The organism is Campylobacter mucosalis (genome assembly GCF_013372205.1).
Lineage (GTDB): Bacteria > Campylobacterota > Campylobacteria > Campylobacterales > Campylobacteraceae > Campylobacter_A > Campylobacter_A mucosalis.
The window spans coordinates 1,441,787-1,672,472 of sequence record NZ_CP053831.1; the positions used below are offsets into that span (position 1 = coordinate 1,441,787).

Genomic DNA, 230,686 nt, shown 5'->3' on the forward strand with positions numbered 1-230,686 from the left:
TTTGTGGATGAAAAAAGCGTGATTTTAAAGAGTAGTGGCGAACGTTTAAGTGGCGACTTTATCGTGATAAACACTGGCTCTATTAGTATTGCACCAAAATTTAGCATAAATAGCAACTTTGTATATCAAAGTGATGAAATTTTAAACCTAAATGAGTTACCAAATGAGCTTGTCATCATCGGCGGTGGATTTATCGGACTCGAAATGGCATCGATGTTTGCAAATTTTGGCTCAAAAGTGACGCTTTTATCACGCTCTGGGCTTTTAAAAGATGACGATGATGACGTAAGAAAAGCGGTGCTAGAGAACCTGCAAGCTCAAGGCGTAAACTTTATAGAAAATGCAAAAATAGAAAAAATTGATGGCAAAACGCTATTTTTTAACGGCACAAGTATAAACGCCGACGCATTTTTGCTCTCGTTAGGCAGGGTGGCAAATGTGGCTGATTTATCGCTTCAAAATGCTAAAATTTCATTAAATGAGCGTGGCGGAGTGGCGACTGATGACACGCTAAAAACCAGCCAAAGTCATATTTTTGCAGTCGGAGATGTAAGAGGCGAGGAGTTTTTTACATACATTAGCTTAGATGATTTTCGCATTGTCTATTCACAAATTTTTGGCGATAAAACTAGAACAAAGCAAAACCGAAGCCCTTACGCAAAGGTTCTTTTTACCGATACACCGCTTGCTAAAATTGGGTTAAATGAGCGTGAAGCAAAAGCGTTAGGCAAAGATATAAAGGTGCTAAAACTACCTACGCAAAATGTGCCAAATGCTAAAATTTTAGGCAATGACACAGGATTTTTAAAGGCTATTTGCGACGCTAAGAGTGGCGAAATTTTAGGTGCCACATTTTACTGCGTAAATTCTAGCGAGATCATAAATGAGATAGCTTTGGCGATGAAATTTAGAGCGACTGCGAGTGATTTGGCTACGCAAATTTTTACACATCCTAGCGTTAGCGAGGCGTTAAACGACCTGTTTTTGCAATTTTAAATTTATAAGGAGAATTTATGCCGCTATTAGATAGTTTTTGTGTTGATCACACAATTATGCCAGCACCAGCTGTTCGCTTAGGAAAAAGTATGAAAACGCCAAAAGGCGATGATATTTGCGTTTTTGATTTAAGATTTTGCAAACCAAATGAGGACATTATGCCTGAGCGTGGCATTCATACGCTAGAGCACTTGTATGCCGGTTTTATGAGAGATCATCTAAACGGAAATGGCGTTGAGATCATCGATATTTCGCCTATGGGCTGTCGTACTGGATTTTATATGAGCCTTATTGGAAGCCCTAGTTTAGAAGCTGTTAAGAGTGCTTGGGAAAAATCTATGAAAGATGTCCTAAACGTAAAAAGTGAGGCTGACATACCAGAGCTAAACGAGTATCAGTGCGGAACGTACAAAATGCACTCACTCTCTGAAGCACAAGCTATTGCGACTAAAATTTTAAATAGCGGTATTGGGATAATGGATAATGAAAAGATAAAATTAGATCTAGATGAAAAAGGTCTAAAAAAGCATTAATTGTCATTTACGTGTAGCTTTGTGGATTGCAAAGCTCCGTATCCTATTACCATAAATCCAATAAAAGCAACTGCGATAAAAATATATTCTAGCATTTTATACCTCTTATTTTTTCATTTTTCCAATCTCTTTAATGATAGTGTATCCACTTTGAGTTACTTTAAAAAAATCAAATTTTACCGATATAGCTTTCTAAGGAGCAAAAATGAAAGCAAATCTTTACTCGCAATCAAGCTACAACAACCTAGACTTCGCGTTTAAAACAAGCTCGGGAGATAAGATAAACCTATCAATGTATGATAACAAAAGCGTTCAAATGAGTAGCGTAAAAACGCAAAATTCAAGCACACAAGCAATGACACTAACTCACGAGTATGGCTATAAATTTGAGTACTCAGGCAACGGACTTGACGCAAACGATATAAAAGAGATAAACGAAGCACTTAAAAAAATTAAGCCACAAATAGATGAGTTTATGAAAAGTGTAGATGAGGGCAATATCTTCTCAAATAACGAAATTTCAAATTTCGCAAATGAGCTTAAAAAGAATCTACCACAAGCAAAAGATTTAAACCACGCAAACGCGATAGCAGACAACGCACTTAAGATGTTTGATGAGATGTTAGAACAGCACAAAGCTGGTCAAAAACTGCTTGAAAAGACTAAAAAACTATTTGATGATTTGATGGATAGCACCAACAAATTTTCATTTTATGTGTAAAAGCGGGTGATTATCCCGCTTAAATTTCTGCTTTTATATCTTCGTTTGATTTTACGACCATACCTGAACCGTGGATTACACTAGGGATACAGCTCGTGCAGATATCGACCTCTTCGCCGTTTTTATGAGCTTTTATAAAAACAGCCGTTTGGTTATCTGTGCTTTTTTGACCGCATACGTTGCAGACTACTAGGTTATTTTCTCTCATTTTTTCTCCTTAAAAAATTTTCGTGATTATATCTAAAATATATTTTTTCTTAATGATATAAATCAATAGTTAAAATTTCTGTTTTTTTGATATAATCTTATAAAAAGGACGCAAAATGAACGAACAAGAGTTAATTTTATCAATGCTAAATTTACAACAAAGCCTAAATGACGAAACAAATGGCATAGGCTGGGAAAACGGCTACACAAAACAAGACAAGCTAATAAGCTGGAAGCGTTGCATATATATGGAGTGTGCTGAGCTTATAGATAGCTTTGCGTGGAAGCACTGGAAAAGTATATCCGCACCAACTGATGAGCAAAATTTACGTGTTGAAGTCGTTGATATTTGGCACTTTGTAATGAGCCTAGCACTTCAAACATATCGCACAAGAGCACTCGGGGATATACAAAAGCTATCAAATGACATCTGTGCAGCTAGTGGATTTACAGAGTTTTGCAAAGAACCTATGAATGTCGCTGACGAGAGCATTTATGAGATAATGAACGACATAGAGATGTTAATTAACAAATGCAGTGGCTTTGAAAGCGATATATTTGAAATTTTAAAGGTATATTTTACTATGTCTTTAAAATGCGGAGTAAATTTATACTCGCTTTATGAGTGTTATATCGCAAAAAACGTATTAAACAGGTTTCGCCAACACAACGGCTATAAAGAAGGAACATATCAAAAAGTATGGAATGGTCGCGAAGATAATGTCGTGATGAGCGAAATTTTAGCCCGTGGGATCACCAGTGTAGATGAAATTTACGCCGAGCTTGAAAAAGAGTATAAAAGCATTAAATGATTGAAATTTTAAAGCTCTCTTGGAGTGATTTTTTAACCAAAAAGTTTATATTGCTTAGCATTTTGCCACTACTTTGTAGCCTGTTTGTGCTTGGATTTGGTCTAGTTTTAGCAGGTAATGAGCTGGGTCAAATGCTAGGCGACGCACTAAATTCAGGCGACTTTGGCTTTATAAACCTATCAAATTATCCATTTGTAATGAGCATAATTGGCAATGGCGTTGTAAAATGGCTTTTGGGTGCTGTTTTTTACACATTAGGCTCGTATTTTATGCTTATGCTTAGCATTATCGTCGCACTTTTTATAGCTGGTTTTTTAACGCCAATTGTATGCAAAGAGATTAACAAAAGGCATTATAACGCAAATTTCACGCCTATTAGCACCAGCCACACAATAAAATTAATAACTCTAAGCATATTAAAATTTTTAGCACTTTTACTTATTAGCCTACCTTTTATGTTTATTCCGATCCTAAATTTCATCGCCATAAACATACCATTTTTTTACATCTACTCAAAACTTCTGCTCATCGATGTAGGTTCAAACACATTAAGTGTTGAGAAATTTCAGCTTTTATGGCTAGAAAATGGCGGATTTAAATTTCTAATCTGTGCATTTTTATTTTACATCATCTCGCTTTTACCACTTCTTGGACTGATTTTACAACTATTTTTTATCATCTTTTTAACCCATCTATTTTTCAAAAAATCAAATTTAGCTAACCTATTTTAAGCTTTATAAAATTCCCAGTGAGATAAAATTACTAAAGTAGTCTATAAAATTTATAATTTCTTTATAATTAAGGAGAGGTTATGATAAATACTCAAAGGCTTAAAGATGATTTTGAGGCTATCTCAAAATTTGGTAAACTTAAGGGCGGTGGGCTTACTAGACTTGCTTTTAGCAAAGATGATTTTGAGGCTCGCGAATTTTTAATAAATCTCATAAAACAAGCTGGTTTTGGTGTTAAAATAGACGCAGTTGGTAACATTTACGCAAGGTATGAAGCAAACGTAAAAGACGCAAATTTACCAGCGATAAGTGTAGGCTCTCACATAGATAGCGTTCCAAGCGGCGGATTTTATGACGGTACACTTGGTGTTATGGCTGGACTTGAGGTTATGCGTTCTATCAAAGAAAGTGGCGAGAGCTTAGCCCGTGCCATAGAGCTTATCGTATTTGTATGCGAAGAGTCAAGTCGCTTTAAAATGGCTACTATAGGCAGTAAAATCGTAAGCAAAAAGCTTGATGCAAACAAACTTAAAGAGCTAAAAGATGACAACGGCATTAGCGTTTTTGAAGCTATGAAAAATTTTGGCTTAAACCCTGATGACTTAGCCTCTTGCATCTTAAAAGATGAAACATACAAAGCATACATCGAGCTTCATATCGAGCAAGGACCAGTGCTTGAGCGTTTAGGTATCCCAGTTGGCTTAGTAAGCGGTATAGCAGCACCAATTCGCTATGAGGTTAAAATCATAGGCAAAGCAGATCACAGCGGTGCTACTCCGATGATTATGCGAAAGGACGCCCTAGTTTGTGCAAGTAGGATAATCTTAGAGATTGAAAATTTAGCCAAACAATACCCAACTTCAGTTGCAACCGTAGGATATGCAAAGGCATTGCCTGGCGTATTAAACGTTATCCCAGGAGAGTGCATTTTAGGACTTGATATAAGGGATATTGATAGTAAAAATTTAACCCTTTTAGATGAGCAAATTTGTGCTCAAATAGAGCAAATTTGCAAGGCAAATGGTTGTGCGTTTGAGCTAAAAAATCTAACTAGAGATACTCCAATCGTACTTGATGAAGAGCTAATTGATCTAATGGACGCACAGGCAAATAAACTCGGCATAAAAACCACTATCCTGCCAAGTGGTGCAGGACACGACGCTATGCATATGTGTGGCATTGCAAAGCAGGTTGGTATGATATTTGTGCCTTGTATTGATGGTATTAGTCATAACATAAATGAGAGTATAAATTTTGACGATGCGTTTAAAGCAACAGAGCTTTTAGCCAGTTTGGTTTTAAAACTAGCTAAAGAGTAAAAAATGCAAGGGGGACAAAATGGACAAAATAGCACAAAGTGTGGTGGCTTTAAAAGATGAGCTAATAGCTAATCGCAGGTTTTTTCACTCTCATCCTGAAACCGGTTGGTTTACTTTTTTTACTACAGCTGTGATAGCCCATAATTTAAGCAAATTAGGCTACACGCTAAAAATGGGACGAGAAGTCGTAGTTCCAGATAAACGTGCAGGGCTAGGCACAAAAGAGGCGTGTGAGGCTGCTATTAAACGAGCCAAAAGCCTACTTGATGACAAACAGGCCAAATTTTTAGACATTATGGAAGACGGATTAACTGGGCTAGTTGCCGACATCGATACGGGCAGAGCTGGTAAATTTACAGCTTTTAGGTTTGATATTGACGGCGTTGATGTAACCGAGAGCAAAGATAGCAACCATCGCCCTTTTAAAGAGGGCTTTAGCTCTGATATAGCAGGTATCACTCACGCTTGTGGACACGATGGACATATCACGATAGGACTTGCTCTAGCAAAACTTATCGCTCAAAATTTGGATGATTTTAACGGCAAATTTCGCTTTATATTTCAAACAGCAGAAGAAGGTACGAGAGGTGCTGTCGGTATGGAGCCTACTGGCATCGTAGATAAGGTTGATTACTTGCTTGGCGGACACATCGGCTTTCAGTCAAAAACATTAAGAGGAATTGTTTGTGGTACAAACAACCTACTAGCAACCTCCAAATTTGACGTCATTTTAAAAGGTCGCTCAGCTCACGCCGCTGGTGCCCCACAAGACGGGGCAAACGCCCTATTAGCCGCTGCACAAATAGCACTAAATATGCACGCTATCACTCGTCATAGCGACGGCATAACTCGCATAAATGTCGGAATTTTAAGAGCTGGAGAGGGTAGAAACGTCATCGCTCCAAACGGCTTTTTAGCGTGTGAAACAAGGGGCGAAACCACTGAGCTAAATGATTTTATGTATAAAAAATGCGAAGATATCATAAAAGGCGTTAGTCTAGCTTATGGCGTTAGCTATGAGATATTGCCTACTGGTGGCACAAGTGGCGGAGATAGCGACCCAGAAGTAACAGAGCTTTATGAAAACTGTGCAAAAGAGTCGCCATTTTTTGATGATGATAAAATTTTAAAAACGTTTAAATTTAGTGCTTGTGAGGATTTTGCACACTTTATGCAAAAGGTTCAAAAAAGCGGTGGCAAAAGCGGATATCTGATGATAGGCACGACCTTAGCAGCAGGTCATCATAATGAAAAATTTGATTTTGACGAGGAGTGTTTGGTTGGCGGAGTCGATATATTTTTACGATCAGCATATAAACTAAATGGATTAAAGGAGAAAATATGAAAAGAGCATTATTACTAAGTGCTTCAAGCTACAAAGACACTGGGTATCTAAACCATTGTCGTGGCTGGATAGATGAGTTTTTAACGAAAAATGGCGTAAATAATGATGAAATTTTATTTATCCCTTACGCTGGAGTTAGACGCACAAATGATGAGTATGAAGCCAAGGTCAAAGAGTGCCTAAAGCGTGATAATATCCGCTCGATACACCACTTTAAAGACCCAAAAGAGGCTGTAAAAAATGCAAAATCAATAGCCATAGGTGGAGGAAACACTTTTGTTTTACTCTACTATCTTTACAAGTTTGATCTTGTAAAAGCTATAAAAGAGGCTGTTGAAAATGGGGCTGTTTATTTTGGCTGGAGTGCTGGAGCAAACGTCGCTGGAAGCACGATGATGACTACAAATGATATGCCAATTATTATGCCAAAAAGCTTTGAAGCTATAAACATCTTCCCACATCAGATAAATCCGCACTTTATAAGCGGTAAAATCGCGGGACACAACGGCGAAAGCAGAGAGGAGAGGCTTGAGGAGTTTTTAATCGTCAATCAAACAAGTAAAATTTACGCCTTGCCAGAAGGAACGGCACTTGTTATAAATGGCAATGAGGCGGAGGTTATGGGCTATGCTGACGCGCTAAAATTTGAATACAACAAAGCAGTCCAAACCATAAAGCTAAATGAGAAATTTAAATTTTAAACAAGGGGGAAGTTATGGACTATAAAATAATATGTGCCATTGTTGGTCTTTTTGCAGTTATTTATCTACTAGTTAGAAAGGGAGAAACTAGAACCGTGCTAATTGGTGTCGGTCTAGTACTTTGCGTCGTCGCGTTAAATCCTATGATGGCTTTAACGGAATTTACAGCATCTATGACAAAAGCTGGGCTTATAAAAGCCATTTGTGCTAGTATGGGTTTTGCTTACGTTATGAAATACACAAAATGCGACCAGCACTTAGTCATTTTACTAACAAAACCTATGAAAAATATTGGCTTTTTACTTATCCCTATCACATTTTTGCTGACTTATTTTATAAATATCGCCATACCTTCGGCAGCTGGTTGTTCAGCGGCGGTCGGTGCTACGCTTATACCGCTTTTAATGAGCTCCGGAGTAAAACCTGCGATGGCTGGTGCTGCCGTTTTAGCTGGAACTTTTGGGGGAGTTTTAAGTCCTGGCTCAGCACACAATATCTTTGTGGCTGAAATGACAAAAATGAGCGTTACAGAGATGATAGCAGTTCAGTTTCCAAACGCTATCTTAGCTGGTGGCGTCGTGCTTGTTATGCTTAGCGTTACAGCTATTATCTTTAAAGACTATCAAAAGGGTCAAAATTTTAATACAAAATCAGACACCGCACAGATGAGCGATTTTAAGGCAAATATATTTTACGCACTAACACCGCTTATACCGCTTGTCATATTGGTCATTGGTGGAACATCACTAAATCAGGTCGCGTGGCTAAAATGGACAAAAATGGGCGTAGCGGAGGCTATGTTACTTGGTGCGATTATCGCCATTTTTATAACCTGGACAAACCCGCAAAAGATAACAAAGGAATTCTTTAGCGGTATGGGCTCGGCATACGCCGAAGTTATCGGCATTATCATTGCGGCCGGAGTATTTGTCGCTGGTCTAAAGGCGTGTGGAGCGATAGAGGCAGTAACTGTTTGGCTTAAAAATTCTCAAGAGTTTGTCCGCTTTGGCGGAACGTTTGCCCCATATCTAATGGGCGCAGTTACTGGCTCTGGGGACGCTGCAACTATGGCGTTTAATACTGCTATCACACCTCACGCAGCAGAGCTTGGCTTTGAGCAGTCAAAACTTGGTATGGCAGCTGCCATTGCAGGTGCATTGGGTCGTAGCTCATCGCCTATTGCAGGTGCTGCTATAATATGTGCTGGTCTTGCTATGGTAAGCCCTGTTGAAATCGTTAAACGCACCGCTCCTGCGATGTTTGTCTCAGTTGCTTTAATAGCATTTTTTATGCTTTAAGGAGAAAAAATGGACATAGTTGAGAGGTTTTTAAACTATACAAAAATAAACACGACAACAAGCAGAGAAAATGGTGCCGCTGGGATAATGCCCTCAAATCCTGCCGAACTTGAGTTGGCAAAACTTATAAAATCCGAGCTTGAAAATATGGGTGTAACCGACATTAGCCTAAGCGAAAAATCGATACTAATAGCCAAAATTCCAGCAAATACCGATAAAAAAGTGCCAAGCGTTGCGTTTTTTGCACACCTTGATACAAGTGCTGAGCAAAAAAATGACACAAAAGCAAAGGTCGTAAAATATGAAGGTGGCGATATTTGCTTAAATAAAGAGCTTGAAATTTATCTAAAGCAGAGCGAATTTAGTGAGCTTAAAAACTATATCGGCGATGATATTATCGTAACTGACGGCACAAGTTTACTTGGAGCAGACGATAAGGCGGCGATCGCTTCGATAATGAATGCCGCGCAGTATTTTATGCAAAATCCACAAGTCAAACACGGTGAGATCGTCATCTGCTTTGTGCCTGATGAAGAGCAAGGACTTCGTGGAGCAAAGGCTCTTGATGTATCGCTTTTGGGTGCTGATTTTGGATATTGCCTTGATTGTTGCGGTATAGGCGAGTTTATCTATGAAAACTGGAACGCAGGGGACGCCGTGATAAATTTCAAAGGTCAGTCTGCTCATCCGATGAACGCCAAAGGAAAGCTTGTAAATTCGCTACTCTTAGCACACAAATTTATCTCGCTTTTACCAAACGGCGAAGCCCCTGAATACACTGATGGTAAAGAGGGGTATTTTTGGGTAAAAGAGCTTAGCGGAAATAGTGCTAAAACCACACTAAAGCTTGATATTAGGGAATTTGATGAGAAAAAATACAAAGAGCGAATGGCATTTTTGCAAAATTTAGCGGACGGTCTAAATAAAATTTGGGATAACCGAATAGAAATAACTCTAACCAATCGCTACAAAAACGTATTTAACTACCTAAAAGATGGGGAGAATAGCCTACCAATCATAGTCGCTAAAGAGGCGTTTAAAAATCTTGGCATAACCCCTGTGATTTTGCCTATGCGTGGTGGGTATGACGGCTCTATCATATCTGAAAAAGGCGTTGCTTGTCCTAATCTTTTTACCGGTGCCCACAACTTTCACTCAATATATGAGTATCTGCCGGTAAAATCGCTTCGTGCTAGTAGTGAAGTCATCAAGCAGATTATAACGCTTGTTTCAAACAAATAACATAGGAGGGCAACCTCCTAAACATCGTTTTAATACATTTTTGATAAAATCTAGCGAAATTTCAAAAAGGATAATTATGAAACATATCTTAATAATTGGTGCTGGTGGCGTAAGCCAGGTAGCGACCGTAAAATGTGCGATGAACTCGGACGTTTTTAGCAAAATCACACTTGCAAGTCGCACAAAATCAAAATGCGACGCGATCGCTAAATTTATAAAAGACAGACTTGGCGTAACAATCTCTACCGCACAAATTGACGCTGACGACACGGACGCAGTCCTTGAGCTTATTAAAAAGAGTGGTGCTGATTTATTATTAAATGTCGCTCTGCCGTATCAGGACTTAACGCTAATGGACGCTTGCATAAAAGCTGGAATTCCTTACATTGATACGGCAAATTACGAACACCCAGACACAGCTAAATTTGAATACAAACTTCAATGGGCAAAAGATACAAATTTCAAAAACGCAAATACAATGGCACTTCTTGGCTCAGGCTTTGATCCGGGCGTTACAAACGTATTTTGCGCTTACGCACAGCAAAATTTATTTGATGAGATAAACGAGATAGACATACTTGACTGCAATGCCGGAGATCACGGATATCCGTTTGCAACCAATTTTAACCCTGAGATTAACCTTCGTGAAGTAAGCTCAAAAGGCAGATACTGGGAAAATGGTAAGTGGATAGAAACCGAGCCAATGCAGATAATGTTTAAGTGGAACTACCCAAAAGTCGGCGTCAAAGATAGCTATCTTCTATATCACGAGGAGCTTGAAAGCTTGGTTAAAAATATCAAGGGGTTAAAGAGAATTCGCTTTTTTATGACATTTGGACAAAGCTATTTAACACATATGAAGTGCCTAGAAAACGTCGGAATGCTTAGAATTGATGAGGTTGAGCATAATGGTGTTAAAATCGTTCCGATTCAGTTTTTAAAGACTTTGTTGCCTGACCCTGCCTCGCTTGGCCCTAGAACAAAGGGTAAGACAAACATCGGCTGTGTGATTAGAGGATTTAAAGACGGCAAAGAAAGACAAGTTTATATCTATAACGTTTGCGATCACGAGGAGTGCTACGCCGAAACTGGTGCTCAGGCGGTAAGCTACACCACGGGCGTGCCTGCGATGATAGGCTCACTACTTGTCGCAAAAGGCGTTTGGAGCGGTAAGGGCGTGTTTAATATGGAGCAATTTGACGCAAAGCCGTTTATGGACGAGCTAAACAAACAGGGTCTGCCGTGGGAGATAATAGAGATGAAACCAGGCGAGAGATATGAGGTTTAAATTTAGAGGCTCTCTGCCTCTAAATTTACTATAGGTCTATGAAATTCTTTCAATATTTTTAAAATTTTCTCCGATCTTGGCTCTTTTCTTTCATCATTTATGTTTTCAAAAATTTTTATAAATTTGTCTACTAAGTTCTTAAATTCACTACTTTGTGAAAATCGATTATTCAAAAATCTAAATACACCTTGACAAAATTTCATATCGGTTAATATATAATTTTTTAGCGTTTCATCATCTACTTTTTCAATTAACTTAAGGTTATTTAAATTTTCTTTTTTTATTAGAATGTCTAAAATGGCTTCTTTGGTGCTGATTTTTGATTTCTCGTTTTGATTTAAAATTCTTTCGCAAGACATTTTTAAATTATCATCAAAATTTAAGATATCATCCATTTCATCAAAATATAAATCTATGTATTTGGTATTAAAAAACTCTTGCAACTTACTTACTGCAAACGTATGATATTCTTTTTCTTTTTTAGGATTAAATTCTTTTATTAAATTAATATAATAAATAAAATTCTGCACTCCACAAGCATTAATCATATCTATGTTAATATCGAAAATTTCTTTTATCTTGTCACAAACTGCTTCGTTGTTCGCCAAAAAATCATAACGTAAAATAGAGTCATAGCTAGACAACTCATTTAATGTATCCTCTTTTAATTTCATAAATTTCACAATATCTTTAATCCTATCTTCGTCAATTATAGATTTTGTTATACAATTAGTGATATCTTCTCTTATATATCCATGTTCAAATATACTACAAGCAATGTACTGCGTTGCTTCTTTAAATATTTTATTTTCTTGTTCATTTCCATTTTTACTTGAACTATCTAGGTAATATCCTATCAACTCACTAAAATCCATCCTCGCAAACAACGAATTAATAGTCGCGATTTCCATAATATGTTTAGCTAAAATTTCTCTCGTAACATCAAAGCCGTCTAGCTCCTTTTCTAAAAATCCAAAGTCATTTAAGGCATTTACTACCCGCCTCATAACTCTAATATTTTTTATATTTTTGTCTTTAAAATACTCAAGTGGATACTCTTTAAAGCACTTTAATCTATCTTTTACTATTTCGTAACTATCCTCTATGCTAGGATTATATTCAAATTCATAATCTATAATTTTATCTTTGTATTTTTTGACCTCATCATCAAATTTAACCTCATCGGCATTAAAAATCATAACTATATGGCAGTTTTTCTGCTCTTTTAATTCTGATATTAATCCAAATGCATCTTTTAAATTTAGCTTATCCGATAGTCTCTCAAAGTCGTCAAAACAAATTACAATATCTCTGAATGATACACATCCCATAATTGCTGATCCTAGCGTTGGCACAAATCCATTTAAAATTTCATCAAATCTTAAATTTGTAGCTTTTTTAAAAATTTCAAGCAATCCTTTATTTGTTTTAGCCTTGAGAATAATCTCTTGTGTTATCTGACCAATACTCTCCTTGCCGAATAAAGAAACATATACAAATTTTTTATTTAGTTTTTCCGAATTTTCTTCTGCAAATTTTTGCCAAAAATAAGTTTTTCCAGTACCCCATTTACCATTTATGGTAACGCAAGTGGCTTCTTTATTTTTAACAATTTCAACCAACCTTTCTTTAATTTTGTTTATTTCACTTTTTTGCATTATAAATTACCTCCAATTTATACACTTTAAGATTTTACATATATCAAAATTCTTTATTTTTGAAACCTTTTTAAATTTTCTCGCAATAAAGCTCGTAGTTCATAAATTGATCGTTCGTAATTGTCCATTATCACAGCTTCGTCTTTGCCAAGTGGCTGGATAAGGCTATCAGCAAGTGACAAATCAAGCTTGTCTCTTTTAAACTGCACACTTAAAATTTGCACACCTTTTTTGCTATCTATGGTTCTTGTGTCGATATTTTGTATATCTTTAAAGTAAAATTTCCCCTCTTTTTTGCCCTTTTTTACAAAAAATCCGTCATCATCAAGTCTTAAAAAACTCTCCTGAAAAATCTTTTTAACGCAAAAAATCGCACATATCGCACTGACAGCCATTGTAAAAATCGCAGATGCACCATAATGATACTTTGAGTAAAGAATATATCCAGCAACAAAAAGTATGGCAGTTGCCGGTAGAGTAAGCTTCGCACCGCGTTTATTTTCTAAAATTATCATAAAATCTCCTTTTGCCAAATTATATCAAAAAAATTATTTTTAAAGCGATATATAAGCGTTTTTAAGCAAAACTTACATTTTACAAATTTAGGAGCTGCTATGACGGATGCGATGTTAAAATTTAGCGATAAATTGTGCGAGTTTGAAAACGCGCTATCAGATATAAAACTCTCCTTGCTTAAAGATAAAGCCGAGTCTGTCGCGTTTGTTTGCGTTGATATGATAGGTGCCTTTTGCGTTCAAGGCGCACTCTCTAGCCCAGAGTGCAAGGCGCTATCAAACAGAGTCGCAAACACTTTAAAAGACGCAAAAGAGCTTGGCTTTAAGCACTTTTTATTTTTGCAAGATAGACATAGCGAGGATAGCACTGAATTTGACTGCTTCCCTCCACACGCGGTAAAAAACACACAAGAAGCAGATATGATAGAGCAGATTAAAGAGCTAAATTTAGATCAAAAGATATTTTACAAAAACTCATTTAGCATAGCTTATAATGAAAATTTTAAAAATTTCATAGATCAAAATCCGCAAATAGATACCTTTATAGTCATCGGAAACTGCACCGATATATGCATTTTTAATACTATTTCTCACTTAAGGTGTAGTGCAAACGAGCAAAATATAAAACGAAACATAATATTAGTAAGCGACCTAGTTTCGACATTTACAACGATGTGGCACGACTCAAGGCTTTTTAACACTATGTTTTTATTTTTCGCAAAAGACACTTACGGGGTTGAGATATATAAAAATTTACTCTAAACGATAAAGCTCTTTTTAAAATCACTAGCGCTCATCGGTCTTTTTAGCGCAAAGCCCTGCATCTCATCACAACCAGTTTTAGCAAGTTTGTTTAAGATATCCTCGTTTTCAATACCCTTTGCCACGCTTTTAATGTTCATTATCTTTGCTAACTCAACTATCGCACGAACTATTTGCGTATTTGGTTCGCTATTTGCGATATTTGCTATAAGATCTTTTGCTATTTTTATGCGATTAACATCGTATTTTTTGACATAAACAAGCGATGAGTATCCAGTTCCAAAATCATCTATGCACACGCTCATACCAGTATCTGATATGCGTTTAAATATATCATCAAGCACGCTCTCATCGTTCATCCAAACAGCCTCATCCATCTCAAGCTCAATCATATTAAGAGGCACATTATACTGCTGCATTATCCTTTTTGTAGTATTTATAAACTCAGGTGTAATAGTCTGTCTACTGGCGACATTTATGCTAATACAAGGCACTTTAACATCACTTTTAATAAGCTCACTTATATCTTTTGCAACCGAAGTTAATACAAACTCATAAATTTTACTTATTATCTCGCCCTTTTTAACCACATCCATAAAATTTGAAGCCTCTAAAAAGCCAAGCTCTATGTTATTCCACCTTAAAAGCACCTCAGCTGATACAAGTTTTTTACTATTTGTTTCAAATACTGGCTGATAATAGACCTCAAAATCTCGCTCAAAAACAGCCTGATGAGCCAAAATTTCTATCTGAGCCTTACGCTTTTCAAGAGAATCTATCTGAGCGCTGTACATAAAAGGGTTGTATTTATTATCCTGCTTTGCAAAATTCATAGCTTTGTCCGCATTTTTAATAAGCTCTTTAGCGTCGCTAAACTTACCAGCAGTAGTACACTCAATGCCAATAGCACACTCGATACTAAACTGATAAGAGCTTACTAAAATTCCCTCTGAGAGCTTAGCTATAATGGACTTTGCAAATTTTATGCACTCACTACCATCTATCTGTAAAACTCTTCTAACAAAGATAAACTCATCAGCACCAAACCTGCAAACAAAGTCGTCCTCACTAGTCATCTCATCAAGCTTTTTAGCCACCTTGCATAAAATTTTATCCCCTATTTCGTGCCCATATGAAACATTTGTCAGTCTAAAGCGACGCAAATTTATATAATAAACAACGATAGCGTCGTGCTTTAGAGTAGGCAAAATTTTAGATAAACTATCCATTAAAAACGCTCTTGAGCCAACGCCTGTTAGATAATCCTTCTCGATCATATCTTTTAGCTTAAAATTTGAAAGCTTTAGCTCATTTACATATCTACTTACTTCAAGTTCAAGATCTTTATGTATTTCTCGCTCTTTTTCAAGTATACTTTTTGTGCGTAAATTTGACCTAATATAGTAGGATATAAGCGTGTGAGCCACCAAAATAAGCAACATAAAAAGAGATAACTTAGCATCAAATCCGCCCTTAAAAGCCAAAGGAAACGCACACAACAACGGTAACCATTTTATAGCGTCATTTAAATTTCTAGCTTTTATCTTTTTATTTACACCATTTAGCTCAAAAGCACCAAGCATAAATAGAAAAAATGCAAATAAAAAAAGTGCATTTAAAAATATACTATCATACCAAAACTCAGTAAGCACCTGATATGAGTATGTTATGCGGACACAAGCATAAACTCCTGCGCCCAAAATCACATAAAAGCCGCTTTTATTTACAACAATAAATTCGCTAGAAAACACCACACAAAATACTAAAAATAGTATCATAAATCCTAACACTATGTTCATATATCCACTAAAATTTGTAATGCTTGAGTAGATAAATTTCGTATTTATCTCATTTAGAGCCGTTAGAGTAAAAATTATAGTCATTAGATATATACCAGCAATATCATTTCCAACTATATACCTTTGGGCTCCTATATCTGTTTCTAGCTTTTTAGTGTAACTAACAATAGCAGCGGATAAAACAAGTATAGTCGGAAGCAAGAAAGATATCTGCAAATACTCATACTCAGCGTATGTTTTAAAAAGGACATATTTATTTACATACCAAGACAGATCAGCGATGATGTAAGAGATAATGGCTACGGAGATTAAAACAAACTCAACCCTTTGCTCTTTTACCGATAAATACGCCTTTGTTATATGAAAAAGCATAATAACAATGGCGGCAGAGCTAAAAAAATAGACCAAAAATACAATACCAACATAGTAAGAAACAAGCATCATCAATGCAAGCAAGGCGATACATGCCTTAAGGTAAACCTTTTCTCCAAAAATACTACTTATAACACCCATAAAAATCCTTAAATTCTAGCGATTATACCATTTAAAATTTTAAGATATAATTTAAGCGAAAATTTAAAGGAGTGGTTATGAAACAAGAGTTGATACTGACATCACAGGATATTTTAGAGTATCAAACACTTGCTATTTTTGGCTCAAAAAAGGCTAGAAATATGCTTAAGTTTAATACACTTGGCATTTTTGCTGAGCTGATGATAGCATTTTTTATAATCGAGAAACTATTTAGCATTAAGTATCTATCGGTCGCTGGTATCGTGCTTGGCGTGTTGTGGCTGATTTTTTATCCAAAATTTTTAAAGCAAAAACGGCTAAAAATTTTAAAACGGCTAAAAAATGAAAATGAGCTAAACAAAACAATGTTTATCGAGCTTTTTGACGATGAGTTTAGCTTTTATGAAAATGAAGCAAAGGAGCGTTTTGCGTATAGCCAAATAACTGAAATTTACGAAACGGCTGGTGTTTACGTCGTTTATATCGGCACTTTGTATATAATTTTGCCAAAACCAAAGTGCGAACACATCATAAGTGCTTTGGCAAAAAAATCAGGCAAATATATACTAAAATTTGAAAATTTAAACTATCAAAATGTAATAGAGGGCAAATTTTAAGCCCTGCCACTCATCCTTTGAACTAACGCTTCAAAATCGGACTCGTGCAGTGGTTTACTCCAAACATAACCCTGCACCTCATCACAGCCAAAATCTCTTAAAATTTCTAGCTGCTCCTCGCTCTCAACGCCCTCTGCTATAGTTTTTATACCCAGCGTCTTAGCTAGGGCGATGATAGCTCTTACGACATCTTTGCTTACATCATCGGTTTGGATGTCATCGACTAACTCTTTGGCTATTTTTAGCTTGTTAATTTTGTATTTATTGATATAACTTAGCGATGAAAAACCCGTTCCAAAATCATCTATGGCAACGTCTATACCGTTATCTTGAAAATTTTGTAAAATTTCTTTAATAATCTCTTCGTTGCTCATCCAGCTCATCTCAGTAATCTCAAAGCAAACAGAGCTGGTTTTAACATCGCAAGAGTTTATGGTATCTAGCATATTATCTACGAAATTTACGCTATCTATCTGCTTTGGCGAAACGTTTATGCTCATCTTTAAATTTGTGTTGTAAGTTTTATTAATGTAGGCGATTTTCTCTATCGCTTTTTTACTAACCCACTTGCCTATGTTTACTATAATTGAACTTTGCTCAGCAATAGGTATAAAAAGCCCAGGAGAGATAAAGCCTTTTATCGGCGAGTGCCACCTTATAAGAGCTTCAGCGCCTATTAGTTTTTTGCCATTAATTTCATACTGGGGTTGATAAACTAGGCTAAATTCCTTATCAAATTTCACACTATCTAGTAAAATTTGTATGCTATTTTCTTGCAAAAGTGCATTGCCAAGCTCCTCATCATAAAGCACAAAACTATGCTTTGTATCGCTCTTTGCTTTATTAAGCGCAGCCAAAGATTTAGCAAGTAAGTCCTCAACTTTTATCTGACTAGTTTGTGTAAAACCCACACCTATTTTGGCACTCAAATTTATCTTTATGCCATCTATCGTAATTGGTACACGTATGCGTTTTAGCAGTTTTTGGGCAAATTCGACATAGTCATTTTGTAGCTCTCGTTTTTTGGTAGCTATAGCTATATCATCTCCTGCAAATCTTGCTATTATCGAATTTGGTGGCAAAATTTCTTTTAAACTTTCAATCAACTTTACAAGCACCTCATCGCCAACATAATGCCCATGGCTATCGTTTATAGTCTTAAAACGATTTAAATCTATACTATAAACATTTATCTGCTCTCCAAGATCCTTTGTCTTAATCATCTCAGATAAAAGCGTTAGAAAGTATGGTCTGTTGTAGGCTTTTGTAAGGTAATCATACTTGCTTTGCTCGTTAAGTTGATTGTTTGTATGTTCGAGTTTGGCGACATACTCTTGTATCTCTCTTTTTAGTTTTGCCTTTTGAGCCTTCTCGCTCTCAATGGCTAATCTACTTTGTGTGTTACTAGCTATGTTTAGCGATAAAATAGCATAAAACAGAGCCAAAACTAACATAAAAATAATGTATGTCATCTCTGAATTATCATCAAATATATATTTTAAAATAGGCATAAAAACCAAAAGCAAAGTCTTTTTTAAAACGCCAACTCCAAAATTTTCATCCAACCTAATATTCTTGTATTTTTTTGCATACAAAGAAGCTACAAAAAACACGATAAAAACAATAAAAAACATAGCATCAGCAAATGTATTATCAAGTAACTTGCCGTTAATATCGTTAATGGAGTAAAACACATCATAAAACCCATAAATTGCAAAACCTATAAGAAGTATCCTTGTATCTTTATACTCTGATAAATTTCTAATAGAAAACATCATAAAAAGCGAGCTTAAAAATATAAAAACATCGATAAAAATATAAAATGTGTTAAAGAAAAAATTTGCATTTGAGATGTTATTTGCAAAATTTTGCTCAGATAAGAAAGAGAGCAAAAATCCCATAGAAGCGATAAAAATCACACTAATGTCTATACGTGCCTGAATGATAGATGAGTGCCTAAAATACGAGTATCCAATAGATATAAAAGATATGAACATAAAAAATACTGGCATAGCATAGACACTATGGAGAATAAAGTTATCTCCGATAGTATCAGTTTCATATGTTATAAAGATACAATCAGCAAAACCCCAAACCGCAAATGATGCAACAATATTTCCCCACTTAAAATCAACACAATTGCAAGTCATAAGTTGTTTAAGCATAAAAATTGCCATAGACATGCTAAATACAACAGATAGAGCGTTTGCTAAATCTTTTCTATCATAATCAAGTGCATAAATATAAGCAGCAAACAAAACAAAGATAACAAAACAAGACAACAGCGTTGATATTGGAAATCTATTTTTCACTTAAAAAACCTATTTAAATTTTAGCCGATTATATCTCATTTGCCCTTTTTTGCCACTTAGTCCACTCATCACTATCGTCTAGCTCGTTACCAATGGCTTTATATCTGTCATAAAAATACTGCACAAAATCAGCAGTTTTCGTATCTTTTGGCAAATAAGATATGCTATCATTTATACAAAATTTAGATAAAAACTCACCGGCTTCTAGCTTGTCTGAGTAGTGTTTTGCCAAAAGCTCATAGTTTGCCAAACAAGCCTTTTTAAAACGCTCATAACCACTTTGAGTAAAATCAATGCTTAAAATTTTATCATCAAATTTTAAAACACCAGAGCTAAAAAGTAGCGATAAATGTATAAGCCCCTCGCAATAATACGCCCTAACCTCGCTAACCTCTCTCCATGCAATAAGCCCGACCGACCTTGCTATAAGCTCGGCAAAAACAGCCATCTTATACTCATCTTGCTCGTGAAAGAAAAAATTAATAAGCCCACCAGTAGTCGCCTTATACTCCTCTATAAATTTAAACACACCACTTTTATTCATCGTAGTTTCGGTATCTTTATCGATAAATAAAATATGCCCAAACTCGTGCCCAATAGTCGAAATTTCATAAACTTTTTTCCAAACATTTGGCTTTAAAAACAAAATTTCGCGGTTAAAATCCAAAAAATCTTTGCTAAAAATTTCAGAGCTAAGCTTCATAAACGGCTTTGCCTTTGCGCTCTCATAAACGTGATCTATAAAGGCAAAAATTTTCTTTCCGCACTTCTGGCTTACGCTTTCATCGTTTGGCACGACTTGAGCCGAAAAAAGCCCATTTAACTCAGCACCATAAAATATCAAAGGCACCGATACATAAAGCTGTGTGCGATTTACATTTTGGACAACTTGAGCGTTCATTAAAGGATTGTTTGAGCCTATATTTTTACAAATTTGCTCGTATGAAGAGATGATGTTTTGTTTAAATTTCGCCTCATCAACCTCGCTACTACCAGCAAGTCTAATGTCCCACTCAAGTGCCACAGCGTGAGTGTATGCATCTTCGTAATACTCAAGCGGATGTCCCGGCTGAAGTTCACCCCTTACGCTCATCCAAGCCTTTTCAGCATTTTGCCACGCCAAAATCACACGATTTGTATCACGCTCACAAAACGCCTCTTTTAGCTTTTTAAAATATGTTATATAGCTTTGATGGGCTTCTTTTTTTGCAAGTTTTGTTAAAATTTCTATATTTTTATCAAATTTCAAAGATAGCTCTTTTACATATTTTTCAAACACGACAGCGTATGGCTTTAGCTCATAAGTATCGCCAGTTTTTATAACCGCACCATATACTCTATCAGCCTTATTTGCATACTCATCACGCATAAAAAGCTCAAATTTATCGCAAAACTCACTAGCCTCTTTTTGTGTGTCAAATTTAGCGTCAAACTCGGCATTTATCGTATCTAAAATATGCTCCTCCCAAGCAACCTGCCAACCATTTAAAACCACGCCACAATCGTGCATAAGTCTTATAATAGCTAGATTAAACTCATCTAAAATTTTCTCATTTTGGACACGAAATATAAGGTCTAAAAAGCGTTTTTCATATAAATTTTTTACAAACTCAAACATCGATTTTTTGATAGTTTTTATCTGCTCGTCGCTTTTGCCTAGCTTTTTTAGCTCATTTTCTAGCGGATCAACCTTTAAATCAACTATCCTACGAAGCAGTGCCATACGCTCAGATTTACTCCCGCTAAGCCCACTTACAGCCAAAGCGTCGTCCAAAATTTTACCATCTAGAGTTTTATAAAGAGAGTTTAACTCATTTTTACTATTTTTTAAAATTTCTGCTAATCTTTTAAAATTATTCATATTTTTCCTTTATAATTTGTGTGTGATTTTATCATACTTTTTGTAAAATAAAATTTTATAAACACAAAGGATTAATATGCAAATTCTAAAAGATTTTGGCGAACCTCGTATAAAAGTTGTAGCACTTCCAAAGGATACAAACTCAGCAGGTAATATCTTTGGCGGCTGGATACTTAGTCAAATCGACCTAGCCGGTGCAACAGCAGCGCGCGAGGTAGCTCCAGAGAGAGTTGTGACTATCTCTATGCAAGAGGTTGTATTTAAAGAGCCTGTTTTCATAGGCGATGTGGTAAGTTGCTACGCAAAAATAACAAACGTCGGCAAAACTTCGATAAAAACGCAGATAGAAGTAACCGCTCTAAGGCTAAACGAGGGTGGATTTCGCGAATGTATACACGTCACAAGTGCGGTTGCCACCTATGTGAGCGTCACAAAAGACGGCAGAAAAAAACCAATAGATGACGAGCTAAGGCGAATCCACGGATTTTAATGGGTTACTGGTTTGTAACCCTATCTTTTTGATCGCTTAAAAATAGCTCTTTAAAGCGTTTATTTGCAAAGTCCTCTATATCTCTTTGAAGCTGTTTATAGGCGTTTATGAGCTCATACGCACGTGGGTTTAAGGTAGTTCCAGCATTTTCGCCACCACCCTTTTGTGTGACGACTAGCTCTTCGTCTAAATTTTTAGATAAAATTTGAAGATGTGTCCAGCATTTTTTATAGTTCATACCCAAAATTTCAGCTGCTTTTACAATACTTCCAGCCTCTGCGATAACCTCTAAAACTTCGGTTTTACCCTTGCCAAAAAGCAACTCGCCCTCGCTATTTTCTATCCAAGTTTTTGTCTTTACTATCATTTTCTTTCCCTTTTTTTCCTTAAAACAGCCAAGTTGGCAGTATTTTACATCTATGTTGTAATCACGCAAAGTAGATCTGATCTTTTTCATACCAACGCCCTGTGCTGCCGCCCTTGCGTCAAAACAGGTTATCCTGTGCTTTTCATCGATATTTGGCTGTAAATTTTTATATGTTAATACGCTTCCAAAATCGATAGGAAGTTTGCCAAACTGACCAAGCTCACAAGCGTCAATCTTTATGCCAAGCTGGGTAGCTATCTCGCCAACAAGTCCGATATCAACGCCGAGTTTATCTGAAATTTTAAATGCCGTCCCACAATCAAGTCTGCCATTTTTATTTACAAATTTTTTTATACTTTGTGCTACCAAATCACGCATAAATTCGCTCCGAAGCACTATAAACGTTTAAATTCTCTCCGCGTGCAAAACCACAAAGAGTTAGGTTAAATTTTCTAGCTATTAAAACCCCAAGACTAGTTGGTGCCGTGCGAGAAACCAGCACTGGTATGCCGTTTGTAACCGCCTTTACGACCATTTCTGAGCTTAAACGACCACTTACCATTAAAAGCCCTTTGTTTAGATTAGCTCCGTCCATTACGGCTTTTCCGATAGCTTTGTCGATTGTGTTGTGCTGTGCTATATCCTCGCCTATGTAAAATTTATCATCGATTTTTAGCTTTGCAGTATGCACACAGCCAGTTTTTTCATAAAGATCGCACTGGGTGTAAAACTCGCTCATCTGTTTTGAAATTTCTGCTCGTTGAAATTTTATGCCGTTTTCTATAATTTTTGATTTTAAATTTTTAGGATCAACATTTGCTGTCACGCTTCTGCCACAACCACTTATGATAACCGCCTCTGCAGTGTGATTTTTTAAACTATCTTCGTTAATTTCTGCTTTAACGTCTAGCACAAGTTCACTCTCGTTAAATTTTACGCTACTTACATCAGAAAATGAGCTTAGGATATTTTCGCTTAAAAGATAACCTATGCCAAGTGGCTCAAGATCTGTTGGCGTTGCCATCATAGAACCAACTCGTATGCCATTTATATTTATATCAAGCTTTATCTCTCTGACCAAAATATCATCACACTCAAAACTATCGTTTGCTTTGAATTTTGTTATCGTCATAGTAAAAATAGGTTGCATTTTATATCTTTTAAATTTAAAAAGGCTCCGATTGGAGCCTTTGTTATTTTAGTTTATCATAAACTTTTTCGTATTCTGAAACTGGAATTTTATTCTTAGAAACAAGCTCTTGATACCAGTAGTGATGAAGTACATAAACCTCTTCCTCCTCTTTATAGCCTGTAACCATAGACCATATAGCTCCGTGAATAGCAATAGCAGCCATATAGATATGAACTAAGAAAAATACTGCACACACTATACCTAAAATATTGTGTATAACAGCACTCCAGCGTAAAACCTCAATCTGAGAAATTCCAATCCAAGTAGCAACAGGAACTGCTTTAAAATCAAGGAAGTACATAGCAGCACCAGTAGCTATCATAACAAGACCACCAGGTATTGCTACCCAATACCAAGCCTTTTGACCAGCATTAAATTTACCCGCAGGAACTGGGCGTTTTTTCTTAGAAAGGTATCCACCTACTATAAACATCCAGCGAATATCATAAACTACCGGAAGCATTCTAATAGTCCAATAAAACATCATCGGCAATACAGATATAGCAAACGCGATAGTAGATAGTCCGTGTAAATCTTTCATAAATTTCACAAACGCACCGCCACCAAAAGCACTACCCCACATCATAATGATACCAGTTGGAACCAAAATAACCCACGAAATAGCAGCTATTCCGTGAGATACACGCTCAACTATATCAAATGCATACACCTTTTTACCATCGTGACTAAAGTGTTTTGGTCCTATGATTAAAAAGTGTAAAGCAAACGCACCAATAACAGCCAAAATAATAGCTACAACGCCGTACGCAAAATAATCATTACCCTGTATAAAGGTAAAAATTTTACCCATTCCGTCTTCGTAGCCTTTTATGTTTTCAACTCTACCTGCAGCCCAAACATTGCTATCATACTGGTTTGTTCCGTCCGGTAGATTAAGCGCAAACGCACTCATCACACAGGCAATAAAAGCTAATATAACTCTCATACTCTATCCTTTGTATAATACGCGATTTTCCAAGTCGGAGATTCTTTGATGTTTTTAACACCATATCCTCTTGCGCTGACCCGATCAAGATAAATCTGTTCAATTATAGCAGATTCTCCCACAAGTAAAGCTTTAGTCGAACACATTGCCGCACATACAGGTACTTTGCCCTCTGCTATGCGGTTTTGACCATACTCTTCAAATTCGTGCTCTGAGTTTGTTTGTGTATTTACGCCACCAGCACACATTGTGCATTTATCCATAGCGCCTTTTGCACCAAAAATTCCCTCTCTAGGAAACTGAGGTGCACCAAATGGACAAGCATAAAGGCAGTAGCCACAACCTATACATACCTCTTTATCGTGAAGAACAACCCCGTCAGGTCTAATGTGAAAACAATCAACCGGACAAACAAGTGAACAAGGTGCGTCTTCGCAGTGCATACAAGCGATAGAAGTTGAAATTTCTTTGCCTTGTATGCCCTCGTTTAGTGTTATAACACGGCGGCGGCGAACACCTATTGGCAACTCGTGAGCTTCGTCACAAGCTACTGCACAGCCATTGCAATCAATACATCTATCATCATCGCAATAAAATTTTAGTCTTTGTGCATCGTTAAATTTTTCCATATTCGCCTCCTTACGCCTTTTCTATCCTACACAAACCACCTTTTGTTTCAGGAATTTGTGTGACTATATCATATCCGTAGTTTGTAACGGTGTTTGCACTCTCGCCCCAAGCAAACGGCTTAGTTCCGTCAGGGAAATTTCCCGTCATATCAACGCCTTGCATAACGCCTGAGAAGTGGAACGGCAAGAATATCATATCAGGAAGCACAGACGGAACTATACGAGCTTTTACCTTTATCTTTGTGCCCTCAGGAGAGTATATCCAAACCATATCGCCATCTTTTAAGTTATGCTGTTTTGCCAAATCTGGGTGGATATCTGCAAACATCTCAGGAGTTAAACGTGCAAGATACTTACTAGCACGAGTTTCCATACCAGCACCACTCATATTTACAAGACGAGCTGTGATTAGGTTAATTGGGAATTCTTTTGAGAAATTCTTACTTAGCTGAAGCCCTTTATACTTTGTAAATACACGGAAGTGGTTTGGCTTATCCTCAAAGCTTGGATATTTCTCTGCTAAATCTTGGCGTGGAGAGTGAAGTGGCTCACGGTGTTTTGGAATTTGATCAACAAACGTCCAAACAATAGCCCTAGCACGTGCGTTACCATAAGGAGCGATACCTTTTTGCATACATTTTTGTGCAATAATTCCGCTTCCATCAGTCGCCCACGTGTTACCCATTTGCTCACGCTCTTCATCAGTAAGTTTAATACCTAAAACCGCTTCAATATTTGCTTTTGTAATCTCAGGATATCCACCACTTACAGCTCCACCAACAGGTGCAGAACCCTCTGCGGCTAATTGATTAACGCCATTATGCTCTAAACCAAAGCGGTTTCTAAAGCCCATACCACCCTTTGCAACAGGAGTGTCTATATCATATAAATTTGGACTTCCTGGGTGCGTCTCAGTCCAGCAAGGCCAAGGCAGACCGTAGTATTCGCCCTCAACAGGAGTGCCTGGTTTACCAAGAAGGGTTTTTTCATCAAATTTATCCCAGTTTTCTTGGTGGCGTTTTAAACGCTCAGGCGTCCAGCCAGTCAAGCCAATTGACTTAACAATACGCGCTATCTCGCGTGTTGCAGCTTCAGGCCACTCGATATTGCCGTTTGTATCGCGGATTGTGCGAGTAAGCTCATCATAAAATCCTAAACGTTTTGCAAGTTCAAATAAAATTTCGTGATCTGGTTTGCTCTCATATAAAGGATCTGTTATCTTGCTTCTCCACTGACCGCTTCTGTTTGTAGCCACAACGGTTCCGCAATTTTCAAATTGTGACGCAGCAGGAAGTAAAAATATATTATCTTTTTTATTTGTGATAACACCAGCGTCATTTACAAATGGATCGATTAAAACTAAAAGCTCAAGAGCATCCAAGCCCTCTTGCACTTTTGCTTGTTGTGCTGTTGAAGTTATGCCATTTCCGATTACAACAAGTGCTTTTAGGCTATCTCCAGCATTGTCAATAGCATCGTTGCCGTTTTTGCCGTCAAGTGCTCCAGCCCACCAACGTGCTAGTGTAAAGCCTGGTTTGTTCATCCACTCAGGTTTTACATAGTTCTTTTGTAGCCACTCGTAATCAACTTGCCACATTTTTGCAAAATATTTCCAAGTTGTCTCATTTTTAGCATAATATCCTGGTAGGCTATCTGGTGCGTTTGCCATATCGCTTGCACCTTGAACGTTATCGTGTCCTCTAAGGATATTACAGCCTCCGCCAGATTTACCCATATTACCTAAAACTAGCTGCAAAATCGGAGCTATACGAGTATTTGAACTACCTATTGTGTGCTGTGTTAGACCCATAGCCCAAACAACACAGCCAGGGGTATTTTTAGCAAAAACTTCTGTTATCTCTTTTAAAATTTCAGCTTTTACGCCAGTTACATCTTGGACAACTTCTGGCGTCCATTTATCAGCCTCTTTGCGAATTTCATCTATGCCGTAAGTTCGATCAGCTATAAATTTCTTATCTTCCCAGCCATTTTTAAATATAAGATGTATCATACCATACATAAATGGTATATCAGTTCCTGGGCGAATTTGAGCAAAATAATCAGCCTTTGCTGCCGTTCTAGTATATCTAGGATCGACAACTATAATCTTTGCACCATTATTCTCTTTAGCTTTTAAGAAGTGTCTAAAACCAACAGGGTGATTTACCGCTGGGTTTGCACCTATTATAAATATAGATTTTGAGTTTTGGATATCTCCAAGGTGGTTTGTCATCGCGCCATAACCCCACGTATTCGCCACACCGGCGACTGTTGCGCTATGTCAAATTCTTGCTTGGTGATCTAGGTTATTTGTCCCAAACATCGCAGCAAATTTACTGATATAGTAACTCTGCTCGTTGCTATCTTTAGCTGAACCCAAAAACATTACTTGCTCAGGGTTTTTCTCGCGATATTTTTTTAGTTGTTCACCTATTCTATCAAGTGCTTCTGTGTAGCTTATACGCTTCCATTTGCCATTTTCTTTTACCATTGGGTATTTTACACGGCAGTGTGAGCGAACCATATCTATAACGTCGCTACCTTTACAGCAGTGTCCACCTGCACTAATTGGGTGATCTTGAGCTACCTCTTGTCTAACCCAAACGCCATTTTCAACTTCGCCTATAACGCCACAGCCAACTGAACAAATCGTACAAACTGATTTTACAAATTTTGAACCTGGATATGGATTGCCTATTTCGTGAGCAGTTGCTTTTCTAGTAACGCCACTGGCAAATGCAGTGCCTACGCCAACCGCAGCACCCAAAGATGCCATTTTCAGAAAAGAACGCCTACCAACTAATGGTGATGCATTTTCTCTCATCTTCTTCCTTTCGTTTTATTTTTAAAATTTTTATTTTGCTTGTTTATAGTAAAATTCCCAAGTCTTGTTTCTTTTATACAAAACTTGTTTTGAGTGCTCGTCTTCCTTGACTTCAAGGGCTTTAGCACCAACAGCCATAGCACCGACCGCACTAGTTCCTAGCATAAGCTTTTTTAAAAACTCGCGTCTATCTTGCTTTTGCATTTTTACTCCTTTCTCTCTTGTAAATTTTTCTCAGCTTTTCTTCTTGCTCTATTTTGTTCTCTTCGTAATGCTTCAGATCGTGATATGCCATCAACCTCTTTTATTTTCTTTTCTACAACTGGCTTTGGTGCCTCGTAGTAGATTCTCTCAAATTCTATAAAGCTCTTTAGTAAAACATTTATATCAATGTAAGCATTTGCCTCTTTGTGTGAATTTATAGCCTCTATAAACTCATCAATGTAAGGATTTATAATCGTAGTAAAAAGCTCTTTTGATAGCTCATCTGCCTTTTCATCACCATTTAAAGCCTTAGATATAAGCTCAAACATAAAAGCAAAACAAAAGCCAACATTATCTTCGTTCTCTTTAAATTCACTCTCATCGCGTCTTATATCAGTCTTTGCTAAAAGCCCTCTTACTCTTGCACACGCTCTACCAGCCTCATAACCCTCTTCGTAGAAAGAAAATGTGTTTCTAACTGGCGATGGAGGAGTGTGAAAAATGTCATCAAATTCTTGTGCTATCAGATCTAAATTTTGGAATTTTAAAATAAGCGATTGTGAAGCCTCTTGGCTTTGGCTATTTAATGGTGCTTGGTTTATTTGATCTAAAATTTCTACTACATTACTAAAGCGATTTTTGCTGCTAGAAAACATAAAAAGTCGCGAAAATAAAAGATAGTAAATTTTTCTAGCATTTAGTATGCTATCTTTTTCGCTTAACTGCGCACTCACTGCCTTTCCTTTAACTTATCCGTATGGACGGATTTTCGGATTTTGAGAACTTTATCACACTTTGGCTTAGCTCACAGACTTAAAAAAATATAAGTTTTTAAAGTTAAAGTTGGCTTAAATATGCCTTAATTGCATATTAATAATAGCTTAAATTAACCAAAATTTAAGTAAATATGAGGTCAATTTATGGGTATTCTTATATATAAATATTTAAAATTTTAATAACTATTTTCATAAAAAAATATGAAAAAATTTCAAAAAAATTTTACTAAGTATTACTGCATATTTTAATAAACATTTTTAACAGGTAGTTTATAAATTTTTATATTTTTTTAAGTTATATATTTTTTGATTTTTATATAACTATGCTATAAAAAATTAATTTATTTTATCAAAAAAGCCATTTTTCACTAAAAATGTCATAGAAAAATAACTATTTTTAGGCTATTTTATAAAACTAATTTTAAATATAAAAAATAGTTTTATAATTTCAATTTTTATTCCTACGTATTATGCTAAATTTGCACAATACGTAAAATTTATAGTTTTACTAAACGGAGTTGCCTAAAATTAGGCTTTTGGTTGATTCGTATGATTTGCATACACCCATATATGCGCTGAGATGGAGTTAGAAATATGCAAATTTTACATAATCTAAAATTAAAAGGAGTTGTAATGACGCAAGATAGAAGGGAATTTTTAAAAAAATCCTTCAAAATAGGAACTGCAACTACTGCCATGATCGCCACAAGTGCGGTAGCTAGTTCAAAAGTAGCCACCGAGCCAGACGATAACGGCGTGGTTAAAGGCAAGTCAAATAAAAAAGAGGTGCTTTACCAAAAAAGTGAAGCGTGGGAAAAATTTTATAAGGTCGCTTATTAGGAGAGAAGATGAGTGAGGCAAGAATTGCAAGGCGTTCATTTTTAAAACTTGCAGCAATCGGTGCAACATCTACTGCACTATTTGGTTCGCAAGACAAGACGCTAAAAAAGGCTGGAGGAACTGCTACGTCGCAATATCCAGGCTCAAAAAAAGTAAGAACAATCTGCTCAATATGTTCAGCAGGCTGTGGTATTGAAGCAGAGGTAAGAGATGGTGTTTGGATGCGTCAGGATATGGCGGTAGCTCACCCTATTTCACAAGGTAGCCACTGCTGTAAAGGTATCGATCAAATCGACTTAACAAAATCAAAACAACGCATAAAATACCCAATGAAAAAGGTAAATGGAAAGTGGGAGCGTATAAGCTGGGAAACCGCTGTAAACGAAATCGGCGATAAAATGCTTGAGATACGTCAAAAACACGGTCCAGACTGCGTTGAGTTTTTAGGTTCTGCTAAATTTAGCAACGAACAAGCTTGGTATTTTAGAAAATTTGCAGCATTTTGGGGTTCAAACAATATAGATCACGTTGCACGTATTTGACATAGCGCATCAGTCGCCGGAGCGGCGAATACTTGGGGTTATGGCGCGATGACAAACCACTTTGGAGATACAGCAGCAAATTCAAAAGTCATAATAGTATTTGGTGCAAACCCTGCTGTTGCAAACCCAGTGGGCGGTATGAAGCACTTCTTACAAGCAAAAGATAGAAATAATGCAAAACTAATAGTAGTAGATCCGGTTTTTACAAAGACAGCAGCAAAGGCTGATCATTACGTTCGTGTAAGACCTGGAACAGATATAGCGTTTGCCTATGGTATGCTACATCTAATATTTAAAAATGGCTGGGAAGATAAGAAATTTATAGCTGAGCGAACTTACGGTATAGATGAAATTCGCAAAGAAGCACAAAAATGGACACCGCAAGAGGTGGAAAACGTAACTGGCGTTCCTGCCGAGCAGTTAATTCAAATTACAAAACTATACGCAACCACAAAGCCAGGTGCTCTAGCTTGGTCACTTGGTATCACACAGCACTCTGTTGGTAGCTCAAATACCCGCATACTGCCTATCATACAACTTGTCCTTGGAAATGTTGGAAAACCAGGCACTGGCTGTCTTATCATACGCGGACACGATAATGTTCAAGGTGCAACAGATATGGGTAACCTAGCAGACACTCTATCAACATACTATGGACTTGGCGATAAGGCTTGGAAGTACTTTTGTAAGGGCTGGGGCGTTGAATTTGATGAGTTTATTAAACGCTTTGCGGTATCAACAAAAGAGCCAAAACAAGGTGGAGCACCTGTTAAAGGCACAAATTTCAAAGAGTATTTCTACCACGATCCTAAAAACCCAGAGGATAGAACTTGGAGAAACGAAAAAGGCTGGTCGCTTTCAAAATGGTGGCAAGGCGTCCTAAAAGAGGAGAAAACCTTCTCAAGTGGCGAGTTAAAAGTGCTTTGGGTTCAAGGAACCGGCATAACCTCTATGGCACACTTAACCAAAATTCAAGAGGCTGTCGATAGACTTGATCTCTTAGTTGTCGCTGAGCCATTTGTAAATGAGGTTGCGATACTAAGTGATAGAAAAGACGGCGTGTATATTTTACCAGTGGCTACTCAGTTTGAAAATAGCGGAACAGTTGTTGCCACAAATAGAGCTGGTCAGTGGAGAAGTAAGGTTGTAGATCCTATTTATGAGAGCAAACCTGACCACGAAGTTATGTTTGCATTTGCTAAAAAATGGGGCTTTTATGACGAATATACAAAATCATTAAGAATGAACGATAACCTTGAAGTTGTCAAAGATAGCTTTGAGTGGCCAGAAGACGCCACACGAGAAATGGCTAGAATGGGTCGCTCAATAGGGTTAACTGGTTGGCAACCTGAAAGACTAAAACGTCACCAAGCAAACTGGGAAAATTTTGATCCTGATACGCTTATGGGTATTGGCGGAGAGGTTAAAGGCGAATACTACTCACTTCCGTGGCCTTGCTGGGACGCAAAACACCCAGGCACTCCGATACTTTACGATACAAGCAAACCTTATACACAGGGCGGAAGCGGATTTAGAAATCGCTTTGGGCTTGAGCATAACGGAGTTAGCCAGTTAGCAGATGAAAATATCAGCATAAAAGACGCAAAAGTTAAAGGTGGCTATCCACAAATAACTAAAGCAAACATCGAAGAAGTGCTAGGTATAACGCTAACTCAAGAGGAAAAAGATAAAATGGGCGAAGACTGGACGACCGATTATAGCGGTATAATCCTAGAAAAATGCCGTGAAGCTGGTATCGCTCCTTATGGTAACGCTCGTGCTAGGGCATTAGTTTGGGAATTTATAGATCAAATTCCAAAACATAGAGAACCTCTACACTCGCCACGCTGGGATTTAGTTCAAAAGTATCCTGCTATTGATGATCAGGCTAAAAATTTCCGCGTTGAAGTGAAATTTAAATCAGAGCAACAAAAGCAAGATTGGAGTAAGGATTTCCCAACTATCATAAGCTCAATGCGTCTTGTAAATTTAAGCGGTGCTGGTATGCTTGAGAGAACTAGTAAATATCTATCTGCTATCACCCCTGAAATGTTTGCATACGTTCATCCAGAACTAGCACTTGATAAGGGCATAAAAGACGGCGAGATGATGTGGATACACAGCCCACAAGGCACAAAGATAAAGGTAAAATGCTATCACAACGAAACGGTAACGCCTGATCGTATCTGCTTACCATATAACTTTGCGGGTGTTATGCAGGGCGTAGATATAAGTGATCGCTATCCTGAGGGCACTAAGCCTTATGCTATTGGCGAGAGTTCAAATACGATTACAAACTATGGCTTTGACCCAGTTACGCAAATTTCAGAGTTTAACGCTGGTCTTTGTCGCATAGAAAAGGCTGAGCCAATGGGCTTTAAAACCCAATTTTTTGATGAGATAGCAAAGTAAGGAGCAAGCAATGGCAAGAATGAAATTTTATGTAGATACTGATAGATGTATCAGCTGTTTTGGTTGTCAAGTTGCTTGTTCTTCGGCTCACGAAGTCCCTGTGGGAATTTATCGCCGTAAGGTCATTACTATAAATGACGGAGTTTTAGGCAAAGAGGTTAGTACAACTATTGCTTGTCAGCACTGCACAGACGCACCTTGTGAGCAAGTTTGTCCGGTGGATTGTTTTTATATCAGAGCCGATGGTATCGTGCTTCACGATAAAAATAAGTGCATAGGCTGTGGCTACTGCCTTTATGCTTGTCCATTTGGAGCACCGCAGTTCCCACGCGACGGTGCTTTTGGCATAAAAGGCGAGATGGATAAATGTACAATGTGTGCTGGGGGTCCTGAGGAGACGTTCTCGCACGAAGAGCTTGAGCTATATGGTCAAAACCGCATAGCAGAGGGCAAAGTGCCTATGTGTGCAGCGATATGCGCTACAAATGCTCTGCTTGTTGGAGACGCAACAGAGGTATCAAACGTATACCGAAAGCGTGTCGTAATAAGAGGAGTTGAAACAAAATCTGCCTACAAAGAGTAGACTTAGGTGGGGAAACCCACCTATTTTGCTAGAGAAATTTCTAACTTTATGCGATCATCTTCTTGGCTAAATTTAAAAACTTTATCATCACTGATATAACTTATGCTATTTTTGCTAGATATCTGCGTTTTATTAATTTTGCTTAGCAAATTTGGTAGCTCCTTTTGTATAAGAAGCTTGTATGACATACCCATACCGTGGCTTAGCGATTTTATAAATCTGCCGTCAATCTGACTCTCATCGCTTATCATATTAAGCGTAGCGTCAAAACCGAGTGAGTTTAAAATTTCATATAGTCTTGCCTTGTCATCAGCAGGTGCGATATTTGTATCTTTTGTGCAGTGATAGCTTATGTAAATTGGCTTTTTATACTCACTTTGCGTCTTTAAATGAGCCAAATTTAGTATATCTCGTATCTCTTCGTGTGCCGGGCTAAAGTAATTTGGTGAGTTTTTATCAAGCGTCCAGTGTGTTTTATCCGAGGCATAGACATTAATGTTTTTAAAAAAATTATCAGCCATATAGCACGAAAATTTTCTATAATCTATCTGCTTACCAAAACCTATAAGTCTCCAAAGATGTTTTGCATAAGAGCTGTTATCTATCACGCCATCAATCAGCCAAGGAGCCATTTTAGCAGTCATGTGCGCTAAATATCCGCCGTGCGAGCCTCCTACCATCACAACAGGTAGGTTTGAAAAGCCGTCTAGGTTTTTAACAAAAAGAAGTGCATTTAAAATATCAAGCGATTGCATAATGCCAAAATTTTGATACTCACCCTTTGTAGGCACAAGGCTAAGATGAACGCCCATTTTAAAGTCGCTATCAAGCTCGTTTTTTAGCTTCTTCTCTTCTATGTCATCATTTATAGCTTGAAGCAAAACAGCAATCGTATCAAGTGTGGTAAAATTTTCTAGCTTAATGGGGGGGGGTAAAACCATACCTGCAGTTTTTAAAGAATTTTGCAAAATAACCCAGTCAGTCTCATCTAAGGTATAACCGGCTCCAATATGCGGTCTGTTACCGATACAATGGTAATTCACACTCACAACTGCCACGCCATAATCTGCTGCCACACCTTGAGCTAAATGCTCTCTATACTGCTCATCAACATCTCCGCCAAGACCTGGCACTATAAATACAATCGCCTTTAAATCCTGACTATCATCATAACACAGTCTAAATTCTAGCTTTGAGTCGCGTTTTATGCCAAGCTCAACATCATCGCAAGATGAAATTTCATACGTTTGATTAACAAGCATAAAACCTCCTAAATTTTATAAAAAAATCCAACAACCTGTTTTGCTAAACGCTCATTAAAATATGGCAAAATATAGCTTGGCGAGTAAGTGTGTCCGCCACTTTTTAAGCTTATATTTGTGCTTTTTGTGTCGCCATTTTTTGTCTTAATTTGCACACTTGCACTCATCTGATAATAGTAGCTATTTGTGTAACTCTCATCATAATCCCTAAAGAGCGGAAAGCCAAAACCAATACTACTATACCTTCTGCCAAAGCCAAAATTCATAAACGCGTCATAGTCTCTAACCTCAACTCTTTGAAATCCAATCACATCGCCAAGTACGACAAAATCAGCATTTTTTATATCATCAGCTAACACAAAGCCATTTTTTACAAATTCATTTACAACGTATGTTGTTGTGTTGTTTTCAGATATACCAGCACTATTTTTAAACATTACAAAAACCCTATTTTCGCCACTTTTTGGAGTGACAAACATTGGCTCTGAAGTGCTTGCAGATATAGACGGAATGCCTCTAGCACACGCACTAAACGATATAGCTACAAAGATAGCTAGAAGAAAATTTTTCATTTTTTGCCTTATAAAGCGAGTTTTATCTCTTTTTCTAGCACACTTTTTGGAGTAAGACCTATGAATTTAGAACGCATTTTGCCATTTTTATCATATATATAAACGACAGGAACACCCATAACTCCGCCAACAGCCTTGCTAAAATAATCAACCGAAATTTTATCACTTATACTCTTAAATTTTACATTGTGCTCGTTTAAAAGTGCCATATCTTTATCAAAACCCTTGCTAGGACCAAGTATCGCGATAAAATTTATATCATTAGCATACTGGATATAAAGCTCGTTTAAGTCAGGAATTTGCTTTTTACAAACCCCACAATCAAAGCCAAAAAAGAATAGCAAAAACGGCTTGTTATCTATCTTTAACGACTTATCTTTTGGAGAGAATTGCGTATCTACGCCGTTTGGATCATTTAGTGTAATATGATGCTTGTCATATTCGCTCACACAAGCACTTAAAAAAAATGCGATAAAAAACAATAAAAATTTTCTCATAAAACCTACTATTTTGAAATTTGGCGGATGTTTTCTAATCTGCCGTGTCTTAAATAAACTATCTTATCGCCATATTCGCCAAGCTCTGGGTTGTGAGTGACTAAAAGTATAGTCTTACCCTCGCCTCTTAGTTTGCAAAACAGATCAAGTATGATCTTTTCATTTGCCTCATCTAGGTTGCCAGTTGGCTCATCTGCGATTAAAATTTCAGGGTCATTTATAAGCGATCTTGCAATACAAAGGCGTTGCTGTTCGCCACCGCTTAGCTGACTAGGCAAGTGATCAAGCCTGTGAGAAAGCCCCACAGCTTCTAGTGCTTTTTTTGCCTGCTCCTCATCTACAGCACTATGATAATACTGAGATATCATCACATTTTCAAGTGCATTTAGGTATGGGACTAGATGAAACTGCTGAAATATAAGCCCTATCTTTTCACGGCGAAATTTTAGCGTCTGCTCATCATCTAAACAACTAGCATCCTCCCCGCCCACTAGATACGATCCAGACGTTGGAGTATCCATAAGCGATAGGATATTTACAAGGGTGCTTTTGCCACTACCGCTTGGGCCCATAATACTAGCCCACTCGCCCCTTTTTACCTCAAAATTTATATCATTTAATGCTTTTACATCGCCAAAAAATTTACATATATTTTTTACCTCAATAGCATTCATCTACTCTCCTCTTAAAATTTCTGCCATTTTGCTATTTAACGCTCTTTTTATCGGATAAAACGCGGCAAGAGCTGCAAAAAATAGCGAAAGAGCAGTAGCCACTGGCACACTTAGCCATCTAAAATCAATACTAGAATCAAATATCGCATATCCTAAAATTTGAGCCAACACATATCCTAAAAAAGCACCCGTAACAGCCGACATAAACGCTATAATAAACGTTTCCGCGCCAAATAAATTTAGCACATTTTTTCTACTAGCCCCTATAGCTCTAAGCAAGGCAATCTCACGAGAGCGTGAAAGCAAAATAGCAGAAAGCGTCGTATTTACGCACATTGACGTGATTAAAAGTATGACTAACGAAACAAGAGCCATTAAAAGTTTTATTTTATCTAGGATAAGCCCTTCAGATTTTGAAACCTTTGCGACTGGTTTTGCCAAAATTTCATCCACGCTCATCTCTTTTGAAAGTTGGTTTATCTCATCAAATTTACCATCCACAACGGCTTCTGCGTAGTTTATCTTATTTGGCTGGGACGCGATTTTTTGTGCTAAAGCTAAAGAGACAATAAGAAGCCCATCCTCTTTATCGCCTGTTGCGACGACTCCTTTTATCCTAACCTTTTCGCCGTAATTTGAGCCAATAGCACGCAAATCTATCTCATCGCCGACCTTAAATCCAGCCTGTTTTGCTAAATCCACACCAATAAGTGCATTTTTATCATCAAAATCTAGATTTATCATAGCACCATCTCTTATGTCTAAAAACGGCTTAACTACCTTTAGTGTGCTAAATTTCACGCCCATTAAAATGGCATTTGTAGGGCCTATATTTGCCTGAGCAAACAAATACCCGCTAGCACCTCTTAGCTTTTCGTTTGGTATCTTAACTAGCAAATTTTCAAATTTATTCTCATCTATCGTGTCATCGTCTAAATTTTTTGGAGAAAATATCATATTTGCACCATAAGTTTTAAGCTCTTTTGAAACCTTTGAGTCTATATCAAGATAGACATTTATAAAAGCCCCACAAACACAAGAACCTAAAAGTATAGATATAGCAATGACCGCGACACGAGATGAGCCGTTTTTAATGCTTTTAAAAATCGTATTTATAAAAAATTTATTTGCGGTCATATAGCACCTCTGCTGGTAGTAATTTTATAAGACTTCTCATCGGAGCAAGTGAGCCTACAACCGAGATAAGCAGGGCAAAAGCAACCGATATAGGCATAACTATCCACGCAATACCAATGCCGTGTGCAAATATGGCGTAAGCTACTAAATAGCTTAGAGCATATCCTAAAAAAGTCCCGGCTATACCAGCGATAAATGCCACAACAAGGCTCTCGCTAGCAAACAGGGCGTAAATTTCAAAATTACTAGCACCAATCGCCTTTAATAACCCAATCTCTTTTTTTCTACGGTAAATTTCACTCGTCATCAAAGATGTAATGCCAATGGCTGATACGATAAGAGCGATGATACTTACGATTCCCATTAGACTTTGTATCTTTTTTACGATATTACTCTCTGCCTCGCTAACTTGCAAATTTGGCTTTGCACTAACTCCGGCAAAATCCTCTTCTATCTGAAACGCGATCGAGCTTACGTAAGCTGAACAGTACCACTTATCATACTCAAGACTATCTAAATCATCTAAATTTCTACGTGCCTTTAGAGACAGGTCATTTTCAGGTATAGTCATTGCAGAAACTTCAGCCTTTTGAAATTTGCCAGGCTTATCCGATAAAAGTTGTGCTAATTTTAGAGAGCTTATAATCTTACCACTATCTTCACTTGCACCTTTTAAAATTCCAACTATTTTCACGTCATAAGAGCCAAGTTTGACTTTGTCCCCAACTTTGAAATTTTCTCTTTTAGCTAACTCATCGCCAACTAAAATTTCATCAACACTGTCATCTTTGACCCACTCGCCCTGAATGCCCCAAAAGCCATAGAGTGTCTTTACGCCAGTGCTAAACTCGGGTTCGTCTTTAACGCCTATATTTTTATCAAAATATGTGCCTAAAATTTTATAACTCTTACCGCTACTAGCGTTTATATCAACTTGTAAAAATGGCGCAAATGCTACGATATTATTTCGCCAAAATATCTCTTTTATCTTGTGTAAATTCTCCTCTGGCAAGAAATTTTGCGACTTTAAAGGGGTGAAATTTCTACCTTCTATCTCAACGCTAAGACTCTCGCCACGAGGCAAAACAACGATATTTGAGTCATATCCTCTAAGTTCACTAGCCACCTCATCGCCTATTTTTAGCGTTATATTTAGCATACAAGCAATTAGAGTGGTAGCTAGACATATCGTTATAAATGCCATAGTTTTTTGTACTCTTGAGCCAGTTATGGAGCTTTTTATTATTCTAAGTTGCATATTTTTCATTTTAGAGTTCCGTTTGTATCAACATATTTTTGCGGATTTGCTTCAAATTCTGCCTGAGTTTGGTTGTTTTCAAAAAAATAAACGCGGTCGTAGTATAAATACGAGCTTGATGTTAGGTTGCTTACCTTTTTGCGACTTACAGGGTCTGTAACCATTTTTTCAACAACTTTTGAGAAAAAACCTGCACCACCTAGTATGGTGTCAAGCTCGACTTCAATAGTTTTGCCATCAAATTTATATGGCATTACGATAGGATTACAACCACCCTCTTTGCCAACAGAAGGCAAGAAAATACGCACGTTACAAGCTATACATATAAGGTCATTTCCGCGTTTTACATAGCCCATATCGCCACATATCATACAAGCGTCAAACACTATCACAGGCGAGGTTCTATCAGCAAAGCGGTTAAGCAAGAAAAACCTAACCTCCTTGCCCTCATCGGTAATATAAGCATATCTGTGAAGCTTGTTATCACTTAACATTTCTACATCAAATCTAAATTTCCCATCCTTTGGTTCTACCAAAATAGGCTCTGAAATTTGTGGTGGACGAGATGCGTAAAGATCATAATATAGCATAAAAACAAGGCTTATAAGGCTTAAGATAAAGGCTGATTTTGCGTTTGAGATGATGAAATTTAGCTTTGCTAAAACGAATCTATACGCTACAGAGCCAACCTCTAATTTGTTTGGCAACAAAGGTCTATTATTAAAGCTTAAAAAAGCCAAAACAGCGATGATAAATAGATAAAAATAAGCCGAAAAACTAGAAACATATATACCCTTTGCAACAAGCGAAAGTAGCCAGGATTGCGTAGGTATGCTTCCAAGTCTCATAAGCTGGAGTGTCGTGATTGACATCTTTTCAAAAATAAGCAAAAGCAAAACCAAGATATTTAAAAATTTCAAAATGACACTACTTATGCTATCTTTTAAATTTAAGATAAAAAAGTATAAAAATACCAGCAAAATCATCGCAAAAAGCATTAAAAAGAAGCTAATTACGCTTTGTGTATCTAAAAGCTCTCCTGCAAATAAAGGAAACAACGCACTAGCCGATGAATATGCAACTGCGTAACAGACACCAAGAGTAAAAAAGGTTAAAATTTTTGCTGGTTTAAACTCAAAAAATATCCAAATAAAAGCCACAAACAGAGCAAATAGACCCACGCAGTCAAAAAACACCTCAACAGAAGCGTCAACAAGTACGTATCTAGCGATTTTAAAAATTAAAATTCCAACCACAATACCAAAAAAAGATGGCAAAAAGATAGTTCTTAGATATTTTGTTTTGTCATTTAAAGCAGCAAAAAGGACAAAGCCTAAAAGAGCAGAGATAACTTGAGTAAAAAAAATAGACATAAAAAACCCTATAAGATGAGATTAGGCGGATAAATTCCGCCCGAAAAATTACTTAACAGGGCCACCTGTCCAAGCGAAGTTATAAGTAACACTAAATGGCTCAAACCACTTGCCAACTCCAGTTTCTTTATCTGCGTGGCGACCAAAGCCTTGTGACTCAGGGCTTTTAATGTCAAATTTCACTTCATAGTTACCTACGCCAGTATCCATTTTGATGTTTGCACCATAGTGTGGGCCGTCAGCCGCAACCATAGGCATAAACGCACCTTTTTTTACCTTGCCATTATCAAGGTTTTTAAGAGTGTAGTCTATCTTCAAATATGGTATCCACTCGCCCTCGCCAAATCCATTTTTGTTTCCATTAATAGCGTGGATATCAGCTTCTAGGTGGATATCAGCCTGGCTAGGAGCTAGATCAACACCTTTTGGCTCCATATCGATTGGTTGTAGATAAACAGCAGCAATTTCCATACCATTAATCTCAACAGGCTCACCAATTGGGTGCTCTCCGGCAAATGCAACACTACCAGCTAAAGCCAAAGCTACGGCTGAACTTAAAAATTTATTCATTTTTTTCTCCTTTAAATAGATTTTTTCTGTTTTGATTTTATAATTACTATGCCAACAATAAGTGCTAAAATCATTAAAATTTGTGGCACAAGACTTTCATAATATGGCTGAAGTCCTAGCCAATTTCCAGCCCACTGCGGGAATTTAAGCCCGTCAATCGTCGTAGGCACAAAAACCTTACCCTCAACAAGCTCCATAATACCCTTTCCGACAAAAACAATCGACATATAAAAAATAATTGTGGACGTAAAAATAAAAAATGGCTTGATAGGAATTTTAATAGCAAAAAACTTAAACACAAAATACACAACAAGTAACACAACAAGACCAACTGCAAAACCACCAGCTATCATACTATATCCAGCCACGTCTTTAGCGTCAAATATAAGTGCTTGATAGAATAAAACAGTCTCGGCACCCTCTCTAAACACAGCTAAAAATACCGTCCACCAAAGAGCAGTCGCAGAATTTGCACTTAGGGATTCATCAACCTGGCTTTTAATATACTCATTCCATTTCTTTGCACCTGCGTTTGAAAGAAGCCAAAAGCCGACATAAAACAAAAGTGCAACAGCCACAAGCATTGTAATGCCCTCCATAAGCTCACGCTTTTGTCCTGCTGCTTGACCAAAGATGATATTCATTATCCACGCCATCACAAAGCTTAAGATAACAGCCACGCCTACTGAGCTATAAACGATCTTGCCCATTTTTGAAACGTTGCCCGTTTTTACAAGATATGTAACTACAGCAGCGACTATTATTAAGGCTTCAAATCCTTCACGCAAAATAATCGTAAGCGACCATATAAATAGCGACCACGGCGAACTAGAGCCACTTGTAAGCTTTAATGCCTCATCAAGCTGAGCTGATAGCTTATCCATAGCTGTTTTTATCTCATCTTCACTCTTGCCTGATTTCATTAAGGCAACGATGGAGCTAAAGCTTCCTTCGATATTTGTCTTTAAATTTACATCTATGGCACCAACTTTATTTTCCATACCACTAGCTTCAAATTCATCAAAATAAATATCCTGAGCGTCGCCCATAGCTTTATCTACATTTTTATTTTTATACTCGCTTAAAACCGCTAGCATTTTATCATTGATATTTTTTACCACCGGAGCAAAATCAGCACTGCTTTGCTCGACATCAGTTGGTAGCTCAACATTAGCTATGGCATCAGAGCCAGCAGGCAGAGCAGATATGGCGTCAAAAATGAGCTTTTCTATGCTGTCTAGCTTTGCTGCAAAATCATCTTTACTAATGCCGTTATTAACGCCACTTATCGCCTCTCCCATCTTTCTTTGTATCTCAGCGTCTATGCTTTGTCCGTCTTTTATTTGTTTGCGGATAGCCTCTTCTAGCTTTGTGTTTCGGTAGTTTTGAAATTTAGCTTGGGAATTTATAGTAGTTTTTGCTATATCTTTTTTGTCATCATTATAGCTTTGTATCGCATCATCAAAATTTTGTCTAATGCTCTCAAATACAAATTTCCACTTCGGCGGGAAATTTGACGGATCAAGCTGTGCTACATTTTGTGTAGCTTGAGAATACTCGCCAACTAGCTTATGCCCGCCTATGATTTTTGGTAAAATTTCTTCAATCTCTGCATTTAGCCTGTCTATTCTAGCTTGGACGGCTTCTATGCTCTCACCAGCTTTTATCGCCTTTCTAATATCGCCAAACTGCTTCTCCATAGCGTAGGATTTTTTAGCAGATATATTTATCCTAATGCCACTCTCTATATACTCAAAATGCCCAAAATACGCGTTTTGTGTTTCAGCAACAGCCTTTTGGACATTACCAGCTTTATACTCGTTTATAACGACAACAAACGCGTCTTTGATATTTTGCGCAACCTTTAAATAGTCTTGCTCTGCAAATAAAATCACAGGCATGAGAAGTATGATAAAAAATTTTAAAATTTTACACATATTAAATCCAGTCTAAAATTGAAATTACGAAAGTTTATCAGACAAAAGCTTTATACAAAATAAAAACTATTATCAAAAAAAATGCGTTTATGAATTTATATAAAGCTAATAGCAAATGTGTCTGGTTTAGATAGCTTTTTTATCTCTTCTTTTGCCATATTTAGCTGTTTAGCACCGCTAATATAAAGTGTATGATTTTTTAGCTCAAATGCGAGTTTTGCCTCGGCTTTGCTTACATTTAGTAATCTAGCAAGTGCCAAAATAAAGCTGAGCCACCTTATGATATCTTGTTTTGGTAGTAAATTTTTATATTTTTCATACTCATAGGCTACTTTTTTGCCATTTGTGGCAATTATGTTTGCGATTAGGGTTTTTTGCTCATGCGTAAAGCCGAAATTTAGTCCATTAAGCACCATAAATGCCGAACTTATATGATCAGAATAAAAACCGATATCAACGCCAATATTATAAATTCTAGACGCGTCTAAAAGCTCGGACTTATATTTGCCATCTAATTTGTGAAGCGGTAAAAGTGTTTCATATATATCCTTTGCATAGCGTGTGACACTTTTGTTACTGCTTAGACAAAATCTATCTTGCAGACTTTTTAGGCTGATATTTAGCCCTTTTGGCAAACTCGCTATGCTGTTTGCTAGGCTATTTTTTGAGCTTTTGCGTAAAAAATCACTCAAGAAAACACCCTCTCTAACCCCAACGCCACTTGTGTGTATGCTCTTAGCACCAATTTGCTTTGCAATGGCTAAAAATATACTAGCACCCTCTCTTATCGTATCAAACCTATCTTTCTTTATGGCAAAATTTTCAAGCTCGTCTATCGTCGAGTTAGCAATGCTTTCGATGAAATTTTTATTTGCTTCAAGCTGGTAGCAAAAGCCGTGTATGGTGTTTATCGGATAGCTATTTTTTGACATTATCGCACTTGAGATCGCTCTTAGGCTACCACCGATAGCTATTAAATTTTCAGATTTGAAATTTTTAGGGATATTTGCAACTATCTGCTCGATAAATTTTGCCGATTTTGATTGCTCTTTATCGCCAAAAAGCTCCTTTAATCTAACCGTGCCAATATCAAGCGAAACGGCATCTTCTATCGCTCCATCTTTTATAAGAGCTAGTTCGGTTGAGCCACCACCTATGTCGATAGTTACGGCGTTTTTGATTGGTGTTAGTAATGTCTTTGCGGCAATTGCACCATAAGTGGCTTCATCTGTGCCGTTTATAACCTTGATATTTATACCAAGCTCTTTAAAAACTTTTGCGATAAGCTCTTTGGAATTTGGTGCGTCACGAAGTGCACTAGTGCCAACACAGAAAATTTTGTTACACTTATAACTTTTTGCGATACTTTTGAACTCATAAAATGCGTTAAATGCCTTTTGCATTGAGCTTTCAGATATAATACTGCCGTTTGAGTAACCACCCTCGCCTAGCCTAACCTTCATCTTGTATTCGCCAAGTATAAAAAACGCCCAACGCGAAGTGCGTTCAAATATAGCCATACGCATAGAATTTGAACCAAGGTCAATTACTGCAGTTCGTTTTGCCATTAGTTATTCCTTTTTCGTGCTGGTAGGATAAATGTTGCGATTGCACCCTTTGTATCGGCTCTATTTTTAATGCTCACATCGCCGCCAAGAGCCTGTGCCGCACCCTTTGCTAAAAACAGCCCAAGTCCACTACCACCCTTATCGCCATATCGCTTAAAAGGAGCAAATAAATCCTTGCTCTCATCGATACCGTCGCCCTCATCTAAAACTTCAATGATGAAATTCTTATCATCTAGTCTTGATGTGATTTTAATAACCCCTTGTGGTGGAGAAAATTTTATAGCATTTTGGACAAAATTTTGAAGAACGTGAGTAAGCAGAGTCGGCTGAAGTTTTAGGTTAAAAATTTCAGGCTTTAACTCAAGTTCTATCGTTTTACTCTCTTGATGAGCTAAAATTTTAAAATTCTCTCCAAGTTTTTTTAAAAACCCTATCATATCGATATCCACAGGCTCTTCAAACTGAGCACCCTCTTGTCTGCCAATCTCTAAAATAGAGCCTATCATCTTATTCATACCATTGATAGCTTCGTTGTTTGATTTTAACGCCTCTACGTATTTTTCTGGCTCCCTTGGTTTTAAAAGGGTAACCTCATTTTTAGTTTTCATAACAGCCAAAGGTGTTTTAAGCTCGTGTGCCGTGCCTATAAATAGCTCCTTTTGATACTCAACAAAAGTATGAATACGACCAATTAGCTTGTTTATGGTGTTACCCAAACCCTGAAATTCCGTAGGAAGCTTTTTGGTATCTATCTCTTGCAAGAAGTGTTCGTTTAATTTGCCAAGCTTTAACGACAAATTTTTAATTGGCACAAGAAGCATTCTTGAAAGAAATAGAGCGTAAAATATCACCAAGGCAATGGCTGTTGCATTTACGATTAGCATATCTATTAAAATTTGATCGATTATATCGCTTTGGGTTTTTGTATTTTTTACCAACTTTAGGTGCGTTGTCATATCTAATGGATAATAAAGCTCAACAAAGCTTTCATTTTTGCCGTCAATAAACACATAATATGGCTTTTGATTTGGCAAACTAGAGCTTATAACTTCGGCTGTAGTTTGTAGTTTGTTTGGTATTTGGATTATAAATTTCTGTGAGTTTTGCGGATTAAACTTATGTGGTTGCTCGGCGTAAATTTTAGCTTCATTTCCAAGCCCCTGCACGACCACTTCAAATATGGTAATCCTTATGTAATAATAAAGCATTACCGAAATAATAGCAACTAACATCGCTGAAGTGGACGCTAGTTGCAGGACAAATCTAGTTCTTAAGCTTTTTTGGGAAAGCAAAATCTATATCCACGTCTTCTAACTGTTTCAATAGTAGAGATATTTAATGGCTTGTCCATTTTTTGGCGAATTTGATTTATGGCTACTTCTATAACATTTGGAGTAACAAGCTCTGGCTCCTCCCAAATCGCGTCAAGCAACTGCTCTTTACTTACAATTTGATCTGAGTGACGAGCTAGATGAGTTAAAACCTCAAACGGCTTACCTTTTAGCTCTATCTCTTTGCCAAGATATGTAATTTTTTCTTCATCTGGATTAATAATAAGGTCATCTATCTTAATGATATTTGTGCCACCAAAGCGTAGACGTGCCTCTAAACGAGCAACCAAAACATCAAAATCAAATGGCTTTCTGATATAGTCATCAGCACCGGCTCTAAGTGCCTTAATCTCGCTATCTTTATCGTCTTTTGCAGATACCACAACAACAGATGTTCTAGGAGATTTATGCTTTATAACGTTTATCAAATCAACGCCGTCGCCATCAGGCAACATCCAATCAGTTAGAACTAAATCATAATTTCTAATGCCTATGTAATACTCAGCATCTTTAAAATTTTCAGAGCTGTCAGTTTGGTAACCAAACTCTTGTAAGCCCTCTGCAATAGTTTTATTTAACGTTACTTCGTCTTCAACTATCAGAATTCTCATTTTCTATCCTTGTGTAAAATTTAAGCGAGATTATAGCAAAAATTAAGCAAATTCTCAAGATAATTTAATAAATTTTTAAAAAATCCTCTCTATTTTCGCACCAACAAGAGCATTTTTTATAATCTCAGTTTTTAAAATTTCAAAATTTAGTGTGCACAAATTTGCAAATTTTTGCTTTAAAGCCTTTGAAGTTTCTTCAACAGACTCCTCAACGCTTAAAAATTTCTGCTCGTTGTAAAAATTTTCAATAAAATCTATAACCTGCACATAATCAATAAAGCCATTACTCGTAAAACTCGCATTTACACGAACCTTTTGTGGTGTCGTGCGTTCAAAATCAAGCATACCTATAATAGTGCTAAACTCATAATCCTTAATAAGCGTAGTTGTCATATTACCTTTTTTTCTTCTCCGCTAAACAGTCGCTTGATGTTTGGAATATGCTTGTAAAACACGATATATGCGATTATTAAGATTGGTGCGTGTGAGTGTATATTGGCTTGTGGGCTTACGATAAAACTAGAGATTACAAGTGCTAGGAGTGCCAAAAGCGAGGCTAATGAGCTTATTTTAAGCACTTTTGCAACCACAAACCAAACAACAAGTGCGATAAGAAGCTCAATAGGAAGAAAAAATCCAAGAACTCCAGCACCAGTTGCCACGCCTTTGCCACCCTCAAATTTTAAAAACGGCGAAAAGCAGTGTCCTACCACCGAAAGCACCGCCATAGCCCAAAGGGTGTGTTCACTAAGCCCCATTGTCTTACCGATAACAAGTGGCAAAAGTCCCTTTAAAACGTCAAAAACGATGGTTAAGACGGCTATTTTTTTAGCAAGTTTTGGATCTTTTTCTTTTAATACTCGCAAGACATTTGTAGCACCAATACTTTTGCTACCAGACTCCGTAATATTAACACCTGCAAAAATTTTACCAAATATCAAACCAAACGGAATACCACCTAAAACATAAGCAACCAAATAAGCTATTAAATTTTCGTTCATTTTCTACCTTTAAAAACGCAGATGATAGTTAAAATTTGCTGATGATTTTATAAATTATCTCCATAAAAGCACTATTTTTTCATCATAAATATCGCTTTTTTTAGGAGCTAAAGATATGACATTTAGCTTTAAATTTTCAATATCATAGGCAGACTTTAGCGTTGATACTTCTTGATTAAAGTCCTCTAAAAGCAAGTCAATCCTAGCATTTAGCTCATCTACACTCTGTTCGCTAAGCTTTACGTCATCTCTATCTTTTAGAACTTTGTTTGCACTTTTAACACCAGTTGCTATCTTGCCAACACTAGTCTTGCTAATGCCCCTTGAGCCACCCAAAAACGCACCAAGCAAACTAGCTCCGATACTAATGACAGCGTCAAGTCCACTTGCCTTCATCTCCCTTTGCTCTTTTTCTAGTTTTACAGCAGCTTTGTTCAGCTTATCCTCTAGCTTAAGCTTCTCGGCTTCAAATTTCTTGGTTAACTCAGCAGTTTTAGCCTCTAAAATTTCATTGCACCTGTCTGATAGTCTTATATAAAATTGCTCTTTGCTCTCATTTGGATCTGAGTTTAAGCCCATTGCCTCAAATAGCTCAAGTCTTTCACTTCTAAATACAAAATCTTTAAAGTCGCGTTCAAAAGTGCTAAAATTCTTAGCACTTTGTATAAAGCTTGGTAAAATTTCATAGCTAACACCATCACGCTGAGTGCCTATGCTAACGTGTGCATTTTGACTGGCTTGTTCCCACTCAATGCCATTTTGAGCCTCGTCAAGAGCGTAAATATAGCTAACATTTTTAACGACATCAACGCCTTTTTTAGCGTCATAGTATCTTACCTTTGCACTCGCAAACAAAGATGGTTTAAGCGTATTTGACTCGCTTATGGCAAAAATTTGCTCTATTTGGTTTGAGAGTATTGGCTTTACGCTGGTTTTGTTTGTCACTTTATCGTGAATGGTGTTTGAGTTGGCTTTTCTTTCGCTCATTAAATTTGAAATTTGCTCACGAGAGAGCGGTCCTTTTAGATAGCTTAACGCCCAGCGTGTGCTTATGACATTTAAGCCATCTTCGTTTATATTTTTTACCAAAAAATGGCGTTTGGCTAAATTTGATATGATATTTTCTATGTCTGATTTTTCCGCACCAGAGCCTGAAATTCCAGTTAATCCGTCTATGACACGGGCTTTATCCTGAGCCGTTTGAAGCCTTCCTATAAACCAAGTGCCTATGTTGCTAAGTCCCTTATAATCAAGATCGACAGGGTTTTGGGTGCTAAGGATACAGCCTAAACCAAACGCACGAGCCTGTTTAAGAAGCGTGAGCATAGGTGTTTTTGACGGCGGATTTGCATTTGGCGGGAAAAAGCCAAAAATTTCATCCATATAAAGAATCGCACGAAGTGAGCTAGTTCCCTCTGTTGTCCTCATCCAAGCTATTATCTCATTTAATAAAAGCGTAACAAAAAACATCCTCTCGGCGTCATTTAAATGAGAGATCGTAAAAATATTGCACTTTGCTTTGCCATTTTCATCAAAGAGCATTTTTGAAATTTCAAGCCTATCGCCCTCACTCCAGCCCTTAAAGCTAGGACTTGCAAGAAGTGCATTTATCTTCATAGCAAGTTTCATACGCTCACTACTTGGATAAAATGTTTCAACGTCAAAAACGCCTATTTTTGCAAACGGAGGATTAGCTATAAAGCCTATGAGTTCTTCGATACTAACGTCCCTACCCTCTTTAAATTTTGTATCAAATATCGCACAAATAAGCAGCTGCTCTTTTGAGCTCATATCCTCATCACTAATGCCAATAAGCGACAAAACCGAGGCCGAAAGCGAGTTTATATAAGCCACAAAGCTCTCATCATCAGTGATTTTTGGACAAGCAAAATCGCTTAAAAGTGCCACTCCGACACCAGCTTGGCTCTTTGGAGTATAGATAGTAAAATTTGCACTATTTTTGAAATTTCTTACTCTTTCTAAGCTTTGAAAGCTATTTTCAATGCCCTTTTTCCAGCTTTCACTCTCGCTTTGTGCCATTTGCTCACGGCTTAAGCCCTTATTTTGAGCTTCATTTTCATCGATAAATGGCAAAAACTCATCGGGGCTTAAATCGCTAAAAGCCAAAGCAAGGTTTGTCATATCGCCCTTTGGGTCGATTATAATACTTGGAATATTATCTATACACGCCTCTTCAAGCAAAGTAATGCCAAGTCCGGTCTTTCCACTACCAGTCATACCGATGATAGCTGCGTGGGTAGTTAGATCCTTGTTTTTGTAAAAAAACGGCTCGCTATCCTTAAGTCCAACGTAAAATAGTTTTAAATTTTCCTGTATTGTTTTCATTATTTTACCTGTATAAATTTACTTGTTTTCTTAACTCTTCAAGGGTTTCATCAACCCGCCTATCTATGAAATTTTCAAATACTTTTGTATCGTTGTTTGGCGTTAGTTGCATACAATATCGCATAAAGCCGTTATAGTTTATCTGTGCGACTAGCTCTAGCTCTAAATTTATATTTGTCGGTTCAGATGAGTCTAAAAATATATCAAAATTTGCGTTTAAAATTTCCTTCTCATCAAATTTCAAATCCTGTGAACCAAGCACACTTAAGCCACCTTTTGATATATCATAGATGTTGCCATTTAAACTAAGCTCTTTTCCAGTAAGTTTGACCCTTGTAAAGCTTGAGGGATGAACGCGTGGAGAGGTTCTAAGACTAGCACTCATCTTATCAATGTATGTAAAATTTCCAAGCCTTACGCACTCATCAGCGATATTAATCTCTAAAATTTCAGCTTTAATGTGCTTAGCAAGATGACTATTTTTTACAATGTAGGCGTTTTTTTCTTGTTTCATTGCTAAAATTTGCATTATATCAACGCTAAAAACAACGCTACTATCGTCAATCTCAACGATATGCCCTTGATAAGAGATATTTACGCCATCATACAAATTTAAAAAAACTATGTCCGTGCCGTCATCTTGCATACGCTTAAAGCTATTTATCGGATGCTCATATACCAGACTCTCTTCTGGCTCTTGCTTTTCTAAACTGCTAACAAACGTACGGACATTGCCTACTAATCCTAATAAATCATCTTTATCATTATAGCTTAAAATCAAATTTAAAAGGGTAAAATTTAAAACAGCACTAAAGGTCTGCTCATCTAGGCTAGAAATTTTAGTTTTTGTGCTCTCTAAATTGGCACTATTTGTCACGATATGGTTAAAAATCTCATCAAAAATTTCAACCAAATAGTCTTTATTTGTAATCTTTGGATTTTGTGTGCAGAATTTTAAAACATTGGCTAAAAACAGCTGTTTTAAATCGTAAATTTTCTCGTCCAGACCCATAATAAGCTCCGAATTTTTTTAAGATTATAACACAGATTTGCTTTTAAATATATAAGGAAATTTGAAGATAAGGGCGATTATCTCGCCCTTTGGATTTGTTTATTATAGTTTGCTTTCGTTTTTAGAAAGATAGTCAGCAACGCCTTCTGTGTTTGGCTTCATACCAGCGTCGCCTTTATGCCAACCAGCAGGGCAAACTTCGCCGTGCTCATTTGTAAACAGCATTGTATCTACCATTCTTATCATCTCATCGATGTTTCTGCCAAGTGGTAGGTCGTTTATAACTGCGTGGCGAACGGTTCCGTCTTTATCAAGTAAGAATGATCCACGAAGTGCTACACCAGCCTCCTCGATAAGAACATCAAAGCCACGAGCGATAGATTTTGTCATATCTGCTACGATTGGGAAGCGAACTTTACCGATACCACCTTTATTTACCGGTGTCTCTTTCCACGCAAAGTGTGAGAACTGATTATCGCAAGACACTGCTATAACCTCAATACCACGAGCCTTAAACTCATCATATCTTTTATCAAACGCTATAATTTCGCTTGGACAAACAAATGTAAAGTCCATAGGATAAAAGAACACCACTGCACCCTTTTCGCCTATATTTTTATAAAGGTTAAAATCATTTACGATTTGATTGTTTCCTAAAACTGCTGCAGCTGTAAAGTCAGGTGCTTTTTTTGTTACTAACATAATTTTCTCCTTGTAATAAAATTTATCAATTGCGAAATTATATCTATTTAAACTAAATCTTGCCTTAATATGAAAAAATTTTGTTAAATCTCACTACTGTTCAATATCAAGCTTATCTTTGTAACTATTTAAATTGTTCTGTCTATCTTGCAAAAACGCACCTAGCTTCTTTTTATTCTCCTCAAAAAAGGCTCTAAAATCGCTCTCATTTTGGATATTTTCCTCACCAAAACGATCCAAAAGGACGTTTGAACTGCCTAAAATCACAAGATATTTTCTATTTTCATAACTTAATAAAACAAGCCTATTTGTCTGATCAAGTGGTCTTTCAAATATGATATTTACATCTGCATTTTGATTAGGAAAGAGCCAATTTGCCGACTTTTGCTGGATTTTGTTTGCTTTAATATTTGGGCTTTGTTTAGCTATCATAAATTTTTTAAGCAAAAACAAAAATACAAGCAACGCCAAAAGGACACCAAGCACCATAAAATACTTAGTATCAACGATTGGCTCACTCTGTTCTGGTGCCGTTTGCAAACTCACACTTGCTTGTGGTAAATTTTGAAGTTGCTGTGGTGTATTTTTAGGGGTCACTCGTATCCTAAGCCCAAAACCATCGGTTGTTTTTGAAGCATTTACGACAATAGGTTCTTTTGATTTTAAATTTAGTGATAGAGAATTTTGCCTTGGTTCAATCGAAAATTCATCAAAAATTTTAGAATTCACGTTTTTTGAAATTTTCTCTTCGTAGCTTAGGGAATTTAATATAAGCGAGGTCGTGTCTTTTTCTCTTTTTTGAAAAATATTGCCCTCATAAGGAGCGTCAAAACTAAGCATTATATCGACTCTATCGACTCTCTCGTATACATTATAAGTTAGTAAATTTGCACCAAAAATTGGCAATAAAAATGTAAAAAATAGTATTAAAATTCTCATAAAAGCTCTTTTTTGAAGTATTGAATTACCGATTTTGAGTCCAAAATTTCATTGATACGAATCGCTAGGTTTTTCTCATAAACCATAACTTCGCCCTTGCCAAAAATTCTGTTATTTATGTATAGCTCAACGCTCTCGCCGGCTGGTTTTTCAAGGTCGATAACCGAACCCTGCTCAAATTTCATAAGCTCTTTTATGCTAACGGTTGTCGTGCCAAGCTCAGCGATAAAATCAACGCTAATATCCATAAGCTCGTCATAACTTTTAAACAGGCCAAGCGGAGAGAGCGTCTCTAATACTACGTCCTCTTCTTCACTCATGCTTTTTTAAATCCTATTTGAAATGTTCTGTTTTTCATCTTATAGATTAGTTTTTCATCAAGTTTGACGTTAAAATTTGCCACTTCGCCTAAAAATTCAGGTGTGCCAAGTTTGTAGTTACTGCCGTCAGTTTCGCTTAAAATAATCTTTGCCTTGCCAACAATCTGATTTGCAATCTCTTTGCAAAGATCGTCTAAATCGGCGTCTTGCAAATCTTTTGAGCCAAAAAATGCCCTTGCAAAGTGTTTTAGTGTATCTTTTTTAAAAAATAGATAAAAATGAAACTCCGCGCCGTCTTTATAAAGTGGTATGCTTGAGCCATAAAAGCCCTTACCTAGCGTGTTTGCGTCTTCTACTTCAAAGCCTAGCGTTTTTGTGCAAAGAAATTTTACCGCACTATCTACAACAGATTTCATACTCTCCCCTTTGGGTTTTGATTTATTTTTTATTATACTTTTATGTTTATAAAACAACTCTAAATTTAGCCAAAAAGCTCACTTATCTTTTTATTTAACTCATTACCGCTAAAATTTGCTGTTAATTTTACAATCTGGGTGCCTATTATCGCTCCGTTTGCGTATGATTTTACGGCTTTAACATCATCTTTGTTTTTTATGCCAAAACCAACGGCAACTGGCAGATCACTTTTTTGCTTTAACTCGCCGACTAATTTAGCTAAACGCTCGTGTCCAGCGGACTTTGAGCCACTTACGCCAATAGCTCCGATAGCATAGATAAAGCCACTACCACGAGTTAAAATTTTATCAGTCCTGTAAGCTGATGTCACGCTAATTAGTGGCACGAGAGCTAGATTGTATTTTTCGCAAAGCCTTGCAACTTCGCCATTTTCTTCAAAAGGTAAGTCTGGAATTATAAATCCGCTAACCCCACACTCTGCACTTTTTTTGATAAAATTCTCAACGCCGTATGCAAAGATAAGATTAAAATAGACTAAAAATACGATTGGCTTGTGGAATTTTCCCTTGCAATCATCTAAAATTTCAAAGATTGTATCGGTATTTACGCCCTTTGCTGCCGTGCTAAAACTAGCCTCGGCAATTAGTTTGCCATCAGCCAAAGGATCAGAGTAAGGAATTCCAAGTTCAAGCAGATCAAGGCAGCTTTCATCGTAGTTTGCTAAAAACTCTTTTGTATGATCAACGCTTGGATAACCAGCCACGATATAGCCGATATTTGCCTTTTTATTTTCAAATGCTTTTGCGATTTTATCCATAAATTTTTCCTTTTTCATAGCTCATAATTGTGTTTATATCCTTATCGCCTCTGCCTGAAATATTTACGATGATTGTCTTTTTCTCACTTAAATTTGGGCAGAGTTTTTCAAGATAAGCTAGGGCGTGTGAGCTTTCAATGGCTGGGATTATGCCCTCTAAACGGCTTAGAAGTTTTAGGGCGTTTATGCACTCATCATCGGTTATGGCTTCGTATTTTACGCGCCCACTCGTGTGTAAATGAGCGTGCTGTGGGCCAACGCCCGGGTAGTCAAGCCCAGCTGAAATGCTATGAACCTCTTCAATCATACCAAATTTGTCCTGCAAAACGATCGTTTTCATTCCGTGGATAATGCCGTCCCTGCCGTTTGTAAGCGTAGCTGCGTGATATGGCGTGTCCGCCCCAAGCCCACCAGCTTCAATGCCTACTAAACGGACGCTAGTGTCAGCTAAAAATTCATTAAAAATCCCAATCGCATTGCTACCGCCACCAACACAAGCGATGATGTAGTCGGCTTTGACGCCATATTCGTTTAGCTGTGCCTTGGTTTCACGTCCGATTACGTTTTGAAAATCCCTAACGATCATCGGATAAGGGTGTGGGCCAACTGCCGAGCCGATGACGTAAAATACGCTCTCAATCTCATTTACCCACGCCTGAATGGCAGCTGTTGTTGCCTCTTTTAGCGTTTTTAAGCCCTCATCTATGCTTACCAAATTTGCGCCAAGAAGCTTCATTCGGTAGGCGTTTAGCTCCTGCCTAGCGATATCAACCGCACCCATATAAACGTCGCACTCTAAGCCCAAAAGTGCCGCCGCAGTCGCAGTCGCCACGCCGTGCTGACCAGCACCGGTTTCGGCTAAAATCTTTTTTTTACCCATTTTTTTTGCCAAAAGTGCCTGTGCTAGGGCGTTGTTTATCTTGTGAGCACCCGTGTGATTTAGGTCTTCACGCTTTAAGTAAATCTCGTGTCCGTAGTGCTTTGAGAGACGTTTTGCGTGATAAAGTGGGCTTGGACGACCGACATAATTTTTAAGCAAATCATCGAGCTCGGCTTTAAATTCGCTCGTTTTTGCGATTTTTTCATACGCATTTTCTAGCTCATCAAGTGCAAACATCGCAGTTTCAGGCACAAACTGCCCGCCGTAATTTCCGAAGTATGATTTTGGGTTCATTAGTATCCTTTTATTTAACTATTTTATTTGAAATTTTCTTAATTTTTGCACGACTTTGACCACTCTTTTATATTTTCTATTTCTGACTCATCTAGATATTTTTGCAAATGCGTTTTATGTAATAAATATAAAAGCGATAAAACATCCTTTGCAGTTTTTATCTTTTCATCTTGGCTAATGTGTGAGAAAAAATCAAGAGCTTTTATCCTATTTTCTGCGTGACTTTCACCGTGTAACACCAAACGATACATTAAATTTTCAAAATATTTTTTCTCTTCTGGTTGTAAATTTGATGTAATTAATTCATCTGTTACGATTTTATCTATACCACACTGATAATTAAAAGTCCCAAATGCCTCTAAAACCTTTCTCATAATATTGCCGATACTTATATTACTGGTGTTGTCGGTTGAGTTGTTGGCATAATTATAAATTTCTTGCAAAAGCATTTTGTATTCTGAATATTTTTTATCAAAATCAAACATATTTTGTTCTTTTAGCTCCTTTTGACAAAATGGCAAATCCCTAATAATTTTTTGTAAATCAAATGCACTCATTAAATCGTGTGTTAAAACTACCATTTTACTTGTATTGCAACCATTGATGATTTGTTTTATCTGATAGTTTAAAAACGACATAATGCCAACTTTGTTTTCAAAATCAAAACTAGAAATTGGATCATCTATCACTATAAATTTTGGCTTTTTATAAAGCTCACTTTCGCTTTCATTAGAAAAAATTTCAGTAAAAAAGTAGCTAAGTGCAATAGCGTTTCGCTCACCAGTAGATACATCTTTTGTTTTTACGCTTTTTTGTTTTGATTTTAAAACATATTGTTCATCTTTTGTTTCAAGTTGCAATCTATTTTCATCAAAAAATATATATTTTAGATGTTTATTAATCTGATCTTGTGCTATTTTTATCTGTGCTTTTTGTGAGTTTAACTGCTCTTGAAGTTTTTTTATGCACTCTAAGCGTTTGTTGTTGTGAGCGTTTTTGCTCTCTAAATCATTTTTATTTCTTAGCTTTTCTTGATAATCTTTAAAGTCTTGCTCTATTTGCAAAAAGGTTATTTTTTTATTTAATATCTCTAATTTGGATCTTAACTCATTTGACTTTGCTTTTTGCTCTTGAAATTCTTGTCTCTTTTTCTCTAAAATCGCTAATTTTTGATTAATTTCATCTGCAAAATTTTCATCTAAGACTAATGGCACAAATGGCCTTTCAATTTTTTCATCTATTTTTGAGTTTAGCTGTTTTTTAAACTCTTCTAGTTTTAACCTTGTGTCACTAAATAGTTTATTGTCTAGTTCATTCATTTGCTCTGGAATTTGAAAATTATTAAATAAATTTTTTTGATTTCCTAGCTCTTGTTTATGATTTTGTATATCTTTGTTAAAGATGTTTTCTAAAATAGATAAAATTTCTTGTTTATATTCGTTTGTTAATTTTGAAAAACAATATGGGCAAATCTCTCTATTGCTACTCATAATGTTTCGCGTAACTTCTTCATTTTGTATAACCTGTTTTATTTGCTCTTGCTCTTCATTAAGCGATGTTTGTTTTACTTGATATGACAAAAGCCTTTTAATGTCATTTATATTAATTTGTTCTATTTTACTATCAAAAGTTATATCGTTTCTTATTTTTTTATATTCACTTAGTTTGTTATTAAATTCACTTTTTAGTTGCTCTTTGTCTGCTTGTGTGGCATAATTTTTAAAAATATCTTTTGCAAAATCTATTGTTTTATTTTGTAAAATTTTATTTTTGTTTCCTAAAATATCCCTTTCTCTTTCGGCAAATTCGGCTTTTAAAATTTCTACTATTTTATTTTCATATTTTTGTGGGTTATCAGTATTGTGGATTTCGCTATATATTTTAAGCCTGTTTTCGTATTCGTTTTTTCTATTTGTCTTTAAATCACAGATGTTTTGTAGTTTTTTAAGCTTAGTATCTATCTCTACGGCACCTCCAAACAATACTATTGCGTCTAATCCATCATCTTTAATCTTGATTTTTTCATCAATATATTTTTCATTAAAGACAAAAATTTGATCTTTTTGATCTTGTGCAAGCTCTATTTCTTGGCTGCTTTTATCTAAAATTTTGCTTGTTATGAAATTTGGATCATTAGTTTTCAATGCATTAAATGCCTGTGAAATGGTGCTTTTGCCACTTCCATTTTTGCCATAAATTAAGCAAAATCTATGATGATTTTCTTTAAAAAATTCCAAAATTGTTTCATTTTGAAAACATTTTCCTTGCACGTTTAATTTGCAAAAATTTTTAAACATTATAAACCTTTATAATTTGTAAAATTCTCTCAACCTTCTGGGGTATTTTTTGCAGGTTTTCATCTTCAACTTTGCTGTTTATATCAATGATTTTTGGGTTAAATTTTAGTGCTTCGCTCACGTTTTCTTCGCCTATGCCACCAGCAAGTCCAAAGCTAAAAGGCTTTAAATTTTTAAGCAAATTCCAGTTAAAACTCTTGCCGTTGCCACCTAAATTTTCGCCCTTGCAGTCATAAAGCACAAGATCAGCAAATTTTGTTACGTTTGGTAACACTTCGCCAACGCTTAAAGCTTGCCAAATTTCACAACCTAAATCCTTTAAATTTAGATATAAATTCTCACTAATTTCTCCGTGAATTTGTGCTACATCAAGTCCGCAAAACTCGGCTATCTCCATTATCTCGCAGTCGTTTTGGACTTCGCGAACTGGCAAAGCCAGTCCTTGCGACAAGGAGTTACACTCCCCCCGCCCACCTAAAGTCCCCACAAGTGGGGTCCCCTTATGGACTTCGCGAACTGGCAAAGCCAGTCCTTGCGACAAGCTATTAAATTCAGGCACTTCATACTCGCCACTCTCATAGCCAAATGCGTAAGAAAGTAACGGCTTTGAGTTGCGATTTTGACTTGAAATGGTAGCTGTGATTTTTGTGTCACAACTTTGATTACCACTAGCAAAAACGCCAACGCATTTTTTGCCATTTTGATGAGCTAAATTTGCGATTTGTCTAGCCGTCATCATATCTACTTGTCGTTTGCTTTTTGCAAAGATTACACCGATAAAATCAACGTTTAAGGCTAAAATTTTAGCCGCTTCATCTGGCGTTTTTATGCCACAAATTTTAAGCTGTGTAGGACTTGAAAAACTCATAAACCTTGCCACTCTCTAACGCTTCTAAAATCAGCTCTTTTGCCAAACTTGGCGACTTTACAAAATTTGCCGTATAGAGCGCAAACATAGCGTTTAGCACGACTATATCGCGTTTTGCACCTTTTTCTTCACCACGCAAAATCGCCACTAAATCCCTTGCATTTTCATCGCTAGTGCCACCCTTTATCTCATCGTGCAAAGCCCTTTTAAAGCCAAACTGCTCTGGCGTTATAGAATATTCGCTTATCACACCATCTTTTAGCTCAACCACACGCGTTTCATCGCAAATTGAAATTTCATCCATACCATCGTTGCCACGAACGACCAAGGCGTGTTTGCGACCTAAAATTTTAAGTACCTGTGCATAAAGGTTTAAAACTGGTTGATGATAAACGCCAACAAGCTGATATTTTAGTGCCAAATTTGGGTGCAAAAGCGGCCCAAGCACATTAAAAACTGTGCGAATTCCAAGCCTTTGTCTTACTTCGCGAACTTCGCCAACAAGCGGATGAAAAAGCGGAGCATGAAAAAAGGCTAGGTTTTTATGTTTTAAAAGTTCACGATTTGCCATTACATCGCCACTTAAATTTAGATTTAGACTACCAAGCACATCTGAGCTACCGCTCTTACTTGAAACGGCTTTGTTGCCGTGCTTAGCGACTTTTACGCCAAAACTTGCGACAATAAACGCAACTGCCGTTGAGATATTTATGCTCTTAAATCCATCGCCACCGGTGCCACAAACATCTATCATATCGCTCTCATCACGAAATGTGTTTGAGTAGTAAAGTATGTTTTTAGCAAGTGCCGCAAGGCTTTTTGGGTAAAGGCTCTTTTCGCTAATTAGCACAAGCAAGGCGGCAAGTTGTGTAATTTCGTAATTTTTACTGGCGATAATTTTGCAAATTTGTTCAAAATCTCTATCGTCAAGTACTCTATCTTCTTGAAGTTTTCTCAGATACTCTTTAAAGTCCAAAATTTCAGGCTCTTTTTGCTCATTTTTACTCTTTATATTTAAAAAATTTGCGATGATTTTTTTGCCATATTCACTAAAATAACTCTCGGGATGAAACTGAATCCCAAAAATGTTACGATTTTTCACACGTAATGCCATCAAAACGCCGTCGCTGCTGTAAGCAAGTGGCTCTAAATTTTCTCCTAAATCATCAACGTAAAGCGAGTGGTAACGCATAACTTCAAATTCGCTCGGTAGCTCGTTAAATAGGGGGTTTGCGTCTATTATTTTAATGCGTGATGTCTTGCCGTGAAGTGGCGTATCAAGCTGTTTTATCGCTCCACCAAAAACAAGCCCGATCGCCTGATGACCTAGACAAATGCCTAAAATCGGCACGGCGATGTCTGATTTTAAAATTTCAAGGCAAACACCGCTATCTTTTGGGTGCTTTGGGCCCGGGCTAAGCACGATAAAATCGGGGTTTAAACGCTTTATTTCATCAATGTTTATCTCATCGTTTCTAACGCAAACCACCTCATCATCGCTTAGCTCTTCTAGGTATTGCCTAACGTTAAAAACGAAACTGTCGTAGTTGTCTATTAAAAGTATCATCTGTTTCCTTTGTTGTTACAATTTTTCTCAAAAACCTTTAAAACACTCGCTCTTTTGTGGCAAATTTCAGCGTATTCGCTTTCTGGATTTGAGTCAAAAACTATGCCAGCACCAGACTGGATAAAAACATCGTTTTCATCGCCATTCGGTACGAAAAATGCGGAGCGTATGAGTATAGCCATCATAGCATTTTGGTTGAAATTTAAAAATCCTATCCCACCACCATAGGCGTTTCGTTTAAATTTTTCAAGCTCTGATATTATCTGCATAGCACGAATTTTTGGTGTTCCGCTTAGCGTTCCTGCTGGGAAAATACTAGCAATTACATCAAACACACTTGCCTCATCTCTTTTTTGTCCATAAACATCGCTTACAATATGCATTACGCTTTCAAAAAACTGCACGTGCATAGCGTTTTTAACGGCTACGCTTTTAGGTTTTGCAACACGTCCTATATCATTTCTTGCTAGATCAATTAGCATTTTATGCTCTGCAAGTTCTTTTTGGTCGCTTAAAAGCTCGTTTTGTAGGTTAAAATCCTCGTTTGCGTCTTTACCGCGAGGTCTTGTCCCAGCGATTGGAGCGACAAAAATTTGCGAGTTTTTCATCTCAAAAACAAGCTCTGGCGAACTACCAGCGATATCGCCATAAGGTGTAGGAAAATGAAACATATATGGGCTTGGATTAAGCTTTGATAAGGCTTCATAAAAGCTAAGGCTATCCATATTTGTGCGTAGTTTAAGCTGTTCTGATAAGACAACCTGAAAAATGTCCCCGCTACGTATATACTCTTTTGCTTTTGTTACAATACGTTTAAAGTGCTCCTCTTCATCATCAAGATCGGTTGAAATTTGATACCAAAACTCATCTTTTTTAGGTGCGACATCATTTAAATTCTCTAAAAAGTTATAATATTTTTCTTTATCACCATAAAATGTGTAAATTTTACTCATCTTATCAAAGTGCAGATATGCATTTGCATTTGCGTATATAAATTTTGTAAAGTCATATTGTGATAAATTTGCCTCGCCAACACGCTCAAAATACTGCACACCCTCATAACCAAACACGCCAAAAAGCCCAGCAAATGGAGCGTCAGTGCGCGAGTTTGTGTTAAAATACACCATCAAATCGTTAAGGTCGTGCTTTTTAGAGTCGATGTAATCACAATCAATACCTATTATAACCTGTGAATTATCCTCAGCAAGGTAGCTGTTTAAAAACTTTTGTCTTATCAATTTGTAGTAAAAAATCGGTTGGTTTAAAAGCATATATCATCCTATCTAAAAATCTGAGTCATTATAGATAAAAAGCTCTTAAAAATAAATATTTAATAAATTTTAAGCTACAATTTCGCCTTTAACTTAACAACATAGGAAAGGCTATGGATACTCTACCACTTTTGGGCGTTTTTGGTGTGGCTGCTGGTTTTATTGCAGGATTTTTTGGTGTTGGTGGTGGAACCGTCATAGTCCCGCTCTTACTAGCTGTTGGATATGACGTTAAAATGGCGATTGGTATTAGCATTATGCAAATGCTTTTTAGCTCAGCTTTTGGCTCATATTTTAACTACAAAGCTGGACTTTTAAAAGTGGGTAACGCCCTGTTTATCGGACTTGGTGGACTTTTTGGAGCAAGTTTTAGCGGTTATATTGTCAAAATAACCCCAGACATCGTGCTTAAAAGTATACTGCTTGGAATTTTTATATTTTCACTACTAAAACTATTTTTTTCACCATCAGAAAAAGATGGCAAAGAAAAAGGCACAAAGGCTTTACTATTTTTAATAGGCACTTGTGTGGGAATGCTAGCCATTAGCGTTGGCGTTGGTGGAGCGGTATTTATAACCCCTATTTTGGTTGGATTTTTAGGCTATAAATTAAAAGACGCAGTTGGCATCGGACTATTTTTTGTTATTTTTAGCTCACTCTCTGGCTTTATATCGTTTGCTTTTAATGGGCAAATTGATTATTTTAGCGGTATAGCCGTTGGAGTTAGCTCAATCCTAGGAGTTTATTACGGGACAAAAACTTCACACAAAACCGATAAAGTGCTTTTAAGACGATGTTTTTTAGTCTTTTATTTGCTTATGATTAGCATTATGATTTATAAAATTTTTATAAATTAATAAATTTATCTTACATTAATGTTAAAAATTTTGATACAATTACGCCAAAAAATTTCAAGGTAACCAAAATGAAAAATTTAATCATCGTGGAGTCTCCAGCAAAAGCAAAAACGATAAAAAATTTCCTAGATAAAGATTACGAAGTCATCGCTTCAAAAGGGCATATTAGGGATTTGCCAAAAACAAGCTTTGGCATAAAGATAGAAGATGAGAAATTTACACCAGAATATCGCGTCAGTAGCGATCACTCAGCCATAGTAAAGCAGATAAAAGAGTTAGCAAAAAACGCAAATGAGATATATCTTGCAACCGATGAAGATAGAGAGGGAGAGGCTATCGCCTTTCACATTGCAAACGCGATAGGCAAAGAGCCAACCAGTCTGCCTCGTATCGTGTTTCACGAGATTACAAAAACAGCCATACAAAACGCTCTAAAAAATCCACGAACCATAGATATGAACAGCGTAAATGCTCAACAAGCACGTCGTCTGCTAGATCGCATAGTCGGATATAAGCTAAGTCCGCTTTTAAATTTAAAAATACAAAAAGGACTTTCAGCTGGTCGTGTGCAATCAGCAGCACTTAAAATTATAGTAGATAGAGAGCGTGAGATACAAGAATTTAAGCCTGTTCGCTACTTTAGCATTGATACAAATTTCAAAAAAGATTTAGAGGCCGAGCTTATAAATTTTGATGGTCAAAAGATAGAAAAACTAACCATACAAAACCCAGATAGGGCAAAACTGATAGTAGATACTCTAAAAAACGAGCAATTTTTCATAAGTGAGATTGAGAGCAAAGAGAGAAAAACAAGCCCAAATCCGCCATTTATGACATCAACACTTCAGCAAAGTGCTAGTAATGCACTTGGATTTAGCCCTAAAAAAACTATGATGATAGCACAAAATTTATACGAAGGTGTGCAAACCCACTCTGGTTTTATGGGTGCCATAACATATATGAGAACAGATAGCTTAAATATCGCAAAAGAGGCGATTAGTGCGGCAAGAGAGCGCATAAAAAATATCTATGGCGATGCGTATTTGCCACAAAAACCAAATATCTATGCCACAAAATCAAAGGGAGCACAAGAGGCACACGAGGCGATACGACCTACAAATTTAGATTTTACTCCGGAGATAGCAGCTAAATTTTTAGAAAAAGACGCTTTAAAGCTTTACACGCTGATATACAACCGCTTTTTGGCCTCACAGATGAGCCAAAGTATCAGCCAAACGCAAAATGTTTATGCAAAAAGCAACAACGGCGAGTTTAAACTAAGTGGCAAAAAAGTGCTATTTGATGGCTTTTATAAGGTTTATGGCGACGCTGATAAGGATAAAATTTTACCAAATTTTAGCGTTGGCGATGAGCTAAAAATGCAAAGCATAAAAGACTCAGAGCATTTTACAGAGCCGCCTGCTAGATACTCAGAAGCCGGGCTGGTAAAGAAGCTAGAAAGCCTAGGCATAGGGCGTCCTAGCACGTATGCTCCGACTATTTCGCTTCTAACCTCACGCGAATATGTTCGTATCGAGAAAAAACAGCTTATACCAAATGACATTGCATTTTCAATGATGCAGGTACTAGAAAAGCACTTTAACGATATTGTAGATAGCGACTTTACCTCTGAGCTTGAGCAAAAACTAGACGATATAGCCGAAAGCAAGGCCGACTGGCAGAAAATTCTAAATGACTTTTATCATCCGTTTATGCAAAAAATTTCAGATGGCAAAACAGGTATAAAAAGCCTAAAAGTAGCAACTCCAATAGGCGAAAAATGCCCTGATTGTGGCGGAGAATTGGTTGAAAGAAGTGGCAAATTTGGCAAATTTATCGCGTGTTTAAATTTTCCAAAATGTAAATACTCACGCAATCTTACAAACCAGACAGACGTAAATCAAAAGCCAAAAAAAGAGCTTAAAAAACTTGAAGTCCCTTGCCCAAAATGCGGTGGCGAGATAGTTGAGAGGTTTTCGAGACGTGGCAAATTTTACGGCTGTACAAACTATCCAAAATGCGATTTTATCTCAAACTACGAACCAACGCTTCATAAATGCCCAGAGTGCGGGGAGATGATGATAAAAAAAGAGCTTAAAAAAGGAACATTTAACGAATGTCCTAAGTGTAAGCACAAGGAGCAAGTAAATGACGCCTAAAACCATAATGCTTTGTGCAATAAGCTCGTTAAGCTGCGGAATATGCGACGAGGATTGTGCGTATTGCACCCAGTCAAAAATTTCAAAAGCCAAAATCACACGCCACGACATTAAAAACGTAGAGACTGTGCTAGAGGAGGCAAAGATAGCAAGGGCAAATAAGGCACTTGGGTTTTGCCTAGTTACAAGTGGGGCGAGACTAGATGATGATAAAACGGAAAAAGTCGCAAAAATCGCCCACGCGGTTAGCAAAAATGTGCCTGAGCTAATGATAATCGCCTGTAACGGTATGGCAACTAGCGAACAACTAAAAGAGCTAAAAAACGCTGGAGTTTTTAGCTACAACCACAACCTAGAAACGTCACGTGAGTTCTTTTCTAAAATTTGCACCACGCATACTTGGGATGAGAGATTTGATACAAATTTAAACGCCAAAAGTGTCGGGCTGGAGCTTTGCTGTGGCGGAATTTATGGACTTGGCGAGAGTGAAGATGATAGGATAAGCTTAAGAAACAGTCTTAAAAAACTTGAACCATTTTCTAGCCCTATAAACTTTTATATGCCTTGCGATGGGCTTGGGCTTGGTAGCAAAATTTTAGACGTCAGCGAGGCGTTTAGGATCATTGATGATACCAAAAAGACTCTACCAAATACACATATAATGATAGCTGGCGGTCGTCAAAAAGTGCTAAAAGATAGACAGTATGAGATATTTGACCACGGCGTAAGTGCAATTGTGCTTGGCGATTATTTGACGCAAAAAGGCGAAACTATGGATAAAGATGTGTATGAGCTAACCAAGCTAGGATATAAATTTGCAACTAAGTGTCACTAAATTTTATCCCCACTATTGGGGATAAAATCACAACGGCATTACTCGTATCTTTTTGCTTAACTGCTCTTGCAATACATTCTCAATCGCATAAAGTGTACCACCAGCACCACTAGCACAGCCAGAACACGCCCCTAGATACCTAATGTAAATGTCTATATTATCATTTGATTTTTGGATATCAATAATCTCCATATTCCCGCCGTCCATCATTAGCATTGGTCTAATTTCTGCGTCTATAACGGCTTCGACCGCTTTTAGCTGACCAACAACGCTAAGCTCCTCAAAAGCTATATCATCGCCAAGTGCTTTTGCGTTTGCTTGTTTTTTAAGTCTTTCAGTCTCTATTTCAGCCCTTGTATCACGCAAGATATCAACCAAATAATACTCCCTATCCTCGTGTCCACCAGGTTTTACACACGACTTGCAAAACGCTCCGGCTTTGGTGTACTGAGTGATCTCCTCAACGGTTTTTAGGTCATTTAAACGGATAACCTCTTTAATCGTGCCAAGGCTAACCCTAGCACACTCACATACAATAATCTCATCCTCAAAATGCTCTGGCGAAACACCCTTGTAGTTTGCGGCGGCTTGTTTTATAACATCATACGCCATAACCGAGCAGTGCATTTTTTGCGGTGGCACAGCTGGAGTGTCAGGCTCATCACGCATAGCCTTTTCAACGTCTAAATTTGTAATCTTTACCGCCTCATCAACACTTTTTCCGACACAAAGCTCAGCCATCGTATCTGAACTGGCAATCGCCGTTCCACAACCAAAACTTTTAAATTTTGCGTCAATTATCTTATCGGTTTTCTCATCAACAAGCCAGTAAAGCCTAACCGCGTCGCCACAGCTTTCTGCACCAAAGTCAGCCACGATAAGCTTTGCATTTGCCTTTTTTGCGTCATCTTCTGTTAGCTCTCCCATAAATCTTGGGTGGTTCATCCTGTCTTGAACTTTTTGTGAATACTCATCCCAAATCGAACCACCAATCAAATCATTTTTTGCCATATTTTTATCCTTTTATTTTCTAAATTTCATACATTAAGAGGCATACGTGCTTGAAATTGCCCTTAGCCTTTTTACGGCTTTTTTAATCTCATCTACCGCATAATCAATCTCTGCCTCGGTGTTAAAGCGAGATAGTGAAAGCCTAAGTGCCGTGTGGGCTAGTTCCTTATCAGCTCCTATTGCTTCCATTATTGGATTGCTCTCAAGTGCCTCACTAGCACAGGCAGAACCCGTTGAGGCAGCGATACCAGCACGATTTAAATCCCAAAGCATTGCCTCGCCCTCCACGCCTTTAATTGACGCTAAAATGGTATTTGGCACTCTATTTTCCCTATTACCAACAACGCTTACATCTGGAATTTTAAGCAGTTCATCCTCAAGTTTATCACGTAAACGTCTAACGTGAGAGCCCTCAAAGCTCATAAATTTGTTAGCAAGTTCAATAGCTTTACCCATGCCAACAATACCCGCTACATCAAGCGTCCCACTTCGTCTGCCACCCATATGCTCTCCGCCGTGAAGCAAAGATGATAGCTTTTGGCTATCTTTTATGTATAAAGCACCCACGCCCTTTGGTCCGTGAAATTTGTGAGCTGAAAAACTTAAAAAATCCACACCCAAATCTTGAACATTTACCGGTATCTTGCCGATAGCCTGAACGGCGTCTGTATGAAAAAGTGCGTCATATTCGTGTGCTATGGCTGCTAGTTCCTTGATAGGAAAAATCATACCAGTTTCGTTGTTTGCAAGCATTACAGAAACGAGCGCGACATCATCGCTCATAACCTCTCTTAATTGGTTTGGCGTTATAAGTCCTTGAGAATTTACATCAAGCACGACAAGCTCAACGCCATATCCTTTTAAAAACTCGCAAGTAGCTCGTATAGCTGGGTGTTCAACGGCCGTTGTTATAACGCGTTTTTTCTTGCCGGTAGCGATTTTATCAAAATAAATTCCCTTTATAACCCAGTTATTACTCTCTGTTGCACACGAAGTTACAACGATATCATCGCTATCTTTTGCGTTTATGCCCTTATATAACTCATCAAGAGCCTTTCTTAAAGCTGGGTGAGTTTCTGAGCCAAACTGATGAAGCGAATTTGGATTGCCATATTTTTCACAAAAAAATGGTTTCATCGCCTCAAAAACTTCAGAATCCACCATAGTTGTGGCGTTATTATCTAAATATACTCTCAAAATTTTACCTTTAATTAGGATAGAAATTATCCTTTTTATTTTCGTGTAATATTATAGCAATTTTAATAAAATTATGTTTAAAATTTTCTGCTAGTTTTTTCAAATTTATATAAATTTTGATATTATTTTATATTGAAATTCTTTATCATTTTATCGGTATATAGATATTTTTATAAAAAATACTACATTTTTATCTAATGATAATTTTTATTATATATTATTAACGTATTTTTTTTATTTTGACTCTTGAAATTTTAAAAATTTTAGAACTCTGTCCTTCAAACAAAGTATCATCAACAACCACATCGGCAACTTTTCTTGCCCAATTTTCATCAAATTTCATATTATGTAAATTAGCACTGGTAGAGTAAAGCCAGTCAAAGTCAGCTAAAAATTTAGCATGAGCACAATCTTTTACAACACGAGTAGCTTTTTGATTAGGGTATAAAAATGTGGTTTTTTTTGACTTTCTAACAAAATTCTTATGTCTAGGTGGCACTCTGGTTAGTTTGGTTAGTTCGCTAAATTTTGCGGTAGTTAAAAGGCAGAGTTGACTAGCTGGGCGATTTTTTAAAGTGTTTAGAGCCAATAAATTTTTGCTTAAAAAACCAGCCGTTGTGTCGGTTTGAGCTAAATAAATCACGAATTTCCTTTAATTTTGGCAACTAAAAATATCGATAAAATGATAAAAAACGAACCAACTATATCCAAAAAAACAAATTTTACACCGAGCAAAAAATAGGCAAAAATCATCGCACTAACTGGCTCGATACAGGCTATTAAACTAGCCTTTGTCGCGCCTATAAGCTTAACCCCGGTCATATAAAATACAAATGAAAAAATCGTCCCAAGAACAACAACACCAAAAAGTGCAGCATATCCGCTAAAATCATTAACACCATCAAATTGCCAAACTCTAGTGAAAACAGCAAGTATCGCTCCGCCAAGTAGCATACCTAGCCCCAAATTTAAAGCGATTGGATAGGTCTGATTTAAACGCCTTGGCAAAATAGTATAAATACAAACTCCAACCGCACTAATGACGGCAAATGCGAGAGCCTTTTTACTAATAACAAGTGAGCCGATATCGCCGTGCGTTGTTAGAAGCAAGATACCAACTATCGTTAAAATGAGTGCTAAAATTTCCTTTGCCAAAGGCAATCTTTTTTCAATAAAACAGATTATAAAAAGTATCATTGTCGGTGCAGAATACTGAATAATAGTCGCAACCGCAGCGTTTGATAGCTCAATGGCACAAAAATACGTATACTGCGTCATCATAAGCCCAAATATGCCATAACATATAAGATATGACAGGAGTTTTTTGTTCTTAAGTGGCAACAAAACTATCGTTGGCGACTTAAATAGCACATAAATAACAAGTGCCAAACCGGCTAGTATCAGTCGGTATGACACCAGCCAGTCAGCATTAACGCCTTTTTGCTCAAACATATACTGCCCACAAACCCCACTAAAAGCCCAAAGTATCGCACCTAAAATAGTTATAAAGACACCAAAAAAATCGCTTTTAGCAAATTTGTGCAACTCTTATCCTAGATTATCTTTTAAGAACTCCTGCAAACTCCTAACCTCTAACGCTGTACCATTTTGTGCCGAATTTATAGAGCTTACAGCGACTTTTGCCCCTCTTATATTTGTAAAATATGGCAGTTTAAAACGCAAAATATTTTGACGAATTTTTTTGCCGTCTTCGCTGTTTGATTTGCTATCACTTGTGTTAATAACGAGTGCTATATCGCCATTTTTTAGCCTATCCTCAATATTTGGGCGACCCTCGCTGATTTTATAGACAAACTCCGAGTTTATGCCGTTTTCTTTTAAAATTTTATGCGTTCCACTTGTTGCAAGGATATTAAATCCTGAGTTTTTAAGCTCTCTTGCCAGACTCACACCTTGCGGTTTATCGGCGTCCGCTAGTGTTATAAATACGTTACCACCGCTTGGCAGAGTGTTATTTGCAGCGATTTGGCTTTTAGCAAATGCGACGTTAAAACTGCTTGCAATGCCCATAACTTCACCAGTTGATTTCATCTCTGGACCAAGTATTAAATCAGCTCCTGTTAGTTTATTAAATGGGAAAACCGCCTCTTTTACGCTTATGTGTTTTGGCGTTTTTGGCAGTAAAAGACCATCTTGTTCGGTTAAAACGCCGTATTTATCGTAAAATTTCAGTGCCTCACGCAAATTGCCCTGCCACATTACGCGAGTGGCGACCTTTGCGATTGGTATACCAGTTGCCTTGCTTACAAACGGCACGGTGCGACTAGCACGTGGATTAACCTCAATCATATAAAGCTCATTTTCATATATTGCAAACTGGATATTTAAAAGCCCAACAACACCTAAATTTAGGGCGATATCCTTAGTTTGAGTGCGGACTTTTTTTATCATCTCATCGCTTAGACTTTGAGGTGGCAGGATACAAGCACTATCGCCTGAGTGAATTCCAGCCTCTTCAATATGCTCCATTATCGCACCGATATAAACGTCCTTGCCGTCACTTATCGCATCAACATCAAGCTCGGTTGCGTCTTGTAAAAATTTATCAAGCAAAACTGGCGAGTTGTTACTAACCTTAACCGCCTCGCTCATATATTCACGCAGCTCAGCCTCGCTATGCACACGCCTCATCGCGCGACCGCCAAGCACGTAGCTAGGGCGAACAAGCACCGGATAGCCTATCTCATTTGCCTTTCTTATGGCCTCATCTTCGCTTGTAGCGGTATCGTTTTTAGGCTGTTTAATGCCGATTTTATCTATAAATTCGCTAAATTTCTTTCTATCTTCTGCAATATCAATCGTCCTTGCACTTGTGCCAATGATTTTTGCACCTATAATGCTTAGGCGTTTTGAAAATTTAAGCGGGGTTTGACCGCCAAAATGCACGATAACGCCGTCTGGTTTTTCTCTTTCAATTACTGAGCGAAGATGTTCAAAGTCAATTGGCTCAAAGTATAAAATATCGCTCGTGTCATAGTCGGTTGAAACGGTTTCTGGGTTACAGTTATACATTATCGTTTTTACGCCCAAATCCCTAAGTGCATAACTAGCGTGAACACAGCAGTAATCAAACTCAATACCCTGCCCTATTCTGTTTGGACCACCGCCAATAATCATCACCTTTTTTTCATTTGAAATTTCATCTTTTTGCGGTAGCTTTGTGATGTTTGTGCTTGAGTAAAGATAAGGTGTGAGCGCCTTAAATTCCCCAGCACACGTATCAACCTCGCTATATTCTAAATTTATACCAAGCTTGTTTCTAGCAAAAAATATGTCGTTTTGGCTTAGTTCTAAATTGTCCTTTCGGTCAATAAGCTGGGCGATTTTTTTATCCGAAAAGCCCATAGTTTTAGCAAGTCTTAGTAAATTTTCATCGTTTAAAATATCCATATCAATGCGGTTTTCAAACTCCACAATCTCTTTGATTTGATTTAAAAAATACCTATCAATCCTACTAAACTCAAAAATTTCATCTATGCTAAATCCAGCCCTAAATGCCTGTGCTACCATTAAAATTCGCTTCTCATTTGCATTTCTAAGTCCGTAAATTAGCTCATCACGGCTTAAATTTAGCGTGTCAAATCCGCCCAAATCTCGCTCTAAACTACAAAGCGCTTTTTGGATACTCTCTTTAAATGTCCTACCAATCGCCATAACTTCGCCAACAGACTTCATCGCTGTGCCAAGGTGCGGGTTAGCACCAGCAAATTTTTCAAACGTAAAGCGTGGAATTTTTGTAACGATATAATCAATTACTGGCTCAAAGCTAGCTGGTGTGCCAGTAATGTCATTTTTAATCTCATCAAGGCTAAAACCAACAGCTAAAAGCGTGGCGACCTTTGCGATCGGATAGCCAGTAGCCTTACTTGCAAGGGCTGAGCTACGGCTAACTCGTGGGTTCATCTCAATGACAATCATTCTGCCAGTGTTTGGCTCAATAGCAAACTGCACGTTTGAACCGCCAGTATCAACGCCGATCTCACGCAAAATCGCAAAACTTGCGTCACGCATATTTTGATACTCTTTGTCTGTTAGCGTTAAAGCTGGAGCGATCGTAATACTATCGCCCGTATGAACGCCCATTGGATCAAGGTTTTCAATTGAGCATACGATTATGCAGTTATCGTTTTTATCGCGAATAACCTCCATTTCATACTCTTTCCAACCAAGAAGACTCTCTTCAATTAAAATTTCGTGTATCGGACTGGCTTCAAGCCCACGCTGTGCTAAATCCTTAAACTCATCAATATTATAAGCCACGCCACTACCAGCACCGCCAAGTGTAAAAGAGGCACGTATCATAAGCGGATAGCCTATCTCATTTGCCGCATTTAACGCCTCGTCAAAATTGTAAGCATAAGCTGATTTTGGCAAATCCATACCGATTTTTTTCATCGCTTCTTTAAAAATTTGCCTATCTTCGCCCTTTTTTATCGCCTCTGGATTTGCACCTAAGAATTTCACATCGCCAAGCATATTATTTTCATAAAGCTCCATAGCGACGTTTAGTGCGACCTGTCCGCCCATTGTCGGTAAAATCGCATCAACTTTTTCACGTTTTATTATGTTTTGTATAATCTCTTTTGTAATCGGCTCAATATATGTAGCGTCCGCAAAATCCGGGTCTGTCATAATGGTGGCTGGGTTTGAGTTTATAAGCACCACACGGTATCCTAGCTCTTTTAGCGTCTTAGCCGCCTGCGTGCCTGAGTAGTCAAATTCACACGCTTGACCTATCACGATAGGGCCTGAACCCAAAAGCAAAATCGTATTGATATCTTCTCTTTTTGGCATTATTTTTCCTTTGTTATGACATATAAAAATTTTGGCGTATTTGCCTTTAGATAGGGTTCTATCACCGCACTTTTGTATGAGCTTTCTTCTAAAATTTTAACTACTCTGCCAACTGGCACTCCACCAAAAAATATCCCATCAAGCCCACTTGTAAAAACCTCATCGCCAACCTTTGGGCTTAGCCATTGAGGTATAAATTTCACAACAACTCCCGTTTTGTTTCCGTGGGCAATGCCTGGAATTTTCTCATCGCCTATATAAACAGAAAATATACTTTTTGGATCATTTTGGAGCAATGCAACTGGCTTGTCATCTTTTGAAGCTACGACACCAGCACTATTTCCTTGATAAATTAAGCCGTAAATTTTAGAAGCGTTGTAGTCTTTAAAACCGCTTATGTAAAATTTATTATAATCGCTTATATTGACATAGCCAAGAGTTCTTACGAGTTTTATTTTTGGATCATAAATGGCTAAATTTTTATTTTTAGAAATTTCATTTAGCTCGTTTGCAAATGTTGCTAAAAGAGTAGCCGAACGCTCAAGCTCCGCGTTTTGCTCTCTTAGTGAATTTATTTGGACAACCTGTCTAAAGTGCTCATTTATCGTATCCTTAACCAACTGAATAGCATTTAAATACGCACTTGATACAAAGTTGCCAAAATTTATAGTAACGCTACTTATCTGTGAGCCTTTATAGATAGAAAGACTCACTAAAAAAATAACAAAAATAAAGAGTAAAATTTTAGTCTTCATTTGTTAATTGCTGAAGCAAGCTTATCTCCTCTAGTGCCTTGCCAGTGCCACGAGCAACCGCTAAAAGTGGCTCATCTGCGACACTAACTGGTAATTTTACGATGTCGCTTAGATACTTATCAAGTCCACGTATTAAAGCACCACCACCAGTTAGCACAACGCCGTTTTCTACGATATCTCCAGCCAAATCAGGTGGCATAAGCTCTAAAACGGTCTTAAGTGCGTCTGCCATCTCTTTAAGTGGCTCACGCATAGCTTCACGCACATCTTCGCTAGTTAGCTCGATACGACTAAGCAAACCAGTCATTTGGTCGCGTCCCTTAACTACGATGTTTAGCTCTTTTTCTAAAGGGACTGCCGAACCTATGTTTATCTTTATCTCTTCGCCAGTTCGCTCACCGATTAACAGGTTGTATTTTTCTTTTATGTAATTAACTATACTAGCGTCTATTTTATCACCAGCGGTGCGAATAGATTTTGAGATAACAAGTCCTCCAAGTGATATAACGCCTATCTCAGTCGTTCCACCACCAATATCAACAACAAGGCTACCTTGTGGCTCACGCACAGGAAGTCCTGCACCAATAGCCGCCGCCATAGGCTCTTCAATCAAAAATACCTCCCTAGCACCAGCACTTAAGGCACTCTCACGAACTGCCTTTCTCTCAACCTGTGTAAGTCCGTAAGGAACAGAGATGATGATGCGTGGGCGTAAAAAGCTCTTTCTTTTGTGCGTCTTTTCTATAAAATATCTAATCATCTTCTCAGTCATATCAAAATCAGCAATCACACCGTCCCTCATCGGGCGAATCGCCTCTATATCGCCAGGAGTTTTGCCCACCATCTCTTTTGCCGCTTGTCCTACGGCTAGAATTTTTTGTTTGCCATACTTTTCACGTTGAACTGCGACAACTGACGGCTCGTTTATAATAATGCCTTTATCTTTTACAAGCACAAGCGTATTTGCCGTGCCTAAATCTATACCCATATCGCTTGAGAAAAACCCAACTAACTGATCAAATAACATCTATATCCTTTATCTATTTTTGCTTTACATAAACAGGCTTTACGCCGTCACTTACAACCTCTTTTGAGATTACAACCTCATAACCGCCAAGCTCTGGAAGCTCATACATAATGTCAGTCATAACGCTCTCTATAATGCTTCTAAGCCCTCTAGCGCCGGTCTTTCTAGCTATTGCTTGCTTAGCTATCTCATTTAGTGCTTCATCATCAAATTTTAAATTTGCCTTATCGATCGCAAATAGCTTCTGATATTGCTTTACGATAGCATTTTTTGGCTCGGTTAAAATTTTAACCATATCATCTTGTGTAATCTCATTTAAAGTAGCTACAACGTGCAGACGTCCGATAAGTTCAGGGATTAATCCAAAATGAACCAAATCCTCGCTCTCAAGCATATCTAAAAGCTTATCTTTGTCATTTTTTGAACGCTTTTCTTGAGTAAAGCCAAGCACGTTTTTACCGATACGACGCTCGATAATATCCTTTAATCCGTCAAATGCTCCACCACAAACAAATAAAATATTTGTCGTGTCAATCTGGATAAAGTCCTGATTTGGGTGCTTCCTGCCACCTTTTGGCGGGATATTTACGACACTTCCTTCAATAATTTTAAGCAACGCTTGTTGAACTCCCTCGCCAGAAACGTCACGCGTGATTGAGCGATTTTCACTCATTCTAGCGATTTTGTCTATCTCATCGACAAAGACAATGCCCTGCTCGGCTCTTTTTACATCGCCGTCTGCTGCTTGAAGCAAACGCGTAAGGATATTTTCAACATCCTCGCCAACATATCCAGCCTCAGTTAAACTCGTGGCGTCACAAATGGCAATTGGCACGTCAAGAAATTTCGCCAAAGTCTGTGCCATTAGCGTTTTGCCGCTACCAGTTGGGCCAACTAGCAAGATGTTTGACTTTGAAATTTCAGTGTCATCTTTTATATCGCTTTGTTTAAAAATTCTCTTATAGTGGTTATAAACGCCAACGCTAAATACCTTTTTAGCACGCTCTTGACCGATTACATAATTATCAAGCACAGCCTTTAGCTCTTTTGGAGTTATGTCCTTAAAGTCCACAGCCATTGGCTCATTTTCGCTCTCGCCTTTAAATAATTTATTTGCCGCACTAGCACACTCTTCGCATATAAAAGCAGTATCATCCTCGTTGTGCAAAAGTTTTTCGTCGTTTGTTTCAAATTTACCGCAAAAACTACATCTATTAACCATTAATCTCTCCCTTTTGCAAGTGGAATTCCGCGTGTGGTAGAAAGTATAAACTCACACATCTTTTTTACATTTTTGCTGTTTGTTTTGGCTAATAGCTCATTTGCCTGATCTTTTAGGCTTATGCCTTGATTAAATAAAAACTTGTAAGCACTAACTAAGCTCTCAACCTCATCTTTTTCAAATCTACGACGAATTCCTACCAAATTTAGACTTCTAATATAGGCCCTATTGCCCTCGGCTAAGCAAAACGGCACGACGTCCTGACTAAGCGCAGAAGCACCAGCTATCATACAACTCTCGCCAACTTTTACAAACTGATGAATAGGCGTAAGACCACCCACGACAGCGTAATCGCCAAGCTCTACGTGTCCAGCTAGTGTGGCGTTGTTTGCTAAAATAATATTATCGCCTAAAATGCAGTCGTGTGCGATGTGGCAATATGCCATTATGAAGGCATTTTCGCCAATACGAGTTAGCCCATCGCCCTTGTGTGTGCCTGAGTTTATCGTGCAAAATTCGCGGATTGTGGCATTTTTGCCAATTATCACGCCAGTATCGCTCTGGGCTTTGTAGCTAATATCTTGTGGTATATCGCCTACGATTGCGTAGCTAAAAATGCGTGAATTCTCGCCAACTTGCGTCTTGCCAAGCACTCTTGCACCCTGCTTGATTGTTACATTATCGCCTAAAACCGCATCCTTGCTAACAAAAGCATAAGCCTCGATATTTGCGTTAGCTCCTATAACTGCACCATCTTCTACCACTGCTGTATGATGAATTTTACTCATTTTTGCCTACTTATCAACTATCATTGCTTTTAGTTCAGCCTGTGCACAAAGCACGTCATCAACGTATGCCTTGCCATCAAGCACCCAAATATTGCCTTTATGTTTTAACACGTTTAAGCGGTACTCAAGTTTATCGCCAGGTCGGACTGGATGACGAAATTTCGCTCCGTCAATACTCATAAAATATACAACTTTATTCTCAATACCAGCCTGATGTTCATCGCTCATACTTTTAAACGCTAAAACCCCACCAGCTTGTGCCATACCCTCAATAATCATAACACCAGGATAAATCGGATGATCTGGGAAGTGCCCCTGAAAAATCGGCTCAGCAATGCTTACGTTTTTATAAGCAACTATGCTTTTTGTAGCTTCAAGAGAGGTGACTCTATCGATAAGCAAAAATGGGAATCTATGCGGAAGTATCTTTTGAATTTCAACAACATCTATCACTTTTATACCTTTTAAATTTAAAAATTCGCTAGATTTTACCGAATTTTTACTAAGAAAAAGATTATTATGCTATCATCACACAAAATTTAAAAGGCAAAAAATGAAAAATTTAAATGGAGAAAAAATAGAGCTTAAAAAGTTTTTTAGTGGTAAAAATTTAGTCATAATCTTTTTACCAAAAGTTGGCAAAAGTGCTAAATTTCTGCCTGATGAGCTTAAAAATTTAGAGGGGCTAACGGGCTGTACTAACGAGTGCAAGGCATACGAAAATGAGCTTGATAAATTTAAAAATTTAGGCTTTGAGATAGTTGGAGTAAGCTCACTTGATACAGTACAAATGAGGGAATTTAGCCAAAGCCTTAATGTGAGTTTTGAGCTTTTTAGCGACGATGAATTTGAGCTTGAAGAGATTTTAGAGCTAGAAACATTTAAGACGCTTGATGGAGCAAAATTTTACCACCGTCAAACGCTAGTTTTAAAAGACGGCAACGTCATAAAACGCTTTAATAAAATCGCAAAACCACAGCTAGATGCTAAAAATTTACTAGCTGAGATTTTGTGATATAATTCCCAAAAGAACAAAAACAGATAAGGATGGCAAAATGGGACAAGAGTTTATAGGTTTTCATCTTGATATACCAAAAGAACGTGAAGATTTGGTGGATTTTGCTAGGTGGTTAGTTAAAAAAGTTAATAATATAAAAAATTCGGTTAATACGAAAAATGTTGATAATGAAACAGAAGAAAAGCTCAAAAAAGCTAAGGATTTTTTAGGTGTTGTTAAGGGCGTAGATATAACAAACGAGCAAATTAAAGAGATTAGAGCATTATCTAGGTTAAGGGCTTAGAATGCAAAAAGTCTTTTTAGATATAAATTTTGTTTGTGATTTGATGTTAGAGGACAGAATATACAGCAAACTATCGATAACAGGAATTTAGTAATCTTATTAAAGGCAAAGTTGCAGTGACAGTTTCATCTACTTCTATACCAACCATATATTACATAGCAAGTAATGCCTACAAAGAAAATCAGTTTTTTATCCAACAGATGATATCTTTACGCAATCAAGCCAGTGTTTTTAATAATAAACTAGCTAAAGACAATGCTTTTGAAGTAGCTAAATTTTTTATAGATGAAATTTTAAAAGAACCCAAACAAGATAACAACAAAAAACTAGTCATAGAGGCATTGCATTCAATGTGTAATAATGGTGTTGTTGAGCTATTGCCTACTACGTCTATTGCTACAATAGAAGCTATAAATATTGCAAAGATAATCCAAGTAATGATTTAGAAGATGTTTTACAGTATTTTATAGCCAAAGAAAATGGCTGTGATGTTATTTATACAAACGACAAAAATTTCCCTAAACTTGACATACCGCTAAAACGAACCGACCCTAATATGCCTGATTATATACCAGAAAATTTTAACCTACCCGTTAATCTTAGCCAGTAACTCTTGTATCTCTTTAAACTCAAGGCACTCCTCAGAGCTTTGCTTTAAAAAATCATACATGTAGTCTTTTTTAGCAATCGCGTTATCAAGCTCTCTGTCATTGCCACGCTGATATGCACCGATACGAAGCAAAATTTCATTCTCTTTTAAAAGCGAGTAAAGACGCTTAAATTTCATGGCATTTTGCTTATGCTCTTTATCTATCACGTCGCCCATTACACGAGAGGCTGAATTTTGAATGTTTATTGGCGGATAAATGCCAAAGTCCGTAAGCTCACGACTAAGCACGATGTGTCCGTCAAGGATCGAGCGGCTCTGATCTGCTATTGGGTCACTCATATCATCGCCCTCAACAAGCACGGTAAAAAACGCTGTTATCGAGCCCTTGCCTTCCTCTTTGCCAGCTCGCTCCATAAGCTGTGGCAAGAGCGTAAGGGAGCTTGGGGGATAGCCCTTTGAGGTCGGAGGCTCTCCAAGGCTAAGCCCTATTTCACGCTGAGCCATAGCAAAACGAGTAACACTATCCATTATAAAAAGCACGTCAAGCCCCTGCTCTTTAAAATACTCAGCCACACTCATAGCACAAAAAGCCCCGTATTTACGCATTAGCGAACTATCATCAGATGTAGCTACGATGATGACGGTTCCTGTTAAATCCCCACCCAAATTTTTCTCTATAAACTCAGGCACCTCCCTGCCACGCTCCCCGATTAAAGCGACGACTTTTATTGGGGCCAGAGTGTTTTTTACTATCATTCCCATAAGAGTTGATTTGCCAACTCCAGAACCAGCAAAAATCCCAAGCTTTTGCCCTTTGCCACAGGTTAAAAGCCCGTCAATCGCCTTTATGCCGACACTAAACGGCTCATTTATAAGCCCTCTTTTCATAGCGTCAATCGGAGCTCTCATAATCGGCATAAAATCACTCGTTTCAATCGCACCCTTGCCGTCAATCGGACGCATAAATGGGTCAACCACACGCCCGAGCAACGCATCTCCAACAGGTATATTCATACCCTGATCACTCATATAGACAAAGTCGCCTATCTTAAATCCCTCAACAAAGCCAAATGGGCTTACAAAGGACACCTCATCGCTTATTTGCGTGACCATACCCACTTCACTCTTACTCTTATCTCGCGATACGATATTTACTATATCTCCGATACTTGGACGAAGTCCTTTTATCTCAATAGTCGTCGCACTAATCTTTGTGATAACTCCAAAAACATTTGAAAGTGATAAATTTTCGCTTTGTAGTTTTAAATTTAGACGCTTTAAACTCAAAAACGAAGCTCCTTAGGGGAATTTATAAGCGAGAAAAACTCCTTTCTCGTTTCAGCATTTTTAATAAACGCCCCACGAAGTGCCGAAGTAGTCGTGATTGAGTTTATCTTTTGCACTCCACGCATCTCAACACACATATGCCTTGCCTCAACCACGACGCCAACGCCCTTAGGCGATATAACATCTTGCAACGCCTCTGCTATCTGCTCTGTCATCTGCTCTTGTATCTGAAGCCTTCTTGCAAATATATTAACCATGCGTGGAATTTTGCTTAGTCCAACGACCTTGCCATTTGGTATGTAAGCTACGTGAACACGCCCAATTATAGGCAAAAGATGATGTTCGCAAAGGCTATAAAACTCAATATCTCTTATCAAAACCATCTCATTATTTGAACTCTCAAAAAGCGCGTCCCCAAGCACCTCTTTTGGATCCTGAGAGTAACCACTAGTTAAAAACTGATAAGCCTTATAAACCCTTTCTGGCGTCTTGATAAGCCCCTCTCTATTAACGTCCTCGCCGATAATTTTTAACATATTTTTGACTGAATTTTCAAAACTCTCTTGCATAATTTGCTCCATAAATTTAAATATGTATTTTATATAAAAACGCCTTAATAAATTTAATAATAAGGAAAATTTTGATATATTTTGAGCAAATTTTTACATTTTAAAGGAATTAAATGCAGATTACAACTAAAGCTTTAGATAGTGTTAATACAGAAGTTAGCACAAAAATAAGCAACGAACAGATAAAAGCTAGTGTGGAAAAACTAGCAAAACAAGCCGCAAAAACTATGAAAATAGACGGCTTTAGAAAAGGACACGTCCCAACGGCAGTGGTATTAAAACGCTACGGCTCGGAGCTTGAAAAAGACGCAGAGCAAGATGTGTTTAAAGATATTTTAAAAGACGCTCTAGTAGAGCTTAAAAAATCAAATAGCGACGTTATAGGCGAACCAACAATAGACAAATTTGATCGCAAAGATGACGGCACTATCGATGTTTTAATGACTATATCATTTAAGCCTAAAGTAGACGTGACTGGCTATGAAGCGTTAATACCTGATTTTTCAACTCCAAGAGTTCTTAAAAAAGATATAGATGAGAAGAAAAATGAAATTTTAAAAATGATCGCTCCACTTGAAAAAGTTGAGAAAAAACGTGCCTTAAAGAGCGGGGATTTTGCGAAATTTGACTTTGAGGGCTTTGTTGACGGCGTAGCATTTGATGGCGGAAAGGCTGAAAATTATCTACTTGAAATTGGCTCAGGTCAGTTTATACCGGGCTTTGAAGACGGTATGATAGGATTAAAGCCGGGCGAAGAAAAGGACGTTGAAGTAACTTTCCCAGCCGAGTATGGTGCAGCAAATTTAGCAGGAAAACCAGCTGTATTTAAAGTAAAACTACACGAAATCCAAGAGAGAAAAATCCCTGAAACACTTGATGAAAATACACTAAAAGGCATATTGCCAAATGAAGAAAATCCAACAGAAGAGCTTCTTGAAGAGCGTATAAAAGAGCAAATCAAGCAAGAGAAAATGATAAATCTTGTAAATGAAGAGCTAAAGCCAAAATTTGCAGAAGCTGTAGTTGAGAAATTTAAATTTGACGTGCCAAAAAATATCGTTGAGCAAGAGATTGATATGCAGTTTAGAAACGCGTGGTCAAGCTTTAGCGAAGATGAGATGAAAAAATTTAGAGAGGATAAAGACGCTCTTATTAAAAAACGTGACGAGTTTAGAAAAGACGCTGAAAATAGCGTTCGTTTAACATTTATCATCGATGAATTAGCTCGTGTTAGAGGCGTAAAAATCGCCGATCAAGAGGTTATACAAGCTATATATTTTGAAGCTTACAGAACAGGCAGAGATCCAAAAGCTCATCTTGAGATGTATAAAAATCAAGGAATGCTACCAGCCATAAAAATGTCAATGATCGAAGAAAAGCTATTTAACGAAATGTTTAGCAAAGATGATAAAAAATCAGCTAAAAAAGAGAAGGCAGAGTAATGAGCTACTACGTTCCTGTCGTAGTTGAAAGAACCGGAAAAGGTGAGAGAAGCTACGATATATACTCACGCCTTTTAAAGGATAGGATAGTAATGCTAAGCGGACAAATAGAAGACGGTATGGCGTCTTCTATCGTGGCTCAGCTACTTTTTTTAGAGGCAGAAGATCCTGATAAAGATATATACCTATATATAAATAGCCCCGGCGGTGTGGTAACTAGCGGTTTTAGCATATATGACACGATGAACTACATAAAGCCAGATGTCTGCACTATCTGTATCGGTCAAGCTGCTTCGATGGGTGCATTTTTGCTTAGCTCTGGTGCAAAAGGCAAACGATATGCACTTACAAATTCACGCATTATGATACATCAGCCACTAGGCGGAGCACAAGGTCAGGCAACTGACATCGAGATTCAGGCACGTGAAATTTTACGCTTAAAAGATAGTCTAAATACGATTTTGGCAAAAAATACTGGTCAAAAACTGCCAAAAATCATCAAAGATACCGAGCGTGACAATTTTATGAACGCCAATGAAGCAAAAGAGTATGGTCTAATAGATAAAATTTTAGAAAAGAGTTTTAAGTAAAGGTCTAGTTTTGATAAAAATAAACGAGGCGCCTAATAGACGCAACCAAAGGCTAAATACAAACGACGCTGTCTACATCAAGCCTCCCGAAGAGAGCGATATATATCAGTTTTCTGAAAGTGTGTTAAAAGAGCTTAGCGAGAACAATATTCCGTCCATCCCTAGCAACTACTCAATATATTTTGACAAAATGCTTGGCGAACGTAGCGGTGCTTTTAAAGAGAAGCTTGGCGAGGTGATTTTATCTTACGAGCAAAGCGACTCATCAGCACAGCAAGATGGGCAAGTTCATATCGAAAAAGAGATCAAGCAGAGCTTTGCACAGATAAAAAGTATGCTTCAAGCCGTGGCTCTTATTTATAAAAATTTAGGACTTATGAAGGGCTTGGTTGCGCGTCATTTGTCAAACCTACGTAGCAATACAGACATACTAGCCACTCAAAATGTCATAAGTGCTTTTAACGAAGATCTTATCAAGCTAAACACCCTAATGGATAAACATGTTGATGTTATAAAGGTAAACTACGAAGAGATAGGCAAGATGTTTAAGCTCATTGAAGAACAAGCAGTTTATGACTCAACGTATGACATCTATAATAAAAAATTTCTAGTAGGAACTCTACAACTCGAACTAGACGCCGTAAAAAGATATGGCTATAAATCATCTTTTTTGCTAATTAAAGCAGATAATAGTATGATGGCCGGTATTAAAAATTTAAGAGATAAAAGCCTACTTTTAAAGAAAATTTCAAGCATACTGACAAAAACATCAAGAAAGAGCGACATTATCGGACACTATGGTGACGGAATTTTTGTAATCATAATGAGGCACACTGACTCAGCAGGTGCAGAACAAGCGTGTCGTAGGATAAAAGATCTATTTTTAAAAACAGTAGTAGCCATAGAGGATAAAAAAATCGCCATACAGACAAAATCGGTCTTTGGCACACTAGAAAAAGACATAAGTATGGAAGAAACTCTAGCAAACACTCTTGACGCACTAGAAAAGAACACAAATTCGGAGCAAATTTGATACTAGAAGTCCTTACATATCCAAACAAAAAGCTATTTGAACGCTCAATCGAAGTAAGCGTTTTTGACGAAAATTTGCACAAACTACTTGATGATATGTATGATACGATGATCGCAAAAGAAGGGATTGGGTTGGCTGCCATTCAGATTGGAGTGGCAAAACGCGTGTTTATCGTAAATCTAGTGAAAGAAGACGGTGTGCAAGACAAGGCAGACCTTATTGAAGTGATAAATCCAATCTTTAGCGAAAAAACTGGCGAGTGCGTCTATCAAGAGGGGTGTTTATCTGTGCCTGGATACTACGATGACGTTAAACGAGCCGAACGTGTTAGACTAGATTATCAAGATCGTTTTGGAAACTCGCAAACTATCGAGACCGACGGGCTTTTAGCAATTGCGCTTCAACACGAAAACGACCACTTAGACGGACACCTTTTTATTGAACGTATCGGTTTTAATAAACGCAAAAAATTTGATAAAGAATTTAAACAGGGCAAAAAACAAGACAAACCTGCAAATAGGAAAGTCGCAAAAAAAGAGCGATGAAGTCGCTACTTTGTGCCTCATACCTTGACGGCGTTAAAGTTGTCGAAGTTGAGTCGGTTTTTACTAGAGGACTGCCTGGATTTAGTATCGTCGGACTTGCAAATACGAGCATAAAAGAGTCCGCTGAACGCGTCAAAGCGGCATTAATATCGCTAGATTTTTCATTTCCAGCACAAAAAATCACAATAAATTTATCACCTTCTGATTTGCCAAAAAATGGCTCACATTTTGACCTTGCCATTGCACTTTTAATCGCACTTCAAAAGTCGCAAAATTTAGAAAAAATCTTCGTTTTTGGCGAACTTGGGCTTGACGGAAGCGTAAAAAATACAGCAAATTTATTCTCACTTTTACTTTTTTTAAGCACAAAAGTCACAAACGCCAAAGTCCTAATCCCAAAAAGCGTAGCCGATAAAGCGTCAGCCATACCAAATTTAGAAATTTACGCCGTTAGCACACTTGCTGATGCGATTAAATTTTTTGAAGATAGTGATTTTAAAGAACAAATAAAGGTAAAAAATAGCCATCAAATTTTTAACGACATAATCGAAATTAACGGTGAAAAGTTCTTGCCAAATAGAAATTTCGCCCTTGATTTTAAGGACGTTTTGGGTCAAGAAAGAGCTAAACGTGCCTGTTTAATCTCGGCAACCGGAATGCATAATATCATTTACGAGGGCAGTCCAGGATGTGGTAAAAGTATGTGTGCAAAACGGCTTGTGTATATCCTGCCACCTCAAAGTTTAAATGAGGTTTTAAACGCAGCAGCGTATCGTTCGCTAAATATGCAAGATAGCGAGTTTAGTGCCGTTCGTGCGTTTCGTTCGCCTCATCACACAAGCACAAAAAGCTCTATTTTTGGCGGTGGCTCAAATATGGCTAGAATCGGCGAGATAGCTCTTGCAAATGGTGGAGTGCTGTTTTTGGACGAATTTGTGCATTTTTCAAAGCAGACGATTGAGAGCTTACGTGAGCCACTACAAGATCACAAAATCCACATCGCACGTGTAAATTCCAAAGTCACTTACGATACGAAGTTTATCCTAGCAGCCGCACTTAATCCCTGCCCGTGTGGAAATTTACTCTCAAAAAACCTAAGCTGTCGTTGTACCACAAATGAGATAAAACAATACAAATCACGCCTTTCTGAGCCTATCCTTGACCGCATTGATTTATACGTGCAAATGGACGAGATTAGCCCAAATGACAAGCCAAGCCTAAGCTCGGCTCAGATGAGTCAAATGGTTTTAGAGGCATTTAAATTTCAAAAAAAGCGTGGGCAAAAAGAGCTAAACGCAAAGCTAAATGATGATGAAGTTGCCAAATTTTGCATACTTGATGGTGACGCAAAATCGGCTTTGGATACGGCGATCAGTCGCTTTTTGCTATCGCAACGAGCCATAAAAAAGACGCTAAAAGTGGCTAGAAGTATCGCTGATTTAGAACAGAGAGATAAAATTTCAAAACAGCACATTTTAGAGGCATTAAGCTTTCGTACAAGGGGGCAATGATGAAAAAACTCTTTTTAAAAACTGAAATTTTAGATAATAAAGCTGTGCAAAATTTTGGCTTAACACACGAGCTTTTAATGGAAAATGCCGCCCTTAATCTAGCAAATTTTGTGCGAAAAAAGCATAAAAAAGGTGTAAAAATTTTAGGCGTTTGTGGAGGTGGCAATAACGGCGCTGACGTGATAGCAGCCATTAGAATGTTAAAGGGTGATTATAAAGTAAGGCTGTTTTTAACGACAACTAAGCTAAAACCGCTCACAGAATTTCAGCTTAAAATCGCAAAAAATTTAGGCGTAAAAATCACTAAGAAAATCTCAAAAGCCGATTGCGTGATTGACGGCATTTTTGGCTCAGGGCTAAATAGAAAAATAGAACAAAACCACCAAAAAATCATCAAAAAACTAAACCGCCTAAACGCTCACAAAATCGCTTGTGACGTGCCTAGTGGATTAAGCCAGAACGGCGAAATTTTAGGTGCTTGCTTTAAGGCTGATGATACGATTTGTATGGGCGGATTAAAGCTTGGGTGCTTTTCTGACGTGGCAAAGGACTTTGTCGGGCGAGTTAGGAGAGCAAATCTTGGTGTGAGCACAAAAAAATTTCAGGGCAAAACGGATAGTTTTTTGCTTACAAAAAGCGATTTAAAACTGCCATTTCGCAACAAAAACTGCGTAAATAAGGGAGACTTTGGACACGCTTTTATCATTGGCGGTGCGATGAGCGGGGCTAGTCATATCGCTGCTACTTCGGCTTTAAAAATGGGTGCTGGGCTAGTTAGTATAATTGGCAAAAGCCATAAAAACGAGATTATGAGTAGCGATAAAATTAGCCCTAAAATGAACGCTGGTGCCGTTGGCATGGGGCTTAGCGATGATGATATAGCTGGGCTTAGTTTTGAAATTTTAAGTCAAAAACGCCTTGTTATTGACGCATCGCTTTGCAAAAATGAGCTTGTTAGCAAACTTTTAGGGCTTAAAAATAGTATCATCACGCCTCATCCTAGCGAGTTTTGCACGCTTTTAAAGATAGCAAAAATCGCTGATATTGATGTTAAGACGCTTCAAAAAAACCGCTTCTTTTATGCTAGGCAGTGGAGTTTAAAATTTAAAGGCGTTTTGGTGCTAAAAGGCGCAAATACGATAATTGCCAAAAACGGCAAAATTTACATTATGCCCCTTGGTTCGCCCTGCCTTGCAAAAGGTGGCAGCGGAGATGTTCTTTCAGGGCTTTGCGTGTCGCTTTTAGCACAGGGTTATAAGCCCATAAAAGCGGCAATAACGGCTACCCTAGCTCACGCACTAGCCGTCAAAAAGCACAAAAATAGTTACGCGATAACGCCAAAAGACATTATAAAAGGAGTAGAATGTTTAGCAAAAAGATAGCAGTTTTATTTAGTGGGAGTGGCTCAAATTTAGAGGCTATTTTATCAAAAATTCACGGCAAAATTTTTAACAGCGTAAAGCTTGAAGTGGTTGTTACGATTTGTAATAAACCTGACGCCTACGGCATCAAAAGAGCCAAAAATTACGGGCTTGAAACGATTATTATTGAGAATAAAAATTTCGCCACCAGAGAGGAATTTGACGCTGCTTTGGTTAGCGAGATTAAAAAACACAGCGTTGATTTGGTGGTTTTGGCTGGATTTATGCGGATTTTAACGCCAGTTTTTACTTCACAGATTCGTGCCATAAACCTACATCCTTCGCTTTTGCCACTCTTTAAGGGTGCTTGCGCTATAAATGATAGTTTTAATAGCGATATGCAAGTTGGCGGAGTTTCGGTTCATTGGGTAAGCGAAGAGCTTGACGGCGGTAAAATCATCGCTCAAAGAGCATTTAGTCGTGAAAAAGATATGAGTTTAGAGGCTTGGGAGGCTAAAATTCACGCCATAGAGCACGAAATTTTACCAGAAACTATAGTTGAAATTTTATGCAAATAAATAATTAATATAAAAATAAGGTTTTAGTAGGTATAATCGCAGTTTTTATCTGTCAAAGTAGCTCAGCTGGTTAGAGCGCTGGTCTCATAAGCCGGAGGTCGGGAGTTCAAGTCTCCCCTTTGACACCAACTAAAATCCCTAAAAACAGCACTTTTTTCATTATTTGCCAAACACCAACCACATTTAGATTTTAATCCAAAAATTACTAGCGAGATAGCCTAAACATCTATCTGCTTTACATACTCTTTTATCTCTTTTTTTATCTCGTCAGCCAACCACTTTGGCGAAAGCACCTTGATAAATGGAATATAGTAGCAAATGAGCAGTTTTATCTGCATAACGTGAGTGAAATCTATCTCCATCTCCACCGAGCCGTCTTTGTCCTTGCCTGTAATGTTCTCGTTTATATAACGCTTTCTTTCAAAGTATTTAACCACCTTTTTATCAAGCAACAGCCTTGCGGTTTCTGGCTTTTCCAAACTTGCCCAAGCGGAATTTATAGCCCTTACTCTGTTTTCTAGCTCGTCGCTTATCTCAAATTTATTCTTAGTCGGCCTTATATCGCGTATGCTTTTTAAGTGAAATTTCTTAAACGTATCGCCCTTTTTACTATCAAGTAAAAGCAGATACCAAAAACCCTCAAAAAGTGCGAGTTTTAGCGGTTTTACACAAAACTCATAATCATTATAAACGCATTTTATCTCCACTCTATCACGCACGGCGTCTTCTAAAATTTGAAAATTTGCCAAGTCTTGTTCGCCCAGTTTTTCATTATTTATATTTGTTAGTATCGAATGATTTAGTTGCTCTGAAATTTGCGTTAGTAGCACGTGAGCTTTGCCATAAAAACTAGCCCCCATATTTTTAGCCACGTTATCAAGGATATTTAGCACCACCCTATCATCGCCGTCTAGTCCGTCATTTGCACTTTTATCGTCTATGCTCCACAGATGTCCGTTTTTAACCGCTCCATACTCTACTAGGGTTTCATACAAATCACGCTGCACTGTCTTTGTGCTAACACCTAGCATATTTGATAGCTCGGCTATCGTGTGAGGTCTATCTCTTAGCTTTTTAGACGCAAAATCGACAAAAGAGCATTTTAGAAACGAATATGAAAGAGAGATAAATTTATACGTAGTAGAGAGCAAAAGTGGTACAAAATCAAAAAAAGAGAGCCTACCACAAGCCATAAGCGACTTTGTAAATAAACAAAACGAGCCAAACCGCGAGATAGAAATTTTAATCATAAATGCCGGCATGATAAACTCGCAAACTCTAAGCACAACGTATCACAAAAGGCTTTTTGATATGTTTGATAGCCCGTTTGAAGCACTAGCCAATATAAAGCCGATACTAATCATCGACGAACCGCATAGATTTAAGCAAAGCAATAAAACATTTGAAAATATAAATAAAATCAACGCTCAGTATATTTTTAGGTTTGGAGCTACTTTTGACAATGAAGAGAGAAATTTAATATACAAACTCACGTCCGCACAGGCTTTTAATGATAATTTAGTAAAAGGCGTAAAAATTTTTATAAATGATTTTTCAAGCAACGAACAAGAAAACGTGGCATTAAAACTAAAAGATTTAAATGCTAATGAAGCGACATTTGAGTTAAACGAAAATGGCAAAAAGCGTGAATTTAAAATCGCCAAAAATGAAGCTATGGGAAAAATTCACAAAGATTTAAGCGATTTGTATCTGCAAAATTTAAACGCCAAAGTCGCTGTTTTATCAAACGGCTTAGAGCTAAGCAAAAATAGCGTCATAAATCCATACTCATACAATCAAACGCTTAATCAAAAGATGATAAACGAAGCTATAAATGAGCATTTTAAGCTAGAAGAACAGCTTTTTAAAAGAGAAGATAAGATAAAACCGCTCACGCTATTTTTTATAGATAATATCGATGAATACAGAGGTGAAAACGGTGCTTTAAGGCTTTATTTTGAGCAAATTTTAAAGGCAAAGATGAGCGAAATTTTAAAAAATGAAAGAGAAAAAAGCGACAAAAACGAGCCATATATAGAGTATCTTGAAAAATCGCTAAAAGATATAAGCCTAACTCACGGCGGATACTTTTCAAAGGATAACAGTGAAAGCGATGAGAAGATTGAAAAAGAGATAAATGAAATTTTACACGATAAAGAGTGGTTGCTAAGTGCTAAAAATCCACGCCGTTTTATCTTTTCAAAATGGACGCTAAGAGAGGGCTGGGATAATCCAAATGTTTTTGGAATTTGCAAACTCAGATCAAGTGGTAGCGTCACATCAAAGCTTCAAGAGGTCGGACGTGGGCTAAGGCTACCGGTAAATGAGTATGGCTCACGGATTAAGGACGGCGAGTTTTATCTGAATTATTTTGTTGATTTTACGGAGCGGGATTTTGCTTCAAGTTTGATTAGTGAGATAAATTTAAAATCGGAAGTTGCTATTTTTAGCGAAAATGATGAGAAAATAAGCGATGAGCTTGTAAAGAAAATTTGTGAAATTTATGAAAAAGACTACGATGATTTAATAGATGATTTGGCGGAGAAAAATATCATCTTAGCAAGTCGCAAATTTAAAGAAAATGGCTTTATAAAACTTAAAGAGCTATATCCGTTAGCGTTTATATCAAACGGCGTTAAGAAAGATAAAATCATTAACTCAAATGACAAAAGGCAAACGGCACACATTAGAGTGGCAAAATTTGATGAGCTAAAAGAGCTTTGGGAGAGGATTAATCAAAAGGCGATTTTGCAATACAATATACAAAGCGAAGATGAGTTTTTAGAGCTATTTAGCTCGTTTTTATCGCAAAATATTACAAATTTTAAACCTAACCTGATAGTAGCAAAAGAGCAGACGATTAAGATTAAAGATAGCATTGCCCACTTTGAAACCACCCAAAAGCTACAAGATGAAATTTTGCCTATCTCATATATGGCTTATGGCGAGTTTTTGATTAAACTATCTAGCGAGTTAAAGGCAAAAATCAGCACTATACACAACGCTTTTGGCAAAAATCCTGATTTGGATATTAATAAATTTTTAAATAATCAAACGATTAGGTTTATCAAAAATGGTTTTAGCAAATTTATACTTGATAACTCGATTAATAAATTTTCGGTTGAGTATAAAAAGATCACAAACAAAATAAACATCAATCCAACTGCATTTACAGATAGAATCGGCAATCCAAAAAGCGAGATAGAAGCTGGGAATTTAGGCGTTTGTAAAGATGATAAAGATGCTGTAAGTAGCTATTTATTTGATGAAATTTATTATGACTCGGAGCTTGAAAAAGACAATATACTCTCAAACATCGAATCAATAAGCGTTTTTACAAAAATCCCAAAAAACTCAATCAAAATTCCAGTCAGCGGTGGTGGCTCGTATAGCCCGGACTTTGCTTACGTGATAAAAGACAGGGCGGCAAATAGGACTTTGCATTTGATAGTTGAGGTAAAAAACAAAGAGGAGCGCGATTTAAGTAGTGATGAAAAACAAAAGATAGCTCACGCAAAAAAGTTTTTTAAAACCATTAGCGAGAGTGTAAAAATAGAGTTTAAAACGCAACTACAAGGTCAAAAGATAAGGGATTTAATCGCAAAAATGGTTTAGAAACGACAACTTGATATTATCTATAATACGTGTTTGCCTTTATTATGTTGTTTGTAAATTTTGTTCATCATTTTTACTATCACAGCTCTGATTACAATCTACACCCTTACTTATAGCTACGTTGGATATGGCACGTTTAAGTTCATCAATATCTCCGTCAGCCAAAACTTGGTTCAAATACTCCCTACGCAATTCATCGCTTGTAAGGTAGTCCTCTACCTTAAATTCTGTAAATTTTTCTCTCATAAGTAGTCCTTTAAATCTTTATAAACATATCACATTCTTTATTGCTACTGCGTAATAATTTATATTATTTTTCGCCAAAAATATAAAATTTTAAAGCTTTTTATCTTGTTTATTAAGTATGGTTTTGAATCTAGATTGATTTTATAAGTTGAATGGTGGTTAGAGGCAGAATCGAATTACTAAGCATTTCTTAAGATTTATTTTGATTTATAAAGCCCTAAAATACGCTTTTCTAAGTTTTATATAAGTTTATTATAATTGCTAAAAATGTCTAAATAGATGGCACCCAATATGGCACCCATTTAAAAATTAAAGATCTGCGTGTTTTATTTCGACATGCAGATTTTAAATCTTTATGTTTATCTTTTTGGATTAATATATTTTAAGTTATATATTGTTTGTTTTTATAAATTTATGACAATTAAAATAAAGGTTGTATCTAGTAGTGTGGTAATAGTGTAAACTTTAAGGTGCCGACTTATGTCCTACAACAACTTGATATTAATCATAAAGCAAAATAAGATCGGCTGGATAGCAAAAGTAGGAATTTGCGCAAAGAATTTGATGCCGATATCCCAATGATCAAAAAGATAGTATAAGTCAAAAAAGGGTTTAGATTGCCATTGTGGATATAGTATTGGATGTAAATGTATATAGTCATTTACAATAATACACGTTTTTATTTAAAAAATAATCTTGTATGTATTTTATTCCATGTATTTTTATGCTATAATTGTATTGTATTACATAATTTAGGAATAAGCCATGTTAGATCAACTTTTTTTAAAAAGCAATGACCTTATAAGGTTAAACAACCATAAATTTAAAAGATATTTTATAGATTCCAAGGATTTATCTCACAGGCTTATCGTTATTCTGGGACAAAGAGGTATAGGAAAGACTACTACTATAGCCCAGCTAGCTAGCAAAAACAAAGATAGCCTTTATTTGAGCTTAGATGATATAGAGATATCAAACGATATAACTTCTATCATAAGAGAATTCGCACTAAACGGCGGTAAATACCTATATCTTGACGAAATTCATAAAAACAAGGATATATCGGCGATCTTAAAATTCGCTTACGATAACTTTAAGGAGCTAAACATAGTAGCTACGGGTTCATCCGCCCTCGAAGTACTAAAGAGCTCTCACGATCTAAGCAGAAGAGCCATCGTTTATAAGATGAACGGAATGAGCTTTAGGGAGTATCTAGGGCTAAGGTATGGTATAAATTTAGAAGCGGTTGAACTTAACAATTTGCTCGCAAGCCATCAGGAGATGGCTGTTGATATTATTAATACTTTAAAACAAAAAGAGCTAGCTGCCATTAGGCTTTTTAGAGAGTATCTAAAGGTAGGCTACTATCCATATTATAACGATATGCCAAATAATACTGCCTTTTATCAGACTCTAAGACAAAGCATAGAAGCCACGATAGATAGTGATCTTTTAAGCATATATCCAAATTTAAACGGCAACACGGCAAGAAAACTAAAGATCTTAACCCATGCCATAAGTGCAAACGTCCCGTATCAACCAAATTACTCAAGCCTAAAATCGCTTGTTGATATAAGAGACGATAGAACACTAAAAGAGTATCTTGCTATGCTTGATGGTGCTGGACTTATAAGGCTTCTCATGAAAAACGAGCTAGCTATAAAAAACATGGATAAGGCGGATAAAATTTACCTTGAAAATACAAATTTAATGTATCTAAATAATCCTGATATGGGCAATGTGAGAAAAACTTTCTTTGCCAATCAGCTTGGAAATATTACTGAAATTTACTCGGGCAAACATGGTGACTTTATGGTTGGTAATAATTTTACATTTGAAATAGGTGGAGCTAAAAAGAGCTTTGAACAGATAAAAGATATGCCAAACTCGTATGTAGCAGCTGACGATATTGAAGTTGGGGTCGGCAATAAGATACCACTATGGTTGTTTGGGTTTTTGTATTAATAATTTAAAACTAGGAGTATGTCGTGTTTGAATATAAAGTACCAAAAAAAGAAGATGGTGGGTTTGATCCAAAATCAACAGAAAGTAATAGTGTAATAATTATAGGTGCCAATGGTTCTGGCAAAAGCAGACTTGGAGCATGGATGGAGCAGCAGGATCTAGATAAAATTCACAGAATAGGTGGTCAAAGAAAATTAAATTTTCATGAGGAGGTCCCTTTAAAAAGTGAAAAGGCTTCGGTTAATGGTTTCATGTATGCAAATGAAGATGCATCCAATAGCTACTCCTTGAATAAAAATTATCGTTGGTCGGATGGTAAAGAATATGTGACAAAACTTATTGATGATTTTGATTATGTATTATCTGCTTTATTGACCAATAAAAATACTACTAATTCAAAGTTTGTCGAAAACTGTAAAAAGGCTGAATGCGAAGGTAAAGAAAAACCAAATGTTCCACTTAATTCGCTAGATAAATTAAAGTCTATTTGGAGTGCCATTTTCCCGCATAGAGCCATTATGGAAGAGGATAGCAAATTTTATGCTATTTGCAATTGTAATGGTGAAAAATATTCTGCAACACAGATGAGCGATGGTGAACGTTCGGTGCTTTATTTGGCGGCACAAGTTTTATGTATACCGGAAAATAAAACTATAATAATAGATGAACCAGAGTTACACTTACATGGTTCAATAATGAATAAGCTTTGGAGTGAATTAGAAAGAATTAGAAACGATTGTTTGTTTATATACATAACTCACGACACAAAATTTGCTGCCAATCACTCAGGTTCAGACATTATCTGGGTAAAAGAATATAATAGGGGTATGTGGAAATATGAGTACATAAATGATGATATATTTCCCGAGGATATGCTTTTTGATATATTAGGAAGCAGAAAAAGAATAATTTTTGTAGAAGGAAATGGTAATAGTTTAGACGTGCGTTTGTATGCATTAATCTACAATAATTACAAAATAATACCTTGCGGAAGTTGTGAAAAGGTTATTGAATACACAAAAGCTTTTAATGCCATAAAGAATATGCACGATAATGAAGCGTTTGGTTTAATAGATAGAGATTTTAGGTCAGAATACGAGATATCTAAATATAAAAAAGATAATGTATTTGCAATAGAGGTTGCGGAAGTTGAGAACTTGTTTATAGTGAAAGAGCTTATAGAATTTATGTCAAACAAAATGGCATGTGAGAAATTTGACTTTATAGAAATGGAAAAACAAATTAAAGATAGATTTTTAAAACAAAAACGGCAACAGATCAATAATGCAGTGATTTCGGAATTAAAATATCAACTATCAACGCTAGAAATATGTGATTTGCAAACAATATACGAAGACATACATACAAAAATTAAAATAGACGATATAAAAAACGAAAAATTAATAATATATGATAGTGCTAAAGAATATGTAGAAATATTAAAAATTTTCAATGAAAAAGGAATTGTAAAAAGCGTAGGGCATTATTTCAACTTAAAAAATAAAGAATACTGTAATCAAGTGTTGCGCTTCCTGGAGAGGGAAGACAAAAATACGGTAGTTGAAATTTTTTCTAACTATTTACCCGGAGATATTGATTTAAGCTGATTTTTCATTACGGTCTTTTTCGCATCTCGCAAGCAAGATGGCTTTATTGTAGAAAAGTAAGACCAAATAAGATCTTATTTTATTAGCAAAGCGCTGCCGATTTTACGGCTTTTCTAGTAGCATTTGGCGCGGCTTTTTACCTTTTGCTTGTGCCTGTGCTACAGCTACGGTGCCCCAGCGGGTAATGAGTTGCTCGACCTCGCACGCTAAATTTTTGCTTTGGTCATTTCCCTTGAGCGACACCGCTATTAGCTCGCAAACTATCTTACTCAGCGCTCGATCGAGTATTTTTAAAATTCGGCGCAAAGGGCTAAGCTCAAATGAGTTTTTGGATTTTAGCCCTTCTATTCTTTTTTGCCTTTTTGCTAGCCATTCGTTTATTTTGTAGTATTCGTTAAATTTAAGATCGTCATCTGCGCCTAGCTCGGGATTATTGATAATGTTTTCAAAACTCTCAAACCTATCTTTGTAATACCCCAACACTTCATCGGCGTCCTTGTATGAAGTTGTATTATCGGCGATTTGTTTTAAAATATCGCTTATTTTTGCAAAAGACTTACTCGTGTTCATTTTTCCTCCTTGACTTTATCGCAAAATTCCACTCCGCCTACCTCCCAATCATACTCCCCGGCAATAGTCGCCAGGTTTTGCGCCATAGCCTGCAGTTGCCTTAGGGCTTCTTTCATCGCACTTGCCTTACTGCTTCCGTTCATGCCGGCTTGTAGGTTTTGAACGCTTATGGCTATTTGGAGCTGAGTTAGCGTCCAATAAAATTTGATCAAAGCCTTATCTAGACCTATCTGGGCTAGCGGGTTTATGGCTAAATTTATAGCATCATTTTCCTACTCGCCGTAGTCTTTGCCGATTTCTAAAAGCAGCTCAGGTAAATAGTTTTCGTGAAATTTACTCTCCATCCTAGATAGCTTTTTTAGGATATTCTCGTCTATTTCATTATACTCATCTAGTCCCATAGCCGTTTTAGCAGCGTATCCGATAGTTTTTGCTACGTCTCCAAAGGGACCAAAGGCATCTTTATAGTACATATTGTCTATTTCTCGCTCATCTGCGTCAATGGGTTTTTAGTTAGCTTTATGCTTTGGGTTAAATTTAGCATTTGACCCGCTAGTTCGCTCATCTTAAAGCTCTTTGCTTTAGCTACCGCCTCGTTAGCCTTTTGGATAAAATCTACGTTTAAACTCATTTGATCTCCTTTGATTTAAATTACAACGTAAATTTAGCATTGCATAGCGACAGGTTGTGTCGCAAGGAAAAAATTAGCTAAAATACGTCAAATTTAAATAGGAAGGTTAAAATGCGCTCTCACGATAAAATCGCCGTCAGGCTTACTCAAATCATAGTAAAGCTAAACAGCGGTGAAAGACTAAGCATAGACGAGCTCGTAGAAGAGTTTAGCGTAAATAAAAGGACTATTTTAAGAGACTTTGAGCGGCTTAGTATCCTACCTATCCAAAAATAAAACGGCAAGTATTTTCTAGAGGAGTACGCTCTTGGGCAAACTAGGCTTTAAGGACATAAAAGCCTTTGCCGCGCTAATTGGCGCAAGATCGCTATTTCCAGAGCTAGACAGTAGATTTATCAGCGACGTTTTAAACGAGAAGCTAAACAAAGCCTATCTAATCAAAAACCAAGGGTTTGAAAGTATACAAATTTCAAGAGACGACTTTGAAGCTGTAAGTGCCGCAGTCATCAAAAACCGTATCTTGGAGTGTGAATATAACGGTAAAGAGCGCAAACTAAACCCGTATAAACTAATAAATAATAGCGGCATATGGTATCTGCTAGCAGATCACGAGGGTAAACTTAAAAATTTCACTCTCTCTAAAATAAAACATATAAAGATAAAGGGCGATACGTTTACTGCAAACGCCGAGTTTTTAAAACGTATCGAAAAAAACGACACAAACTGGTTTTCGGATGCCAAATTTAAGGTTACGCTTGAAATCAAAAACGAAGCTATGGAGTATTTTAAGAGAAAAGAGTTTTTGCCAAACTACGAAGTAGTGCAAGAAGAAGAGGATAAAATTATCATAAGCACAGAAGTAGCTTATAACGACAAGATACTGCGGGTTGTAAAATATTGGCTACCGTTTATAAAGATACTCGAACCAAACAATTTGAGAGATAAATTTGAGGAGCTACTCAGAGATTATTTAAAATGACATAACCTGTCACAGATATTTTATAAAATCTCCTAAAATAGTTTTAATTTAGGAGATAAACTATGAAAGAAAATATGACGAGTAAAAATTCGAAAAACGCTAGCGAACTCAAAAGTGTCGGCGAAGATCTAAATTTAAATCTGCCTATCACTAAATACGAAATGGCTAGAAGCGATCTTTTTAATCTAGTTTATTCCTTGGGACGTAAATTGAACGAAGCCGACGTTGTGGTAGTGTCTCTGGATGCAAACGCCAAACAATACATGCAAGATGTTTGTCTTTTGTTAGATAAGCAAGTGGAGGATTGGAGAAAGGTTTATTATGTCCAATGGATAGAAGACTTTACGGGCGTAATCAAAGACGTCAATAAAATTTTACGCATATACGTTAAATATTTTAACGAACGCGACCTTCAAGAGGCTGCCGCGGCGCACGACGTATGCAAAAGACTAGTATCGATAAATATGTTAAGCGATAATAAATTCGATAGAAATGCTAAACTAGATTTGATGATCTGTTTTAGGCGACTAAGCCATATTTTAAATTTGGATATCGTTTAGCGACTATATTTATAAGATTTTCACATTCTGCAATGGGCTTTAAAAGGGTTTTAGGGATAATCCCTAACGAGGTCTTTTGTCTGACTTGTCAGACAAAAAGTATCCTCGCCCAGATAAGAAAATTTTTGATTGCTACCATTTTACTAGCCATATCCCTGGAATAAAAACTTAAGATTTATATAAGAATTATCCATTTGTCTAATTTGGATTAAGTGGCTGTTGTTAAAAAAATATTAAGATTTTTAGGTTGTTCGATTTTTATAAAAATATTTTATATATATTCTAGACTATATCATCTGCTTTGACCGTATGGCTATGGTTTTAAAAATAGAAAAATTACTAAAACATGGTACCCAAGATGGTACCTAGCCAAACCTTAAAGCTTCAAAATATCGATAAAATTGGGATTTATAAAGAAATGGTGGTTAGAGGCAGAATCGAACTGCCGACACGCAGATTTTCAGTCTGCTGCTCTACCGACTGAGCTATCCAACCACCTAAAAAGAAAGGTGATTATACATTTAAAAATATAATTTTTAGCTTAAATTACAAATATTTTATAAATTTAGCACAAATTCTTTAAATTTATCCCCACGCTCGGCATAACTTTTAAACTGATCAAGACTAGCACAAGCCGGGCTTAAAAGTGCGATCTCGCCCTGTTTTAAAACCTTTGAAATTTCACTTACTGCTACCTCTAAAAAATCGCACTGAACGCACTCATAACCAAATGATTTACTCATATCAAAAAGCTTTTTGGCATTTGAGCCAATTGTATAAATTCGCACATTTATACCGCTTAAAGCCCCAAAAACAGGGCTTAAATCCACACCCTTATCATCGCCACCCAAAATGAGATGAAGCGGTTTATCAAAATATCGTTTTATCGCCTGAATCGTTGCATCAATGTTTGTTGCCTTCGTGTCATTTACCCAAACTCGCCCCATTTTATCGCTAAATTCTTCAAGTTTATTTGGCTCAATTACAAAGCCATTAAGCTCTGCCACATCGCACCTATCAAGCAAAATTTTCTGCACCGACAAAGCTAAAAGTGCGTCCATTAAAAACGGCGTTTTAAAGGCTATCTCATCAATTTTAACTCCACAAAATTTAGCCAAATCATCTTCATTTTCATAAGCGATCACGTGCGCAAGAGTTGGCATTTTTGCGTAAATTTTTGGCAAAATCGCCACACTATTTTCGCTCATCACGCTTAGCGGTTTTAGCTTGGCTTTTTCATACTCGCTAAAATCGCCGTGCCAACTAAGATGATCTGGCGTGATAGGCAAAAGCACGTAGATACCCGGCTTTGCGGTCTTTGTGTAGTGCATCGTAAATGAGCTGGTCTCTAACACCCAAATTTTGGCATTTTTATCCAGATTTGCAAGTGCCACGCCGACATTGCCGCCCATGACCGAGCCGTAGCCTTCAAGCAAGTGCTGGGTCATCTTTGTGGTGGTCGTCTTGCCGTTTGTCCCGCTAATCCAAACGCAAAATGGCGTGATATCCGCAAAATAGTCGTATTCGCTGATTAAATTTCTAGCCTTTTTAATAAGCTCGTGGCTTGGGGCGATACCGGGACTTGTGATTTCAAGCTCACTTTTTAAGCCGTCAAACTCACTAACAGGCAACAGAGTATTGCCAAACTCGTCGCGCGAAATTTGCTCAAATTTATCGTCAAATATATCCCAACCGCCACTTTTTGCTATCGCTTTTGTCGTGCCACCGTAGCCAAATAAGCTTTTTTTCATATAAGTCCTTTAAATCTTAGCGGTATTTTAGCGAAGCTTTAACGCAATTAACGCAACCAAATTTGCAAGCAACGCAATAATCCAAAATCTAATGATTATCTTATTTTCAGCCCAGCCTTTCATCTCAAAGTGATGATGAATTGGTGCCATTAAAAATATCCGCTTTTTATTTCGGTATTTGTAGCTTGTGGTTTGCAAAATCACACTTAAAGTTTCAATCACAAAGACAAAACCTACCAAAATTAAAAGCACCTCATTTTTACTCATAACGCCCATAAGTCCGATAAATCCGCCAATACTAAGACTACCACTATCGCCCATAAAAATCTGTGCTGGATAGCAGTTGTACCATAAAAACCCGAGCAATCCGCCAATCATCGCAGAAGCTACAATTATAACTTCACCCAAATTTGCAACTTTTGGCAAATAAAGATACGAGCTAAACACGGCGTGACCGCTAAGATATGCAAAAACGCCAAGCGTGATTAGCGAAAAAATGCTTGGCACTGCTGCAAGTCCGTCAAGTCCGTCGGTTAAATTTACAGAATTTGATGTTGCTACAAGCACCAAAACCCAAAAAAACACGCTAAAAATTCCCATATCAAAGAGTGAAAATTTATAAAACGGCACGTAAAATGCACCGCCTAAATCAGTGCAAAAATAGAGCAATCCACAAACAGCAAAAGATAGCACCAAAAGCGATATCATCTTTGCCTTTGGGCTAAGCCCAGCGTGATTTTTTCGCCCAACAATCTTTGAATAATCATCAAAAAAACCAATCCCACAAAACCCAAGAAGCGTCAAAAGCGAAATAAGCACGTAGGCGTTATCAAGTCTAGCACAAAGAATGCTTGCCAAAACTGCCGTGCTTACAAACACAAGTCCGCCCATTGTAGGTGTTTTGCCCTTTTCTTGATGCGTTTTTGGGGCTAACTCATATATAGGCTGACTTGCATTTTTTGCCTTTGCCCAAGCGATAAATTTTGGCATAGCATAAATCGCTATAAAAAATGCGATGAAAAATGCCATACCGGCACGAACGGTTAAGTATTGAAAAAAATTTAAATTTATGAGTTCATAAAGATAGTAAAACAAAATTTTGCCTTTATTTTAAAAAAGGTTGATTTTAGTATAATGCCACTAAAATTTTCATAAATTTACGGAGCTAAAATGGGGCAAAAAACTATACTTGTCATCACTGACGGCATAGGACACAACAAAAGCGAAAATTTCAACGCATTTGCAGCGGCAAAAAAGCCAACATACGACTGGCTATTTAAGAACGCACCGCACACTTTACTAAAGACATCTGGACTTGCCGTGGGGCTACCAGATGGGCAAATGGGCAACTCAGAAGTTGGGCATATGACCATTGGTGCTGGACGAATTTTGTATCAAAATTTAGTAAAAATCGATAAAGCGATAGAAAATGGCGACTTTTTGCGTGATGAAAATTTACAAAATTTATTTAAAAAATGCAAAAATATCCATATCATCGGACTTTACTCAAACGGCGGTGTGCATTCGCATTTATCGCATTTTCACGCACTTTTTAATTTAGCAAAAAATGCAGGTTGCAACGCCCACGCTCATATCATCACTGACGGCAGGGATGTCTTGCCAAAATCAGCCTTTGAGTTTGTAAAAAACGGCGAAAAAGAGCTAAAAATTTCAAGCGTTTGCGGTCGCTTTTACGCTATGGATAGGGATAATCGCTGGGAGAGGATAAAAGAGGCGTATGATGCGTATTTTGGGGTGCTTTCGCCACTTAACATAAAACCAAGCGAGTATATAAAACAAAGCTATGAAAAGGGCGAGTTTGATGAATTTATAAAACCTGCTACATTTGGCGATTTTAACGGCATAAAGGCTGATGATGGCGTGGTGTTTATAAATTTTAGAAACGATAGAGCAAGAGAGCTAACCTTGGCTTTTGGAGATGATGATTTTAGTGCATTTAATCGCCCATTTGTGCTAAAAAATATCATCACAATGACCGAATATGACGCTAAATTTAGCTACCCAGTTTTAACTAAAAAAGATGAGCTAAAAAATACTCTTGCCCAAGTTATATCGGACGCTAAAAAAACGCAGTTTCATACTGCTGAAACCGAAAAATACGCACACGTTACCTTTTTCTTTAATGGTGGCGTTGAGGATATGGTGGAGAATGAAACTAGGCTTCTCGTGCCTAGCCCAAAGGTCGCCACATACGATAAAATACCACAAATGAGCGCGGACGAAGTTTGCAGTGCCGTTTTAAACGCTATAAATTCCGGCTTTGACTTCATCGTGGTAAATTTCGCAAACGGCGATATGGTCGGACACACTGGCGATTTTGACGCCTCAGTTAAAGCCGTTGAAGCTGTTGATGAGTGTTTGGGTAAAATTTTAAAATCAGCACAAGAAAACGGCTATGCCTACGTGCAAACTAGCGATCACGGCAACTGCGAAGCTATGCGTGATGAAAACGGCGAGATGCTTACAAATCACACGACTTTTGACGTGTTCTGCTTTATTTTGGCGCAAAATGTCAGCGAGTTAAAAAGTGGCTTGGGACTAGCAAACGTCGCTTCGTCGGTACTAAAAATAATGGAACTTGAAATTCCAAAAGAGATGGATGAGCCACTATTTTAAAATTTTTTTGCTAAAATACGAGGTTTAAAATTTAAATTATAAAAGGATAAATATGAAATTTTCAGGAAAAAATGTGTTAATCACTGGTGCAAGTCGCGGTATCGGAGCACAGATTGCAAGGACTTTAGCACAAATGGGGCTAAAAGTGTGGATAAACTACCGCTCAAAACCAGAAATCGCAGACGCTTTGGCTGACGAGATAAACAAAAATGGCGGTGTGGCAGCAGTCATAAAATTTGACGTTACAGATGAAGACGAGTTTATAAAGGGCATAAATTTGATCGTTGATAGTGACGGCGAGTTAAGCTATCTTGTAAATAACGCAGGTATCACAAATGACAAACTCGCACTTCGTATGAAAACTGACGAATTTACTAGCATTCTAGACGCAAATCTAACTTCAACATTTATCGGTTGTCGTGAGGCACTTAAAGTGATGAGCAAAAAGCGTTTTGGAGCAGTTGTAAATGTTGCTTCGATAGTCGGCGAGATGGGTAATGCCGGACAAGTTAATTACTCGGCCAGCAAAGGTGGAATGATAGCAATGAGCAAGAGTTTTGCCAAAGAAGGTGCAAGTAGAAACGTTCGCTTTAACTGCGTCACACCAGGCTTTATACAGACAGATATGACAGCTGTTTTAAGTGACGAGATAAAACAAAGCTATGTAAATAGCATCCCACTAAAAAGACTTGGAGAACCACGCGAGATCGCCGAAGCTGTCGCGTTTTTATTAAGCGATCACGCAAGTTATATCACTGGCGATGTGCTTAAAATAAACGGCGGACTTTATATGTAAGGCTTTATTTAAGTTTAAATATTATAAAATAGGCACGATTTTTTTATAAGGAGAACAAAAATGGCAATATTTGAAGATGTTAGAGATGTAGTTGTGGAGCAGCTAAGCGTTGAGCCAAATGCTGTGAAACTAGAATCAAAAATCATTGAAGACCTAGGCGCTGATAGCCTTGACGTTGTTGAGCTTGTTATGGCTCTTGAAGAGAAATTTGGTATTGAAATTCCTGATGGTGAAGCAGAAAAACTTATAAGCATTTCTGACGTTGTAACTTATATAGAAAAACTTGGCAAATAAGCCTTGTTAAAGGAGAAGTATTGAAGCGAGTCGTAGTAACAGGCATAGGTATGATAACCGCACTTGGGCTTGATAAAGAGAGCTCTTTTAAGGCTATTTGCGATGGCAAAACTGGCGTAAAACGCATAACTTCGTTTGATGTTAGCGATTTTCCGGTGCAGATTGCTGCTGAGATTACAGACTTTGATCCACTTAGTGTATTTGATGGCAAAGAAGTTAAAAAAGTAGATCGCTTCATACAACTTGGTGCAAAGGCTGCAAAAGAGGCTATGGAGGACGCAAATTTTGGCGACTTTGATAGCACAACATTTGGCGTAAGCTCGGCTGCTGGTATCGGCGGTCTACCAAATATTGAGAAAAACTCTCAAACACTTTTAGAAAAGGGTGTGAGAAAAATTTCTCCATTTTTTATTCCGTCGGCACTTGTTAATATGCTTGGCGGTATAGTTTCGATAAATCATAAACTTCAAGGACCAAATTTATCAAGTGTTACCGCTTGTGCGGCAGGGACTCACGCACTCTCACAAGGTGCAAAGTGCATAATGATAGGACAGGCAAAAAAAATGCTAGTCGTCGGTGCTGAATCGACAATCTGTGCCGTAGGCGTAGGTGGTTTTGCTGCGATGAAAGCGCTTTCAACAAGAAATGATGACCCAGAACACGCATCACGCCCGTTTGACGGCGATAGAGATGGTTTTGTTATGGGCGAAGGCGCTGGAGCTTTGGTGCTTGAAGAGTATGAAGAGGCAAAAGCTAGAGGTGCTAAAATTTACGCTGAGATAGTTGGTCTTGGCGAGAGCGGGGACGCTCACCATATCACTTCACCAACGCTTGAAGGCCCAGCGAGTGCGATGAGACAAGCTCTGAATATGGCTGGAAATTTAAAGATTGACTACGTGAATGCTCACGGCACTTCAACACCTACAAATGACAAAAATGAAACAGCAGCCCTAAAGGAAATTTTTGGCGCAAACTGCCCACCAGTAAGCTCAACAAAAGGGCAAACCGGACACTGTCTAGGCGGTGCTGGTGCGATTGAAGCGGTCATTTCGGTTATGGCGATACGTGATGGCATTATCCCACCAACCATAAATCAAATCACTCCAGATCCTGATTGCGACTTAGACTATGTGCCAAACGTAGCTAGAAAAGCGGAGTTAAAGGCTGTTATGAGCAACTCATTTGGTTTTGGTGGCACAAACGGATCTGTTATTTTTAAGAAAGTGGATTGAAAATGTCAAGCTATTTGGATTTTGAAAAGAGCATAAAACAGATAGATGACGATATCGCTAGTGCAAAAATTAAAGGCGATAGTCACGCTGTTGAAATTCTAAATAAAAATTTAGAAAAAGAGGTTGCAAAGGTTTATAAAAATTTAAACGAATATCAGCGTTTGCAACTAGCACGTCATCCAGATAGACCATACTCGATAGATTATATTAAGCTTCTGCTTAGTAACTACTACGAAATTCACGGAGATAGAGCCTTTAGAGATGACCCTGCAATAGTCTGCTACTTAGGATACCTTGGTGGACACAGAGTCATGGTAATAGGCGAACAAAAAGGCAGAGGCACAAAAAATAAGCTAAAACGCAATTTTGGTATGCCTCATCCAGAGGGATATAGAAAGGCTCTAAGAGCTGCTAAAATAGCCGAGAAATTCTCAATCCCTATATTGTTTTTAATAGACACTCCGGGTGCATATCCTGGCGTGGGAGCTGAGGAGCGTGGACAGAGCGAGGCAATCGCTAGAAATCTTTTTGAATTTGCAAATTTAAAAACTCCAACAATAGCCGTAGTCATCGGCGAAGGTGGCAGCGGTGGAGCATTGGCAATAGGTGTTGCTGATAGACTTGCGATGATGAAAAACTCGGTATTTTCAGTCATCTCTCCGGAGGGCTGTGCTGCCATACTTTGGAACGACCCAGCAAAGCAAGAACAAGCCACAAAGGTTATGAAAATCACAGCCGATGATCTAAAATCCCTAAAACTAATCGATGACGTGATACCTGAACCGATAAACGGTGCTCACAGAGATAAAGACAATGCTGCAAAAGCAATAGGTGAGTATTTTGTATCACAAATAGCACAGCTACAATCCCTAGGCATTGATGAGCTAATCGCAAAAAGAATGGATAAAATTTTATCAGTCGGTGTTTATGAGAGTTAGAGCTATATTTTAATTAGCTCGTTGTAGTAATCATCTAAAAGGCTTCTTTTATAGCTCATATAGGGTCACGCAAAGCAGTGCTATCTAATTTGCTTAACTAAACCTACAACAATGGTGTTTATTTTGCAATAACACCCTCACCTAAATTTGTCATCAAATATAGTTTTTATAGATGAGATTGTAGCCAAAAGTACAACAGACAAATTTATAAGCGTATAAGGACGTTTGGTAACATTTTGATTAGCGTAAATCAAAGTGCAATTATTTCCAGTAGGTATTTTCATTGTCTAAATAGCTATTTTATTTTGAGAAATATTTATCCTTATTGCCAATTAAATTTAAAACATGAGTGCATCGCTAAGTGATGCTTTATGCTCTTTTTCAAAATAGTTATCCTCTCACGACCAAAATTTATTATCTTATATTACCTAGAAAAATCATCGCCTTGATATCTATCCATAACTACAGCACCCTTGCTTGTAGCGGATAAAGACTTTACCCACATCTTGCGACTTAAGTACTTCTATGGCGATTTTTATCTCGCTAGCGCATAGAGAATGGTTTTTCGCAAATTTCCTTATCGTAACGACTACGGATATGACCTAGTCTTTTCTCGTCAAACACAAGCCCTTGCAAGAAATGGCGACTTGCTTGTAGCTATCTCAACTAGTGGCAATAGTAAAAACGTCCTAAATGCCATAGAAGTGGCTAAAAAACTAGGTGTAAAAACACTAGGACTTTCAGGCAAAGGTGGCGGAGCGATGAATGAGATGTGTGAGCTAAATTTAGTAATGCCTACAAATGATACACCACGCATCCAAGAGATGCATATTCTTTGCATACATACTATTTGTCAGGCTGTTGATGAAGCGATGAAGTAATAAGTTTAATTTTTAAGACTTGGTGGATTTTTGGTGCTATTTTACGCGTAGTTCTAAGTAGACTTATAATGAAGTTTGGTTAAATTTCTACTAGATATACTATTTGTGAATGCATTAAGTGTTTTTTAATATGCTTTTTACTTTCGCTTAATATCTCAAATGGAAATTTGAAATATTTTTAACTCTTTGCTTTACTTGGTAAATTTACAATGTTCTCTATATTTACATAATCCTACAACGCAAGAAATCTACAAACCCAAACAACACCAATTGATATAAATACTCTAAACAACACAATAATATTAAAAAACCAACCCTCTAAAAATAACTAAAAAATAAAAAAGTAAAAATTCTAGAACAATAAAACACTAGAAGTTTAAAACCTAAAAACAAATAAAAAAATTAAAAAGATAGAAACTAAAAAATGATTTTAAAAAGTAGCAGACAAATATAAACACAAAGCCCGCAGCGACCTACTTTCCCAGCACCCCAGTAAGGGGGAGTATCATCAGCCATGACGAGCTTAGCTTCTTGGTTCGAGATGGAGCAAGGCGTTTCCTCGTCTGTATAGCCACGAGCAGTGTTAAATAAAACTTACTCATAAGTCTTATTTAACACTGATTTGGTTTGTTAAGAGTAAAGCGTTTTAAAAAAACTTTTTCTTGTTTAAGGTAAATTCCTGCAAAGTATTTGCAAGAAAGATTGCAAGTATTTTTGGTTTAGACAAGGCGGATTTTAACGAAGCGAGGGAGCTACCTTATCGGTAGTGACCGAAGCTGAATTAAAATCTAACGCAGTATAAAGCAAAAAGACGTAGCAAGATTTTATCCTTAACAAGGAAGTGATGCTTAAAAAGATAAGCAAACGAGCTATTAGTACTGGTCAGCTAAATGACTTTCATCAATTACACACCCAGCCTATCAAACTAGTAGTCTACTAGAGCTCTTAAAAGAAGATTCATCTTGGAGTTGGCTTCGAGCTTAGATGCTTTCAGCTCTTATCACATCCGAACGTAGCTACCGAGCGATGCCCTTGGCAGGACAACTCGTACACCAGTGGTTCGTTCGACCCGGTCCTCTCGTACTAGGGTCAACTCTCCTCAATCTTCTTACGCCCACGGCAGATAGGGACCGAACTGTCTCACGACGTTCTGAACCCAGCTCGCGTACCGCTTTAAATGGCGAACAGCCATACCCTTGGGACCTGCTCCAGCCCCAGGATGCGATGAGCCGACATCGAGGTGCCAAACCTCCCCGTCGATGTGAGCTCTTGGGGGAGATCAGCCTGTTATCCCCGGGGTACCTTTTATCCTTTGAGCGATGGCCCTTCCACACAGAACCACCGGATCACTAAGACCGACTTTCGTCCCTGCTTGACGTGTATGTCTCGCAGTTAAGCTGGCTTATACCTTTATACTCTACGAACGATTTCCAACCGTTCTGAGCCAACCTTTGTAAGCCTCCGTTACATTTTGGGAGGCGACCGCCCCAGTCAAACTACCCACCAGACATTGTCCTACTTGCGGATAACGCAAGCTAGTTAGCTATCAGAATAAAAAAGAGTGGTATCTCAACAATGGCTCATATACAACTGGCGTCATATACTCAAAGCCTCCCACCTATCCTGCACATCTTTATCCCAATAGCAGTATCAAGCTGTAGTAAAGGTCCACGGGGTCTTTCCGTCTTGCCGCGGGTAGGAGGAATTTTCACCTCCACTACAATTTCACTGGATCCCTCTTCGAGACAGCTCCCATCTCGTTACGCCATTCATGCAGGTCAGTATTTAACCGACAAGGAATTTCGCTACCTTAGGACCGTTATAGTTACGGCCGCCGTTTACTCGGGCTTCGATCAAGAGCTTCGCATTGCTGCTGACCCCATCAATTAACCTTCGAGCACCGGGCAGGCGTCACACCCTATACATCCTCTTACGAGTTAGCAGAGTGCTGTGTTTTTGGTAAACAGTCGGGAGGGACTCTTTGTTGTAACCTTCAATGCTTACGGAGTAAATCCTTCACAAAGTTAGGCACACCTTATACCGAAGATACGGTGCTATTTTGCAGAGTTCCTTGAAGAGAGTTCTTCCACGCGCCTTAGAATACTCATCCCACCCACCTGTGTCGGTTTACGGTACGGGCAACATTATCTAAACTTAGAAACTTTTCTTGGCTCGACAGTATCAAGGATTCGTCATCCATTCCGAAGAACTTCAAACGCCTGTGGGGTCTCGGATAAAGAGTTACGGATTTGCCTGTAACTCAACCTACACCTTTCGACCAGCACTTCCATCAGCTGGCTCCTTTAACTCTAAGCGTCCTTCCATCGCACAATAATGTTGGCATTGGAATATTAACCAATTTTCCATCGCATACCCCTTTCGGACTTTGCTTAGGACCCGGCTAACCCTACGATGACGAGCATCGCGTAGGAAACCTTGGGCTTACGGCGTTGGGGATTCTCACCCCAATTATCGCTACTCATGCCTGCATGCTCACTTCTATCCGCTCCAGCGCTCCTTACCGGTACACCTTCAACGCTGAATAGAACGCTCTCCTACCACTTAGTAAAACTAAGTCTAAAGCTTCGGTACTCATTTTAGCCCCGTTATATTTTCCGCGCAGAATCACTAGACCAGTGAGCTATTACGCTTTCTTTAAAGGATGGCTGCTTCTAAGCCAACCTCCTGGTTGTTTCAGTAACTCCACATCGTTTTCCACTTAAATGAGATTTAGGGACCTTAGCTGTTAGTCTGGGTTGTTCCCCTCTCGACGACGGATTTTATCACTCGCCGCCTGACTGCTGTGATTACACACTAGGTATTCGGAGTTTGATAGGGTTTGGTACATTGGTGTATGCCCTAGCCCATTCAGTGCTCTACCCCCTAGTGTTACGACACAACGCTATACCTAAATATATTTCGGAGAGAACCAGCTATCACGATGTTTGATTGGCCTTTCACCCCTATCCACAAGTCATCCCATGGCTTTTCAACGCCAGCGGGTTCGGTCCTCCACCGGTTCTTACACCGGTTTCAACCTGCTCATGGATAGATCACATCGTTTCGGGTCTGCAGCATCTGACTAATCGCCCTATTAAGACTCGCTTTCGCTACGGCTCCGGGTTTCCTTAACCTCGCCAGACACCACAACTCGCAGGCTCATTATGCAAAAGGCAGTCCATCACCCTGATAAATCATAGGGCTCTGAATGATTGTAAGTAAATGGTTTCAGGTTCTATTTCACTCTGATCACCTCAGTTCTTTTCACCTTTCCCTCACGGTACTTGTGCACTATCGGTCTAGTAGTAGTATTTAGGGTTGGATCGTGGTCGACCCAGCTTCAGACAGGATATCACGTGTCCCGCCCTACTCAGGATACTGCTAAGTAAAACATCGCTTTCATATACGGGAGTATCACCCTCTACGCTTAACCTTTCCAGGTTATTCTATTAGCTTTGTTTAGTCTATATTGCAGTCCTACAACCCCACTAGTAAACTAGTGGTTTGCCCTCTTACGCGTTCGCTCGCCGCTACTAGCGTAATCTCTATTGATTTCTTTTCCTGTTGGTACTAAGATGTTTCAATTCCCAACGTTCGCTCCATTATATGGTAACTGACATCTCTATCAGTTGGGTTGCCCCATTCAGAAATTCCCGGATCAAAGCCCCTTGACGGCTCCCCGAGACTTATCGCAGCCTGGCACGTCTTTCATCGCCTCTACTAGCCAAGGCATCCACCACTTACTCTTAGTAGCTTACCTTTTATTAGTATATGTTTATATTCTAATTCGCATCACTTCCTTGTTAAAGATAATATTTTTTTAACTTCGCAGACGAACAAGTCCGTCTTTGCGACCAAAGAGCTACGCCCTTTGGAAACCCCTAAAGCACACCAACGCTTTCGGCGTTGCCGTAAATTTTAGTTGTTTGCCTTTTATTACTACATCTAAATTTTAAACTCCAAGACGGAAAGCATTGACAGATACAATGGATAAGTTTTAAATCCCATAATATCTTGTGATGTCAAACTTTTGCATTTAATGCAAGAGATTAAAATCTTAGATCTTTAACAAGTCCTGTAAAATTGTTTTTATTAAAACTTGCTTGTGACTCTTAACAATGATAAATAAATGAACATTTAGATTAAAAAATCTAAATCAAATTTTTAGAATTAAAAACTTGATTTAGATTTCTAAGTTAAACCAATTAAACCCTTTTTATTGGGGAGTGAATTATAGCTAATAAAACTTATAGTAAGCTTTATGGTGGGCCTAACAAGACTTGAACTTGTGACCTCACCCTTATCAGGGGTGCACTCTAACCAGCTGAGCTATAGGCCCTCTTACTCGTTCTTTTTCTTTACACTTCTTTAAAGCTCACTCACAACTGCGTTACGTAGCATATCTACGCTCCTTGTCGCTCGGTCGCTTTTCATCGTTTAAAGAAAAAATAACTTCGCATACTATTATGGTGGAGAATAGCGGGATCGAACCGCTGACCTCCTGCGTGCAAAGCAGGCGCTCTCCCAGCTGAGCTAATTCCCCTTCTTGCTCATTATTTTTCATTATACTTCGTTGAATTTTAATAAATCTGCGGTCATTACCAATAAGGTAACTCCCTTGATTTTTTAAAATTCACCTCGTCTAATAAAAAATAATATCACAACGATATCTTTAAAAATTTAAAAAGCAATAACTGAATTTTAAAATAAAAAAATACAATTGCTTTAAATTTCAGAGTATCTTTATTAGCTGTCAATCTTTCAAAACTAAACAAGGATCAATTGAGATATTCCTTTATGAACTGATAGTTGTGAGACTTATCAGTTTGTACTCTAGAAAGGAGGTGATCCAACCGCAGGTTCTCCTACGGTTACCTTGTTACGACTTCACCCCAGTCGCTGATTCCACTGTGGGCGGTAGCTAGTTTAGCATTCCGACTTCGAGTGAAATCAACTCCCATGGTGTGACGGGCGGTGAGTACAAGACCCGGGAACGTATTCACCGTAGCATGGCTGATCTACGATTACTAGCGATTCCGGCTTCATGGAGTCGAGTTGCAGACTCCAATCCGAACTGGGACATATTTTATAGATTTGCTCCATCTCGCGATATTGCGTCTCATTGTATATGCCATTGTAGCACGTGTGTCGCCCCGGACATAAGGGCCATGATGACTTGACGTCGTCCACACCTTCCTCCTCCTTGCGAAGGCAGTCTATTTAGAGTGCTCGGCCTAACCGTTAGCAACTAAATACGTGGGTTGCGCTCGTTGCGGGACTTAACCCAACATCTCACGACACGAGCTGACGACAGCCGTGCAGCACCTGTCTCAACATTCTAGCAAGCTAGCACTTCCGTATCTCTACAGAATTCGTTGGATATCAAGTCCGGGTAAGGTTCTTCGCGTATCTTCGAATTAAACCACATGCTCCACCGCTTGTGCGGGTCCCCGTCTATTCCTTTGAGTTTTAATCTTGCGACCGTACTCCCCAGGCGGTATACTTAATCCGTTAGGTGCATTACTGCCAAGACTAGCTTAGCAACAACTAGTATACATCGTTTAGGGCGTGGACTACCAGGGTATCTAATCCTGTTTGCTCCCCACGCTTTCACGCCTTAGCGTCAGTTGAGTTCCAGCAGATCGCCTTCGCAATGGGTATTCCTGGTGATCTCTACGGATTTTACCCCTACACCACCAATTCCATCTGCCTCTCCCTCACTCTAGATTATCAGTTTCCCAAGCAGTTCTATGGTTAAGCCATAGGATTTCACAAGAGACTTGATAATCCGCCTACGCGTCCTTTACGCCCAGTGATTCCGAGTAACGCTTGCACCCCCCGTATTACCGCGGCTGCTGGCACGGAGTTAGCCGGTGCTTATTCGTTAGGTACCGTCATGGTTCTTCCCTAACAAAAGGAGTTTACGCTCCGAAAAGTGTCATCCTCCACGCGGCGTTGCTGCTTCAGGGTTTCCCCCATTGAGCAATATTCCCTACTGCTGCCTCCCGTAGGAGTCTGGACCGTGTCTCAGTTCCAGTGTGACTGATCATCCTCTCAGACCAGTTATGCGTCATAGCCTTGGTGAGCCATTACCTCACCAACTAGCTGATACAATATAGCCTCATCCTATGCCGAAAAACTTTCCCGACTTAACTTATGTTAAGAAGGAGTATGGAGTATTAGCAGTCATTTCTAACTGTTGTCCTCCTGCATAGGGCAGATTAGCTATACATTACTCACCCGTGCGCCACTAAGATTAAATAGCAAGCTACTTAATCTCCGTTCGACTTGCATGTATTAGGCACGCCGCCAGCGTTCACTCTGAGCCAGGATCAAACTCTCCATATTAATTTCGCAGATGAGCAAAGCTCATCTTTACGACAAGGAGCTACGCTCCCTTGACCCACCTAAAGAATATAGATTGCTAACGCAATCAAATAACAATGTTTTTAAACATTATCTTTAATCTAGGTCAAATGTTATATGAAGTTTTTAATCTAAAAACTTTTGTTTTTTATTTATTAGTTTTAGTTTGCTAAAATAAGCAAACTGGCTCAATCGATCACTTGTTTAGATTTCAAAGATTGACTAATAGTTTAACATTAATAATTTAAAAGAACAACGATAAAAAAGAAAGGCTTTATTAACTCAGAAGGTTAAAGGTGGTTTCTCTCAACTCGTGAGCTGGAATTATATAAGAGAGTTGCTTAAAAGGGGCTTAAAAAATATAAAATAATATTAAAATCTAAAATAAATACATTCTATGCAAAAATTAAAATTTATAATATATAATGTAAGCAAAATCTTCATAGAATATTGACAAATAATACTAAAATATATATAATGTGAATAAACTTATTTTTATATTATATTTTAGGAGTAATTATGTTATTTAGAGCTTTATTAATATTATTAGCATTAATAATACAAGCAATAGCGCAAAATACGCTAAATTTTGTAACTTCAAAAAATGTTGGCGAGCTAAATCCGCATCTTTATTCGCCAAATGAGATGTTTGCACAAGATATGCTCTACGAGGGGCTTTTTAAATACGATGAAAATGGCACCATATCGCCACTTTTAGCCACTAATTACCGCATAGAAAATGATGGCAAACGCTATATTTTTACGCTTAGAGACGATGTGTATTTTACCGATGGGGTGAAATTTGACGCGATTGCGGTAAAGGCAAATTTTGACGCCATTATAGAAAATAGAAAAAGGCATAGTTGGCTAGAACTTGCAAACATTATACAAAGTGTTGAAATTTTAGACGACAAAACTATCGCTTTAAATATCCTAAAACCCTATGAGCCAACGCCAAAAGAGCTAAGTTTAATACGCCCATTTCGCTTTATTTCGCCAAATTCCCTCATCAACGGCTCAAGCAAGGACGGGATAAAAGCACCAGTAGGCACTGGCAAATTTAAGCTTGAAAGCTCAGTTGCTGGAGTGAGCGATACATTCATCAAAAATGAAAAATACTGGGGCGAAGCAGCAAAAATAGACAAAATAGTAAGCAAAGTTATACCATATCCAAGCACCAAAATTTTGGCTTTAAAAACAAAACAAGCGGATCTAATCTACTCAAGCGAACAAATCCCACTTGACGCTATAGAGAGTCTAAAGAGCGAATTTAACGTAGAAATTTCAGCACCCATAAACACACTAGTCATCGCCATAAACTCAAACAAATTTCCAACAAACAACCTAAGCGTGAGAAAAGCCCTAAATATGGCGGTGGATAAAGACGCTCTTGTAAAATCTGTATTTTTTAACACTCAAAAAAAGGCGGATTTTTTGTTCTCAACCACTCTTAAAAACTGCGACGTGGGCCTAAAACCATACGAATTTAACACTAAAATGGCAAATGAAATTTTAGAGCAAGATGGCTATAAGATGACAAAAGACGGCATAAGAGAAAAAAATGGTCAAAAACTTGAGATAAATCTCGTATATATCGGCACTGACGCTATTAAAAAATCAATTGGCGAAATTTTACAAAATGATTTTAAGAAAATTGGTGTAAAACTATCGCTAAAGGCTGATGAAAGTAGCATATTTTACAAAAAACAACAAAGCGGAGACTTTCATCTAATATTTAATGAAACCTGGGGTGTGCCATACGATCCTGAAATTTTCCTAGGCTCGATGAGAACGATATCGCACGCCGATTATCAAGCACAGCTTGGATTAAAACAAAAAGCCGAACTTGACGCAAATATAACCAAAATTTTAGATGGCTCACAAAATAGCGCCAAACTCATCAAAAGTGCCTTAAAAACGCTACACGATGAGGCAATATACATACCTATTAGCTTTGAGACAAACATCGCAATTAGCTCTAAAAATTTAGACGGAGTAAATGCAAAAGCCATAAGCAACCACGTTCCGTTTGACAAGATGTTTAAAAGATGAAAATTTTAATCATAAAGCGTATATTTTTTGCCATTTTCACGCTACTTGGCGTGTCGTTTGTGGTGTTTTTTATTCTTAGATTAAACGGCACCGACGCGGCACTTAGCTATCTAACCGCCTCAGGCATAGCCCCAACAAAAGAGGCCTTAGCTGAAGCTAGGGCGTATTTAGGGCTTGATAAACCATTATTTATGCAGTATTTTTTGTGGCTAGGCGACGCGCTTAGGCTAAATTTTGGCATATCTTATATAACCGGCAAAGAGGTTTCGCCATTAATGCTTTATTATTTTAAAAACAGCATTAAGCTCGTGCTTTTATCGCTTTGTTTTACGCTCGTTTTCTCGCTTATACTTGGTATAGCTTCAGCATTTAAAAAAGATCATTTTATCGACCATTTTACTAGATTTTTCGCGTTTGTCGGCGTTAGTGTGCCAAATTTTTGGCTTGGGTTTGTTCTTATTAGCGTATTTTCTGTAAAATTTCAGCTCTTGCCACCTTTTGGCTCTGGCACGTTTTTGCACCTCATAATGCCAGCATTTGCGATGAGCCTGATGTCGCTTTGTATAAATGCCAGACTTATTAGGGCAAATATCCTAAGCACGATGAGCCAACGACACGTGCTTTATGCAAAAATGCGTGGGGTTAAAGGCAGTGAGCTAACATTTAAATTTATCCTAAAAAGCGCCCTTTTGCCTGTTATAACAGCCGTAGGTATGCACTTTGGAGAGCTTTTAGGAGCAGCGATAGTTGTTGAAAATGTCTTTGCTTATCCTGGTGTTGGCACATTTATCATAAATGCGGTTTCTAGCAACGACTACCCGGTTATACTCTGTTTTATGATACTTTTTTGCGCGGTCTTTATCGTTAGTAATATAATCACCGACATACTTTACATACTCATCGATCCAAGGCTAAGGCATACAAAATGAGAAAATTTCTACTCATATTTGCTTGTTTCACGATAATTTTAATGCTTTTTCTAGCGATATTTGCACCACTTATAGCCCCTTTTGATCCGACTGCTATAAATTTAGAAGCTAAATTTTTAGATCCAAGTCAAACATATATCTTAGGCACAGATCATCTTGGCAGAGACATATTCTCAAGGCTTATTTATGGGGCAAGAGTATCGTTTTTTTGCGTCTTTTTGACACTATTTTTAGTGCTAGTTTTTGGTGGTGTGGCTGGTGGTGTGGCTGGTTTTATGGGCGGAAAAATAGATCAAGCATTAATGAGAATTTGCGATCTATTTTTTGGTATTCCAACCATAGTTTTAGCACTTTTTTTAGTCAGCATATTTGGCTCAGGAACTCTAAATATCATAATAGCCATTGCCATTACGCACTGGGCGTGGTATGCAAGATTTATAAGATCGATAGTCTTAAGCCTAAAAAACAAAGAATACGTCCTAGCAAGCAAACTTTGTGGGGCAAGTGGAGTTGCAAATTTTAAACAAAATATGCTAAGAGTCATAGCCTCTCAGTGCATAATCCTTGCGACGCTTGATATTGGGCATATTATGCTTCATATATCAGGGCTTAGTTTTTTAGGGCTTGGTGTAAAAGCACCAGACGCTGAATGGGGCATAATGATAAGCGATGCGAAGGAATTTTTATTTAGTGCTCCACATCTGATTTACTATCCAGGCATTGCACTATTTTTGTGCGTTGCAAGTTTTAATATCGCTGGAGATTATCTGCGTGATAGGCTAGATAGTGGCGATTTTGAGGAGTTAAGCAATGCTTGAAGTAAAAAATCTAAGCATAAAAGCACAGGATAAAATAATCGTAGATGATATAAGTTTTAGCCTAAAACGTGGCATAGTAACCGCACTAATTGGCAAAAGTGGAGTGGGTAAAAGCCTTTGTGCCACCGGAATTTTTGGAATTTTTACAAACGGCACAAGTGGCAAAATAACGCTAAATTTTAACAACGAGCCAGTAAAAAATCCAAGCAAAATCATCTCAACCATAATGCAAAATCCACGCACCGCATTTAGCCCAATTTTAAGCATAAGCTCACACGCCAAATCTATCCTAAAAGCAAACGATATGCTAGATCAAAATTTCAACCAGCTTCTAAAAACAGAGCTAAAAAATGTCGGTTTAAAAGATGAAGTAGCAGATAGATATCCGTTTGAGTTAAGTGGCGGAATGCTTCAACGTGCGATGATAGCACTTGCCTTGATAACAAAACCGAAATTTTTAATCGCAGATGAACCTACGACCGATCTTGACGCGATTACTCAGACTGAAATTTTATCGCTTCTTAGTAAGCTTGTAAAACAAAAAAATATGGGTTTACTACTCATAACTCACGATTTTGGCGTTATAAATGCTTTTGCTGATGAAATTTTAGTGCTTGAGGATACAAAAATAGTAGAAAAAGCAGACAAAAATGAAATTTTTACTTCGCCAAAAAGCAAAAGTTCGCGCGAACTTTTAAACGCATACGAGGCGTTAAAATGATACTAGAGTTAGATAAAATTTCTCACTACTACCACGCAAGTTATCTCTTTAAACACACTCACGAGCCAGTGCTTGATGAGATAAGCTTAGATATCAAAAAAGGTAAATGCACAGCACTAATGGGTCGCTCAGGTAGCGGTAAAAGCACATTGGCTCATATTATTATGGGGCTTTTAAAGCCTAGTAAAGGAGAGATAAAATTTGACGGATCGACACTTTTGCTAGATACACTTAGCCAAAGACGCAAATTTTACTCACAAGTCCAGCTCGTGTTTCAAGATCCAATCAGTGCGGTAAATCCACGTTTTAGCACAAAAGAGGTGTTATGTGAGCCGTTAAAACATCTATTTGACCTAAAAAAAGATGAGATGAGTACTAGGGTGGAGCAAATTTGTGAGGTTTTATACATAAAAAAGAGCCACTTAGAGCAAAGAGCTTTAAACCTAAGTGGCGGCGAGCTTGGGCGAGTTTGCCTAGCTCGTGCGATGATAGTTAGGCCCAAACTTCTTATCCTTGATGAGTCGCTATCTGGTTTTGATCTCGCCCTTAGCCTTGATATTTTAAATTTCTTAAAGACCTTAAAAGGGCAGATGAGTTTTATATTTATCACTCACGATCTGCGTCTGGCACGAAATTTTGCCGATGAGATAGTCCTGCTTGAAAACGGCAAAATCGTCGAAAAAACAGACTGCGAACTTAAAAGCGAATTTGGGCAAAAGCTACAATCAGCAGTTTTGTAGCTTACAAAACTGCTATCGTTTCTATCTCAACCAAAGCATCTTTTGGTAAGGTTTTTACCGCAACTGTGCTTCGTGCTGGGAAATTTTCACTAAAATAAGTAGCATAAATTTCATTCACAGCGGCAAAGTCGCCCATATCGGCTAAAAATATCGTCGTTTTTACAACGTTTGTAAAATCCAAATCAGAAGCACAAAGTATGGCTTTTATATTCTCCAAGCTTTGCTTGGTTTGCGATTTTACATCAGAGCCTGCAAACTCGCCATTTGGCTTAACGCCAAGTTGCCCCGAAACAAATAAAAATCCGTTTGTCAAAACAGCCTGTGAATACGGCCCGATCGCCTGTGGCGCGTTGTTTGTGTGTATTATTTTTTTCATTTTATCTCCTTGATTTATCTCTTCTCAATACCCATAGGAAGTGGGATATAAAGTTGCATTTGCGAATTTACCTTCTGCGTTTTGTCGCTAATTTTTATCTGCTCACTTGGCACACCAGCCTTTATCATCACCTCTTGCAAAGCCTTAGCACGAGATATTGCCAGTTCATCTAATGCACCAGATGAGATTTTTTTATTCTCTATAAGTGCTTTGTAAATATCAGGCACAGGCGTTTTAAACTGCTTTTTAGCCATCTCGTTTATCACTTCAAGATCATTTTTAGTAGTGCCTGCAATCATTGAAATTTCCCTATCCAGTAGACGCTTTTGAATAGCAAATTTATCAACAACCTCATCAAAAGCCGGAGAGATGACAAAAATAACGTCATTTTTACTCTTTGCTATTTGGGCAAAATTTTCTATCTTTTTAGATTGAGATTGCATAACATCGTCGCTTCCAGCAGTAAAATCAACCGACGAAAGCTCATCAGCATTAGAGATACCAAGGACATTGCCAAGTAGCCTAAACGGCGAAGTGACAACATCTGTAAAAATTTGCAAAATAGCCTTTATCACGATACCACCGTAGCTAAATTCTGGATTATCAAGGTCGCCTTTGACTGGTAAATTTAAATTTATTACATTATTTGAGTCCTTAAGAACAGAAATAGCAAGTGAGAGTGGCAAACTCATAGCGTCCTTTGACTCGACACTCTCGCCAAGTTTTATAGTGTCAATCTTGATGTCGTTTTTACCCTGCATTTTGTGATCTTTAATGTCATAAAACAGATCCAAATCAAGCGTCCCGCCATCTATCTTACGCCCAACAAATGTCGCAGAATACGGCGTTGCCTCGCTTAGTTCGATGTCTTTAAATTTAAGCGCTATTTGGCTAAATTTTTTAGGATTAAACGCGTCTATTTTTATATCCAAATTTGCACTTCCACCACTTCCTACAACGCCGTTAGATACGATATTTGCTACTCTATTACTTTCGATTTTATCAATATTTGCATTTAAATTTTTAATACCAATCATAAAAGGTAAAACCAAACTTTCATCACCAAAATCAACACTGGCATTGCTTAAACTCACATCTTTTATGCCAAATTTAAACGACTCTGTGCTGTCGCTACTTTTACTGCTTTTGTCATCTTTTAAAATTTTGGCTAAGTTAAAACTCCTATCTTTGCCAACCCAAGCCTTTATAAACGGCTCTTTTAACTCAACTTTATCAAGCATTACACTCTTTGTATCTAACTTAATTTTTTTAATATTTAAAGATTTTAATGCTGCTATTTTTGTACCATTTTTATCATCGATTGATAGGTTATCCAAGGCCAAATTTCCACCCACTTTTACACTCTTATCAAGCGTCAAATTGGCATTTATCTTAGCACTTCCACCTGTTATTTTTGCGTTTAGATACTGGCTAGTTAGAGAATTTAACCCCGCTAACTCATCTACACCTAGCTTTACATTTAACTCACTTGCAAACGGCTCAAGTGCTATTTTTCCAGATAAATCTAAGTTTATACTTTCGCTTGTGTTTAAATTTATGCCAACTTTAAATGGCTTTGTAAAATCGGTAGAGAGATCTGAAATTTTTGCATTTTTTACTAAAATTTTATGTTTTAAAGGCTCTTTTAAAAAGCTTTGAGTTATATTTGAACTTGCATTTAAAATATCGATATTTTCAATGTTTGCTACAAATTTACTAGCATTTTTACTAGGCTCTTTTTTTGATTTTTGATTTAAAAATTTTAAATTATTTATGGCTTTTGACCCATTTTGTCCAATCTCATCATTAAAAAACAGAGAATTTATAGCTATATTTTTTACCAGCAATGATGTATTTAAGGTATCAAACTCGATTTCATTAATGCTCGTATCTAAAAATCCAGCAAAACCTTTTGCTTTAGAAAATAGTTCCAAGTTGCTTAGTGTGGCACTTTTAAGATTTACTTTATCATCTTTTAGCCCTAAATTTAGCCCCTCTAAAGATTTTAAGGCTGCAAATTTTTCATCTTTAGCATTTAAGCCGACAAAAGATGAGCCAAATTTGGGCAAATTGATTAAAATTTTACCCTCTTTTGCCACGTAACTTATATCAAGCTCGTTTGCAAATACAGCGTCAATAGCTAGGTCAAACTCGCCACTCTTGAGGCTTGTTTTTGTCACATTTATATCCTTGACATTTAGGCTGTAATTTTCGCTTAAATCCTTTCTTAGCGTTGGTTTTATAAACTTTATGCCTGTAAGCGAGTTTTGATTAAACGCCAAGCTGTCTGAATATATCTCATCTAGCGATAATTTTAAGCTGTTTTTGCCACTAAATTTACTATCTAAATTTAGATTTTTAAATCCAAGATTTTTTAAAACAATATTGTCACTTTTGCTAGAAACATTAACATCTCTAGCCAAAATTTCTGACTCCTTAAGATTAAGCCCAACTCCAGCGCTATCGATATCTACGCTATAATTTAATCTGGTATCTAAAAAACCTTTGCTGATATTTATATCGCTATCTCCGACATAGCTTTGCCAAATTTTATCCATTTTAAGACCAGCAAATTTTATATCTCCGTAAATTTTAAGCGGTTTTAAGCTCACACCGCCTTTCCAATCAAACTCATCAAAGAGCGTAGAATTCGTGTCTAGCGTGTGTTTGCCGACACTATGCTCCTTTAAATTTACACCCTCTATCTCGTAGCTTATATCCTTTAAATTTACAATAAATGGCTTTTTTAGGCTATTATCAGCATATCTTGCGTCGCCATTTATAAGCTTAAAGCTATTTAGCGTGATATTAAAAAATCCATCATCACTCTCGTCATCTTGTGTAGAACTATCGCTTAGCAAACTCTCAAAGTTAAAACTAGCGTTTTGCTCTCTTTGGATATTTACATAGGGCTCATTTAGTCTTAAAACATCAATGTTTATATTTTTAAAAAACAGCTCTCTAAAACGAAGCGAAAGGTCAAGCTCATTAACGCTAAAAATTTCAGTGTAAGTAGAGAGTTTAACGCCAGTTGCATTTAGCTCAAATGTGTATGGGTTAAATTTTGCTTCTTTTATTGTTAGGGTCGCATTTTTATCAGCTAAAAATTTTGGAGCTATATCCTTTAAAATCCAAGGCACTCCAAAAAAGCCAAACAGCGTGTAAAACAGCACGAAAGTCACGCAAAATATGACAAAAAGGCTAGTTTTTTTATAGTTTTTGTATAAATTTTTCAACATTTTCCTCTCTTGGATTTTAAAAGATTATATCAAAAATAGCCCAATTTGTGTTAAAATAGGAAAAATTATAGGGGTAAAATGAAGCTAATTTTGGCACCAAACGAGTTTTTAGACGAGTATATTTTGGCTTGTGAATTTTATAATATCGCTGGTATCTCATCAAATGCGTATCTATTTTGGAAAAATGCCATCTCGGCGAAATTTGAGAACTCTCGTGTAGTTTTTTTATACAAAAAATCCATACCAAAAAAATATGAAAACATTCTGTCAAACTGCTCAGACCTTAACGGGCTAGTTCTTAGCTCGACCTTTTGCTCTTTTTGCGGACTTGCTAGTTCTCATCTGACACGCTCAAATGGCTCAAAATTTTATGAACTTGTGCAGATAAAAGAGATTTGCGGTATAAAATTTGTAAATCTAAAGAAATTTTATGATGATTTTGGGCTTGATTACAACCTTAGAATTTACATAGAAAAGTGTAAATTTTTCTCGCCTACACCATTTGAAAAACGCATAAGGCTCACTGATACGCTTTGCTTGGGATATTATTAGTCAAATTTTACATTTTTACTCACTAAGAAAAAAATATACGCTTTAAAGTTTTATTAGCTAAAAAATATAATGTAAAAATCGTATAATCTAGCAAAATTAAAACAAGGGAGAGAAGATGAGAATTTTAACAGCACTTACAATGAGTGCTATTTTAGCAATCAGTGCGGCAGCTAGTGAAAAATACAAACTAAAACTGGCAGCAACTTATGAGAGCAATGTTCCGGTTTTAGGAGAAGCACCTAAGAAATTTAAAGAACTTGTTGAGAAGATGAGTGATGGGCGTATCGAGGTTAAAATCGACTACCCATCAAAGCACAAAGCTGCATTTGCCGTGCTTGATATGGTAAAGAGCGGACAATACGATATAGGTTATACGGCAAGTTACTTTTACAAAGGCAAGGACGCAAAACTAATGCTTTTTACAACCGTACCATTTGGGATGAACGCGGCTGAGCAACACGCTTGGTATAACTACGGAGGCGGTAAAGAACTTGCCGATAAAGTCTTTGCTCAGTATAACATAGTGACGTTTTTAGGCGGAAATTTTGGAGTGCAAATGGGTGGCTGGTTTAAAAAAGAGGTAAAAACCCTTGATGATCTAAAAGGGCTTAAACTACGTATGACTGGTCTTGGCGGAGAGATAATGTCAAAACTTGGCGTTAATATCAACACAATCCCGATAGGCGAACTATATATGGCTCTTGAGATGAACACCATTGACGCTGTTGAGTGGGTTGGACCTGCACTTGATGTGAGTTTTGGCTTTGAAAAAGTAGCACCATACTACTACACTGGTTGGCAAGAACCTGCTAGTGAGAACGAATTTTATGTTAATAAAACACTCTTTGATAAAATGCCAAACGACCTAAAGGCTATCATAGAGGCGGCAACAAAGGTGGTATCAGATTTTGTTTATGAGTATGCAAATTACCAAAATGCCCTAATGCTTGATAAAATTTCAAAAGAGTATCCGAATGTAAAAATAGTATCATTTTCTCCAGAGATAATGGGTGCGTTAAAAAAGGCTACTGATGAAATTTTAGATGAGCTAAGCCAAAAAGATCCGATGTTTAAGGAAATTTTAGACTCACAAAGAAAATTTATGAAAATCGGTAGAGAGTGGAGTAAAATTTCAGATTACGCATATATCAAAAATCAAGAGTAGTTTAGGCGGGATAGCCCCGCCTTTTTTTAAATCTCTTTATACGGAGATTGACCAGCTTCATAAAAGTTATTACCCTCGCTGTCAATCGCAACAATCGCTGGAAAATCAACGACACTTAAACGTGCTATCGCTTCTGGTCCTAGATCCTCGTAAGCTAAAACCTCGTATTTTTTGATACTTTGGCTAATTAACGCTCCAGCACCGCCGATAGCGACCATATAAACACATCCTGATTTTTTCATCGCATCCACGACCGCTTCTGATCGGTAGCCTTTACCTATCATACCATTTATACCCACTTCGTTTATCATCGTTGGCGTGTATTTATCCATTCTACCGCTTGTTGTTGGACCAGCAGCACCGATGACTTCACCGGGCTTTGCAGGGCTTGGGCCAAGATAGTAAATCGTTTCACCTGCTAAATTTACAGGCAACTTTTCTCCACGTGCCAAGGTTTCGGTTAATGCCTTGTGAGCGGCGTCACGAGCGGCGATGATTGTGCCGGTTATTAGCACGTTATCCCCTGCTTTTAGGCTTTTTACGACATCTTTATTAAATGGTGCGGTTATTCTTTTTATCTCTGACATCTTTAATCCTTAAATTTGTGCCTCTGCGTGACGTGCAGCGTGGCAGTTGATATTTATAGCAACTGGCAGACCAGCGATATGAGTTGGATACCACTCAACATTTACCTTTACAGCGGTGCTTTTACCACCAAGCCCCTGCGGTCCCACGCCTGTTTTACACGCAAGTTCTAAAAGCTCATCTTCAAGTTTTGCGTATCTTTCATCTGGATTTTTGCTATCAGCGTCCCTTGCGGCTGCGTATTTTGCCATAAGTGCTGCTTTATCCATTGTCCCGCCGATACCTACGCCAATTACCATTGGAGGACAAGCGTTTGGACCAGCTAGTTTTACAGCCTCTAAAAATACCTTTTTAACGCCTTCAAGTCCGTCAGCAGGCACAAGCATTTTTAGTATTGATTTATTTTCACTACCAAAGCCCTTTGGTGCGACTTTTATGTGAATTTTATCGCCTTTTATAATGCGAACATTTATCACAGCTGGGGTATTGTTTTTAGTATTTTTGCGTTCAAAAATAGGGTCATTTACGACTGATTTTCTTAAATATCCACCAACATAGCCATCAGCTACACCGGCATTTATAGCGTCTTCTAAAAATTCGCCCTCAATCCTTACATCTTGGCCAATATCAACAAAAACCACTGCCATACCGGTATCTTGACATATCGGTGCTACCTTTTTTTCAGCTAGGTCGGCATTTTGTAAAATTTTGCCCAAAATATCTTTACCTATTGGCGAAACCTCATTTTTTTGTGCCTTTATAAAAGCCGCACGCATATCTGGCGTAACGACATAACAGGCTTGTTTGCAGAGTTCGCTAACAACCTTTGTGATCTCGCTAGAATTAACTACCCTCATCACTTCTCCTTTCAAAAATTTGAATTATTGAAATTATACAATTAAAAGTAAAATTTTACTTTAAATTTATGAAAAAGTGAGATTTTGTTAAAAATCTATTGTTCGCTCTCCTGAGCAATCTTCTTTCGCACTTTTACTCTTAAAATGCTAGTGCCATCCATTTTTCTTACTTCATAATGGCAGTTTTCATCATCTACTTTATCGCCTACAACCGGTAAACGCCCTATTAAGTTAAAGACATATCCACCTATCGTAACCTGATCTGTTTCATCATCAAATTCTATACCAAGCAACTCTTCAATGCTTTCAAGATCGTATCTGCCGTTAAATTCATAGATATTGTCATTTATCTTTTTATATTGTTCGCCAGTTTCATCGTGCTCGTCGTTCATATCTCCAAGCACCTCTTCCATTATATCTTCCATGGTCAAAATTCCAGAAGTTCCGCCGTATTCATCTACGACAAGAGCTGCGGATTTTTGCTCCTTGTTCATAAGCAGTATGATCTTTGATATAGAAAGACTTTCAGGGACTATCAAAAACTCCCTGACGATATTATCAAAGCTCTTTTTCTTATCATCTCCAAAATGAATTTGAAGTATATCCCTAATATGTATCATACCAAGCACAACGTCTTTTGAGCCGTCTATATAAGGATAACGAGTGTATTTTGACTCAAACACTAAAGCCAAATTTTCCTCAAAACTCTTTTGCTTATTTATACATATCATATCACGGCGAGGCGTCATAATTTCCTTTGCAACCGTGTCTGAAAAATCAACCGCATTTTTAATAATCTCAGTTTCAAAGTTATCAAGAACACCACCCTTTAGGCTCTCGCCGACAATTATCTTTATCTCCTCTTCAGAGTGAGCCAAATCACTCTCTTTTGCAGGTTTAATGCCTAAAATCTTAAGCCCTACTATGGCAAATGCGTCAAAGGTTTTAATGACCGGGGAAAAGATAATCCAAAAAAGATGAAGCGGTCTAGCAATAGCCAGGGTTGCACTCTCTGATTTTGCTATTGCAACGGACTTTGGTATTAGCTCACCCACTACAACGTGCAAAAGCGTAATAAGTGTAAAAGCTATCGCAAAAGCAACCGTATGCACTAGCAAATCACTCATATCAAAGTATTTTTTAAGCGGAGCCTCTATCATACGAGCTACGGCAGGTTCGCCTATCCAGCCAAGTGCAAGCGAACTAAGAGTAATGCCAAGCTGGGTGGCACTAAGGTATGTATCAAGCTTATTTGTCATATCGTAAGCTAGTTGAGCGTTGGGCTTTTTCTCTTTTATAAGCTCCTCAAGACGGCTCTTTCTAACCTTAACAATTGCAAATTCTGATAGAACAAAGAAAGCATTTAATAGTATAAATACAACTGCGAGAAATAACATTAAAAGCGAATTGTCGCTACTGGGGTACAAGTATAATCCTTAAAGTTAAATTTTAGATTGCCCATTATAGCAAAAAATGTCCATTTTTAAAAATTTTGGCTAAAATAATAAAAAATTAAGGGGGAAATATGCAAATTTTACAACATTTAAGGGATACAAAACCACTGATTCACTGCATAACAAACTATGTGACGGTAAATGACGTTGCAAACGTCTTGCTCTCGCTTGGTGCCTCTCCTGTGATGGCTGATGATGAGGCGGAAGTTAAGCAGATGGCAAGTATTGCAAATGCGATGTTAATAAACATAGGCACACTAAATCAAAGAACGATAAGCTCGATGTTAAAGGCTACTAAAAAGGCAAATAAACTATCTTTGCCAGTTGTGCTAGATCCAGTCGGAGTTGGGGCAACGCAGCTTAGGAATGAAACGGCACTTAGGCTTTTAAAAGAGGCGAAATTTACACTTATCCGTGCAAATGCGTCTGAAATTTCATTTTTAGCTGGGCAGGGCGGAAAGACAAAGGGTGTTGATGCAGATGATAGTGAGCTTTTAAAAGGTCTTGAGCTAAATATACAAACGGCTAAAATTTTAGCCAAAAAGCAAGGCTGTATCGTCGTATCATCCGGTAAAATAGACATTATAACAGACGGCAAGCAGACGGCACTTTGTAAAAATGGACATCAAATGATGTCAAATATCACTGGCAGTGGCTGTATGCAAGGTGCCGTATTGGCTGCGTTTTTGGCTATATCAAATGATAAATTTCAAGCCGTTGTTAATGGAGTTAGTGCGTTTGGAATTTGTGGCGAAAGGGCGTTTGAGAAAACACAGGCTATAGATGGTGCAAACGCCAGTTTTCGCACATTTTTTATAGATGAATTTAGCAAAATAACTGATGAGAAAATTTTGCTAAATGGGTGTATAGAAATGCTAGATTAGGGTTTTGGCTTAAAGCCCTTGATTAAAATCGGCAAATACCTAGCTGACCAAACTAGCAAAGCAATTAGCATTAAAACGGCACTAAAATTTATAAAGAAACTATAATCAAGTGAAAAATTTAGACTAAACCCAGCAAAAAGCCTTGCAAAAACCACAACCTGTATAAAAACAAAAATCGCTGTAGTAAAGGCGTCTGCATGAGGTGTCTGGCCAGAGTGCCCAAGCACAACCCTGGTGCCAAATCCGATTAAAATAGTTAAAAAATAGCCAACAGCAAAGGTGTGAAGGCTTGTTTTTTCAAACACAAATCCAAGCGAAAATATGTCATTTATGCCCTCTAAAATCGATATAGCAAACCCAACTGGTATCCAATAAAGCGACAAATAAAGCACCCACATTATCGCACTAGTTTTAAAAATCGGCAATCTCCAAATGTAAAATTCTCTCACAAAAAGCACAAAAAGTGCGATGTCGGTTAAAAGCAAAAATTTTGCTGAGAAAAAACTAAGCACAACCACTCGCAAAAATAGCAAACCAAACAAAATAGGCATAAAATTCTCAGTGCGTTTTATCACATATCCTTGCACCTTAACTGACGTAAAAAATGGCACCATTCGCTGGGAGATCGCAAAAACAATGATAAATAAAAATAGATAAAAACCGCCGTTTATAGCAAAATTTGTCAAGCTTGGGATAAATTTAGACAGTATAAAAATCGCATTAAAAATAAGCCCACAGCCAAATCCGATAAGAACCCATTTTGTATCGTATTTGTTAGCGATTATCGAGCGTTTGTGAATATCAAAAAGTAGCTTAAAACCAAAAATTTGAACGAGCAAATTTAAAACTAAAAGAACATCAAAACCAAAACCGAGCAAAAAAGATATCAAAAAGGCATAAGTTACAAAAAAATATCCCCAAAAATGAGCCATATACACACGCGGTTCGATAACGGCTTGCATTAAAAATCTAGGAAAAACTACAAACAAAAATCCTAAGAAAAACTGAATAAAAACGACAAAGATAAATATGTATGCGTGAAAATCAAAAATACCTGCATTTATGTTTAAAAATCCGCCATAAACCGCAAAAATCAAGCCAGTAAATAAAATAAATGCGATAATGCCATTTGCAAAAAACGGCTGGTGTGGTTGTGCTGTAAAATTTTCATACCAATTTTTCATATCAAACTCCAATTTTTTTGGATGATTTTAGCGTGAAAATTTCATTTTTACATTGATAAAAGTTAAGAACTCGCAAGATTTACTTGCGAGTAAAATTTTAGTGGCAGTGTCCGCAGCAAGATGTAGATGTAGCTTCTTTTGCAGCATTTATGACAGCTTCGTAGTTTGGCTCGTTTGTTATCTCTGAGCTTATCTCTTTGTAGGTAATTACGCCACTTGGATTTATAACAAAAACAGAGCGAGCACTAAGCCCTGCAAGAGCGCCGTCTGCTATCAAAACGCCATAAGCATTTGCAAATTCTTTATTTCTAAAATCGCTTGCTGTTTTTAAATTTTTAATACCTTCTGTCGCACAAAATCTACCCATAGCAAATGGTAAATCCATTGATATCACGATGACTTCGGCGTTTTGTATATTTGCTAAACTCTCGTTAAATTTTCTAGCAGATGCAGCACAAACACCAGTATCAAGAGATGGTAACACGACTAAAATTTGTGCTTTGCCCTGTTTGCCACCAATTTGAATGCTTGATAAATCAGCACCAGTTACATTTACGATTGGTGCATTTTCGCCCACGCTTACTGTATTGCCAGTTAATTTTACTGGGTTGCCTTGAAAAGTTACTTTTGACATTGTTTATCCTTTTTAAAAATTTTAGTAATTTTAATAAAATAGGATAAACGAACTCTTAATAAACTTATTTAAGACAATTTTTTGTATAATATCTGCCTTTGGGTAGATGTCCGAGCGGTTTAAGGAGCACGCCTGGAACGCGTGTGTGGGGCAACTCACCGAGAGTTCGAATCTCTCTCTGCCCGCCATTAGTTAAAGCCATGCCTCACAAGCATACACCAAATAACATCACAGATGTGAAACGCAAGATTTGCTAAGCGGAATAAATAAAACAGTAAAACTTTTAATAAAATAAATTAAAGACAACACATAACTTTGTCGCCTTTAATTTATAAGGATAATTTTACAAAATCTACGTAAAGCAGAAGCTAGACGATATTATTTAGAATTTAAATTCGGCATTTATTCCGCCTGTAAATCCCTCTCTTTTACCAGCAAGACCTTGCAAGTTTAGATCTATAGTCAAAGGTTTAAATGGTGTTTTAAATTTAAATCCGAATTCGCCTATAGCTGTATTTCCTTTCAAAGTAGGTGAAACCAAATCTTGATTTTGGGTTAAATTTGTAGCTTTTGCTTCAGAGTTAAATTCTCTTTCAAAAGCCGCTCCGCCATAAATCTCAAAATTATCATCAAAATAGTATGAATATCTGCCACCAATTCTCGCGCGAATGGAGTTTGAGTTATGATACTTTATCTTTTCGCCAACAACTTCTATTTCATCACTGCTTAAACGAGTTACAAAAAATTTAGTATAAATATCTAAATCCGAAGCATCATTTAAAGAAAATATCTTACCAAATCCCACGTGCCCACCCCAATACATTCTAGAGCTTTTAAATTTGGCAGTTTGGTTTGGATTTATATCTTTACTCTTATAATCTGAATAAACCTTACCAACCCTTAAACTTGCTTCTAAGTAATAATTTGACGCCATATCAAATTTACTTAAAAGACCGCCACCGTAGTATCTATTATCACCCCAACCATGTGCAGAACCATTTGCCCCAAAGTCATTGTAACTATCATAGTTAGCAAATCCAGCTTCAACAAAAGCCCCATACATAAACATATCATCTACTTGTTTACTTACGCCAACCATAAAACTAAAGCCCTTTACATCAACGTAAGAACCCGAATTTAGTCTAACATTTTGACCACCCAAAGCACCAAAATTTGAGCTCTCGCCTCCGTTACTTATAGTTGCAGTTAAGGCATTTTTCATACCACTTGAGCTAGTCATTTCCGACCCCTCATTTACTATACCACCCATCATAGCGCTTGTCTCAGCGATATTTTTTTGCTTTTTATTATCTTCTATTTCAGAAACTGTTGCAACTATCGCTTTAGTATCTTGACTTACATCATCTTTTTGGGCTGATAGCGTAAAGGTATATATTTTTGAGACGCCACCCACTACTCTTTGGGTTCTTGACTCATCATCTAAGATATTAGATAGATTTTTTGGTTCTTTTATAGAGCCATTTTCTTTTTTTATAAGGTATACCTTATCGCCTAAATTTAGTTTTATACCGCCAGTTGACATAGCTACGCCTATTTTTGAATTACTCAAATCTGTATTATCAGTGCCTTTTAAATTTAAAATAGCGCTGCTGTTTGCTATGCTAGTAGGCAGATAGAATTTAATAAATTCAAAATTTTGAATATCTTTTATATCTATACCCGCTTTATCTTTTATAACAAGAGTATTGTTACTAAAAACATCCCCAGTGAATTGTTGATTCTTTGCATTTGTTAACAAACCACCATAAAATATCTGTTCATCAGGCTTATTAAATACAATTTCTTTACCACTACCGCCATCTATTACTATGATATTATTTATAGCCATTTGATCTGCTGAATCCACAGCTGAGCCTATAATATTTCCACTAAAAGTTCCGCCTGTTATCTCTACTCTATTTGAGTAGGCAGATTTTGTATTTGAATTCTCAGCTCCTACAACTTTACCTGTTATTGTCCCGCCACTTATTAAAACCTTATTATAGGATAAATCGCCGCCATAATTAGCAGTCGCAAACGTTGAAGCACCAATGACATTTTTTACAGTTCCCTTTCGTACTTCAACGGTATTATTATAAGCTCTATTTGTCACAGAACCTGAAATATTTGCACCATATACAGTGTCTGTGACTGTTCCACCATCAACCACAACGCTATTTTCATAAGCGTCGCTATAATTTGAAAAACCTGCAATTACAATACCTAACTCTCCGCCATTGATTATAAAATTATTATTATATGATTTGCCTCTTTCGCTAGAACCAGAATATGCAAACTGAGTAACCTTGCCATTATTAAAGGTAAATATATTATCGTGCACATCCTCACTCCCTTTTGTATCAATCACAAAAGCTTCTTGAGGATTTTCTACGCCTTGCTCATCTGGATTGTAATCAAAAGTTAGTTTATTTCCGCTCATTTCGGTTGTGGTAAGAGTAAATTTCTTATCATGGCTTAAATGACCTTGTGCATTTTTACCATCATAACTGAACTCAACAGAATAAAGCGTACTACATAGAGCCAGGCTAAGCAGCCCTCCACCTTTTTTTAAAGATCTATTTTGCATAAAATTCCTTGAAGTATTTTGTTAGACTCTGTATTATAATAAAAACATCTTGAATCTAAAATTATTATTTATATTTAATATTAAATTAATCAAAAGTTTTGCAATTTATAAAGCGTATACACTAAAAACCAAATAGTCTTAGTGCATATTTTTCACTTGCTCGTTTTTCTCATTTACAAAGACAACATTTGGCTTAAATTTCTTAGCTTTTTTAACGCTCATAGACGCATAAGCTACGATGATGACGATATCTCCGGCACAAACCTTACGTGCAGCAGCGCCATTTAGGCATATTTGTCCCTTTGTGCCTTTAATGACATAGGTGCTAAATCTCTCGCCATTATTTACGTTTAAAATTTCAACCTTTTGCCACTCGCAAAGTCCAGCAGCCTCAATAAGCTTCTCATCAATACTAATTGAACCGACATAGTTTAAATTCGCGTCAGTAACGGTAGCACGATGAATTTTGCTAAATAAAACATCTATTTTCATTTTCTCTCCTTTAATAACTCACAAACAACCTCTTTATCGCTAAAATGGTGCTTTACGCCATTTATCTCCTGATAGTCCTCATCGCCCTTGCCTAGTATTACTAACGCTTCGCCGTCTTTTAAATTTTCAAGTCCAATCCTTATGGCTTCGCGTCTATCAACCTCTTTTAAAACAAAACGACTCATATCCATACCAGAGCAAATTTCATCTACTATGTCTTGCGGATTTTCTGAGCGTGGATTATCGCTTGTGACGATACTAAGCCGTGCGTATTTTTGGGCTATTGCACCCATTTTCGCCCTTTTGGTGCGATCCCTATCTCCACCGGCTCCAAACACAACAATAAGGCTTAAATTTCTAAGAGCGTTTAAAACCTTTTGCATTCCGTCTGGCGTATGCGCAAAGTCAACTATGACAAGCGGATTTGTGCTTACAACCTCGACACGCCCCTCAACACCATTAAAGCTTTTAACCGCACTAGATAGTTTAGAAGCCTCTGGTTTTTGCAGTAAAGTTACAGCACCTAGTGCGGCTAAAAGATTTTGCAGATTAAACTCACCCTGTAAACTTGAGTTTATGTTAGTAACATTACCAAGTGCCGATATGCTAGCATTTATCCCGAATTTTAAATCATAACTAATAGGGGTAAAATCAGCACTTTGTTTTAGTGAATAGGTATATGAATTTTTTGGATTAAATTTTATAAGCTCATCATCGATATTTATAAGTTTTAGCGTATCATCATCAAAAAAGCTACTTTTTACACGAGCGTATTCTTCCATACTTTTATGATAATCAAGGTGGTCTTGGCTAATATTTGTAAAAATTTTAAGCGCAAAACTAAGCCCCTCAATACGGTTTTGCACGATGGCGTGGGAGCTTACCTCCATTACTAGATACTCGCATTTTGCCAAAGTTGCCTTTTGCATATACCAAAGGGTTGTTAAAATTTGCGAGGTAGTAAGTGCCTTTTGATCTATCCGCTCATTTGCTATAAACGCGCCTCTTGTGCCACATAGCGCGGTTTTATGCCCCAACTCATTTAGTATATGAGCCAGTAGTGCCGCTGTCGTGGTTTTACCGTTGGTGCCAGTTATGCCAACTATTTTTAAATTCTCATCTATGCCCAAAAGCTCTTTTGCTCTATCTACATTTACGATGCTGGCTTTGCGTAAAATAGCGTCATCTTTAAATTTAGCATTCGTATCACACAGCAAGAAAAAACAACCCGGCTCACACTCCAATGAGTTATCAGTAATAAATGTATCATCAATGCAAATTTTCATCGCTTTGCCTTTTTTTAATCTCTCTTAAAAGCCCGTCTATACGCTCATCTCCGGCAAACATCATAGCAGCACTCTCTAGGTAGGTTATGCCCATTTCTAAAAAGTCATTTTTAATAAGATTATGCACAAATTCCAAAAAGTCGTCTTTGTTTGAGATCATAACTTTTGTAGAAAACATAACACTCTCAAACACGCTTTTAAAGCCGTCTTTTTGGCTTAAGCGTTTAAAATCCTCATAACTTATCGCGTCTTGCTCTTCAATAACGCTCTCGCTTATATTCTTACTCTCTAGAACTTCTAAAATTTCATCTAAGCTATTATCTTCGTTTCTGTTATCTTTGCTAAAAGAGTATTCAAAAAGCATTTTAGCCTCTTCAGGACTCTGCTTTGCAAGAGAACAAAGCATAATAAAAAATAGCAAATTTTCATCTTTGCTCTGCTCATAAGCGAGTGAGAAAAATTTCAAGGCGTCATCATATCTGCCATTTTTAAAATTCTTAAGCCCTAATTTTTTATAATTTATCAACTTCTAACCCTAAAGCACAAATTCTTCGCCCATAGGCACGTTTATAACCTCAAGCTCAGGGTGGATATCTAAGCGAAGCTGTCGCTCAACGCCGTATTTTAGCGTAGTTCCACTGGCCGCACATCCGTGACAATGCCCGACAAGACGCACATAAATTTTGCCGTTTTTTATACCCAAAAGCTCCATATCTCCGCCGTCGTTTTGCAGCATTGGGCGGACTTTATTAAGTGAACGTTCAACGGGCTTTAAAAGTTCTTCGTCGGTAAATGGTATCATTTTTATCCTTTTTGCTAATTATACAACTAAAATTTAAATTTACTCCAATAACTCGCGTATTAAAAGTTGCGGAGTTACAAGACCTCTAAATGAATTTTTTGATATTGAAAAAGCTATGCTTATTTGTTCGCCAACCTTGATATGACGAGTAAAGTTAAAAAACAATGCCTCAAGCGTTTTGTTGCCTTTTTCCAGGATTAGCTTAAGATGATTTTGCTCTTTACCTATTATCTTTTCATTTTTTACAATGGCGCCTGTAATCCTAAAAATAGGTCTTGGATTTTTCTGCCCGTAAGGCTCATAATACTCCAAAATTTCAAGCAATTCATAATCTATCTCATTGGCATTTATATCACCTAAAAGCTCATCTGAACTGCAAAATTTATGCATATCCATCAAAAAACAACTCTTGTTTAACGCCTCTTTTAAGAGCTTTAACTTACACGGCTCACAAACCAGCCCAGCAGCACCCTTATGTCCGCCATAGCTACTTAAAAGCCCAGAATGCTCAGCTATAAGAGATAAGATATCTAGTTTGCCAACGCTTCTAGCACTGCCCTTTGCTCTGCCTCTATCGATACTAAAAACTATGGCAGGTTTTTTAAAATGCTTAGCCAAGCGACTAGCCACAATGCCTATAACACCTTCGTGCCACTGCTCGCCCCAAGTTACGATTATGCTATCATCTTCGCTAACGTCCTTCAGTGAGCTTTCAAAAAGCGTCTTTTCCTCCTCTTTTCTTGAGTTGTTAAAATCAACTATCATATCAAGATAATCAAACGCTTTATTTAGATCGCCGCTCCTTAAAAACTCAAATGAGTTCATCGCATCATCCATTCTGCCGGCGGAATTTATAAGTGGGGCTATTAAAAAACTGACATCATCGCACTCAAATTTCTCTTTGCCATAATACTCCTTAATGGCCCTAAAGGCTATCCTGCTTGTCGTATTTAGCTTTGAAATTCCTAGCTTTACGATAATGCGGTTCATATCTCTAAGCTCCATCATATCAGCAATAATGGCAATAGCTAATAGGTCTAAAAATTTTGACATATCATACTCAATACCAAAAACCTCTTTTAACGCACCCACAAAATACCAAGCCACTTGAGCACCGCAAATTTCGATATTTGGAAACTGGCAGTCATCTTGTTTTGGGTTTATTATCGCGTAAGCTTCTGGTAAAATAGGAGGTGGCATATGATGATCGGTGATTATAAGATCAACTCCACGCTCCTTGCAAATAAGTGCTGCGTCATTTGCACTAATGCCGTTATCAACGGTTATAATAAGCTTTGCGTCGCCAAGCTCATCTAAAATTTCAAGATTTAATCCATACCCATCTTTAAAGCGATTTGGAATTTTAACCTGATAGTTTTTATAACCTATATCATCAAAAAATTCTGCCATAACAACGCTAGAGACAACCCCATCAACATCATAGTCCCCAACAACAGCTATGTGTTCGTTGTTGTCAATAGCTCGTTTTATACGCTCTGCACCCTTGTAAATATCCTTTAAGGCGCAAGGCTTAGGGATTTGCGAAAGCTTTTTATGAATATCTTTTTTAAATCTAAGCTCAAGTAAATCCCTTATCTCACTTTTATTCAGCATCTAAAGAAGCTTTTATAAAGCCTAGGATTGTTGGGTTTGGCTTTGTTAGGCGAGATGTAAATTCTGGATGAAACTGAACGCCGATAAAAAACGGATGATCTTTTAACTCCGCAACCTCAATAAGACCATTGCTTGAGCCACTTATCATCATACCAGCTTTTTCAAAGGACTCTTTATATTTTGGGTTTGCTTCAAATCTATGGCGATGACGCTCTTTTATATGCTTTGAACCATTGTAAATTTTAGATAAAAGTGAGCCTGGCTTTACGTCACACTCATAAGAGCCAAGTCGCATAGTCCCACCAAGTGGGCTTTTATGTGTACGGATCTGCTCTTTGCCGTGAGAATCTATGAAGCTATCAATTAGATATATGATAGGATTTTTACACTCTTTATCAAACTCGATAGAATTTGCACCCTCTAAATTTAAAACATCTCTCGCAAACTCAATAAGTGCAAGTTGCATACCAAGGCAAATTCCAAGGTATGGCACCTTTTTTTCTCTGGCATATTTTATAGCCAAAATTTTACCACTTACTCCACGTTCGCCAAAACCACCTGCTACAAGCACCCCGTCCACATCTTTTAAAAGCTCATTTACGTTATTTTCTTCGATTTTTTCGCTATCGCACCATTTTAAATTTACACGAGTATCCAGGGTGGCTCCTGCGTGAATAATACTCTCCGTTAAACTCTTATAGCTCTCTTTTAAATCAACATATTTACCTACAAAAGCGATTGTAGTCTCTTTTGTAGGGGCTATTATGCGTTTAACTAGACTATCCCACATTTTCATATCTGGCTTTAGTTCATTTAATCCCAAAATTTCAGCGATAGGAGTTAAGATGTCTTGATTTAAAAATGAAAGTGGTATCTGGTATATACTAGCGCTATCAGGGCTTTCTATAACGCAGTTTCTATCAACCCCGCAACTCATAGCTATCTTTTCTTTAAGGTCCTTGCTTAGTGGCATTTCTGCACGACAAACTATCATATCAGGAGTAATGCCTATACGGCGAAGTTCGCCAACGCTGTGCTGTGTCGGCTTTGTCTTTAGCTCACCTGCAACTTTTATATATGGCACAAGCGTTAAGTGAACATTCATCGCATTTTTTCGTCCCACTTCGCTTCTTAATGCACGTATGGCTTCTAAAAATGGCAAACCTTCTATATCGCCAACGGTGCCACCGATTTCAACGATTAGGATATCTTTGCCCTCACCAGCCTTTTTTATGCGATCAACTATCTCACCCACAATATGCGGTATAACCTGTATGGTCTTGCCAAGATAATCGCCTCTACGCTCTTTTTCGATAACAGCACTATAAACCCTGCCTGTAGTAAAGTTATTATCCTGGCTTAGACTCTCATCTAAAAATCTCTCGTAGTGGCCAAGGTCAAGATCTGTTTCAGCTCCGTCGTCTGTTACAAAAACCTCGCCGTGTTCAAGCGGACTCATAGTGCCAGGATCAACGTTGATGTATGGATCTGCCTTTAATATGCTTACCTTTAAGCCAGAGTGCTTTAAAAGTGTGGCTATACTAGCAGCCGCAATACCCTTGCCAAGTGAGCTTAATACGCCACCTGTAACAAATATATACTTAGTCTGTTTGCTCATATATTTTCCTTATCTTTATATATTTTTAATGGCTATATTATACCTTTTTTAATTTTAGCGTGGTATAAAATTTAAAGATAAGATTGTAATAAAAACAAAGACTCTATTGTAATAACTTATTGATTTAATAATTGGTCTAACTTATTTAAATCCTATCCCCATAAGGCAGTGATTTTATATAATTCTCTATAAATTCCCAGTCAGGATTTTTATCTAAATCAACAGGCAATTTTATGCTTAGCGAATACATATTGCTAGGTTTTGCTTTTCTGCCATAAGAAAAAAGATACATATTATAAGTCAATTGCGTTGCGAAAAATATGCCAAGATACTTATTCATACTAAAACCTTTTGGCTTATAAATTCTCACAGTATCTAACGCCCAGCAAGGATTTTCTTGATAGGTAGTAAAAAGTCCGCTCGCCTCTCCGCTTGAAATTATGCAATTGCCATCGCAATTACTAAATTCATAATATCCATCAACTCCATTATTAGCCGTAGTGGTCGTTATAACTGGATATTTATACGTTTCATCTTGTGTGTCAAAGTAATCTTCATTATGGACTATTCTATCGCCACGAACAATATCAAAAAGCTCCTCTAATTTAAACTCTTGCCATTCAGAAATATTAAGTTTTGTGTTTTTACTTTTTTGATTATTTGTTATCTGATAAGCAAGATAATTATTTAAGGTTTTCTGAAAATCAGCTTCGCATAAGTTATCATAATTTGTTTTCATATAAGCTTCGCATAGCCACTCATCTTCTGCCGTTACATACTCTTTTGCCGAAAGTCCTGACTCTATATCGCCATTTTTAAATAGCGATAGCCATTTAGGCTGAATTTGCGTTTCCCAAATTGATTGATTTTTACTATCTAAACGCTCTATACGACCTAGATACTTCTTTTTTATAAAGCCATCATCTTTAAAATAACCAAAAAACGTCTTTTTATTTGGTTTTTTATTAATATCAAAATGTGGTACTCCCATTGTAAAAAGCATACAACAAGCATTAGCACTAGCACCGGGATAAAACATTTCAGGCGGTAGCGTAAAAACAGCTTCTAGCGTATTGTATTTTAAAATATTCTCTTTTGCTCTTAGCATTATGCCACTATTAGCAATAGCACATTGTAGTGGCAATAACACCGCTAATTTAGCATTTGTGATATTTGCTTCGTGCAAACAATCCGAAATGTATTCTACAAAGCAAAGTCCTTTTGTAGGGTCTTCTTTGGCTGGTTTGCCATCTTTTTTGCTCCAAGCGCCTGTTGAATATGTTTTTAAAATTTTTACCTTTTTTACGCCTTGTTTATTCTCAATATGCTCTATGTGGTCTATAATCTCACTAGGAAATAGTATCTGCTGTGCGTTATACGGCGGATTCATTAAGATAACATTTGGCTTTGCTTGTTGTATCCAAAGTTTTTTATCAAAGCAATTCGCTTTAATGATATTAGTGTTACCATCGCCGTGAATTAACATATTTGTTGTAGAAAGCCCAAAAGGATTTTCGCTCTCTTCAATGCCAAAGATTTGATTTTTGTGTATATTTTCTATAAGTTCATCTCTATTTGGCAGATTAGCGCAAGAATTTCTAGCGGTTACTAACGCTCTAACCAAAAATGCTCCGCTACCGCAACAAGGGTCTAGCACCCTTGAATTATAATCAACTTCTGTAATTTTACACATAAAGTCAGTTATATGGTCTGGCGTAAAAGCTTGGTTTTTATCATCTTTATTGACATATTTATTAAAAGTGGTAAAAAATAGATTTAAAATATCCTGCCCTGTCTTTGTTTCATCATTTATATAAGGCAAAATTTTATTTTTAATATGAGACAAGATTTGGTTAAAATCTCTATCAGAAAGTCTAACGATTCTCTCATCTTCTAAGACTTTTTTATCAAGCAAAAGCATTTTTTCCGCTTTGCTTAAATTGTCATCAATATTTCTATTTAAAAGATTGTTTAAAATCGCTTTTATCTCACTAATTACAACCGATGGCTCTCTTGGTTGTTGTTTAGAGTTCTCATACTCTAAGCCATTTTTTAAGGCCAAAAGACAAGTCCCAACAAATTGTCCCCTGACTTTCTCATTTATGCCAAAGCTATGTAAAATTTCATTTAGTTTATAAGTAGCGTTAATAACATCTTCTTTGCTATTTTTTATCGCTGGAAAGAGTATGTCGCATAACTCTTTCATACTAATTATTCTATCGCAATAAATTATGCTCTCATCATCTGCCTTGTCAAGATACATTAAAATATCATTATCAGTAGTGTTAGCCAAAATTCCAACTACAATATTACCGCTATATTGCTTTTCATAAGTCATATAGGCACTTAATTGCGCTTTGGCTTTTTCTAGCTCTTTTTTGGATTTTTTATAATCAGATTTTGTTTCTATGCAAATGCTTAACTTTTTTGCTTCATTAACTAGGCGTATATCTAAGCTCTTATAATAACTCTCTTTTTTAGAATAGGCATTGCGGATTTTTATCTTATCCCAATCCTTGCCTAAGCTTTTAAATTCTATGTCGTAGCAAAACTCATTATGTTCTGAATGAGTGCTATATGTTAAGAACCCCCCCCCTATGGTGTTTATAATATCTTGCCTAATCATTGTTTTATCCCTTTACGCCACTTTAATTTTATTTTTCTTTAAGATATACGATTATAACAAAAAAACTTTAAACCGCAGTAGGATTTATTTTGTAGAAAGCTTACCTTGAATTTTAATTAATTTTTAGAAAATCAATAAATTATTACAACGGAGTCAAAGTAAAAAAGGGCGGTTAAGCCCTTTTATTTAATGAAGTTCGCTCCATACTTTGCGTTTCCAAAGTGTGGCAAAAATTCCTAAAATCAAGAAGTAAATCATAGTATAGATGCCAACGTTTGAGCGTTCATCTTTTTTGCTATCGCCAACTTTTTCTATGTAGCTTACGATTTGATTTGTTGACTCGCTACTTAGTCCAACGCGTGGCATAGCAGTTCCTGAAAGCATTTTTTGTGGATCGTTTATCAGTTTAGCTAGGTAATTATCAGAATTTTTAGCCCTAATCATCATAGATAAATCAGGCGGATTTGAACCCATATAAGAAGCCAAACTAACGCGATTTGTGAGCGTGTATTTGTTATCATACTTCATATCGTGGCAACGCTGACAAGCATCTTCAAATAGTTTTGCGTCACTTATGCCTTTATTTTCAGAAACGTATTTTGTGGCTATTGATTTTAAATAAGCTACGATATCGGCAATCTCTTTATTTATATCATCGCCACCAGCACCCATAAACGCCGTCATGGGGTATGGTTTTTCATCGTTAAATTTATGACCTAGTTTTGCAGCCATAGTTGGGTTTTTGATAAACGCAGCCAAAAATTTATCATCATAAATCACACCAGCTGTGCTAAGATCAGGAGGCACTACACCAAAGCTCTGACTTGCAGTTTCATTATCCATACCTGCTGGCATACCAGCAACCTGCACTCCGTGACAGCCAGTGCAACCAGCAGCCATAAAGGTATCAGCACCCTTTGTTGCGTCGCCCTTGCTAAGATCTATGCTTTTTATATCAGCCCAAAACGCACTATACTCTTCTAAGTATTTTTTAGCACTATCTAGCTCATCTTGAGCAACTTTTATCTTTTGGGCGTCATTTGTTGCCTTTGCATTAGCTAAAGCGGTCTCTTTTGCCGCCATAACATTTTTAGCATAAACATCATCAGCCTGTGCATAATCAAAATTTGCAGCAGCAGTATGAGGGTGTAACTGAGTATGTGCATAAGGCTCTATACCCCAATACAAAACGCCTGAAAGAAAGACAACTATGGCAAAAATTTTAAGCTCTTTCATAATTATCCCCTTTTCTTTTCAATAAAACTAATAAGTGGCAATGCCACGATAAATAAAAACAAAAATAACACCGATGTGCCAAAGCCTAGCCACTCTCTGCCCTCGGTTGGAATTTTGCCTAGTATAGAAAGGGCTATTAAGTCAATCACAAGTAGCCAAAACCATATAAAATACAGCGGTCTTTTGTGTGCTGGGGCTACAACGTCACTTGTATCAAGAAGCGGGATAATCATAAATGCCATACCCGCAAAAGCAAATGCTAAAAGACCAAGATTTGAAGCAGAAATTCCAAAAATATCAAAGAAAAATCCGCGTAAAATTTCATATTGCCATAAAAAATACCACTCAGGATAGATGTGCGGAGGTGTTTTTAGTGCATTTGCTGGTTCAAAATTTATAGGATCCATAGCAAAGCCGTAGTGGAAACACACGAGATACATAAAAAATATCATAAAAAACGCAACATACATAAAGTCTTTTGCCAAAAATCCAGGCCAAAAAGGTATAACTTTGGCTTTTTTTCTATCGCCTTTTAGGTAAATTTCAGCCTCAACGTCAAAATCTATCTCTTCGCTAGTTTCGTTATTTACGTGAGGAACGCGAAGCGAGTAGAAGTGAATAACTAAAACAACGATAGTAACGATAGGCATTAAACAAACGTGAAGCATAAAAAATCTAGTAAGCGTAGCGTCGCCAACAGCGTAATCGCCACGTATCCACTCAACCAAAGCATCTCCGATAACTGGGATAGCTCCAAAAAGCTGAGTGATAACAGTTGCAGCCCAGTAGCTCATCTGTCCCCAAGGCAACATATAGCCACTAAATGCCTCAGCCGAAAAACAGATAAAAAGTAGCATACCACTAACCCATATCATCTCTCTACCCTTCTTGTAAGAGCCGTAGTAAAGACCAGTTAAAAGGTGGATATACATTATAAGAAACACTACAGACGCTGAAACTGCGTGTATATGTCGCCATAACCAGCCGTATTCAACCTCTTGCATAATCGTGCGATTTACACTATCAAATGCTAAATTTACATCTGGTTTATAATACATCAAAAGCAAAAAGCCAGTAACGATAAGAAGCATAAAAAGCGTAGTTAGGATAACGCCCATTGCCCAAAGAAAATTTATATTTTTTGGTATCCAGTACTCGCTTACTAAAACTTTCATAAGCTTTGTCACGGCTAAACGCTGATCAAGCCAATCGATCACGCCTGTTGATTTATGAATTTGTGCCATAGTCGCTCCTTACGCTTTGCCGATGAGTTTTTCATATTCTGGGCCAACCTCGCCAAGCACGAGTTTTGTCCCATCTACTTTAAACGGAGGGATATCAAGCGGTCTAGGAGGAGGTCCATAAGTTTGAACGCCTTCAGCATTAAACTCGCCACCGTGACAGGCGCACACAAAAGCAGCCTTACTAGCTTTCCACTCTGGAATACAGCCAAGATGCGTGCAAAGACCGATAACAACGATGTATCTATCATTGCCTACAACAACGTCACGAGCCTCATTTTTAGCGGCACTTGCCTCTTTTTTTAGTATAAATATAGGTTTTTTACGCCACTCAACCTGTCTTATCTCGCCCTCTTTCATAGGACTAAGGTCAACAGTTGTAAAACCAGCCGCCTTTACGCTAGGTAGCGGGTCCCAAGTCTTTTTCATAGCAACTAGCGAAAAAGCACCGCCAACAGCAGCCACTGCTCCAAAGGCAAGACCGATGAAACCGCGTCTTTCTTCTGATACAGACATAGACTATCCTCTCTTTTTTAAATTTTAGGTAAACGGTATTATATCCGAAATATTTTAAAAAAATATTTATTTTAAAAACGTTATTAAGATAATAAACTTTTATTAAGAATACTGCCTAAAAGCTCTGTAGATAACACAAAATTTTCGCCATAAGCGTTTATTACAACGCCTTTATAAACGTTGTTTTCGTGACTAAGCATAGCATAAAAATCTTTTAACCTTAAGCTTAAAGTTTCTTGCTCACTATCGCTTCGCCACTTTAAAAGCTCATCTCTATCGGTAAATGCAGGATAGTAGCCCCAGTCGTTAATCTCGTCTTCTAAAATGATAAATTTTATATTTGAGCCCTCTTCTTCATAGATAGCACCACCATCTGGCTTTGAAAGCGGAGATGAGAGTATAATAGGTGCTAAAAGCTCGGCTTTATTTAGCTCATTTATTAGCACGATCTCATCATCTTTTGAGCCACTTTTTATAAAATTTTGCATAGCATTTTTTAGATTCATAAAATACCTTTATATAAATTTAACATATATCATAGATAACACAAACACCCAAAATGTCTGTAAAAACGTCAACACAAACACCCTTAAATCAAGCCCTATAAATATGCTTTTTTGTATACCAAAACCAAAAGCACACATTGCCATACAGAGCAAAAATGTATCAAAAACATTTATGAAATTTAAAATCCAAACCGGTAAATTTAAGAAAGAGCCAAAAAGGGCAACCAATAAGAAAAATAACGCAAAATATGGGAAATTTGAGCCAATGTTGTTTTTCTCGCCCTTTATAAAAAATAAAACAAGCATTAAAAGAAACGGCATAAGCATTAAAACTCTAAGCATTTTTACAATAACCGCCGTCTTTTGTATATTTTCGCCCATACTGGCTCCAGCACCCACAACATGAGCTACTTCGTGTAGCGATCCACCCAAAAGCAAACCAGCTTGCAAGTCGGTTAAATTTAGCAATGATAAAACGATAGGATAGATAAACATGCAAATTGTACCAAAAACAACGATACAGCAAACCGCTATGGCTACGCTTTGTGGCTTTGATTTTAAAACACTCGCACTAGATAAAATAGCAGCTGCACCGCAAATACTCACTCCAGAGCTTATTAAAAGAGTTTGCTCATCACTAATTTTTAGCAATTTACCAATAAAAATTCCAACAAAAAATGTAGAAAATACAGCCAAAAATGCTAGAAAAATGCCACTCGTGCCAACAAATGTTATCTGATCTATGCCGATTTTAAAGCCAAAAAGCACTATGCCAAGACGCAAAATTTTCTTTGTTGCCACGTCTAAAACACCGCTTTGTTTTATTTTATAGGTAGGTTTTTGTATAAAATTTGCAAACAAGGCACCGATTAAAACGGCTATTATTAATGGACTAATAAAAAACGATGAAAATAGTGGCAAAAATGAGAGCAAAAAGGCAAAAAGTGTAAGAGTGGTCAAAACAAACCAAGCAACTTTTGCCTCTTTTGTGGGTTTGAAATTTTGTAACATTTAGCTACATTCGCTCTTTAGCCTCTATACCCATAAGAGCCAATGCTGTTTTTATGCTTAAAGCAACTATCGCAAAAAGCTTTAGCAACGCGTCTTCGTTATCACTGCCTATTACGCGATTTTCGTTATAAAATTTATGAAAACTCGCACAAAGGTTTTTAAGATACTCTGGCAACTTCTGCAAAGCTCTTTGAGAATAGGCGTCCTCAAGCACTTCATTTAAGGTAAGCGCCTCAAAGAGCAAATTTTTACCGCTCTCATCAAGTGTATCAAGCGAGGCGTTTATGACGTCATTTACGCTTTTGCCAACCTTGCCAAAGACCTGATTTACACGTGCGTGAGCGTAGTTTATGTAAAATATAGGGTTTGAGTTGTCCTGCTTTTTTAACTCATCTACATCAAACTCAAGACTGCTTGTATTTGCCTTGCTTATAAATATAAAACGCAATGCGTCAGAGCCTATCTCGTCGGTAATGTCACTCATAAGTATCGCATTTCCAGCACGTTTGCTCATTTTATAAGGTTTGCCGTCCTTTAAAAGGCTTACCATTTGCATAAGCAAAATTTCAAGGCGATTTTCGTCGTATCCTAAGAAATTTATAGCTGCCTTTAATCTCGTGATATAGCCGTGATGATCAGCTCCCCAGATGTTTAAATACTTATCAAAACCGCGTTCAAATTTGTCATTATGGTATACAATATCCCCAGCAAGATATGTAGGTCTGCCATCATCTCTGACTACGACTCTATCGCTATCATCGCCTAGTTTTGTAGAGGCTATATAGGTAGCTGCGTCCTTTTTATACATTTGGTGTGATTTTTCTAGTTTTGCGATTGTCGCGTCTAGTTTGTCATAATATGATACTTCACTAGCCCAATTTTGTATGCTAATATTAACATCAGATAGATCTTTTTTAATAATATCTAATACAACATCCTTGCCAAAATTTGCGAGTTTGGCATTTTGAGTGCTATCATAAAAAATATCTTTGCCAAATTTTTCATACGCCATTTTAGCAATTTCTATCGCGTATTCGCCACGATAATACTTTTCTGGATACTCTACACTTTCGCCAAAGATATACTCACGAGCAGCCAAAGATATCGACGTGCCAAGAAGATCAATTTGATTTCCAGCGTCATTTATATAATACTCAGTTGTTATATTATATCCAATATGTGAGCCTATACGAGCCAATGTATCGCCATAGACCGCACCACGAACGTGCCCTATATGCAAAGGACCAGTCGGATTTGCACTAATATACTCTATGAGTAAACTCTCATTTTTTTTATCTGAAGTGGCAAAATTTTCTGGCTTCTTTAGGGCTTTTGTGCAAAAGCTATCTAAAAATCCGCTCTTTAGCTTAAAATTTAGATAGCCATTCACTGCGCTAACGTCAAAAATTTCACTATCTTTAAACTTAAGAGCCAACTCACTAGCTATAAGCATCGGCGAACGCTTCTCTTGTTTTGCTAAAGAAAATGCAACTGGTGTAGCGTAGTGAGCTAGGTTTTTATCCTTTGGTTTTTCAAGAGCAAAATCGCACTCTAAAATTTTAAAAATTTCAGATTTAACTATCTCTTTCAACTTAAAACCTACGCTTCTTTACTCTCAGTTTTTTTAACTTCGCTTACTACTTCTTCGTCTTTTTTCTCGACTTTCTCTACCGGCTTATCATCTTCCATTTCGGCTTTAAAGCTCTTAATGCCCTTACCAACGCCTTTTGCTAGTTCTGGAATTTTCTTTGCACCAAAAAGCAAAACAATAATAACCAAAATAATTAAAAGCTGTTGAACGCTTATGCCCATTTTATCTCCTTAAAATAAAAGCTTGATTTTAGCATAAAAATTTAAAAATTAGCAATCAATCCAATCATCAATAGTCTTACGAAGATCTATGTTTGAGCTTTTTAATCTCATTGTCCTAACTATCGAACGCAAATTCATATAGCTCTCTTCAATATCATTATTTATCAAAAAATAGTCATACTCTAATATATGCTCCATTTCGCCAACTGCGTTCATTAGGCGATTTTGGATAGTTTCGTCTGTGTCTGTATTGCGATTTTTAAGCCTAGTTTTTAACTCGTTTTTATCAGATGTCGTTATAAAAATAGATGTTATCTGATCGTCAAATTTTTTCTTGACGCTGTTAAAGCCCTGAACATCTATGTCAAATATAACGATTTTACCAGCTTCAAGCTCTCTGATGACTGGTTTTAGACTTGTACCGTAGTAGTTTTTATGCACCTGAGCCCACTCTAAAAATTCGCCCTGTTTAATGCCATCTTCAAATTCATCTTTGCTTATATAATGGTAATGAACCCCGTCTGTTTCGCCGTCACGTATAGCTCTTGTGGTGCTTGAGATAGAAAAATATATGTTTTTTTCCTCTTTAAAAAGCCTATTTAGTAAGGTTGATTTTCCGCTACCACTAGGACCGCTTATAACTAAAATTTGACCCTTCACTACTTTTCCTCAAAGCTTATGTTAATTTTTATATTCATACCCTTTAAGGCATCTTTTATAGAGCTATCATCCAAAGAGTCCATAAGGTGCTTTGTGATAGTTTGCTCAAGCTCAGCTTTTATGTCATTATTTGGCTTTTGTGTAGTTTTGGCACTTTGTGTGCTTTGACTAACAGCAAGACCAAGTGCTGACATCATCGAGTTTTCATCTATGTCATCTATGCTATCAAAGGTGGCTGTATTTTGCTCATCCTGTGAAATTTCAGCCACTTTATCACTAGCCATTAAATCCATAGCATCATCTAGCTCTAAATTTTCTTCCTGGCTTTCTAGGCTCTCTTCTTTGTCATCTGGCTCTAAAATTTCTTCATTGTTATCAAGCTCTAAGGCGACCTCTTCACTATCTAGCTCTAAAGCTATATCTTCGCTCTCAGGCTCTAAGGTGCTATCATTTTCATCTAGACCCAAATTCTCATCATCAAGCTCATTAATGCCCAAAATTTGCTCATCGCTAATAGCTTCATTTTCCACAACCTCTTCGCTCATAGCCTGCATTAAAGTATCGCTGTTGTCATCTATATCAATTTTTTCATCTGCTATGCTAAGTTCGCTCGGGTTTATCTCTTCGCTCATAAGAGCTTCTTTGACTTCATTGTCATACTCTACTGACTCGATATCATCTTTTAAAATTTCATCGCCTATGTCATCTAATGTCCCGTCTACACCGAGTCTAGCAAGTTCGTCAGAAACGCTATCATTGCTATCTATCTCGTCTAATGCACTCTTTATCTGCTCTATATCATCAGCTTCATCATCACTAGCAACATCGCTAAATGCGTCTACATCGCTATTTGGCAACTCTGGCAACTCATCATCTTTAATCGCGTCTATATCATCTAGTATAGAGCCTATGCTCTCATCATCACTCGTTGCTTCATCATCAAGCGATATATCCATGGGAGCCATCTCCTGCAATTCAGTAAGCTCATTAAGATCTACTTTTTCACGCTCAAGTCCTTGAGGATCTTTTTGCTCGTCGTTTTCATCAAAGCTCATTTGGTTAAGGTCTAAGCTATCCTCTTCTTCACCATCATCAATCTTTGCTTCACTGTTTAAATGCAAACCAAGATCATCAATATCATCATCGCTAGGTTCACTAAGATCAGGAAGCTCAAAATCATCTAAATTTATATCAAGATTATCAGCATCAACAAAAGTATCACTCGCAAATTTATCATCTTTGGTCACATTATCTTGCGGTTTGTTTTGCTCAAAAATGGCTATAAATTCTGTGGGCAAAAATGGCTTTTCAAGGCATATCTCGCCAATCTTTTGAGCACCTCTAGGGATAAGATGCATTACCTTTGTTGCATACGCACTAAGCTCATCATCGCTTACATCTACATCGCTATCTACAATCACAAAATCAACCTTTTGATCTAGTAAACTCGCGTCATCTAGCTCTATGTAGCTAACCCCTATTTTGTTTAAACTTAAGGTTATTAGACGTGCGACAGCGGGATTTTTGTTTATGAGTGCAACTTTCATCTATTCTCCTTTATATGGCGTATTTTATGATATTTTTCATTGTGCTTTACTTAATTTAAAAAAACAGCGACGGTAAGTCATTTATAACACGCAAAGTAAGCTCGGTAAAAATTTTCATCACTCCAGCCAAAATCGCAACCAAAACGATAAAACCTATCGTAATTTTAATAGGATAACCAATAACTAAAAGGTTAAATTGTGGCATAGTTTTCATAAGCATACCAAACATCAAATCAGATAACAACGATAAGGCAATGATAGGAAATGCCAAAATAAATCCAAACATAAAAAGGTTCATCATAGCTTTTGACGCATACGCAACAACACCTGCACGTGGATAAAAGTCGCCAAGAGCCACAGCGTCAAGCGAAAGAGCATAAAATTGTATAAGCAAATGGTGTCCGTCAAAAAATAAAAACGTAAGCAGAGCTGTAAAATTTAACATATTTGCGATAACTGGGGAGGTTGTGCCAGTTTGCGGATCAAGCACGCTTGCCATTGAAAAGCCCATTACCATCGATATTTGCTCACCTGCTAACTGAAGAGCACCAAAGACAAGATTTAGCAAAAGTCCAGCACAAAGCCCAAAAATAACCTCGCTTAAAATCTCAAATACCAAAAAATTTATAGGATTGCTGTGTGCTTTTGCCATAGGGAAAAATATCACACAAAGAACTAGTGTCAAAATAGTTTTTACAACCACTGGAATTTGATTGTGTGAAAAAAATGGGAAAAAGACCATAAGTCCACCAATACGTGCAAATAAGAGCATAAAAGTAACAACCCTATCTGCACCAAAAAACTGCACCAACTCCATAATGTTCCTTAAAAATTTTATTATTTTGGCGAGTTTTTTCTATTTTTTGGCTTAAAATTTGGTTTAAATTTTTAAAAACTCTTTGTTTTCTAGTTTGTAGCTGTGGTGACAAAGCGTTGCTAAATCATTATCGTGAGTTACGAGAACTAGTGAGGCGTTATTTTCTTTTATATATTCGTTTAAAACATCCATAACTTCGTTTGCTGTTTGTTTATCTAAATTTCCAGTTGGCTCATCGGCAAAGATAATTTTTGGCTTTTTACTAAGCACTCTTGCTATACTTACTCGTTGTTGTTGTCCGCCACTAAGTTCGCCGACCTTTTGCCTTAAAGCCTGCTCTATTTTTAGACGTTTAATTAAATTTGCATCTAAATTTTGTCCTGATAAAACACTGGCAAGTTCGATATTCTCTAATGCGTTAAAACCTTTAAAAAGATAGTGTGCTTGAAAGATAATGCCAAATTCTAATCGTCTGATTTTTGTTAGCTCATCTTCTGATAGTTTATAAAGTGATTTTTCGTTATAGATTACCTCACCACTTTTTGGCTTTAAAAGCGTAGATAAAATGTGTAAAAGTGTGGATTTACCGCACCCACTAACTCCAAGTATGGCGGTGCTTTCGCCTGTATTTAGAGACAAATTTAAATTTTCAAAGAGCGTATAATCATACGCAAAGCCAAGATCACACGCTCTAAGAATTTGCATTTTTAGCCGATTTGCGCTGCTACTTCTGCTGCAAAATCATCTACTTTTTTCTCCAAGCCATCGCCTAGCTCAAAGCGGACGTATTTTACGATTTCAATCTTGCCACCAAGCTCTTTTGACTTTTCAGCAATAACTTGCTCAATCGTCTTTTTATCGTCCATTACATAAAACTGACCAAGAAGCGTTAGGCGTTGATCAAGCACGGTGTTATCAGAGTAAAATCTCTCGATCTTGCCAGGCATTATCTTATCCCAAATTTTCTCTGGTTTGCCCTCAGCTTTAAGCTCCTCTTTTATCATCTCCTGGGCTTTTGCAATAACAGCGTCAGTTAGCTGTAATCTACTTGCAAAAAGCGGAATATGATGAAGTGGCTTGCCAAGTCTTTTTAGCTCTTCATTCTCTTTTTCAAGCTCAGCTTTTAGTGCGATATACTCTTTTTCTACAAAATCTCTATCAAGATCTTTGTAGCTTATAACGTCTGGTTTCATCGCAGCCGCGTGCATACATAAATTTCTAATAAAATCCTGTGCTTTTGTTGCAACTTCTGCACTCTCGCAAACTGCACCGATTAAAACACCAACGCGTCCGTTTGAGTGGACGTAGCCATTTACCACGCCTTTTGCGTCAGCTGTTATTGTTTCAAAGCGTCTAACAACTAAATTTTCGCCGATAGTTGCGATTTGACCTTTAAAATAATCTTCAAATTTTACGCCATTTATTGTGCTTACGCTTAGCTCTTCAACGCTTTTTATGCCGTTTGCCTGAATGTGAGCTGTTGTGTCTTTTGTAAGTGCTTGAAACTGAGCATTTTTAGCAACAAAATCAGTTTCTGAGTTTATCTCGCTGATTGTTGCTTGTTTGCATTTCTCGCACACTTCAACGCTAATAAGACCCTCGCTAGCAAGGCGATCGGCTTTTTTAGCAGCTTGACCTAAGCCCTTTTCACGAAGCAGATCAATGGCTTTATCCATATCGCCGTTTGCTTCGCTTAAAGCCTTTTTGCAGTCCATCATACCAGCCCCGCTTCTCTCGCGAAGCTCTTTAACCATTTGTGCTGAAATTTCCATTACTCATCATCCTCCGCAAAATCCTCTTCGCTCATAGCCTCAGCTAAAACTTTATCTTTTTCATCTTGGCTTACCTCTTGTTTAGCTTCTAAGCCACCATCTTGTTCAAGTAGTGATTTACCTTCGTTGATAGCCTCAGCCATCTCTTGGCAGAAAAGCTGGACTGAGCGGATAGCGTCATCGTTGCCCGGGATTGGGTAATCAACAACATCTGGATCACAGTTTGTGTCAATTGGTGCTACAACTGGAAGTTTTAAGCGATTTGCCTCTTGCACAGCGATTTTTTCTTTAACTGTATCAATAACAAATATCATATCAGGTAGGTTTTTCATATTTCTAATACCACCCAAAGTTGCGATTAGCTTCTCTTTTTTGCGGCGTAGCATTAGTGCTTCTTTTTTTGTTAGAAGGTTGATTGAGCCGTCTTCTTCCATAGTTTCTATTACTTCAAGTTTGCGGATTGATTGGCGGATTGTTCCAAAGTTTGTCATCATACCACCTAACCAGCGATGATTTACGTAAGGCATGCCGCATTTTTCAGCGTATTCTTTAATTGCTTCAACAGCTTGTTTTTTGGTGCCAACAAATAATATTGTCTTGCCTTCAGCTGCCGCATCTTTGACTATATTATATGTATAGCGGAAGTAGCGGATAGTTTTTTGTAGATCTATAATATAGATACCTTTTCTCTCGCCAAAAATGAATTTTTTCATCTTTGGGTTCCATCTGCGTGTTTGGTGTCCGAAGTGAACGCCACACTCTAACAAATCTCTCATAGTTACCATTATGGTTCTCCTTGTGGGTCTGGCCCGAAATTTAGTTTTACCTCCACACCCATTAACGTTTAAAACGCAACCAAATTTAGGACTGGTGTGTGTGAAATAAGAGTTGGATTATACTTAAATATTTATAAATTTAAGCTAAATTTTGGTTTATGAATAAAAGGGGCTCTCACCCCTTTAATTAGAATTTCTTCTTCCTAACCTCACTAACAATATCTTTAGCCATATTATCTACCTCAGCTGTTACTTCATTAGTTCTATTAGCTACTGATACATTTGCACGTGTAAGGTTATCTATCTGAGCTACTGATTGATTTATCATATTTATGCCTTCAGCTTGCTCTTTTATTGATTCACTCATCTCATTGATTGATTGAGCTAGTACATTTGTATTTGCTTCTATCTCTCCAAGTGACTTTTGAGTTCTCTCAGCTAGTTTTCTTACTTCATCAGCAACAACAGCAAATCCACGTCCGTGTTCTCCTGCCCTTGCTGCTTCTATAGCAGCATTTAGTGCTAGTAGGTTTGTTTGGTCTGCTATATCTCTTATTATTGTTATTATGTTTTTAATCTCTTCAGATTGTCTTATAACATCTTGTGTCTTTTGAGATATGGCACTCATTGATGAGCTCATCTGTTCTACTGCTGCAGCACTCTCTTGTAAGCTATTTGCTTGGCTATTTGCTCCATCTGTTAGCTCTTTCATAGAATCACTTAGTATCTGAGCTTTTTGCTCTAATATTTCAGCTTTGTCTAGGTTGTCACGGAGCATTCCAGCTATTGCATCGCCTAATACATTTGTAACCTTTTCTACTTCACCTTTAGGATTATCTATCCTAGCTACAAAGTTTGAGCTTTTAAAGCTATCAAATACCTTTTGAATTTCATTTAGGTCTGAACCTACTTTAGATTCAAGGGTGTCAAGCATTTTATTAAGAACGTTTTTAAGCTCTACTAGGCTTGGGTTAGCTGGGTTTTGTGTAATACGTGCTTTTAGATCTCCTCTGCCTATTGAGTCTGCTGTTGATACAGCACCAGATACTGCTTGTGCATCTTGTGCTGTTGAGTCTTGTATCTTTTTGATGTTTTCATTTACTAGGTTGCCCATTACTCCAAATTCATCTTTGGTGCTTACTTTTATAAGTGAAGGCTCTTTTATCTCATAGTTTAGGAATTTAAAGAATGAGTTTAAGCCGTCTGTGATGTTGCCTAGGGGTTTTAAAAAATAGCTAACCGCAAAAACTAAAATTCCAACTATTAAAACTATAAATATCGTAGAAAACAAAGCCTGGTCGCGTAAAACAGTATTTAGCGTATCGTTATAGTCACTAAGCTCATTTGCTGAGCAAACTAGCCAATCAGCAACGCCATATTTCTTACAAGCACCGACTTTTTCGATACCGCCATACTCAAATCTAAATGATTTTTCGCCGTTTTGGTTATATCCATTTACCCAAATATCAACGGCGTCTTTTGCTGGTTTTGAGTCAGACATTATAAGCTTTGGATTTGGATGATAAACCAAATTTCTACTTGCAACATCAACCATAATCACTATACCAGTTGGACTATCTTTCATCTTAATTAGCGTCTGCCCAAGCCCGCTAAGATCTATATCTGAGCCAACTACGCCAACCATTTTGCCATTTATAACAACTTGCTTTACAAAACTAGCAACTATTTTTCCACTTGTGCTCTCTGGATATGGCTTAGTAGCAGTAACCTTATCTGCTTTAGCCTGCTTAAACCAACCACGATTTCTTGCATCATAATTTTCATTTTCCCCAATAAACTCAAATTTTGGATCAATACCGCCTTTATCAAAATAGGCATTTATCAAAGATCCATCATCTGCAAAGCCAATAAATAAAGCATCGATACTTGTAGCAGTAATAAGATCTGTAAATTTAGCCTTTAAAGCCTCTCTATCTTGTATTAATTCTGGATTTTTTTGCAGGTAATTAACAAGCTTTTCAACTGCCATTACTCTAGTTTTGGCATACTCTTCGATGAAAATTTCAGCCGAGCGAGTGATCGACTCCTTTGACGTTTCAGACATTCCTATCATCGCCATATTTGTCTCTTTGTAGCTTAAAAACGAGAATATCACAAACGACGACGCTAGTAAAGCGAGTATAATAACGGCAATTTTATTTGCAACTTTTTTCAACATTTGCTCTCCTTTTGTTATAATTTTAAGGCAATTATACCCCCCCCCCATATTAAATACAGCTTATTTTACAAAGTAGTTTTGTGCTATGGCTTTATCTTCAAATGGTGTTAGTTTAAACTCAAAATTTGCTATTTTTACTAGATACTCTTTATCTTTATAGGCTTTTGTATAGGTTAATGCCAAACGTCCCGCAAACTCCATATCTGCCGTGCTTGCATTAGCACTTAAAAAACTTACAGCTCCTACAATATCATCATCAAATTTTATTTGGTTAAATTTATCGTTTGGGTTAGTTAGTAAAGCATTATTATCCGCTTCATCTCTACCGATAATGAGCTTTGCGCCGTCTTTTAGCCTTAAATGCCTACCCAGCTTTAGCCAAGTGACATCAATATCTCGCATATCTTTATCAAATTTCAAATACTCTTTTATCTTTACTGCAAAGCTTTCAATCGTGAGCAAACAGCCACCACCAGGCGTGGCATAGTCATCAAGCCCATAACTTTTTGCAAGTGCGAGTTGTGGCTTTCTGTCACGACCGCTAATGTCAAGGAGCTTTTGCCTATCCACCCAACCCTCACGCTCAGGCTTTGTAGGTGGCAAGAGCTTAGCACACATGGGACGCAAGACAAGCTCATCTTTATCATCGGCTAGTTTTCTTACTTGATTTAACGCCTCTTTTCGCTGACTCATCGGGCGTTGTCCCAAAACTTCGCCGGTGATGATAAAACTGGCATTTTCATCTTTTAGCATAGAGAGTGCGACATTAAACATATATCCGTGACAGTCAATACAAGGGTTAAACTGCTTTCCGTAGCCGTATTTTGGGTTAAACAAAACATCTTGAAGGTATTTGTTTCTAACATCTACAACTTTAAAACCAGCTCCAACAAGTCCGGCTCTACGCTTTAGGGTTGAAATTTTATCCATATCAACGCCAAATCCAGTATCAAAATACAAGGCGACAACCTCTATGCCTTGATCAACTATTAACTTCATAGCGAGCATACTATCAAGCCCACCACTAAAAAGTGCTAATGCTTTCATATTTTCCTTTTTAATTCAAGTATTATTTGCGTAATTAGCTCAAGTTTTTCTAGCTTATCAGCCAAATTTGAGTTTTTTATATCCTGCTGCATTTTTTCGTAGTATTTTAGCTTTAAATTTATAAGAGCCTTTTGAAATTTCGCCTCATCATCTATAAGTTTTGCACTCTCATCAAGCTCAAGCTCACGAAGTATGATGTCACTTCCATCAGCTTTTGGAGAAAATACAGCCTTAAAGAAATTCTCGTGGTTTAAAAAGTATTTGTGCGTGATATCTTGAGATATTAGCTCTTGTTTGAAATTTGCATTTGCCATTATGCTTTTTAGTATGCAAAGCTCTAAGATGTCCTTTTTCATCGCCTGTGTCGGCAAATTTCTCTCTTTGTAAATTTTAGGAGAAAAGCTCATTTGGCTTTTTAACCCGCCTAAATTTAAAGAGCTAACATCTATATTTAGCAAACTCGCCACAAGCGGAGCATAGCTTGATGCGATTACGGCTTTAAGCGACTTTGTGTAAGCTAAAATTTCATCTAGGCACTTTTGCTTTTGTATAGGACGAGAAAGATCGTAACTTTTAGCTATATGACGGATATAAAACTCGCCTATCTCAACGCCTGAGCTAAAAAGAGCTTTTAAATAATCAATCTTTCCTGCAAATACCATATCAGCCGGATCCGCCCCGCCGTCTATGATGACCACACTAGCGTCTATCTCGTTTAAGCTAAGCAAATGTGCTGACCTAACGGCTGCATTTATGCCCGCACTATCTCCATCAAAGCAAAGCACGATACTAGCCTCATCGCGTTTTAAAATAGGCAGGTGTTTTTGTGTAAGTGCCGTTCCAAGCACGGCAACAGCGTTATCAAAACCAGCATAATGAAGCATAATAACATCTAAATAGCCCTCTGTGATAATCATCTGCTTTTTTTGCGCGATACTTCTTCGTGCCAAATGATAACCATAAAGAAGTCTTGATTTGTCAAAAAGGTTTGATTGTGGGCTGTTTATATATTTTGCAGGATGATCTGAAATAGTCCTTCCGCCAAACCCCACAAGACGTGTGGTGTGAGAGTAGATAGGAAACGTTATGCGATGAGAAAAACTCGCGTAAATTCCACGCTCATTTTGCTTTACTATGCCAACCTCAAGCGCCTCTTTTGGCTCTATTTTGTCATTTTCAAGTAGCCTAATGGTCTTTAGCCCATCATCAGCCCAGCCAAGCTCAAATTTCTCTATCATAGCGTCGTTTATACCGCGAGAGTAAAGGTAGTTTAATGCGTCCTTGTTTTTAAAAAGATCGGCTCTATACATAGCATTTACATTTTCTAAAATATGTTTGTTCTCTTTTTTCTCTGCCATATCTGCGGTATAAGAGAGCGTGAAATTTGCAATACTGGCGACCTTTTCTACTGCTTCTGGATAGCTTATCTTTTCATAGTCCATTACAAATTTTATCGCGTCTCCACCGGCCTTACACGAAAAGCAGTGGTAAAACTGCTTTTGTGGATTTATGCTCATACTTGGATTTTTATCATCGTGAAACGGACAAACGCACTTAAAATTTGAACCCATTTTCTTAACAGGCACATAGTGGCTTATAATATCAACAATATCGATAGTGTCTTTTAATTTTTGTATACTACTAGCTTCAATCATAAGCAAGATTATACAATCATTTGGTTATAATGAGCTAAAAATAAGCAAGAGTTGTGATATGGATATATTTTTTATAGAGCATAGAGATCCTATTTTTGGGCTTGTCGTGCTTTTTGCTATTATTTTTATGATAGCGGTTTTAAGCTACGTTTGGGGTATTTTTAAGGGCAAAGATGAAAAACGCCAGATAGAGAAGTTTATAAAAAAATTTGAGAATTTAAACGCACTAAGTATCGAGCATAAAAATTTACTACAAAATCTCGATATAGACGCACAAAGTTTAAATTTACTGGGTCTTACATTTTCTAAAAATGGCGACTTTGAAAAAGCCATAAGTATCTACATAATCGCACTTGAAAAGGTAAAAAATAAAGCAGAAAAAGAGCTTATTTTAACCGAGCTTGGACAGGTGTATTTTAAGGCTGGATTTTTACAAAATTCTATGGACGTTTTTTTAAAATCAGTCGAGATAAGCCCTAGAAATGCCATAGCTTTGCGGTTTTTAACTATGATAGATGAGAAACTAAAACGCTATGATGACGCGTTAGAAACGCTTATGGCACTAAATGAGCTAGGCGTTGATGTAAGGGCGAACGAAGCATATATAAATGCACTTAAAATTTTAGATGATAAAAGCATAGAGCCAAAAGAGAAAATAGCTAAAATTTTAGAGTTTCAAGGCGACTTCGAGCTTGTAAAACGTATGTGTATGCAAGTTTACATAAGGCAAGGCATAAGCCTAAATAATCTACCGCAATTTCCACGCCTAAGCGACGCGATAGATCTGTTATACTCTCAAGAAAATGCCGTAAATTTAAAAGATGGCGAGTATCACGCGCTATTTTACGCAAAAGGCGTAGTAGACGAGCCTAAAGAGATAAAAAGCTTTGAGCTAAATGTTATTAAAATTTTAAAAGATAGCGGTTTTAATAAAGCCCAGCTTAGCTTTAGCTATGTTTGCAAACACTGCAAAAACTCATTTCCTATGCATTTTTACAGATGTCCAATGTGTCACGAACTAGGTAGCGTAAGCATAATACCTAACATAACAGAAAAACCAAATGAAAACAATATGCCTTTTTAGTGACGGCTCTTGTCTAAATAATCCAGGGCCTGGTGGCTGGGCTTGTATATTAGAGTTTCGTGGTGTAATAAAAGAGCTAAGTGGCGGCCAGGCAGATACTACAAATAACCAAATGGAGCTACGTGCCGTCATAGAGGGGCTAAGGGTGCTTAAAGAGCCTTGCGAAGTTAGACTTTATACAGATAGCTCGTATGTTGCAAATTCCATTAACGAGTGGTTACCTGGTTGGGTAAATAAAAATTTTAAAAACGTAAAAAATGTGGAGCTTTGGCAGGAGTTTTTAGAAATTTCAAAACCACACAAAATTATAGCTACGTGGGTAAAAGCTCACAATGGACATCCGCAAAATGAGCGTTGCGATGAATTAGCTAGAGCAGAGGCGAGTAAAATACAACAAGGCAAAATATGAAAGAGCTAGAAGAAAAATTAAATTACAAATTTGAAAATATCAAAATTTTAAAAGAGGCACTCACACACAAAAGCTCAAAAATGCCATACAACAACGAACGGCTTGAATTTTTAGGCGACGCGGTTATGGATTTGATAGTTGGAGAGTATCTGTTTAAAAAATTTAGCAAAATTCCAGAGGGCGACCTTAGTAAATTGCGTGCTGCTTTGGTAAATGAAAAGAGTTTTGCGACACTTGCAAATGCACTAAATTTAGGCAAATTTATCGAGTTATCAATGTCTGAAGAAAATAATGGTGGCAGAAAAAAACCTAGCATTTTAAGCGACGCTTTTGAGGCTTTAATGGGGGCTATATATCTTGAAGCTGGGCTTGATAAGGTTAGAGATATAGGCGTTGGTTTGCTTGAGCAGTGCTTTCCAAAAATCGACTTTTTAAACCTTGTGCAAGATTATAAAACAAAACTGCAAGAGATAACTCAAGCAAGTCTTGGAACTACGCCAAATTACGAACTTGTAAGAAGCTTTGGTCCAGATCACAAAAAAGAGTTTGAGATAGCACTTTTGCTCAATGGACGTGAAATCTCACGAGCGATTGGCAACTCAAAAAAAGAGGCACAGCAACTTGCAGCTAAAATCGCAATAGAAAAAATAAAAAAATAGGGCTAAAATGAATACTTTTGGGCATAAACTAACACTTACGACATTTGGAGAGAGCCACGGAGTAGCCATAGGTGGAGTGGTTGATGGCTTTCCTGCTGGTATAAAAATAGATGTGGATTTTATACAAAATGAGCTTGATAAGCGTCGTCCTGGTAAAAATAAATTTGCAACCGCAAGAGATGAGTGCGATAGAGTAGAAATTTTTAGTGGAATTTTTGATGGCATTAGCACTGGTACGCCGATAGGTTTTGCGATATTTAATCAAAATCAAAAGTCAAACGACTATGAAAATTTGCGTGAAATTTTCCGTCCTGCTCACGCTGATTTTACATATTTTAAGAAATATGGCATTAGAGATCATCGTGGTGGTGGTCGCTCAAGTGCTAGAGAAACAGCCGTCAGGGTCGCTGGTGGAGCGTTTGCGCAGCTACTTTTAAATGAATTTGACATATCTATAAAAAGCGGTGTTTTGAGCGTTGGGGACGTGATGGCAGATGAGCTTAACTGGGATTTATCAGATAAATCTGAAATTTTCGCGTTAGGTAGCGAAAATAAGATGAAAGAGCTTATAATGAAAATACGCGAAGAGCACGATAGTATCGGTGCTAGTGTTCTTAGTGTAGCTAGTGGTTTGCCAGTTGGACTTGGAGAGGGGCTGTATAATAAGCTTGACGCGGCTCTGGCTGGGGCTTTAATGGGTATAAATGGCGTAAAGGCGGTAGAGATAGGCGAGGGTATAAATGCAAGTAGACTAAAAGGCTCACAAAACAACGATCAAATGGATAGCAACGGCTTTTTAAGTAACCACGCAGGTGGGGTACTTGGCGGTATGAGTTCAGGAGAGCAAGTCGTGATAAAAACGCACTTTAAACCGACTCCATCGATTTTTAAGTCACAAAAAACGCAAAATTTAAACAGCGAGTGCGTGGATTTTGAGCTACGAGGCAGACACGATCCTTGCATAGGTATACGTGGCAGTGTTGTGACAACAGCGATGATTAGGCTGGTTGTCGCTGATATGTTGCTTTTAAATTCTTGTGCAAATATTAAAAATTTAAAGAAAATTTATAGGTAAAAAACTAAAAAATTTTCATTTTTTATTATTTTTTATATATACCTTATTATTGCTTTGGTTGCGACAAAATAGATAAAAATATATTGTTTTTAGGGTGTTATTATATATCTTTGGCTATTTTTGAATTTAAAATTTATTTAAAAATGCCATATACAATTTTCCGAAATTTTTAAAAAGGATAAGAATGGCAATATCTGCTAGAAATCAGCTAAACGTAGCAATCACAGAGGTAAAAACAGGTGCGGTAAATTCGCTAGTTACAGCAAAACTAAAGGGTGGCGAAATTTTAAAGGCAACCGTTACAACAGATAGCGAGAAAAATCTTGGGCTAAAAGCTGGACTTGAAGCGGTATTTTTATTTAAAGCCTCAAGCGTGATCGTAAGTTGCGATGAGTCACTAAAGCTATCTGCTACAAACCAGATAAAAGGCGTTGTAAAATCAGTAGTTGACGGCTCTGTAAATTCAGAAGTTATCATAGACGCAAATGGCGATGAGATCGGTGCTATCATCACAAAAGAGTCAGCTAAAAAACTAGCCTTAAAAGCTGGAGATAAAGCAACAGCGATAATAAAAGCGACAAATATCATCGTCGGAGTGAGATAAATTTGCCTACTTTTGTAGGCAAATTTTAGCTTTTAAACTGATTTAACTTCATATTTAGGCTCTCTACTTGCTTATTTAGCATATCAGAAGCCTTTGATATCTCCTCAACACTTCTTGTATTTTCAGATGATAGTTGATTTACTTTAGTAAAGTCCTGCATCGTTTTTCCAATGCTCATAGCCATTTGCTTAACCTCTTGTGAGGCCAAATTTGTCTTGCTAATGGCATCCTCAAGAAGCCTTGCGGTTTCTTCTATCTCAGCCTGAGAGTTGTTTGAGTCACTAGCCACATCCGATACAAATTTTGAGTTTTCATTCATCATAGTTGAGGCGTCATTTACTGATTGGATTATCAAATTTATCGTGTTGTTTATCTCTATTAGCGACTTTGATGTCTTCTCAGCAAGTTGCCTTACCTCATCTGCGACAACGGCAAATCCGCGTCCGTGCTCCCCTGCACGAGCCGCTTCAATGGCGGCGTTAAGAGCGAGTAAATTTGTCTGATCAGCTATATCGTTTATGACTTGCAAAACAGCCTTGACGTCATCTGTGTTTTGGACTAAATTTCTAAGGCGATTAGATAACTCCTGCTCGGTTTGCGCGACTTGATCTACGTTTGTAACCGTTTTTGCAAGATTATTTTTTGTATTTTTTAGTGTATCTCCCACGGCGACAAGATCTTTAAGCGCCTCTTGGGTTTTTTCATTTGAGCTTTCGCTAGAGGTTGTAACGACTAAGGTATCGTCCATAATACCCTTAATAATCCTAAACTCATCCTCAACCCTAGAGGTTATCTCTCTTGAGGTAGAGCTAAGCTCCTCAGATAACGAAGCGTTCTCGCTGCTACTGTCTTTTGCTTCGTTTATGAGAACCCTTATCTTTTCTATAAAGGTGTTCATGTTTGAGCTTATCTTGCCGATCTCATCTTTTGAGTTGAAATTTAAACGCTTAGTAAGATCGCCCTCACCAACGGCTAAATCCCCTGAAAGCTCCACCAATCTCACAATCGGGCGGAATAAAATTTTAAGCAACAACCAAACCAAAACAATCGCCACAATCGCTGTAACAGCACCGATAGCTAGGCTAAATTTGGCATTTTGTGCATTTAACGCCAAAGCGTCATCAAGCCTTAGCGCAAACAATACACTTAAACCAGTATCTGATATGGCAGAGTAGGATAAAAGCTTGTCCTCTTGGTTAAATTTGTAGTAATAAACCCCGTTTTTGTTCCTATCAATCTCGCTTGCGATAGCCCTTAAAGTTGAGTCAAGATCGGCTATATTTTTGCCTATCATATCCTTGTTTGGATGATATAAGCAGGTGCCGTCTTTAGTGATCAGAACAAAATATCCGTTGGCATTTTTCAAATCATCGCCATTAAACATATCAACAACCTCGCCAAACGATACGTCAGCTCCCATAACTCCTATAAATTTGCCGTCCTTTACTATCGGCGCAGCAAACGTAGTGACGGCTTGTCCTGTTGCCTTATCGGTGTAAAAATCGGTGGTAATGACGCTATTTTTAGACTTTGCTTTTATGTACCAATCCCTAGTATCAGCCTTGTAATCGCTATCTGGCACCCAGTCATCGCTAAAAGCAACGTCGCCATTTTCCAATCCATAAAAAGTGGCTATAAATTTGCCCTGACTGGTTATGGCTTTAATGGAATTTATGTTTTGCTCCCTGTTGTGTTCGCTTAGCATAGTTTTGGCTCCGTCCACTATCGAACTTTTGCTATCATACCAAATTCCAACCTTGCCACTAACCTGCCTAGCGAGTACCAAAGCGCTATCTTCTGCTACCTTAACGATAATATTTTTCGTGCCGTTATATGTCACGGCAACCAAAATGCCAACGATTAAAATCGATAAAATCGACACCGAAAATATAATTTTTTGCCTAAAACCCATTTTATCTCCTCGTTGTATGAAATTGGCGCAAATTTTATAATTTTTTGCTTGAAATATTGCTTTTTTAATCGCCTTTTTAATTTAAAATATTATCTTTTTTAATTTTAAATTCGCCATTTTCTTTTTGCGATATATCAGTTAAATTTTCATCTTTTGGTATATGTGCTTTAAAATAGTATCTATCATCAAATTTTACTTTAACCAAAAGATTATTTATCGTAGTTTTATTCTCATCGCTTGTTGTTTTATCTATGCAAGTTGCGTTGTAGTCGTTAAAACAAACTGGGATTTTTTCTAAAATTTCTTTACCAATAAATTCATTTTTTATAGTGAAGCTGTCTTTGTAGTTGGCGAGTTTTATTATTCTTACAAAGTCGGAACTAAGAACTGGCATCATTGCAAAACCCACAAATACAGAGAACAAAAAAATGTACTTATATTCAAATGTCTTTAAACAGGCAATTACTTTAATAAAAATCAAAAGAAAAAATGTTAATAGTAAAAATAAAAAGTTGATATCTTGATATCTAGCATATACAAATGATATGAAAATAAGATCAAAACATAAAGCCAATATTAAAATAGACAAATTTATGTAATCTTTATACGCTTTGTTTTTATAAATACCAAAACCAAAATATATGGCAAATAATAAAATGTATATACATATAGTCCAATTAAAGTTTTCTAATATAATGTCGCAAATCCATTTTAGCTTTTCAAAATCGTAAGCAAATGGCAAAGCACAAATAACTAACATACAAATTTGCATAATCCAAAATATGAAACTTATAATTTTATTTTCTGTATTATTTTTAAAGATAGCATAGCCATAAGCCATTAAAAAAACAATTGTATATCCAATATATAAAAATGCCAAAATACTAACACCAAAGAGCAAATAAATTATATCATTTAAATTTGTCTGTGGGACTTGACTGATATTTATAAAATATGGAACACAAAAGCACGCACCAAAAAACACACAAAACCAAAAAGTCGTTTTAGGATTTGTTTTAATTGCATTTACAGCTCGAAAAGAATCGTCAAGAATAGATTTTACAGTGTGTTTAATTGGATCAATATTGTAATATTCTAAAAAATTTGAGCTGAGTTTGCCGTATATTTTGTGTAATTCACTCTCATTTTTTAAAAACTGCTTATATAAAATTTTACGCTCATCGCTATCTTTTGAAGCAATATGCTTGTATATAATTTCTTTTTGAGAGGTTAAAATATCTTTTAATTTTTGCAAATTTACTTTTCTTAGCTTTAATGAATTTTGAATATCAAAAATCAAAAATTTACCCAAATTGGCTAGCAAATTCTGAAAATCTATAAGATTTTCTTTTGATTTTTGACTCAAATACCTTGTGTCGGCACTATTTAGATCTTTTTTAATTTCTTTATAAATTTTATCCGCACTTTTTAGTTTTTGATACTTTTGTTTTAGTGTTTGGAGTTTAAATTTTTCAACATACGTAGAATGTCTATCATCAAGCTCATTAAGCATTTTTGAACACTTTAAAATAGTGTCAAAATTTATATTTTCAAGCGTTTGTAGTTCATTTTCTACTTCGTCTAAATCTTTAAAACCCAAATCACATTCAAACATTACGCCTCCAAAATCGCTCCATTGCTTGCATTTGTCACGAGCTTTCGGTATTGGCGTAGCCAACGAGAATTTAACGGCTTATCAAGTGGTTTAAACTCAGCTTTTCGGCGTGAAATTTCATCATCACTCAAAAGCACGTTTATTGAGTAGCTATCCACGTCAATCTCAATTATATCGCCATCCTTTAAAAGTCCTATCATACCGCCCTCAGCCGCTTCTGGGCTTACGTGTCCGATGCTTAGCCCCCTTGTTGCACCTGAGAAGCGTCCGTCCGTGATTAACGCTACGTCCGCACCAAGCCCCTTGCCCATTATTAGCGATGTCGGGCTTAACATCTCTTGCATACCAGGACCCCCACGTGGTCCTTCGTAGCGGATTACGACCACGTCGCCCTTTGCAACCTTGCCACCTGAAATTCCAGCTATCGCCTCATCTTGGCTATTAAAGCAAACCGCTTTGCCCCTAAATTTTCGCTCTCCGACAATCCCAGCTGTTTTTATAACACACCCTTGCTCGGCTAGATTGCCAAACAAAATCGCAAGTCCGCCGACCTTTGAGTAAGCATTTTCTACCTTATGAATAATGCTTTCATCTTTTATCTGGCTAGCTCCTACGCGCTCGCCCAAATTTTCGCCACTAATTGTTAAATTATCTAGTCTTAAAAGCCCATTATCACGGCGTGAAATCTCTTTTATCACGGCATTCATACCACCGGCTCTGCCAACGTCCTCCATATGTACATTTGGCAGACTTGGGCTGATTTTAGCGATGTGAGCGATGTTTTGGCTGATTTTATTTAGATCGCCAACTTGCAAATTTACCCCAGCTTCACGTGCAATGGCTAACATATGAAGCACGGTGTTTGAGCTACCACCCATTGCCATATCAACAACAAGTGCGTTTTGCACCGCGTCAGCGTTTAAGATGTTGCGAATTTTAAACCGCTCATCAAGTGCGATTTCACAAATCCTACGCCCAGCGCGACGCACTAGCTCTTCACGCTCAGGTGTGAGTGCTAAAATAGTGCCGTTGCCACTAAGCGCTATACCCATAGCCTCACAAAGCGTATTCATTGAATTTGCAGTAAACATGCCAGAACAACTACCGCCACTTGGACAGGCGTTACACTCTATGTTTTTTAGCTCACGTTCGCTGATTTGCTTATTTTCAAATTTGCCAACCGCCTCAAACGCCGTGGCTAAATCGATCGGCTCGCCCTTGTCGGTGTAGCCCTTTTTCATCGGACCCCCACTTACAAATATGGTCGGCACATTAACACGCAAAGCACCCATTATCATACCGGGTACGATTTTATCGCAGTTTGGCATACAAACGAGTGCGTCAAGTGCGTGTGCGTTCATCACGGTTTCAATAGAATTTGCAATAATCTCGCGACTTGGCAGAGAGTAAAGCATACCGCCGTGCCCCATCGCAATGCCATCATCAACGCCAATGGCGTTAAACTCAAACGGCACACAGCCATTTTTACGGATCTCATCTTTTAAAATTTCAGCGTATTTATTTAAGAAAAAATGCCCGGGGATAATCTCAATAAAACTATTTGCAATGCCGATAAATGGCTTATCAAAGTCAGCGTCGCTTAGCCCAGTCGCCCTTAAAAGCGAGCGATGCGGTGTGCGTGTGTAGCCCTTTTTTATGATGTCACTTCTCATTTTTATCCTTTAAATTTGCTATAAAATCTTTTGCAGCTCTGTAAGCTCTATCGCCAATTTTCTTGGCTTCTTTTGTGATTTGAGCGTGTTTTAGTTGTTCTATTTTTTCATTTGTCTTCTTCTCAAACTCGCTTATTTCTTGCTTTATACTCTCAAATTTCTCATTCACATCGACCTTGCCACTAAGTTCGCTCTTTAAGTGCTCTAGTCGCTGAGTAGCAACGCTTAAAAATGCGTCTACCTTTTCGTTTTGCTTCATCTCTTCAAGTCGCTCAAATAGCGTAGCACTTGCAACTTCGCTCATTCGTTTTAGCTTTGCCATACCAGTATCTAAGCTATTATCTAGCAAATTTTCAATGACGCTTCTACTTGGCTCTTCACTACTAGCGCCTATCTCTTTTAGCACCGATATAAAGCCTTCATCGATGTTTTTTAGCTCTTTTATACTCTTTGCAATGCCAATCTCACTTGGTGCAAATTTTGCATTATTTTTTAAAATTTCTATAGCATTTGATATGCCCTCTTTTGAGCCCATTATTGCACCACTAACTAGCTCTTTTGCGTAAGCGTGGCTCTCATTTGCAACCTCGATTGATGAGAGTATTATCGTTTTTGAAATTTCAAGTATTCTTTCGCTGCTAAATTCACCGTCATTTATCGTGTTAAAGCTTATGCTTTTTGCTATCTCACAAGCGGTCTGCTCAACGTTTGTGCCACGCTCAAGAGTGGTTAAAAAGGCGTTTTGCGAGATCTCTTTTAGTATGTCAAAAAGCCTAGTTTCACGCATTATCGCACTATTTAAAAGTCCTAAAAAATACTCTTTTTGCAAAAGCTCGCTATCTTGGACGACCTGTTCAGCTGTTTCAAAGGACATCTTTAGCTCAGATTTTATCTCGTTTTGTTTTAAATTTATAGCCTTAGCTATCTCATCAGCTTTATCAATCAGCCTATAAAGCTCTCTTTGCTTTTCTCCGACTAACGCCTCATTTATCGCACTCATCGCGTCGCTTAGATTTTGCAAATCATCTTTGTTAGCTTTGATAAGCTCGTTTAAAATTTCTTGCATTTTAGCCGCTAAATTTGCCCTAAACTCATCTTTATCAAGGCTTTTTAAGCCTAAAATTTCATCTCTTATCGCCCTTTTATCTACCATAACAAATCCTCATAAAACATACTTTGCACTATGTTTTAGTGCCGAAAATATCTCAAGCCTCTCCTCGTCGCCCAAAACAAACACATTTACGCTGTAACTTGCATATTTTTTGTCTTTGCTGAAATTTGAAAACTCTACTTTATGCTCCCTATCGCCAACTATGCTTTTTACGATCAAATTTATATCATCTTTAGAGTCAAGTATGACTTTATACTCCCAAAATATGGGGTATTTTATGTCTGGTTTTTTATCATTTAGATCGAATATATTCGCCACTTTTACCTCCACTTTTGCTCTCAAGCGTGATATCGCTTATCACCATACTTTTATCAATAGCTTTTATCATATCATAAATAGTTAAAAGTCCCACGCTAACGCCCGTTAATGCCTCCATCTCAACGCCGGTTTTGCCCTTGATTTTTACACTTACGTATAATTTAAATGCAAATTTATCAGCCAACTCCTCTATGTCACAATCCACGCCTAGTATATTTAGCGGGTGGCACATCGGTATTAGCTCACTTGTTTTTTTAGAGCCCATTATCGCAGCAACCACTGCGGTTTGCAAAACTGGACCTTTTTTGCCAGTATTTTCTTTAACGGCACTAAATGCCTCTTTGCTCATCGTTATCACGCCACTTGCAGTAGCGATACGCAAAGTGTCATCTTTTGGGCTTACATCGACCATTTTTGGACGATTTTTCTCATCGATATGTGTTAGCATTTTAATCCTTATTTGATTTTTTATGATTATAACAAAATGAGAATTAAAAAAGCTTGGGTAAAAATAACGTCAAAAAATTTTTAGTATTATTTTTTATTTTATTAAGAAAAATTTAAATAAAAATTTTCAACATCTTTATTTTTTATTAATAATAAGTTGGATTTAAATTTATATTAAAGTAGTATCATTCCGATGTCCAACAAGAAAAACCTCCTTTTTGTAACATAGCCCCTATCTCCCCCCAAAGGGGCTTGTTTTTAATCATATTCGAGTTTTATCTCTGTATCGTTTAGTATGTTCTCTTTTGTTGATATATTATCTCTTAGCAGATGTTTTAGCTCGTTAATAGCACGTCCTGAGAAAATTTCATCATCAATTATAACATCTACTTTTGTATTATTTTTATCCACACTTCCAATAAAATCCTCCAAAGCATAAACAAAGGTAATATCCATAAAAGTCGCCTTCGAGCAGTCGATAGTAAGCTGTTTATGATTTTTATTTGGCGTTAAATTTTGGACGATTTTTGAGCTATTTGCAAAAAACATAGGTCCGATAATCTGAACAAATTTAGCATCATCTTTGTCTAAAATTTTAATGTCAAATCTCTTTTTTTCCTTTGAAACGCGAATAAAATATAAAAACCAAGCAAGAACAACGCCAACGCCAACCGCAAAAATCAGATCAACAAAAACAGTTAGCAAAAACACAACAATCATCACACAAATGTCTTTTTTAGGGATAAATTTAATCCTTCTAAGCAAACGATAATCAAGTATATCAAAACCAACTTTTATTAAAATTCCCGCCAAAACCGCAAGTGGGACATACGATATAATTGGTGCAAAGATCAATACCGCAAGCAACAAAAACAGCGAGTGCGTCATACCAGAGAGCCTACCAGTGCCTCCTGCTTTTATATTTGCAACTGTTCTCATAGTAGCACCAGCACCAGGTATGCCCCCTACAAAGCCTACTAAGGTGTTTCCGATGCCTTGACCGATGAGCTCTTGATTTGATGAGTGTTTTGTCTTTGTAATCGAGTCAGCAACGATAGATGTCAAAAGCGAGTCTATAGTGCCAAGCACAGCCAAAATAAACGCGTATGTCACGATTGAGTTTAGGTTTACTAAATCAAATTTAGGCATAACAAACTGAGCAAAACCAGTCGGTATAGCACCGATAGTAGCTACATCTATCTTAAACAAAAAACATATCGGCGTAATAATAAGTAGTGCAAGAAGTGGTGTGGGCACGAGCGATGATAGTCGTTTTGGGCTTAGATATAATATCACTATTGTTAAAAAGCCTAAAATAACGGCATTTTGGTTAAAATTTAAAATGCTTTCAGGCAGAGTTTTTATAGCCATTATCGTGCTATCTACCCCCTTAAGCCCTAAAAGTGGATTTATCTGAAGTAAGATAATAATCACACCAATGCCGTTCATAAATCCAGACACCACAGAATATGGGATAAATTTTATAAATTTTCCAAGACGCAAAATTCCAAATAAAATTTGAAACAGCCCAGCCAAAGCAAACACAGCCATTACCGAGCTAGTATCTCCTGCAAATTTAAATACAATCGCCGCACTAACAACAGTCATAGGACCAGTGGGTCCTGAAATTTGCATCTTTGTGCCACCAAAAACAGCAGCAAAAAACCCAAGAACTATCGCACCCCATACACCGGCACTAGCTCCAAGTCCGCTTGCTATACCAAACGCCAGTGCCAAAGGCAAAGCTATGATACCAGCAGTCAAACCGCCCGTAATATCGCCCTTAAAACCCACGATAATCTCCAAAATTTAAAATAAAGCCAAAATTATAGCACTAAAATTAATTATAAGAGTTAAAGTGCCGTAATTTGTGGCTATTTTTTCATTTGAATAGCAGTTTGTAGCATTTCATCGCTTGTAGTTATAGACTTTGCACTAGCGTCATAAGCCTTTTGTGTGACGATGACTTCGGTTAATGCAGTGCCTAAATCGACGTTGCTCATCTCAAGCTTTCTAGAAGCCACGACAGCACCATAAACGACATCGCCATTTTTATCTTTATAAAAAAATGGTTCACCAGAATTTGGGGTTTTTGTAAAAAGATTATCTCCGATTTTTGATAAGCCTTGATCATTTTGAAAGTGGTAGAGTGCTAGTTTTGCGACATCAAAGGTATTTCCATTTGACATATAAGCGACAATGGTTGATGATGAGTCTAGCTCGTAGCTTTTTAGTATCCCCTCATCATATCCATCTACTTTTGCCTGTGTATCGGCTTTTGTAGCAGAGCTTCTAAGTCCATTATAAACGTCTGTTCCTGTATCTGAGCCAAATTCAAGTGCTACGCCACCTACGTTTTGCAGTGTGTTGCTAAGCAGTTGCGCGTGAGAGTCAAAAACCAAAGTTCCATTTTGAGTATCAACGACATTTCCATCCTTGTCAGTTATCGTAGCTATAGCGTCCCAAGTCGTTGTATCCTTTGTTTGTGGGATATGTTTTGTGAAATTTACGCTTAGTATCTGTTTGCCATTTGGGGTAAAAATTTCAGTTGATAGCTTTTGGGTGTTTGGCACCTCTTGAGTTGTGGTTAGAGTGGTTTTGGTTGTGATAGAATCAGTATCCATATAGGTTATAGGATAGTCATTTATCTGCCAACTTCCGTCATCATTTACCTGTGCGTTTGCTTCGCTAAATTTTCCAGTGCCGTCTTCGATTCTAACTACCAAAGTATCACTCTTGCTTAAATTTAAAACGCTTGGATCATTTAAAACATTTCCGCTAAGTGAGATCGTCTTTTTTGTAACGTCTATCGTGCTTGTAAAGCTAGGATCTGTTATGTTTATTATTTGAGTTTCATTTTTTCTAGTTGAGTCTAAATTTCCACTGATTTTTACCTTTGTGGTTGGACTGACGCTTTGATATAAGAAATTTGGTAAAACTATATTTTGCTGTGAGCTCTCACTGCCTAGCTTTAGTGGGCTTAAATCGTTTATAGTATAAGCCTGTGACGTGCCACTACTGGTTTTGCCATAAAGCGACAATGCTCTATCACTTGGCGTTGTAGGAGTGATTGGCTTTATCGTGCCTTGGACAAAATTTCCTGACATATCGACCAAATTTCCAGCCGAATCAACATCAAAATTTCCAGCCCTTGTATAATATGTCTGTCCATAGCGATCCTTCACGCCAAAAAAGCCGTCTCCGTGTATGGCAAAGTCAAATTTATTATCCGTATTTTGATAGCTTCCGTCAGTCATCTTTAACGCAGTCGTCTGTTTTACAGAGCCAAGCCCCACTTGATCGGTTGTTGGATTGTTTCCAGCTGAGACCATACTTTGATAAAAAATGCTTTTAAATTCAGGCGTAGAGGCTCTAAAACCAGCATTATTTATATTTGAGATATTGTTTGCCCAAACGTCCATACCAAAGCTTTGGGTTTTTATGCCCGAAACTCCATTATAAAAACCTCTTATCATAGTTTTTTCTTATCCTCTATTTAAAAGTCTATTATACTCAGCTTCTGCTGCGTCTGAGTAGGCATCTTCACTACTTGAAGGTTTTGTACTTGGTACTACGGGTGCCGATGGTGCTTCTTTTGGTGTTGGAGTTTGTACATAAGCCTGTTTAGCAGGAGTATCATAAAATTCTTTTATATTATCTACCGGTTTGTACTCTCCAGCTATCTTTACTTGTGCTTTTCCATCTACAAATTTTACAGCTTCAACTGGATAGTTTCCATAAGCTGTAGTATGAGAAGCACCGCTATTATCTATGTATCTTACACCTACAGTGTAGCTTGCTGCATTTGCTCTTGTACCATCATTTTTTAGACCATCCCACTTTAGCTTTTGAACACCAGCTGGCATATTTTCTAAGCCTATAGTTCTTACAACTTTTGAAGTGCTGTCTTTTATCTCCACTACGCCTCTTACTGCACTATTTGGAAAATATAACGGTATTTCTATCTCTTTGTTTTCTTCACTAAGATTCACGCTGTCGCCAATATTTGCCATCTTACCAAGTGATGAGAGTGCGTACATACTTGAGTTTGACTTTAGTTGACTTACTAGCTCTTTCATAGCTGAGTTTGTGTTCCCTTGCATTTCAAGAGTTGCTAACTGACTTGTTTGAGTTAGCATTTTTTCAGTATCCATAGGATTTGTTGGGTCTTGATACTGAAGCTCGGTTAGTAAAAGCTTCATAAACGCGTCTTTATCAAGCTCTGCGTTTGGGTTTGTGCCTTGCGCCCTTGAGGCTTTTGCCGCCGCCTTTTGATCGGCTATCTTATCGGCTGTAAATTTTTGAGTAGTATCTGAAACACTTGCCATTTTTTCTCCTTTTATTTTATGCGTATCTTGGTATCACCAGCTCTAGCGTAGTGGCTGAAATTTCAGTATCTAGCGAGTCACTTTGAGAGTTGGATAAATTTTTATATAGCCTTTTGCCCTGCTCTTGCTGTTTTTGGTTTTGATCTGAAAAGTTCATCTCAAGCTCGGTAAATCCCATATTTACAAGGCTGTTTTTAAACTCGGCTTGGTTTTGCAAAAACAAGTTCATAGTGTTTGTATTTGAGTTAAAATTTAGATGTAGGTTGTTGCCACGATTTATCATCGTCACTTCAACTTCGCCTAAATTTAGCGGATTTAACGCAATATGAACTCTGGTAAATGGAGCCTTATAGTTTGCCACCTGCTCGGCTAAATTCTGTGAAAAGTTTGTTAAGGTTTCTTTAACAACTATGCGGTTTTGTATTTGAGATTGTGCGTTTTTGGCAATATCTCTCACCATAGAATTTAAATCACTCTCAACACTAACGCCCTCATTTGTAGTTTGCATTGCTTCGCTGCTATCTTTAGCCCTTTCTGGATAGAGTAAATTTTCTAGCGTGACCTTTTTTGGTTGTTTTATCTCTTGGGTTGTAGTTTCTTTTAGCATTGCGTCGGCGTCATCTACCTTTGCGTCATCTAAAGGCATAGTTTGCTCGGTCTCGTTTTTTACGATCTCTTTTATGACTTCAGGCGTTGGTTGAGCTAAAATTTGCGGTTTTGCCTCGCTATTTTTTGTGATGTTAGTAGGCGCAACTACCTCTTTTAAAAGGTCGTTTAATTTTGGAGTTTTAGGCTCATCTGTTTGGCTTAAGTTTTGCTCTATATCCTTTTTAAAATCACTCATAAGCTTTGGTTGTGGCGGTAAAACTGGCGTAAAAAACTCATTTTTACCCAAATTTTTAAACATTTCGTTTAAATTTTTGGCGTCCGTTTCGCTAATTGTGATTTTTTCTAAGCCTAAGTCAAATTTCTTAGCTAAATCTAAAAGCTCACTAACGCTCTTAACCTCGCTAAGCTCTGCTACGTTTTGTGCGTTACTTAAGAAATTTGCTATTTTATCGCTAAAATTTGGATATTTACTTATCTGTTCGCCACCATTTAAAATTTCAAGCACTTGCAAAAGTTGCATAAAATTTGCATTTTCATAAAGCTCATTTTTAGTTGTATCATCAAGCTTTGTAGCGATATCAGAAGCCACTTTGGCGATTGCTTCTTGCTCCGTTTTTGCCAAATTTTCATTTTGCATACTTACGGATTTTGCTATCTGTTTAACATCCTTTTCGCTTATGCTCTCGCTCTGTTTAGCACGACTTGCAGCCGCGTTTAATACCATATTTAAAAAATCATCTTTATTCTCTTTTTTTGAGCCAGATGACGGCTTTTTAGCAGGTGAGCTAAGCACTTCAAATGCGCTATTTGTCTTATTAAAAGTTTGCATTTTTGCCCTTTTTAAATTTAAACTACCGACTTAAAGCAATATTTGTTCCAAAATTGCTCTTAAATTTATGTAAGAAATTTTTAGCTATAATCTCCCCCTTACTAAAAACAAGGGATAAATTTTGGAAAATATACGAAATATTGCCGTTATCGCACACGTTGATCACGGAAAGACTACATTAGTTGATGAGCTTTTAAAACAATCAGGCACATTTAACGAACACCAAAGTGTTGGCGAAAGAGTGATGGATAGCAATGACATTGAGCGTGAGCGTGGCATTACAATCCTTTCAAAAAATACGGCAATTCGCTACAAGGATACAAAGATAAACATTATTGACACGCCAGGACACGCCGATTTTGGTGGAGAGGTTGAGCGTGTACTTAAAATGGTTGATGGCGTTTTGCTACTTGTTGATGCACAAGAGGGCGTTATGCCTCAAACAAAATTCGTCGTAAAAAAGGCATTAAGTCTGGGACTTCGCCCTATCGTTGTCGTAAATAAGATTGATAAACCAGCAGGTGATCCAGAACGCGTGATAAATGAAATTTTTGACCTATTTGTCGCACTTGACGCAAGTGATGAACAGCTAGAATTCCCAGTCGTCTATGCAGCTGCCAAAAATGGCTACGCTAAGCTAAATTTAGAAGATGAAAATGTGAATTTACAGCCACTTTTTGAAACCATTTTAGCCCACGTCCCACGCCCAAGTGGTAGTGATGAAAATCCGCTTCAACTTCAAGTTTTCACGCTTGATTATGATAACTATGTCGGCAAAATCGGCATTGCTAGAATTTTTAACGGCAAAATTTCAAAAAATCAAAATGTAACCCTAGCCAAAGCTGATGGCTCAAAAACAACTGGTAGAATTTCAAAACTAATCGGCTTTATGGGACTTGAGCGTGCCGACATAAACGAGGCAGGCACTGGCGATATCGTGGCAATTGCTGGATTTGAGGCACTTGATGTTGGCGATAGCGTGGTAGATCCAAACAACCCTATGCCACTTGATCCGCTTCACATTGAAGAGCCGACTTTAAGCGTTGTATTTAGCGTAAATGACGGCCCACTAGCAGGAACTGAGGGCAAACACGTAACTTCAAATAAGATTGATGAACGCCTTGCAAACGAGATGAAGACAAATATAGCAATGCGTTATGAAAATATCGGCGAGGGCAAATTTAAAGTAAGTGGCCGTGGGGAGTTACAAATTACGATTCTGGCTGAAAATATGCGTAGAGAGGGTTATGAGTTTTTACTTGGACGACCTGAGGTTATCGTTAAAGAGATTGACGGCGTTAGATGTGAGCCTTTTGAACTTCTTGTCATTGACGCACCAGATGATTGCACCGGCACGGTTATTGAAAAACTTGGCAAGAGAAAGGCTGAGATGGTAAGCATGAATCCAACTGGCGACGGACAAACTAGGATTGAGTTTGAAATCCCTGCACGCGGACTTATCGGATTTAGAAGCCAGTTTTTAACCGACACAAAGGGCGAGGGCGTGATGAACCACAGCTTTTTAGAATTTCGCCCACTAAGCGGTAGCGTAGAGCACCGCACAAACGGCTCACTTTGCAGTATGGAAAACGGCGTTGCACTTGCTTACTCGCTATTTAACCTGCAAGATCGTGGCGTGCTGTTTATTGATCCGCAAACAAAGGTCTATGTAGGTATGATTATCGGAGAGCACAGCCGTCCAAACGACCTTGATGTAAATCCTATAAAAGGCAAAAACTTAACAAACGTCCGTGCTAGTGGAAGTGATGATGCTATTAAACTCGTGCCACCAAGAAAGCTAAATTTAGAAAGAGCGTTAGAGTGGATTGAAGACGATGAGCTTGTTGAGGTTACGCCTATAAATATTCGCGTTAGAAAACGCTATCTTGATCCGACGCAACGCAAGAGAATGTCAAAACAAGTCGGTTAATGCAAAATTTCGCCCGCTCATCTTGGAACCCAAGCATTGGCTGTTCTAAGGTGAGCCCGGGCTGCCTAAACTGCTACGCCCAAAATATCGCAACTTATTTACAAAAACAAGGTAACGCCACTTATAAAGATGGCTTTTTGTTTAAAATTCTGCCCGAACGCCTAAAAATCCCGTTAAAAACTAAAAAACCAACGCTATTTTTTGTAAATTCTATGAGTGACATTTTTCACGAAAATATGCCCTTTGATTTTTTAAATGAAATTTTAAAAATCATCGCTAAAACCCCAAATCATCAATATCAAATGCTAACAAAACGCCCAAAAATAATGGCTAAATATTTTAAAAACCACCAAATTCCAAAGAATTTATGGCTTGGCGTTACGATTGAGAGTGAGTTTTTTGTTAGTAGGCTTGAAATACTTAAAAATTTAGACGCATTTGTTAGGTGGATTTCGTTTGAACCGCTACTTTCTAGCGTTAAAGGCATTGATTTAAGTGGTATTAGCTGGGCTTGTGTTGGCGCTGAGAGTGGTGCTAGAGCTAGAAAAATTAATCCAATTTGGGTGCGTGAAATTTTAAGCCAGTGCCATAAAAGTGGTACGTCGCTTTATTTTCACGGCTGGGGCGATAGTGGTGTAATTTGCGATGAATTTGACGATTTTAAAGAGTATCCAAAAATTTTCACGCCAAAAACCTCGCTTTTTGATTTTTAGCACAACTTACTCGCTTAATTTTTCATCTTTTATACAATTTTCAAATATAAACTTATGCTCATCTGGCAAGGCGTTATAAAGCTCATTTGCTAAATTTCTAATCTCCCAAAGAGCTGATTTGTTTGAGCGAAGAGAGAGAAAATTTTGTAAACTTCTAGCATTTATGCTCCACGTAAGCTCGGTCTTGTAGCACTCTGGTAAACAAAATTTGACAATATCAAGGCTAGTTGTTGTGGTAGCTAGAATTTCACGCAAATTTTCAAGTGCTTTAATACTTGCATTATCGACAAGTTCGTTACCTGTAAGTACTATGTATCTACTTGCATTCTCAAAGTCATTTAGCTCAAATTTTGGCTCTTTTTTTAGCTCTTTTAGTGTGTAGCGAGTGGATTTTACGCTAAGACTTGCTATCCTGTGACGAGCTAACTCCTGAAGCAAAGCACGAGAGATACCCTGGATATAAAAGTTGTAATACAAATGCTCCAAAGTCGAAGCGTGTTTAAATTTATTACCAACCCTGTCAATTAGCTCGATGTCCTTTTCGCCGCCATTATCGCCCTTTTCAAAACTCTGCCAACAAGTCCTAATAGCGTGCGAGCAGATATTTAACGGAGTGTGATTTAAAAGTGTGATTTTCATACTATGCCTTTAAAATTTTAGGTATTTTAGCCTGTTAATGCTTTGAATTTAGTTAGTGTAGCTCTTTAGCTTTTCAAAATTTACTATTAAAAATTCGTGTGGACTTAACCGCCTTATGATGTCATCTTTGATTAGCTCGTTAAAAATCGTCGAGGCACTTTGACGCTTAAGCCCTACAAAAGATGAAAGCACCTTAAGAGAAAATGGCAAAAATATGTAATAATAGCCATTTTGCACCAAATCCTGCTCGGTTGCTAGTTCGATTAAAAAATTTGCGATGCGACCCTTTGCACTCTCAAAGAGTATCGAGCGGATAATCTGCCTTTGAAGTATGATGATATAGATTAGCGAATCTGTGAAATTTAGGGCAAAACCCTTATCAGATAAAAGCTTATCCATCTCATCTATGCCGACGCTAAAAACCTCGCTCTCCTCTAAAAACTCAATGGCACAGGTATCATCTAGTATGGTTAAATTCTCTTTTTGGATGTTATAAAGTATGAATTCTTCACCATCTTCAAAAAAACAGAGCTTTGCCGAGCCAGTTTTTAACAGCACCAGCTTTGGAGTTTGAGTATACAAAACGGCCGATTTTGCAAACAACTCGTGTTTTAGTGACGACTTTTGATCAAGTAGTTTAAGGGCGTTATTTACAGGTAGCCCAAGCCTAGAAGTACCCATTTTTCCTCTTTAAATTTTCTGCTTTTAGTATAGTAAAATTTAATTATATTTGGCTTAAGAAAACTATGCAATTTTATGAAAAATAACGTAAAAAAGCCGTAAATATTATTTATATAATTTTATTTATTAATATTATTAGATATATTTTATATAATAAAAGCCCTAAATTTAGGATATTACTATATGCAAAATTTGCATATTATTAATAATTTCTTAAATATTTTAATTAATTTTAAAAATAAATTTATCTTTTGAGTGTTATAATGGGCTATATATTTTTAAAGGAGAGGACAATGGAGAGTATCGTAAAAACTACCTGCCCCTATTGTGGGACGGGTTGCGGTATCGATCTTGTCGTTAAAAACGGCAAAATCGTAGATGCCAAACCTACAGATAATCATCACGTAAATGATGGGCAACTCTGTTTAAAAGGTATGTTTGGCTGGGAATTTGTAAATTCCAAAAAACGGCTAACAAAACCACTTATCCGTAAGAAAAACGGTGTTTATGACAAACACGGCGAACTTGTCGAAGTAAGTTTTGAAGAGGCTTACGAATTTGTCGCAGATAAGTTTAAAACCATAACTCAAAAGTATGGTAGTGACGCCATTATGGGATTTAGCTCGGCTAGATCAAACAACGAAGATAACTATGTCTTTTCAAAATTCTTTAGGGCATTAGGTAGCAACAACGTAGATCACTGTGCTCGTCTTTGACACGCTCCAACAGTAGCAGGTCTTGCTAACACACTTGGAAACGGAACGATGACAAATGATCTTGTTGAGTTTGCAACAGATACAGATGTATTTTTACTAATAGGCACAAACACGAGCGAATGCCATCCGATAATCGCTATGCAAATGCAACGTGGTCTAGAGCGTGGTGCTAAGATGATAGTAATAGATCCAAAACGCACAGATATGGCAAAAAAGGCGGATTTATATCTTCAAATTCCAATCGGTGCAAATATCAAAACTCTAAACACTATGATAAACGTCATAATAAATGAAAATTTACAAGATGATGAGTTTATCAAAAACTATACGCAAGGTTATGAGTATGTAAAAGAGGCCGTTAAAGACTTTACGCCTGAGCGTTTTGAGCGTGAAACTGGAGTTAGTGCAGAGCTTATCACTAATGCTGCAAGAATGTATGCAAAAGCTGGGACTGCAGCCATTTGCTACACTATGGGAATAACACAATTTACAGACGGAACGTCAAATGTATTCTCTCTTTCAAATTTAGCGTTAATTACTGGAAATTTAGGTAAAAAAGGTGCTGGAGTAAATCCGCTTCGTGGGCAAAACAACGTTCAAGGCGCCTGTGATATGGGGGCTTTGCCAAATGTCATACCAGCTGGAACGGTAAATAGTACTTATGCACAAGAACAAGCAAGAAAGGTATGGCACTTTGAGCTAAATCCAAAACCAGGCATAAAACTCACTCAAGCACCAGATAAAATGGATAGCGGTGAGCTAAAACTGCTATATGTCTTTGGCGAAAATCCAGTAATGAGCGATCCTTGGACGGAGCACTTCGTTCACGCTGTGCATCATCTTGACTGTTTTATCGTTCAAGATCTATTTTTAACAGAGAGTGCACAAAAAGCAGACGTTGTATTACCTGCTGCTGGTTGGGGAGAAAAGGACGGAACGTTTATCAACACTTCTCGCCGTGTTCAACGCACCAGAAAAGCTAGTGAACCTGTAAATGGCGTCGAGCCTGACTGGAAAGTGGTGTGCAATATAGCAAACAAAATGGGGCTTGATGGCTTTAACTTTGGCAACGTAGAGCAAGTTTGGAACGAGCTTAGAGAGCTTATGCCAAAATTCTTTGGCGGTATAAGCTATTACAGACTAGAAAAGCTAGGCGGTATATCTTGGCCTTGCCCTGACGAGGATCATCCTGGAACGCCTGTACTTTATACGGACAAAAACTCAATGCTAGAGGATAAGAAATTTAGATTTGCACCAGTCATTTACGTAGATGATAAGCAAAAACGTGCCGACGCTGAGCATGAATTTAGAGCAAGACTTGGCATACCTGATAGCTATCCAGTAGGCTCTGGCACACTTAGCGAAACGCCTGATGAGGTCTATCCTTGTTTATTTACAACTGGACGAAAAGTATTCCACTATCACACAGGTACTATGACTAGAGAGTGCCCTGCTCTTGAGTATGGTGCAGGTGTTGAGGGAGCGCTAATAGAGGTAAGTCCAGATATCGCAAGAGAGCGTGAGCTAGAGGAGGGTTGCTATGCCTTGGTTGAGAATAAACGTGGCAAAATAGCAGCTAAATTACGTATAAATCCTGACTTAAAAGAGGGTACGATATTTACGACATTCCATTATAGCGAAGCTGACGGCAACGAACTTGCAAACGCGTCAGATCCAGATCCGCTATCAGGCATAACTCCGCTTAAGATGACGATAGCAAATATTAGAAAACTAAACGAAGATGAGTTTATAAAATTTAGAGAGCAAAACGAGATGAGTATGCACTCTGAAAGACCTTATCTATCCGTTAAACGTTAAATTTTAGAGTCGGGAGGCCGACTCTAAAATTTTAGCTACTCCACTTGAGCTTTCGTAGAGTTCTTGCTGTTTTATGCCGTTTTTATCATAGACTTGCAGGTAATACTCTTTTTTAGAATTTACAACTCTTAGCTTTAAGACTACGATGAAATTTTCGTTAAGCCCTAAAAATTTACTGACATTAGAAGTATTTTTGTTTTTATCTGTAACCACAAAAGAGTATGAGCGAAAGCCACTAACACTATCAAATTGTTCCGCTCTTAAAAAGTCAAATTCCAAAGCGGATAAAAAGCCAAATGTAAAAAATATCACTAAAATTTTTCTCATATCAAATTTCAGCAAATTTCATACCAAACTACTCTATTTTATAGCCTATGCCTCTAACGGTGGTAATTAGCTCAAGTGGGAGCTTTGCCCTTATCTCACGAATAAGAGAGCGAAGTCTATCTGGGGAAACTGACTCATTATGATACACGTGATACTCAAGCTCATCAAACGTAACCACGTGCGGACTATTTTTGGCTAACGCCTCAAGTAAAAGCCCCTCTTTTTTGCCAAGATAGATATTTTGGTTTTCGTAGGTAATACAAAGGCTGTTTTTATCAAAAACAAGTCCGTTTCTAAACTCAAATTTTGACCCCAAAAGCGTCTTTGTGAGTTTAAAAATATGAAACAAAATTTCTGCATAGCAAAACTCACGGATAATAAATCCATCAACCCTTGCGTAGTAAATTCTCTTAAAATTTTCAGGAATACTCTCATCTAAAATCAGCATAATTGGCGTAAAATTTTGAGCTTCTCTTAAAAATTTAACCAAATTTAGATTTAAATTTTTAGCCTTTAGATCAAAAATATAAAGGTCATATCTCGTTCCAGACTCAAAATCAGATTTAATCTCTGCCTCTGTTTTAAACTGATTTATTCTAAAATTAAAACGATAGAGTTCGGCACCAAGACCGATACCAAACTCAAAATCGCTGGATAATAAAGCTATGCGTTTCATACGTTAGTGCGTTGAAGCTGGTTTATTGGCCTTGCTATTAATAAACTCCTGCTCACTCTTGCTTGGAGTATACTCATCGCCAAAGTATTTACGCTTTTGCTCTATCTTTTTCTCAAGCATTTTATTCTCATATATCTTATATGTTGGCTTCCAGTACTCAAGATAATTTCTAAGCTCTCCTGCGTGTCCTACGCTATTGTGACAGCTTACGCACTTTATCTCTTTATCTGTACCCAAAAGCTTTGCATAGTGAGCGTGCATTTTTTGTGCTTGTTCTGATAACTCTTTGTTATCTAAGACATTAGCGTGACAGCTGGTACAACCATTATCAAATACATAGTGGGTGTTATTTTTCCTATTTTTTACCCAGTCAATATTTTCTGGCTCTCCAAAGAAGTGTATATAGCCCTCTATCACACCATTTTTTGCCTTTTGATAGACATATTTTGCTAGGTTATCGTGTGGCAAGTGACAATCAACACACTTTGCTCTAACCCCAGTTTTGCCTATACCGCTATGAATATCCTTGGTGTATGAGATTACCATCGGATCCATCTCGTGACATACCACACAAAATTTCTCTCCACTAGTCTCTTCTAGGGCATAATGAACTGGTAAAACCATAAAAAATCCTATAATACCACCTATAATAAATATTAGTATTGCAATTTTCTTTTTCACGGCGTTACCCTCATCCATTGTGGAGTTTCGTGCTCATGGCACTCAACACACATATTTGTTGATTTTTTATGCTCAAAATGGCACTCATCGCAGTAAAGCGTAGGACCATCGTGAACCGAGTTGTGTGGATTTGCTTTTAAAGTATCCATAAACTCAAGCCTTTTTGCCATAAATTTCTTAGTTTTATGACAGCTTAAACAGCCTTTATTGCCGATGCTTTTAAATTTAGAAGCGTCATCGCCTTGACCTTCGTGGCAAGTAACGCAGTCAAATGACAAGCTTTCGTGATGAGGCTTTATAGGATACTTTTGCCTAAGCTCATCAGCGTTTAAAAAACAGCTTAAACACAAAGCAAAAAGCAAAAAAATTAGTTTTAAAAATTTCATAGTTTGCCTTAATAAATCAATGAAACAAATTTGCAAGTATTTTTAGATGATTTTTAAAGTTGCGAAGGAATTTTAAATCAAGATAAGACATTTAGTCTATCGTAGATTTAAAATTCCAAACTTCTTAAAATATCAAAAAACACGACAAAAATCTATATCGCAAGATGAATTTAAATGTTGTTGCAGTTTTTGCGACCAAGATAAGCCGTGTTGGCTATCGTAGGACGCAAAAACAAAACTCATTTAAAAGCACTTGCGAGATTGATTTTTACAAATTTTAGATGTTTTCGCCAGCTATCATACCAAAGACTAAGCAGTCAGATATCGCGACCGAGCCAAGTCTACTAGCTCCGTGAACACCGCCAGTAACCTCACCTGCTGCATAAAGCCCAGGTATTGGTTTGTGTGTTTTAGCGTCGATAACTTGTGCTTTTGTGTTTATCATCACGCCACCCATTGTGTGATGAAGTTTTGGAGTGCCACGAACCGCGTAAAATGGCGGTTTTTCTATCATTATACCAGCCACAGTGTCCATAGGTTTGCCAAACTCATCTTTACCTGCTTTTACGCCTTCGTTGTATTTTTTAATGCTCTCTTTTAGCGGCTCTAGCGGAATTTTAAAATGTGCAGCCATATCCTCAATGGTGTCAAATTTTTTAAGCACACCACTTTCTAGTGGTTTTTTAAAGTGGCTATCCATAAGTGTCGCAACACCCTGAGAGTCGCAGAAATTTATAGGGTAGTTTTGATCATCGCCGATGACTTTAAACATAGCTTCTGATCTAGTCCTGCGGTCGGCAAGTTCATTCATATAGCGTTTGCCAGTTTTTGGATTGACTGAAATTCCATATCTAAAACTTGCATTTACGTTAAACATAGAACCAACACCAAAGCCCTTCTCATCGGCACACGCCCAAGGTCCGTATTGTATCCAGCTTAGCTGAACTGGCGTAGCACCAATCCTTAAAGCCTCAACTAAGCCACCAGCAGTCGCACCTGGGTGGTTTGTGCTATCAACGTCATCTTTGATTGTTGGGTGTTGGGTTTTTCTAAAGAACGCGTCACGGCAAAAGCCTCCAGTAGCCAAAACAACAGCTTTTTTAGCCCTGATAGTTTTTGGAGTGCCAGTGGTGTTTTATATGTCGTCATTTAAAGATTTTGTATCAAAGCGATACTCCTCTCTGATATTTACACCAATGACTCCACCACTCTCATCAAGCACAAAACTATCAAATTTTGCCCTAGTGCGAATCTCGCCTTTTAGGTTGTTTTGGAAGTATTCAATCATCGGTTGCACGATTCCAGAGCCACTTCCGTTTGCAGTTTGTAAGCTTCTAGCAACACTATGCCCACCAGCGTGAGTGATCTCAGGGACATATTTTGCACCGCATTTTAGCGTTAGCTTATATGCATCTTGTGCACGGTTTGCTATGGCGTTGATTAGCTCGACGTAGTTGTATCCGCGACCAGCTTTTAAGCAGTCTAAGTAGCTTAAATAAAAATATTAATTTTTATATTTTATTATGTATTTTTGGTATAAATCGTAATAATTAAGCTTATAAAAAGATTTTTTTAATATAATGCGATTTCTTGAGTGGTCGCGTAGCTCAGCTGGTAGAGCACTACCTTGACATGGTAGTGGTCGGAGGTTCAAGTCCTCTCGTGGCCACCATTTACTTCGATAAGACAAATAAAAACAGCCACAAACATATAAAGTAAAAAATATTAAAAGAAAATATAAAAAAGGGATTTAAAAACATATTGAAGAAGTGGTGACCCATACGAGACTCGAACTCGTGTTACCGCCGTGAAAGGGCGATGTCCTAACCGCTAGACGAATGGGCCACTCTGCGGTTTTCACTCCAAAAGTGAAATGGGATTTTAATATAAAAATACTTAAAATATATTTAAATCAGTTAAAATTTAAAAAAAATCGCTAAAATTAGCAAAAATTTATTAAGGATATGCGTGAGATATATTTTTTTAACGCTTTTTTCACTTTTAGCTATCTTGGGTTGCGGGGTAAATGTACCACAACAGTCAAAAACATATCAAGTTACAATACTTTCGCCAATGATAAAGATAAACGATATAGGCTTTTTGCACGAGTATAAAAACAGCATAAATTTGCAAATTTACAACTCTGGAGTCAATACCGCAAATATAAAAATTGCAGATAAAATTTGCATAAATAGTGTCTGTTTTAGTAAAAGTGAATTTAATCAAAAATTTTTCCTAGATGAGCATTATGATGAAATTTTTAAAGATATTATAAAAACAAAGCCAATATATAGTGGCAAAAACCTGGTAAAAACGGAGTGCGGATATACTCAAAACCTAAAAAACGACACGATTACTTATAGTTTTTGCAAAAATCAGATAAAATTTATAGATACAAAAAACCGCATAAAAATCATAATAAAAGAGCTACAATGAGATACTTTGGTGCCCACGTAAGTGCTAGTGGCGGAGTAGAAAATGCACCGCTAAATGCCGCAAAAATAGGTGCGAATGCGTTTGCTTTATTTGTCAAAAATCAACGTCAGTGGAGTGCAAAACCGCTCACGCAAGAGAGTATACAAAATTTTAAACAAAACTGCCAAATAGCTAAAATAGACTCAAGACACATACTCCCTCACGACAGCTATCTAATAAATTTAGGGCATTATGATGAGGCAAAACGAGAGCAGTCGTTTGAGGCATTTATGGATGAGATAAAACGTGTAGAACAGCTTGGACTCTCTCTTTTAAATTTCCACCCAGGCTCACATCTAAACCAAATAGATGAAAAAACTTGCCTTAAACTAATAGCTGAGTGTATGAACAACGCCATAAAACAGAGTCAAAACGTCAAACTCGTCATAGAAAACACGGCTGGTCAAGGCTCAAATTTGGGTTATAAATTTGAACACTTAGCATTTTTAATCGACCTAATAGATGATAAAAGCAGAGTTGGCGTGTGCCTTGATACCTGTCACACGTTTGCAGCTGGATATGATTTAAGGGATCAAAGAGCTTATAAAAAGACTATGGGCGAATTTGATAGCATTGTAGGGTATGAGTTTTTATCAGCTATGCACCTAAATGATACAAAATTTGGGCTTGGCTCAAAAAAGGATCGCCACGAAAGTCTTGGCAAAGGACATTTGGGGATTGAAGCGTTTAAGTGCATAGTAAACGACGAGCATACGCACGATATACCACTTGTGTTAGAAACGATAGATGAGAACATTTGGACTGATGAGATAGCCTTGCTTCGTAGCCTTCAAGGCTAAATGTCACATCTTTGTGGAGCAAATCTAAGCACTAAAAAGCCCAAAATTCCACTACAAACAGAGCCAAGCAATATAGCAAGTCTATCAGTATATGCAAACATATCAGAATCACCATAAGATAGTCCGTTTATAAACAAACTCATCGTAAAACCAATACCACAAAGTGCTGAAAGCCCATAAAGTTGCACGAAATTTATACCTTTTGGAATCTTTGCAAACCCAAGTTTGATAGCTAAAAAACTAAATCCAAAAATTCCAAGTTGCTTACCAATAAAAAGCCCAAGCATTGTTCCAAGCGGAACTGCTGAAAAAAGATGAGCCATACTAACATCGCTTAAAGAAATTCCAGCATTTGCAAAGGCAAAAATCGGCAACACTATAAATGCCACAACGCCGTGCAAATCGTGCTCTATATTTTTTAGCATTGAACGCTTATCGTCTTTAAATTTTAGCGGTATAAAAAACGCAGTTATAATACCAGCAAGTGTGGCGTGAACGCCAGATTTTAGCACTGCTGTCCAAAAAATAATACCGACAAAGAGATAAACCGCCTTGTTTTTTACATTTAGTAAATTTAAAACAAAAAGCACCGCTACGCAAATTCCCCCTATGCCAAATGAAAATAGCGAAAGCTCTTTTGTGTAAAAAAGCGCCATTATCAAAATAGCACAAACATCATCAATAATAGCAAGAGCAACTAGAAAAATTTTAAGACTAGGCGGTATGCGAGTGCCCAGCATACTTAAAATTCCTATCGCAAATGCAGTGTCTGTTGCCGTCGGTATCGCCCAACCCTGCACAGCAAAGCTATCATTCTTAGTAAATGCATAAAAAATTAGTGCAGGTGCGATGATACCACCAAGTCCAGCAATAGCAGGGAGTGTAAGCTGTGAAAGGCTTTTAAGCTCCCCTTCTAAAAGCTCACGTTTAAGCTCAAGTCCGATTAAAAAGAAAAACATCGCCATAAGCCCGTCATTTATCCATAAAATGAGCGGTTTGTCTATGCTAAATTCGTCTATCGTTACACTAACTCTTGTCTTTAAAAACTCGGTGTAAAACTCACTTAAAAAGGTGTTATTGCACACCAAAGCAAGTATGGTGGCAGCTATAAGCAAAGCCCCACCCATCGACTCGTGGTGCAAGAACTCTTGAATATTTGCCTTAATGTGTTTCATTTTTTATCCGCAAATAGCAAGATTAAATATCCAAATATCCCAGAAGCAACCGAGCCGATTAAAATCGCAAGTCTATCTGTGTATAAAAATGCGTCTGAGTCGGCGTAAGCTAAGCCATTTACAAATATACTCATCGTAAAGCCAACCCCGCAAAGCACACTAACGCCGTAAAGTTGCGTCCAGCTCGTATTTTCTGGCAAATTTGCAAGGCGAAATTTAATCGCTAAAAAGCTAAACGTAAAAACACCAAGCTGTTTGCCGACAAAAAGTCCAAGCATAGTAGCAAGTGGCACAGCCGAAAATAGCAGACTAGGCTCAACGCCTTTTAGTGAAATTCCGGCATTTGCAAAGGCAAAAATCGGCAAAACCCCAAACGCCACCCAGCCGTGTAGGTCGTGTTCTATCTCTTTTAGCATTGATTTGCCTTTTATGTTTAGTGGCACAAAAAATGCCGTGATAACCCCTGCAAGTGTGGCGTGAACGCCAGATTTTAGCACCGCCGTCCAAAAAATTAGCCCAACAACAAGATATGCTACTTTACTTGCCACGCTTAATCTGTTTAAAATCGCCAAGACAGCGATACAGACGCCACCGATGCCAAGCGAGATAAAGCTAAGCTCACTCGTGTAAAAAAGAGCGATGATGATAATGGCACACAAGTCGTCAATTATCGCTAGAGTCATTAAGAAGATTTTTAGAGCGGTCGGCACACGAGAGCCAAGAAGGCTTAAAATCCCAAGTGCAAAGGCAATATCAGTCGCCGTCGGTATCGCCCAGCCCTGAACAGCAAAGCTATCATTCTTAGTAAATGCATAAAAAATTAGTGCAGGTGCGATGATACCGCCAAGTCCAGCAAGTGCGGGAAGTGCGATTTGGGCTGGATTTTTAAGCTCACCTTCAAGCACTTCACGTTTAAGCTCAAGTCCGATTAAAAAGAAAAAAATCGCCATAAGCCCGTCATTTATCCACAAAATAAGCGGTTTTGATAACCCAAATTCGCCAAAGCTAACACTAAATTTAGTATGTAAAAATGTCCCGTAAAATTCGCTTAAAAAGGTGTTGTTACACACAAGTGCCAAAATCGTAGCACACATCAAAAGCACACCACCCATTGACTCGTGTTTTAGAAATTCTCTAATGCTATTCATTTTAACCCTTTTTGATTTTCTAGATTTTACGAAATTTTAGATTAAATTTCACAGCATTAAAGTTACAATCATCTAAATTTTGCCAAATTTACCGCTGTTAAACTCATTTATCGCCTCTCTTATCTCACCAGCTGAGTTCATCACAAATGGTCCATAACCCACAACTGGCTCGTTTATCGGCTCTCCTGAAAGCAGTAAAATTTTAGCGTCTTTGCCCTGTGCTTTTACGCTTATATCACCGCCATTTAGCTCAAATCCTACTAAATCGCCCTGCGTCGCCCTATCTTTGCCATTTATCTCTAAGTCGCCACGAAGCACGACAAGAGAGAGACTTTGATTGCTTGGGACGCTAAAATTTGCCGTTTTATCAGCATTTATGACGATATCCCAAACGTTTAGGACGCTAAATGTGCTAGCCGCACCTTTCGTGCCGTTAAAATTCCCAGCTATCACTCGCACAAATCCGCCATCAAACTCTACCACCGGGATATTTTCTTTTGCTAGGTGCTGATATTTTGGCGGTGTTAGTTTGTGTGCTTTTGGCAAATTTACCCAAAGTTGTGCTATCTCAAACTCTCTACCACTTTTGCTGTAATTTTCTGAGTGAAATTCCTCGTGGATTATCCCAGCCCCAGCCGTCATCCACTGCACGTCGCCCGGCTTTATCACGCCACCACCACCTGAGCTGTCACGGTGTGCTACCTCGCCACTATAAGCGATAGTAACGGTTTCAAAGCCCTTGTGTGGGTGTTTGCCCACGCCACGCGGTTTGCCGTAGTTTGGCTCATAAAACTGAGGTGCGGCATAATCAAGCATTAAAAACGGATTTGTGCCTTTATCCTCATCCATATGGCTAAAAAGTGGCGAAACTTTAAAGCCATCTCCGACCCAGTGACTACTTTTTGCTTTGTAAATTTTAAAAACATTTCTCATTTTTTCTCCTTTATTTTTGTGAAATTTTAAGCCACTCGCATTAATAAACTATGTAAAATTTATTAATCAAAAGTAAGAAATTTGAGCGAATTTGTAAAAATTTCTTAACAAAAAGGTATAATTAACCCAAAATTTCAAGGCATTAAATGAGAAAAGAGCTATTTAAAAATATAAAACGAATAGTCGTAAAAGTCGGCACTTCAACACTTACAAATAGCGATGGCACCTTAAATGAAAGCCTGATAAAAAGCCTAGTGGCACAGATTTGCGCTATTAAGAATTTAGGTTACGAAGTGATTTTGGTAACCTCAGGTGCTGTTGGTGCTGGTATGGGACGACTAAAAGTTAGCGTAAAGCCAAAAAATATCGCACAAAAACAAGCCTTAGCAGCAGTCGGACAGGTCGCTCTTATGCACCTTTATGAACGTGTATTTTGGGCGTATTCACGCACGATTGCACAGCTTTTATTAACAAGAGCCGACTTTGACGATAGAAAACGATATTTAAACGCCAGAAACGTCTGCAACGCACTTTTAACGCAAGGTATAGTGCCAATCATAAACGAAAACGACCCAGTTGTAGCCGATGAGCTAAAAGTAGGCGATAACGACACTCTTTCAGCACTCGTTTGTGGACTAACGGACGCTGATTTACTCATAATTTTAAGTGACATAGACGGACTTTACACGGCAAATCCAAACAGCGATAAAAACGCAAAACTGCTAAATTTGGTGCAAGATATTGATGAAAATATCATAAAAATGGCTGGTGGCGAGGGAAGTAAATTTGGCACTGGCGGAATGGCTACAAAGATAAGTGCGGCAAAAATTGCTACAAGAAATGGCACAAATATGCTTATTGCAAACGGCAAAACGAGCGATATTTTAACCAAAATCATAAATGGCAATGAGCTTGGAACGCTGTTTTTGGCTAAAAATGGGGTAAATTCACGTAAATTTTGGGTCGCATTTGGTGCGAGTAAAAAGGGTGTTTTAGTCGTTGATGATGGTGCTAGCACGGCTTAAAAAGTGGCAAAAGTCTGCTTGCTGTGGGCATAAAAAAGATCGTTGGCGAGTTTGAGCGTGGCTTTGTGGTAGATATTTGCACCACTAAAAATGAAGTCATCGCAAGTGGTATCACAAACTACTCATCAGATGATATGGCTCGTATTTTAGGGCTAAAAAGCGATGAGTTTGAAGCGATTTTAGGGCATAAAACAGACGATGAGATCATACACGCTGATAATGCGGTGGTTAAGGTTTAAGCTGACGTAATTACCAGTAAAAATTTACAAGCTAAACAGCTAAGACTTAGGTCTTGGCTGTTTGGGAGTATGACTTTATAATCCTAATTCATTAATCTAATTTATACCTAAAAACATCAAAAAGTAAAACTTTATTTAAAAAGCATTATAAATTTTAATATTGCTTTAAGTGGGGGGGGGGGTAAAATAGTATTGTGATTTCTATAATAATTTAAGGAGTTAAAATGAAATTTTCAAAGATTGCATGTGTTGCACTTTTAAGTGCTAGTATATCTACAGTTGCGTTGGCTCAACCAAGTGTTGACTTAGCCACTCTAGTTCAGAAAAAAGAAAGTGAATCTGTTAGAACAGCTGCTTATAATAAAATTCTTAAAGCCGTAAATGAGTTAGGTGGCATTTATAGTGATTTAAAAACTTGGACTGGAGAGAAGGGTAAGACTGACACTGATATAAATACAAAAATTTATAATGCCCTTAAAGTGATAAAAGATGAAAAAAGCAAAATTACAGAAAATGGCGATATTACACTAACAGGTAAAGATGCTTCAACATTAAAAATAACTTCAACAGGAAATATAAAATTACAAATACAACAAGGTGCTGATAACACAGCAGTTAACAATGGCGGTGGTGCAGAAATAACTATAGCTCTTGATGAGTTTAAAAATAGCGGCAACATTCATGATAAGATAAATGCTATGTTTGCAGAAAATAACAAAGATGTTTGGGAATCGTTTGTAGAACAATTTAAAGAAAAGCACAATGAAAAAAAAGAGGAAAGAGAGGGTGCAATAGATGCTAGTGTAGAAAACATTATAAAAGACTATAAGAAAATAGACGAAAAAGATGAAAAATACACAGCATTTGTCGAAAATAAAGATTTCATACTAAACAACATCCAAAATAACATAAAAAAAGAACAAGCTAATGTCACAGAAAAACAAAAAGAGCTAAATAAAGCAATAGCAGATGCGCCAAAAGACAAATTAACACTTAATGGCACAGACAAGGGGGCAATTAAAAAACAAGAAACTGATATAAAAGCACTTGCAAATAAATTAACCACAGCAAAAGGTAAAAACACTAATAGTGATGGTGATATTAAAGCAAAAGCCGACGCATTAATAGCTGCCATAGATGCAGGTGTAAAGCTACAAACTAAAGCAAACAATGGTAGAGCACTAACCAAAGAGGACATTAATGGAATAAAGAATGGCACTGCAAAGAAAGATGATTTTGACAATGGTGGTGCACAGAATTTATCAGATAATACGGAAAAAGCTAAAGTCCTAGATGCCCTTATAGGCAATGATAATAATAACGGCGCCCAAAAGGCAGTAGAAGCTGCAAAAATAGAAATAGAAAAAGTGACAAGAGCAGTAATAGGCGTAACAACGGCAGAGGCTGATCTTGCCTCAGTAAATAAACTTATGGCTAGCGCAAACAAAGTTATTGCAGAAGTCACTAGCAGTTCAGATATTGCAGGAGATAAACTAGGAGCTCTCAATAAAGCCATAACAGAGAAGAAACCTGACCAAATCGCAAAAGCCCAACAAGAACTAAAAAACGCAGCTAATGCTCGTGCAACAGGTGTAACAAAGGTTGCAAACCTAGAAGAGAAACAAGGTGAAGTATTAGGATCATTTACTGATACTGTCTTAGCAAATGATACTGTAAAATCTATAGTAACCTCATATAATGCAAAAGAACTTGCTGATACTGCAAAAGCACTAAACACATCAATAGAGCAAAGCCAACGATCACAGAACAAAGGTACATCTACTGATATCATAATGTTTAATACAGGACTTGCTACAAACACTCGCTTAGCAAAACTATCAAACCCATTTAATGCAGACCTAGCACTAGCACAAGCTATTAATGAGCTAGAAGGAGAAACATTTGCTGATGCTGGTGATAGTCTATCAAGTGTAATAAAAGAGTATACAAATAGATTTAACCATGATAATAACCTATGGGGTAATATCTTTGGTGGTAAAGGTAAAATAAAAGACTCTGCTAATCCAAGCATTTGGGGTGTAACACTAGGTTATGATAAAGCATTTGATAACACTATAGTTGGTGGATTTATCAACTATGCAAAAGTACAATCAAAAGATTCACAAGTAAGAAGTGAATCTGATAACTATAGCTTTGGTGTATATTCAAGAAGCTACTTTGATCAAAGCGAGATAGATGCTAAGATTGGATATGGATTTGGAAGAAATGAACTAAGCAGACATGCAATGGATTCTAAGATAGGTACTTCAACAGGAAAGTATGATAGTAAATTCTTTGATGTAGATGTTGAGTATGGTTATGTATTTGGTTTAGGTAATGCTATGTTTATTAAACCTATAGCAGGTCTATCATATACTCATATTAAACATGATGGCTTTACAGAAGATGGTAATGTTCCTGCTATATTTGGTAATACAACTCTAAAGACACTAAAAGCAAAACTTGGTAGTGAGTTTAGAGTATATACTGATAATGCAGGCTACTTTTATATAACTCCTGGTGTAGAAAGAGAACTTAGTAAGAGTGCAAATGACCTTAGTGTAAAATTTGTAGGTTCTAGTAAAGATGTAGTGTTTGATGCTGATAAGAAAAAGAATACATACATTACTCTTAAGACTGGTGCTGAGTTTAAGATTACAAACAATCTAAGCACAAACATTAACTTTGGTGCAAAAGCTAAAGCAAAAGAACAATACTATAATGGAACACTTGGAGTTTCTTATAAATTCTAAGATACATACAATAAGTATGCATACAAACATACAATAAATAAACATACATACATACTAAACAGCTAAGACTTAGGTCTTGGCTGTTTGGGAGTATGACTTTATAATCCTAACTCAACATAAATGGCAGGGTTGTGATATTTTGTAAAAAGATTACAAACTCAATGCAAGAAGCCATTGACATAACGACACAAAGACGAAAAATCCAAGATGAATACAACAAAGCAAACAGCATAACGCCAACATCTACAAAATGTTTTTAGGTATAAAAATATGTAGATATTTATATAACAGCTGTAAGGGCTGATATTACGTGAGATTCTGCCATAGCTTATCATTTATTTAATTTTTTAATATGACAGAATTTTAGCTGATTTTAGAGATACAATCTTGTACGGATGCTACATAATAGTGATAAAGTTAAGATTAATAAATTAGATTAATGAGTTAGGATTATAAAGTCATACTCCCAAACAGCCAAGACCTAAGTCTTAGCTGTTTAGTATGTATGTATGTTTATTTATTGTATGTTTGTATGCATACTTATTGTATGTATCTTAGAATTTATAAGAAACTCCAAGTGTTCCATTATAGTATTGTTCTTTTGCTTTAGCTTTTGCACCAAAGTTAATGTTTGTGCTTAGATTGTTTGTAATCTTAAACTCAGCACCAGTCTTAAGAGTAATGTATGTATTCTTTTTCTTATCAGCATCAAACACTACATCTTTACTAGAACCTACAAATTTTACACTAAGGTCATTTGCACTCTTACTAAGTTCTCTTTCTACACCAGGAGTTATATAAAAGTAGCCTGCATTATCAGTATATACTCTAAACTCACTACCAAGTTTTGCTTTTAGTGTCTTTAGAGTTGTATTACCAAATATAGCAGGAACATTACCATCTTCTGTAAAGCCATCATGTTTAATATGAGTATATGATAGACCTGCTATAGGTTTAATAAACATAGCATTACCTAAACCAAATACATAACCATACTCAACATCTACATCAAAGAATTTACTATCATACTTTCCTGTTGAAGTACCTATCTTAGAATCCATTGCATGTCTGCTTAGTTCATTTCTTCCAAAGCCATATCCAATCTTAGCATCTATCTCGCTTTGATCAAAGTAGCTTCTTGAATATACACCAAAGCTATAGTTATCAGATTCACTTCTTACTTGTGAATCTTTTGATTGTACTTTTGCATAGTTGATAAATCCACCAACTATAGTGTTATCAAATGCTTTATCATAACCTAGTGTTACACCCCAAATGCTTGGATTAGCAGAGTCTTTTATTTTACCTTTACCACCAAAGATATTACCCCATAGGTTATTATCATGGTTAAATCTATTTGTATACTCTTTTATTACACTTGATAGACTATCACCAGCATCAGCAAATGTTTCTCCTTCTAGCTCATTAATAGCTTGTGCTAGTGCTAGGTCTGCATTAAATGGGTTTGATAGTTTTGCTAAGCGAGTGTTTGTAGCAAGTCCTGTATTAAACATTATGATATCAGTAGATGTACCTTTGTTCTGTGATCGTTGGCTTTGCTCTATTGATGTGTTTAGTGCTTTTGCAGTATCAGCAAGTTCTTTTGCATTATATGAGGTTACTATAGATTTTACAGTATCATTTGCTAAGACAGTATCAGTAAATGATCCTAATACTTCACCTTGTTTCTCTTCTAGGTTTGCAACCTTTGTTACACCTGTTGCACGAGCATTAGCTGCGTTTTTTAGTTCTTGTTGGGCTGTTTTTAAATCATCTGCTGTTTTTTGTTTTTTTGCAACTTGTTTTATGACATCGTCTAGAGCCTTTGACTTAGCATTTGCGATGCCTTCGTCGCTGGTTGCTTTTGCTACTACATCTTTAAATTTAGCCATAAGCTTATTTGAGTCACTAAGGTTAGTTTTTGCTGTTTCTACTTTTTCTATCTCATCTATAACTTTTTCTATTGCGGTTTGTGCATTTTTTGTTACGATAGCAGCACCTGTGCTTTGTGAAACGTCGCCCAATAAAGCATTAAGCACTTTTGCTTTATTCGCATCTCCTGATAAATCAGGTGCATTACCATTATCAAAGTCATCTTTACTTGCTGTACCAGCAAGGATAGCGTCAATGTCTGCTATTGTTAGGTCTCTACCGCCCGCGGTTTTAGTTTGTAGCTTTACACCCGCATTTATAGCTGCTTTTAGTGCGGTTGCTTTTTCTATGTTTTCTTCTGGAGTATTGCTATTTTTTGCTGCTGCCGTATTTATCTGATTGTGTATCTTTGATACGCTTTTTTCTTGTTCTTTGATTTTTTCATTATCTGTTGTGCTTGAAAGGGTTACTAGTTTATTATCTACACCTTTTATAGCAGTAGATAGTCCAGTCTGAGCAGTTTTAACCGCTTCTTGCTTTGATTTTATATCTACATTGATAGCATTCTCTACATTGTTTTTGTTTTCAACGTATGCTGTGTATTCATCTTGAATGCCGGTTATTGACTCTGGTTTATCTTTGGCAAGATCTTTAGCAAGTTCTAGTGCCGCTATGTTTAGCAACCCCTTTCTTTTTTCTTGTTCCTTGTTGTGCTCTTCTTCAAATGCTTTTATAAATTTTTGCCAAACATCTCTGTTGTTTTCAGCAAATATTTTAGCTATTTTATCTTTATTGCCGTTTTTAAAAGTTTCAAGGCTTAGGGTTAATTCCTGATCACCGCCACCATTAACCGCTGTATTATCATCGCCCTTTATGAGTATTTTTATTTCTCCTTGTTGGGTTATTTTCAAAGTTGAATCACCTATAACTTTTAATGTGATGTCCTCTTTGCCTTTAATTGCATCTTTTTGTTTTTTTATCACTTCAAGGGCGTTGTAGATTTTTGTGTTTAGATCTGCTGAGAGTTTGTTTGCACCCTCGCCTACTTTATCGCCATTCCAGTTTTTTAAATTATCATAGCCTATAGCCTTTAGGCTGTTTACAGCCTTTATGATCTCTTTATAGGCAGCTGTTTTGGTTGCTTCTTCCATTTTGGTACTTTGCACATCTTCTAACTTAGTAGCCAATGCAACCGTAGATATACTAGCACTTAAAAGTGCAACACATGCAATCTTTGAAAATTTCATTTTTTTAACTCCTTAAATTATGTAGAAACTACGGTAATATTTTACCCCCCCCCGCTTAAAGCAACGTTAAAAATATATAATTTATTAATATTTCGCAAATGTTTTAAAATACATTTAAAAATATAACATTAACATTCACTTAATACTTTAGAAAGTATAATTTACCAAAAAGGGTAAAAATGAGCGAAATTTTAAATCTTGCAAAGGCGGCAAAAGAGGCTAGTTTTAAGCTAGTAAATTTAAAAACAGGCGTGAAAAATAGCGTCCTAAACGCCGTAGCAGATGAGCTAATAAGCAAAAAAGAGTGGATAAAATCGCAAAATGAGATTGACTTAAAAAACGGCAAGGATAGCAGTCTAAGCACGGCTTTACTTGATCGCCTAAGGCTTACTAACGCACGGATTGAAGCGATGGCAAAGGGGCTAAACGATGTTGCAAATTTAAGTGATCCAGTGGGCGAAATTTTAAGCGGATTTAAACACCCAAATGGTATGCAAATCAGTAAAATTCGCACTCCGCTTGGCGTCATCGGTATGATTTATGAGAGTCGTCCAAATGTCAGCATTGATGTGGCAGCACTTGCATTAAAAAGCTCAAATGCAGTGATTTTACGAGGGTCAGCAAGTGCTTTAAACTCCAACATCGCTCTTGTTGAAATTTTTAACGATATCGCCACAAAACACGAAGTGCCAAATGGTGCGATCTCGCTCGTGCGTGATACAAGGCGAGAGAGTGTAAGCCAAATGATACGCCTAAATGGGCTAATTGACGTCATAATCCCAAGAGGCGGTAAAAATTTAAAGGAATTTATCACGCAAAACGCCACAATACCGGTGATTGAAACTGGTGCTGGTGTGTGTCATATTTTTGTTGATGAGAGTGCGGATATAAGCCAAGCCGTAGCGATAATTAAAAACGCCAAAACACAACGCCCAAGCGTATGCAATGCCGTTGAATGCGTGATCTTACACAAAAACATAGTAGATAAAATTATGCCACTTTTAATCGCCGAGTTATCAAATGTAGAGTTAAAATTAGAGCGTGAAATTTGGCAAAATTACGAAGGGTTTGAAAACGTGCGGTTAGCCGATGAGAGCGACTTTGGGACGGAGTTTTTAGAGCTTATTTTAGCGGTTAAAAGCGTGAGCGATTTAAATGAAGCCATAAATTTTATTAACGCCCATTCTAGCGGTCATTCAGACGCGATTTTAAGCAAGGATTACAAAAATATAGAGAATTTTTTAAATGCAGTCGGCAGTGCGGTCGTTTATGCAAACGCATCGACACGTTTTAGTGATGGCGGTGAGTTTGGCTTTGGCGGCGAGATTGGAATTTCAACGCAAAAACTTCACGCAAGAGGACCAATGGGCTTAAAAGAGCTTACGACTTATAAATATATCGTGCGTGGCAGCGGGCAAGTTAGGTAGTTAAGGAGTGATAATGAAACTAGGTTTTATCGGTGTTGGTAATATGGCAAGTGCGATGATATCGGCACTTTTTGGGCAAAAAATGTGTGCGTTTAGCAAAGGTAAAAATAGCGAGTTTTTAAGCAAAAATAGCGTTTGTATTTTAGACAGCGAAAAAGAGGTTGCCAAAAACGCAGATATCGTGATTTTAGCAGTTAAACCAAAAGATTACAACGCAATTTTAGACATCATAAAAGATGAGATGAGCGGTAAAATTTTAGTTAGTTTAGCTCCAAATTTTAGTATCACTCAGCTACAAAACACGCTAAAAAACGCAAAGATCGTCCGTGCTATGCCAAACACCCCAGCTCTTGTCAAATCAGCCACAACAGCACTTTGCTTTGATAAAAATTTTAGCGATTTAGATAGGCAAAACGTGGCTGGTATCTTTAAAAGTTTTGGTGAAGTTTTTGAGATTAAAGAGAGTGAATTTGGGGCATTTGTAGGCATTGCTGGTAGCTTACCGGCTTATGCGTTTATGTTTATTGAAGCCCTTGCTGACGCTGCTGTTTTAAACGGACTAAATAGAAAAATGGCTTATAAAATCGCTTCAAACGCCCTTTTAGGCTCAGCAAAAATGGCACTTACTAGCGATAAACACGTAGCAATGCTTAAAGACGAGGTCTGCTCACCATCAGGCACCACGATCGAGGCGGTAGCGAGTTTGGAGAAAAACGGCTTTCGCTCGGCCGTGATTGAAGCGGTAAATGCGTGTGTGGCAAAATGCAAGAGCTAGAGCTACTTTATGAATTAGCGTTAAAAAACGTAAAATTTACAAACCGAAAATACTTTATCAGTGCAAATAAAACCCTACTTATCGGCGCAACTGGAAGCGGAAAAACAAGCCTGATTTGCGAGTATTTATCAAATTTCAAGCCAACTCAAAGACTATACATCGACTTAAATGATTTACGAGTAAAAAGGGCTAAAATACTGCAAAATTTAAAGGAATTTTTACAGAGCAAAACAGAGATACAAGTTCTTTGTGTAGAAAACGTAAATACCGATGAACTGGGCTTTCTACAAGATATAACAACCCAAAATATCATCATCAGCACCACACAAAAACACATAAAAATAGATGGGTTTGCGACAATAAATTTGCCCTATTTAGACTATGAGGAATTTATATCGTTTTTTAAGAAAAATTTAGATCCAGATATGCTTTTTAGCTATTTTTTGGCACACGGAGGTGCTGTAAAATCCTCGCTAATTGATGCAACAGAAGTGCCACAAAGTCTTGCAAATAATCTAAAAAAAGAGCTAAATGAGATAGAATTAGCCGTGATAAAAGAGTGTGTCCTTAGGTGTAACGAGCAAGTTAGCGTGTTTGAAATTTACAAAAGTCTAAAAGAGCAGATAAAAATTTCAAAAGACAGCGTATATACGATATTTAACAAACTTGAAAATATCGGACTAATCTCAAATATCTCGCGTCTAAAAGAGCCAAAAGCGAGTAAAAAACTATATCTTAACGACTTTGCTTTGCGTAGTGCATTGTGCCTAAAAAAGGACTTTGCCAATACATTTGCAAATGTAATTTTCTGTGAGCTTTTAAAATTTAAAGATGAAATTTGCTATACAAAAGAGCTTGAGTTTGTCCTTTTGCAAAGGAAACTAGCAATAGTTTGTATGCCATTTACAGCTACAGAGATAGCGTTACTGAAATTTAAAAAACTTCATAGCACCTTAAAAGAGCTTGGCGTCACAAGGCTACACGCCATTAGCGTGACAAACTCGGCAAATCTAAGCATAGAGGGCATAAGATACGAGCTAATCCCATTTTCAAGGTGGGCGCTTGGAATTTAGCCTATGAAAAACGGCTAAAAAACGCGTATAGCCAGGTAAATGCACACAAGATATTTGCTATCATCACGGCAGCACTTCCTGCGTCTTTTGCAGCACCTGCAAGGGTGTGAAAATCAGCACTTGCTAAATCTACAACTCGCTCAATTGCCGAATTTAAACACTCAACAACCAGCACAAAAGCCATACAAAATATCAAAAATAGATTTAAAACAGCACCAAAATTCCAAAACATCAAAGAAAAAGCAAGTGGGGCAAAAATCCAAATCTCAAGCCTAAAACTCTGCTCGTTTTTGTAAATTTCAGCCAAACCCTTAATAGCGTAACCCCAGTTTTTTAAAAATTTATATTTTGGTTGATTTCTCAAATTTGCTCCTTAAAATTGCTATAATCATAACTAAAAAAGGATTAAAATGAAACTAATAAGCTGGAACGTAAACGGGCTTAGGTCTGCTACTAATAAAAATGCATTTGCGTGGGTTGATGAAGCAAAGCCCGATTTTTTGGCACTTCAAGAGATAAAGGTCAAAGAAGCTGACGTGCCAAATGAAATTTACAAGCTCGGTTTTAATGAGATTAGCCTAAACTCGGGGCTTAGAGCTGGATACTCTGGCGTGATGAGCCTAGCTAAATTTCAAACGACAACACATAAGGGGCGATTTTTTGACGATAGTGAAGGCAGGGTTTTAGAGCACCATTTTGGTGATGTCGTGCTTTTTAACATCTATTTTCCAAATGGGCAAAAAGATGATGAGCGTTTATCTTACAAAATGGCGTTTTATAAGGCATTTTTGGCGTATTGTGATGAAATTTTAAAAAGTGGTAAAGAGATTATAATTTGTGGCGACGTAAATACGGCTCACACTGAGATTGATTTAAAAAATCCAAAGGCAAACGCCAAAACTAGCGGATTTTTACCCATTGAGAGAGCGTGGATTGATGAGCTTTTATCGCACGGATTTATTGACACGTTTAGGCATTTTTATCCGCAAAAAACGGACGCTTACTCGTGGTGGAGCTACAGGTTTAACGCAAGGACTAAAAATATCGGCTGGAGAATTGATTATTTTTTCATCTCAAATGGGCTAAAAAACGCATTTATAATGCCTGAAATTTTAGGCAGCGATCATTGTCCGGTTGGGATTGAGATAGAGCTTGGCTAAATTATTTATATTGCTTAAATTTCTTGATGTTAAACTCAATTGGTATGTTTATGCTTATCGTTTCATTTTCGCCAATAAAATCAGTCGGTGGCTTTGGCAAAGGCGAAGCCCTGTAAAATAGCTCGGTGGCTTCACGTGCTAAAAGTTCGTATTTTGCTTTATCTTTTAAATTTGCAGATATGATTTTGCCATTTTTATCCATCACGATACGAACTTTAATAGTCTCCTCTTCGTTATTTAAAAGTGCTTGTTTTGGATAGCGTTTGTGTTTGTTTAAATGTGACATCACAAGCCCTTGATAGCTTTTAACCTGCGTTTTACTTGCTCCGCTTGAATTTGAAGCTATTTTTGTGCCTTGTGCACTAATGGGAGCTGAAGCTACATCATCTTTTGCCACGGAATTTATAGGCGACTGTGTAGCCACTTGGGTTTTTGTTTCTATCTCTTTTTTTATCTTTTGTGTTTTTTTGACTATTTTTTTGGGTTTTTTCTCTTTTTTTGGCACACTAATTTCTGATTTTATCTCTTGCAAAGGTGCTAAAATTTCAGGCTCTGGCTCAGGCTTAGGTGTCTCTTGTTTATTCTGAACTAAGTTTGGTGCTACCTCTTTAAATTCGCCTATTGGCAAATCCGAAACTATCGCAATACTTTCAAAAACATCATCTTTTATAGGATAGTCAAAACCACCTAAATTATTTGAAATTTTGACATCATTTTTTGCTATTAAAAATGCAAAAAGCAAAGCGTGTATAAAACAGGCAAATAAAAAAGAGTTAAACCACGATAGTTTTGAAGCTTTCATACTAACTCAGTCAGGCATTTTGGTTGAAAATGCGATTTTTGAGTATTTAGCGAGTTTTACTCCCTCTACGACCTCCATAAGTTTTTCATAACTAACGCTTTTATCTACGTAAAAATAAATAACACTCTCTTTGTTGTTTAGGCTTTTTTCGTCCAATTTTTGCTCTAAATTCTCAAGTGTAATCATCTCATCTTTTATAAAAAGCTCAGATTTTTCATTTATGCTTAAAATAAGTGGCTTATCTGTGTCGCTCTTTTCTTCGCTTTTACTCATCGGTAGTTCTACTTTTACAGAGCTTGTAACAATTGGCGTAACGACCATAAATATGATAAGAAGCACGAGCATAACGTCAATAAACGGCGTTACGTTTATCTCGCTTAATTCACTCTCGTTATTTGTTAGCGTCATTGTTGCTCCTTAGGGCTTTTAGATATACTTTTAAACCAAGCACACAAAGCTCGTCTTTAAATTTAGCATTAAGCCTTACAAAGTAGTTATATAAAAGCACAGCAGGAATGGCAGCTGCAAGTCCTAGTGCCGTTGCAAACAGGGCTTCGGCAATGCCAGGCGCAACTACTGCCAAACTTGCATTATTTGCACTTGCTATACCAATAAAGCTATTCATAATGCCCCAAACGGTACCAAAAAGTCCGATAAATGGGGCTGATGAGCCGATACTTGCAAGTATAGTTATCTTCTCTCTAATATCATTTGAAATTTGCATAACTCTTATGTCAACGGCGTTTCTTAATCTTTCGTTTGTATTAGCGCAGCTTACTAACTCATCTTTGACATCGGTTAAAATTTTAGATAAAAAGCTTTCATCGCTTAGCCCTAAGTTATCATTTATATCTTTAAGCTCTTTTAGGCTTTGCGTGTCGTGTTTTAGCACTCCAAACGCCTTTTTAAACTGCGTAATTTTAACGAAAAATATCGTCCAAGACGCGATAGAAAACAGCACCAAAAGCACTATGACGCCCTTAACTACTATATGGGCGTTATTAAAAAGTGCGTTAAAGCTCATATCTATTTTAACCTCATCACCAAAAGCCAAAATTGCTGTAAAAAATATAATCCAAATTCTTATCATTTTTAATACCTATATTCAAAATTTACATAATAAGTCCTGCCACGAGCAGCATTTGAAAAGATATAGACATTATCGCCATTAGCGTTGTATGTCACCTGATTTGAGCCATTATTTGCGTGCAGGGCGTCAATGTAGTTTTTATTAAACACATTTTGCACTTCGCCTTTAATACTGAAATTTTTAGTAACTTCATAGCTTATATAAAGGTCATAAATGGTAGGAATTTTTGGCAAATCCTGCCTTGCAAGTTGGTCGCTAATATCATATTTATCGCCATTTTCTCTCTCATCAATCCCTGGATATACACGCTTTGCCTTGCCAGTAATCTTTGCAATCCCGCCGATATTTAACTTCTCATCAAACAATCTAGTGCCAAGCTCAACATTTGCGTAGTATTTTGGAAGCCCTGAAATTTGCGTGTAGCCAAAACCACCCATATAGCTTGAAGATGTCTCTGAGACTGGCGTTTTTGTCTCTTGCCTTGAGTAGCTACCCTTTACATAAAACACGCCCATATCATATTTTAGCTCAACTTCATAACCGCTCATTTTTACAAGCTCTGGGTCATTTATGTGAAAATAGTAGGTTGAACCTACATTAATGCGTAAATTTCTAATGAAATTTTTGATATGCGTTTGATAGCGAGTTAGTTTAAAACCAAACATATCGCCGTCTGTAAAAAGTCCGTCTTTATAGGCATTAAAGCCAAATTCAAAGGTCTTAGCACGTTCTGCTTTTAAAAATGGATTTACACTATTTCCTTGATCTGAACCAAAAAACATCTCCTGTATAGTCGGAGCTCTATTTGATACTGAGTAGCTAATATAAGGTTCAAAAAGGTCGTGAAATTTATACGATAGAGTAGCACTTGCGTTTAGGTATTTATCATCTCTATCTACATCTATTGCTCCCATTGGGATACAACCGGTATTATCATCACACTCTGGCTTATGACCTTTGATATTCCATTTTGTGTAGTTTAGATTGCCCTCAAGCGTAAGGTCTTTATAGCTTAGAGAATTTTCAAGATACACGCTCTTAAAACTCTGCTCTCCATTTGGGCTAAATGTGCTTGTGCCGTATCCGTAATTTCCTAACTCTGAATAGGCTATGTTGTTTTGATACTTTGTTTTTAGATAACTTATGCCATATCTACTTTGCAAACCTAGGTCATCTGCTAGTTCAAATTTAGAAGTATTACCTATATCAAAGGTAAACGATCTATTCTCTTGTTCTAACTGACTACCACTTGTTAGCTTTGAAAGATCTTGCGTAGCGACATATCCGCCGTCAGAATATTTTTGATCTGCTGTGTTAAAAGATAGCATAAATTTAAAATCCACCAAGTCGTTATTTGGATTGTAACGATAGTCGTTTTGATATGTTTTAAAGTCCATTTTACGCCCAGCAAGTGAGTTTTTATAGCTTCTAAACTGCGTAACATTTGAGTGGTCACTACTTGTTAGCTCGGTTTTAAATAAAATTGAGCGTGGCTTTTGCGTTAGCATACTTGGAGTTGTTGGGGAGGATATATCATCTCCATACTCATCTTTACCTAAGCTATCTCCCATTTTATAGCCATCACCGGTTTTATAATCCTGCCTTATCTTACTTGTGCTATATCCAAATATAAATCCGATTTTTGCATCATCGCTTATTGGTGCTTTTGCTCCGATTGTTCCCATATAGCTTGGTCCTATGCCATTTGTGCCGTATGAGTATTTGCCCAAAAAGCCAAATATATTACCCTCTCTAACAACATCATCAACGCCTATTGTTCGGTAGTTTGCCGAGCCCATAAGAGCATTTGCGTCATTTGAGCTACCACCCCTGTTTATATCAACGCCGATTAAGAAATTTTTATCAACCATCGTTGCAAAGGCATTTGTAGAACCGCCATTATGATAGCCATAACTATCCGATGAAGTCCCATAAAATGTCTGAGTAACCCCATCAACCTTTGAAGCAACCCTACCAAAGCCAGTCATACCGCGTATATTTGTGCTAACGCCACCAATTGAAGGATCAATCTGCGTATAAGTACCTGGAATTCCACGAACAATAGAGTCAATACTTTGCGTATCCTTACTTGAAATTTCTCTTGAGCTAACAGCACCCGTTGTCACAAACGCCTTATCTTCGCTACTTGTTTTATTTGCCGAAACATCAAGCGTTTCAAACTCAAACTCATTTGCGTTTAAAACGGCACAAAACGCAAACAAACTACCCCAAATTTTACCTTTCATAACTCTCCCTATTTTAGCACCCAAACAAAATCTGCTAAATTATTATTTAGATAAATTTCATCGCTATTATCCAAAGCGACCACAATAACGCTTTTTTTATTTTTAAAATCAATTAGATGAAGTGGCACACCGATATTTTTAAAAATGTGTAAATTTCCAGCCACCAAAACGGCTCTATCTTGAGAGACTTGCAAAATATCAGCCATACGTCTATCCTTATACTGCTGTATACTAACTAGCTTGTCTGCAAGCTCACTATCCATATTGTGGTGCGATAAAATGGCTTGTTTAATCAGCTCTTTAACCTCGCTTGTTGTTGAAATTTCGCCCTTAAGTGGCATTGCTCCATTGTAAATTGTGGCAATTTCTGTTTTACTTAAATTTCCAGCCTTTAAATTTGCATTATAAAATGCCAGTTCAACAAGCGTTTTGTAATATCGATAGTCCCATTTACTATCCCAGTTTATCGCATTTTTAAGGCTATCATTTGGCATTGTTTTTGGTGTTTTATTAATTAAGTCTTGCTTTGAAACATCAATCATCTCAAGCACAACATTAGTTTGCGTGGTAATAAAATTTTCTAAAATCGCAACCCTTGCGACAGCATGATTAAAATTATTATGCTCCTCTCCAAGAAGTAAAATTTCAGCTTTATTTATATGCTTTATTAACTCATCAAAACTTATCTGTTTATTTTGCTTAATATCTATAATTTTTCCGATATTTTTTATATTATGAGTATCATTTTTTGATATATCAAAACTCGTAACACAGCCAGTTAAAATAAGTCCAACAAATAAAAAAACTATATTTTTATACATAATGATTTCCGTTATCAATAATAAAAAGTGCAATGATAATATATCTTTTATTAAAAAAATATTATTTTTTTAACTGGTAAAACTATTTTAAAAAATCAAAACCAAATTCATCGTTAATATCTAAATTTGAAGGCACAATAGCTTTAAATTTTAAGCCACCAAACTCCAAAAACAGCTCATAAAAAGAACCCAAAAAATCAGCCTTTAAAACTTTCGCCTTATATCTATTGCCTATAACTATCTGCTCTGGGCGAAACATAAAATTATGCTGTTTTATCCACGCTTTAAACTCATCGGGTAAAGTTTCCACATCACTCACCAAGTTTATATCGCCTAAAAAACTTGCTATCTCGTAGCTAGATGGATTAAAATAAAGCTGTTTTGGTGTGTCATTTGCCAAAATAACTCCGTTTTTAATAAGTGCTATTTTATCACTTATTAAAAATGCATCTTGCTTATCGTGCGTTACCATTATCGCACTTAGGGCATTTTGCTTTATCATATCTTTTAACTCAGCCCTTAAAACGTTACGCAAATTATGATCTAAATTTGCAAACGGCTCATCAAGTAAAAGCAACTTCTCTTTATTTGCTACTGCCCTTGCAAAAGCAACTCGTTGAGCCTGACCACCTGAAATTTGATCGCACATTTTATCTTTTATAGCCTCTATTTTAAATTTACCCAAAAGCTCTTTAGTGATAGAGGCTCTTTGATTTTTTGGTGTTTTTAACAGAGCAAACTCAATATTTTCATAGACATTTAAATGCGGAAATAAAGCGTAGTTTTGAAACATCATAGCAACACCGCAATTAATTTTTAACTCCCCACTATCTTTATTTTCAAGCCCGGCAATGATACGCAAAAGAGTGCTTTTACCACAGCCACTTTCGCCTAAAATGGTTAGAATTTCGCCCTCATTTAAAGCAAGACTTACATCTTTTAACACACTTTGTTTGCCAAAATTTTTATTTAAATTACTAATTTTTAAAATTTCACTCATACCTTTTTCCTAGAAATAAGCTCTAAAAATAGCACAGCAATAAGAGATAAAAGCACGATTAAAAATGCTGGAAGTGCTGCTGCATAAAGCCTTTCGTCTGTTGCGTAAAAAAATGCTCTTATACTTAATGTTTCAAAGCCAAGAGGTCTTAAAATAAGACTTAGTGGCAACTCTTTAACTATATCGATAAACACAACAATCAAAGACAAAAAGAAGAAGTGTCTTAAAAGTGGAAAATGCACCTTAAAAAATAGTGTAAATTTTGATCTATTTAAGAGCAAACTTGCGTCATCAATTGTGTTTACAATCTTTGCATAACCGCTCTCAACAGCATAGACAGATGTTGCTAAAAAACGAACAATATAGCCAAAAATAAGCACAACAAAACTGGTTGAAAGTAGTTGCGTGTTTAGACTTCTATCAATATAACCAAAAACTATCATAACACAAAGTCCAATACTAGCACCAGGTAAAGCATAGCCAAGTGATGAGGCTTTTAGCAATATCGTGTTTAGTTTTTTATCTTTTATAACTCTAGTTGAAAAAACTAGAAAGAAACTGATAATAGTTATTAAAACCGAAGCTATTACAGCCATTAAAAGCGAATTAAAAGCCATATCTATAAACTCAAATTTAAAACTATCAAGTGTTGCGACAGACCAGTAAAAAAGCCAAATAAATGGGAATAAAAATGCCAAGCAAAAGATCATTAAACACCACAAAAATGCAAAAGTTTTACCAACTAAACCAAGCTCTATTTTTTGGCTAAATTTTGAGATATTATGTGTGTTAAAGCTATATCTTTTTGAGTTTTTATTTATATGCTCAAATACCATAATGATAAAAACAACAATCATCAAAAGTCCTGCTAAAACCGAAGCAGAATAAGAATCTCCAAGATCAAACCAAAGTTTAAAAATACCAGCACTAAATGTCTCAACCCCATAATATGCCACCGTCCCGTAATCACTAAGCGTCTCCATTAAAACAAGCATAGAACCGCCGATTATGGCTGGGCGAGATAAAAATATGGCAATTTTTAAAATTTTAAACTGCGAAAGTTTGTAAATTTTACAAATATCAAAAAGCGTTGATGACTGCGTTTTAAAGGATGTTTTTGCAAACATATAAATATATGGATAAAGCGAAAGAGCAAGAACAAAAATCGCACCATAGATATTCATAAAATCAAAACGAAAACCAAAAATTTGATGAAAATAACCGCCATGTTCCATAATACCAACATAACAAAAGCTAAAAATATAAGCTGGAATCGCAAGCGGAAGCATTAGAGCATATTCAAAGAAATTTGAGAGAAAAAAGCGGTAGTTTGCAACAATCCACGCCGAAACTACGGCAATTGCTATTGATAAGAACATTACACCAAATGCAACAAAAAATGTCCCTTGAATATACCTAAGAAAAAGATACTCAAAAAAGTGGCTAAGATGAGAGTAGTTGCCAAAACCAATCTCTATAAAAATGCTTAAAATGGGCGTTATAACGACAAGGGCGATAAAAATCGCCCAAAATTTTACACCCACTATTTCCAACCAACCATATCGTAAATTTTAACCGCTTCTTTTGTGTTTTTAACAGATTTATAAAGCGGTGTGCTATCTTCTTTGAATTTACCAAAGCTTTTTACAATATCACTTGGCTCAACCTCAGAGTTGATAGGATACTCATAGTTGATACCTGCTAGAATTTTTTGAGCCTCTGGGCTTACTAAAAATTCCATAAATTTAATGGCATTTTCTCTATTTTTAGAAGCTTTTGTAAGAGCAATACCACTTATATTTACGTGAGTTCCGCGGTTATCTTGGTTTGGGAAAATGATACCTAAATTTTTAGCAGCCTCTACATCTTCTGGCTTTGGAGATGTTAGCATTAAACCTATATAGTATGTGTTCATAACAGCCACATCGCCAACGCCCTCATAAATAGCCTTTGCCTGATCTCTATCGCCACCTTTTGGATCACGTGCTAGATTTTGTAGTGTGCCTTTTGCCCACTTTACAGCCTCATCTTTACCATCAGCCTCTATAATAGAAGCTAAAAGCGATTTGCTATAAGCTGCTGTTGCGCTTCTTATTAGAAGTTTGCCTTTTAGCTCAGGCTTTGCTAGGTCTTCATAGTTTTTAATACCGCTTGCATCAAAATCTCTCTTATCATAAGCGATTATTCTAGCTCTTTTTGAGATAGCAAACCACTGGTTTTCATCATCTCTGTATTGCTCTGGAACTATCTTATTTAAAATTTCAGATTTTACTGGAGCCAAAACGCCTTTATTTTTAGCTTCATAAAAATTTCCAGCATCAGCCGTGATAAAAAGGTCAGCAACTGAGCTATCGCCCTGAGTTTCAAGCTTTTTTATGAGCTCACCAGCTTTTGCCTGTGTAGCATTTACTTTTATGCCTGTTTTTGCCTCAAAAAGTTTGTAAATTTCACTATCAGCGTCATAATGACGAGCTGAATAGATATTTATCTCAGCCGCTAGCGCAAAACTAGCAAGCAAACTAAGTGCTAAAATGCTCTTTTTCATAAAATCTCCTTAAAAATGATATGTTTGTGAGATTTTATCTTTTTTTGCTTATAATGGTATTAATTATCAAAAATTAAAATCCGTGGCTCATCAAATGCTCGGCTAAAATTTTAACTCCAAGCAAAATAAGTATCACGCCACCAAGTATCAACGCCTTATCGTGCAAACTTCTGCCTATAAATTTGCCAACATAACAGGCGATAATGCAAAGAGCAAAGCAGGTAGCGCCTATTAAAATACAGGCGTAAAAGATGCTCGTATCATCAAAACTAAACGTCACACCGACAGCAAGGGCGTCAATGCTTGTAGCAACAGCCCCAAAAATCAGCTCTTTATCTGTAGATCGCCCCAGGTCATCATCACTTTGTTCCCTGCTCTCTCTTATCATCTTTATCCCCAAAAACGACAAAATAGCAAAAGCGATAAAATGATCAATTGAAGCAATAACATCAACAAATCCGATACCCAAAACATAGCCAAAAAACGGCATTATCGCTTGAAAAAAGCCAAAAATGAAAGCTATTTTGCAAATTCGTCCAAAATTTATATTTGGATTTTTTGCACCATTTATTATAGAAAGTGCCACAGAATCCATAGCAAGAGCAAACGCAAGAACCAAAAGTAACATCATAAGCCTTAAATTATAAAATTTTAAAAGCACTTATTTTATATTAAAAGGCTTTAGGATAAGATAACACCTTTCTAAAGGGGTAAAATGACAACAAAAAGGCAGGAATTTTTAGCTGATTTGGCACTTGTTTTTGTTGGTTTAATTTGGGGTGTGACATTTTTACCTATGGCAAAAGCACTCGCAACAAACGGCGTTTTTGTCATACTTTTTTATAGGTTTTTAATAGCCTTTATCCTAATGGCGCTAATCTCTTTAAAATTTATCAAAAAAATCGACACAAAAAGCGTAAAATACGGCGCTATCGTTGGGGTGTTTTTATTTGCTGGATTTGCACTACAAACCTTTGCACTAAAATACACATTTAGCTCGACAGTTGCGTTTATAACAGGACTTGTGGTGATTTTCGTGCCATTTTTGGTGTTTGTATTTTTTCGCACGCGCATAAAATTTTACTCATACGTGGGTGCGACTCTTGCTACGATAGGGCTTTATATACTTTGTGACGGGGAGCTTGGGTTTGGGCTTGGCGAGCTTTTAAGCCTACTTTGCGCGTTTGCTTATGCGTTTGAGATAATGCTTGCTGGATACTATGTCAAAAAATGCGAAATTTTCGTAATGGTAGCGACGGAATTTTTAGTCGTTTGCGTCCTATCGCTAGTGTGTACATTGATTTTTGAAGGATCCGCAAAACCCGTGATTGATAGGGAGTTTGTGATAGCCGTGGGCATCACTGCGACATTTGCAACGGTATTTGCATTTTTTGTGCAAAATTTAGCACAACGCTACACAACACCAGTAAAAACGGTGCTAATCCTAACACTAGAGCCAGTAGGAGCCGGTTTTATAGGGTATTTTTTGGGCGGCGAGATACTAACTAGTTGGCAAATTTTTGGAGCGGTTATTATTTTGGTTGGAATTTTAGCAAGTGAGCTTGGCTCATATCTTATCACAAAGGAAAAAAATGAAAAATAAAGAAATCTTAGCAGACATCGCGCTCATATTTACGGCTATCGTCTGGGGTGCTACATTCTTACCTATGGGGAATGCAACCCTTACAAACGGCGTTTTTACCATACTTTTTTACAGGTTTTTAGCTTCATTTATCATAATGTCCATAATAGCCTTTAAATTTGATAAATTCTTTGATAAAAATAGCTTAAAATCAGGACTTTTGCTAGGTTCTGTGCTTTTTATAGGCTTTGCCTCTCAAACTTTTGCGCTCAAATTTGCGCCAACATCAAGCGTTGCGTTTATTAGTGGTCTTAATGTCGCTATCGTGCCATTTGTGGCTTATCTGTTTTTACGAAGCAAAATCAGCAAATATGCATACATAGGCATTTTATTTGGCTGCGTTGGGCTGTATTTTCTTAGCTCGTTTAAATTTTCAATGCAATTTCTACAAAGCTTTGCTGGTATGGGAAACACACTAAGCTTGATTTGTGCGTTTGCATGGGCATTTCACATCGTGCTTACTAGTATTTTTGCAAAAAAATGTGAAATTTTCACACTGATTGCCACGCAATTTGGAGTTGTTTGTGTATTTAGTGCGATTTTTGCGTTTGGTTTTGAGGGTGGAGTAAGCGTAAATTTAGATGATAAATTCTATCTAGCGATGGTTATATCGGTGCTTTTTGCAAGTATTTTTGGCTTTATTATGCAAGCAAAAATGCTAACTCTTACAACGCCAATAAAAGCGGCTTTGATTTTTACTTTAGAGCCTGTTTCGGCTGGAATACTTGGGTATTTTGTGGCAAAAGAGACTCTTAGCACACTTCAAATTTTGGGTGCTTTTATCATACTAATTGGCGTTTTAATAAGCGAGATAGGAACGATAAAAGAAAAGGCAAACAGGTGACTAGTAAAATCACAGAGCAAAAAGCCGACATAGCTCTACTTATAACCGCCATAATTTGGGGTGCGGCACTACTTCCTGTGTCAATAGCACTTAAAACAAATGGCGTTTTTACACTGCTTTTTTGGCGTTTTTTGCTCTCTGCGATTTTTATGGGACTTATTGCGTTAAAATTTGGGAAATTTGATAAACGCTCAATAAAAAATGGCGTTATCTTGGGCATAACATTATTTGTTGGAACAGCACTTCAAACATCGGCGTTAAAGTATACTTATAGCTCTAGCGTATCTTTTATAGTAAGTCTTTATGTTGTTATAGTGCCATTTTTAAGCCTGTTCTTACTTAAAAAGCGTGTTAGTATTTTCTCGTATTTTGGCATAGCGCTTGGCATTATAGGACTTTTTATGATGCAAAAGAACTTTCATTTAGGTCTTGAGCGTGGAGAAATTTTAGCATTATTATCTGCATTTTGTTTGGCATTTCATATTATATTTACTGGTATTTTTGCTAGAACAAGTGAGCTTTTTGCATTTTTGACCGCTCAGTTTTTTACTATTGCAATATTTTCATTTATAGCTTCATTTGTCTTTGCAAATGGTATAGTTGCCACAGTAAATACCGCTTTTATAAACGCCATAATCATAACGGTCTTTTTCTCAACCATAATAGGTTTTGGGCTTGAAGGGCTTATGTTAAGATATACAACCCCCACAAAAGCAGCGATAATATTTATTTTTAAATCTGTAACAGCAGGATTTGTGGGATATTTTTTTGGAAAAGAGGAGTTAAGCACCATGCAAATTTGTGGTGCTTTTGTTATTTTACTAGCCATATTAATAAGTGAGATAGGCACGATAAAAAGTAAAAAATAGTTTTTTTAACGACCCTTAAAACAAAACACAAAAAAGCAAACCGAAGCGATTAGAATAATACTAGCTCCGCTTGTTAGGTTAAAATAAAAGCTAAGGGCTAGTCCAGCCATACAAAAGAGCATTGAAAGCAAAGATGAAACAAACATCATAGCACCAAGCGAGCTACAAAAACGACCAGCTATAATCGGAGCCAAATTTAAAAGTGCAATAACCAAAATAAGTCCTACAACGCGTATCGTAGCAACGACACAAAGTGCCATTAAACAAACTAAAACATAGTAAAAAAGTGTCGTATTTACGCCTCTAAGCCTAGCAAATTCCATATCAAAACTAATAGCAACAAACTGGCGGTAAAACAGCATACACACGGCTATAAAAATAATATCAAGAGCGGACATAAAGATAATATCTGAGCTATCCACAGCCAAAATAGAGCCAAAAAGATAACTCATAAGATCGGCATTATAGCCTGGCGTAAGATCTATAAAAATAATGCCAATTGCCATACCAAACGCCCATATCGCACCTATTACGGAGTCTGATTTTACCCTGTCTTTTAATGTTATAAACGCGATCAAAAGTGCTAAAAGTAGCGAAAATATACTAGCTCCCACTAATGGCTCTATGGACAAAAAAAACGCAAGTCCTATACCGCCATAAGCTCCGTGCGCTATGCCGCCAGCAATAAAACCCATACGATTAATGACCACAAGAGAACCTACTATGCCACACGCTATGCTAATTAAAATAGCCGCTATAAAAGCATTTTGCATAAAATCTAATTTTAAAATTTCAAACATCTAACACCCACACTCTCTTAAAGCGACCTCAACCTCGCAAAAATGTTTATGCTCCTTAGCCAAATGCTCTATAAATTCCTGTTTATCCAAGCTAGGATTTATCTTATGTAGGTGCAAAGTTTTACTCACATAAGCTATCTTATTTGCAAAACTTAAGGCAATGCTCGTATCGTGGCTTACTAAAACAACTCCACATCCATCTAAATTTATCTGCCTTAAAAGAGTGTAAATTTCAGCCTGAGTCTTTGCGTCAACACTAGCCGTAGGCTCATCAAGCATTAAAATTTTAGCCTCGCTTACTAATGCTCTAGCTATATAAACGCGTTGCCTTTGTCCACCACTTAATTCACTAATTCTTGCATTTGCAAATCTGCTCATACCGACTTTTTCTAGGCTTTGCATAGCGTAGTTTTTTTGCGTTTTTGTATAAAATCCAAATTTTTTTTGATCTATTAGCCCCATCAAAACAACATCTAAAACGCTAAGCGGAAAGCTTTGGTTTATCTCAAAACTTTGCGGGACATAGCCTACTAGATGACTTACACAACTAGGCTGTTTGCCAAAAATTTCAATACTCCCGCCACTAGGGATTAAAAGCCCCAGCATTAGTTTTAAAAGTGTGCTTTTACCACCACCATTTGGGCCGATGATTGCTAAAAAATCACTCACATCAAATTTCAAATCTATATCACGCAAAACATCTTCAGAGTCGTAACCAAAACTTAAATTTTTAATCACAACATCACTCATAAAACCCAGCTCCCAGCATTTATAATCATAAAAATTCCAAGCGTCATCATCAAAATAATGGCTAAAATTTCAACATATTTTAGCATTTTAAACTCAAACATGCTCTTATTTATCTTAGCACCAAGAACAGCTGCAACAAATATCACTACAGACATTCCAAGCCCCATAAAAACTCCACTTACAATGCCACTTAGATAGCCTTTAAACTCAAAAGCTAGCAAAAACACCATTATCACGCCAGGACAAGGCACGAGCGACGCACCAAGCTTTATGCCAGTTTCGCCCTTAAAGCCTTTAATCGCTCTACAAGCCCCACATCCACACTCTGGCGAGTGAATCGACCATTTTTTTATCTTCGGACGAGAGAATTTCTTAAACAGCATAAAAGTTGCAATACAAACTATCAACACACCGCAAAATATGCTCGTTATATAACCAGCTGTTTTTGTGATATTTTCTAGTGTAAAAAATGTAACACAAACTAGTAAAAACGAGCCACCAACGTGCAATGCTCCAACGCTTAGTGCAAAATTTAAAGCCTTTTTGTAACTCCCGCCATTTGCTATAAAATAAGAGCTAGTAAGCGTCTTCGCGTGACCTGGCCCTGCTGCATGTATAAGCCCATACAAAAATGAAAAAAACGCCACAAACAGCAATGAGCTAAATGAGTTATCGCCACTTTTTAAAATTTGCTTTAACCTGTCTAAATAGCTAAGGCTAAGCCTACTAGCAAGGTCAAATTTCTGCTCATCTGCTTTATCAATCGTGCTAAAATCTTGCTCTTTTTGTATCAGCGTTGAGATACTTGGCTTTTTTTCAAACTCTTTTGCTGAATTTGCATCGCTAAGCGCGAAAAATGCTATATTTGCATTTGAGTTTTGGTTTAGATAAAACCCACTAATATTATGAACCTTTGAGGGCTCAAACATAAAGTTAAAGTAGCCACCATTATCTATCATACTAGCAGAAATCACCAAAGCGTCTTTAAGCTCTAAATTTAGCCTAAAAACTATCTCAAAACTAAGCCTAGAGTTATCAAATTTCATCTGATTTTTTATAACGTCAGGCTCTATGAATTTCTCGCTTTCATTGCCGTAATAGTAGTTTAAACTAAGCAAATATCCGTTTGGCTTAAGATAATCAAGCAAAGATAGGAGTATCTCATTTAGCTCATTTTCATCTAAATTTCCGTCAAAATTTGCGTCATTGCTTTGCAGTGTTAAAGATGAGAAATTCTCAGAAAAGCTCCAAGTAAATTTCACACTCTCTAACACACTAGAACTTGCATTAAAATCCACACTAACATGAGCTGTGGGCGAGTATAGCGAACATAACGCACAAGCAAAAGCCTGTGAGCTAAAAATGGCTAAAAATATAATCTTTTTTAAAAAATTCAATTTGATAAACTAGCTCCTAAAATATCAGCCATCTGCTTCATAACACTCTCCCATTCATACGGAAGTTGATCCACCTCATAAACATCAGCACCACTTTGTTTAGCGACAAGCTGGGCAGCCTTTTTGCTAAAATTTGGAGCGGTAAAAATAATTCTTATCTTATGCTCTTTTGCCTCGCTTATAAGCTCTGCTAACTGCGAAGGCTTTGGCTCTTTGCCCTCTATCTCAATAGCTAGCTGCTCTAAGCCATATCTTTTTGCAAAATACCCCCAAGATGGATGATAAACTATAAACTCATTACTTTTTAGGGTTTGAAATTTAGACCTTATGTAACTATCGATTTGATCTAGTTTTGCATTAAATGCTTCTAAATTTTGTCTGTAAATTTGCTCATTTTGTGGAAACTCGCTTATTAACGCGTCAGCTATATTTTTAGCTTGAGTTTTTACCAAAATCGGATCAAGCCACACGTGTGGATCAAGTCCGCCGTGAGAGTGTCCGCAACCCTTGCCGTGCTCGTGATGTATATCGCCATGCTCGTGATCGTGCTGAGTCATTGCTATCTTTTCTATGCCATTTTCTGTATGGATTATCTTAAGATTTGGATAGTTTTTCTCAAATTTTTTAAGCCAAACATCTTCAAACTCTATGCCTATAGCAAAGTAAAGCACGCTATTTTCAAGCTCTTTCATCTGTTTTGGCTTTGGCTCATAAGTGTGCGGATCATCGCCTTTGTTTGTTAAGACATTTACGCTTAGTGTATCACCAGCAATTTGCTCGATGAAATATTTTGTTGGAAGTATAGAAGCACTTACTTGCGGTTTTGCAAATAGTGCCAAACACGAAGCTAAGAGTGCAAAAAGTATCTTGTTCATATCTTGTCCTTTAAAAAATTTTGGCAAAGTTTAACCAAATGCAACTAAGTTGCAACTTAAAATCATAAAATAATCGAAATTTTAGCATTTTAAGGGTATTATTACATAAAGGTTTAGCAATGAATGTAGTGGAATTTTTAAACAAGCATAGTATAGCTATCACGCCCTTACGTGTAAAGATAATTGAAATTTTAAATGAGAAAAAAGAGCCGTTAAGCTATGATGAAATTTTATCAAAACTAGAGGCAAACAAGACGACATTTTATAGAAATATGCAGTTGTTTGAAGCTCAAGGCATAGTTACTAGCTTTGAAAAAGACCACAAAAACTACTACGAGCTAGGAAGCGGTGCTAAGGCATACTTTGTGTGCGACATCTGCCACAAGGTTACAAATATTAAAGTGCCGTTTTTAAAAGAGGCAAAGCTCGTTAAAAGTGCTGTAATAAAAGGAGTATGTAATACCTGTGAGTAAGATAACGCAACTATGGGATCAAAAATCAAGCAAATATCCTAGATTTAACGGCACATTAAATCCATTCTCACACAAAGTTTTTAGCGCTCTTAAAGAGCTTGGTGTGAAATTTGGCAAAAAAAGCGTTATTGACATAGGCTGTGGAACTGGGGTTTATACCCTATACATCGCAAAACTTTGCGAGGAGATAACTGGCGTAGATAGCTCTGAGGGTATGCTTGAGATTTTAAAGCAAGACGCTTTGACATTTGATATTAAAAATTTAAAAATTATAAAAAGCTACTGGCTTGAATTACAAGCCCAAAAACACTATGACATAGCCATTAGCACGATGAGTCCTGCCATTAGAGAGGATGATGACTTTGCCAAATTTGACGCTATGGCTGATACAAAAATCTATCTAAATTTTTCAGGTACAAGAAGCTCTAGTTTGCTTAAGCCATTTTTTGCCCATTATGGCGTAAAATCAGGCAACGGCTCAAGTGTAGCAACACTGCAAAATTGGCTAGAAGCAAACGATAAAGAGTATAAAAAAGTGGATTTAAAAGAAAAAAGAGTAGCCATTAGAAGCAAAACAGAGGCGATAGAAAATGTCTGCTGGCACCTTGAAATAAATGGCGTAAGATACGATAAAAATGAAATCTTGGCAATGATTGATGAGATAAAATTTAAAGGCGACATAAAAGATGAGATAAACTCATCGATGAGCCTTTTTGTGTTTTAAATTTTGGAGAGAAAATGGGTAAAATTTTTTATATTTTGTTTTTAGCAACCTTTGCTATGGCACAGCATTTTGTGCCATCAACCGGTCTTAGCTACAACGAAGCCAAAGCAGAGCTTGGCAAAAAGATGTTTTTTGACAAACGACTTAGCAAAAACCAGACATTTTCTTGCGAGAGTTGCCACAACCTATACTGGGACTTTAGTGGAACGATACGCAAAAACATATTTGACGGCAAGATAAATCCGCCAAGCATACTAAATGCCGCCTCAAACTATCTATTTTTTAAATATGGCAATGAACGCAATATGTCAAAGCAAATTCTAACCTCAATCACATCAACCAAAGAGCTATCAATGAGCGTGGATGAGCTGGTTAAGCGACTTTATGATATCAGCGAGTATAGATCCGAATTTATAAAAGTTTACAATGAGGGCATAAAGATAGAAAATATCATCGAGTCATTTATCCACTTTCAAAAGGCGATTTTTACTGCAAATTCCGCGTTTGATAGGTTTTTACTAGGCGATAAAAATGCACTAAATGATGATGAAAAAATGGGTATGCAAATATTTATAGACGCTGGCTGCGTAGCTTGTCATAATGGCGTAAATTTGGGTGGCGGCATTAGACAGCAAAGTAGCTTTTTTAGAAGCGTTTTTGAAAAAAGCGACACACCAAATGAACTAGGGGCGATATTTGCACTAGAACGTATAAGAGTCGCGCCGCTAAGAAATGTCGCAAGAACTGCTCCATATATGAGCAATGGCTCTATTACAAATCTAAAAATCGCCATATCTCATACCAAAAGCATAGATAGAAATTTAGACCAAAAAGATGTCGAATATATAGAAAAATTCTTAAAGACACTTAGCGGGGAACATCCAAGGATACTTAAATGAATCCACACAAAATCAAACTTTTTATACTAACAATCGTCATTATGTTTAGTGTTTTTGCCTACCGCCTAACAAGCCTGGATAACATCATCACAGATAATAGAGCCAGCCAAGAACACATTTTGGAGTTAAAGCTCTTAAATAAGCAAATGGATGATTACTTTAAAAACGGACTAAATCAAGATAACTACGATGGCATAAACAAAATAGCAAGAGATTTTGGAACACATATAGAGGGATTAAAGCTCTCTAGTGGCTTTACCACACTTTCTGAAATTTACGATAGCCAAAAGAACATAAGCACTATCTCTAAGACGTATGAGCTAAAACTTGAGTTGCTTGATAAATACAACTACATAAGCTCAGGCGCTATGCTATTTTTAATGGATAGTGAAAGGGATATCAAAAAAGATATCGGCATAAAAAAACTTGAGCTACTATTTGCCAGGATTAAAAGCGTAGATTTTAAAGATATAAAATCCATAAACCAAGCAGAAGAAGAGGTGCAATTCCTGGCTGACGATATATTTTTACTACCCACTGCAACAGAACATCTAATCTTACTTAAAAAAGCAAATTTTGTGCTAATCTCGCTAAGAGATTTAAGAGAAATTTACCAGCAAAATTTAAACCTTGATCTATCTTTGCAACTAGAAAATCTCTCAATAGCATACAACAATCAATACAAAAGCACCATAAGCTCACTCTACTGGTATGGGCTTGGCACCTTATTTACAATTTTGATATTTGTCGCGCTAACACTAATGCTTTTAAAACAACAAAGAGAGCTTCGTAAAAATTTAGAAAAATACAAACTAGCTGTTGACAATGACTACACATCGATAATCTTTACAGACGAGAATAACATAATCTCATACGTAAATGAAACCTTTGAAGAGATACACGGCTATAAACAAGAGGATGTTTTGGGCAAAAATCCAAACATCCTAAAGTCATTTTTGCACCAAGATAGCTTCTATCAAGATATAAGAGACGCCATAAAAGAGACAAAATCTTGGAGCGCTGCTGAGCTAGTTAGTAAGAGCAAAAGCGGAAAATACCTATATGAACGTGTAAATTTTATCCCATTTGTGTTTGAGGGTAAGCCGTTTGGGTTTATCGGCATTAAAATGGATAAAACCGCCGAAACAAATATGGTTAATGAACTAAAGAAAAAGAACGAACAGCTAAAAGCTCAGTCATCTATCGATAAACTAACCGGATTTGGCAACTACTTTGCAATGGCTGAGATGTTAGAGAGTAAAAAAGACGGGGTCGTAATAGCAATTTCTATTAAAAATTTCGACAACTTACGGTTTTTCTATCAAACAAAAGTTATAGAAGCAATGCTTACATCATTTGCAAAAACACTGAAACTTTGCGTTGAGACCTCTGAGATTAGCACGAAACTATTTCGCTTTCAAGATGATGAGTTTTTTCTATGGTATAGCGGAGATGACGCACACAGAGATATAGCCTATATCCAAGACTACTTTAGTTTTGGCGAGATGGAGATAGATATTGACGGCAGGAGCGAAACTCTGCCTGGCCCAAAGGTTGTTATAGGCATAAGTCTAAACAGAGACACAATCCAAACAAACCGCCTAATCCAGGCAATACTTGCAAAACAACAGGCGTTTAAACTAGGCAATGATATCTATCAATACAAAGAAAATGACGAGATTGAGCTACAATACTACAAAAACCAATCCACAACACAGCTCATAGAATACGCCCTTGAAAACAACACTGTTATCGTAGAGTGTCAAGGTATATTTGATATCACAACCGATACATCAAATCCTAAAACAAACTACTATGAAGTTCTAGTCCGTTTAGTAGATCAAAATGGCAAAATCCGCTATCCTGGTGAATTTTTAGGTGTAGCTATGCAGACGCAACTTTATACAAGGATTACCAAAAAAGTTATCGAACACGCCTTTGTGCTAGCAGAAAGATACCCTGAACACGTCTTTTCAATCAACCTTTCAGGAATAGATATCATAGATAACTCAGTTAGAGAATTTCTAGAAGAAAAACTAAGAGAGTGCTCAAATCCTTCACACATATGCTTTGAAATTTTAGAGAGCGAGGATATTGGGGACTATGATATGATAAACTCATTTATCAAGCATATTAAGGGTTATGGTAGTAAAATTTCTATTGATGACTTTGGCTCTGGATACTCAAACTACTACAGAATTTTAGAACTTGATATAGATACGATTAAGATAGACGGCTCAATTATTAAAAAGCTACCATTTGATAAAAACTCGCAGTATTTAGTTGAAACAATCGTAAATTTTGCTAGCAAGCAAAACTACAAAATAGTTGCAGAATTTGTAAGTAGCGATGAAATTTTAGAACAAGTTAAGAAGTTTGGCATAGACTACGCACAGGGATTTTTACTAGGCAAACCAACATCGGTGGATAACCTATAAAAGTCCCACCTTTTTCTCATCGCCAAAAGCCGAGCTTAGCTCACGCTCTATACTTGCCTTAAAATCTGCTAGGGTAAATATCCCATCATCTTTTGTAGCAACCCTTAAGGCTGTATTTTTTAGCACCAGCACGATTTGAGCACCACTTAAATTATACTGGGCTAACTTTTCTAAATCAAAGCCATCCTCAAAACTAGCACTTTGTGGCAAAACATTACGCCATATGGCAAGTCTGGCTTTAAAATCTGGCTTTTTAAACTCAATCTTATAATCAAACCTGCGAGAAAACGCACTATCAAGGCTTTGTAAGAAATTTGTTGTGGCAATTAAAACACCCTCAAATCGCTCAATCTGCTCTAAAAAGATATTTTGCATTTGATTGTGCATCTTTTCAGCGCCACTTCCACCCTCAATGCGAGTGCTTAAAAACTGATCAGCTTCATTTAAAAGAAGCACTGGCTCGGTTTTACTTTTTTTGCAAATTTCCTTATAGCTATCAAAAATTTTTCTGACGTTTTGCTCACTTTCGCCAACATATTTGCTTAAAATTTTAGAGCAGTCAAAACTTAAAACCTGTTTTTTTAGGCTCTTTGCAAGACTTAACGCACTCATCGTCTTACCAGTGCCTGGCTCTCCGTAAAATATTATCTTAGCATCTATGCCTTTACGCGACTTTATACCCCAGCTATTAAGTCTAGATAGAACTCTTTTATCAACCTGTTTTAAAATTTGGCTTAAAAGCTCTTTTGTATTTTCGTTTAAAACCACGTCATTGATATTGGTTTTTGGCTCGATAAGCTCGAAAATTTCTTGCTCCTTAACAATGCTTTCTAGCTTTAACCTACTATCTGATTTTGTGCTTTGAGAGTGCATTATCTCTTGTAAAATTTCCTCGACTATAAAAAAACTCTGAGTGATATTATCAAAACCGTTTAAAACCTCATCATACTCTATAAGGGAATTTTCTAATAGTTTTGCACCATCACTTAAAAACGCTCTAGCATTTACCCGCTCTATCTCGTCATCTCCGACTAAACTAGCCAAATTTTCAAGCTCTCGCATATTGGTATCTGAGTTTGTATACTCTTGCTTTAAAAGAGCCAAAAACAAAATCTGCTCTTTGTCGTTTAGAGAATTTTCTTTAAAAATTTGCTCTATTTTTAGTGAAATTTTACTAAGCCCAAGACGCTCTTTGATAAATTTTTCATATATTTTTATCTGATTATCAATATGCTTTTTTGCTTCAGAGTTGCTATTTAACAAGGCTTTTCGCTCATAAAGCTCAATCCTAGCAAACTGATCTTTTAGATACTCAAAATGCTCTTTATAGGCACTTGGCGTTGGCAAACTTATCTCTATACCGCCCTCTTCTAAGAGCTTTAAGAAATTTTGAGATAAGGATATATCAGCATATAGCATAGATAGCAAGGAGTTGTTGCTACGCTCTTGTTTAAAAACGCCAAAAACAAGAGTAATCCAACCAGCATCTAGCAAATTTTTTACATCTTTTAAATGCTCTATGTGAGATAAATTTTCATTGCCAAAAATAGCACTCAAGGCGTCATACACGCTCATACTAGAAACGCCGGTCGTGTATGACATGCTTAAATGTTTTAAAATTTCAAGCTGAGCGTCAGAGCAGTTTAGAGATAACGCTACTTTGCTATCTTTTGTGTTTTCATTTAAAAATTCCAAAAGATACTGCACGTTACAAATTTGCCTTTAAATTTTCTTTTAAAACACGCTTTAAAACCTTGCCTGTGGCATTTCTTGGTAAGTTATCTACAAAGTGTATCGTTTTTGGCACCTTGTAATTTGCTAAATGTTTTTTAAGATGAGCTCTTAGCTCCTTTTCTTCAAGCACAGCCCCGTCTTTTAACTGCACAAATGCTACAACTTCCTCATCTGCATACTCATCGCTAACGCCGATAACCGCACAGGCTTCAATACTCTCAAGCTTATATATCATCTCCTCTATCTCACGCGGATAGATATTTATGCCTTTTGAGATTATAAGGTCTTTTTTGCGATCAACGATATACAAAAAGCCGTCCTCATCGACCTTGCCAAGATCTCCGGTTTTTAGCCAACCATTTACGATAGTTTCATCATTTATGCCAAGATAACCTTTCATAACACAATCGCCCTTGACGATAATCTCGCCAATCTCGCCAATCTTAACCTCAACCATCTCCTCATCAACTATCTTTATCTCATAGCCATCAAGCGGTTTACCTACACTTAATAGCTTTTGCTGTTCTAGCAAATTTGCCGTTACTATCGGCGAACACTCGCTAAGACCATAGCCCTCAATAAGCCTTGCTCTTGGGAATTTTATCTTAAAATCATCTATAGTTTGCTGTGCTAAAGGTGCCGCACCACTAACAAAAATTCTAATATTATTAAACCACCTAAAATACCAAGGAATTTTTGCCTTGCCTATTGCAGTATAGATAGATGGAACTCCTAAAAACACGGTTGCTCGCTTAAATAACGCCTGTTTTAAAACGTTTGAAAATGGAAATACGGATTTAATGATAATGCAAGAACCACCTATATAAAGTGGCAAAATAACCATAGCAGTTAGCGTAAAGCTATGAAACATCGGTAAAAATACAAGGAATCTATCCTTTTTATTTGCATTAAATCTGCTCATAGCTCCGTGGACGTTTGATAGGATATTTTTATAGCATATCATCGCACCCTTTGGCTTACCAGTCGTGCCAGATGTGTAGATGATGTGCACCATATCGTTAAGGCTAGGTTGCTTTTGTAAGTCAAGCCTTTTTGTACAAGATAAAACATCATCAAAGCTAACCTCTTTTTCATACTGTATATCCTGACTATCGCCTAGATACAAGCTCTCGCCATACTCATCTTGCTCTAAATTTGGCTGTTTTTTTGGCTTTAGTCTAGGATTTTGACCTATCCAAATAATGCGTTCAAGCTCAATTTTATCGATATTTTTTAGCTCTTTTAAAAGCGAACTAGAAGCGATAAGCACTCTTGCTTTAGAGTCTGAAAGTATAAACTCAATCTCTTCAAATTTTAAAAATGTATTCATCGGCACAGCTACACCGCCAAGGGTTGTAATGGCTAAATAGCTTATGATAAATTCGTGCGAGTTTTGCACAAACATTGCCACCTTATCGCCAAATTTCACACCACAACCCTGCAAATACGCAGCAACCGTATCCACCTTTTGCTTTAGCTCTTTGTAGGTGATTTTTAAATCATCTTCAAATATCACAACAGCATTTGCTCTATTTAGTGCGACATCGGCTAAATTTTGGTATAAATTTTGATATTTATATGTCATTTTACACCTAGAATTTGTATTTTAAACCAAGTCCAAGTATCCAAATTTTACCTTTCTCAAACTCTCCAAGCATATCCGATCCTGTCGAAGGGAAAGTGCTACCTTTCATAACCTTTAGACTAGCATTTGTACTCTGTCTAGTTTGATAAAGTCCGCTAAATGCGAGTTCTAAATTCTCACTAAATTTGTAATTCACACCCAAAGAGTATGCACGAGAGTTTGAGTCTGGCAAATCAAAGCTAGAGCTTTTAGCGTCCTTTGCAGCCTTTTGGTCATATACAAAACCCGCCATTAGCCTTACTTTCTCGTTTAAATCGTGAGCTATACCAAAGCGAAATGTGTTTGTATTGCGATAATTTCTCTCAACTTTATTATCAAATAGCTGAGCAAAAATCGAGTTATTTGGTGCCCCATCATACTCAAAGTCATATCCGCTAAATGCCGACCAGTAGGTTCTATCGTATGCAAAAAGTAGCGTTGTATCGGCTATTTTATAGGATGTAGCAAGAGTAAGCACCGCAGGTAGTGGTATGCTCACACTAGCGCTACCGCTGTAGTTTGGAACAAGCGTTGCCTTGGATATATCAGCGCTACCCTTTAAATTTAGATCGATTTTAGAGCGATATGTTGCTGCTAAAGACCAATTTTCAGTTGGTTTATATGTCATAGCCACGTTGTATCCGTAATCTATACCATCACCCCAAATAGCTCTATCACCCGCACCATAAAGCTCGGTTACTATCCTACCTTTGCTATACACTGCCCTTGCACCTGCTGCGATAGCGAAGTTATCGGTTACTCTGTAAGCCACACTTGGATTTAACTCAACCACTTTTAACTTAAAGTGCTTACCTGTAAATGCAGGGTCATTATCTCTCCAACCTATGCCAACTGCGGCTGGAACGGCTAGGCTTAAACCAAATCTCCAATTTTCATAATACTCAGGTGAAACAAAATGAAACGTGGTCGCTAGTGAGTCAAATTTGTTAGATTTAAACTCGCGTCCGTCGTTGCTTTTAAATTTCAAAGGAGCTATGTGAAACCACGCTACGGTATTTTCAAAATAGTGTCTAGTATCTGGTAAAAACATCATATTTGCTGGGTTGTAATACGCTGCGTCTGGGCCAAAACTCGTTGCTACGTTACTAGCTGACAAAGCTAATGAGTCTGAGCTTTGTTCAGGGATTTTATACCCAGCGGCATTTAGTAAGCTCGCGCTTACGATAAAACTTAGTGCAATTTTTTTAACCATAATAATCCTTAGTCAATTGTTTTTTAATAGATTTTAGCGATTTTTTGCAAAAAAACTTATAAATTTAAAATGTATTAAAAATTATCTTTTTACGCTTTATGCGATGCTTAAAATTTCAGCCCTGCCGTTTATGATAGCAACGCAATGCTCGTAGTGTGCCGTCCTAAGTCCGTCCTTAGATGTAACACGCCACTTGTCACTACCAACAACTGGTGTGCCGTCTTTTTGGCAAATCATTGGCTCAATGCAAAATACCATTCCATTTTTAATCTTTGGACCAGCTTTTGGGTTTGTGCCCTCTAGATAGTTTGGGATTTCAGGCTCTTCGTGAGGCCTACGACCAATGCCGTGTCCACAAAATCCACGAAGTGGGACAAAACCACGAGCGGTTATAAATTTTTCAAGCTCATTGCAAAGCTCTTTAAAATGTATACCCGTTTGGATAAAATCAATGGCAAAGTAAAGAGCGTCTTTTGAGCAAGCTATTAACGCCTCATCTTTTTTTGAAATTTTACCAACGCCAAAAGTTCGTGCCGAGTCGCCAAAAAATCCGTCTAAATTTGAGCCAATATCAACACCTACGATATCTCCCTCTTGCAAAATGGTCTTATCGGGTATGCCGTGGATTACAACCTCATTTAGGCTGATACAAGCTGCATTTGGAAAGCCATAAAGCCCTTTAAACGCAGGTTTTGCACCGCAAGAAAGTATCATCTCCTCACAAATTTTATCAATCTCAAGCAAACTCATACCAGGCTTTATCACGCTCTCTACATAATCAAGCGTCTTTGCCACTATTTTATTTGCCTCTCTTAGTTTTTCTATCTCTCGTGGTTGTTTTAATGTTATTGCCATAAAATTTCCTAAAATTTTTGCAAATTTATATCAAAATTTTGCTTTTAAAGGGGTAAAAGGGATTGTAAAAATGAGATGATTTTTAAAAACAAAAAGGCTTTTGTATTGCAAAGCATAGCTAGGCGGACTAGGCTTTGGCAAAGGGGGTTACCAGATAAAGTGTGATTTAAAAATTAAGGCTTTATTATCGTGAGATGATTTTTAGGGTTGTGTAGGAATTTTAAATCAAGATAAGACATAAAGTCTATCGTAGATTTAAAATTTCAAACTCCCTAAAAAGCACTCACGAGAAAAGCCATTAAAGACCGACTGCTGATAGCGTTTGATATTTACTCATATAATTTTGTGCCTCAATCCTTCTCATCGTATCAAGAGCGACAGAGACAACAATAAGCACCGAAGTGCCACCAAAATAAAACGGAACGCCCATAAATTTTACCAAAACCCAAGGCAAGGTTGAGATTAAGCCAAGATAAATCGCACCACTAAATGTAAGGCGACTAGCCACTTCGTTTAAATACTCAGCCGTATGTTCGCCAGGACGTACACCTGGTATAAAGCCACCTTGTCTCTTTAAATTTTCACTTATATCTTTTGTATTAAATGTGATTGAAGCGTAAAAATACGCAAAAAAGATGATAAATAAAAATGTTAAAAAGTTAAATGTATAGCTATTTGGGTTTAAAAAGTCATAAACTGCTTGAACATATTTGTTGGTACTAGCCTGCAAAATCGTGCTAGGAAACATCAAAATCGCACTCGCAAAAATCGGCGGTATAACACCACTTAAATTTACCTTTATAGGTATGTAGTTCATTATGCGTTTGTTTTGATTTTGCATAATTACCTTACGAGAATACGAAATCGGTATACGTCTTTCGCCCATCTCCACAAAGATGATAATGCCAATAGTCAGCAAAATAACGATAAAAATTCCAATAACTGCTAAGAAATTCATCTCGCCGGTATTTACTAAATTTATCGTGCCACCTATCGCACTTGGTATGCCTGAGACGATACCTGCAAAGATGATAAGGCTGATACCATTACCAATGCCTCGCTGTGTGATTTGCTCACCTATCCACATTAAAAGCATAGTGCCTGTTAGCATAGAAGCGGCAGCGATTGCGATAAATAGGTTTATATCTACCATAATAGCTTGTTCACCTTGAGTGCCTGTTAAGCTCTGAAGTCCTATGCTGACGCCTATTGACTGCACTATCGTAATAACAATCGTAGCGTAGCGGATAATTTGCATATACTTTTGCATACCATCACGCTCTTTTTTCATCTTGCCCAAATTTGGGAAAGTCGCAGCTAGTAACTCCATAATGATCGAAGCTGTAATGTAAGGCATAATGCCAAGTGAGATAATACTAAGACGCTCAGCGGCATTGCCACTAAACATATTAAATAGTCCAAGGGCGTTATTGCTGTTTGAGTTAAAAAATTCTTTAATCACATCTACATTAACGCCAGGAACCGGCACATACGCCAGTATCCTGTAAGCGAATAAAAATGCCAACGTGATTAGAATCTTGTTGAGCAGTGTTTTATTCATTATTTTAATCCGCTAACGATAACGTTGCTATCTTTTATCTTTGAAGCAAGATCTTTTGCACTAACGCCAATAAGCTTAACTTTTGTAACGCTCTTTGAAATTTTATGCACAGAAGCGATTGTAGCTAGTGAAATTTCGGTTAACTCTTTAACTGCTGTGATTTTCTCAACGTTAATTACATAAGGTTTTTCAAATTTAGATGTAAAGCCTACTTTTGGCAAACGTCTTTGAAGTGGTTGTTGACCGCCCTCAAAGCCACGCTTCTCATTGTAGCCTTTTCTTGCTCTTTGACCTTTGTGTCCTTTGCCTGCTGTTTTGCCTTGACCGCTACCTTGACCGCGACCAAGTCTTTTTGTGTTTCTTGTTGAACCAACGGCTGGTTGTAAATTTTCTAGTGCCATAAATTATCCTTTTAACATACTAAGTGCTTTGATTGTAGCACGAACAACGTTTGCTGAGTTGTTTGAACCAAGCGATTTTGTAAGGATATCTTTAATACCCGCAAGCTCTAAAATAGGTCTAGCACCACCACCAGCGATAACGCCTGTACCTTCACTAGCTGGGCGAAGTAAAATTCTACTTGCGTTGTATTTTACCTCAATATCGTGAGGGATTGTAGAGCCTTTTAGTTTTACTTCGATGATGTTTTTAAATGCATCATCTACCGCTTTACGCATAGCGTCTGGCACCTCTTTTGCCTTGCCATAACCAAAGCCAACAAGACCATTTCTGTTACCAACAACTACAAGAGCTGTAAATCTAAATCTACGACCACCTTTAACAACCTTTGTAACCCTACCGATATCAACCATTACTTCTTCAAATTCTTCTCTGTTATACTTTTGCATTGATTTTCCTTTGGGTTATAGCTTGATGCCATTTTCTCTTAAAGCGTCAGCAAATGCTGCAACTACGCCGTGGTAAAGATAGCCGTTTCTATCAAATACACCTTGACTTATACCATTATCTTTTAGCTTTTTAGCAAAATCTTTTGCCAAAACAACTGCACCATCTTTGTTTGCTTTTATGCCTAGCTTTCTGCCATCAGATGCCACTATGGTTGTAGCGGTAACATCGTTGATAGCTTGGACATAGATTGTTCTATTTGATTTAAAAATAGAAATTCTTGGGCAGCTAACAACACCTGAAATTTTTGCTCTAACTCTCTTTTTTCTCTTGATTCTAAGAGCGAGTTTTCTTTTTAATACTTTTGCTGTCATCGCCTATCCCTTACTTCTTAGATGTTTTGCCCGCTTTGCGGATAATACGCTCTTCTACGTATTTAATACCCTTGCCTTTGTATGGCTCAGGTGGTCTAAATCCTCTAACTTGAGCAGCAACCTGTCCAATAACTTGCTTATCAGAACCCTTTAGCGTGATAACGTTTTTCTCTACACTAGCTTCGATACCTTCTGGTAGTTCATAGTTTATTAAGTGTGAAAAACCTAGAGTTAGCTCTAAAATTTTGCCTTTTACAGCAGCTTTGTAACCAACGCCATTAATTTCAAGTTGGCGTGTAAATCCTGATGTAAGACCTACAACTACGTTATTTGCTAAGGCTCTATATGTGCCCCAGTAAGCTCTACTTTGGCGATCTTCGCCTTTAGCTGCAAAAACGATAGAACCATTTTCTATTTTTACATCAACGTTATTTTTTGTATCAAGTTCTTTTGTTAGGTTGCCTTTTTTAAATTTAAGCACACCATTATCTATGCTAACATCTACACCATTTGGGATAGATATTGGCTGTTTTCCTATACGTGACATTTCTTTCCTTTTACTTGTCTAGGGTGCAACTACAATCTTGAATATGCACCACAATGCCGTAAAATTTATCGCCATTTTACTGGCGAAACCTTTAAAATTTATTACCAAATCGTGCAGAGTATCTCGCCACCAACACCGGCTTTATGAGCATCAATACCGCTCATAACGCCTTTGCTTGTGCTAACGATGATAGTTCCGTATCCATTTTTAAAGCGTTTAATATCGTCTTTACCTTGATAAACACGTCTGCCCGGACTTGAAACTCTTTTTATCTCATTGATTACGCTTCTGCCGTATTCGTCATACTTTAAAACAACATTTATAAATTTCTTGTTGCCCTCTTCTACGATGTTAAAGCTCTCTATGTAGCCCTTTGCAGCTAAAATAGATATAGTAGCCTCAACAACTTTTGAATAAAGGAGTTTTGTTGTTTCAAGTTTTCTCATACTTGCATTTCTAATGCGTGTTAGTCCGTCTGATATTAGGTCGTTTAACATTTTTACTCCTTACCAACTTGCTTTTTTAAGACCTGGGATTAGTCCCTCGTTAGCCATTTTTCTTAGGCAAACACGACAAATTCCAAAATCCTGATAAACAGAGTGCGGACGACCGCAAATTTGGCATCTTGTATAGCCACGAACCGCAAATTTTGGCTTGCGTGCAGCTTTTGCTATCATTGATTTTTTTGCCATCTTACTTTCCTTTTGCAAATGGCATACCAAATAGCTCTAACAATTTGAATGCCTCTTTATCGTTTTTAGCGGTTGTTGTGATAGTAATGTTCATACCGTGAGTGCGTAAAATTTTATCATACTCAACCTCTGGGAACATTAGCTGCTCACTTAGACCGAAGTTATAGTTACCTCTGCCGTCAAAGCCATTTCTTGGTAGACCACGAAAATCTTTAACGCGTGGTAAAGCAACGCTTATAAGCTTATCCAAAAACGCATACATACGCTCTTTTCGTAAAGTTACCTTAATACCAACTGGAAAGCCCTCTCTAACCTTAAAACCAGCTACTGATTTTTTAGCGTTGCAAACAACAGCTTTTTGACCAGCTATCAAAGAGATTGTGTCTGCCATATTTTGCATAACTTTTTGATCTTTTGCTGAATCGTTTGCACCAACGCTAATTACAATCTTTTCAAGAGCTGGGATTAGCATAGGGTTTTTGATATCAAATTCTTTTGTTAGAGCGGCTTTGATAGTTTCGTTATATTTATCTCTTAATCTCATAACTCTTAGCCCTCAACTTTCGCAACATTTGAGATGTCTATTGGCATTTCTTTGTTTATATGACCGCCATTTGGAGTCTTCTCGCTTGGTTTTATAGCTTTTTTTGCCACTTTGCAACCCTCAACTATAACTTGACCTTTTTTTGCAAGAACAGACAGAACTTTGCCGGTTTTACCCTTGTCATCTCCTGCGATGATTTTTACTAAATCACCCTTTTTGATTTTATACTTAACCATTATAGAACCTCCGGTGCTAGTGAAACAATCTTCATAAAGTTAGCATATCTAACCTCACGACCAACTGGACCAAAGATACGTGTGCCTACTGGCTCTCTTTTGTTATCAAGTATAACGGCTGCATTCTCATCAAATCTGATAAGTGAGCCATTTTCTCTATGAACCTCTTTTTTAGTTCTAACAACAACAGCCTTAACGACTTGACCTTTTTTGATCTTGCCGTTTGGTAGAGCCTTTTTAACTGAGCAGATAATAATATCGCCCAAAGTCGCATATCTTCTCTTGCTACCACCTAAAACTTTAATACACATTAACTCTTTTGCACCGCTATTATCAGCAACTGCAAGTCTTGTAAAACTTTGAATCATTACTCAACTCCCTTTGCTAAGATAGCTTTTAGGCGAAAGCTTTTGCGTGCTGAAAGTGGTCTGCACTCAACTGCTAGGATTGTATCTCCTGCGTTTGTTTCGTTCTTCTCATCGTGAACTAAATACTTTTTAAAACGCTTTACAAATTTGTGGTATCTTGGGTGCATAACGCGTCTTTCAACCAAAATAGTAGCTGTTTTATCACCAGCCTTTTGTAAAACTACGCCTTGAATTTCTCTTTTTAATGCCATTTTACGCCCCTTATTTTATCGCACTAATTGCAGTATTGATTTGTGCTATCTCTTTTTTGACAGCACCTATCTCATTAGGGTTGCTTAACTGCATAGTTTTTAGCTTTTGCTTTAATGTAAATAAAAGCACCTTTTTCTCTTTAAGCATAGCGTTTAGTTCTGCAACGCTTTTATCTTTTAACTCAGTATATTTCATTTTCACTCTCTCGCGTTACAAATTTTGTCTTAAATGGCAATTTATGCATAGCTAGTGTAAGTGCTTCTTTTGCAAGCTCTTCGCTAACACCTGCTAATTCATAAATAATGCGGCCTGGCTTAATATTCATTACCCATTCTTCAACACCTGCTTTACCCTTACCCATACGAGTTTGAAGTGGCTTTTTAGTTAGTGGTTTATCAGGGAAAACCCTAATCCAAATTTTAGCCTGTCTTTTAACGTGACGTGTAAGAGCTTGACGAGCAGCCTCTATCTGACGTGAATTTACACGACCTGCTTCAACAGCTTTTAGTGCAAATTCGCCTGTTGATAGGTTTGTGCCACGAGTTGCATAGCCGCGATTACGGCCTTTCATTTGCTTACGAAATTTCGTTCTTTTAGGCATCAACATAACTATTTACCTCTTCTTGCTCTACGTGGTTTTCGATCGCTTTTTTCTTCTTCGTTACGCTCTGGTTGAACGCCCTTTTGAAGAACTTCGCCTTTAAAGATCCACACTTTTATACCTATGTTTCCATAAGTCGTGTGTGCCTCTGCAAAACCATAATCAATTTTTGCTCTAAGTGTGTGAAGTGGCACACGACCCTCAAGATACCATTCAGTTCTTGCCATCTCAGCACCACCCAAACGTCCTGCAACAGAAATTTTAATACCTTTTGCACCTGACTTTTGAGCACCTTGAATAACTTTTTTCATCGCACGGCGGAAAGCAACACGACGCTCTAGTTGCATAGCAACGTTTTCAGCTGCAAGTTGTGCTGACGCTTGTGCCTTTCTCTCTTCTTTGATGTTTATATTTACTTCTTTGCCGATTAGTTTTGCTACGTCATTTTTTAGTACTTCAACATCAGAGCCTTTTTTGCCGATGATGATACCAGGACGAGCAGCAACAACGGTTACACGAAGTTTTTTCGCCGTTCTTTCTATTAAAATTTGTGAAATTCCAGCATAGTAAAGTTT

The 230,686-nt window shown here is 37.2% G+C and carries 212 protein-coding genes, 7 tRNA genes, 3 rRNA genes and 9 pseudogenes (2 of these 231 cut by a window edge); 79 read left to right on the forward strand and 152 right to left on the reverse strand.

Annotated features, from left to right (window positions below; translation table 11 throughout):
• The 3 genes from CMCT_RS07475 to CMCT_RS07485 all read left to right on the forward strand — a co-directional run.
• Positions 1–996 carry the 3' portion of a dihydrolipoyl dehydrogenase family protein gene (locus CMCT_RS07475; RefSeq protein ID WP_034968490.1) on the forward strand. The gene continues 315 nt to the left of window position 1, outside the view, so 996 of the gene's 1,311 nt are visible here — the last part of the coding sequence; its start codon lies off the left edge, out of view; its stop codon occupies positions 994–996.
• 17 nt (positions 997–1,013) lie between these two features.
• Positions 1,014–1,529 (forward strand): S-ribosylhomocysteine lyase, encoded by a 516-nt coding sequence (gene luxS, locus CMCT_RS07480; RefSeq protein ID WP_034968488.1) that lies wholly within the window; start codon positions 1,014–1,016, stop codon positions 1,527–1,529.
• 205 nt (positions 1,530–1,734) lie between these two features.
• Complete coding sequence (locus CMCT_RS07485; RefSeq protein WP_034968485.1) at positions 1,735–2,250, forward strand: hypothetical protein; 516 nt, start codon at positions 1,735–1,737, stop codon at positions 2,248–2,250.
• A 19-nt stretch (positions 2,251–2,269) separates the two neighbouring features.
• Here CMCT_RS07485 and CMCT_RS07490 read toward each other — a convergent pair whose 3' ends face one another.
• Positions 2,270–2,458 carry a hypothetical protein gene (locus tag CMCT_RS07490; protein WP_034968483.1) on the reverse strand — a complete coding sequence of 63 codons (189 nt, stop codon included), beginning with the start codon at positions 2,456–2,458 and terminating at the stop codon, positions 2,270–2,272.
• Between the two features lie 115 nt (positions 2,459–2,573).
• Here CMCT_RS07490 and dut point away from each other — a divergent pair, with 115 nt between their 5' ends.
• From dut to CMCT_RS07530, 8 genes are all read left to right on the forward strand, one after another.
• A complete protein-coding gene (gene dut / locus CMCT_RS07495; RefSeq protein WP_034968481.1) occupies positions 2,574–3,269 on the forward strand; it encodes a dUTPase in 696 nt (231 codons plus the stop codon).
• Positions 3,266–4,000, forward strand: coding sequence for an EI24 domain-containing protein (locus CMCT_RS07500; protein WP_034968478.1), 735 nt, complete (start codon positions 3,266–3,268; stop codon positions 3,998–4,000). Before dut ends, CMCT_RS07500 begins: the two co-directional genes overlap by 4 nt.
• Before the next feature lie 80 nt (positions 4,001–4,080).
• Positions 4,081–5,319 carry a M20 family metallo-hydrolase gene (locus CMCT_RS07505; protein ID WP_034968476.1) on the forward strand — a complete coding sequence of 413 codons (1,239 nt, stop codon included), beginning with the start codon at positions 4,081–4,083 and terminating at the stop codon, positions 5,317–5,319.
• Positions 5,320–5,338: 19 nt separating this feature from the next.
• Positions 5,339–6,664 carry an amidohydrolase gene (locus tag CMCT_RS07510; RefSeq protein ID WP_034968473.1) on the forward strand — a complete coding sequence of 442 codons (1,326 nt, stop codon included), beginning with the start codon at positions 5,339–5,341 and terminating at the stop codon, positions 6,662–6,664.
• Positions 6,661–7,365: a dipeptidase PepE gene (gene pepE, locus CMCT_RS07515; RefSeq protein ID WP_034968471.1), complete on the forward strand. Its 705-nt coding sequence runs from the start codon at positions 6,661–6,663 to the stop codon at positions 7,363–7,365. Before CMCT_RS07510 ends, pepE begins: the two co-directional genes overlap by 4 nt.
• A 14-nt stretch (positions 7,366–7,379) precedes the next feature.
• Entirely contained in the window at positions 7,380–8,663 is a 1,284-nt protein-coding gene (gene dcuC / locus CMCT_RS07520) for a C4-dicarboxylate transporter DcuC (RefSeq protein ID WP_034968468.1), read from the forward strand.
• A gap of 9 nt (positions 8,664–8,672) precedes the next feature.
• Positions 8,673–9,905, forward strand: coding sequence for a peptidase T (gene pepT / locus CMCT_RS07525; RefSeq protein WP_034968466.1), 1,233 nt, complete (start codon positions 8,673–8,675; stop codon positions 9,903–9,905).
• A gap of 76 nt (positions 9,906–9,981) precedes the next feature.
• A complete protein-coding gene (locus CMCT_RS07530; protein ID WP_034968463.1) occupies positions 9,982–11,193 on the forward strand; it encodes a saccharopine dehydrogenase family protein in 1,212 nt (403 codons plus the stop codon).
• Positions 11,194–11,195: 2 nt separating this feature from the next.
• Here the strand turns inward: CMCT_RS07530 and CMCT_RS07535 are convergent, their stop codons facing one another.
• Positions 11,196–12,851 carry a P-loop NTPase fold protein gene (locus CMCT_RS07535; protein WP_051654869.1) on the reverse strand — a complete coding sequence of 552 codons (1,656 nt, stop codon included), beginning with the start codon at positions 12,849–12,851 and terminating at the stop codon, positions 11,196–11,198.
• Positions 12,852–12,904: 53 nt separating this feature from the next.
• The gene (locus CMCT_RS07540; RefSeq protein ID WP_034968460.1) at positions 12,905–13,366 is read right to left on the reverse strand and encodes a hypothetical protein; all 462 of its coding nucleotides are present in this window, start codon (positions 13,364–13,366) and stop codon (positions 12,905–12,907) included.
• Positions 13,367–13,465: 99 nt separating this feature from the next.
• Here CMCT_RS07540 and CMCT_RS07545 point away from each other — a divergent pair, with 99 nt between their 5' ends.
• Entirely contained in the window at positions 13,466–14,128 is a 663-nt protein-coding gene (locus CMCT_RS07545; RefSeq protein WP_051654868.1) for a cysteine hydrolase family protein, read from the forward strand.
• Here CMCT_RS07545 and CMCT_RS07550 read toward each other — a convergent pair.
• Entirely contained in the window at positions 14,125–16,440 is a 2,316-nt protein-coding gene (locus CMCT_RS07550; RefSeq protein WP_034968458.1) for a putative bifunctional diguanylate cyclase/phosphodiesterase, read from the reverse strand. The genes CMCT_RS07545 and CMCT_RS07550 overlap by 4 nt on opposite strands.
• Positions 16,441–16,517: 77 nt before the next feature.
• Here CMCT_RS07550 and CMCT_RS07555 point away from each other — a divergent pair, with 77 nt between their 5' ends.
• Positions 16,518–17,057, forward strand: coding sequence for a YcxB family protein (locus tag CMCT_RS07555; RefSeq protein ID WP_034968456.1), 540 nt, complete (start codon positions 16,518–16,520; stop codon positions 17,055–17,057).
• Here the strand turns inward: CMCT_RS07555 and CMCT_RS07560 are convergent.
• Both CMCT_RS07560 and ciaB read right to left on the reverse strand, forming a co-directional pair.
• The gene (locus tag CMCT_RS07560) at positions 17,054–19,369 is read right to left on the reverse strand and encodes a putative bifunctional diguanylate cyclase/phosphodiesterase (protein WP_051654867.1); all 2,316 of its coding nucleotides are present in this window, start codon (positions 19,367–19,369) and stop codon (positions 17,054–17,056) included. The two genes, CMCT_RS07555 and CMCT_RS07560, sit on opposite strands and share 4 nt — an antisense overlap.
• Positions 19,370–19,397: 28 nt before the next feature.
• Positions 19,398–21,230, reverse strand: coding sequence for an invasion protein CiaB (ciaB, locus tag CMCT_RS07565; RefSeq protein WP_034968453.1), 1,833 nt, complete (start codon positions 21,228–21,230; stop codon positions 19,398–19,400).
• A gap of 76 nt (positions 21,231–21,306) precedes the next feature.
• On the opposite strand from ciaB, the gene CMCT_RS07570 reads away from it, so the two are divergent.
• The gene (locus tag CMCT_RS07570) at positions 21,307–21,720 is read left to right on the forward strand and encodes an acyl-CoA thioesterase (RefSeq protein ID WP_034968450.1); all 414 of its coding nucleotides are present in this window, start codon (positions 21,307–21,309) and stop codon (positions 21,718–21,720) included.
• Between the two features lie 4 nt (positions 21,721–21,724).
• Here the strand turns inward: CMCT_RS07570 and CMCT_RS07575 are convergent, their stop codons facing one another.
• Genes CMCT_RS07575 through CMCT_RS07605 form a run of 7 tightly spaced genes read right to left on the reverse strand, consistent with a single transcriptional unit; the run spans position 21,725 to position 28,616 of the window.
• Complete coding sequence (locus tag CMCT_RS07575) at positions 21,725–22,465, reverse strand: winged helix-turn-helix domain-containing protein (protein ID WP_034968448.1); 741 nt, start codon at positions 22,463–22,465, stop codon at positions 21,725–21,727.
• Positions 22,458–23,237, reverse strand: a complete 780-nt coding sequence (fdhD, locus tag CMCT_RS07580; protein ID WP_176325092.1) for a formate dehydrogenase accessory sulfurtransferase FdhD — start codon at positions 23,235–23,237, stop codon at positions 22,458–22,460. Before fdhD ends, CMCT_RS07575 begins: the two co-directional genes overlap by 8 nt.
• Before the next feature lie 43 nt (positions 23,238–23,280).
• A complete protein-coding gene (locus CMCT_RS07585; RefSeq protein WP_236844961.1) occupies positions 23,281–24,192 on the reverse strand; it encodes a formate dehydrogenase subunit gamma in 912 nt (303 codons plus the stop codon).
• Positions 24,193–24,221: 29 nt separating this feature from the next.
• Positions 24,222–24,854, reverse strand: a complete 633-nt coding sequence (fdh3B, locus tag CMCT_RS07590) for a formate dehydrogenase FDH3 subunit beta (RefSeq protein WP_034968443.1) — start codon at positions 24,852–24,854, stop codon at positions 24,222–24,224.
• 10 nt (positions 24,855–24,864) lie between these two features.
• Positions 24,865–27,678 carry a formate dehydrogenase subunit alpha gene (locus CMCT_RS07595; RefSeq protein WP_176325093.1) on the reverse strand — a complete coding sequence of 938 codons (2,814 nt, stop codon included), beginning with the start codon at positions 27,676–27,678 and terminating at the stop codon, positions 24,865–24,867.
• A 30-nt stretch (positions 27,679–27,708) separates the two neighbouring features.
• On the reverse strand, positions 27,709–27,882 hold the full coding sequence (locus CMCT_RS07600) for a twin-arginine translocation signal domain-containing protein (protein ID WP_169753296.1): 174 nt from the start codon (positions 27,880–27,882) through the stop codon (positions 27,709–27,711).
• Between the two features lie 2 nt (positions 27,883–27,884).
• Positions 27,885–28,616 (reverse strand): TorD/DmsD family molecular chaperone, encoded by a 732-nt coding sequence (locus CMCT_RS07605; protein ID WP_171993416.1) that lies wholly within the window; start codon positions 28,614–28,616, stop codon positions 27,885–27,887.
• A 675-nt stretch (positions 28,617–29,291) separates the two neighbouring features.
• On the opposite strand from CMCT_RS07605, the gene CMCT_RS07610 reads away from it, so the two are divergent.
• The 4 genes and pseudogenes from CMCT_RS07610 to fdh3B (CMCT_RS07625) all read left to right on the forward strand — a co-directional run bounded on the left by CMCT_RS07610 (position 29,292) and on the right by fdh3B (CMCT_RS07625) (position 33,035).
• Positions 29,292–29,498: a twin-arginine translocation signal domain-containing protein gene (locus CMCT_RS07610; RefSeq protein WP_034968435.1), complete on the forward strand. Its 207-nt coding sequence runs from the start codon at positions 29,292–29,294 to the stop codon at positions 29,496–29,498.
• Between the two features lie 8 nt (positions 29,499–29,506).
• Positions 29,507–29,719, forward strand: a pseudogene (locus CMCT_RS09610) (hypothetical protein); the annotation flags it as partial.
• Between the two features lie 108 nt (positions 29,720–29,827).
• Positions 29,828–32,452 (forward strand): formate dehydrogenase subunit alpha, encoded by a 2,625-nt coding sequence (locus CMCT_RS07620; protein WP_425321205.1) that lies wholly within the window; start codon positions 29,828–29,830, stop codon positions 32,450–32,452.
• Between the two features lie 10 nt (positions 32,453–32,462).
• Entirely contained in the window at positions 32,463–33,035 is a 573-nt protein-coding gene (fdh3B, locus tag CMCT_RS07625; protein ID WP_034968427.1) for a formate dehydrogenase FDH3 subunit beta, read from the forward strand.
• Between the two features lie 20 nt (positions 33,036–33,055).
• On the opposite strand, the gene CMCT_RS07630 is transcribed toward fdh3B (CMCT_RS07625), so the two are convergent.
• The 27 genes and pseudogenes from CMCT_RS07630 to CMCT_RS07760 form a co-directional block, all read right to left on the reverse strand.
• A complete protein-coding gene (locus CMCT_RS07630; RefSeq protein WP_034968424.1) occupies positions 33,056–34,297 on the reverse strand; it encodes a DUF2920 family protein in 1,242 nt (413 codons plus the stop codon).
• Positions 34,298–34,305: 8 nt separating this feature from the next.
• Positions 34,306–34,869, reverse strand: coding sequence for a hypothetical protein (locus CMCT_RS07635; RefSeq protein WP_034968422.1), 564 nt, complete (start codon positions 34,867–34,869; stop codon positions 34,306–34,308).
• Between the two features lie 8 nt (positions 34,870–34,877).
• Positions 34,878–35,366 carry a TlpA family protein disulfide reductase gene (locus CMCT_RS07640; protein WP_034968420.1) on the reverse strand — a complete coding sequence of 163 codons (489 nt, stop codon included), beginning with the start codon at positions 35,364–35,366 and terminating at the stop codon, positions 34,878–34,880.
• Between the two features lie 8 nt (positions 35,367–35,374).
• On the reverse strand, positions 35,375–36,040 hold the full coding sequence (locus tag CMCT_RS07645) for an ABC transporter ATP-binding protein (RefSeq protein ID WP_034968418.1): 666 nt from the start codon (positions 36,038–36,040) through the stop codon (positions 35,375–35,377).
• Positions 36,041–37,177, reverse strand: a complete 1,137-nt coding sequence (locus tag CMCT_RS07650; RefSeq protein WP_034968416.1) for an ABC transporter permease — start codon at positions 37,175–37,177, stop codon at positions 36,041–36,043.
• Positions 37,164–38,444 carry an ABC transporter permease gene (locus CMCT_RS07655; protein WP_034968414.1) on the reverse strand — a complete coding sequence of 427 codons (1,281 nt, stop codon included), beginning with the start codon at positions 38,442–38,444 and terminating at the stop codon, positions 37,164–37,166. The genes CMCT_RS07650 and CMCT_RS07655 overlap by 14 nt, the downstream gene beginning before the upstream one ends.
• Positions 38,441–39,808 (reverse strand): Fe-S-containing protein, encoded by a 1,368-nt coding sequence (locus CMCT_RS07660; RefSeq protein WP_034968412.1) that lies wholly within the window; start codon positions 39,806–39,808, stop codon positions 38,441–38,443. Before CMCT_RS07660 ends, CMCT_RS07655 begins: the two co-directional genes overlap by 4 nt.
• A 48-nt stretch (positions 39,809–39,856) precedes the next feature.
• Positions 39,857–40,378, reverse strand: a complete 522-nt coding sequence (locus CMCT_RS07665; protein WP_034968410.1) for an iron transporter — start codon at positions 40,376–40,378, stop codon at positions 39,857–39,859.
• Positions 40,379–40,389: 11 nt separating this feature from the next.
• Positions 40,390–42,315, reverse strand: a complete 1,926-nt coding sequence (locus CMCT_RS07670; protein WP_034968408.1) for an FTR1 family iron permease — start codon at positions 42,313–42,315, stop codon at positions 40,390–40,392.
• Positions 42,316–42,410: 95 nt separating this feature from the next.
• Entirely contained in the window at positions 42,411–43,883 is a 1,473-nt protein-coding gene (locus CMCT_RS07675; RefSeq protein WP_034968406.1) for a Ppx/GppA phosphatase family protein, read from the reverse strand.
• Complete coding sequence (locus CMCT_RS07680) at positions 43,883–45,115, reverse strand: sensor histidine kinase (protein ID WP_051654866.1); 1,233 nt, start codon at positions 45,113–45,115, stop codon at positions 43,883–43,885. Before CMCT_RS07680 ends, CMCT_RS07675 begins: the two co-directional genes overlap by 1 nt.
• Before the next feature lie 38 nt (positions 45,116–45,153).
• Positions 45,154–45,825 (reverse strand): homeostatic response regulator transcription factor HsrA, encoded by a 672-nt coding sequence (gene hsrA / locus CMCT_RS07685; RefSeq protein ID WP_034968403.1) that lies wholly within the window; start codon positions 45,823–45,825, stop codon positions 45,154–45,156.
• A 75-nt stretch (positions 45,826–45,900) separates the two neighbouring features.
• Complete coding sequence (locus CMCT_RS07690) at positions 45,901–46,218, reverse strand: dihydroneopterin aldolase (protein WP_034968401.1); 318 nt, start codon at positions 46,216–46,218, stop codon at positions 45,901–45,903.
• The gene (gene plsY / locus CMCT_RS07695; RefSeq protein WP_034968398.1) at positions 46,215–46,826 is read right to left on the reverse strand and encodes a glycerol-3-phosphate 1-O-acyltransferase PlsY; all 612 of its coding nucleotides are present in this window, start codon (positions 46,824–46,826) and stop codon (positions 46,215–46,217) included. Before plsY ends, CMCT_RS07690 begins: the two co-directional genes overlap by 4 nt.
• Positions 46,827–46,880: 54 nt before the next feature.
• A complete protein-coding gene (locus tag CMCT_RS07700) occupies positions 46,881–49,172 on the reverse strand; it encodes an ATP-binding protein (protein ID WP_176325094.1) in 2,292 nt (763 codons plus the stop codon).
• Between the two features lie 4 nt (positions 49,173–49,176).
• Positions 49,177–50,184, reverse strand: coding sequence for a hypothetical protein (locus CMCT_RS07705; protein WP_051654865.1), 1,008 nt, complete (start codon positions 50,182–50,184; stop codon positions 49,177–49,179).
• A 102-nt stretch (positions 50,185–50,286) separates the two neighbouring features.
• On the reverse strand, positions 50,287–50,886 hold the full coding sequence (locus CMCT_RS07710) for a peroxiredoxin (RefSeq protein ID WP_034968394.1): 600 nt from the start codon (positions 50,884–50,886) through the stop codon (positions 50,287–50,289).
• A gap of 93 nt (positions 50,887–50,979) precedes the next feature.
• The gene (locus CMCT_RS07715; RefSeq protein WP_034968391.1) at positions 50,980–51,825 is read right to left on the reverse strand and encodes a hypothetical protein; all 846 of its coding nucleotides are present in this window, start codon (positions 51,823–51,825) and stop codon (positions 50,980–50,982) included.
• Entirely contained in the window at positions 51,822–52,145 is a 324-nt protein-coding gene (gene fliN, locus CMCT_RS07720) for a flagellar motor switch protein FliN (RefSeq protein ID WP_034968388.1), read from the reverse strand. Before fliN ends, CMCT_RS07715 begins: the two co-directional genes overlap by 4 nt.
• On the reverse strand, positions 52,142–52,561 hold the full coding sequence (locus CMCT_RS07725) for a chemotaxis protein CheX (protein WP_034968385.1): 420 nt from the start codon (positions 52,559–52,561) through the stop codon (positions 52,142–52,144). The genes fliN and CMCT_RS07725 overlap by 4 nt, the downstream gene beginning before the upstream one ends.
• A gap of 65 nt (positions 52,562–52,626) precedes the next feature.
• Positions 52,627–53,379: a tryptophan synthase subunit alpha gene (gene trpA, locus CMCT_RS07730; protein WP_034968720.1), complete on the reverse strand. Its 753-nt coding sequence runs from the start codon at positions 53,377–53,379 to the stop codon at positions 52,627–52,629.
• Positions 53,372–54,553 carry a tryptophan synthase subunit beta gene (trpB, locus tag CMCT_RS07735; RefSeq protein WP_034968382.1) on the reverse strand — a complete coding sequence of 394 codons (1,182 nt, stop codon included), beginning with the start codon at positions 54,551–54,553 and terminating at the stop codon, positions 53,372–53,374. Before trpB ends, trpA begins: the two co-directional genes overlap by 8 nt.
• Before the next feature lie 38 nt (positions 54,554–54,591).
• Positions 54,592–56,850: an AAA family ATPase gene (locus CMCT_RS07740; RefSeq protein WP_034968379.1), complete on the reverse strand. Its 2,259-nt coding sequence runs from the start codon at positions 56,848–56,850 to the stop codon at positions 54,592–54,594.
• The gene (locus CMCT_RS07745; protein WP_082198645.1) at positions 56,843–57,247 is read right to left on the reverse strand and encodes a phosphoribosylanthranilate isomerase; all 405 of its coding nucleotides are present in this window, start codon (positions 57,245–57,247) and stop codon (positions 56,843–56,845) included. The genes CMCT_RS07740 and CMCT_RS07745 overlap by 8 nt, the downstream gene beginning before the upstream one ends.
• A 270-nt stretch (positions 57,248–57,517) precedes the next feature.
• Positions 57,518–57,718: pseudogene (locus tag CMCT_RS09250) on the reverse strand (hypothetical protein); the annotation flags it as partial.
• On the reverse strand, positions 57,690–59,285 hold the full coding sequence (trpD, locus tag CMCT_RS07755; RefSeq protein WP_176325096.1) for an anthranilate phosphoribosyltransferase: 1,596 nt from the start codon (positions 59,283–59,285) through the stop codon (positions 57,690–57,692). The gene trpD and the pseudogene CMCT_RS09250, both read right to left, overlap by 29 nt.
• Positions 59,282–60,556 carry an anthranilate synthase component I family protein gene (locus CMCT_RS07760; RefSeq protein WP_034968376.1) on the reverse strand — a complete coding sequence of 425 codons (1,275 nt, stop codon included), beginning with the start codon at positions 60,554–60,556 and terminating at the stop codon, positions 59,282–59,284. Before CMCT_RS07760 ends, trpD begins: the two co-directional genes overlap by 4 nt.
• A gap of 113 nt (positions 60,557–60,669) precedes the next feature.
• Between CMCT_RS07760 and CMCT_RS07765 the strand changes: the two genes are divergently transcribed.
• The 3 genes from CMCT_RS07765 (at position 60,670) to CMCT_RS07775 (ending at position 64,407) form a co-directional block, all read left to right on the forward strand.
• A complete protein-coding gene (locus tag CMCT_RS07765; protein WP_034968374.1) occupies positions 60,670–61,413 on the forward strand; it encodes a sulfite exporter TauE/SafE family protein in 744 nt (247 codons plus the stop codon).
• A gap of 68 nt (positions 61,414–61,481) precedes the next feature.
• Positions 61,482–63,572, forward strand: a complete 2,091-nt coding sequence (gene topA / locus CMCT_RS07770) for a type I DNA topoisomerase (RefSeq protein WP_034968372.1) — start codon at positions 61,482–61,484, stop codon at positions 63,570–63,572.
• A complete protein-coding gene (locus CMCT_RS07775) occupies positions 63,562–64,407 on the forward strand; it encodes a biotin synthase (protein ID WP_034968370.1) in 846 nt (281 codons plus the stop codon). The genes topA and CMCT_RS07775 overlap by 11 nt, the downstream gene beginning before the upstream one ends.
• Positions 64,408–64,434: 27 nt before the next feature.
• Here the strand turns inward: CMCT_RS07775 and CMCT_RS07780 are convergent, their stop codons facing one another.
• The 10 genes from CMCT_RS07780 to fabZ form a co-directional block, all read right to left on the reverse strand.
• Complete coding sequence (locus tag CMCT_RS07780; RefSeq protein ID WP_034968368.1) at positions 64,435–65,418, reverse strand: iron-sulfur cluster assembly scaffold protein NifU; 984 nt, start codon at positions 65,416–65,418, stop codon at positions 64,435–64,437.
• Positions 65,419–65,451: 33 nt separating this feature from the next.
• A complete protein-coding gene (locus CMCT_RS07785; RefSeq protein WP_034968366.1) occupies positions 65,452–66,615 on the reverse strand; it encodes a NifS family cysteine desulfurase in 1,164 nt (387 codons plus the stop codon).
• A gap of 220 nt (positions 66,616–66,835) precedes the next feature.
• Positions 66,836–67,258, reverse strand: coding sequence for a hypothetical protein (locus CMCT_RS07790; RefSeq protein ID WP_034968364.1), 423 nt, complete (start codon positions 67,256–67,258; stop codon positions 66,836–66,838).
• Positions 67,255–68,160 (reverse strand): DMT family transporter, encoded by a 906-nt coding sequence (locus CMCT_RS07795; protein WP_034968362.1) that lies wholly within the window; start codon positions 68,158–68,160, stop codon positions 67,255–67,257. Before CMCT_RS07795 ends, CMCT_RS07790 begins: the two co-directional genes overlap by 4 nt.
• Positions 68,161–68,163: 3 nt before the next feature.
• Entirely contained in the window at positions 68,164–71,430 is a 3,267-nt protein-coding gene (carB, locus tag CMCT_RS07800; protein ID WP_176325097.1) for a carbamoyl-phosphate synthase large subunit, read from the reverse strand.
• Positions 71,430–72,185: a rod shape-determining protein MreC gene (gene mreC / locus CMCT_RS07805; protein WP_034968359.1), complete on the reverse strand. Its 756-nt coding sequence runs from the start codon at positions 72,183–72,185 to the stop codon at positions 71,430–71,432. Before mreC ends, carB begins: the two co-directional genes overlap by 1 nt.
• Positions 72,175–73,212 (reverse strand): rod shape-determining protein, encoded by a 1,038-nt coding sequence (locus CMCT_RS07810; protein WP_034968356.1) that lies wholly within the window; start codon positions 73,210–73,212, stop codon positions 72,175–72,177. Before CMCT_RS07810 ends, mreC begins: the two co-directional genes overlap by 11 nt.
• 13 nt (positions 73,213–73,225) lie before the next feature.
• Positions 73,226–74,434 carry an ATP-dependent Clp protease ATP-binding subunit ClpX gene (clpX, locus tag CMCT_RS07815; RefSeq protein WP_176325098.1) on the reverse strand — a complete coding sequence of 403 codons (1,209 nt, stop codon included), beginning with the start codon at positions 74,432–74,434 and terminating at the stop codon, positions 73,226–73,228.
• On the reverse strand, positions 74,434–75,222 hold the full coding sequence (lpxA, locus tag CMCT_RS07820) for an acyl-ACP--UDP-N-acetylglucosamine O-acyltransferase (protein ID WP_169764031.1): 789 nt from the start codon (positions 75,220–75,222) through the stop codon (positions 74,434–74,436). Before lpxA ends, clpX begins: the two co-directional genes overlap by 1 nt.
• Positions 75,223–75,228: 6 nt before the next feature.
• Positions 75,229–75,675, reverse strand: coding sequence for a 3-hydroxyacyl-ACP dehydratase FabZ (fabZ, locus tag CMCT_RS07825; protein ID WP_034968350.1), 447 nt, complete (start codon positions 75,673–75,675; stop codon positions 75,229–75,231).
• A gap of 100 nt (positions 75,676–75,775) precedes the next feature.
• Here fabZ and CMCT_RS07830 point away from each other — a divergent pair, with 100 nt between their 5' ends.
• From CMCT_RS07830 to CMCT_RS07840, 3 genes are all read left to right on the forward strand, one after another.
• The gene (locus CMCT_RS07830) at positions 75,776–76,237 is read left to right on the forward strand and encodes a redoxin domain-containing protein (RefSeq protein ID WP_034968348.1); all 462 of its coding nucleotides are present in this window, start codon (positions 75,776–75,778) and stop codon (positions 76,235–76,237) included.
• A 40-nt stretch (positions 76,238–76,277) separates the two neighbouring features.
• Positions 76,278–76,523, forward strand: coding sequence for a hypothetical protein (locus CMCT_RS07835; protein WP_034968346.1), 246 nt, complete (start codon positions 76,278–76,280; stop codon positions 76,521–76,523).
• Between the two features lie 116 nt (positions 76,524–76,639).
• Positions 76,640–76,969: a hypothetical protein gene (locus CMCT_RS07840; RefSeq protein ID WP_034968344.1), complete on the forward strand. Its 330-nt coding sequence runs from the start codon at positions 76,640–76,642 to the stop codon at positions 76,967–76,969.
• A 140-nt stretch (positions 76,970–77,109) separates the two neighbouring features.
• Here the strand turns inward: CMCT_RS07840 and fliI are convergent, their stop codons facing one another.
• Complete coding sequence (gene fliI, locus CMCT_RS07845; RefSeq protein WP_034968342.1) at positions 77,110–78,420, reverse strand: flagellar protein export ATPase FliI; 1,311 nt, start codon at positions 78,418–78,420, stop codon at positions 77,110–77,112.
• Entirely contained in the window at positions 78,417–78,989 is a 573-nt protein-coding gene (gene folE, locus CMCT_RS07850) for a GTP cyclohydrolase I FolE (protein WP_034968715.1), read from the reverse strand. The genes fliI and folE overlap by 4 nt, the downstream gene beginning before the upstream one ends.
• A gap of 113 nt (positions 78,990–79,102) precedes the next feature.
• Between folE and tig the strand changes: the two genes are divergently transcribed.
• The 8 genes from tig to CMCT_RS07890 all read left to right on the forward strand — a co-directional run bounded on the left by tig (position 79,103) and on the right by CMCT_RS07890 (position 86,177).
• Positions 79,103–80,431, forward strand: coding sequence for a trigger factor (gene tig / locus CMCT_RS07855; RefSeq protein WP_034968339.1), 1,329 nt, complete (start codon positions 79,103–79,105; stop codon positions 80,429–80,431).
• The gene (gene clpP / locus CMCT_RS07860; RefSeq protein WP_034968337.1) at positions 80,431–81,021 is read left to right on the forward strand and encodes an ATP-dependent Clp endopeptidase proteolytic subunit ClpP; all 591 of its coding nucleotides are present in this window, start codon (positions 80,431–80,433) and stop codon (positions 81,019–81,021) included. Before tig ends, clpP begins: the two co-directional genes overlap by 1 nt.
• A 10-nt stretch (positions 81,022–81,031) precedes the next feature.
• Complete coding sequence (locus CMCT_RS07865) at positions 81,032–82,054, forward strand: GGDEF domain-containing protein (RefSeq protein WP_034968334.1); 1,023 nt, start codon at positions 81,032–81,034, stop codon at positions 82,052–82,054.
• Positions 82,051–82,599, forward strand: a complete 549-nt coding sequence (gene def / locus CMCT_RS07870) for a peptide deformylase (protein ID WP_034968331.1) — start codon at positions 82,051–82,053, stop codon at positions 82,597–82,599. Before CMCT_RS07865 ends, def begins: the two co-directional genes overlap by 4 nt.
• Complete coding sequence (locus CMCT_RS07875) at positions 82,596–84,110, forward strand: YifB family Mg chelatase-like AAA ATPase (protein WP_034968328.1); 1,515 nt, start codon at positions 82,596–82,598, stop codon at positions 84,108–84,110. Before def ends, CMCT_RS07875 begins: the two co-directional genes overlap by 4 nt.
• Positions 84,110–85,492, forward strand: coding sequence for an NAD(P)H-hydrate epimerase (locus CMCT_RS07880; protein ID WP_034968325.1), 1,383 nt, complete (start codon positions 84,110–84,112; stop codon positions 85,490–85,492). Before CMCT_RS07875 ends, CMCT_RS07880 begins: the two co-directional genes overlap by 1 nt.
• A complete protein-coding gene (gene purN / locus CMCT_RS07885) occupies positions 85,474–86,049 on the forward strand; it encodes a phosphoribosylglycinamide formyltransferase (RefSeq protein WP_034968323.1) in 576 nt (191 codons plus the stop codon). The genes CMCT_RS07880 and purN overlap by 19 nt, the downstream gene beginning before the upstream one ends.
• 51 nt (positions 86,050–86,100) lie before the next feature.
• Positions 86,101–86,177, forward strand: a tRNA-Met gene (locus tag CMCT_RS07890).
• Positions 86,178–86,267: 90 nt separating this feature from the next.
• Here CMCT_RS07890 and CMCT_RS07895 read toward each other — a convergent pair.
• On the reverse strand, positions 86,268–87,290 hold the full coding sequence (locus tag CMCT_RS07895; protein ID WP_244948678.1) for a helix-turn-helix transcriptional regulator: 1,023 nt from the start codon (positions 87,288–87,290) through the stop codon (positions 86,268–86,270).
• On the opposite strand from CMCT_RS07895, the gene CMCT_RS07900 reads away from it, so the two are divergent.
• On the forward strand, positions 87,175–89,664 hold the full coding sequence (locus CMCT_RS07900; protein ID WP_244948679.1) for a type III restriction-modification system endonuclease: 2,490 nt from the start codon (positions 87,175–87,177) through the stop codon (positions 89,662–89,664). The two genes, CMCT_RS07895 and CMCT_RS07900, sit on opposite strands and share 116 nt — an antisense overlap.
• Positions 89,665–89,706: 42 nt before the next feature.
• Here the strand turns inward: CMCT_RS07900 and CMCT_RS07905 are convergent, their stop codons facing one another.
• Positions 89,707–89,910 (reverse strand): helix-turn-helix domain-containing transcriptional regulator, encoded by a 204-nt coding sequence (locus CMCT_RS07905; protein WP_051654862.1) that lies wholly within the window; start codon positions 89,908–89,910, stop codon positions 89,707–89,709.
• 765 nt (positions 89,911–90,675) lie between these two features.
• On the opposite strand from CMCT_RS07905, the gene CMCT_RS07910 reads away from it, so the two are divergent.
• Both CMCT_RS07910 and CMCT_RS07915 read left to right on the forward strand, forming a co-directional pair.
• Positions 90,676–91,875, forward strand: a complete 1,200-nt coding sequence (locus CMCT_RS07910; protein WP_034968321.1) for an ATP-binding protein — start codon at positions 90,676–90,678, stop codon at positions 91,873–91,875.
• 23 nt (positions 91,876–91,898) lie between these two features.
• Positions 91,899–93,482 carry a DUF4435 domain-containing protein gene (locus CMCT_RS07915; protein WP_034968319.1) on the forward strand — a complete coding sequence of 528 codons (1,584 nt, stop codon included), beginning with the start codon at positions 91,899–91,901 and terminating at the stop codon, positions 93,480–93,482.
• Positions 93,483–93,584: 102 nt separating this feature from the next.
• On the opposite strand, the gene CMCT_RS07920 is transcribed toward CMCT_RS07915, so the two are convergent.
• The 3 genes from CMCT_RS07920 to CMCT_RS07930 all read right to left on the reverse strand — a co-directional run bounded on the left by CMCT_RS07920 (position 93,585) and on the right by CMCT_RS07930 (position 94,683).
• Positions 93,585–94,052 carry a hypothetical protein gene (locus tag CMCT_RS07920; RefSeq protein WP_034968317.1) on the reverse strand — a complete coding sequence of 156 codons (468 nt, stop codon included), beginning with the start codon at positions 94,050–94,052 and terminating at the stop codon, positions 93,585–93,587.
• A gap of 272 nt (positions 94,053–94,324) precedes the next feature.
• Positions 94,325–94,525 carry a hypothetical protein gene (locus CMCT_RS07925; protein ID WP_176325100.1) on the reverse strand — a complete coding sequence of 67 codons (201 nt, stop codon included), beginning with the start codon at positions 94,523–94,525 and terminating at the stop codon, positions 94,325–94,327.
• A 5-nt stretch (positions 94,526–94,530) separates the two neighbouring features.
• Positions 94,531–94,683 (reverse strand): hypothetical protein, encoded by a 153-nt coding sequence (locus tag CMCT_RS07930; RefSeq protein WP_176325101.1) that lies wholly within the window; start codon positions 94,681–94,683, stop codon positions 94,531–94,533.
• 111 nt (positions 94,684–94,794) lie between these two features.
• Here CMCT_RS07930 and CMCT_RS09330 point away from each other — a divergent pair, with 111 nt between their 5' ends.
• From CMCT_RS09330 to CMCT_RS07940, 3 genes are all read left to right on the forward strand, one after another.
• Positions 94,795–94,959, forward strand: coding sequence for an HTH domain-containing protein (locus CMCT_RS09330; RefSeq protein ID WP_244948642.1), 165 nt, complete (start codon positions 94,795–94,797; stop codon positions 94,957–94,959).
• 31 nt (positions 94,960–94,990) lie between these two features.
• Complete coding sequence (locus tag CMCT_RS07935; protein WP_244948643.1) at positions 94,991–95,662, forward strand: WYL domain-containing protein; 672 nt, start codon at positions 94,991–94,993, stop codon at positions 95,660–95,662.
• A gap of 62 nt (positions 95,663–95,724) precedes the next feature.
• Entirely contained in the window at positions 95,725–96,222 is a 498-nt protein-coding gene (locus CMCT_RS07940; RefSeq protein ID WP_034968315.1) for a hypothetical protein, read from the forward strand.
• A gap of 419 nt (positions 96,223–96,641) precedes the next feature.
• On the opposite strand, the gene CMCT_RS07945 is transcribed toward CMCT_RS07940, so the two are convergent.
• The 3 genes from CMCT_RS07945 to mraY form a co-directional block, all read right to left on the reverse strand.
• A tRNA-Phe gene (locus tag CMCT_RS07945) sits at positions 96,642–96,717 on the reverse strand.
• Positions 96,718–96,779: 62 nt separating this feature from the next.
• Positions 96,780–97,973: a UDP-N-acetylmuramoyl-L-alanine--D-glutamate ligase gene (murD, locus tag CMCT_RS07950; RefSeq protein ID WP_034968313.1), complete on the reverse strand. Its 1,194-nt coding sequence runs from the start codon at positions 97,971–97,973 to the stop codon at positions 96,780–96,782.
• Between the two features lie 27 nt (positions 97,974–98,000).
• Positions 98,001–99,068 (reverse strand): phospho-N-acetylmuramoyl-pentapeptide-transferase, encoded by a 1,068-nt coding sequence (mraY, locus tag CMCT_RS07955; RefSeq protein WP_034968311.1) that lies wholly within the window; start codon positions 99,066–99,068, stop codon positions 98,001–98,003.
• A 75-nt stretch (positions 99,069–99,143) separates the two neighbouring features.
• Here mraY and gpmI point away from each other — a divergent pair, with 75 nt between their 5' ends.
• From gpmI to CMCT_RS07985, 6 genes and pseudogenes are all read left to right on the forward strand, one after another.
• Positions 99,144–100,610, forward strand: coding sequence for a 2,3-bisphosphoglycerate-independent phosphoglycerate mutase (gene gpmI, locus CMCT_RS07960; protein ID WP_034968308.1), 1,467 nt, complete (start codon positions 99,144–99,146; stop codon positions 100,608–100,610).
• A gap of 52 nt (positions 100,611–100,662) precedes the next feature.
• On the forward strand, positions 100,663–101,406 hold the full coding sequence (gene fabG, locus CMCT_RS07965; protein WP_034968305.1) for a 3-oxoacyl-ACP reductase FabG: 744 nt from the start codon (positions 100,663–100,665) through the stop codon (positions 101,404–101,406).
• Positions 101,407–101,466: 60 nt separating this feature from the next.
• Entirely contained in the window at positions 101,467–101,700 is a 234-nt protein-coding gene (acpP, locus tag CMCT_RS07970; RefSeq protein ID WP_034968302.1) for an acyl carrier protein, read from the forward strand.
• A 20-nt stretch (positions 101,701–101,720) separates the two neighbouring features.
• Entirely contained in the window at positions 101,721–102,932 is a 1,212-nt protein-coding gene (locus CMCT_RS07975) for a beta-ketoacyl-ACP synthase II (protein ID WP_034968299.1), read from the forward strand.
• 2 nt (positions 102,933–102,934) lie between these two features.
• Positions 102,935–103,870 carry an acetyl-CoA carboxylase carboxyl transferase subunit alpha gene (gene accA / locus CMCT_RS07980; RefSeq protein ID WP_034968296.1) on the forward strand — a complete coding sequence of 312 codons (936 nt, stop codon included), beginning with the start codon at positions 102,935–102,937 and terminating at the stop codon, positions 103,868–103,870.
• Between the two features lie 584 nt (positions 103,871–104,454).
• Positions 104,455–104,751 (forward strand): annotated as a pseudogene (locus CMCT_RS07985) (SIS domain-containing protein); the annotation flags it as partial.
• Between the two features lie 460 nt (positions 104,752–105,211).
• Here CMCT_RS07985 and rrf read toward each other — a convergent pair.
• The 5 genes from rrf to CMCT_RS08010 all read right to left on the reverse strand — a co-directional run bounded on the left by rrf (position 105,212) and on the right by CMCT_RS08010 (position 111,099).
• Positions 105,212–105,330, reverse strand: a 5S ribosomal RNA gene (rrf, locus tag CMCT_RS07990).
• A gap of 273 nt (positions 105,331–105,603) precedes the next feature.
• Positions 105,604–108,511, reverse strand: a 23S ribosomal RNA gene (locus CMCT_RS07995).
• A 502-nt stretch (positions 108,512–109,013) separates the two neighbouring features.
• Positions 109,014–109,090: transfer RNA gene (locus CMCT_RS08000), tRNA-Ile, on the reverse strand.
• A 128-nt stretch (positions 109,091–109,218) separates the two neighbouring features.
• Positions 109,219–109,294 (reverse strand) — tRNA-Ala (locus CMCT_RS08005).
• A gap of 294 nt (positions 109,295–109,588) precedes the next feature.
• A 16S ribosomal RNA gene (locus tag CMCT_RS08010) occupies positions 109,589–111,099 on the reverse strand.
• Together the 16S, 23S and 5S rRNA genes with 2 tRNA genes alongside form the textbook arrangement of a ribosomal RNA operon.
• Positions 111,100–111,636: 537 nt before the next feature.
• Here CMCT_RS08010 and nikA point away from each other — a divergent pair.
• The 5 genes from nikA to CMCT_RS08035 are packed head-to-tail and all read left to right on the forward strand — an operon-like array spanning position 111,637 to position 116,377.
• Positions 111,637–113,169 (forward strand): nickel ABC transporter substrate-binding protein, encoded by a 1,533-nt coding sequence (gene nikA, locus CMCT_RS08015; RefSeq protein ID WP_176325102.1) that lies wholly within the window; start codon positions 111,637–111,639, stop codon positions 113,167–113,169.
• Positions 113,166–114,098 (forward strand): ABC transporter permease subunit, encoded by a 933-nt coding sequence (locus tag CMCT_RS08020; protein WP_034970370.1) that lies wholly within the window; start codon positions 113,166–113,168, stop codon positions 114,096–114,098. Before nikA ends, CMCT_RS08020 begins: the two co-directional genes overlap by 4 nt.
• Entirely contained in the window at positions 114,095–114,916 is an 822-nt protein-coding gene (gene nikC / locus CMCT_RS08025; RefSeq protein WP_034970369.1) for a nickel ABC transporter permease subunit NikC, read from the forward strand. The genes CMCT_RS08020 and nikC overlap by 4 nt, the downstream gene beginning before the upstream one ends.
• Positions 114,909–115,637, forward strand: coding sequence for an ATP-binding cassette domain-containing protein (locus CMCT_RS08030; protein WP_034970367.1), 729 nt, complete (start codon positions 114,909–114,911; stop codon positions 115,635–115,637). Before nikC ends, CMCT_RS08030 begins: the two co-directional genes overlap by 8 nt.
• Positions 115,634–116,377 carry an ATP-binding cassette domain-containing protein gene (locus tag CMCT_RS08035; protein WP_034970365.1) on the forward strand — a complete coding sequence of 248 codons (744 nt, stop codon included), beginning with the start codon at positions 115,634–115,636 and terminating at the stop codon, positions 116,375–116,377. The genes CMCT_RS08030 and CMCT_RS08035 overlap by 4 nt, the downstream gene beginning before the upstream one ends.
• 1 nt (position 116,378) lies before the next feature.
• On the opposite strand, the gene CMCT_RS08040 is transcribed toward CMCT_RS08035, so the two are convergent.
• Positions 116,379–116,753, reverse strand: coding sequence for a RidA family protein (locus tag CMCT_RS08040; RefSeq protein ID WP_034970363.1), 375 nt, complete (start codon positions 116,751–116,753; stop codon positions 116,379–116,381).
• A gap of 14 nt (positions 116,754–116,767) precedes the next feature.
• Complete coding sequence (locus CMCT_RS08045; protein ID WP_034970361.1) at positions 116,768–119,989, reverse strand: DUF748 domain-containing protein; 3,222 nt, start codon at positions 119,987–119,989, stop codon at positions 116,768–116,770.
• Between the two features lie 81 nt (positions 119,990–120,070).
• Between CMCT_RS08045 and cheQ the strand changes: the two genes are divergently transcribed.
• The gene (cheQ, locus tag CMCT_RS08050; protein WP_034970360.1) at positions 120,071–120,544 is read left to right on the forward strand and encodes a cheVAW transcriptional regulator CheQ; all 474 of its coding nucleotides are present in this window, start codon (positions 120,071–120,073) and stop codon (positions 120,542–120,544) included.
• A 115-nt stretch (positions 120,545–120,659) separates the two neighbouring features.
• A complete protein-coding gene (locus CMCT_RS08055; protein WP_176325103.1) occupies positions 120,660–121,709 on the forward strand; it encodes a TRAP transporter substrate-binding protein in 1,050 nt (349 codons plus the stop codon).
• 26 nt (positions 121,710–121,735) lie between these two features.
• Here CMCT_RS08055 and CMCT_RS08060 read toward each other — a convergent pair whose 3' ends face one another.
• The 3 genes from CMCT_RS08060 to CMCT_RS08070 all read right to left on the reverse strand — a co-directional run bounded on the left by CMCT_RS08060 (position 121,736) and on the right by CMCT_RS08070 (position 124,578).
• Complete coding sequence (locus CMCT_RS08060) at positions 121,736–122,296, reverse strand: Fe-S-containing hydro-lyase (protein ID WP_034970357.1); 561 nt, start codon at positions 122,294–122,296, stop codon at positions 121,736–121,738.
• A 9-nt stretch (positions 122,297–122,305) separates the two neighbouring features.
• Complete coding sequence (locus CMCT_RS08065; RefSeq protein ID WP_034970355.1) at positions 122,306–123,151, reverse strand: fumarate hydratase; 846 nt, start codon at positions 123,149–123,151, stop codon at positions 122,306–122,308.
• A gap of 95 nt (positions 123,152–123,246) precedes the next feature.
• Positions 123,247–124,578 (reverse strand): hemolysin family protein, encoded by a 1,332-nt coding sequence (locus tag CMCT_RS08070; protein WP_034970354.1) that lies wholly within the window; start codon positions 124,576–124,578, stop codon positions 123,247–123,249.
• A gap of 98 nt (positions 124,579–124,676) precedes the next feature.
• On the opposite strand from CMCT_RS08070, the gene thiM reads away from it, so the two are divergent.
• Positions 124,677–125,489: a hydroxyethylthiazole kinase gene (gene thiM / locus CMCT_RS08075; RefSeq protein ID WP_034970352.1), complete on the forward strand. Its 813-nt coding sequence runs from the start codon at positions 124,677–124,679 to the stop codon at positions 125,487–125,489.
• Here the strand turns inward: thiM and CMCT_RS08080 are convergent.
• Positions 125,486–126,673 (reverse strand): NnrS family protein, encoded by a 1,188-nt coding sequence (locus CMCT_RS08080; RefSeq protein WP_034970351.1) that lies wholly within the window; start codon positions 126,671–126,673, stop codon positions 125,486–125,488. The two genes, thiM and CMCT_RS08080, sit on opposite strands and share 4 nt — an antisense overlap.
• Positions 126,674–126,770: 97 nt before the next feature.
• Positions 126,771–127,307, reverse strand: a complete 537-nt coding sequence (prx-suh, locus tag CMCT_RS08085; protein ID WP_034970348.1) for a thiol peroxidase Prx-SUH — start codon at positions 127,305–127,307, stop codon at positions 126,771–126,773.
• 100 nt (positions 127,308–127,407) lie between these two features.
• On the opposite strand from prx-suh, the gene CMCT_RS08090 reads away from it, so the two are divergent.
• Positions 127,408–127,495 (forward strand) — tRNA-Ser (locus tag CMCT_RS08090).
• 194 nt (positions 127,496–127,689) lie between these two features.
• On the opposite strand, the gene CMCT_RS08095 is transcribed toward CMCT_RS08090, so the two are convergent.
• The 25 genes and pseudogenes from CMCT_RS08095 to dnaG form a co-directional block, all read right to left on the reverse strand.
• Positions 127,690–129,894: an autotransporter outer membrane beta-barrel domain-containing protein gene (locus CMCT_RS08095; RefSeq protein ID WP_034970346.1), complete on the reverse strand. Its 2,205-nt coding sequence runs from the start codon at positions 129,892–129,894 to the stop codon at positions 127,690–127,692.
• Positions 129,895–130,032: 138 nt separating this feature from the next.
• Complete coding sequence (gene panD / locus CMCT_RS08100; RefSeq protein ID WP_034970343.1) at positions 130,033–130,386, reverse strand: aspartate 1-decarboxylase; 354 nt, start codon at positions 130,384–130,386, stop codon at positions 130,033–130,035.
• Positions 130,383–131,672, reverse strand: coding sequence for a UDP-N-acetylmuramoyl-L-alanyl-D-glutamate--2,6-diaminopimelate ligase (locus tag CMCT_RS08105; protein ID WP_034970341.1), 1,290 nt, complete (start codon positions 131,670–131,672; stop codon positions 130,383–130,385). Before CMCT_RS08105 ends, panD begins: the two co-directional genes overlap by 4 nt.
• The gene (locus tag CMCT_RS08110) at positions 131,656–132,198 is read right to left on the reverse strand and encodes a histidine kinase (RefSeq protein ID WP_034970338.1); all 543 of its coding nucleotides are present in this window, start codon (positions 132,196–132,198) and stop codon (positions 131,656–131,658) included. Before CMCT_RS08110 ends, CMCT_RS08105 begins: the two co-directional genes overlap by 17 nt.
• Before the next feature lie 9 nt (positions 132,199–132,207).
• On the reverse strand, positions 132,208–132,474 hold the full coding sequence (locus CMCT_RS08115; protein ID WP_034970337.1) for a NifU family protein: 267 nt from the start codon (positions 132,472–132,474) through the stop codon (positions 132,208–132,210).
• Positions 132,475–132,513: 39 nt separating this feature from the next.
• On the reverse strand, positions 132,514–134,088 hold the full coding sequence (gene recJ, locus CMCT_RS08120; protein WP_034970335.1) for a single-stranded-DNA-specific exonuclease RecJ: 1,575 nt from the start codon (positions 134,086–134,088) through the stop codon (positions 132,514–132,516).
• Positions 134,078–135,706, reverse strand: a complete 1,629-nt coding sequence (locus tag CMCT_RS08125; protein ID WP_169777672.1) for a CTP synthase — start codon at positions 135,704–135,706, stop codon at positions 134,078–134,080. Before CMCT_RS08125 ends, recJ begins: the two co-directional genes overlap by 11 nt.
• A 145-nt stretch (positions 135,707–135,851) precedes the next feature.
• A complete protein-coding gene (locus CMCT_RS08130; RefSeq protein ID WP_034970334.1) occupies positions 135,852–138,332 on the reverse strand; it encodes an N-6 DNA methylase in 2,481 nt (826 codons plus the stop codon).
• A gap of 186 nt (positions 138,333–138,518) precedes the next feature.
• Positions 138,519–139,568 carry a c-type cytochrome gene (locus CMCT_RS08135; protein ID WP_034970332.1) on the reverse strand — a complete coding sequence of 350 codons (1,050 nt, stop codon included), beginning with the start codon at positions 139,566–139,568 and terminating at the stop codon, positions 138,519–138,521.
• 2 nt (positions 139,569–139,570) lie between these two features.
• Positions 139,571–140,812, reverse strand: coding sequence for a cytochrome b (locus CMCT_RS08140; protein ID WP_034970329.1), 1,242 nt, complete (start codon positions 140,810–140,812; stop codon positions 139,571–139,573).
• A 9-nt stretch (positions 140,813–140,821) separates the two neighbouring features.
• A complete protein-coding gene (locus CMCT_RS08145; RefSeq protein ID WP_034970328.1) occupies positions 140,822–141,325 on the reverse strand; it encodes a Rieske 2Fe-2S domain-containing protein in 504 nt (167 codons plus the stop codon).
• A gap of 83 nt (positions 141,326–141,408) precedes the next feature.
• Positions 141,409–141,831, reverse strand: a complete 423-nt coding sequence (locus CMCT_RS08150; RefSeq protein ID WP_034970326.1) for an SseB family protein — start codon at positions 141,829–141,831, stop codon at positions 141,409–141,411.
• Positions 141,832–141,840: 9 nt separating this feature from the next.
• Positions 141,841–142,842, reverse strand: a complete 1,002-nt coding sequence (locus tag CMCT_RS08155) for a YeiH family protein (RefSeq protein WP_034970323.1) — start codon at positions 142,840–142,842, stop codon at positions 141,841–141,843.
• Positions 142,843–142,846: 4 nt separating this feature from the next.
• A complete protein-coding gene (argS, locus tag CMCT_RS08160; protein WP_034970321.1) occupies positions 142,847–144,433 on the reverse strand; it encodes an arginine--tRNA ligase in 1,587 nt (528 codons plus the stop codon).
• Positions 144,434–144,441: 8 nt separating this feature from the next.
• Positions 144,442–144,654: a Sec-independent protein translocase subunit TatA/TatB gene (locus CMCT_RS08165; RefSeq protein ID WP_034970319.1), complete on the reverse strand. Its 213-nt coding sequence runs from the start codon at positions 144,652–144,654 to the stop codon at positions 144,442–144,444.
• A 48-nt stretch (positions 144,655–144,702) separates the two neighbouring features.
• Entirely contained in the window at positions 144,703–145,314 is a 612-nt protein-coding gene (gene gmk, locus CMCT_RS08170) for a guanylate kinase (protein WP_034970318.1), read from the reverse strand.
• Positions 145,314–146,861: a midas domain-containing protein gene (locus CMCT_RS08175; protein WP_034970316.1), complete on the reverse strand. Its 1,548-nt coding sequence runs from the start codon at positions 146,859–146,861 to the stop codon at positions 145,314–145,316. Before CMCT_RS08175 ends, gmk begins: the two co-directional genes overlap by 1 nt.
• Before the next feature lie 55 nt (positions 146,862–146,916).
• Positions 146,917–147,678 carry a flagellar biosynthetic protein FliR gene (gene fliR, locus CMCT_RS08180; RefSeq protein ID WP_034970314.1) on the reverse strand — a complete coding sequence of 254 codons (762 nt, stop codon included), beginning with the start codon at positions 147,676–147,678 and terminating at the stop codon, positions 146,917–146,919.
• A gap of 63 nt (positions 147,679–147,741) precedes the next feature.
• Positions 147,742–148,383: an ABC transporter ATP-binding protein gene (locus tag CMCT_RS08185; protein ID WP_034970312.1), complete on the reverse strand. Its 642-nt coding sequence runs from the start codon at positions 148,381–148,383 to the stop codon at positions 147,742–147,744.
• Between the two features lie 2 nt (positions 148,384–148,385).
• Complete coding sequence (gene tsf / locus CMCT_RS08190) at positions 148,386–149,450, reverse strand: translation elongation factor Ts (RefSeq protein ID WP_034970311.1); 1,065 nt, start codon at positions 149,448–149,450, stop codon at positions 148,386–148,388.
• The gene (gene rpsB / locus CMCT_RS08195) at positions 149,450–150,235 is read right to left on the reverse strand and encodes a 30S ribosomal protein S2 (protein ID WP_034970308.1); all 786 of its coding nucleotides are present in this window, start codon (positions 150,233–150,235) and stop codon (positions 149,450–149,452) included. The genes tsf and rpsB overlap by 1 nt, the downstream gene beginning before the upstream one ends.
• Positions 150,236–150,413: 178 nt before the next feature.
• Positions 150,414–150,800, reverse strand: a pseudogene (locus tag CMCT_RS09615) (methyl-accepting chemotaxis protein); the annotation flags it as partial.
• An 837-nt stretch (positions 150,801–151,637) separates the two neighbouring features.
• Positions 151,638–152,453: pseudogene (locus CMCT_RS09620) on the reverse strand (cache domain-containing protein); the annotation flags it as partial.
• A gap of 12 nt (positions 152,454–152,465) precedes the next feature.
• Positions 152,466–153,452 (reverse strand): argininosuccinate synthase domain-containing protein, encoded by a 987-nt coding sequence (locus CMCT_RS08210; RefSeq protein WP_034970418.1) that lies wholly within the window; start codon positions 153,450–153,452, stop codon positions 152,466–152,468.
• Positions 153,449–155,107 carry a DNA primase gene (gene dnaG, locus CMCT_RS08215; protein ID WP_034970417.1) on the reverse strand — a complete coding sequence of 553 codons (1,659 nt, stop codon included), beginning with the start codon at positions 155,105–155,107 and terminating at the stop codon, positions 153,449–153,451. The genes CMCT_RS08210 and dnaG overlap by 4 nt, the downstream gene beginning before the upstream one ends.
• Before the next feature lie 58 nt (positions 155,108–155,165).
• Here dnaG and CMCT_RS08220 point away from each other — a divergent pair, with 58 nt between their 5' ends.
• The 5 genes from CMCT_RS08220 (at position 155,166) to CMCT_RS08240 (ending at position 158,938) form a co-directional block, all read left to right on the forward strand.
• Entirely contained in the window at positions 155,166–156,191 is a 1,026-nt protein-coding gene (locus tag CMCT_RS08220; RefSeq protein WP_034970431.1) for a tetratricopeptide repeat protein, read from the forward strand.
• On the forward strand, positions 156,169–156,600 hold the full coding sequence (rnhA, locus tag CMCT_RS08225; protein ID WP_034970415.1) for a ribonuclease HI: 432 nt from the start codon (positions 156,169–156,171) through the stop codon (positions 156,598–156,600). Before CMCT_RS08220 ends, rnhA begins: the two co-directional genes overlap by 23 nt.
• The gene (rnc, locus tag CMCT_RS08230; RefSeq protein ID WP_034970412.1) at positions 156,597–157,259 is read left to right on the forward strand and encodes a ribonuclease III; all 663 of its coding nucleotides are present in this window, start codon (positions 156,597–156,599) and stop codon (positions 157,257–157,259) included. Before rnhA ends, rnc begins: the two co-directional genes overlap by 4 nt.
• Before the next feature lie 7 nt (positions 157,260–157,266).
• Positions 157,267–158,334 (forward strand): chorismate synthase, encoded by a 1,068-nt coding sequence (aroC, locus tag CMCT_RS08235; protein ID WP_034970411.1) that lies wholly within the window; start codon positions 157,267–157,269, stop codon positions 158,332–158,334.
• A gap of 184 nt (positions 158,335–158,518) precedes the next feature.
• The gene (locus CMCT_RS08240) at positions 158,519–158,938 is read left to right on the forward strand and encodes a TOBE domain-containing protein (RefSeq protein ID WP_034970409.1); all 420 of its coding nucleotides are present in this window, start codon (positions 158,519–158,521) and stop codon (positions 158,936–158,938) included.
• 25 nt (positions 158,939–158,963) lie between these two features.
• Here CMCT_RS08240 and CMCT_RS09625 read toward each other — a convergent pair.
• The 11 genes and pseudogenes from CMCT_RS09625 to fliK all read right to left on the reverse strand — a co-directional run.
• Positions 158,964–159,464 (reverse strand): annotated as a pseudogene (locus CMCT_RS09625) (methyl-accepting chemotaxis protein); the annotation flags it as partial.
• A 405-nt stretch (positions 159,465–159,869) separates the two neighbouring features.
• Positions 159,870–160,850, reverse strand: a pseudogene (locus CMCT_RS09630) (PDC sensor domain-containing protein); the annotation flags it as partial.
• Between the two features lie 76 nt (positions 160,851–160,926).
• Entirely contained in the window at positions 160,927–162,216 is a 1,290-nt protein-coding gene (locus tag CMCT_RS08250; RefSeq protein ID WP_176325104.1) for a hypothetical protein, read from the reverse strand.
• A gap of 248 nt (positions 162,217–162,464) precedes the next feature.
• The gene (gene ilvD, locus CMCT_RS08255) at positions 162,465–164,138 is read right to left on the reverse strand and encodes a dihydroxy-acid dehydratase (RefSeq protein ID WP_034970401.1); all 1,674 of its coding nucleotides are present in this window, start codon (positions 164,136–164,138) and stop codon (positions 162,465–162,467) included.
• Positions 164,128–165,291 (reverse strand): hypothetical protein, encoded by a 1,164-nt coding sequence (locus CMCT_RS08260; RefSeq protein WP_051654942.1) that lies wholly within the window; start codon positions 165,289–165,291, stop codon positions 164,128–164,130. The genes ilvD and CMCT_RS08260 overlap by 11 nt, the downstream gene beginning before the upstream one ends.
• Positions 165,292–165,300: 9 nt before the next feature.
• Positions 165,301–165,567, reverse strand: a complete 267-nt coding sequence (locus tag CMCT_RS08265; protein WP_034970399.1) for an HP0495 family protein — start codon at positions 165,565–165,567, stop codon at positions 165,301–165,303.
• Entirely contained in the window at positions 165,542–166,015 is a 474-nt protein-coding gene (gene moaC, locus CMCT_RS08270) for a cyclic pyranopterin monophosphate synthase MoaC (RefSeq protein WP_034970396.1), read from the reverse strand. Before moaC ends, CMCT_RS08265 begins: the two co-directional genes overlap by 26 nt.
• 257 nt (positions 166,016–166,272) lie before the next feature.
• Positions 166,273–167,820 (reverse strand): SulP family inorganic anion transporter, encoded by a 1,548-nt coding sequence (locus CMCT_RS08275; protein WP_176325105.1) that lies wholly within the window; start codon positions 167,818–167,820, stop codon positions 166,273–166,275.
• A gap of 68 nt (positions 167,821–167,888) precedes the next feature.
• Positions 167,889–169,490, reverse strand: a complete 1,602-nt coding sequence (locus CMCT_RS08280; RefSeq protein WP_034970391.1) for a flagellar hook-basal body complex protein — start codon at positions 169,488–169,490, stop codon at positions 167,889–167,891.
• A 9-nt stretch (positions 169,491–169,499) separates the two neighbouring features.
• Complete coding sequence (locus CMCT_RS08285; protein ID WP_169753406.1) at positions 169,500–170,342, reverse strand: flagellar basal body rod modification protein; 843 nt, start codon at positions 170,340–170,342, stop codon at positions 169,500–169,502.
• Between the two features lie 16 nt (positions 170,343–170,358).
• Positions 170,359–171,780 carry a flagellar hook-length control protein FliK gene (gene fliK / locus CMCT_RS08290; protein ID WP_034970389.1) on the reverse strand — a complete coding sequence of 474 codons (1,422 nt, stop codon included), beginning with the start codon at positions 171,778–171,780 and terminating at the stop codon, positions 170,359–170,361.
• A 121-nt stretch (positions 171,781–171,901) separates the two neighbouring features.
• Between fliK and typA the strand changes: the two genes are divergently transcribed.
• Together typA and CMCT_RS08300 are read left to right on the forward strand one after the other, a co-directional pair.
• Positions 171,902–173,710, forward strand: coding sequence for a translational GTPase TypA (gene typA / locus CMCT_RS08295; protein ID WP_034970387.1), 1,809 nt, complete (start codon positions 171,902–171,904; stop codon positions 173,708–173,710).
• Positions 173,710–174,423 (forward strand): DUF5131 family protein, encoded by a 714-nt coding sequence (locus CMCT_RS08300; RefSeq protein WP_176325106.1) that lies wholly within the window; start codon positions 173,710–173,712, stop codon positions 174,421–174,423. Before typA ends, CMCT_RS08300 begins: the two co-directional genes overlap by 1 nt.
• A 6-nt stretch (positions 174,424–174,429) precedes the next feature.
• On the opposite strand, the gene thyX is transcribed toward CMCT_RS08300, so the two are convergent.
• Together thyX and CMCT_RS08310 are read right to left on the reverse strand one after the other, a co-directional pair.
• Positions 174,430–175,062 carry an FAD-dependent thymidylate synthase gene (gene thyX, locus CMCT_RS08305; protein WP_034970384.1) on the reverse strand — a complete coding sequence of 211 codons (633 nt, stop codon included), beginning with the start codon at positions 175,060–175,062 and terminating at the stop codon, positions 174,430–174,432.
• Between the two features lie 48 nt (positions 175,063–175,110).
• Positions 175,111–175,743, reverse strand: coding sequence for a Crp/Fnr family transcriptional regulator (locus CMCT_RS08310; RefSeq protein WP_034970382.1), 633 nt, complete (start codon positions 175,741–175,743; stop codon positions 175,111–175,113).
• 293 nt (positions 175,744–176,036) lie between these two features.
• Here CMCT_RS08310 and fdhF point away from each other — a divergent pair, with 293 nt between their 5' ends.
• On the forward strand, positions 176,037–178,277 hold the full coding sequence (gene fdhF, locus CMCT_RS09495) for a formate dehydrogenase subunit alpha (RefSeq protein ID WP_342354045.1): 2,241 nt from the start codon (positions 176,037–176,039) through the stop codon (positions 178,275–178,277).
• Between the two features lie 3 nt (positions 178,278–178,280).
• On the opposite strand, the gene CMCT_RS08325 is transcribed toward fdhF, so the two are convergent.
• From CMCT_RS08325 to CMCT_RS08345, 5 genes and pseudogenes are all read right to left on the reverse strand, one after another.
• The gene (locus tag CMCT_RS08325; RefSeq protein ID WP_169764263.1) at positions 178,281–178,604 is read right to left on the reverse strand and encodes a hypothetical protein; all 324 of its coding nucleotides are present in this window, start codon (positions 178,602–178,604) and stop codon (positions 178,281–178,283) included.
• Between the two features lie 28 nt (positions 178,605–178,632).
• Positions 178,633–179,280, reverse strand: coding sequence for a winged helix-turn-helix transcriptional regulator (locus CMCT_RS08330; RefSeq protein ID WP_034970379.1), 648 nt, complete (start codon positions 179,278–179,280; stop codon positions 178,633–178,635).
• Between the two features lie 3 nt (positions 179,281–179,283).
• A complete protein-coding gene (locus CMCT_RS08335; protein WP_244948681.1) occupies positions 179,284–179,904 on the reverse strand; it encodes a cytochrome c3 family protein in 621 nt (206 codons plus the stop codon).
• Between the two features lie 53 nt (positions 179,905–179,957).
• The gene (locus CMCT_RS08340) at positions 179,958–180,347 is read right to left on the reverse strand and encodes a cytochrome c3 family protein (RefSeq protein ID WP_034970424.1); all 390 of its coding nucleotides are present in this window, start codon (positions 180,345–180,347) and stop codon (positions 179,958–179,960) included.
• A gap of 277 nt (positions 180,348–180,624) precedes the next feature.
• Positions 180,625–181,830, reverse strand: a pseudogene (locus tag CMCT_RS08345) (flavocytochrome c); the annotation flags it as partial.
• A 113-nt stretch (positions 181,831–181,943) separates the two neighbouring features.
• Between CMCT_RS08345 and CMCT_RS08350 the strand changes: the two are divergent.
• Positions 181,944–182,019 (forward strand) — tRNA-Val (locus CMCT_RS08350).
• A gap of 98 nt (positions 182,020–182,117) precedes the next feature.
• Here the strand turns inward: CMCT_RS08350 and CMCT_RS08355 are convergent.
• Positions 182,118–182,192 (reverse strand) — tRNA-Glu (locus CMCT_RS08355).
• A gap of 123 nt (positions 182,193–182,315) precedes the next feature.
• Here CMCT_RS08355 and CMCT_RS08360 point away from each other — a divergent pair.
• Positions 182,316–182,783 carry a hypothetical protein gene (locus CMCT_RS08360; protein WP_244948644.1) on the forward strand — a complete coding sequence of 156 codons (468 nt, stop codon included), beginning with the start codon at positions 182,316–182,318 and terminating at the stop codon, positions 182,781–182,783.
• Entirely contained in the window at positions 182,780–183,622 is an 843-nt protein-coding gene (gene nfo / locus CMCT_RS08365) for a deoxyribonuclease IV (protein ID WP_034970375.1), read from the forward strand. The genes CMCT_RS08360 and nfo overlap by 4 nt, the downstream gene beginning before the upstream one ends.
• Here the strand turns inward: nfo and nhaA (CMCT_RS08370) are convergent.
• From nhaA (CMCT_RS08370) to CMCT_RS08380, 3 genes are all read right to left on the reverse strand, one after another.
• Positions 183,619–184,797, reverse strand: coding sequence for a Na+/H+ antiporter NhaA (gene nhaA, locus CMCT_RS08370; protein WP_034970373.1), 1,179 nt, complete (start codon positions 184,795–184,797; stop codon positions 183,619–183,621). The two genes, nfo and nhaA (CMCT_RS08370), sit on opposite strands and share 4 nt — an antisense overlap.
• A complete protein-coding gene (gene nhaA / locus CMCT_RS08375; protein ID WP_176325108.1) occupies positions 184,794–185,945 on the reverse strand; it encodes a Na+/H+ antiporter NhaA in 1,152 nt (383 codons plus the stop codon). Before nhaA (CMCT_RS08375) ends, nhaA (CMCT_RS08370) begins: the two co-directional genes overlap by 4 nt.
• Positions 185,946–186,017: 72 nt before the next feature.
• Positions 186,018–186,878, reverse strand: coding sequence for a pirin family protein (locus CMCT_RS08380; protein WP_082198677.1), 861 nt, complete (start codon positions 186,876–186,878; stop codon positions 186,018–186,020).
• A gap of 146 nt (positions 186,879–187,024) precedes the next feature.
• Here CMCT_RS08380 and proB point away from each other — a divergent pair, with 146 nt between their 5' ends.
• The 4 genes and pseudogenes from proB to CMCT_RS08395 form a co-directional block, all read left to right on the forward strand.
• A complete protein-coding gene (proB, locus tag CMCT_RS08385; RefSeq protein ID WP_244948645.1) occupies positions 187,025–187,903 on the forward strand; it encodes a glutamate 5-kinase in 879 nt (292 codons plus the stop codon).
• A gap of 23 nt (positions 187,904–187,926) precedes the next feature.
• Positions 187,927–188,142, forward strand: a complete 216-nt coding sequence (locus tag CMCT_RS09345) for a PUA domain-containing protein (RefSeq protein ID WP_244948646.1) — start codon at positions 187,927–187,929, stop codon at positions 188,140–188,142.
• A 224-nt stretch (positions 188,143–188,366) separates the two neighbouring features.
• Positions 188,367–190,895 carry an autotransporter outer membrane beta-barrel domain-containing protein gene (locus tag CMCT_RS08390; RefSeq protein ID WP_176325109.1) on the forward strand — a complete coding sequence of 843 codons (2,529 nt, stop codon included), beginning with the start codon at positions 188,367–188,369 and terminating at the stop codon, positions 190,893–190,895.
• A 113-nt stretch (positions 190,896–191,008) separates the two neighbouring features.
• Positions 191,009–191,146: pseudogene (locus tag CMCT_RS08395) on the forward strand (hypothetical protein); the annotation flags it as partial.
• 303 nt (positions 191,147–191,449) lie between these two features.
• On the opposite strand, the gene CMCT_RS08400 reads toward CMCT_RS08395, so the two are convergent.
• On the reverse strand, positions 191,450–194,014 hold the full coding sequence (locus CMCT_RS08400; protein ID WP_176325110.1) for an autotransporter family protein: 2,565 nt from the start codon (positions 194,012–194,014) through the stop codon (positions 191,450–191,452).
• Positions 194,015–194,193: 179 nt separating this feature from the next.
• Here CMCT_RS08400 and CMCT_RS08405 point away from each other — a divergent pair, with 179 nt between their 5' ends.
• From CMCT_RS08405 to CMCT_RS08415, 3 genes are read left to right on the forward strand one after another with little or no spacing between them, the layout of a single operon-like run.
• On the forward strand, positions 194,194–195,441 hold the full coding sequence (locus CMCT_RS08405) for a glutamate-5-semialdehyde dehydrogenase (protein ID WP_034970549.1): 1,248 nt from the start codon (positions 194,194–194,196) through the stop codon (positions 195,439–195,441).
• 13 nt (positions 195,442–195,454) lie between these two features.
• Positions 195,455–196,216, forward strand: coding sequence for a pyrroline-5-carboxylate reductase (proC, locus tag CMCT_RS08410; protein WP_034970547.1), 762 nt, complete (start codon positions 195,455–195,457; stop codon positions 196,214–196,216).
• Positions 196,204–197,289 (forward strand): DEAD/DEAH box helicase family protein, encoded by a 1,086-nt coding sequence (locus CMCT_RS08415; RefSeq protein WP_034970556.1) that lies wholly within the window; start codon positions 196,204–196,206, stop codon positions 197,287–197,289. Before proC ends, CMCT_RS08415 begins: the two co-directional genes overlap by 13 nt.
• 1 nt (position 197,290) lies before the next feature.
• Here the strand turns inward: CMCT_RS08415 and CMCT_RS08420 are convergent, their stop codons facing one another.
• On the reverse strand, positions 197,291–197,653 hold the full coding sequence (locus CMCT_RS08420) for a diacylglycerol kinase (RefSeq protein WP_034970544.1): 363 nt from the start codon (positions 197,651–197,653) through the stop codon (positions 197,291–197,293).
• Positions 197,654–197,699: 46 nt separating this feature from the next.
• Between CMCT_RS08420 and CMCT_RS08425 the strand changes: the two genes are divergently transcribed.
• Complete coding sequence (locus tag CMCT_RS08425) at positions 197,700–198,449, forward strand: exodeoxyribonuclease III (protein ID WP_176325111.1); 750 nt, start codon at positions 197,700–197,702, stop codon at positions 198,447–198,449.
• Position 198,450: 1 nt separating this feature from the next.
• Here the strand turns inward: CMCT_RS08425 and CMCT_RS08430 are convergent, their stop codons facing one another.
• The 9 genes from CMCT_RS08430 to CMCT_RS08470 all read right to left on the reverse strand — a co-directional run bounded on the left by CMCT_RS08430 (position 198,451) and on the right by CMCT_RS08470 (position 207,581).
• The gene (locus CMCT_RS08430) at positions 198,451–199,251 is read right to left on the reverse strand and encodes a TonB family protein (protein ID WP_034970541.1); all 801 of its coding nucleotides are present in this window, start codon (positions 199,249–199,251) and stop codon (positions 198,451–198,453) included.
• Positions 199,252–199,257: 6 nt separating this feature from the next.
• On the reverse strand, positions 199,258–199,659 hold the full coding sequence (locus tag CMCT_RS08435; RefSeq protein ID WP_034970537.1) for an ExbD/TolR family protein: 402 nt from the start codon (positions 199,657–199,659) through the stop codon (positions 199,258–199,260).
• Positions 199,643–200,341, reverse strand: coding sequence for a MotA/TolQ/ExbB proton channel family protein (locus tag CMCT_RS08440; RefSeq protein WP_176325112.1), 699 nt, complete (start codon positions 200,339–200,341; stop codon positions 199,643–199,645). Before CMCT_RS08440 ends, CMCT_RS08435 begins: the two co-directional genes overlap by 17 nt.
• Positions 200,342–200,343: 2 nt before the next feature.
• Positions 200,344–202,587, reverse strand: a complete 2,244-nt coding sequence (locus CMCT_RS08445; protein WP_176325113.1) for a TonB-dependent receptor domain-containing protein — start codon at positions 202,585–202,587, stop codon at positions 200,344–200,346.
• 8 nt (positions 202,588–202,595) lie between these two features.
• The gene (locus tag CMCT_RS08450; RefSeq protein ID WP_051654927.1) at positions 202,596–203,408 is read right to left on the reverse strand and encodes a ChaN family lipoprotein; all 813 of its coding nucleotides are present in this window, start codon (positions 203,406–203,408) and stop codon (positions 202,596–202,598) included.
• A gap of 82 nt (positions 203,409–203,490) precedes the next feature.
• Entirely contained in the window at positions 203,491–204,399 is a 909-nt protein-coding gene (locus tag CMCT_RS08455) for an ABC transporter ATP-binding protein (protein WP_335890822.1), read from the reverse strand.
• Positions 204,400–204,404: 5 nt separating this feature from the next.
• Complete coding sequence (locus tag CMCT_RS08460) at positions 204,405–205,952, reverse strand: ABC transporter permease (RefSeq protein WP_034970067.1); 1,548 nt, start codon at positions 205,950–205,952, stop codon at positions 204,405–204,407.
• The gene (locus tag CMCT_RS08465; RefSeq protein ID WP_034970065.1) at positions 205,952–206,953 is read right to left on the reverse strand and encodes a Fe(3+) ABC transporter substrate-binding protein; all 1,002 of its coding nucleotides are present in this window, start codon (positions 206,951–206,953) and stop codon (positions 205,952–205,954) included. Before CMCT_RS08465 ends, CMCT_RS08460 begins: the two co-directional genes overlap by 1 nt.
• A 73-nt stretch (positions 206,954–207,026) precedes the next feature.
• Positions 207,027–207,581, reverse strand: a complete 555-nt coding sequence (locus CMCT_RS08470) for a manganese efflux pump MntP (RefSeq protein ID WP_034970063.1) — start codon at positions 207,579–207,581, stop codon at positions 207,027–207,029.
• Positions 207,582–207,668: 87 nt separating this feature from the next.
• Between CMCT_RS08470 and CMCT_RS08475 the strand changes: the two genes are divergently transcribed.
• The 3 genes from CMCT_RS08475 to CMCT_RS08485 are packed head-to-tail and all read left to right on the forward strand — an operon-like array spanning position 207,669 to position 210,308.
• Positions 207,669–208,556, forward strand: coding sequence for a DMT family transporter (locus CMCT_RS08475; protein ID WP_034970061.1), 888 nt, complete (start codon positions 207,669–207,671; stop codon positions 208,554–208,556).
• Positions 208,546–209,439, forward strand: a complete 894-nt coding sequence (locus CMCT_RS08480; RefSeq protein ID WP_034970058.1) for a DMT family transporter — start codon at positions 208,546–208,548, stop codon at positions 209,437–209,439. Before CMCT_RS08475 ends, CMCT_RS08480 begins: the two co-directional genes overlap by 11 nt.
• Positions 209,436–210,308, forward strand: coding sequence for a DMT family transporter (locus CMCT_RS08485; RefSeq protein ID WP_034970056.1), 873 nt, complete (start codon positions 209,436–209,438; stop codon positions 210,306–210,308). The genes CMCT_RS08480 and CMCT_RS08485 overlap by 4 nt, the downstream gene beginning before the upstream one ends.
• Positions 210,309–210,313: 5 nt before the next feature.
• Here the strand turns inward: CMCT_RS08485 and CMCT_RS08490 are convergent, their stop codons facing one another.
• The 4 genes from CMCT_RS08490 to CMCT_RS08505 are packed head-to-tail and all read right to left on the reverse strand — an operon-like array spanning position 210,314 to position 214,130.
• Complete coding sequence (locus CMCT_RS08490; protein WP_034970054.1) at positions 210,314–211,108, reverse strand: metal ABC transporter permease; 795 nt, start codon at positions 211,106–211,108, stop codon at positions 210,314–210,316.
• A complete protein-coding gene (locus tag CMCT_RS08495; protein WP_169764286.1) occupies positions 211,109–211,858 on the reverse strand; it encodes a metal ABC transporter ATP-binding protein in 750 nt (249 codons plus the stop codon).
• On the reverse strand, positions 211,855–213,255 hold the full coding sequence (locus CMCT_RS08500) for a HoxN/HupN/NixA family nickel/cobalt transporter (protein ID WP_034970052.1): 1,401 nt from the start codon (positions 213,253–213,255) through the stop codon (positions 211,855–211,857). The genes CMCT_RS08495 and CMCT_RS08500 overlap by 4 nt, the downstream gene beginning before the upstream one ends.
• Positions 213,252–214,130: a metal ABC transporter solute-binding protein, Zn/Mn family gene (locus CMCT_RS08505; RefSeq protein ID WP_169753115.1), complete on the reverse strand. Its 879-nt coding sequence runs from the start codon at positions 214,128–214,130 to the stop codon at positions 213,252–213,254. Before CMCT_RS08505 ends, CMCT_RS08500 begins: the two co-directional genes overlap by 4 nt.
• Positions 214,131–214,249: 119 nt before the next feature.
• On the opposite strand from CMCT_RS08505, the gene CMCT_RS08510 reads away from it, so the two are divergent.
• The 4 genes from CMCT_RS08510 to CMCT_RS08525 are packed head-to-tail and all read left to right on the forward strand — an operon-like array spanning position 214,250 to position 218,664.
• Positions 214,250–214,603: a Fur family transcriptional regulator gene (locus CMCT_RS08510; protein ID WP_034970050.1), complete on the forward strand. Its 354-nt coding sequence runs from the start codon at positions 214,250–214,252 to the stop codon at positions 214,601–214,603.
• Complete coding sequence (locus CMCT_RS08515) at positions 214,596–215,327, forward strand: class I SAM-dependent methyltransferase (protein WP_051654926.1); 732 nt, start codon at positions 214,596–214,598, stop codon at positions 215,325–215,327. Before CMCT_RS08510 ends, CMCT_RS08515 begins: the two co-directional genes overlap by 8 nt.
• Before the next feature lie 14 nt (positions 215,328–215,341).
• Positions 215,342–216,226 (forward strand): cytochrome-c peroxidase, encoded by an 885-nt coding sequence (locus CMCT_RS08520; RefSeq protein ID WP_034970048.1) that lies wholly within the window; start codon positions 215,342–215,344, stop codon positions 216,224–216,226.
• Positions 216,223–218,664: a bifunctional diguanylate cyclase/phosphodiesterase gene (locus tag CMCT_RS08525; protein WP_034970046.1), complete on the forward strand. Its 2,442-nt coding sequence runs from the start codon at positions 216,223–216,225 to the stop codon at positions 218,662–218,664. The genes CMCT_RS08520 and CMCT_RS08525 overlap by 4 nt, the downstream gene beginning before the upstream one ends.
• On the opposite strand, the gene CMCT_RS08530 is transcribed toward CMCT_RS08525, so the two are convergent.
• From CMCT_RS08530 to rpsC, 18 genes are all read right to left on the reverse strand, one after another.
• Entirely contained in the window at positions 218,659–220,371 is a 1,713-nt protein-coding gene (locus CMCT_RS08530) for an ATP-binding protein (RefSeq protein ID WP_034970044.1), read from the reverse strand. The two genes, CMCT_RS08525 and CMCT_RS08530, sit on opposite strands and share 6 nt — an antisense overlap.
• 1 nt (position 220,372) lies before the next feature.
• Complete coding sequence (locus CMCT_RS08535; RefSeq protein WP_034970042.1) at positions 220,373–221,983, reverse strand: long-chain-fatty-acid--CoA ligase; 1,611 nt, start codon at positions 221,981–221,983, stop codon at positions 220,373–220,375.
• A 7-nt stretch (positions 221,984–221,990) separates the two neighbouring features.
• A complete protein-coding gene (locus tag CMCT_RS08540) occupies positions 221,991–223,235 on the reverse strand; it encodes an OmpP1/FadL family transporter (RefSeq protein WP_034970039.1) in 1,245 nt (414 codons plus the stop codon).
• A 96-nt stretch (positions 223,236–223,331) separates the two neighbouring features.
• Positions 223,332–224,090: a type I methionyl aminopeptidase gene (map, locus tag CMCT_RS08545; RefSeq protein WP_034970036.1), complete on the reverse strand. Its 759-nt coding sequence runs from the start codon at positions 224,088–224,090 to the stop codon at positions 223,332–223,334.
• Positions 224,091–224,388: 298 nt separating this feature from the next.
• Positions 224,389–225,651, reverse strand: coding sequence for a preprotein translocase subunit SecY (secY, locus tag CMCT_RS08550; RefSeq protein WP_034970034.1), 1,263 nt, complete (start codon positions 225,649–225,651; stop codon positions 224,389–224,391).
• Positions 225,651–226,052: a 50S ribosomal protein L15 gene (rplO, locus tag CMCT_RS08555; protein ID WP_034970031.1), complete on the reverse strand. Its 402-nt coding sequence runs from the start codon at positions 226,050–226,052 to the stop codon at positions 225,651–225,653. Before rplO ends, secY begins: the two co-directional genes overlap by 1 nt.
• 3 nt (positions 226,053–226,055) lie before the next feature.
• Positions 226,056–226,499, reverse strand: coding sequence for a 30S ribosomal protein S5 (rpsE, locus tag CMCT_RS08560; protein ID WP_034970029.1), 444 nt, complete (start codon positions 226,497–226,499; stop codon positions 226,056–226,058).
• Between the two features lie 15 nt (positions 226,500–226,514).
• Complete coding sequence (rplR, locus tag CMCT_RS08565; RefSeq protein WP_034970027.1) at positions 226,515–226,871, reverse strand: 50S ribosomal protein L18; 357 nt, start codon at positions 226,869–226,871, stop codon at positions 226,515–226,517.
• 10 nt (positions 226,872–226,881) lie between these two features.
• Positions 226,882–227,418 carry a 50S ribosomal protein L6 gene (gene rplF, locus CMCT_RS08570; protein WP_034970024.1) on the reverse strand — a complete coding sequence of 179 codons (537 nt, stop codon included), beginning with the start codon at positions 227,416–227,418 and terminating at the stop codon, positions 226,882–226,884.
• Between the two features lie 101 nt (positions 227,419–227,519).
• Complete coding sequence (rpsH, locus tag CMCT_RS08575; RefSeq protein ID WP_034970023.1) at positions 227,520–227,915, reverse strand: 30S ribosomal protein S8; 396 nt, start codon at positions 227,913–227,915, stop codon at positions 227,520–227,522.
• A 9-nt stretch (positions 227,916–227,924) separates the two neighbouring features.
• Positions 227,925–228,110, reverse strand: a complete 186-nt coding sequence (locus CMCT_RS08580) for a type Z 30S ribosomal protein S14 (protein ID WP_034970020.1) — start codon at positions 228,108–228,110, stop codon at positions 227,925–227,927.
• 1 nt (position 228,111) lies between these two features.
• Positions 228,112–228,654 carry a 50S ribosomal protein L5 gene (rplE, locus tag CMCT_RS08585; protein WP_034970018.1) on the reverse strand — a complete coding sequence of 181 codons (543 nt, stop codon included), beginning with the start codon at positions 228,652–228,654 and terminating at the stop codon, positions 228,112–228,114.
• A 5-nt stretch (positions 228,655–228,659) separates the two neighbouring features.
• Entirely contained in the window at positions 228,660–228,893 is a 234-nt protein-coding gene (gene rplX / locus CMCT_RS08590; protein WP_034970016.1) for a 50S ribosomal protein L24, read from the reverse strand.
• Positions 228,890–229,258: a 50S ribosomal protein L14 gene (gene rplN, locus CMCT_RS08595; protein WP_034970014.1), complete on the reverse strand. Its 369-nt coding sequence runs from the start codon at positions 229,256–229,258 to the stop codon at positions 228,890–228,892. Before rplN ends, rplX begins: the two co-directional genes overlap by 4 nt.
• Positions 229,258–229,509, reverse strand: coding sequence for a 30S ribosomal protein S17 (gene rpsQ / locus CMCT_RS08600; RefSeq protein ID WP_034970012.1), 252 nt, complete (start codon positions 229,507–229,509; stop codon positions 229,258–229,260). Before rpsQ ends, rplN begins: the two co-directional genes overlap by 1 nt.
• A gap of 10 nt (positions 229,510–229,519) precedes the next feature.
• A complete protein-coding gene (gene rpmC, locus CMCT_RS08605) occupies positions 229,520–229,705 on the reverse strand; it encodes a 50S ribosomal protein L29 (RefSeq protein ID WP_034970001.1) in 186 nt (61 codons plus the stop codon).
• On the reverse strand, positions 229,692–230,117 hold the full coding sequence (gene rplP, locus CMCT_RS08610; RefSeq protein WP_034969998.1) for a 50S ribosomal protein L16: 426 nt from the start codon (positions 230,115–230,117) through the stop codon (positions 229,692–229,694). Before rplP ends, rpmC begins: the two co-directional genes overlap by 14 nt.
• Before the next feature lie 2 nt (positions 230,118–230,119).
• On the reverse strand, positions 230,120–230,686 hold the 3' portion of the coding sequence (gene rpsC / locus CMCT_RS08615) for a 30S ribosomal protein S3 (RefSeq protein WP_034969994.1). The gene runs 135 nt beyond the window's last position; the window shows 567 of its 702 coding nt (coding positions 136–702); its start codon lies beyond the right edge, outside the window; its stop codon occupies positions 230,120–230,122.

Coding starts and splice junctions, on each gene's coding strand:
- gpmI (WP_034968308.1), top strand. CDS start 99,144: ATGGGGCAAAAAACTATACTTGTCATCACTGACGGCATAGGACACAAC.
- luxS (WP_034968488.1), top strand. CDS start 1,014: ATGCCGCTATTAGATAGTTTTTGTGTTGATCACACAATTATGCCAGCA.
- cheQ (WP_034970360.1), top strand. CDS start 120,071: ATGAAGCTAATTTTGGCACCAAACGAGTTTTTAGACGAGTATATTTTG.
- CMCT_RS08145 (WP_034970328.1), bottom strand. CDS start 141,325: ATGTCTGTATCAGAAGAAAGACGCGGTTTCATCGGTCTTGCCTTTGGA.
- CMCT_RS07485 (WP_034968485.1), top strand. CDS start 1,735: ATGAAAGCAAATCTTTACTCGCAATCAAGCTACAACAACCTAGACTTC.
- CMCT_RS08140 (WP_034970329.1), bottom strand. CDS start 140,812: ATGGCACAAATTCATAAATCAACAGGCGTGATCGATTGGCTTGATCAG.
- CMCT_RS08130 (WP_034970334.1), bottom strand. CDS start 138,332: ATGATTAGGCAAGATATTATAAACACCATAGGGGGGGGGTTCTTAACA.
- CMCT_RS07540 (WP_034968460.1), bottom strand. CDS start 13,366: ATGATAATTTTAGAAAATAAACGCGGTGCGAAGCTTACTCTACCGGCA.
- ciaB (WP_034968453.1), bottom strand. CDS start 21,230: ATGAATAATTTTAAAAGATTAGCAGAAATTTTAAAAAATAGTAAAAAT.
- CMCT_RS08475 (WP_034970061.1), top strand. CDS start 207,669: ATGACAACAAAAAGGCAGGAATTTTTAGCTGATTTGGCACTTGTTTTT.
- CMCT_RS08310 (WP_034970382.1), bottom strand. CDS start 175,743: ATGGGTACTTCTAGGCTTGGGCTACCTGTAAATAACGCCCTTAAACTA.
- CMCT_RS08165 (WP_034970319.1), bottom strand. CDS start 144,654: ATGGGCATAAGCGTTCAACAGCTTTTAATTATTTTGGTTATTATTGTT.
- dut (WP_034968481.1), top strand. CDS start 2,574: ATGAACGAACAAGAGTTAATTTTATCAATGCTAAATTTACAACAAAGC.
- CMCT_RS08325 (WP_169764263.1), bottom strand. CDS start 178,604: ATGAGAAAAATTTTAGTGATATTTTTTACATTTGGCTTTTTATCCGCT.
- CMCT_RS07530 (WP_034968463.1), top strand. CDS start 9,982: ATGAAACATATCTTAATAATTGGTGCTGGTGGCGTAAGCCAGGTAGCG.
- CMCT_RS08040 (WP_034970363.1), bottom strand. CDS start 116,753: ATGAAAAAAATAATACACACAAACAACGCGCCACAGGCGATCGGGCCG.
- CMCT_RS08520 (WP_034970048.1), top strand. CDS start 215,342: ATGGGTAAAATTTTTTATATTTTGTTTTTAGCAACCTTTGCTATGGCA.
- nhaA (WP_034970373.1), bottom strand. CDS start 184,797: ATGAAACACATTAAGGCAAATATTCAAGAGTTCTTGCACCACGAGTCG.
- CMCT_RS07635 (WP_034968422.1), bottom strand. CDS start 34,869: ATGAAAAATTTTCTTCTAGCTATCTTTGTAGCTATATCGTTTAGTGCG.
- rnhA (WP_034970415.1), top strand. CDS start 156,169: ATGAAAACAATATGCCTTTTTAGTGACGGCTCTTGTCTAAATAATCCA.
- CMCT_RS07875 (WP_034968328.1), top strand. CDS start 82,596: ATGAAGTCGCTACTTTGTGCCTCATACCTTGACGGCGTTAAAGTTGTC.
- CMCT_RS08065 (WP_034970355.1), bottom strand. CDS start 123,151: ATGAGGGTAGTTAATTCTAGCGAGATCACAAAGGTTGTTAGCGAACTC.
- nikC (WP_034970369.1), top strand. CDS start 114,095: ATGAGAAAATTTCTACTCATATTTGCTTGTTTCACGATAATTTTAATG.
- CMCT_RS08540 (WP_034970039.1), bottom strand. CDS start 223,235: ATGGTTAAAAAAATTGCACTAAGTTTTATCGTAAGCGCGAGCTTACTA.
- CMCT_RS07880 (WP_034968325.1), top strand. CDS start 84,110: ATGAAAAAACTCTTTTTAAAAACTGAAATTTTAGATAATAAAGCTGTG.
- CMCT_RS07510 (WP_034968473.1), top strand. CDS start 5,339: ATGGACAAAATAGCACAAAGTGTGGTGGCTTTAAAAGATGAGCTAATA.
- CMCT_RS07775 (WP_034968370.1), top strand. CDS start 63,562: ATGACGCCTAAAACCATAATGCTTTGTGCAATAAGCTCGTTAAGCTGC.
- CMCT_RS07660 (WP_034968412.1), bottom strand. CDS start 39,808: ATGTCTATTTTTTTTACTCAAGTTATCTCTGCTCTTTTAGGCTTTGTC.
- CMCT_RS07760 (WP_034968376.1), bottom strand. CDS start 60,556: ATGCTTTTAAACCAACCGATTTTTTACTACAAATTGATAAGACAAAAG.
- CMCT_RS07745 (WP_082198645.1), bottom strand. CDS start 57,247: ATGGAGATAGCCGAGTTTTGCGGACTTGATGTAGCACAAATTCACGGA.
- CMCT_RS08125 (WP_169777672.1), bottom strand. CDS start 135,706: ATGAGCAAACAGACTAAGTATATATTTGTTACAGGTGGCGTATTAAGC.
- fdh3B (WP_034968427.1), top strand. CDS start 32,463: ATGGCAAGAATGAAATTTTATGTAGATACTGATAGATGTATCAGCTGT.
- rplN (WP_034970014.1), bottom strand. CDS start 229,258: ATGATTCAAAGTTTTACAAGACTTGCAGTTGCTGATAATAGCGGTGCA.
- panD (WP_034970343.1), bottom strand. CDS start 130,386: ATGAAAATAGATGTTTTATTTAGCAAAATTCATCGTGCTACCGTTACT.
- CMCT_RS08580 (WP_034970020.1), bottom strand. CDS start 228,110: ATGGCAAAAAAATCAATGATAGCAAAAGCTGCACGCAAGCCAAAATTT.
- clpP (WP_034968337.1), top strand. CDS start 80,431: ATGAGCTACTACGTTCCTGTCGTAGTTGAAAGAACCGGAAAAGGTGAG.
- CMCT_RS08525 (WP_034970046.1), top strand. CDS start 216,223: ATGAATCCACACAAAATCAAACTTTTTATACTAACAATCGTCATTATG.
- CMCT_RS08155 (WP_034970323.1), bottom strand. CDS start 142,842: ATGTTACAAAATTTCAAACCCACAAAAGAGGCAAAAGTTGCTTGGTTT.
- CMCT_RS07550 (WP_034968458.1), bottom strand. CDS start 16,440: ATGGGTGTTATAAGTAGTATTTTTGGAGAAAAGGTTTACCTTAAGGCA.
- CMCT_RS08415 (WP_034970556.1), top strand. CDS start 196,204: ATGCAAGAGCTAGAGCTACTTTATGAATTAGCGTTAAAAAACGTAAAA.
- CMCT_RS08445 (WP_176325113.1), bottom strand. CDS start 202,587: ATGAAAGGTAAAATTTGGGGTAGTTTGTTTGCGTTTTGTGCCGTTTTA.
- CMCT_RS07940 (WP_034968315.1), top strand. CDS start 95,725: ATGAAAGAAAATATGACGAGTAAAAATTCGAAAAACGCTAGCGAACTC.
- CMCT_RS07665 (WP_034968410.1), bottom strand. CDS start 40,378: ATGAATAAATTTTTAAGTTCAGCCGTAGCTTTGGCTTTAGCTGGTAGT.
- rpsB (WP_034970308.1), bottom strand. CDS start 150,235: ATGGTAACTATGAGAGATTTGTTAGAGTGTGGCGTTCACTTCGGACAC.
- CMCT_RS08510 (WP_034970050.1), top strand. CDS start 214,250: ATGAATGTAGTGGAATTTTTAAACAAGCATAGTATAGCTATCACGCCC.
- CMCT_RS08495 (WP_169764286.1), bottom strand. CDS start 211,858: ATGAGTGATGTTGTGATTAAAAATTTAAGTTTTGGTTACGACTCTGAA.
- CMCT_RS08115 (WP_034970337.1), bottom strand. CDS start 132,474: ATGATACCATTTACCGACGAAGAACTTTTAAAGCCCGTTGAACGTTCA.
- mreC (WP_034968359.1), bottom strand. CDS start 72,185: ATGAAGACTAAAATTTTACTCTTTATTTTTGTTATTTTTTTAGTGAGT.
- CMCT_RS07835 (WP_034968346.1), top strand. CDS start 76,278: ATGGGACAAGAGTTTATAGGTTTTCATCTTGATATACCAAAAGAACGT.
- CMCT_RS08055 (WP_176325103.1), top strand. CDS start 120,660: ATGAGAATTTTAACAGCACTTACAATGAGTGCTATTTTAGCAATCAGT.
- CMCT_RS07705 (WP_051654865.1), bottom strand. CDS start 50,184: ATGGGTCTGGACGAGAAAATTTACGATTTAAAACAGCTGTTTTTAGCC.
- aroC (WP_034970411.1), top strand. CDS start 157,267: ATGAATACTTTTGGGCATAAACTAACACTTACGACATTTGGAGAGAGC.
- CMCT_RS08020 (WP_034970370.1), top strand. CDS start 113,166: ATGAAAATTTTAATCATAAAGCGTATATTTTTTGCCATTTTCACGCTA.
- CMCT_RS07500 (WP_034968478.1), top strand. CDS start 3,266: ATGATTGAAATTTTAAAGCTCTCTTGGAGTGATTTTTTAACCAAAAAG.
- CMCT_RS07765 (WP_034968374.1), top strand. CDS start 60,670: ATGGATACTCTACCACTTTTGGGCGTTTTTGGTGTGGCTGCTGGTTTT.
- rplO (WP_034970031.1), bottom strand. CDS start 226,052: ATGGCACTAGAAAATTTACAACCAGCCGTTGGTTCAACAAGAAACACA.
- CMCT_RS07700 (WP_176325094.1), bottom strand. CDS start 49,172: ATGAAAACAATACAGGAAAATTTAAAACTATTTTACGTTGGACTTAAG.
- accA (WP_034968296.1), top strand. CDS start 102,935: ATGTCAAGCTATTTGGATTTTGAAAAGAGCATAAAACAGATAGATGAC.
- CMCT_RS08430 (WP_034970541.1), bottom strand. CDS start 199,251: ATGAAAGCTTCAAAACTATCGTGGTTTAACTCTTTTTTATTTGCCTGT.
- CMCT_RS07670 (WP_034968408.1), bottom strand. CDS start 42,315: ATGTGTAAAATTTTAAAATTTTTTATCATACTTCTCATGCCTGTGATT.
- CMCT_RS07645 (WP_034968418.1), bottom strand. CDS start 36,040: ATGAATGCTATTGAGGTAAAAAATATATGTAAATTTTTTGGCGATGTA.
- prx-suh (WP_034970348.1), bottom strand. CDS start 127,307: ATGTCAAAAGTAACTTTTCAAGGCAACCCAGTAAAATTAACTGGCAAT.
- CMCT_RS08060 (WP_034970357.1), bottom strand. CDS start 122,296: ATGTCAGAGATAAAAAGAATAACCGCACCATTTAATAAAGATGTCGTA.
- CMCT_RS08405 (WP_034970549.1), top strand. CDS start 194,194: ATGAGCGAAATTTTAAATCTTGCAAAGGCGGCAAAAGAGGCTAGTTTT.
- rplP (WP_034969998.1), bottom strand. CDS start 230,117: ATGTTGATGCCTAAAAGAACGAAATTTCGTAAGCAAATGAAAGGCCGT.
- recJ (WP_034970335.1), bottom strand. CDS start 134,088: ATGCTGAATAAAAGTGAGATAAGGGATTTACTTGAGCTTAGATTTAAA.
- CMCT_RS07710 (WP_034968394.1), bottom strand. CDS start 50,886: ATGTTAGTAACAAAAAAAGCACCTGACTTTACAGCTGCAGCAGTTTTA.
- CMCT_RS07675 (WP_034968406.1), bottom strand. CDS start 43,883: ATGGCAAAACGAACTGCAGTAATTGACCTTGGTTCAAATTCTATGCGT.
- rpmC (WP_034970001.1), bottom strand. CDS start 229,705: ATGAAATATACTGAGTTAAAAGATAAAAGCGTTGCAGAACTAAACGCT.
- lpxA (WP_169764031.1), bottom strand. CDS start 75,222: ATGAGTAAAATTCATCATACAGCAGTGGTAGAAGATGGTGCAGTTATA.
- hsrA (WP_034968403.1), bottom strand. CDS start 45,825: ATGAGAATTCTGATAGTTGAAGACGAAGTAACGTTAAATAAAACTATT.
- CMCT_RS07575 (WP_034968448.1), bottom strand. CDS start 22,465: ATGCGTGATTTGGTAGCACAAAGTATAAAAAAATTTGTAAATAAAAAT.
- CMCT_RS08175 (WP_034970316.1), bottom strand. CDS start 146,861: ATGAAAGTTGCACTCATAAACAAAAATCCCGCTGTCGCACGTCTAATA.
- rpsH (WP_034970023.1), bottom strand. CDS start 227,915: ATGTTAAACGACCTAATATCAGACGGACTAACACGCATTAGAAATGCA.
- CMCT_RS07830 (WP_034968348.1), top strand. CDS start 75,776: ATGAAAAATTTAAATGGAGAAAAAATAGAGCTTAAAAAGTTTTTTAGT.
- CMCT_RS07650 (WP_034968416.1), bottom strand. CDS start 37,177: ATGACCGCAAATAAATTTTTTATAAATACGATTTTTAAAAGCATTAAA.
- CMCT_RS08300 (WP_176325106.1), top strand. CDS start 173,710: ATGCAAAATTTCGCCCGCTCATCTTGGAACCCAAGCATTGGCTGTTCT.
- CMCT_RS07570 (WP_034968450.1), top strand. CDS start 21,307: ATGCAAATTCTAAAAGATTTTGGCGAACCTCGTATAAAAGTTGTAGCA.
- rplF (WP_034970024.1), bottom strand. CDS start 227,418: ATGTCACGTATAGGAAAACAGCCAATATCTATCCCAAATGGTGTAGAT.
- folE (WP_034968715.1), bottom strand. CDS start 78,989: ATGCAAGAGAGTTTTGAAAATTCAGTCAAAAATATGTTAAAAATTATC.
- CMCT_RS08340 (WP_034970424.1), bottom strand. CDS start 180,347: ATGAAATTTTTAAAACTAATTTTTTTGCTTTTTGCTTTGTGTTTAAGC.
- fliK (WP_034970389.1), bottom strand. CDS start 171,780: ATGCAAACTTTTAATAAGACAAATAGCGCATTTGAAGTGCTTAGCTCA.
- CMCT_RS07725 (WP_034968385.1), bottom strand. CDS start 52,561: ATGAAATCTGTTGTAGATAGTGCGGTAAAATTTCTTTGCACAAAAACG.
- CMCT_RS08035 (WP_034970365.1), top strand. CDS start 115,634: ATGATACTAGAGTTAGATAAAATTTCTCACTACTACCACGCAAGTTAT.
- pepT (WP_034968466.1), top strand. CDS start 8,673: ATGGACATAGTTGAGAGGTTTTTAAACTATACAAAAATAAACACGACA.
- murD (WP_034968313.1), bottom strand. CDS start 97,973: ATGAAAAAAAGCTTATTTGGCTACGGTGGCACGACAAAAGCGATAGCA.
- thiM (WP_034970352.1), top strand. CDS start 124,677: ATGCAAATTTTACAACATTTAAGGGATACAAAACCACTGATTCACTGC.
- CMCT_RS08210 (WP_034970418.1), bottom strand. CDS start 153,452: ATGAAAGCATTAGCACTTTTTAGTGGTGGGCTTGATAGTATGCTCGCT.
- proB (WP_244948645.1), top strand. CDS start 187,025: ATGAGAAAAGAGCTATTTAAAAATATAAAACGAATAGTCGTAAAAGTC.
- fliN (WP_034968388.1), bottom strand. CDS start 52,145: ATGAGTGAAGAAGAGGACGTAGTATTAGAGACGCTCTCTCCGCTTGGC.
- CMCT_RS08535 (WP_034970042.1), bottom strand. CDS start 221,983: ATGACATATAAATATCAAAATTTATACCAAAATTTAGCCGATGTCGCA.
- CMCT_RS08380 (WP_082198677.1), bottom strand. CDS start 186,878: ATGAGAAATGTTTTTAAAATTTACAAAGCAAAAAGTAGTCACTGGGTC.
- CMCT_RS08280 (WP_034970391.1), bottom strand. CDS start 169,490: ATGATAAGAGGTTTTTATAATGGAGTTTCGGGCATAAAAACCCAAAGC.
- CMCT_RS07930 (WP_176325101.1), bottom strand. CDS start 94,683: ATGAGTTTAAACGTAGATTTTATCCAAAAGGCTAACGAGGCGGTAGCT.
- CMCT_RS08285 (WP_169753406.1), bottom strand. CDS start 170,342: ATGGCAAGTGTTTCAGATACTACTCAAAAATTTACAGCCGATAAGATA.
- CMCT_RS07535 (WP_051654869.1), bottom strand. CDS start 12,851: ATGCAAAAAAGTGAAATAAACAAAATTAAAGAAAGGTTGGTTGAAATT.
- proC (WP_034970547.1), top strand. CDS start 195,455: ATGAAACTAGGTTTTATCGGTGTTGGTAATATGGCAAGTGCGATGATA.
- CMCT_RS07925 (WP_176325100.1), bottom strand. CDS start 94,525: ATGTACTATAAAGATGCCTTTGGTCCCTTTGGAGACGTAGCAAAAACT.
- CMCT_RS08080 (WP_034970351.1), bottom strand. CDS start 126,673: ATGAAAAATTGGTATGAAAATTTTACAGCACAACCACACCAGCCGTTT.
- CMCT_RS09330 (WP_244948642.1), top strand. CDS start 94,795: ATGCGCTCTCACGATAAAATCGCCGTCAGGCTTACTCAAATCATAGTA.
- CMCT_RS08470 (WP_034970063.1), bottom strand. CDS start 207,581: ATGTTACTTTTGGTTCTTGCGTTTGCTCTTGCTATGGATTCTGTGGCA.
- CMCT_RS07630 (WP_034968424.1), bottom strand. CDS start 34,297: ATGCTTGTTAATCAAACGTATGAAATTTCATCTTGCGATGATGTTGAG.
- CMCT_RS08220 (WP_034970431.1), top strand. CDS start 155,166: ATGGATATATTTTTTATAGAGCATAGAGATCCTATTTTTGGGCTTGTC.
- rpsE (WP_034970029.1), bottom strand. CDS start 226,499: ATGCAAAAGTATAACAGAGAAGAATTTGAAGAAGTAATGGTTGATATC.
- CMCT_RS08450 (WP_051654927.1), bottom strand. CDS start 203,408: ATGTATAAAAATATAGTTTTTTTATTTGTTGGACTTATTTTAACTGGC.
- CMCT_RS07910 (WP_034968321.1), top strand. CDS start 90,676: ATGTTAGATCAACTTTTTTTAAAAAGCAATGACCTTATAAGGTTAAAC.
- CMCT_RS08440 (WP_176325112.1), bottom strand. CDS start 200,341: ATGATAAGAATTTGGATTATATTTTTTACAGCAATTTTGGCTTTTGGT.
- CMCT_RS08095 (WP_034970346.1), bottom strand. CDS start 129,894: ATGCAAAATAGATCTTTAAAAAAAGGTGGAGGGCTGCTTAGCCTGGCT.
- CMCT_RS08135 (WP_034970332.1), bottom strand. CDS start 139,568: ATGAAAGAGCTTAAAATTTTTGCCATAGTTGTCTTTCTTTCAGGCGTT.
- rpsQ (WP_034970012.1), bottom strand. CDS start 229,509: ATGGCATTAAAAAGAGAAATTCAAGGCGTAGTTTTACAAAAGGCTGGT.
- trpA (WP_034968720.1), bottom strand. CDS start 53,379: ATGGATAAAATCGCAAAAGCATTTGAAAATAAAAAGGCAAATATCGGC.
- secY (WP_034970034.1), bottom strand. CDS start 225,651: ATGAATAAAACACTGCTCAACAAGATTCTAATCACGTTGGCATTTTTA.
- nfo (WP_034970375.1), top strand. CDS start 182,780: ATGAGATACTTTGGTGCCCACGTAAGTGCTAGTGGCGGAGTAGAAAAT.
- CMCT_RS07690 (WP_034968401.1), bottom strand. CDS start 46,218: ATGACAACTACGCTTATTAAGGATTATGAGTTTAGCACTATTATAGGT.
- CMCT_RS07740 (WP_034968379.1), bottom strand. CDS start 56,850: ATGTTTAAAAATTTTTGCAAATTAAACGTGCAAGGAAAATGTTTTCAA.
- CMCT_RS08505 (WP_169753115.1), bottom strand. CDS start 214,130: ATGAACAAGATACTTTTTGCACTCTTAGCTTCGTGTTTGGCACTATTT.
- tsf (WP_034970311.1), bottom strand. CDS start 149,450: ATGGAAATTTCAGCACAAATGGTTAAAGAGCTTCGCGAGAGAAGCGGG.
- plsY (WP_034968398.1), bottom strand. CDS start 46,826: ATGAACGAAAATTTAATAGCTTATTTGGTTGCTTATGTTTTAGGTGGT.
- acpP (WP_034968302.1), top strand. CDS start 101,467: ATGGCAATATTTGAAGATGTTAGAGATGTAGTTGTGGAGCAGCTAAGC.
- CMCT_RS08030 (WP_034970367.1), top strand. CDS start 114,909: ATGCTTGAAGTAAAAAATCTAAGCATAAAAGCACAGGATAAAATAATC.
- CMCT_RS08240 (WP_034970409.1), top strand. CDS start 158,519: ATGGCAATATCTGCTAGAAATCAGCTAAACGTAGCAATCACAGAGGTA.
- fabG (WP_034968305.1), top strand. CDS start 100,663: ATGAAATTTTCAGGAAAAAATGTGTTAATCACTGGTGCAAGTCGCGGT.
- CMCT_RS08400 (WP_176325110.1), bottom strand. CDS start 194,014: ATGAAATTTTCAAAGATTGCATGTGTTGCACTTTTAAGTGCTAGTATA.
- CMCT_RS07680 (WP_051654866.1), bottom strand. CDS start 45,115: ATGTTAGTTGCTATTATTTCGGTAATGCTTTATTATTACATAAGGATT.
- map (WP_034970036.1), bottom strand. CDS start 224,090: ATGGCAATAACATTAAAACAACCACGAGAGATAGAAAAACTAAGAGAG.
- trpB (WP_034968382.1), bottom strand. CDS start 54,553: ATGAACCCAAAATCATACTTCGGAAATTACGGCGGGCAGTTTGTGCCT.
- CMCT_RS08435 (WP_034970537.1), bottom strand. CDS start 199,659: ATGACGCTAACAAATAACGAGAGTGAATTAAGCGAGATAAACGTAACG.
- nhaA (WP_176325108.1), bottom strand. CDS start 185,945: ATGAATAGCATTAGAGAATTTCTAAAACACGAGTCAATGGGTGGTGTG.
- CMCT_RS08490 (WP_034970054.1), bottom strand. CDS start 211,108: ATGTTTGAAATTTTAAAATTAGATTTTATGCAAAATGCTTTTATAGCG.
- tig (WP_034968339.1), top strand. CDS start 79,103: ATGCAGATTACAACTAAAGCTTTAGATAGTGTTAATACAGAAGTTAGC.
- dcuC (WP_034968468.1), top strand. CDS start 7,380: ATGGACTATAAAATAATATGTGCCATTGTTGGTCTTTTTGCAGTTATT.
- CMCT_RS07555 (WP_034968456.1), top strand. CDS start 16,518: ATGAAACAAGAGTTGATACTGACATCACAGGATATTTTAGAGTATCAA.
- CMCT_RS07610 (WP_034968435.1), top strand. CDS start 29,292: ATGACGCAAGATAGAAGGGAATTTTTAAAAAAATCCTTCAAAATAGGA.
- moaC (WP_034970396.1), bottom strand. CDS start 166,015: ATGCTAACACATATCGATGAGAAAAATCGTCCAAAAATGGTCGATGTA.
- rnc (WP_034970412.1), top strand. CDS start 156,597: ATGAAAGAGCTAGAAGAAAAATTAAATTACAAATTTGAAAATATCAAA.
- clpX (WP_176325098.1), bottom strand. CDS start 74,434: ATGGTTAATAGATGTAGTTTTTGCGGTAAATTTGAAACAAACGACGAA.
- rplE (WP_034970018.1), bottom strand. CDS start 228,654: ATGAGATTAAGAGATAAATATAACGAAACTATCAAAGCCGCTCTAACA.
- thyX (WP_034970384.1), bottom strand. CDS start 175,062: ATGAAAATCACACTTTTAAATCACACTCCGTTAAATATCTGCTCGCAC.
- CMCT_RS08330 (WP_034970379.1), bottom strand. CDS start 179,280: ATGAAACGCATAGCTTTATTATCCAGCGATTTTGAGTTTGGTATCGGT.
- CMCT_RS08105 (WP_034970341.1), bottom strand. CDS start 131,672: ATGAAAATTTGCATTGATGATACATTTATTACTGATAACTCATTGGAG.
- CMCT_RS08335 (WP_244948681.1), bottom strand. CDS start 179,904: ATGGTTTTACCAGTTCATTATGCCCTAGAAGAGACTAGTGGAGAGAAA.
- fliR (WP_034970314.1), bottom strand. CDS start 147,678: ATGGAGTTGGTGCAGTTTTTTGGTGCAGATAGGGTTGTTACTTTTATG.
- fdh3B (WP_034968443.1), bottom strand. CDS start 24,854: ATGGAAAAATTTAACGATGCACAAAGACTAAAATTTTATTGCGATGAT.
- CMCT_RS07490 (WP_034968483.1), bottom strand. CDS start 2,458: ATGAGAGAAAATAACCTAGTAGTCTGCAACGTATGCGGTCAAAAAAGC.
- CMCT_RS07585 (WP_236844961.1), bottom strand. CDS start 24,192: ATGAGTGCGTTTGCGCTTAATCTACCGGACGGAACAAACCAGTATGAT.
- CMCT_RS07545 (WP_051654868.1), top strand. CDS start 13,466: ATGACGGATGCGATGTTAAAATTTAGCGATAAATTGTGCGAGTTTGAA.
- CMCT_RS08185 (WP_034970312.1), bottom strand. CDS start 148,383: ATGCAAATTCTTAGAGCGTGTGATCTTGGCTTTGCGTATGATTATACG.
- ilvD (WP_034970401.1), bottom strand. CDS start 164,138: ATGAGAAGTGACATCATAAAAAAGGGCTACACACGCACACCGCATCGC.
- CMCT_RS07780 (WP_034968368.1), bottom strand. CDS start 65,418: ATGGCAAAAAATGATTTGATTGGTGGTTCGATTTGGGATGAGTATTCA.
- CMCT_RS08150 (WP_034970326.1), bottom strand. CDS start 141,831: ATGAATCTAAAAAATGCTATGCAAAATTTTATAAAAAGTGGCTCAAAA.
- nikA (WP_176325102.1), top strand. CDS start 111,637: ATGTTATTTAGAGCTTTATTAATATTATTAGCATTAATAATACAAGCA.
- CMCT_RS07715 (WP_034968391.1), bottom strand. CDS start 51,825: ATGAGAATTTTAATACTATTTTTTACATTTTTATTGCCAATTTTTGGT.
- CMCT_RS08465 (WP_034970065.1), bottom strand. CDS start 206,953: ATGAAAAAGAGCATTTTAGCACTTAGTTTGCTTGCTAGTTTTGCGCTA.
- CMCT_RS07655 (WP_034968414.1), bottom strand. CDS start 38,444: ATGAAAAATATGCAACTTAGAATAATAAAAAGCTCCATAACTGGCTCA.
- CMCT_RS08425 (WP_176325111.1), top strand. CDS start 197,700: ATGAAACTAATAAGCTGGAACGTAAACGGGCTTAGGTCTGCTACTAAT.
- CMCT_RS07505 (WP_034968476.1), top strand. CDS start 4,081: ATGATAAATACTCAAAGGCTTAAAGATGATTTTGAGGCTATCTCAAAA.
- CMCT_RS07810 (WP_034968356.1), bottom strand. CDS start 73,212: ATGTTATTTGATCAGTTAGTTGGGTTTTTCTCAAGCGATATGGGTATA.
- purN (WP_034968323.1), top strand. CDS start 85,474: ATGTTTAGCAAAAAGATAGCAGTTTTATTTAGTGGGAGTGGCTCAAAT.
- topA (WP_034968372.1), top strand. CDS start 61,482: ATGAAAAATTTAATCATCGTGGAGTCTCCAGCAAAAGCAAAAACGATA.
- rplR (WP_034970027.1), bottom strand. CDS start 226,871: ATGACAGCAAAAGTATTAAAAAGAAAACTCGCTCTTAGAATCAAGAGA.
- CMCT_RS08260 (WP_051654942.1), bottom strand. CDS start 165,291: ATGGTAGATAAAAGGGCGATAAGAGATGAAATTTTAGGCTTAAAAAGC.
- CMCT_RS07920 (WP_034968317.1), bottom strand. CDS start 94,052: ATGAACACGAGTAAGTCTTTTGCAAAAATAAGCGATATTTTAAAACAA.
- pepE (WP_034968471.1), top strand. CDS start 6,661: ATGAAAAGAGCATTATTACTAAGTGCTTCAAGCTACAAAGACACTGGG.
- CMCT_RS08480 (WP_034970058.1), top strand. CDS start 208,546: ATGAAAAATAAAGAAATCTTAGCAGACATCGCGCTCATATTTACGGCT.
- CMCT_RS07905 (WP_051654862.1), bottom strand. CDS start 89,910: ATGAGAGAAAAATTTACAGAATTTAAGGTAGAGGACTACCTTACAAGC.
- CMCT_RS07640 (WP_034968420.1), bottom strand. CDS start 35,366: ATGAGAAAATTTTTATTGTTTTTTATCGCATTTTTTTTAAGTGCTTGT.
- fdhD (WP_176325092.1), bottom strand. CDS start 23,237: ATGCAACCTATTTTTACTATGACGATAACAAAATTCAAAGCAAACGAT.
- trpD (WP_176325096.1), bottom strand. CDS start 59,285: ATGATACTTTTAATAGACAACTACGACAGTTTCGTTTTTAACGTTAGG.
- dnaG (WP_034970417.1), bottom strand. CDS start 155,107: ATGATTGAAGCTAGTAGTATACAAAAATTAAAAGACACTATCGATATT.
- CMCT_RS08390 (WP_176325109.1), top strand. CDS start 188,367: ATGAAATTTTCAAAGATTGCATGTGTTGCACTTTTAAGTGCTAGTATA.
- CMCT_RS07600 (WP_169753296.1), bottom strand. CDS start 27,882: ATGCAAAAGCAAGATAGACGCGAGTTTTTAAAAAAGCTTATGCTAGGA.
- carB (WP_176325097.1), bottom strand. CDS start 71,430: ATGCCAAAAAGAGAAGATATCAATACGATTTTGCTTTTGGGTTCAGGC.